A 230,686-nucleotide genomic window follows, 5' to 3' on the forward strand; every position below is an offset into this window, starting at 1 on the left:
CATCACTTGGGCTGGCCACCGGCCAAGCCAGGTTTTCTGCCGATGCGACAACTTCGACTGCTGCAGGATCTCCAGCCGTACCGGCTTCATTGCCGGAACCAGCGGTGTCCTGTGAAACTACAGCGGCGGTGTCAGGATTCAGCGGCTTCTGGCCGGCATCCTGATAGAACCACACCAAGGTTAGTATAAGAGCCGCTGCCGCCGTGTAGACTGCCGGGAATACCCAGCGTCTCGATAATACTCTGTTCCATGAAGAAGGCTTAGCGCCTGAATCTCCCTGCTTGTTTTTGAGAGATTCATCATGGGTTTGTTTGTTTTTGTCTTGTTCATTCATAGTTTATCACCTCAGTAACCAGTGTTACCGGGCGATCCGCTTTTATACGTATCTTTTAAGTTATTTTTTCAGAAGAGTTGAGACTTGGGTAAAAGAGATGCCGCTGTAGTAGTGTTTGAGAATCTGAGTGGCCGTGCTGCCTTCCTTGGCCATCCCGTTCGCCCCCCACTGGCTCATTCCTACTCCATGACCGTTTCCGTAGGTGGTGATGAGCACTTTACCGCCTTGCCGCTTCCAGGTGAACTGGCTGGAGCGCAGCCCCAGCTTCTCGCGCACCTCGCGTCCGGTGAACACGGTCCCTCCGATGGAGATCTCCTTGACCCGGTGTCCGTCAGTGAGCGACAGGACTACAGCCGGCAGAGCAGAGGAGGATGAGGATACCGGCTTCACCTTGCCGGTTGCGGACAAACCCGCGGAGGCTGGTAGGGCTTTGGACTCCAAGCCCAGCTTGCTGAGCAGCTCAGAGGTGCTGAAGCTGACCGTTACCGCGAGATTCGGTGTAATCGCCAGCTCCCACGGACTGGCTACGCTGCGTAAATAAGGAACAGCAAAATTCCAGTAGTCTTCCGAATTTTCGGTATAGCCTCCACTGGAGGCGAAGAAGGAGGCCGTTATCGGCTGCCCCTTATAGGTCATGATCACTCCGCGCGTCTCTAAGGCCGCGCGGCGGAGCTTGGCCAGCGCGGCGCTTTTGCCGCCGTGCTCCCAATCCCGTTCCAGCGTGGCCAAGGATACGTAAGCCTGATGGCTTACCGTATCACTTACATCCGCCTCCGGAACGGGCACCCCGCTGTGGTCGCCCGCCATCAGGCGGCGGACAATGAACGTGCGTGCGGCCACGGCCTGCGCTTTGAGCGCTTCGAGCTCAAAGTCGGCAGGCATCTCGGCCGCCAGCACGCCGCTGACGTAGTCCTCCAGCGGCAGGGTCTCGATTTGTCCGCTCTGCGACAAATAGACGGAGACCTCCGGCTGCGGGGCTGCCGCAGCCGTTCCCGGCGCAGCCGGGGAGGCCGTGGCCCGCGGCACGGCCGGTGGCGCCGGCTCATGTCCCCCGCGCAGCGGGACAAGAGCCAGCGGCAGCAGCAGCCCCGCGAGCAGCGGGGCTGCCAGCCAGGCGGCGGGGGCCAGCCGCCGAAGCCGCGGAGCGCTGCCCGGCCGGCGCACCAAGCGGCGCTTCTGCATTTGGCGTTTCAGATAGCGAAAATCTCTCATCTCTATGCTCCTTCCGTAAGTCACCGGTGATTCTTATAGATATGAATTTCCGGGTGCTGCTAGAACGCTATTCTGAGAGTGAGAGAGTTCAAAAAAACAGAACCTAAAAAAGACTGCCCCGCATATGCGGAGCAGTCTTCGTCGTTATTTACAATAATTATACCCAGGTCGGCTGAATCTGGAAGCGCGGCTTCAGCTCTTCACTTCTTGCCGTTTCAGGTTTGAGGACCTCTTCCTTTACAACCGGAGCAGGCGACTCTTCCATGGAAATCCGCCATATGTCCGCACCAAGTCCCGACAGTTTCTCGGCCAGATTCACATAACCGCGGTCAATGTGATGGGTTCCGCTGACTTCTGTAGTCCCTTCGGCAACAAGCCCTGCCAAAATAAGTGCAGCGCCTGCACGCAGGTCTGTAGCGCATACCTTAGCACCCACCAGCTGCGCATTTCCAGTCACAATGGCCGAACGTCCTTCGATCTTGATCTCAGCGTTCATGTTGTGGAATTCATCCACATGCATGAACCGGTTCTCAAATACCGTCTCCGTTACAACTGCAGTGCCTTCGGAGCGGAGCAGCAGCGCCATCATCTGCGACTGCATATCAGTAGGGAAACCAGGGTACGGCAAAGTCTTCAAATCCACAGCCTTCAGCGGCTTGTCGCCGATGACCCGTATACCGTTCTCATCCGGGATAATAGTAACGCCCATTTCCTCCATCTTAGCAATAACAGGACCGAGGTGATCGGCAATTGCGCCTTCCACATACACATCACCGCCTGTAATCGCTGCAGCCGCCATATAGGTACCAGCTTCGATCCGGTCAGGAATCACATGATGTTTCACGCCATGCAGGCGCTCAACCCCTTCAATCCGGATAACGCCTGTTCCTGCCCCGCGGACAATACCGCCCATGCCGTTCAGGTAGTTGGCCAAATCGACAATTTCCGGTTCCTTAGCGGCATTCTCAATGACCGTAACCCCTTCAGCGAGTGCTGCGGCCATCATTATATTTTCGGTCGCTCCTACGCTGGCTACATCCAAATACACTTTAGCCCCGCGCAGCCGTCCGTTTGATTTCGCTTCAATGTAGCCCTGACCCAGACTGATTTCGGCTCCCAGAGCTTCAAACCCTTTGAGATGCTGGTCAATCGGTCTTGTGCCGATGGCACAGCCTCCAGGCAGGGAAATACGCGTATGCCCCATACGGGACAGGAGTGGGCCCATTACTAAGAAGGATGCCCGCATTTTCCGCACCCATTCATAAGGTGCTTCACAGGAAGTAATGCTTCTAGCATCAACCTCGATGATATCATTCTGGTATGTAACACCCGCACCCAGAGATTCCAGCACTTTGCTGATGGTCATTACATCGTCTAGCGGAGGAGCGTCCACAATGACGCTTACTCCTTCTTCTGCCAATAGAGAGGCGGCTATGATCGGTAGTACGGAATTTTTTGCGCCGCTTACTTTCACGCTCCCGGTCAATCTGTTGCCACCGCGGACGATAAATTTGCTCATTTCGGTTTCCCTCCGCGTCCATTATTTCTTAAATTAATTTTGAATGTAAGATGCAGCTGTTAAAATATTGGATATTCCGCCAGTGTGCCCGATGTGCGGGCACGTTCCTTAAACATCAGTGTTGACATAATAAAACCTTATTATTCGACATCATTTTCACTCGGTTGGCCTAAGACAGATATAACCAAACCCCTAGTCCTTAAAACATGTTACGAATCTGTCCGCTCCAGCTCAAGTAATCCAGCAGGAAGCCCGCCACGAAGTGGCCGAGGACGATTGCCAGCAGTAAGTGCAGCAGTCTGCCTTGTGGGCTCTTGGGATATCTTATGACCAAATCGAGCTTAAGGTTCTGAAGTGCCCACCAAGATAATACTACACAGAGCAAAGAAACGATCATCGAGACCAAACCGCTGGTACTGATCGCGCTGGACAAATCATCATACAACATTTGATCCATCTAACCCCTCCGTGTATATGTTACTTGGAAATCGACTCTTATATCATACTTGCGTAGATGAAAAGAATCCAGTACTTTTGCAAATTTTTAAACATTACATGCTCAGATAGCTTGGGTTGTTACTAGATAGTCACATAATCATAGTTTTGCTCCAACCAAGAAAAACGGCTTTATGGCCTTTTTAAGGACGGTATCCGGTTGTGCGAGATAGAGAAGAATAACTTAGAGTGTGAACCCTATAAATTCTTATCTTAAAAAAAAAGCAGCCAAGCCAGAGGCTTGACCGCTTATTTGATTACTGTTGTCCTTTTCCAGTGGACACTTTGATCCGTGTAACGGCGCGTTGAAGCGCCAGCTCCGCACGGCGGTGATCAATATCATCCTGTTTACTGCGGGACTGAAGACGGCGCTGAGCCCGTTCTTTAGCCGCTTCGGCACGTTCAACATCGATATCCTTAGGAAGCTCGGCACTTTCGGCCAGCACGGTCACCTTGTCTTTATGCACTTCCACGAACCCGCCATGAACAGCGATTATGGTCGTAACACCATCCGCCTTAACGAACATCGGAGCAACCTGAAGTGGAGTCACAAGGGGAATGTGTCCCGGCAAAATACCCAGGTCGCCATCGGCTCCCTTTACAGTCAGGCTATTAACCTGCTTGGAGTAAACGAGATGCTCCGGCGTGACAATTTCCAACAGAAAGGTATTCACTTTCATTCCTCCTAAAAGCTTAACTTCGTTAAGCTCGCATCGAAAGCATAAGCTTAAGCTTTACGAAGTAAAGCTCGCTATCGAGAAGCATGATCTAAACAGAATTACATTGATTTCGCTTTTTCGACCGCTTCTTCAATCGTGCCTACAAAGAGGAAGGCTGCTTCCGGAAGATCATCATGCTTACCTTCCAGGATTTCCTTGAAGCTGCGAACCGTTTCCTTGATCGGTACATATTTACCTTTAAAGCCGGTGAATTGTTCTGCCACATGGAAAGGCTGGGACAGGAAGCGTTCAACTTTACGGGCACGGGCTACGATAACCTTATCTTCTTCGCTCAGCTCATCCATACCGAGGATGGCAATGATGTCCTGAAGCTCAGTATAGCGCTGCAGCAGCTGCTTAACGCCTTGTGCCACGTTGTAGTGCTCATCGCCGACAATTTCCGGAGCCAGGATACGCGAGCTGGAAGCCAGTGGATCTACCGCTGGGAAAATCCCCTTCTCGGAAATCTTACGCTCAAGGTTGGTTGTTGCATCCAAGTGGGCAAAAGCTGTAGCCGGAGCCGGGTCAGTATAGTCATCCGCCGGTACGTAGATCGCTTGGATCGAGGTAACCGAGCCCTTCTTGGTAGAAGTGATGCGTTCCTGCAATTGACCCATTTCCGTAGCCAGTGTAGGCTGGTAACCTACCGCAGACGGCATACGGCCAAGGAGCGCCGATACTTCGGAACCCGCTTGGGTAAAGCGGAATATATTATCGATAAAGAGCAGCGTATCGCGGCCTTCCACATCACGGAAATACTCCGCCATGGTCAGACCGGTCAGAGCTACACGAAGACGTGCGCCCGGCGGCTCATTCATTTGTCCGAACACCATTGCCGTTTTCTTGATAACGCCGGAGTCCGTCATTTCATGATACAGGTCATTACCTTCACGGGTACGTTCACCAACACCGGCAAATACGGAGATACCGCCGTGTTCCTGTGCGATGTTGTTGATCAGTTCCTGGATGGTTACGGTTTTACCTACGCCGGCACCGCCGAAGAGGCCGATTTTACCACCCTTGGCATAAGGGGCCAGCAAGTCGATAACCTTGATTCCTGTTTCCAGAATTTCTGCCTGCGTCGACAGTTCATCAAATGTCGGAGCAAGACGGTGAATCGGGTTGCGTTCTGCAACTACCTCAGCGCCGTTATCAATAGGATTGCCCAGCACGTTAAATACGCGGCCAAGTGTAGCTGCGCCAACCGGAACCGAAATCGGTCCGCCCTGGTCAATAACCTCAAGCCCGCGTACCAGGCCGTCTGTAGACGACATTGCGATACAACGAACCAGATTGTCACCCAGGTGATTGGAAACCTCAAGGGTCAAATCAATAGTGCGGCCGTTTTCCAAGCTGGTTACAATCTTGATAGCGTTGAAAATCTCGGGCAACTGGCCGCGTTCAAATTCAATATCGACAACCGGACCCATAATGCTTACAACGCGTCCTTTGTTCATCTTAATATTTCCCTCCTCGAAAGCTGTTGCATTGAGAAGAAACGGAAATGCCTTCTCTTCTGATCCGGCACCCGTTTCTTAAGTCTTAAGACTGCGCGTTCGCTCCGGCCACAATCTCGGTAATTTCCTGTGTAATTGCCGCCTGACGGGCACGGTTATACGTAAGTCTGAGTTCACCGATCATTTTTGACGCGTTCTTCGTTGCACTGCCCATCGCTGTCATCTTCGCTCCCAGCTCACTGGCCTTGCCGTCAAGAACTGCACTGTAAATCAGCGTTTCCGCATATTTTGGAAGCAGCACTCCGAGTACGCCTTCCGGAGAAGGCTCGTATTCGTAGCTTGCGCTTGCTTCATGGTGATCCGTTCCGCTTACTGCATCCATTGGCAGCAGACGGTCAACCGTCGGTACCTGGCTGATGGCATTAACGAAGCGGTTGTAGCAAATATACAGCTCATCATACACGCCTGTTTCGAACTGCTGAACCGCTGAGTAAGCAATCGACTTGATGTCGGAGAATTTCGGCGTATCGGACAGCTCGGTGATTTCCTCTACAATCGGGTATTCACGGCGGCGTAAAAAGTCACGGCCTTTCCGGCCGATCACGAACAAAGCATACTCGTCTTTGGATGCATGCCGTTCTGCCAGCAGCAACGTGAGCTTCCGCAGAATATTGGCATTGTATCCGCCGGCGAGACCTCTGTCAGAGGTAACAATAAGATAAGCGGTCTTCTTCACCGGACGGCTCACCAGCATCGGATGGGTCACACCCTGTGTACCGGCAGCAATGTTCGATACGACCTCTTTCAGCTTCTGCGAGTAAGGACGGGCAGCTTCTGCTTTCTCCTGCGCTTTACGGAGTTTCGAGGCGGCTACCATCTCCATTGCCTTCGTGATCTGTCTGGTGTTTTGAACGCTCTTGATTTGACGTTTAATATCACGCATGCTTCTTGCCATGATTTCACCACCTTAGAGCTTTGACGAAGTCAAAGCTGACCTCGTAAGCATATACTGAGCTTTGACGAAGTCAAAGCTATCTTCGTAAGCATATCCCAAAGCTTTGGCAGTGCCAAAGCTCCGGTTCAGACTAACTTTGTATGTGTATAACGATTAGCTCGTCGCAAAGCCTTTTTTGAATTTATCAATAGCTTCTTTGAGCGCAGCTTCGTTATCTGCAGTCAAATCTTTAGTATCCGTGATGGATTTAACGATTCCGGCAGCGCTGGTGTCCACAAAAGCCAGGAATTCCTTCTCAAAACGTCTTACGTCTTTGACAGGGATATCATCCAGATGGCCTTTGACAGCTGTATACAAGCTGATTACCTGGTGTTCTACAGACAGCGGCTGGTTAACACCCTGCTTAAGAATTTCCATCATACGCGCACCGCGGTTCAGACGGGCTTGCGTAGATTTATCCAGATCGGAACCAAACTGGGAGAACGCCTGAAGTTCGCGGTATTGGGCCAAATCCAGACGGAGTGAGCCGGCAACCTTCTTCATTGCTTTGATCTGCGCGGAACCGCCTACACGGGATACGGAGATACCGACGTTGATCGCCGGACGCTGACCGGAATAGAACAGGTCGGATTCCAGGAAGATCTGGCCGTCGGTAATCGAGATTACGTTCGTAGGAATGTAAGCCGATACGTCAGATGCCTGTGTTTCGATAAATGGCAGCGCGGTTAATGAACCTCCACCAAGCTCATCGCTAAGCTTAGCCGCACGCTCCAAAAGACGGGAGTGTAGATAGAATACGTCACCAGGGAACGCTTCGCGGCCCGGTGGACGGCGGAGCAGCAGGGACAATTCACGGTAAGCGGATGCTTGCTTCGAAAGGTCATCATAAATGACGAGGACATGCTCGCCTTTGTACATGAAGTATTCGCCCATTGCGCAGCCTGCGTATGGAGCGATATACAGCAGCGGAGACGGCTCGGATGCCGAAGCGGTTACAACGATTGTATACTCCAGTGCGCCGTGGCGGCGGAGAGTTTCAACAACCTGTGCTACTGTCGATTGTTTCTGGCCGATGGCAACATAGATACATTTCATGCCATTGCCTTTTTGGTTGATGATGGCATCGATTGCGATAGCCGTTTTACCGGTCTGACGGTCACCGATGATAAGCTCACGTTGTCCGCGGCCGATCGGCACCATCGCATCAATCGCTTTGAGGCCGGTCTGCATCGGCTCATGTACCGATTTGCGGTCGATAACGCCTGGAGCGTTATGTTCCACAGGACGGAATTCAGTGGTTGCAATTGGACCTTTGCCGTCGAGCGGCTGTCCGAGTGCATTCACTACACGGCCCAGCATAGCATCGCCAACCGGAACCTGCATGATTTGTCCTGTACGTTTTACTTGATCACCTTCACGAATTTCCTTGTACTCACCCAGGATAACAACACCGACGTTGCTTTCTTCCAGGTTGAGCGCCATGCCTACTACTCCGTTGGAGAACTCCAGCAATTCGCCTGCCATCGCGTTTTCCAGACCGTAGACACGGGCGATACCGTCTCCGACTTGAATGACGGTGCCAATTTCGGCCACTTCGATATCGGTTTTATATTGCTCAATTTGACTTTTGATCAAAGTGCTGATCTCTTCAGGTCTGATGCCCAATATCCTCACCCCTATCTTCTATGCTTATCGTTAAAAGATTTCTCGAGACGTGCAAGCTTACCGGAAAGACTGCCGTCATACAGCGTATCGCCGATCACGACCTTCAATCCGCCCAGCAGGCTTTTATCAATCAGATTCGTAACCCGGATTTTGCGGTTCGTCAGCTGGCTGAATTCTGCGGCAACACTGTCCTGCTCTTCTTGACTCAGGGCATATGTGGAGTACACGGTTGCATCTCCAATGCCGAGGGCGTCTCCTTCTATTTTGATGTACGTTTCCAGCAGATCAGCAAAAATATCGGTTCTGCCCCGCTCTACCAGCAGCTCTACCGTGTTCATCACCGTCGGAGAGACTTTACCCTGAAGCGCTGTACGCAGTACATTCAGCTTATCGGATTGTGAGATCCGCGGTGCAAGAATAAACCGTCTCACTTCCAGGTCGAGATGAAGCACCTCAACTACCATTTTAAGCTGTTCTTCCACTTCAAGTGTAATGCCTTTTTCCACCGCTGCACTGTACAGAGCTTTGGCATATCGTTTGGCAACTACCGTATCGCGGCTCATGATCGGCCTCCTACCTCTTTGAGGTATTGATCAACAAGCTGTTCCTGTTCGCCGTCAGCCTTAACTTCTTTTTCAAGCAGCTTGGAAGCGATTCGAACCGATGCTGTTCCCAGCTCGCTGCGCAGTGCTTCCACTGCCTTGTTTTTCTCACTTTCAATATCGCGGACAGCCTCGTCCTTAAGACGGTTAGCTTCTGCCTTGGCCTGCTCCAGAATACGGTCAACCTGATTGCTACTCGTAGCCTGCGATTGTTGAATGATGTTATGTGCCTCCTGGCGCGCCTGCTGCAGAGCCTGCTTCTGTTCTTCTACATAAGAAACAGCCTGTTCTCTGGTTTTGGACGCTTCATCCATTTGCTGCAGCACAAGTTCACGCCGTTTTTCCATAACGGAAAACAGCGGCCCGAAAGCGTACTTGTTCAGCAAAAAGTATAAAATCCCGAAGGCAATGATAGCCAACACGGAAGATTCCCATACAAAAGACAATGTTAGACACTCCTTTCCGTTGCACGTTCAAGGTGAAAACTTATTCATTCTTATAGTCTAAAAAGAAGGCGCGGAGGGCTGTTGCCTTCCCCGCCAAACATTTGTAAATCTTAAGCTCCAACGTAGAACATGAAAGCAAGTACTACACCGATGATCGGCAGGGCTTCTACCAGTGCGACCCCGATGAACATTGTAGTCTGAAGAGTGGATTTCGCTTCCGGTTGACGGGCGATACCTTCTACTGTTTTGCTGACAATCAGACCGTTACCAATACCGGCACCAAGCGCTCCCAAACCTACTGCAATTGCAGCTGCCAAATAAGCCATAACTCCCATTGTGTAAATCCTCCTCAAAGATATGTTTTAGTGTGTATTAATGAGCCAAACCTGAAGTATGCTTCACCCTTGGCATAAATCTTAACTCTTTGCGGCTGTCTAAGTTAGTGCTCGTCGTGGGTTTCCAGCATTTGCGAGAAATACACCATGGTCAGCATAACGAAGATGAACGCCTGAATAGTACCGATGAACAAACTGAAGCCTTGCCACACAATCAAGCCGAGCACTGAAGCAATCCAGCCTCCTACACCAAGCGCAGCCAATTTGAGGATAACCGATATCAGTACTTCTCCGGCAAAGATATTACCGAATAGACGCATACCGTGTGTCAAAAGCTTCGACACCTGCTCAATCAGATTGATTGGGAAGAAGAACGGGTAAGGCTCGAAATAGTGTTTGAAGTAATTTTTGGTGTTGCGGGTAATCCCCAGAATGTGCGACAGCAGGAAGATCATTACCGCAAGCCCCATAGCAACGGCTGGATCGGCTGTCGGTGATTTCCACCAGGCAACCCCCACTTCGATTTCTTCATGGGAAGCAGGATCTGCAGCTGCGTGAAGCTTATCAAGCTCCTTCACGACCGGCTCGATTTGCTTGCCAAAAATCTTGGCGTGTTCCGCATCATGATAATCCGTAACCACACCGAGCGGAAGTCCGAGCAAGTTACCTACAAACAGGAACATAATCAGCGCAAGACCCAAAGAAAGAAAAGGTTTGCCCTTCTTCAAATCCATCGTGCTGGAAATCAGTCCTTGAACGAATTCAACCGCCCACTCCAGGAAATTCTGCAGCTTACCGGGATTCTCGACCGACAAGTTGCGCGTAGCTAGAAGTCCGAGTACTAAACAAATGGTACAAGTCACTAATAGCATGAGCACGATAGAAAGGTCGATATGTAAGCCGCCTAGCATAATAACTGGTGATTTATGCATGTTTCTCACCCCTTTCTCCGTTGCAGCCTTTATCTTTCTCTACGCGAAAACCCAATCCCTATTATAATAAGAAGAATTGGAGCCAAGAGCAAACCACCAGCCACCGCAATCATATTGAAAACCTGCGGCGCTTTAAAGGCTACCATTACACCTAAGAGACTCAGTGCAGCACGGGTCAGAAACCCCAGGCTTACACGCCTCTTGCCTTCGCCAGCCATGGTATCCGCCACTTGCCGGACTTTATAGCCGAGGTAGGTCACATTGATGCAGCCAATCGCTCCGCCAAGCGCCAAACCCAAAGCTATACTCCGGACATCCGGGGATAAAGCCGCAGCCAGAACGCAAACAACCACGAAGCAAAGTGTTGCCAACGCCAATACCTTGCGGTACCGGGACAAATCATCCATCACTTTCCTCCATGACAGCTTTAATAATGAAGACGATACCTGTTATTCCACACAGAACACCCAAAACGACACCCAGCGCCACTCCAATTCCGGAGCTGTTCCACTTGCTGTCAAGCCATTTCCCCAAGAAATAGCCCCCTAAAGTAAAGGCGGCCAAATCAATGCCGACGGCACTGACGAGACTCATGGCTTTGAGTGCTTTTCCCGTTTGTTTCTGCGGATCTGAGGGGGGTTCAGGACCCTTCATTTGAACACATCCTTAGAAGTCCCATTCATTTTACTGAATGTTACAAGAGTTTGTCAATCCAGCGAAAATCGGGGGTTTTTCGGATGAAAGTATGAAAATAATCACAGCAAAACATTCCAAAACCATATAAACCGTACAGTTTTACTGTATGTTGATTTTGGTCATTTCAAAATATCATTTCACAGCCTCAACGTTCACTTTGTGAACATTCTGTGAAATTCCTCCGGACGTTCTTCAACGGCTCCGAAATGGTGTAAAATCGCATTGACAATTCTCTCGGAGGCTTTGCCGTCTCCATACGGGTTGGCGGCCCGACTCATCGACTGATACAAATCCTGGTCAGTCAGCAGAGCATGTGTCCGTTGATACACCTTCTCCTCGTCCGTCCCCACTAACTCCAATGTTCCGGCCTCGATCCCTTCCGGGCGCTCGGTTGTATCACGCAGCACAAGCACAGGAACTCCAAAGGAGGGAGCTTCCTCCTGCAGGCCGCCGGAATCGGTCAATATCAGATGGGTATGCGGATAAAAATTGTGCAGGTCAACAACATCCAGCGGATCAATCAGCTTAATTCTCGGATGCCCGCCCAGAATCTCATGAGCCGGTTCCTTAACTGCAGGACTAGGATGCACGGGATAAACAATGGCTACATCTTCAAATTCATCAGCGATTCTTTTGACAGCACGGAAAATATGACGGTGCGGTTCGCCTTGAGACTCTCTGCGGTGCGCCGTCATTAAAATGAGTCTTTTTCCTGCTGCAAAATCCAATACAGGATGCCGGTAATCCGGCTGTACGGTATATTGAAACACATCGGTTACGGTGTTGCCTGTGATATAGATACTTGACTCTTTTTTGTTCTCGTGTCTCAAATTGCCGGCTGACCAATCGGTTGGAGCAAAATGCAAATCTGCCAAAACTCCTGTCAGCTGGCGGTTCATTTCCTCAGGATATGGGGAAAGTTTGTTCCAGGTCCGAAGTCCTGCTTCTACATGTCCTACCTGAATTTGCTGCAGGAAGGAGGCATAGCTGGCCAGGAAAGTCGTCAGCGTATCCCCGTGCACCAGCACCAGATCAGGCTTAGCTTCACGAAGTACAGGTTCCAGCCCCTCCAGCACGCGTATCGAGATTTCATTCAGCGTCTGGCGGTCCTTCATCACGTCCAGATCATAGTCGGGAACGATCTTGAAAACTTCCAGCACCTGGTCCAGCAATTCACGGTGTTGCGCGGTTACGCATACAACGGATTCAATATGCTCAGGGTGTCTGTTCAGCTCGAGCACCAGCGGCGCCATTTTGATCGCCTCAGGGCGCACTCCGAAAATCGTCATCACTTTAATTTTGGACATAAACCCCTAACCTCTCTTCTACTAGATAAGCAATCTATGAGTTTGTTCTATAATACTATGCCGCTAATTACTTGGTTCCGTATAAACGGTCTCCCGCATCGCCAAGTCCCGGAACGATATATCCATGATCGTTCAGATGATCATCAAGCGCAGCCACATAAATGTCCACATCAGGGTGAGCAGCTTGTACAGCAGCAACACCTTCAGGAGCAGCTATCAGGTTCATCATCTTAATCTGGGTGCATCCGCGGTTCTTCAGCGAGGTGATTGCCGCAATGGCCGAACCCCCGGTTGCCAGCATCGGATCGATAACGATCAGCTCACGCTCCTGCACATCCGTAGGAAGCTTAATGTAGTATTCTACCGGCTGCAGCGTATCCGGGTCACGGAACAGGCCGACATGTCCCACTTTGGCTGCTGGAAGCAATTTGAGAACCCCTTCAAGCATTCCAAGTCCGGCGCGGAGAATCGGAATCAGACCCAGCATTCTTCCCGAAATTACTTTGCTCTGTGTTTCAGCCACTGGTGTCTGCACAGTAATTGTCTCCAGCGGAATATCGCGTGTAATCTCATAGGCCATGAGTGTAGCCACTTCATCCACATGTTCTCTGAACTCTTTCGTGTTGGTCCGCACATCGCGGATAAATGTCAGTTTGTGCTGAATCAAAGGATGATCGCAAATCACCAATTTTCCCATTCTTGTCCCTCCGGTAATTATGAGTCTTGTTAGCTGTAGAAAGCGCTTTTGCTTCTTCCATGGCTAAATCCTGTCTATTATATCATCACCCGGTGCGTATTTCACCTCCGAAGGGAAAGTAACGCCTGGGAAAAAGCAACTTTAATCGAATATGCCCTCATAGTAAATTTCAGGAAACACATCCATCTCTCTGGTTATAAACTGCCCTTAGTTTGTACTGATTTGAACTTTTAATACTTTTCACACTTTTTTCACCGATTTTGATGAAAATTCCATGAACTTTCATGGATATTTCAAAATATTTCTCGACATTTTTTGTACTTAATTTGTGAACATTATGCAACTTTTACCCGGAGAAAAACAAAAAACCTCCGCAAAGACTGCCAGAAACAGTCTCTACGAAGGCAGATTAAGCTTCATTAAATTACGCGCGCAGAATTTTAGTACTGCAAGCCCGGGTAGATCGGATATTGCTCTGTCAACCCAGCTACCTCACGGGCAGCCTCAGCCAATTTCGCTTCATCCTTAGGATTCTTAAGAACATTTGCGATAATCCGGCCAATGGTTACCATGGCCTGCTCGTCCATCCCGCGGGAAGTTACCGCAGGTGTTCCAATCCGGATGCCGCTCGTTACAAACGGGCTGGTAGGATCGAATGGAATTGCGTTTTTGTTCACAGTGATGCCGATGGAATCGAGTACCTTTTCTGCATCTTTCCCTGTGATGTTCAGATTACGGGTATCGAGCAGCATCAGGTGGTTATCTGTGCCGCCAGAAACAATGTTAACCCCTTCACCGATCAGCGTTTCTGCCAGCACCTTGGCATTCTTCACTACGTTTTGGGCATACGTCTTAAAGGAAGGCTGCAGTGCTTCGCCAAACGATACCGCCTTGGACGCAATTACATGCATCAGCGGTCCGCCTTGCGAGCCCGGGAATACCGCCTTATCAATAGCAGCAGCCCAAGGCTGTCTGCACAGAATCATTCCTCCGCGCGGTCCGCGCAAAGTTTTGTGAGTCGTTGTGGTCACGAAATGGGCATGAGGCACCGGACTCGGATGAAGACCGGCAGCAACCAGACCGGCGATATGTGCCATATCCACCATGAACAGCGCACCAACATCATTAGCAATCGAACCCAGCGCTTCAAAATCAATGGTCCGCGGGTATGCACTTGCACCGGCAACAATCAGTTTAGGACGATGTTTGAACGCCGCTTTGCGCACTTCATCATAATCAATCAGGAATGTATCTTCTTGCACGCCATAAGCTACGAAGTTATACAGCAGGCCGGAGGCATTTACCGGACTTCCGTGCGTTAAATGACCACCATGAGCAAGGTTCATACCAAGAACAGTATCACCGGGATTGAGTGCGGCCAGATAAACTGCCATATTCGCCTGAGCACCGGAATGCGGCTGAACATTGGCATGATCGGCGCCGAACAGCTGCTTGGCACGGTCACGGGCAAGGTTCTCTACGATGTCAACATCTTCACAGCCGCCATAGTAGCGTTTGCCCGGATAGCCTTCAGCATATTTATTCGTAAGAACAGAACCCATGGCTTCCATTACAGCTTCACTGACGATATTCTCCGAAGCAATAAGCTCAATGTTGGCACGCTGACGGCTCAGCTCCAGTCCCATCGCTTCCAGTACTGCCGGGTCACTCTTGCGCAATTGTTCCATGATTTCTTATTTCCTCCCTGAATAGCTCTTAGTTTTTATACTTCTTAACAATCTGAATTCCGCTATTTCCTTCAATCACACTGCCTGGAACCGCTTGTCTCTTGCGTCCGGTATACAGCGCGTTCTCCGCCGATTAGGGGCGGCCTGCTAAAGGCTGCATTCACTCTGGCGGAGCCGATGTAGCGCAGGCTCGGCCGGAAGGGTACTGCAACCCGGCGCAGATGCATGCCGATCAGCGTCTCGCCGATATCGATCCCGGCATGGGCCTCGATGGTCTCAGCCAGAACCGGATCAGCCATGAAGCTGTAGGCGGCAGCGGCCATCGAGCCGCCGGCACCCGGGACGGGTACAGCCGATACCTCTCTCAGTCCCAGGGACTCCAGCAGAGAACGTTCCATAACCAGCGAACGGTTCAAATGCTCGCAGCACTGGTACACCGTATGAAATCCCCGTTCTTCAGCAATCTGGCGTATCCCCTGCAGCAGCTGCTGCGCCACTTCCAGAGCGCCTCCAGTGCCGATGCTGACACCGGCAACCTCACTGGTACTGGCCCCGACTACCAGAATTTTGCCCGGTCCGAGCTTGCCGGCTTCAGCAAGCTCAGCCACTACAGCAGCGGTTGCCGCTGCCAGGGAAAGCTCCGCACCCGCCGGAGCCTCCGTTTGTTCCGGCATTCCGCCGGCTGCACGTTCTTCCCAAGAGTCCTGCTTCATGACTTCTTCCATCACTTCCGCCTCCCTCAGCGCATACACACTCACATTTTAAACAAAAAAGAGCAGTCCGCAGCAAACTGCGGATGTGCTCTTTTGCCCAGGCGACCGGCCGTTTATTCCAGTGCTCCATCGTGGTTTGATCCACACTTGTCGCCAGTTACACCGGAACCGGGTAATATTTATTACATCTTAAAGGATAGCCCGTGAAAAATCAACCATCTTTACAAACGGCGCAAGGACTCCAGCTTGTCGAGCAGACTATACAGCGCAGTACGGATCTCAGCTGCCGTAAGTTCATAATCTTCCCGGGAGCCGCCGAACGGATCCGAAATATCGAAGCTTGGAATCCGCTGCCGGATTTCGATGATCCGCTGCAAATCGGCCGACTTCGGCTCCTTGCCCAGTGCCAGGTTCAGCTCTGCTTCTGCATACAGGCTGTCCAGCTCCCTGATATCACCATTCACAGCTTCTTCATTATAGACATATTCTTTGAGCGTATGCGTCTTAGAGACTGCGCTCGGGAAATACTGAAGCAGATGCCGTTTATGACCGCCAGTCAGCGTCAGCACCAGATCAGCCCAATTCACAATATCTGCGCTAAGCTGGGTAGAACTCATATGATCATTGATTCCTTCGTCCCGCAGAATGGCTGCGGCATGTCTGGATACGGAAGTGCCGGAAATGGCGGAGACGCCTGCAGACCGCACTTCCAGCTCGATTCCCCGCTCCTTCGCGAGCTTCCGCAAAAGTCCTTCGGCCATAGGACTGCGGCACGTATTTCCGGTGCAGACGAATAAAATATGCAGCATGCTTTCCACCTCCATGAAAGGATAAATTAAAATTCTTTTGCCGTTATTGTATCAGAAGATGAACAGCAAGCCAAACCCCAGAAGAATCGCCCCGCCCAGCGCTTCCCCGTAATCGCCCAGTCCGCGGCTGACCCGCCTTCCCAGCAGCAGGCCGGTAATGGACATAATGCCGCCGCATAACCCAAACGCCAGCACCGTTAGAACTATGCTATTCACAAACATTCCAAGAGACACTCCCACCGAGAAGGAATCCACGCTCACACTGAGCGAAATAAGCAGCATACCCCAGAACGTCCCGTGATCCATCGACCGGCTGCCACTGTCATTTCTGCGAAAAGAGTTAAACACCATATGTCCGCCCAGCAGCAGAAGCAGCCCCCCTGCGGCATAAGTTGTGACTTGTCCAAGCAAGTGGCCCACATAACTGCCGGTAAACAAGCCGAGCAGCGGCATCAGCACATGAAAAAAGGCAATCAGCAGGCTGAGCTGCAGCACATGCAAAAGACGGATGCCTTTCATCCCGATCCCTACGCCGAGGGAAAAAGCGTCCATCCCGAGTGCGATTGCCATAATGGCAATTGTTACAATCTGGCCCCAGCCAGCATAAACCCCCGCCATGCCCATACCCCCAAAGTCCGAAAGTCTTGTACAACAACGATATGCGGACAAGTGGGCAATCATGACTGAACATGAGAGGATAACGGGCCTACAGGCTGCAACCATGTAAAAACGGCTCCACCGAGTGGAACCGCAATGTATTTCAGTATCACAAATCATTCAACTGTGACTCAGGCCCACAACCCGCTGATCCAGCTCCACAAATTCTGCAGCATCTCCCAGAGAAAGAAACGTACCTTGGGAGCCTCTGCTTCTCCGCCCGCAGCTTTCCCTGCGGCAGAAACAGTTTGAACAGTCTCTTTGTCTGAAGCAGCTATCTTCCCGCCTGTTCCCTCCGCTGCGGCGGCAGAAGCAGTATCCGTCCCCTTAGCAGCAGCATCACCGGATCCTGCATCGATGAAGCAGAGCGGCGGGAAAAGCACGCACCACCAATTCTGTCCTTTCCCTGCCCCGAGGGTAACGCGCACAGCCTCATAATCTCCTGCCGGATATACGATTCCCCCGTACATCTTGGTCGGAAATGGAACTACGCCCAGTTCAACTTTATAGTCATACCCGATGCCTCTCTTCTGAAGTTCTCCGGCAACGAGTTCATTCAGCTCCGGCAAGTGACGTCTGATCAAGGCCCGTGCCTGCTCCAGGCTCTGCGGATCTTCAAGTGCGGAGACCCACTGGTTCATCTGTTCAACAATTTTATCGCGGATCTGGCGTTTGACCAGCTGGTCTGCAGCTCCGTCCGAATTCGCCAGAATACGCAGGCGGATGGATTCCTGCGGAATCGTAACCTCTGCTACAGCAGCATCACTCTTTTGTCCTTCCCAAACCATCATAAGCACCATCAAAAAAGAAAATAAAATAGCAGTATACTTAAAAGTTACCCGTAAGGAATCCTGTCTTTCCGGCGATATAAATCTCATTTCCAGCAGCCCCTCTCCCTGAACCTCTTATGTCTTCAGTATGTCCGGAGAAGAGAGACTGCAAACCTATCAATCTATTAAAAGTTTACTAAGGTGCCAATGGACTTAGGGCCGATTAGAAATGCAAGGCAGATGCTGGCAGCTCCTCCTCCACATCCTGTCCGTAAAGCAGCACGCTCATGGCAATGCCCATGCTGGCCATATTGATTACAACCGAGGTGCCTCCGTAGCTGATGAACGGAAGTGTAATACCAGTCAGCGGCATAAGTCCGATGTACGCGCCGATGTTCTCAAGGATCTGATACAGCAGCATAGCCACGATGCCGATAATCAGAAACGGGCCTGCCCGGTCTTTGCACTCCAGAGCGATCAGAATCATCCGGTGAATGAGAATAAAAAACAGCAGCAGGAGCAGCGATGCTCCGATGAACCCGAACTCTTCCGCAATCTGTGCAAAGATCGCATCTGAGTAGATCACCGGAATTTTATTCGACTGGACGGATCCGCCCTGCAGATATCCTTCTCCGCTCATTCCGCCCGAGGCGATCGCTATTTTGGCATTGCGCGTCTGATAGCTGTCATCACTGCTTGCCAGCTCCGGCACGAGCCAAGGGTCGAAGCGTTTGATGAAATGCTCACGGCCGATGGTTGTACTCATAAAATCTGTCACTTGCTCGTGATAATGGATATAGCTGTAGATGAAGCCCAAGAGTGCAAACCCGGCAATCATCAGGCCAATCAGTGCATGGGTCCATTTAATCCGGCCGATCCACAGCAGGCCCACCAGGATCACCATATAGCTAAGTGCATTGCCCAGGTCATTCTGGCTGATGACCACCGCGAATGGCAGCAGGGCCACCAGACTCAGCGGCACAATGTCGCGCCAAAAGAGGAGCTGGCTTTTATTTTTACGGACCAGCAGAGAGGCTAGCGCCAGAATGAGCACCAGCTTAAACAGTTCGGCAGGCTGAAAACTGAAGGATCCCACACTAAGCCAGCCCTTCGCCCCGTACTTCACCGTCCCGAAAAGACTCACAAGCACCAGAATCCCTACGCCTCCTAAATAAATGTAGAGCGCAAGTTTAACAAGCAGGCGGTAATCAAACAAAGACAATCCGAAAAAAGCCACAAACCCCAGCCCGTACCATCGGATCATCTGCAGGTGCATCCCGTCTTCATCCCGCCCGTGCGTCACACTGTATATCGATAAGATACTGACAGCCATCAGCATAAGCAGCACAACAACAATGACACCGTCTATCTTTTTGACTCGCTGCAGCATAGGAAGAACCCCTGACTGTATTCGAATTTTGCCTTACCGGCTTATCCATCGCAATCACACAAAACTGGAAGATTCCGTTATTTCCCATTCTAAAGCAACCTGTGGGTCCAATACAATTTTTTATTATCGGTCCATAAATTCCCTCCTGCAGCAAAAGAAAAACCGCCGGTCCCCATCTCAGATGGAGCCGGCGGTTTATTAAGCGTTCATAGTATTAGCCTTGTTTCGCAGCTGCGGGATAGCTAGCAGGAGCCGGCAGATTCTCTTCGACTTCCCGTCCGTGGAGACGCACGCTCATCACCAGGCCAATGCTCGCCATGTTAATCAGGAGCGAGGTCCCCCCAAAGCTGATGAACGGCAGGGTGATGCCGGTGAGCGGCATGAGTCCGATAAACGCTCCAATGTTCTCGAAAATCTGGTACAGAATCATCGCCACGATGCCGACTATCAGGAACGGGCCGCCGCGGTCTTTGCATTCCAGGGCAATTAGAATCATCCGGTGAATCAGAATAAAATAAAGCAGCAGCAGCAGCGCTGAGCCGACAAACCCGAATTCCTCGGCAATCTGCACAAAGATCGAGTCGGAATACGTATAAGGCACCCGGTCCGTCTGAACGGAGCTGCCTTCCATATATCCTTCCCCGCTCATGCCGCCTGAGGCAATCGCCAGCTTGGCATTTTTGGTATGATAGCTGGCCTTGGCCGTTGCTTCCTCAGGAACCAGCCAAGGGTCAAACCGTTCCACCCAGTGCGAGCGGCCGATATCCGTAAGGAAGGTCTTGATCTGATCATGATAGTGTATATAGCTCATTATTCCGGCAGCCGCCGTACTCGCTATGACCAGCAGACCAATCAGCGCATGCGAAAATTTAATATTCCCGATCCACAGCAGACCCACCAGAATTACGATATAGGAGAGCGCATTCCCGAGGTCATTTTGACTGATTACGATCAGAAAAGGCAGTATGGTAAGCAGACCCAGCGGCACGACATCCTTCCAGAAAAGCAGCCTGTTCTTGTTCTTTCGGACCAGCACTGCCGCCAGAAACAGGATCAGAATCAGCTTAAACAGTTCCGCCGGCTGAAGGCTGAATCCGCCGAACTTCAACCAGCCCTGGGCGCCGTTCTGCGTTTTACCGATAAAGCTGACCAGGACCAGTATCCCGATCCCGGTAATATAGATATAGAGCGCATATTTGACGATCAGCCGGTAATCAATAAACGTCAATCCGAGAAAGGCAACCATGCCGAGAATATAGAACTTGATCATCTTGATGTGCATCCCGTTCAGATCTTCTCTTCCATGGGTCACACTGTATATAGAGAAAATGCTGATGACCATCAGCAGTAATAGGACAATTACGATAGCACCGTCAATCTTTTTAATCTTCTGAAGCATATTCTGTCTCCTTACTCAGTACTGGAGCTTCCAGTTCACGCTTAGGGTAGAAGTCCCGTCAATTCTATTGTAAAGGAAGGGGCAGCAAAAATACAATTTCACCGCAGTGTATTCGTCTAACACTGCGGGGGACCTTACCGGGACCCGCTAACGGGCGATGCCCAGCACATGGCGGGGAATTCCCGCGAGATCGTCGATCGTGACGATCTCGTTCCAGTGGCCCGCGGCGCGCAGCAGCGCGGCCACCTGCCCGGCCTGGCCCTGGCCGAGCTCAAAGCCGACCAGGCGCGGGGCTGCCGGAAGCAGCGGCAGCTGCTCCATCATGCGGCGGTACGGGTCCAGCCCGTCATCGCCGCCATCCAGCGCCGTGCGCGGCTCATGGTCGCGCACCTCGCGCTGCAGCCCGGCGATGTCGCCGCCGGGAATATACGGCGGGTTGGAGACGACAATATCCGTCTCCATCCCCGCAAACGGCTCGAGCAGGTCGCCGAGCCGCAGGTCCACCGCCGCGCCGTGCCGCTGCGCGTTGCGGCCGGCCACGGCCAGCGCGCCGGGCGATATGTCGCCGGCCGAGACCCGCCACGCCGGCGCTTCCGCCGCCAGCGTGACGGAGATCGCACCGCTGCCGGCGCCGATATCGACGGCGGTCAGCGGTCTTGCCCCGCGCGCGTCGCCTGCGGCGGCGGGAACAAGCCCGTCCGGCCACAGCTCAGCGCCGTACTTCAGGATGGCCTCGACGAGCAGCTCCGTCTCCGGCCGCGGAATCAGCACGTCCGGCGTCACTTCGAACGCCCGGCCGTAAAATTCCTGCTCGCCGATGATATACTGCACCGGCTCGCCGGCCGCCCGGCGGTTCACTCCGGCCTCCCAGGCCGCCTTTACCGCAGCGGGAAAAGGATCCGCCAGCGCCATATAATAGGCGGCACCGGACAAGCCCAGCACATGCTCCAGCAGGAGCTGGCTGCTGCGCTGCGGCTCATTGCACCCGCTTTTGTCCAAAAAAGAAGAAGCCTCCGCAAAGGCTTCCCGGATGCTTTGCAATTCCGACATGACATAGAAGTCGTGTTTCAAAGCATTATTCTCCTTTTTCCATCAATTCCGCTTGTTCCGCAATCGACAGTGCCGAAATAATATCCGTAATCTCCCCGTTCATTACCTGCTCCAGACGGTGTAGGGTAAGGCCGATACGGTGATCCGTTACCCGGCTCTGCGGGAAGTTATAGGTGCGGATCCGCTCACTGCGGTCGCCTGTGCCGACTTTGCTCTTGCGTTCTCCGGCATATTTCGCTTCCTCTTCCTGACGCTTGAGGTCGGAGATACGGGCACGCAGTACCTGCAGCGCCTTCTCTTTGTTGGAGTTCTGCGATTTGCCGTCCTGACAGGTGGCTACAATACCTGTAGGTACATGCGTTACACGGACTGCAGATTTGGTTGTATTAACTGACTGTCCGCCCGCTCCGCTGGAACAGAAGGTATCGACACGGATGTCTTTATCGTGAATTTCGATCTCGAATTCTTCCGCTTCCGGCATAACCGCCACGGTTGAAGTTGAGGTATGAATCCGTCCGCCGGATTCTGTGGCCGGAATACGCTGAACACGGTGTGCGCCGCTCTCATATTTCATCTTGCTGTACGCACCGCGGCCGTTAATAAGGAAGATAACTTCCTTGAAGCCGCCCAGGTCATTCGTATTCACATCCATCAGCTCGACGCGCCAGCCTTGGGCATCGGCATAACGGGTGTACATCCGGTACAGGTCAGAGGCAAACAATGCCGCTTCATCTCCGCCGGCCGCGCCGCGGATTTCGACGATTACGTTCTTGTCGTCATTCGGGTCTTTCGGCAGCAGCAGGATACGGATTTTCTCCTCCAGCTCCACCTGGCGTGAGGAAAGGTCGTCAATTTCCATTTTGACCATTTCCTTCATTTCATCATCAAGCTTCTCGGCCTGCATCATCTTGGCTGCCTCAAGCTCTTCCATTACATTTTTATATTCAGCATAGGCCTCAAAGGCAGGCTGCAGATCAGATTGTTCTTTGGAATAGTCCCTCAGTTTCTTACTGTCGTTTGCAACATCCGGGTCACAAAGCAGTTCACTGAGTTTCTCATAGCGGTCCGCCAATGATTGCAATCGGTCCAACAACAAGGGAATTCACCTCTCCTGGTTCAATATATTCGATAAAATACTTAAAATTATGGATTACAATAACAATAGATATACGACTTTATATTATATCACCAATTCTGCTTATTGGCTACAGTGCAAGTACATAGAAAGCAAATCTTTTGATAAAAGGTTCTTACTCCCCTAATCGTACAGCCCTGTATTCTAGTATGCAGTAACTTTAGCGATGATATTCCATTCAGCCTGTAAAAAAGAAGCCATTCCGGAGCGGAAACCCGCCACGAAATGGCCTCTCTATCTTCAAGCGTTATAAGCAGAAGTGTCTATACGTTGAAACGGAAATGCATAACATCGCCGTCCTGAACGAGATATTCCTTGCCTTCCAGACGGAGCTGTCCGCGTTCCTTGGCACCGTTCATGGAACCGGCAGCCAAAAGGTCGGCATAAGCCACAACTTCCGCACGGATAAAGCCGCGTTCGAAGTCCGTATGAATAACACCGGCTGCTCCAGGCGCTTTGGTACCCTTGCGGATCGTCCAGGCGCGGACTTCCTGCACCCCTGCAGTGAAGTAAGTGTACAAGCCCAGCAGCTTGTAGGCTGCTTTGATCAGGCGGTTAAGCCCGGATTCCTGCAGGCCCAGCTCTTCGAGGAACATGGCTTTGTCTTCGCCTTCCAGCTCAGCAATCTCCGCTTCCACTTTGGCGCTAATCGGCACCACTTCGGCGTTCTCGCCTGCTGCGAACTCGCGTACCTGTTGAACATACGGGTTTTCTTCAGCCGTAGCCACTTCATCCTCGCCCACGTTAGCCGCATACAGTACAGGCTTCAGGGTCAGCAGGTGCAGATCGCGTACGATCAGACGCTCGTCATCAGACAATTCCACGCTGCGCGCAGGCTGGTCTTGATAGAGAGCTTCCTTGACGCGCTCCAGAACTTCAACTTCCTGGGCGTATTTCTTGTCGCCGCCCTTGATGTTTTTGCGGGAGCGTTCGATGCGTTTCTCGATGCTCTCCAGGTCAGCCAGAATGAGCTCCAGGTTGATCGTCTGGATGTCGCTGATCGGATTAACTTTACCGTCTACATGCGTAACATTCTCATCCACAAAGCAGCGTACGACATGAACAATCGCATCCACCTCACGGATATGAGCCAGGAACTTGTTGCCCAGGCCTTCACCCTTGCTCGCGCCGCGCACAAGCCCGGCAATATCAACAAATTCAAAGGCGGTCGGAACCGTCTTGTTCGGCTGCACCAGCTCGGTCAGCTTATCGAGACGTTCGTCCGGCACTTCCACGACACCTACGTTCGGGTCAATGGTGCAGAAGGGATAGTTTGCGGATTCTGCGCCCGCTTGTGTGATTGCATTAAATAGTGTGGATTTACCAACGTTTGGCAGTCCAACGATACCAGCTTTCAAAGCCATTTATATGACAACTCCTATTTTCGGTTGTATTGATCCACCGCATAATTACCGACTTGATCTAAACCATTATATATTAGAACAAAACCTCCAGCAACAGCGGATGTACCGGGGGTGTGCCAATTAAAAGGCGGCCGCGGTCAACAGGCAAATCAGATTCAGCCAGCTCCATACGCCAAAAAGACCCCCGAAGGAGTCTGATATGCCATTAGTAAGGCGGTCATTCTACAGTTTTTTGGACATAGTGATGTCGGTGATCTGGAAGCCCATTTTTTGATACAGCTTAAAGGCCCGGTCATTGTCCCCAAAGACATGCAGGCCAATCCGCGTCACATTCATTTTACGGGCTTCTTCATCCAGGGCGGTCAGCGCCATAGATCCGTATCCATTCCGTTGATAGGGTTCAAAGATATAGAAGTCATAGATGAAAGCTTCTTTGCCCTGGCGTCCTTCAATCACGTTGAACCAGATGTATCCGGCCTGGGCATCGCTCTCCGTCTCCACAATGGAATATAGGTAGGCACCTTCTGTGTACAGGCCGTGAGGCAGATAACGGGTCATTTCTTCCTGTGACAGCTTCATTGCCGTCTCTTTTTCCCATGCACCGATTCTTATTTTATCCTCTGCATAATCACGGGTAGATTGTTGTAAAAAAAACTGAAATGTCGGTTCGTCCATTTGGACCAGTTTAATCATTAGCTTTCGCCCTCTTACTTCCTTAAAATGTCGTCTTGCTTCTACCGCCGGATCAGCCGCTGGCTGCCGCGCAAAGCCGCCAGATCCGGTGCGCCGATGCCAAACATTGCTGTCCGCAGCTCCAGCTCTACCTGGGCGAGCGCCCGGTCCAGCGCTTCCTCGGATTCCACAGCCGGTCCCAGCAGGTTCCGGCCGAAGCCGGCGAGATCCGCACCGAGCGCCAGTGCCTTGGCGGCATCCACGCCATGCTTCAGTCCGCCGCTGCCGATCAGCGCGCCGTGCGGGGACACGGCCCGCACCTCCCGGATGCATTCCGCGGTTGGGATGCCCCAGTCGGCGAAGGCCTCCGCCGCAGCCCGCCGCACCGAATCGGTGTTGCGGAACTTCTCGACCTGGCTCCAGGAAGTGCCGCCTGCTCCGGCAACATCGATGAAGGCCGCACCGGCATTATACAGCCGGAGCGCCGTGTCGCCGTCGATCCCCCAGCCGACTTCCTTCACACCGACCGGGATTTCCAGCGCCCTGCACACCTTTTCGATCTGTGCCAGCAAGGAGGCAAACCCGGTATTGCCTTCAGGCTGAAAAACCTCCTGCAGCCCGTTCAGGTGCAGCACCAGCCAGTCCGCACCCGCGATGTCCACGGCTCTCCGGCATTCTTCCGCGCCGAAGCCGTAGGATAACTGCACGGCGCCGATATTCGCGATGACCGGAATTCCTGCAGCCTTGTCCCGAACATGGAAGGTCTCTGCCAGCTCTGCACGCTCTACCGCAGCCCGGACCGAGCCGACACCAAGCGCCCAGCCGCGGCGGCCAGCCGCGACGGCCAGCCGGGCATTAATCGCTCCGGTCGCCTTGCTGCCGCCAGTCATCGAGCTGATCAGCAGCGGTGTCTGCAGCTCACGCCCCAGGAAAACGGTACGCAGTGAAATGTCATCATAGTTCAGCTCCGGCAGCGCATTATGACGGAACCGGTACTGCTCGAATCCGGTGGTAATGCCGCTGCCGCCCACTTCCTCATTCAGGCAGAGGCGCACATGCTCAAGCTTGCGCTCCCCCGTGCCGGAGGCAGGCAGCAGCGGCTCAGACTGGTTATTGTCTTTGTCTGCAGCCTGCGGCGTTGCGCTGTGACTTAAGCCGCTAAATTCCTGTTTGCCCGGCGGCATCTGATTCATGCTCGTTCCTCCTGTTCCACACTCTCTATATACACGCGAAGGCCCCGGCAGCCTTCCATATGGCCTCATCTGCACAAGCATGCTTCATTATAGCATATCACCGCATGTCATTTTACTGGCCTTGAACCAGACCTGAATTATAGGCCCTTCGCGATGGTTTCGCCAACGAGCCTGCCTGAAAGTGATACTACCGGCGTACCTCCGCCGGGATGTGTTGTTCCGCCAACATACCACAGTCCCTTGACATCCTTCGAACGGTTTCCCGGCCGGAAAAATGTCTGCCGCACGGAATTGGAGGAAATACCGTAAATGGCTCCGCGGTGAGCCAGGGTATTATCTGCGATATCCTGCGGCGTGTAATGCTGCAGCACTTCTGCCTGACCAATGCCGGAAATTCCGTGTGCATCCAGCATCGCCAGTACCTTATTTCCGTAAACTGCGGTTTCATCCTTCCAGTCACAGGCACCGCTTAAATAGGGGGCATTTGCCAGAATGAACAGATTACTTGCGCCTTCCGGTGCCATACCTGGCTCTGAATAGCCCGAATGGCATACGTAAACTGCGGGCTGGGCCGGAGGACGCCTGCGTCTAAAGATATCCTTGAATTCCGGCTCATATTGTTCGGGAAAAAATACCGTATGATGCAGCAAGGCCTCATACTTCCGCTGCACGCCTGCCAGAGTAACCAGGCCGGACAGCGACGGCTCATAAGAAGCTATTTTGCGGTCACTCATTCCCGGACGGCTGTGCCGGGGCAGCAGCATCCGGTTGATGCTGAGCACATCCCCGCCGGCAATTACGGTCTTTGCGGGATAGAAGCCGTTCACTGTCTCTACACCTTCCACCTCACCGTTCTTCACGGAGATTTCTGTAACCTCCGTCCCGGTTACCACCTGAACGCCCAGCTTCTCAGCCAGGGAAACCAGTCCCTCCACCAGCTTATACGTTCCGCCGTGAACTCCGTAGACCCCTTCCTGGCTCTCCAGATGTGCCAGCATGGCAAAAATCGCCGGTGATTGAAAGGGCGATGAGCCGACATAAGTAGCATAACGGCCCAGCATTGCCAGGGTGTGAGGATGGCTAAAGTACCGGCCCAGGAGGGAATGCAGAGAAAGAAAGGGACGTACACGAACGAGACCGCGCATAAGGGCTGGAGATAATTTGTCCTTCCAGGAGAGCAGCAGTCTGCCCAGAAACTGCTGTTCACTGAGACGGTACAACGCGGCAGCTTCGCTCATAAATTCCGGATAACGGGCAGCATCGGCGGGGCTGTAAGCTGCAATCTGTTCCTGCATAAACCCGGCATTCTTCGAGAAATCCACCACGGTGCCGTCGGCGAACACATTACGTGTCCGCGGCTCCAGCTCATAGAGCTGGACATAGTCTTCCATCGTTTCGCCGGCCAGCTCATACAGGGAACGAAAAACATGCGGCATCGTTATCGTACTGGGTCCCCTGTCGAAGGTATAACCTTGCTGCGTTATACGCTGCAGCTTGCCTCCGGATTGGGGCTGGCGTTCCAGCACGGTCACTTTCCAGCCCTTTGCAGCCAGTGTCACCGCACAGGATAAGCTGCCGAATCCGGCACCAATAATGACTGCCTCCGGTTTCATCGGTATTTCCTCCCTTTCCATTCATAGCCCCGGCCGGAATAGCTGCCGCGCCAGGAGCTTACTGCGATTGCGCTCAGACTTAGGATGCTCGCCGGAATCAGGAAACAGAACCAGAGGGGGTGTCTGCCTGCGGAATCGCTGGTTCTTTTGACAGCTATGCCCGCCGCACACGCGCAAACAGACCATAGAATACCCTGACCCTGTCCGGTCAGGCCAAAGTAACCGGCTGCCGCATAAGGCAGCACATATAGCAGCACATATAGCAGCAATATGCCCAGCAGCAGCGAAGGTCTGCGGCCCAGGCCGGCATAGATGTTCTTACGGTAGCCATTCCACACCTCCGCTGCATTATGATACATCCGCATTTCAGCATGTTCTGTAATGTCAGCCAGCAGCACCGGTTCACCTGCATGTTTAACCGCACGGGCCAGAGCCATATCATCTACAAGCTCGCCCCGGATAGCTGCATGCCCTCCGCAGCGGGCGTAACTGTCCCGGCGGATCAGCATAAAGCCGCCGTGGGCGGCCACAAAGCGGGGATCCTCCGATCCCCGGACGAGCACAACCGGCAGATGGCTGATTATTGTGAAGCCCATTAGCGGAACAACCAGCCTCTCCAGCCAGGAGCCTGTAATCTGCCGGGGGAAGCCGGTGATCAGACCGCTCCCCTGCTGTTCTGCTGCAGCAAGGGCTGCTTGCAGGGCTCCCGGACGCAGCCGTACATCGGCATCCAGGAACAGCAGCCATTCTCCGCCGGCAGCTTCCGCCAGCTGCGCGCAGGCATGGGACTTGCCGAGCCAGCCTGCCGGCAGCTCAAGGCCCGGCAGCACCCGGACGCGGTCCGCTCCGGCTGCTACGGCAATCTCTCCCGTACCGTCACTGGAACGGTCGTCCAGCACCAGGATTTCCGCCTGCCAGCCAGCCGGGGGACTGCAATCCAGCACGGAGGAGAGGCAGGCCGCAATTCCCTCTGCCTCATCACGGGCGGGGACCAGTACAGATACTGTTTGGACCTGCATATCCGCCATTGGCTGCATTTTTGAAGGAGTCTTCCCCCTCGGCCCGCTTCCCAGCTTCGGAAGCTGCGCGGCATTCCATACTGCAAACAGCAGCTGTAACAGCAGGATAACGGTGATCCCTTGCAAGAGGTTTATCATCGTCTTACCCTTCCTTTCAGGGCATCCAGCCACTCATTCGTGGATCTCCCGGTTTTCATCAGCGGCCTGAAGCTCTCCGGCATGTATCCTTTATGGTTAAGAATCTGCCCGCTGTGGGCCTCCAGCTGTGCTCCAAGCGCTGCCTCAAGTTCCCGGGAAATACTGCGCCGGTCCATTTCCCCCCAGGGAAGCAGAAGCGGTGCCCCGGCCAGAAGAGTTGCCTCCGGTCTGGTATGGCGGAACAGGCCGTGGTAGAGCGTGACAGGCACGACGGCAGCCTGCGGACACATCCGCAGCACCAGCGCAGCCCCTTCCTTCAGAACCAGCGGGCGGTGCCCGAGCGGCAGAATTTCCCCTTCGGGGTAGATCCAGACACTGCCGCCTTCATGCAGCAGCCTTGCCGTATACCTTAGAGAGGCACTGACATCCCCGGTACTGCTGCGGTTAATGGAATACGCTCCCAGCTTGCGGAAGAAGGCGTATTTGCGCAGCTGCTCCTCCTCCATCATGAAATAATGCCGGGTACCGCTCAGCCGTCCGGCAGCATGGTAAGCCAGCAGTCCGTCCCACCACGAGCTGTGGTTCATCAGGTAGAGCACAGGCCGGCCGGCGGCAGCTGGCGGCTGCAGCTCCCCCGAGAGTCCAATGAAATGAAAATGCCGGCGGAGCAAATACAGTGAATTGTAACAGTAAAACCATCGGTCAAAGCTTCGGGATTTGGCGGCTTCCAGCATAACGCAGGCTCCCTTCTGCCAGACCGGCCCCAAGTACGGCTATACCGGTGCAGAGCACCAGTCCTTCACGCAGTCCTATAAGCCCGAACATAATCAGAATCGCCTGATACAAGCGGGTCCCTCTGCGGGCTGCCCGAAAGGACAGCTGTACTTTGGGCAGGAACAGGGACAACAGTCCTCCGACCACAAACCAGCCGGCAAAATTGCTCCATGGAACACTATATAATCCGCCGCCATCCTCCCAGTGCCAGAAATTCCTGGCGTGAGCGACGGGATCAAGCACCAGATCCAACAGCACGCTCCAGAAGCCGGTCTGAACTGCCCTTATGCCCCGCGAACGGAGCCCGGTTTGGCCAAAATCATTACTTAACAGCACAGCATTGCATACTACAGCGATCCAGGCAAAGCCAAGCGTGACCGGCACACCGTAGACAAGCGGTCCAAGGGCAGCAGAATATTCATAATTGCCAAACAGACGTCCGGAGTGAACCCCAAACCATTCTACAGCCATTCCGCCGGTCCAGATTAGAACAGCCGGGAGCCAGAGCGGTCGGTAGCTTTTCCCAGCTGAAAAAATGACTGACCGGTCGGACATAAAGGGGCGTACATGACCCCCGGCCATCAAATCCACGGCATAAACCGCATATAGAATCAAAAACAAACCACTGGAGAACTCCAGGCTCTTGGGAATACTGAACAGGATCAGCAGCAATGCGCCAATGGCATACCATATCCAGAATAGGGTCCTGATCATCAGTGCACCATGGCATACCGCGCAGCCGTGCGCCGGAACATTAGCACCTTAGCCTCGTCGCTGACGTAAGCCCGCTTGTGGAACACATCATAATCTTCGGCTGCCACGGCATCGAGTATTGCGGCATAAAAGGCGGCAGCCAGCTCTACGGCCATTCCGCTCTGGGGAGGATACGTCCTGACATTATTTAGCCCCCGCTTAAAATAAGTCAATGCCTCTCTTTTCAATTCCTGAAGTACGGCAATAAACCGTTCATTGACTTCGCCCTGAGCCAGCTCTTCCTCGCTGTAACCGTTTCTCTGCAGCACTTCAAGGGGGAGATACCTGCGTCCGCGCCTTAAATCCTCACCGACATCACGTATAATGTTCACAAGCTGCATGCCCATTCCAAGTGAAATACCCGCCGCCCTCGCTTCTTCATTATCGTCGTCCCGCAGTACAGGAAGCAGCATCTCGCCAACCGTCCCCGCTACCAGATAACAATAAGATTCCAGCTGCTCCATCGTCTCATAATGCGTAAAGGTGAGGTCTCTCAGCTGGCCTTCCATTTGCAGCAGAAACGGCTCCTGGCTCAATTGGGGAAAGCTGCTGAACAGCCAGCGCAAGGCCGGCCAGATGAAATGCCCTTCGGCCTGCTCGAGATTCAAGAACATGCTGCGAAGCTCATGAATGGTGTACGGTGAATTCTCAGGCTCATCCACACTGTCATCAATGATCCGGCAAAACGCGTAAATAACATGCACCGCTTCCCGGCGCGGGCTGGGCAGACCGTCAAACGCTTTGTGGAAGGAAGAAGATCCTCTCCTCATCAGTTCCCCGCATTGCAGCAAAATCGTTTCATTCATGGATACTCATCTCCTTCATCATTTCATGTACAGCCAGCCTTGCCCCCTGCATTACAATCGGTACTCCGCCGCCGGGATGTACGGATGCGCCGGCTGCGTATAATCCTTGTATAGGATAGGGCTTCGGCTGTGGCCGGAAGACGCCCGATTGCCCCAGCACAGGTGCTATCCCGAAGCTGCCTCCGCCGAACAGCCCTTCCTCCTGTGCATCAGCGGGTGTACGGAGCTTACGCCACGTGATGCTCCCGCGAAGCCCCGGAAATCCGCGGGCTTCCGCATCCGCCAGCACCCTGTCAACCAAAGGTCCGGCCAGGTTGGCCCAATCCAGATCCGGGTCTGCCGGAACAGGGATAAGAAAATACAATACACTTTCGCCGGGAGGAGCCGCGTGTTCATCGAGTACCGCCGGATTAAATACATAATAAGAAGGGCTATGGGAGAGCTTGCCGTGATCGAACAATTCACGCAGATTGTCATTCAGGCTCTCCGGCAGGAAAAACTGGTGCACCTGTGAATCAGGCCATCTTCTGGCCGCTCCCGCATAGATCAGCAGACAGCCTGAGGAAGGCTTGAACCTGCTGTTCCCCGATCTCCCGGGCCCTTCTGAAGCACCCCCCAGCAGCCCTTCCAGATGCGGAAAATCTCCGTTATACAGCACAGCGTCGTAAGGAATAGCTTCACCCTGAATGACAACTCCGCGGCAGCGTCCGCCGCTTACGGTCAACGCTTCAACCTCGGTATCTGTATGAATCTGTACGCCCCGCCCTACCAGCTCGCGTTCTATAATCTGCGGCAGACGGCCGTATCCGCCCTTCAGCATCCAGATGCCGAAGGCATGCTCGGCGTAAGGCAGCATAGTGTAAATCCCCGGTGTGCGGAAAGGGGCCCCGCCGATGTATAAGCTTTGCAGCGAAAAGGCATCCTTCAGCTCTTCACTCTTGAAATATTGTCCCACTGCCGACCGCAGGCTTTTATAGGCGCGCAGCCTCGCCATCAGCGACAAGTTGCCCGGACTGAAAAAATCGCGTTTACGCCGGAAGCCCCGTTCCAGAAAGGAAGCCTTGCCCCGCGGATACAGCTCCGACATATCCTTCATGAAGCGGATAAACCCCGCGCCTTCTCCCGGATAATTACGGTCAATCTCTGCAGCCTGCTCCTGAATATCGGCAACCTTAGTCAGGACTCGCCCGCTCTTGAAGTGAATCCGGCAGAGCGGATCACAGTGCAGCAGCTCCAGGCTCCCGGCCGGAAGCCCGCCTTCCTCCAGAATACCCAGCAGCATCTCGGGAAGCAGCACGATCGTCGGTCCCTGGTCGATCCGGTAAGGCCCCTTCTCTTCGAAGGCAACCCGCCCGCCCACCTGCGGGGCACGCTCATACAGTACAACCTCTTGCCCCTGACGGCTAAGCAGTAATGCGGCCGTCAGCCCGCCGATGCCGCCGCCGACAATGGCCACCCGGCTCACAGCGCAGCTCCCGTGCCGGCAACGCCTGTCTGGACTACGGCTTTACTGCGGGCTGCGCGGTCATGCTCCTGCAGCAGGCGCGCACTGATCTTAGCCGACTCGAAGATCGTCGGCAGCCCGCTGCCCGGATGGGTGCCGCCGCCGACCAGCCAAATGCCGCGGACCTCCTGGAAGGTATTATGCGGGCGCAGATACATCATCTGCCCGAGGTTATGGGCCAGATTAAAGGTAGCCCCGTTATATACGTCCAGTTTGTTCTGCCAATCAAGCGGCGAGAAGAACTGGCTCTCCTCCACTCTGGAGGACAATCCCCTAAGCTGCGGAATACGCTCCAGCCGTTCCATCATCTCCTCCTCAACGATGGAGCTCTCCTGGTTCCAGTCAATCCCGGCCTGAAGATTGGGGACCGGCATCAGCACGTACAGCGAGGATTTCCCTGCAGGAGCCAGGGTAGGATCTATAACCGAAGGGTTATGCACATAAATCGAAGGATCCTCCGACAACGTGCCAAGCCGTGTAATTTCATCTACATTTCTCCGGTAATCCTCCGCGAAATGAACAGAATGATGTCCAAGGTCTACAGCACCGTCCACCCCCAGATACAGCATCGCCGTCGAGCAGGAGTAACGCTTACGCTCCAGCTTGGCAGGTGTGTATCTCTTGAGTACGCCCGGCTCGAACAGCCGGGTCATTGCCGAACCGAAGTCTGCCCCGATGACGATATAATCCGCTTCCACTCTCTCTCCGTTCTCCAGCCGCAGCCCCGCTGCATGGCCGTTCTTGACCAAGATGCGCTCTACACCGCAGGAAGTATGAATACGGCCGCCATGCTCCGAAATGACCTCCCCCATAGCCTGAAGTACCCGGTTAATGCCGCCAATCGGATGATAAAGGCCGTAGCGGTGCTCCAGATAAGACAATATGGTAAAGGTTCCGGGGCATTCCCATGGTGACATGCCGAGGTATTTGGCCTGGAAGGTAAAGGCATAGCGCAGCCGCTCATCATCAAAATACCGGGATAACCGGTTATACACCGTATCTGTGGCATGAAGCATAGGGAGCGCGTGCAGCACATCTTTTTTCACATAATCGCGGGGGGATTGAAAGGGACGCTGCAGCAGCGGCATCACTCTGCCGAATTTATCGTCTTCATCAGCCATAAACCGGCGGTAGCCTGCCCCATTCCCCGGGAACAGCCGCTCAATCTCCTCCGCAGTCTGGTCCTGGTTCGTCGAGGGCCGGAATACGGTATCTCCGAAATGCAGGGAGTAGAGCGGATCCAGCTCTTGCAGAGATACATAGGAATGCAGGGAGCGCCCCGCTGAAGCGAACAGCTCCTCCAGCAGATGCGGCATCATCAGAAAGGTAGCCCCGCGGTCAAAGCGGTATTTCCCCAGCCGGAGTTCTCCCGACCTTCCGCCAACGACCTCCTGCTTCTCATAAACCTCTACCTCGTAGCCCTCGGCAGCCAGAAGCATAGCCGCGGCTAAACCTCCGGGGCCTGCACCGACTACAGCAACCTTTGCGGCGCTTTTTCCAATCATCTGCTCCACTCCCTCTTCTCTGCTTCTATACGATTTTTATACGATAAGGACATCCCTTACAAACATTATACAAAAACTATACATCCTTTATACAGATATCATACATACTTTATGGGTCTGTGTAAATAACTTAAGAAGAAACGGTCACTGTCCTCTCAGGGACGGTGACCGTTTCTGCGAAAAATAGAAGGATGATTTATAGCGTTAAAACATATGAATCCTTATATTTCAAAAAAAAGAACCCTTCGACATCACCCGAAAGTGATACCAAAGGATTCTCTCTCCCGCCCGGTTCAGGGCCTGCTCTTTATTCCGGTAAACAAATAATCAAACCAGTCCTGCCAGCGCTCCGCAGGCTCATTTATAATAGCAACGGCTTCCGGAGAGGAGAACTCAGCCCCCTCAAAGCCTTTGCCTCCCAGAATAAACCGCACCCCCGGGCAGGCTTCGCTCAAACGTTTAATGAGACCCTCGCAGTAGGGAAGCAGTTCCTTGCCAGTAAGCGACAGGCAAATCGCCCCGATCCGGTTCTGATTTTCCAGCATCGACATGACCCCTTCTTCCGGCGTATTGGCCCCCAGATAAATGACCTCAGCCCCGTTCTTCCGCAGGAAAAGCGAGAACAGCAGCAGTCCTACCTGATGATGCTCCCCCTCCGGGCAAAAAGCCAATACCTTCGGTAAATGGGCATGGACCGGAAACACATGGAAGAATTGATAAAAGCGGTTTGAGACCATGTGGGTCATATAATGCTCCTGTGCTACTGTTGCCGTACCCTCTTCCCAGGCATCACCCACCCTGACCAGCACCGGTACGAGCACCTGATGAAACATCGCCTCATACCCGTACATCGAGAAGCCAAAGTCAATCAGCGCATTCGCCCGTTCCCCCTGGAATTCGAGCAGAGCCGTGTAAATCTGCTGCTTCATCTTCTCAAAAGCTTCCTGGGGCGTTCCGCCAGCTCCTGCATGGAGGTCCTCTATAGGCTTCTCTTTGCGGGCTCTCAGCAGCCGGACCGCATGCGAGATGCTGATGCCCTGCTTCTCGGTCTGCTCCTTCAGCCAGCGCAGATCTTCGATGTTCTCCTGGCTATACAGCCTGTAGCCGGATTCGGTCCGTTCAGGGGTAACTGCCTGATATCTGTTTTCCCAGGCCCTCAGCGTGACAGACGGAATATCCAGCATTTCGACGACCTGTTTGATAGAGTACACGTAGCATCCCACTCTCTTTCCCTATACCCGCTGCATGATTTTGAATATTTAAACCTTATACAAATTATCTACACCCATTATACATATGCATAAGTATTATGTCATCAGAGGTTATAGGTTATCCCCACAAGGAGAGAGACAGGAATAACCTTATACTAATTCAGCAACACTATAGAATCAGATATTTGCCATCTATCTGCTTCACTTCTCCCTCCAGAGCGGTAATAGGTTGTTACAAAGCCGGAGCATACCCAGGAGGATCGCCCTATGAATTCAAGCAAACAACCCAGCCCGCAGGAACGTCTGTATCAATCCAGCAACTCCATGACCGGTTCATCCCTCACCTCTAAAAAACGAAAACTTCCGCACCGGCGCATCTGGCTGATTGTCGCTGTCCTGCTTATTCTCTGGCTGGCCGGCGTAATGATCTATCAGACCCACAAACCGCTGCCACCGGGCCTCTCTTATGAGAGCCCAGTTTATCATGCTGACAATGTGAGCTTCTTACACGATCTGACCTATCAGGCAGGCACCGGGGACGAGGAGCGGGAGGAGCAAATTTTACCGAGGATACTGCAAATTATCGATGAGTCCCGGCAGTTTCTGGTGATCGATCTGTTCCTGTTCAATGACTACACTCATAAAGACCAACAGTACCCTGCGGTCAGCAGGAAGCTTGCCGATAAGCTTATCGCCCACAAAGCCACTTATCCTGCCATGGATATTGTCTTCATTACCGATGAGGTCAACACCAATTACGGCTCCGCCTCCAATCATCTGCTGGAAGAGCTGAAATCGGCAGGCATCAAGGTAGTGATAACAGACGTAGATGCACTCCGCGATTCAACGCCTGCCTACTCCGCCGTATGGCGCACCTTCGTCCAGTGGTTCGGACAGTCCGGCAACGGCTGGATTCCGAATCTTATGGCCAGCGAAGGGCCGGATATTACAGCCCGTTCGTATTTAAAGCTGCTCAATGTAAAAGCCAATCACCGCAAAGTTGTGGTCAGTGAGAATACCGCACTCATCTCCTCCGGCAATGTGCATGATGCCAGTGCCTACCATTCCAATATAGCGCTGGAGGTACAGGGCCCGGTTATCGCCGATATCCTGCGGTCTGAGCAGGCTGCGGCCGACCTCTCGGATGCCGGCCCGCTGCTGGGCAAGGTGCCTGAATTCACGCAGACGCCTGAAGCTGCCGGCGGTCCGCTGGAGGTGCGCTATTTAACGGAGGGCAAAGTATATAAGTACGCACTTGAAGGGATCCGCGGGGCGGAGCCGGGCGATGTTATCTGGATGGGTATGTTCTATCTTGCCGATGATGCCATTATCAACGCCCTGCTGGAGGCATCTGAGCGCGGCGCGGAGGTACGCCTCCTGCTGGACCCGAATCAGAATGCCTTCGGCCGGGACAAGATCGGTATCCCGAACCGCCCAGTCGCCATGGACCTGAACCGGCGTTCAGACGGAAAAATCGGTATCCGCTGGTACAATACCGGCAAAGAGCAGTATCATACCAAGCTGATGTTTATCGCCAAGGCCTCAGGCAAATCGGTTGTCCTTGGCGGTTCAACCAATTTCACGGCCCGCAACCTCGACGATTACAATCTGGAGAATGATCTCTGGGTGGCTGCCCCGCAGGATCATCAGCTATACACTGAGATATCCGATTATTTCAACCGGCTGTGGACTAACGAAGGCGCAGAATACAGTCTGCCGCTGGAAGAATATCAAAGCGATGTGACCTGGCTGAAATATGTCATCTTCCGGATACAGGTAAGCCTTGGATTTACAACATTTTAATACAGAAAAAAACCGCCGGAAGCTCCATAGCTTCCGGCGGTTTTTTTGTCTTACAGCAGCGGCGACATCAGCCGTGCCGCTGATTCCAGCAGCCGCTCGAGCAGCCTTTTATTCATGAAGGTCTCATGCACAATCTGGCGTGTCGACAGCAGGTCGCGCTCAAAATCAGCTACAATACGGGACACGCTCTCGGTCTGCAGCAGCAGGGCGTTCACTTCAAAATTAAGATGGAAGCTGCGCATATCCATATTCGCCGTGCCGATGGTGGCGATCTCCCCGTCTGTAATCAGCAGCTTCGAGTGGATAAAGCCCTTCTCATATTCGTAAATCTTCACGCCTGATTCCAGCAGCGCCGGAAAATAAGAGTGTGAAGCCAAAAACGGCAGCCACTTATCCGGTTTGGCCGGAAACAGAAGACGCACATCCAGGCCGGACATCGCGGCAACCCGTAATGCGGTCAGGATATCCTCATCCGGGATAAAGTAGGGGCTGGCAATCCATACGGATTTTTCCGCAGAAGTAATCATGGAGAAGAAGATGTTCTTGAGTGCCCGGCGCTCATTGTCCGGTCCGCTGGCAATAATCTGTACTGCCCCGTCCCCGTTTGTAAAACGCAGCTGCGGGGAGAGATAATCCTGCTCCAGTATTTTCTCTCCCGTCGTATGCATCCAGTCCTGGAGGAAAATAATCTGCATCGTCCGCACGGCCTCACCACGGAGCAGCATATGCGTATCGCGCCAGAATCCGTACGTCTTGCTACGGCTAAGGTACTCGTCCCCAACGTTAAGTCCGCCCATAAAGCCGACATCCCCGTCAATAACAACAATCTTGCGGTGATTACGGTAATTCACCCGGCTGGAGAAAAAGGAAGTAGAATTGCCGTAAGCCGCTACCTGTACCCCTGCATCCGTCAATTCCTTGAGGAAGGCTTTGGATAACTGGATGCTGCCGACGGCGTCATACATAAATCTGACCGTGACGCCTGCCCGGGCCTTTTCAATCAGAATCTGCTGAATGCGTGTTCCGATGTGGTCAGCCCGAAAAATATAATATTCCATATGAATATGATGCTGTGCCTGCCGCAGCTCCAGCAGCAAGGTGCCAAATGTCTCTTCGCCGTTGGTCAGAATCCGCGTTTCCGAACTGAAGGAGATCGGTGTCCGGGCCAGCCTTTGTGACAGACCCAGCAGCTTTTGGCGGGAAGGTTCAAAAATAGACCAGTCCTGATGTGTGCGCAGTGCATCATTCTCAATCCGCTCGTAAGCCATCAGATCACGCTGTGCCTTTTTATCATATTTGCGCCGCTTGAACACGTTTTGTCCAAAGAGGAAATAAAAGACTAGCCCGAGTACCGGAATCAGCGCAAGCAGCAGAATCCAGGCCATGGTTGTGGAGGGATTGCGGTTTTCCATGAAAATGCCAAGACCGATGGAGATGACAGTCAGTGTGGAGAAAATACTGATGATTGTCCCGGCAGTACTGCCGAAAATGCCGAAACCAAAATAATAAAATGCCAGTAATGCAGCAATAATGACTATAGCCTGCAATCCTCTTCTCATGGGTAACCTACCTTCTCTTTCTACCTTCGATCACTAAAATGTCACATTTATATATTACCTGAAGAATACGTTTCTTCCTACTGTAAACCACTGCAAAAATGAAATTACAACAATACTGTAACCTCTGCTGCAACGGGATTTGTATTGTTCCGGAATATATACTATAATCACTTTGACCTTGCAGTCAATAATAGAACCAGAAAGTCAGAAAGGAGTCAAACTGTTTCGTGGCTGATAAAAATGCAAATAAAAAAGAGCAGATTATCAAGACAGCAATGCAGCTATTCGCTGTGAAAGGCTCGTCCTCCACGTCCATGCAGGAGATTGCCGAGCTTTGCGGAATATCGAAGGGCAGTCTATACCTGGTGTTCAAGTCCAAGGAAGAGCTGGAGCGCAGCATTTATATATATTGCTTCCGCATGATCCGTGATCCGTTGCAGCGCGAGGAGCAGCAGAGCCGCAGTACCCAAAAAGAAAAGCTGCGCAATCAGGTTGAAATCCTGCTCACCCATGTATACGAGCTGCGTGAATTTTTGCAGCGCCAATTCCAGGAAATCGCCGGAAAAGGCGGGACGGAGGTTCCGGAATGGATCCGCAAGTCCAATGCTCCCCTGCTTCTCTGGTTCCAGAACAAGCTGGAGATCCTCTATGGCCGGGAGATTCTCCCGTACACCGGAGATTTATTCCTGTTCGCAGACGGGATGATTCACGCCTTCATCCGGCTTATCTTCAATCAGGAGTCTCCGGTTGCCATTGCCCGGCTGGCCGATCATCTGGTGGATCTGCTCGACGTTGTTGCAGCCGGCCTGCTCACCGGCCGTAAGGAGCCGCTGATTCCCCCCGCCATTCTGGAGAATTGGATGAACGTGCAGGAGGACAGCCAGCGCAGGAATCCGCTGCAGCTGATCAAAGAGATGAAGGCGCTGCTCACAAGTGTTCCGGCAGCAGAGCAGCAGAGTGTAGAAGACGGCCTGGAATCACTGGCTGTTCTGGAGAGTGAATTTCTCATGCCGAATCCCCGCAAAGTTATCATCCGCGGGATGCTGGCCAACCTTCAGGAACATCCTGTCCTACACGGGGAGCTGGCGGCCCTGCAAAAATTGATATCGCCCTATATGCCGAATTCATGCGGGTTTCACTAACCCGCGGAGCAAATGGAATTGGAAGCAGAGAGAAATAACGGATAGGCAGGCAGCACAACATTAATTTAGGGTTTTCCAGCAGGAAAGCCCGAGAGGAGCAGCATCATACTTATGAAAAGCTTGATTAATTTTTCCCTCAGAAACAAATTCGCGATTTGGCTTCTGACGATCATTATCGTGTTCGCGGGTCTATACAGCGGACTTACCATGAAGCAGGAGACACTGCCTAATATCAGCATCCCTTACCTCAGCGTGACTACAATCTATCCGGGTGCAGCGCCTGAGGGTGTCGTAAATGACGTCAGCAAACCGCTGGAACAAAAACTGCGTAATGTAGACGGCGTCAAAATGATCACCTCCTCCTCACTCGAGAATGCTTCCAGCATTCAAATCGAGTTTGATTACGGCACGAATCTGGACAATGCTACAGCAGCGGTACGCGAGGCTCTCAATGACGTAACACTGCCGGATGAGGCCCAGAAGCCGACCATCTCCCGGTTCAGTCTCAGCTCACTTCCGGTCATCTCGCTCAGTTTGACGGATAACGGGTCAGCTGATTTGGAAGAGATGACACGCATTGCCGAGAACGACATCCGTCCTGCACTGGAAGATATCGAAGGCGTAGCTTCCGTATCCATCGCCGGGCAATATGTGAAGGAAGTCTCCCTTAAGTTTGATCAGGCCAAACTGAAACAATACGGTCTGACTGAAGATACGATCAAGGGTATTGTGCAGGCCTCCTCCCTCCGGGTGCCGCTGGGCTTGTTCGAAATGGAGAAATCTCAGAAGGCCGTTGTAGTGGATGGCAATATCACCACCGTAGATGACCTTAAGAATCTGGCAATTCCACTGGTGCCATCAGCCGGCGGTACAGCTCCCGGTACGGGTGCAGCCGGAGCAGCAGGTGCTGCAAATGCACCTGGTGCCGGTGCAACTGGTGCCGGCGCTGCAGCCGCTGCAGGACTGCCGACAGTGAAGCTGGGAGAACTCGCAGCCATTGAAGTTACCGGTAAATCCGAGTCGATCTCCCGCACAAACGGCAAAGAGTCAATCGGAATTCAGATCGTAAAAGCCAATGACGCCAATACCGTTGAAGTTGTAAACGGCGTTAAGGACAAAACCGAAGAATTGAAACAGCAATATAAGGACCTGGAACTGACTGTCCTGCTCGATCAAGGCAAGCCGATTGAGGATTCCGTGAACACCATGCTGTCCAAGGCCGCCTTCGGCGCCTTGTTCGCAGTGCTCATCATCCTGCTGTTCCTGCGTAACATCCGTTCAACCATTATTTCCATCATCTCCATCCCGTTGTCGCTGCTCATCGCCGTTTTGTGCCTGCGCCAGATGGATATTACCCTTAACATGATGACCCTCGGAGCAATGACCGTCGCCATCGGCCGCGTCGTCGATGACTCCATCGTTGTTATCGAGAACATTTACCGGCGCATGACGCTGTCCGGAGAGAAGCTGCGCGGCAGAGAACTGATCAGCGCGGCTACGCGTGAAATGTTCGTACCGATTATGTCCTCCACCATTGTTACAATCGCCGTGTTCCTGCCGCTTGCCTTTGTCAGTGGTATGGTAGGCGAGCTGTTCCTGCCGTTCGCACTGACCATGGTCTTCTCGCTCATCGCATCACTGGTTGTAGCCATTACCCTGGTGCCTGCACTGGCACACTCGCTATTCCGTAATGGCCTGAAGAAGGGCAAGAAGAATCATGTCGAGAAGCCGGGCAAAATGGCTGTAGGCTACCAAAAGATCCTGAACTGGTGTCTTTCCCACAAGCTGATTACGTTTGGGGTTGCTGTTCTTTTACTGGTAGGCAGCTTGTTCCTGATCAAACCAATCGGCGTGAGCTTTATGCCATCCCAGGAAGATAAGAGTGTAATTATGACCTTCTCGCCAAAAGCCGGACAGACGGCTGAGGATGTGCAGCAGCAAGGCCTGAAGGCGGAAAAATTCATTTTGGCCCAAGATCATGTAGTGAACATGCAGTATTCCATCGGGGGCAGCGGGTTCATGGGAATGGGCTCGAACAACTCCGGCCTTTTCTATATCACCTATGACAGCGATACGCCTGATTTCGAAACCGTCAAGGAAGAGCTGATTGAAAATCTGACGAAAGAAGTGCCGGATGGCGTGTGGGGCGATATGTCCGGCATGGCGGGCGGCGGACTTGGCGGCAATACGCTGACTGTGAACATTTTTGGCGATACGCTGGATCAGTTGAAGCCAGTAGCCGATGAGATTGCCGGCATCGTGAATGCCGACACCAAAAACTTCAAGGATGGGGAAACCAGCCTCTCCGAATCGTATGAGCAATACACCGTTGTTGCCGATCAGGCGAAGCTTAGCTCGCTCGGTCTGACCGCAGGACAAATTGCCATGAAGCTGAGTCCGGTCAATACCCGTCCGGTACTGACAGAGGTGGCTGTTGACGGCAAGAACTACAATGTTTACATTGAAGCTGATACCACTAAATACAGCAGTATTCAGGAAATGGAAGCTGCCACATTGACCTCCCCCCTCGGATTTACGGTGCCGGTCAGCCAGGTGGCCACCATTGAAAAAGGCACATCGCCCGATACCATTACCCGCATTGACGGTAAAATGAGCGTTGATGTGACAGCGGATATTATCGCCAGCGATGTAAACAGCGCTTCGAACAGTGTGAAGGAGAAAGTTGAAGCACTGGATCTGCCGGATGGAGTGACGGTTTCCTTCGGCGGTGTGACAGAGCAGATTAATGAAACCTTCGGCCAGCTCGGAATCGCTATGGCAGCCGCAATTGCCATCGTATACTTCGTGCTTGTCGTAACATTCGGCGGTGGTCTCGCACCGTTCGCGATCCTGTTCTCCCTGCCGTTCACAGTAATCGGAGCCCTCGTCGCTCTGCTCCTGGCCGGAGAAACGCTGAACGTCTCCGCGCTGATGGGCGCACTGATGCTGATCGGTATCGTCGTCACCAACGCGATCGTTCTGATCGACCGGGTTATTCATAAGGAAAAAGAAGGCCTGTCTACCCGCCAAGCGCTGCTTGAGGCCGGCGGTACCCGCCTTCGTCCGATTCTGATGACCGCACTCGCGACCATCGGGGCTCTGCTTCCGCTGGTAACCGGGCTGGAGAACAGCGCCGGCATTATCTCCAAGGGTCTGGGCGTGACCGTTATCGGCGGTCTGGTCAGCTCCACCCTGCTGACACTTGTTGTTGTGCCGGTGGTCTATGAATTCCTGATGAAATTCCGCAGCAAGCGGGTTGAGGAATAGCATTTAAAATTCTTATATTTTCAAAAAAGGCGCCTTTCCATAAATGGAAAGGCGCCTTTTGAGTTTTAGTAGAACTGTGCTTGCCAGCTTATTTATCTCCTCAGGCTTAGGCCATCGTTGCCGCACTGCTCTCCAGTGAAGCTCTCCAGGCCCGCAGCATCTGCAGATCCTGCGGCAGGAATTCCTCAAGCATATGGCTGAGGCCCAGGTAGAGCGGACTGTCCGTCGCCGCGTTAAAACGGCTGCAGAACTGCGGTGTCCATTTCAGCAAATGCTCTTCAAGGAACCGTTCCTGAATGTCCAGCAGCTCCATGGCGCTGCGGATGGAGAAGCTGTTAAACAGCATCCGCTCATGCATCACCGCCATGAATTCAAGCTCAATCGCAATATGGTCATCGGCTTCCCCGCTGCATTTCTTGAAGACAATCCCCGCCGAGGCATAGACATCAGAGAGTACATTGCAGAACTCCTGCTCACGGCCGAGCTCCGCTGCTTCGCGTGCAACAAAAAGGCTTACCGGACGCTCATTCATCAGTCTGGTGTATTCAAGGGTCTCCTTCTCACAGATCATCGGCAGCTCTGACGGGTTCTGGCTGCACAGGTAGCGTTTCAATTCCCGTCCACCCTCCGTCATTTCAGCAGCCATGGCCATTTGGCGGTTGGTGCTCCACCGGGCAACGAGTGAAAGCGATGGTTTACGGCCGTAAAAATCAACCAAGATCTGATATATTAATCCACGGCTCTCCAGCCAGCGGCTAAAAACCTCCGGAACGACAAGCGCTGGAACAGTTGGTATCGTCATTTGTAAAACCTCCCTATTGGTTTGACCGAGGCGCAAGCCTTTAAGGAGCTTCATAACTGCCGCGCTTCCGGTATCATAGCTGTATTCTTTCGCATAAGGTCAACATCATCGCCAAGCCCTTATTCTTGGGCACCTTTATTATATCGGAGATGTTAAGCGCTTTCAGTGAGCATTCTATGACCATTGGCTAAAATTGTCGTACTTCTGTCAAAATTAGGCTGTGCCTTTCTGCTTCTGTCCCCTATTATTTAGATGGGTTATTAGATTGACGGGAGCCATGGTAATCTTTAAAATTTAAATAAAAATGCAACAACTGAAGGGAGAGGCCTATGGAACCGCTGACGGACCCTTTTGGACGTTTACATGACTATATCCGCATTTCGGTTACCGACCGCTGCAACCTGCGCTGCATTTATTGTATGCCGGCGGAGGGAATGCAATTCCAGCCGCAGGACGAGATTATGAGTTATGAGGAAATTACCGCTGTGGTGAAAGCGCTGGCGCCGCTCGGGCTGAGCAAGGTGCGGCTCACCGGCGGAGAACCGCTGGTCCGCAAGGATCTTGAGCAGCTTGTAGCCATGATTGCCGCCATCCCGGGCATTGATGATATATCGCTGACCACCAACGGCCTGATGCTTCCCGCCAAAGCCGCACTGTTGAAGCAGGCAGGACTGTCACGTGTGAACATCAGCCTGGACTCACTGAAGCAGGACCGCTTCTCGATGATTACGCGCGGCGGCGATGTCGCCAAGGTGCTGAAGGGCATCGAGGCCGCCGAGGCCGCCGGACTCTCTCCGATCAAGCTGAATGTCGTGCTGATGAAAGGCATTAACGATGATGAAATCAAGGATTTCATCTCACTCACCCTGAACAACCCGCTGAACGTGCGCTTCATCGAGTACATGCCGATCGGCAGCGCAAGCGACTCCTGGCGGCAGACTTATCTGCCGCTGGAGACCGTCGTTGAGGCATGCACCGCTGCAAGCTGGGAAACCGAGGAGGCAGACATGCCCTCCGGCAACGGCCCTTCGCAGAACCGGCGTGTCGTCGGGGCACGCGGCACCTTCGGGCTGATCCATCCGGTCAGCGAGCATTTCTGCGACAACTGTAACCGGCTGCGGCTGACGGCTGACGGCCACATCAAAGCCTGCCTGTACTGGGCGGATGAATACAATGTCCGTCCACTCGTTCAGGATCCTGCCGCCGTACAGGCGTTATTCCGCCAGGCGCTCGGCAACAAGCCCCATAATCACGAGATGGCGCTGGCGCTGGAGAAAAAGGCACAAAGCCATACTCCGACCGCGCGGCGCATGTCGCAGATCGGCGGATAGCACTGGTATATAGGCAGAACAAACAGATCCCCTCCTGCATCAGGAGGGGATCTGTTTTAAATATGATTATTTCATTGCCCCAGTGGCGCCCACGCCTACAATGTTCTCCATAACTGAAGGCTCATATAGATCGCAATGGCCCAGATCAGCAAGGCCGACCCCTGATTCATCAGCCGAATCAGTCTGCCTGAGGTATCCGCCTGTCCAAGCATCCTTCCCGCTGCCGCCAAGCCCAGGAACCATACCCAGGACACTCCCGCAGTTGCTGCGGCGAACCCCCAGCGGTCCACGCCCTCATAGCCTAGGGAGCCCGTACCGATGACACCGACCGTGTCCAGCAGGGCATGCGGGTTCAGCAGGGATACGGACAAGGCATAGCCTATCTGCCCCCTAGGGGAGAGCTGTTTCATGTTCCCTGCAGCTGGAGCAGCCGACCATATCTGCCAGCCCATGAACATCAAGAAAAGAACCCCCGCTCCGTAAACAACAGGTGTCAGCCATTCCAGTGTCAGAAGCAGCAGTGAGACCCCTCCGACAGCAGCACCGATGAGCAGGGTATCACACAGAGCCGCCGTCACAACCACAGGCAGTACACTGCGAAACCGGGGATGCAGTACCCCCTGGTTGAAAACAAATATATTCTGTACGCCCAGTGGTAAAATCAGTCCAAAGGCCAAGATTACTCCGTGTACAATAGCATGTGTCATCCGTCCGGCTTCCTTCCATCTGCGCTGTATGTTTAACTGGTGCACGGTCAGCTTCAGCCTTCCGCGGCAGTACTGATCTTACACCCGCGCCTATATTCCGGTAACCATCCAAACTCCGGTTACACACCCGACCAAATTCTGAAATGCCTTCAATGCATGATATACTCCGGTTATAAGTGTCCGGTAGCGGACCCGTTATTTATTTATCTTACCTAAAAGGAGCCTATTCATTGAGACCTGAACATCCGTCAAACCGTCTGGCTTCATCTTCCCCGCTTGCGGATACACAGGGAGAATGGGCGCCCGATCCGGCTTCGCCCCTGCCGCTGCACAGGCAAATTTCCGCCTTCTTCATGGCCAAAATCAGTAGCGGGGCCTGGCCTCCAGGGATGAGGCTGGCCCCGCAGCGCGAGCTCTGCCGCCAGCTTGGTGTCAACCGCAGCACTTTAGTAACTGCGCTGGGGGTACTGGCTGAGCGGGGACTCATTGAAGGCAGACGCGGCGGCGGAACCCGGGTCACCGCTGTGCAGGCTGACGGGAAGGCTGAAGGCCCTAAGCCCTTCGGCAATTGGAATGACTACTTGGAGGAAGGCACCCACTACCCCAATCTGCCTGCAGTACAGGCCATCAACCGGCTGGAGTATGAGCCGGGCCTGATCCGGCTCGGCACCGGTGAGCCTGCGCCCGGGCTGCTGCCCGGGGCGGCCATGACCCGGGTGCTGGCCGAGCTGGCCGCCCGGCCGCTGCCGCCGCTGTCCTATGAGGAGCCGCTAGGCAGCCTCTCCCTCCGCCGGGCCGTAAGCCGCGAGCTGCTCAAGAACGGAATTGCGGCGGACCCCGCCTCCATTCTGATTACCTCCGGCGCGCTCCAGGGCCTGCAGCTGATCGCGCTGGGCCTGCTGCCCCGCGGGTCAACCATCCTGTTGGAGAAGCCGTCCTACCTGTATTCCATTCACGCCTTTCAGTCTGCAGGCGTGAAATTCAGCGGCCTGCCTATGGATCAGGGCGGTTTGCTTACCGGGCGCATAGCAGCGGAAGCCTTGCGTACCAAGGCGGCAATGCTCTATACCATTCCCAGCTTCCATAATCCTACGGGGATTGTCATGGATGGGGAGCGGCGGCAGACGTTCATGGAGATAACAGGCGAGCTTGGACTGCCCATTCTCGAAGACGGAGCTTATCAGGAGCTGTGGCTTGATTCTCCGCCGCCACCGCCGCTGAAGGCACTCGACCGTGAAGGAAGAGTGCTGCATCTGGGCACACTCTCCAAGGCAGCCAGTCCGGGCCTGCGCATCGGCTGGATCGTCGGCCCGGAGCCGGTCATCCGCCGGCTCGCCGACATTAAGATGCAGACCGATTACGGCGCAAGCTCCCTGTCACAGCTCGCCGCCGCGCAGTGGCTTGATGGGGGTTATCACGAGGAGCATCTGACGATGCTGCGCGGTAAGCTGCGCGAGCGGCGTGAAATCATGTTACAGCTGCTGCAGGCCCATTTCACAGAGCTGGCCACATGGAGCATTCCGGCCGGAGGCTTCTATATCTGGCTCTCGCTGCACCAGCCGATGCCGCTTCGCCGGCTCTTTACAGCAGCGCTTCAGGCCGGACTGCTGCTGAATACCGGGGATCTGTACGACCGCGGGGACAGCCGGCATCTCCGGCTGTCTTACGCCTATGCATCTCCTGAAGAACTGAGCCGCGGACTCCCGGCTTTGGCCGGCATTATAAAACAAAACATCAACTGGCAATCATAGGATTGGTACCGCACCCCATTTGTCATTTGATGTCTTGTGTCGTACTATTTAAGCCGCTGCGGCAGCCGGACTGTAAAAGCCGTCCCCTCACCGGGGCAGCTTGTTACCTTCACGCTGCCTTCATGGAGATCGACAATTTTCTTCACCAGTGACAGTCCCAGCCCGCTTCCGCCTCCGCTGACACTCCTGGCCTTATCTACCTTGTAGAAACGCTCAAAAATCCGCGGCAGCTCCTCTTCGGCGATGCCGATTCCGCTGTCCCGGATCTCTACCTCAACCCCTTGCTCCAGCGTCTGGAGCCGGACAGCAATCCGCCCGCCCTGCGGAGTGAATTTGATGCTGTTATGCAGCAGATTAGTCCACACCTGGCTCATGAGATCCTGAACGGCATAAACAACCGTCTCCTCAAGCTCAGCCTCCACTTCGATATCCTTGTCCAGCCACTGCGGCTCGGAGGCGAGAACCATCTCACGCAGCTGCTTATCCAGCCGGTAGGGCTTTGCTTCGAACGGAAAGCTGCCCGCCTCCAGGGCCGACAGCTTCAGCAGGTTGTCGCTGAGTCCCGACAGGCGGCTGCTCTCCGCTTCGATAATGTCCAGATAATGCCGTCTGCTCTCTGCACTCAGCCCCTCATCCTGGAGCGCGCGGGCGAACCCGCGGATGGAGGTCAGCGGTGACTGAATCTCATGCGAGACATTGGAGATGAAATCCTGGCGCATAATCTCCATCCGGCTCAACTCACTTGCCATCTCATTGATCCCCTCCACAATGCTGCCAAACTGCCCGTAGTGCCTGCTGTTCTCCAGCTCCACCTTGAAATTCCCCTTGGCGATCTGCCTCATCGCGGTAATAATCGGAATATAAAAGGCTCTTTTGTCCCCTCTCAGGCGACCGATCAGCGCAGAGATTCCGGCCAGCAGGAACAGAATGAAGAACTGCAGCACCATCGTCAGCAGCTGGGACTTGTACGGTGTAAGGGACCAGTCAAAATGCTTCTCCAGCAGCTTCAGCCCGAAATACCCGCCGTTCCAGGACAGATAGAACCCTGTAATCAGCATGAGGATTGCCATAACCGCTTTTATAATATCCCTGGCTCTGCCCCTGTCCATCTATTTATCCACCTCCAGGCGGTAGCCCAGCCCGCGGAGCGTACGGATGGTGAATCCATACATCTCCCTGGGGAAGCGTTCACGCAGCCGGCCTACATGCACATCCAGCGTCCGTTCATTGCCCTCAAAATCATAACCCCAGATTTCTTCGATCAGCCGGTCGCGCGTCAGCGTCTGCCCCGGATAGCTGGCCAATTTAAACAGCAGTTCGAATTCCTTAAGCGGCAGGGTGAGCTCGCCCAACTCCGAAGACACCTCATAGGTTTTGCGGTTCATCCGTAAGCGCCCGACCATGACGCTCTGCGCCGCGGAAATCTGATACCGCTTCAGCAGTGCCCTTACTCTGGCGATCAGCACCAGCGGTTCAAACGGCTTGACCAGATAATCATCCGTGCCCAGCTCAAAGCCTCTGACAATCTGCGAGGTCTCCCCTTTGGCCGTCAGCATCAGAATCGGAAAATCATAGCGTCTGCGCAGCTCGCGGCACAGCTCCCAGCCGTCCATCTTCGGCATCATTACATCAATAATAGCCAAATCTGCACTCTTCTCCTCTAGCAGCCTCATAGCCTCCACGCCATCAGAAGCACTGTATACGTCGCCCATTCCCTCAGCTCTCAGAAAGACTTCCACCAATTCGCGGATATGCGGATCGTCGTCTACCACCAGTATTTTGGGCATGATCAGCTGATACCTCCTCTGCCTGGCCGTTGTCCGGCTCCGGTGTGTTCATTTGCAGCTGCTGCGCCGCGAATTCACGGTACAGCTCATGACTGCGCAGCAGTTCTTCATGAGTGCCTCTGCCGGTAATCCGGCCTTTTTCCATAAAAACAATCTGATCCGCGTTCACGACCGTCGCCAGCCGGTGGGCAATGACAATCGTCGTCCGGCCTTTCATCAGATTGGACAACGCCTTCTGTACCACCGCCTCGGACTGGCTGTCGAGACTCGAGGTCGCCTCATCCAGCATCAGAATCTGCGGATCACGCAGCAGCGCCCGGGCAATGGCAATCCGCTGGCGTTGACCCCCGGACAGCTTCACGCCGCGTTCGCCAACGTCGGTCTGGTATCCGTCCGGCAGCTCCTCAATGAATTTGTCGGCATAAGCCATCACCGCCGCGCGGCGCATCTCTGCCTCACTAATCTCCCGGTCCAGCCCGTAGCCGAGATTATCGGCAATCGTGCCGGCAAGCAGCGGGCTTTCCTGGGAGACATAGCCGATCAGCTTACGCCAGGACCGCAGTGAGAATGTGGATACCGGCTTACTGCCCAGTTTAATGAGACCATGATCCGGCTGATAGAAGCGCTCCAGCAGTGAAAATAAAGTGGTTTTGCCGCCTCCGCTCGGGCCCACAATCGCTGTAACCTGGCCAGGCTGCATCGTGAAGCTGACCTTATTCAGCACCTGCTCTCCCGTCTTATATCCAAAGCTCAAGTCTTCTACAACAATAGGAGCTTCCACTTGAGCGGCTTCCTCTGCCCCTTCGTATACTTCCTCTTCCACCGCCAGCGTTTCAATGATCCGTTCCGAAGCGCCCTTGGCCTTCTGGATTTGGGTGAAGAACTGGGTCAGCTGGGTCAGCGGCATTACAATCTGGATCAGATACAGGATAAAAGCGACCAGTTCCCCTGCGGTCAAAGCGCCGGAAGATACCTGCATCCCCCCGTAGCCGATAATCACCACCAGCAGCATCATGAACACGAAGGAGACGAGCGGACTGATCATCGCGCTGATTTTGCCCTCCCGGATGCCAAAAGAGAGCAGATTCATAATCCCGGTCCGTCCGGCCTCATATTCCCGCTGTTCCGCCCCGGAGGATTTCACCAGCCGGATTTCCGAGAGTACCCCGCTAAGCGTAGCGGTAAAAGAGGCTGTCTCGTCCTGCGTTCCTTTGGAAATCTTGTACATCTGCCGGCCCAGCGGGATAAGAATGAGTGCGGATAACGGAAGCACCGTGAACAGCACCAGCGTCATTTTCCAGTTCAGGTACAGCAGCACGGAAATCGAGCCGACAATTGATATTACGCCGGTAAACAGGCTGGCCAGATGCTCTGAGATGAGTGTCTTTAGAATTCCGGTATCATTGGTCATCCGGCTAACGCTTTCGCCAGTCCGGTTATCATTGAAATAAGAAACAGGCAGCACGAGGAACTTCCGCCACAGCCGGTCACGCAGTGCAGCTACGGTCTTCTGCCCCACATAGTTCAGTAAATAGATCGAAACGCCCCCGGCAATCGTCTGGGCGATAAAAGCACCGGCAATTCCGGCAATCTGCAGCTTGCTGATCGACGAAATGGAGAAGCCGTCAACCAGATTTTTAGTGAACATAGGGATGACAAGGCCAACCAGGGTTGAGATCATACTGAGCAGCACAGCGAGCGTGAGCAGGCCGTAGGAAGGTTTCGTCTGATGCAGCAGCTTCAGGAACGGCTTCATCGCCGCACCCTGCCGTTTCTGCCGGGATTTAGTATTCTCCATCGGAATTCCTCTTTTCTGGCGGATTGATCTTTGGGAGCCGGATTCACGCTTCTCCGCCTGGCCACTATAATAGGCTTGCAATTTAAACTGAAGTTAAACGGATATCCGAAAAATACTACCCGTTAGCGGGACGTTGCGCGAGCAGGGCGGCGGCGGCATAATCCTCCGGTGTGTTCATATTGTACAAAGGGGAAGGAACCGGCGGGGCTAACGAAAAGCCGGATTCCGGTACGTAGAGAACATTCAGCGCCCCCAGACAATCCATCACCTTAAAATTCCCGGTGCTAAGCGCGGCTTCGAGTGCCGGAAGCGCCCGCTTATGGTACAGCCCGAGCAGGGGCTGTACACGGCCTTGGCAGGATACAGCAACAGCAGCATCTGCCCCATGGCCGCCTGCTGTTCCGCTGTCCTGCGGATAAGCCTGTGCATGATAGCGGAGTATATACTGCAGGAACTCCGCAGAAGCAAACGGCAGATCACAAGCCGCGACCAGATTCCATTCATTCTCGGAATGGGTAAGCGCTGCATGTAGTCCGGCCAGAGGGCCGCAGCCCTGATATTCATCGGCAATCTGCGGCAGCCCGAGGAAGCTGTACTCCAGCCGCTCCCGGGGGCCGCAGGCAATGACCGTGCTGCCGGCCAGACTTGACAGCTCGTCTGCCAGCCTGGCAATCACGGGTCTTCCGTCAAGCTCAAGCAGCGCTTTGTCACGGCCCATCCGCCTCGAGGCTCCCCCTGTCAAAAGAATTCCCGTATACTGTGGCATCCTGTCCTGTCCTCCTGCTGGAATTTTGTATATTCTAGTACGGTCCAATCTTTAGCAATCCCATCTAGGGTTATCGTATCAGACTTTGCCGTGTGAAGACAGATCGTTGTCTTACGGCCCTTTCCAGCGGACATCAAAGGCTGCCGGGAGCTGTAATTAGACCATTAGACTCCTTGGTAGAAAAACGTCCAAAAACTTGGTTTGTATCCCTTTTCAACAAATGTTACAGTGATAGAAGCGGCCTATTCTATAGTGCAGCCAATAAATGCAAGGCATCTGGCGGGAAAGGAGTGCCAAATTTGCGGGAGAATTTTACTAAGCAGCAATCGTTCACCTCTCTGAAATGGTTTAACTTCTTTGTGTACGGGACTGTTGTGCTCTTTACCAGCTTCTTTCCGCTCTACCTGCAGGATGTCGGAATGAACAAGGTTGAGATCGGAAGCCTGATGTCCGTAGGCGCGCTGGTTTCCATTGTGGCCAACCCGTTCTGGGGCATTTGGAGTGACAAGTATCAGAATATCCGGCGGATCGTCCTCGTCATGCTGACAGGAACGCTGGTCTTATCGCAGCTTGTGTTTCAGGCGCATACATATGAGATGATTTATATCTCCATTCTTTTCTTCTATTTCTTTCAGGGCCCGCTGTTTGCCCAGAGCAACACGATGATTCTCAGCTATATCGAAGGCACCAATCACCGGTTCAGCTCCTTCCGGCTGTGGGGATCGCTCGGCTGGGCACTCACAGCGATTCTGGCCGGTCCAGTGATCGAATGGGCCGGCGTTTCCGTGCTGTCCTATCTGTTCGCGGCACTGCTCTGTTTGGCGATGCTCGCACTGGTTGCGCTGCCGAGGCTGAATCACTCGATCGGGATTGCCCCGCTGCCGTTCAAGGGCTTCCGGCAAATTTTTTATAATCCGTTCTTTTTGTGCTTCATCTTCTTCGGCATCCTGGTGTCCATTCCCAATACGATGAACAATACCTTTGTGTCGCTGTACATCACCGAGCTTGGCGGAAGCAAAACCATGATCGGACTAGCCGTATTCCTCTCCGCCATTCTTGAAATAGGAGTACTCGTGCTGTGCGACCGCTTCCTGAAACGCCAAATACCTGTACTGCTCGGCTTACTGGCCGCGGTGAGCGCTTTGTTCCTTATACGCTGGTGGCTGATGGCCGGGGCGACAACACCGCTTCAGGTAGCCATGATCCAGATTCTGCACTGCATTACCTTCGGCGGATTCTTCTATGTCGGCACACAGCTGACGATGCTGCTCGTCCCCAAGCCGTACCGTTCTTCGGGACAGGCCCTGTACACCCTGACCTGGAGCGGGATTTCCGGCATTCTTGGCGGCGTGCTGGGCGGATGGCTGTACCAGAACCTCGGGGCGCAGAGCATGTATCAGTCCGGTGTATTCCTTACCTTCATCGGAACACTAGGCTTCGGTATAATGGGCCTGTTCGTCAGCCGCGGCGGCTACCGGCCTCCGGCAGAGCACGAGGACGAATTATCGGATTTCGAGCATTGAGGCAATTGCGCAGAGCAGGACAGGATGAAATAAAACATAGCGCAACTGGCTGGATGTCATTGACCCGGTAAACGCTGAGGCCTATAATCAAAAAAATAAAACGGACGAAGAACGTCCCGTACTCCAAGCTTCATTGGGGTGCGGGACTTTTTGTTTTTTATAGAGGAGGAAGATTGAGGATGGGGTTTGCAGAAGAACATCAAAAGTGGCTCGCATATCACAAGAAAATGAGAACCGGAGAACGTCTGGACCGGCTGGAGCGCGGGCATAGTCATGGTGAAAGAATGTTTGTGGAGCGGGTATGGTGGCCCATTTTCGGTCATTTGGATAATCTGCACCCTGAGTATGAGGTTTCGGATTGGCGGGGGCGGCCGTATTTTGTTGATATGGTGTGGAAACCGGCTCAAGTGAAGTTTGCCATCGAGATCAAAGGCTATGGGCCCCATGTGCAGCATACGGACCGGACCCGGTACCGGCAGGAGTTAAATCGAGAAACCTATCTGCAAATCGCCGGATATCGTGTTGTCTCGATCCCATACGATGATCTGGAATCCACGCCGGAGCTGACGATATCCCTGTTGAAGTCTTTGTTAATTCCATATTTGCTGAAGAACGCGGATGGTGGGAGGAGTCAGTATTCAAGGCTGGAAAAGGATATCCTGCGCATGGCGGCACGCTCTAACGGGCTGATCCGCCCTGTTGATCTGGTAAATGAGCTTGGAGTTGATCCAAAAACACTTAAAAAATGTATGACCTCTTTATGCGAAAAAGGTAAATTTAAACCCGTGCCGACCACGGACAACAGCCGGATCTGCCGGTATGAGTATATTCATTCAATGTTGGATAACGAACTGTGGTAGAGGGGAAAGGGTGGAAATGAGGGGGATCAGAGGGAAATATCCCTCTGTTTCCGCCAACAGTGGGCTAAACGAGTAAATCAATGGGATTTATCCCTCTGTTTCCGCCGACAGTGGGCTGAATGAGCAAATCAATGGGATTATTCCCTCTGTTTCCGCCGACAATCGGCTGAATGAGCAAATCAATGGGATTTATCCCTTTGTTTCCGCCAACAGTGGGCTGAATGAGCAAATCAATGGGATTATTCCCTTTGTTTCCGCCATCAGCGGGCTGAATGAGCAAATCAATGGGATTTATCCCTCTGTTTCCGCCAACAGTGGGCTGAATGAGCAAATCAATGGGATTTATCCCTCTGTTTCCGCCAACAGTGGGCTGAACGAGTAAATCAGTTGGATTATTCCCTCTGTTTCCGCCGACAATCGGCTGAATGAGCAAATCAATGGGATTATACCTATGTCCCTGCCCGCCGCCCCCTATCCGGCCGGATTCCGAGGCCTTTATACCGCCGCTTCCGCCGCAGTTAGAGGCCAGAACACGTGCTGAGAGCAAACAAAGAGGCTGTCCACGCCATTTTATCAATGGGGAGACAGCCTCTCTAACTCTAATTATTCAGCCTTATTTAGCGGGCTGGAACGAGCTTTTCAGCGAAACGACCAGATTGAACACGGGATGTCCAGGGGCCGAATATTTGCTGTCCACGTTGAAGTAACCGTGGCGGAAGAATTGGAACTTGTCCTGTGGTACGCTGTCCTTCAGCCCCGGTTCCACGAAGCCCTGCAGGATCTCGATGGATTTCGGGTTGAGCTGGTCCAGGAAGCTTGGCTCCGGCTTGTCGGCGGATGGCTCAAGACCTTCAACTTCGGCCTCCGCATCGGCTTCTTCAGCGGAAATCAGCGGCTCGTAGAGGCGGAACTCAGCCGGAACGGCCTGGCTGGCATCCACCCAGTGCAGGGTACCCTTGACTTTACGGCCGGTAAATCCGCTGCCGCTCCGCGTCTCCGGATCATACGTGCAGTGCAGCTCCACAACTTCACCGTTCTCGTCTTTAATGAACTCGTTGCATTTGATGAAATAGGCATTCTTCAGGCGCACTTCGTTGCCAGGGAACAGGCGGAAATATTTGTTCGGCGGAATCTCCATGAAATCATCACGCTCAATATAGATTTCCCGGGAGAATGGAATCTGGCGGTTGCCCATTTCAGGGTTCTCCACATTATTCTCAATCTCAAAATATTCCGTCTGGCCTTCCGGATAATTCGTGATAACCACCTTTAGCGGGCGAAGCACGGCCATCGTCCGGGGCACGGTCAGCTTCAGATCCTCACGGATGAAATGCTCCAGCATCTGCAGATCCACAAGGCCCTGGCTTTTGGAAATACCGGTCTCATGCACGAAGCTGCGGATGGCTTCCGGAGTATATCCCCGGCGGCGCAGTCCGGAAATGGTCGGCATGCGGGGATCATCCCAGCCGTCCACATGGCCTTCATCCACGAGCAGCTTAAGCTTGCGTTTGCTTGTTACCGTCTGGGCGAGGTTCAGGCGCCCGAATTCGTATTGATGCGGCACAGCCGGCATCTCACATTCTGCAATAACCCAGTCATAGAACGGGCGCTGATCCTCGAACTCCAGGGAACACAGGGAGTGGGTCACACTTTCAATGGCATCCTCCAGCGGATGTGCGAAGGTATACATTGGGTAAATACACCAGGTATCGCCTGTATTATGGTGATGGGAGTGCGAAATCCGGTAAATCACCGGGTCACGCAGATTGATATTAGGCGAAGCCATGTCAATCTTGGCGCGCAGCACCTTCTCGCCGTCCTTGAATTCGCCTGCACGCATGCGCCGGAACAGATCCAGACTCTCTTCGCTACTTCGCTCACGGTACGGGCTGTTCTTGCCAGGCTCAGTCAATGTGCCGCGAAGCTCACGGATTTGATCGGCCGAGAGGTCATCCACATAAGCTTTGCCCTTGCGGATCAGCAGTTCGGCGCGCTCGTACATTTCCCCGAAATAGTCAGAAGCAAACCGCAGCTCATCCCATTCGTAACCGAGCCACTTCACGTCCTCCTGAATAGAATTTACATATTCCGTATCCTCTTTCAGCGGATTCGTGTCGTCGAAGCGCAAATTGGTCTTGCCGCCGAATTCATCAGCCAGTGTAAAGTTAATCCAGATCGCCTTGGCATGTCCGATATGTAAATAACCGTTCGGCTCCGGCGGAAAGCGGGTGACCACTTCCTTTACTTTACCTGAGCTCAAATCTTCGGTAATGACATTCTTGATGAAATTGGAGGGTGTTCCACGGTTCTCCACAGCTATCAACCTCTCGTTCTGTAATATTACTTCTTCCTTGTATGAACATGTTTCCTATTAATATACCCGTTAACCGTAGAATGATCAATGAAATGGGGAATTAAGCCATCCCGGATAGCCCTTTGACTTCCCTCAAGGCGATAGAGTAGCATGGAAATCATAAAGCTTTGTCATTCATCTGTTAATTTATACGTGTTCTGATATGAAAAAGGGGGACTTAACGCAATGAAGCCAATTAAGCTGCCTAAAGAGCAGCGCGACCTGATTACAGAAAATATCCGTGTCTACTTCGAGGCTGAACGCGGAGAGACGATCGGCCATCTCGCGGCGGATAACCTGCTGGAATTCTTCCTGAAGGAGCTGGGACCGGCCATCTATAACGGCGCGCTCAGCGACTGCCGCACCCTGGCAGTACAGCGGATGCAGTCACTGGAGGAAGACATTTACGCCCTCGAATGGAAGAAGCGTTAAGCACCATACCGGCCTTGTGCCGTACAAGGAGGCAGCCGCATGTTTAATTATGTAATTGATGATGAGCTTGTGCTGAAGCTGCTGATGCCGGAGCATGCCCGCCAGATGTTCGCCCTGGTCGAACGCTCGCGGCTGCGGCTGCGGCAATGGCTGCCTTGGGTCGACGGAGTAACCGAACAAGCCCATATCGCATCATTTATACAAAATGCCGTCAAGCAAGGCAGCGAAAATGGCGGCTTCACCGCCGGACTGTGGGTCCGGGATGAGCTGGCCGGCATTATTGGTTATCATCAGATCGACTGGCAGAGCCGTTCGGTCGGCATCGGCTACTGGCTGGGCGAAGGCTACGAGGGCTATGGCTACATGACCAGCGCCTGCCGGGTCTTCATTGACTACGCCCTGCTGGAAATGGAGCTGAACCGCATCGAAATCCGCTGTGCAACCGGCAATAAATCCAGCCGGGCGATCCCCGAGCGGCTCGGCTTTGTGTTCGAAGGTGTCCTGCGCCAGTCGGAAAAGCTGCCGGGCGGCTATGTGAACCACGCCGTATATGGCCTGCTGCGCAGCGAGTGGAAGCTGCTCGGCTGAGCAGCGCACAAAAATGCCTGGAGGTTTTGTCACTCCAGGCATTTTTGATTTTTCCCTTACAGACCTCAGGAATCAGCTGCCTCTGACCTAACTTTCTTCTGTACCCAGCCATCTCCGGAACTTTTCCCGGGTTACCAGAGACAGAGCCTCCAGCTCCGAGAGTTCGGGCAAATCGGATCGGTCCGTACGCCCGTGCTCCATCAGGTACAGTACCCGTCTTACCGGAAAGCTGCCTGCACCGGACTCCCGCTTAACGATCGCGTCACCCGCAGCAATCACGCCTTCACGCAGAACCCGGAAATAGAAGCCGCTGTACCCTGTAGCCAGCACCTTGGCCGGCATATCGGCCGGACCATGCTTCTGAGAGAGCTTGAAGCATGGGAACCGGGGCTGGCTGACCTGCAGCAGGCAGGAGCCAATCTCGTATACATTCCCGATGCAAACCTCCGTCTCCAGCAGTCCGCTGACGGTAAGATTCTCACCGAAGGCGGAATACTCCAGCTTTTTGCCAAGCTGCTCCTCCCAGTAAGCATAATGCTCAACCGGATACACACAAACCGCTTTGTCCGGACCGCCGTGGTTAACCAGATCAGCCTGTCCATCCCCGTCGAAACCCCCGGTATGCAGACGAACCGGCCCCATCGCGGGCAGCTTGTAAATTCCCGTTTCCAGCGGCTTTCCGCGGTAGTCCACCTTTACCGGCTTACCCACATTAAGCGAAATGACTTCCATCCTCATTCCCTCCAGTCAGCATACAGCACATAAAGACTTCATCCACATAATGTCCGCTGAGATAGAACTCATCCTTCAGCCGGCCCTCCTCGTGAAACCCGCATTTACGGTAAAAGGCTAAGGCCGGCTCATTACTCGACAGCACCCGCAGACGGAGCTTGCGGATTCCATGCGCTGCCGCATGCCGTTTAATCGCTTCGATCAGCATGCCGCCAATGCCCTGCCGCTGAAACCGCGGATGCACGGCGATATTCACCTCACACACATGCCGGTTGCTCTCCATGCCGCTCGGGCAGCCAAAGCCGACATATCCGCAAAGCACTCCTTCCTGCAGGGCGACCAGCTGGGAGCCTGGAGGCGCATGCAGCAGATAATCCTCACGCGAACGCCACATCAAAGGGCCCGGCGTCGTATCCTCCGTCCAGATCATGTTGTCCAGCACGATCAGCTCACGGGCATCCTTGATTTCGGAGGGCCGGATCGTAAGCGCGCCTCCATTAATTTGTTGCATAGCTCTTCCACCCCTTGCCTTACCTTTAAAAAATCTCTAGGTTCTCCATTCCGCAATTCATTCCATTTGCATCCATTATACCGTATTTTGTTCCAGTGTACGGGCTGAACGGTTGACATATGCATGGACGATAAAGAAGCCTACCGCCAGTACGGCCATTCCGCAGGCGAGCCAGCCGGTGGGCGCAAGCCCGCCGGTATCATACAGGCTGCCCATTAGATACGGTCCGATAACTCTGCCGGCAGCACCGATGCCCCCGCTGAGACCTAAATAGAAAGGGGCATTCCGGCCCGCATAATCCGAGATAAAGGCCGGGGTTGCCGGTGAAATCAGCATCTCGCCCAGCGTTGCCAGCACCATCGCCAGCACCATGCCGGGATAGCTCGGCATTAATAGAATAACTGCGTATCCGCTCAAATAGAATACGGCACTTGCCGTCATCTGAGCGGTTGAGGTTCCGGCAAACCAGCGTTTGATGAGGCTGACCAGCGGCTGGGCGGCAAAGATCAGAATACCGTTGAGCGTCCATAGAAAGCTGTACAGGCTTTTGGACCAGCCCTCCGAAATAATAAACGGCGATACGCCTGTATTCCAGACCGAGTTGCCAAGCAGTAGGAACATGGAGCCAAGCGCCATATACAAATAGATCCGGGTGTTCCCCATCAGCTTCCAGCCTGACTGGTCCCGGTGACGGGATCTCTGCTGTAGTTCATTATGAGCCGGAGCATTGCCGATTTTCCGCAGATAGACCAGGAAAAACACAGCGAATATAGCCGAGGTTAGCCCGTTCATTACAAAGCTCAGCATATAGGAAAGATCAGCCAGCACCCCGCTGAGCCCCGTGCCCAGCGCCACCCCGATATTATTCGCAACATAGATTACATTGAAGAGCTCCCCGCGCCGCTCTGCAAAGCGGAAGCCGACAAAGGCCTGAATCGCAGGCTGCGACATGGAGTTAAACAGCCCCACGAGTCCCATAACCACCATGAACATATGCCAGTTCCCGCTTGCCGCAGGCAGGGCGAACAAAGCGAGGGCATTCATGGCCAGACCGCCGACGATTAGATGTTTGACACCGACCTTATGATAGAGCGACCCGCCCAGCAATTGTCCGGCGATTCCCCCAAGGGATTGAATAACAATAACGAGTGCAGCATCCTTCATGCTGCGCCCCAGCTCATCGAATACATACATCGTTACAAGCGGCCACATGAGTGCACTGCCGGTCGCATTAACGAGACTTGCGATCAAAAATACTTTGACTTCCTTCGGATAGTCTTGCAGAAACTTCATGACTTGTCTTTCATCCCCTGTTACATATATGTCTTAATTCCATCCAGTATCCGCCCAAAACAGGGTGAAGGGCAAGCTTATGCATTGACGTTCTGACGCGTCACACAAACACAGAATTATTGATGCTTCCTTATCTAAAGCTGCATAGAACAGGTTGAAGCCAAGGGCTGCTCCCGCTTCTTCACTTCAACGGTAGCCGAGAAAAAAGTCGCACCGCCGTCCATGTCGCTCAGCCGGTCCGGCGTAAGCACATTCACCCGCTGCCTTGTTCCTTGGCCTTCCCACCACAGCCCCTGACTGACCACCGTACCCGGCAGCATTTTCTCCGTAACCATAGCCGTGAGTTCTACTATACCTCTGCTGTTATACACCGTAATTTCATCACCGTCTGTAATATCCCGCGCCGCCGCATCCTCCGGGTGAATCTGCAGTGCCGGTTTTTTCTCCATCTTCTTATGCTTCTCCACATTGCCGAACGTCGAGTTCAGGAAATTATGGTTCGGCGGGGAGATGAACATCAGCGGATACGCCGCTCCCTGCTCCGGACGCCGCACCCCGTCATACCCTTCCTTCAGCGGGGTATACTCAGGCAGCGGAGGCAAGCCGGCCCGCTCCATCGCCTGGGAATAAAGCTCGATCTTGCCCGAAGGGGTGGGCAGGTTCTCCAGGTAATGCTCTTTAGGCGTCATGTCCAGCTTGACGAACCGCTCCGCCATCAGCCGTTCCAGCGTAACCCCGCTCATATACGGATTGCTGGGATGGTCAAGCGTCTCACGGATCATCTCAAGCTCGGACTGGCCGAAGATTTCCGGGTCAAAGCCCATAGCCTGTCCCAGCAGCGAGAAAAGCTCGACATTGCTTTTGCACTCACCCTGCTTCTCCAGTATTGGCTCTTGCAGCTGCATATAATGATGCCAGTAAGAACCGAATAAGTCCGTATTCTCAAAGGTTGAGGAGGCAGGCAGCACGATATCGGCATACTGCGCAGTGTCGGTCATAAACAGATCATGTACAACCGTAAACAGGTCCTCACGGGCAAAGCCTGCCTTTACCTTATCGGCATTAGGGGCAACTACAAGCGGATTGCTGCAGTAAACGAACAGGCTCATAACCGGCTGCTCTTTCAGCTCCAGCGCCTCCCCGATCCGGTTCATATTTATGCTGCGCGCCTGCGGATTGCTCCGCAAATCGGGACGGGCCAGCGCCCGGGAGTTGGTCGAGGAATAGGCTCCGTTGGATTTGATCGCCCCGCCGCCCGGCTTCAGCCACGCGCCGACCAGCGCCGGCAGACAGGCGATGCTGCGGACATTCATCCCGCCATTATCGTGATGCTGCAGCCCGTTGCCGATATGGATATAGGGCACCTTCGCCTCGCCGTACAGCTTGGCCAGCTGTTCAATATCCTCCACTGGCACGCCTGTAATCTGCGATACAAGCTCCGGCGGGTAGCCCAGCGCCTGCTCACGCAGTTCCTTATGTCCTACTGTGTACTTTTCGAGAAAGGCATCGTCCGTCAGCCCGTCCCGGAACAGAATATGCATCAGTCCCAGCGCCAGTGCGGAATCTGTACCGGGGTAGAGCGGCAGGAACCAGTCCCCCCACTGGGCTGTCCGGTTGCGGTGCACATCAATGACTACTACCTTCGCGCCGCGCTTACGCGCCTGCTCCGCGAACACGACCTGATGCATGTTGGTGCTCACAATGTTGCCGCCCCAGACGATAATCAGATCGGCATTTACCGTATCCTCCGGGCTGGCTCCCCCGTCCATTCCCATGGTGTACACCCAGCCGGCCGTGCCGGCCGCGCTGCAGATTTTGGCATCGAGCTGGCTTGCGCCCAGCCTGTTAAAGAAGCGCCGGTCCATGCCGCCCACGCTGAGCACGCCCATATTGCCGTAGAAATAGTACGGGAGGATGCTCTCCGGCCCGTATTCCTGTGACAGCTGCTTGAAGCGTCCGGCAATTTCCGTAATTGCTTCATCCCAGCTAATCTGCTCGAAGGCTCCGCTGCCCTTCGGGCCGGTGCGGCGGAGGGGATGCATCAGACGCTCGGGATGGTGTACGCGCTCCGCCATGTTCCGCACCTTATTGCAGATGGCTCCCCGGGTCACCGGATGCTCGGGATTCCCTTCTACTTTTACAATTTTACCGTTCTGCTTATGCACCAGCAGTCCGCAGGTGTCTGGGCAATCCAGTGGACATACCGCCGGAAATATGCCGTCTTTACTATGCTTCAAGGCCATTGTCCTCCCTTTTATCTTTGGGTATGCTGTTCACTGAGTTCTAATATCGCTTGTCTTTTCATTGTAAGCCCAGCTCTTCCGGGCGTAAAGAAAATAGCTGGAAACGCCCTGTTTCGTTCTAAGAATCCCCGGGTAATAGAGCATATGAAACACTCCCTATTTATTCGCCGTGAGCCCGATTTCGTTCCCCCGAGTCGGATATGCACGGCGAATTTTGTGTTGTCCGTATTTGATAAATCCCCATATTAAAAAGACATCCCCTGAGCGTTCCTCCCCAAACTCCGCATAAGCGGACTGAAGATAAACAAGCACAAGGAATGTCTATGACAGTAAGCGTATCTTATAAGTTCAATTCAGGCTGCCCTAAGCCTGTAACTTAAGCGTGTTTCTTCACACCGGAAGCGGCTACGCCTTCTACCGCTTGAACAGCTGCAGGCGTTTTGCGCAGATAGGCCATATAATAGGCTGCCCCTACAAAAATGGCTCCCCCGGTAAGATTGCCGAGCCAGACCGGAGCAAAGTTGCCGAAATACTGAGCCCAGGTGAAATGTCCTTCGAATATAGCAGCAGGGATCAGGAACATGTTAGCTACAACGTGCTGGAAGCCAATGGCTACGAAGGCCATCGTCGGGAACCAGATCCCGAGAATTTTGCCGCTGAAATTATCCGCTCCGTAGGAGAGCCAAACGGCCAGTGCTACCAGCCAGTTACAGCCAATCCCCGAGACAAAAGCCTGCAGGAAGGTTACATCAATCTTATGTTCGGCCATATCGACCAGTTTATCCAGGTATACCCCATCTGCCGTAAGACCGACCACGTGACCGAAGAAATAAGCAACGAACAAGGCACCTGCCAGATTGCTGAGCGTAATCAGCACCAGGTTCTTGATCACTTCCCAGAACGAAATCTTCTTCGCCATGAACGCCAGCGGTACCGCCATCATATTGCCTGTCAGCAGTTCCCCTCCGGCCAGCAGCACCAGAATAAGCCCTACCGGGAAGACGGAAGCCCCGATAAAGTTAGCGATGGAGCCCCATTCCTTCGGAGCGCCGGCAATGACGCGAATATCCAGTAAAAATCCGAGCGCAATAAACGCTCCTCCCAGAAAACCGAGAATGAGTACAGCGGCAAGCGGGTTGTGGGCTTTCTTGATCCCGTTCTCTACCGTGACCTCGGCGATCTGCTGCGGTTTGTTATAAGCCATGATTCCTATCCCCTTCTATTTACTTAAAATTTGTTCCTTTATGCCATTGTAGCGTGATCCCAATCACATTTACGTGATAAATGTCACCTCAAGAAAGACTTCGTGAAAGTTTTCACTGACATGTCAAATTTACCTTAGTAAGGGAAAGGTGCATAGGATAAAAAACACACGGCCCCACTTTTTCGGGGTCTTTACAGACAGCACAAAAAAAACCGGAGCTGGCGGCTCCGGTTTTCTGCTTTTTATTATACGGTTACGGGTTCTTTACGGTCCATGGTTTTCGGCAGGGCCTGAAGGCCGGCTGTATTCAGGAAGTTCCAAGGCTTGTTGTAATGCGGCTGGAAGAAGAAATCAATGAAGGCCAGCTGGTCCACGGTCATGCGGTTCTGAATGCAAACCGACACGGTATTGATCGATTGGGTCAGATCCATCTTGGACATAATCTGCGCACCGAGAATCCGGCGGGTGCCGCGGGCATAGACCACTTTCAACTGCACCTGTTCAAAGGTTGGCATAAATTCCGGACGGTAGTTGTCGGTAATCATTACACTTTCTACATCCATACCTTCAGCCTTCGCTGCATCCTCAGTCAGACCGGTGCCGGCGATGTTATCTTCATAGATTTTGATTCCCGAAGTTCCCTGTGTTCCCATGTAAGGGATGGTGTTCTCCACCAGATTGCGGGCGACCAGTGTTCCCATACGGACGGCATTCGTTGCCAGCGGGATATAGGCATGCTGTCCGGTCGGGTTGTAATGGATCGCACAGCTGTCACCGGCAGCGAAGACATCCGGCAGGCTGGTCTGCATATAGTCATTGACCATGATGGCACCATTAGGCAGCATATCAACCTGTCCCTTCAGCAGCTCTGTATTCGGACGGAAGCCGATGCAGAGGATAACCAGATCCGTTTCATGCTCGCCTTTGCTCGTAATCACTTTGGTCACTTTACCGTTCTCACCGGCAAATGAGCTTACCTTTTCACCGAGCGCCAGCTTAATACCGTGATCCTCGAGCGACTGCTGGATCGGAGTGGTGAATTCTTCATCCAGATATTTGCTGAGGATGCGTTCCTCGCCATCAATCAGCGTAACCTGCTTACCATTCATCTGGAAAGCTTCTACCAGCTCTACACCGATATATCCGGCACCAACAACCGTAATTCTGTTGACCTGCTGTGCTCTTTCAATAATGGTATTGGAATGGTTATAGTTCTTCGAGAGCAGAATGCCGTCCAGCTCCATGCCTTCCAGCTTCGGAACAATCGGCCATGAACCCGTCGTCATGATCAGCTTGTCATAGGAATCATTGAATTCCTCACCGGTCGCCAGATTGCGGGCGCGCAGCGTTTTGCCGGCTGTGTCTACCTTGATGACCTCATGGCGCATCTTAGTTGTAACACCGAGTTCAGCAAGCTTTTCCGGTGACGAATAGAACAAGCCTTGCGGATCTTTAATGACTCCACCCACATATAGAGCAATGCCGCACGACAAGAAGGAAATATTATCATTGCGTTCGTAAACCGTAATCTCGGCATCCGGGTAAAGCTGTGCGGTATTAACAATTGCGGCGGTTCCGGCATGGGTACATCCAATGACTGCTACTTTCATGATTTCTTCCTCCTCCAAATTGACAAGCATATTTATTTGTTTTTATTTGTGATTAATTTCACTTTATACACTGATTATATTGTGATTTTTCTCACATTACAAGTATAATTGTGATTTTTCTCACATTGTTCACAAATGAGATCATCTGATGCCGCGTTAGCTGCACCCTGTACCCTGCTCCGATTGCCTTAGTTTCTCCGGACGGGAGCAGTTTATGTCTTTTTGCAGCAGGGAGCAGGAGGAAGCGGAGGGGAATTCAGCTGTGAATAAAAACAGTGCCAAGCAGATTTCGCTTGGCACTGGGAGTACAGGATATGCACTCTATAATAAGACTATTCCAGACCGTGAAGTACACCGTCTTCGTCCACCCGCAGCCCTTCAGCCGCCGGCTTGGCCGGAAGCCCCGGCATGGTGACGATATTGCCTGTAATCACAACAGCAAAACCGGCACCAAGCGACAATGTAATATCCCGGATGCCCATTGTGAAGCCCTCAGGGGCGCCAAGCAGTCTCGGCTGGTCAGAGAAGGAATAAGGGGTTTTGGCCATACATACCTGAAGCTTCTGCAGACCAAGCTTCTCGATGACAGCTAGACTGCGTTTCGCCGCCGGTGAGAAGGCTACCCCTGAGCCGTGATAGATTTCGGTGACGATTTTGTTGATCTTGGACGGAATGTCCAGGTGATCCTCATACAGCGGAGTGAACTTCACGGCCTGGTCCCGGCCCAGCAGCTTCGTCAGCTCGGCTGCCAGCTCCTGCCCGCCCGCACTGCCTTCGGCCCATACCTTAGAGACGGCAACAGGTACACCCAAACGGCGGCAGGCTTCCAGCACATCGCTCACTTCATCCGGCGCATCGCCCTCAAAGTGATTCAGCGCCACCAGTACCGGCACACCGAATTTACCAAGATTCTCAATATGGCGCTCCATGTTCGCAAGTCCCGAGAGCAGCGCGGCCCGGTTGCTGGCATACAGCTCTTCCTTTCGCACACCGCCGTTGTACTTCAGCGATTTCACCGTAACAACGAGCACTGCTGCTGAAGGGGCAAGGCCCGCCTGGCGGCATTTGATATCCATGAATTTCTCTGCACCCAGATCGGCTCCGAAGCCGGCTTCCGTCACGACCACCTCGCCCAGCTTGAGCGCATAGCGGGTACCGATGACGCTGCTGCAGCCGTGGGCGATGTTGGCGAAAGGCCCGCCGTGGACAATCACCGGCGTTCCTTCCAGCGTCTGCACCAGATTAGGCTTCACCGCTTCTTTTAGCAGCGCAGTCATGGCCTCCACCGCGCCGATATCCTTGGCCGTCACCGGCTGGCCCTGCATGTCATAGCCGACCAGCATCCGGCTCAGCCGCTGCTTCAGGTCGGCAAGATCGCTGCACAGACAGAGCACGGCCATGATCTCAGAAGCCGTTGTAATCTGGAATCCGCTCTCGCGTACTGTACCATTGCCGTCTCCCAGCCCGGTCACAATGCTGCGCAGGCTCCGGTCATTCATGTCCAGGACGCGTTTCCAGACGATGCGCTGCGGATCAAGCCCCAGATGGTTGCCCTGGAATATATGGTTATCAATCATCGCCGACAGCAGATTATGCGCAGATGTAACCGCGTGGATATCGCCTGTAAAGTGAAGATTGATCTCATCAGCCGGAACAATCTGCGCCTTGCCGCCGCCGGTAGCTCCGCCCTTCATCCCCAGGCAAGGCCCGAGCGAAGGCTCGCGAAGCGCGGCTACCGTCTTAACTCCTGCCGCATTCATCGCCTGGGCCAGCCCGATGGTTGTTAACGTCTTGCCTTCCCCTGCGGGGGTAGGATTAACTGCAGTAACCAGGACCAGCTTGCCATCCGGTTTATGCTTGAGTTCCTCCCATAAGGACGGGGCGAGCTTGCTTTTATATTTACCGTAAAGCTCCAAATGCTCCTCATTGATCCCTGCTGCTGACGCCACCTCTGTAATTAACCTCATAACTTTTTAAAAACCCTCCTGCCGTTATTATCCTGTTCAGCTTCCCTGTTTATACCCAAATGTCATCGTGAGCGGTAATGTTCCTCTTTCAAAGAATACAGTGTCCCTGAAAAGCGTCAAGGACTATTTTCATTGTGCACCTTAGTGCAGCCTTCAGATCCCAAACAAAAAGAAACGGCATAGCCGCCCTTGTATGGACGGTATCCGTTTCTTTGGGAATTAACAGGATAAGCGGCAGGCTACAGCAAAGATTCAATAAGCCCCTTCATCGTTTCCGGCGACTCCTTCGGTTCCACCCGTGCTGTTACATTTCCGCTGCGGTCTACAAGAAACTTGGTGAAATTCCACTGGATGTCACTGCTTTCACCTTCACCCGGCTGCTGCCCCTTCAAATATTGAAACAGCGGGCTGGCTTCCGGTCCGTTGACATCAATTTTGGCGAAGATAGGGAATTTAACACCATAGTTGATCTGGCAGAATTCTTCGGCTTCCTCGCTCGTTCCCGGCTCCTGGCCGGCGAATTGATTGCAGGGAAAGCCCAGAACCACAAGTCCTTGATCTCCATACTGTTCGTAAAGCTTCTGAAGATCACCATACTGCGGGGTAAGTCCGCATTTACTGGCTGTGTTGGCTATCAGCAGCACTTTACCTTCATAATCCTTAAGCGGCACTTCCTTACCCGAAGGGGTCACTCCGGCAAAACTGTAAATCGACATTCGCTCTTCATCCTTTCCATTGCCTCATGTGTCCACCATATCATACCGTAAGCAGGCACATGAATACAAAATCAGGCCATGCTTCACTGCTGCGCCAGCTTCACGAGCATATGCGCCAGCCGGTGTCTTTCTTCTTTGCTGCCGACCTTCCACAGCTCCAGCAGAAGCTTCTCCTCACTATTGCGCGGCTCTTCATGGGCGGCCAGATAATCAGCGATTTTTTCTGCTGCCACAGCGAGCTGTTCTTCGCCCAGTCCGATTTTTTGCGCCAGTTGAATGCGCTTACTCAAATAACCTTTAAAATCCTCAAAGTTATTCAAGATCCGCTCTTTCTGTTCCGGTTCAATCCGCTCCAGGGCATCATTCACCCGGTTAATGCTGAGATTTCCGTCCTTGCTGACCACATGATTATGTTCGGACATATTGACCGCCTCCGTCTCTCAAGAATAGGGTTTCCCACTACTTAACCAGCCGGTTCCGGGGTGAACCACCTGCAGACTCCCGTTAAACCGCTCCCATACCAGCCGTACACAAAAAACAGGCGGCCCGTTATCCGGAACCGCCTGCCTGTTATTTCGACACCGGAACGGCATCGTAGTATTCTTCCAGGGTAATCCCTTTGGCAGCGATCTCTTCAGCAATATCCTTACCTACATAACGGATGTGCCAAGGCTCGTACATATAACCGGTAATTCCCTGCTTGCCTTCCGGATAGCGGATAATAAAGCCGTATTCGGCCGCATGGGCGGCCAGCCAGTCGGCTTCCTTCGTCCCCCCGAAGCAGCTCTCAGCGGCGCATTTGCCGTCACTGCCCGATACGTCAATCGCCAGGCCTGTCTGATGCTCACTGTGGCCGGGTACTGCACTGTAGGTGCGGGCCTTCTCTTCGCCGTCTCTAGCTACATAGTTGTTGAACAGCGTGGTCTGCGTCTTCTCGGAACGGTAGGCGGACACACCTGCCAGATAGACACCGTCCTTCTTCGCGCCTGCGAACATCCGCTCCAGCGCCCCGGCTGCAGTCTTGCGCATCATCCGCTTCTCAATCTTCTCCGAGAAAATAAACGGCACATCCGGATACACCAGATCCGCAGGCTTGTACCCGTCCGGCAGCTGATACTGTTTGTTGACCATAACAGTCATACTGTCCGGTTCTGCGGCAGTCTGCTCCGCCGCAGGGTCACCTGTACCGCTGCTGCCCGTGTCAGTAGGCTTAGCGGTTGCAGGCTTAGCGGTTGCGGCCGGCGAAGGCTCTGCGCTAGCCTGATTGCCGGAATTGTCCGGCTTGTCCGAAGGTTCAGCAGTAGGCTCGCTTCCTGTGCCGGGTGCCTCTGGAGCGTCCGAAGCTACAGCCGAAGGCTCAGGCGATGGCTCGAACGATGGCTCGGAAGATGAAATTGGCGGAGCCTGAAGATCCTCTCCCGCCCCTGCGGACGCGCCTTCTTCTATGGAAGCCGATGGAGACGGAGAGGTGTATTTACCGATCCCCCAACCTACGGCAATCACGGCGATAAACAAGATAACGATTTTGACAGTCCTAGACATATGCTGTTGCTTCCTCTCAAGTAAGTTATGAATGCTTCATGCTGTACATTATAGACAAGCTTTGCGTCCAAAATGTTTCAAATTCTTAAATACCTTCCCGTGCCTGCTGGCAGACGAAAAAAAATGTTACCACAGAACGTCAGCTGCAAGCAGACCGCCCTATGGTAACAAGTTTTAAGGATGACATCCAGCGCCTTTATCTGGATGAGCCGCGTCCGCCGCGTGAGCCGCCTGCATTCTTGCCGCGGCTGCCGCCACGGGACTGGCTGCCGCTTCCGCCGCTGCGTCCGCCCGAGCCGAAGCCGCCTTTGCCGCCCTTGGAGCCGCCGCGTGAACCGCCGCCGCCCTTAGAAGCCGGTGCGGACGAGCTCCAGGCACCTGCCTCATTGCTGCGGGCCACGTTGGCTCTATGCTTAGGGCTGGCCTGAGCCCCGCCCGGATTGTAGCCGCTGCCGGAGCCGGCACCTTTGGAGGCGCCGTAGCTGAAGCCGCCGGCTTCCGCGCCACGGGCTACATTGGTGCTGTAGCCGCTGCTCGGGCCGCCACCTGAACCGGCGGCCCCTCTGCCGCCGCGCTGGCCGGCGGCTTTCGCGCCGGGTGCAGAGCCTGCAGCCGCGCTGTTACTGCGGGGGTCGAAGCTGCCGTAGCCGCCGCCCGGTCTTGGCTTCGCCGCGCCTTTGCCGGCGGATTCCCCGCCTCTAGGCGCAGCTGCAGCATAGCCGCTGCGCTTGCCCCCGGCCGCTTCCTTGCGGCCGCGGGTTTCGGCAGGCGCGTCCCAGCTGCCTGCTTCCTTGCCGCGTGCGCGTCCGCCCGGACGTGCACCGGCTTCCGCACGCGGCGCTCCGCCGCTGCGTCCCTGGCCGCGCCCGCCGCGGCCGGCACGCGCCGGTTCCGGCGCGCCGCTCCGGCGGCCGCCCCGCGGGGAGCCGCCGCCCTGCACTGCGGTGAATTCGCCTACGCCGAATTCATCCTTCTCGTAGCGGCGGCGGTCCAGCCGCTGGGAAATCCCATGCTCGATCAGGTCGAGCAGGTTGTATTCACGCGGCGAGGCGAGGGTGATCGCCAGGCCTTTGCCGCCGGCCCGGCCGGTCCGGCCGATCCGGTGGATATAGCTGTCCGCATCCAGCGGAAGGTCATAGTTGAAGACATGGGTAATCCCTTCAACGTCAAGACCCCGGGCGGCAACGTCCGTTGCAACCAGGAGCTGCAGCTTGGCATCGCGGAACCGCTTCATGACCGCTTCACGCTTGCCCTGGGACAGATCGCCATGCAGCTCATCGCAGTCATAGCCTGCCGCCTGCAGCGCTTCGTTCAGCTTCGAGACCCGGCGTTTGGTCCGGCAGAAAATAATCGCGAGGTACGGACGGTCCCGCTCAATCAGTGCCTGCAGCGCTTCTTCCTTATTGCGATCTGAGCATTCAACGACCTGCTGGCGGATATTGTCCAGCGGGATCGGCGAGCCGCTCTTGATGATAATATCAAGCGGCTCCTTCATATAATTCGCAGCCAGACGTTTGATCGGATCCGGCATCGTCGCAGAGAACAGCATCGTCTGACGGCGGTAAGGCACAGCCGTAATAATAGTCTCTACATCCTCCAGGAAACCCATATGAAGCATTTGGTCTGCTTCATCGAGAACGAGCATCTTTACTCCGTTCAGATCCAGCGTCTCGCGGCGCATATGGTCAAGTACTCGTCCCGGCGTACCGATAATCAGATGTCTGCCGCCTTCCAGCTTACGCAGCTGCTTCTCCACATCCTGTCCGCCGTATACAGCCAGAATCTTCACACCCGTATGACGCGCCAGCTTGCGCGCCTCTTCGGTTATTTGCAGTGCCAGCTCGCGCGTCGGCGCGAGAATCAGCGCCTGCGGATAAGCCGCCTCTACGCGGATCTTGTCCATAATCGGCAGCAGGAAGGCCAGTGTCTTCCCCGTACCCGTCTTTGCTCTGGCAATGACGTCCAGACCCTGCACCAGCGGCGGAATGGATTCTTCCTGGACCGGCGTCGGCTTGACGATGCCTTGTCCTTTTAGCAGATCAGTCAATACCTCAGAAACTCCTAATCCCTTAAAACCTGACAATTGCTCCACCTCACTAAATTCTTGGATTTATTCTGCTTACATAACTTATAGGCATCCATGTTCGGAGTAATGTACGTTCATATTCCCTCGTTAAGGGGCAAACAAAAGCGGAAGAACCCGTCTACCCAGGTCCTTCCGTCCCATTTGCCGCCTCTTGCCCTGCAGGTGTGCGGTCAAAGTTCGGTTTCTAGGGCAGCAGCGATCCACCGGACATTCATGACGGCACTCCTTTTGCGTTCCATTACACTCTATACAATAGTCTGTCCGGCTTTTGGCGCACGGAAACAGTAAGCTTAGAAAGTTATCCTTCTTATTGTACTTGATATCAGGGCATTTGTGTGTAACTGCGCAAGAATAATTATTCTGCGCCTGCTATATAACTTGAACTTAAGGTTTAGAGAGTAAAGATCAGTCGCAACTACGGTGGATGTTTGGACTTCCGGCCGCTGTTGTCTGCAGATTTCTTAATTTATACCGCTTCTAGCGGTAGAAGTCCGCAGACAAAGGCGGACGCTATCGCTCCTCCAGTTCCAAAATCCCCCTCCATCGCTCCTTTTCTTATCCTCTGTTATTAAGTTAAATTTATATACAGCTAGAATCTGCCCGATTTAAAAATCGACAGCAGCAGCCAGATCACCATCAGCAGCGCTATGACTGAACCGATCTCCACGGTGGGGAAATCCCACAGCACCGAAGGCTCGCCGCGCAGCGATGAGCCGATAATCAGTCCGGCCATAATGATGCTGAAGGCAAGCAGCACAATGCTGAACGACAGGCGGTTGCCGACCCGGCTGAACTTATGCTCCAGATCCTTCAGCTCAGGAACTACCACTTCCACCTTCAGCTTGCCGCTGCTGATCAGCGCTGACAGCTGGCGGGCCTGTGAAGGCAGCTCCACCAGGCTTTCAGCCAGATCCGCGACACCGCCGAGCAGCTTGCGCTGCACCCGGCTGCTGCTGAAGCGCTGCTTCACCAGCTGCCTGCCAAAGGGCTCAGCCATCTGCACAATACTGAAGGATGGGTCCAGATTCGCCACAATCCCCTCCAGCGTCAGCATCGTTTTGCCCAGCATCGCCAGGTCCGGCGGAATGACCAGCCTGTGCTTACGGGCAATGCCGAACAAATCGTTCAGCGCCTTGCCGATACTCACCTGATTGAACGGGATGTCATAATAGGACTCCCGCATCCGGTCCATATCATCCCGCAGCGCGGCACGGTCGGCATTCTCGGGAATAACCCCCAGACGCAGAATCGCCCGCACCATCGAATCGGTATTCCTGCGCATCAGCGCAATGACCAGTGCAGACAGGCTGTCCTTCATCTCTTCACTGAGCCGCCCGACCATCCCGAAATCAATCAGTGCCAGCTTGCCGTTCTCCAGCAGCATCACATTGCCGGGATGGGGATCGGCATGAAAAAAGCCGTGAATAAAGATCTGGTCCAGCATCATCTCTACCAGCTGCTGCGCAATGGTCTTCAGCTTCATCCCCCGCTCCAGCAGCTCCTCCCGGCGGTTCAGTGTAATCCCGCTGACGAATTCCATTGTCAGCACCCTGGCCGAGCTGTAGTCCCAATAGATCGCGGGAATCACAACCTTGGCCTTAGCTTGCTCCGGCTGCTGGCCGGCAATGCGCTCGGCATTACGGCCCTCCTGGGCGTAATCCAGCTCGGCCAGCAGTGAGCGTGAGAATTCCTCCACCATCCGGGTCAGTCCATATTGCTTCGCCCAGTCCAGCCGTCTTTCGGCCAAGGCGCTTAAATCCTGAAGAATTTCCAGATCCCGGTTCATCGTGCGCGTCACACCCGGACGCTGTATCTTAACCGCTACGCTCTGGCCGCCGTGCAGCACGGCCCGGTGCACCTGGCCAATCGAAGCCGCAGCGATAGGGGTATCCTCAAACCTTTCAAAGATATCATGAAGCGGCTGATCCAGCTCCTGCTCCACAATACTCCGCGCGGTCTCCGCCGAAAACGGCGGCACATTATCCTGCAGCTTGACCAGCTCCGCTATAATGGGCTCGGGCAGCAAATCGGAACGGGTGCTGGCGAGCTGGCCTAATTTCACAAAGGTCGGTCCTAAATCCTCCAGTACGCGCCGTATGCGCTCCCCGACTGTCAGACTTGTATGAACCTCCTGCGTCATAATCCGGCGCGGCAATGACAGCAGATGGTAGAGCCCCAGCTCCTCCACCATATAGCCGAAGCCATGACGCATTAGCGCCATGGCAATGGTCCGGTACCGCCCGGCATGTCTGATTCGAACTGCCATTTAATCCGTACGCGTATCCGTCATAGTATCCTCCTGGGGAGAGGTGCCCTCCAGCTCGGCTACACGCCGCTCAAGTGCGGCAATCCGTGTTTCGAGTTCGGCAACATCGCTCTGTGCAGGAACCTTCAGCTCCTTGAGCACACGCTGAACCTGCTCCTGTACGGCGCTCTTGAACGCACCGCGTTCTTCTTCGCCGCGTTCCACCAGCCGGTCCACAAGCGCTTTGGACTCTGAGGGAGCGAGCTCCCCGCGTTTAACCAGCTCATCTACTGCCTTCTCGACCTTCTCTTTGCTGACAATGGTGAGGCCTACTCCTAAAGAGATTGCTTTTTTGAACAGATCACTCATGGCACTTTCCTCCCAAAGATTCCAGTTATGGATAAAGTATACCCCTTGTCGGCCTATTTCACAAAATTAAGGCTGCAAGGGGCAGGTTTAATGACAAGATGAAGTTATCTGGGAATGCGGGCTGCCCAAGTTGCCGCCCGCAGAATCAATTCACGGACTGCAGGATGGCGGAAAGAGGGCTCATGATGACCGGGCATAAGAAACACTACTCGTCCCTGCCCGTAACTGTGGCACCACGCTGCCGGGTACGTTTCGCCGTCCGCTTCGTATTCAAGCAGGATAGTTTTTTCTGTAAACGGATCAAACTCAAAGCGGTACGGCTCCTCATCCAGCTGAAAGTCCTCAATGCCCTCGGTAATATCATGCTCCTGCACTTTAAAGTTCAGGGAAGTATACGGCGGATGGCCGGTAAATCTGCCGCCGATCAGCTGGGCCAGCTCATAGCGTTTGGCCAGTGATATACCGGTATGCAGTACAATGAGTCCTCCCCCTCCGCTCACATAACTAAGCAGACCTGCGGTCTGCTGGGGAGAAACCGTCTCGTTCCACAACTCATTATAGGAAATGCAGAGATCATAGCCGGCTAAATGCTCTCCGAGCAGCAGCTTTTTATTCTCTGAGCATTGTACGGTCAGCAGGTCATTCAGAATTTCGCTGATTTGTTTGTCCACGCCCTGCAGCGGGTGGAAACGGGGATGGGTATAATCGCCCAGCAGCAGGCATTTTCTCTTGTCCATAGGTATCCTCCTTCAAGCTTCTTCGGTTTAAAAACGTCGCACATGTTGCTACTATTCTAAGTAAAACTGCTCCGGATGTCCATGCTCAGGCATAATAAGAAGAAACGGCTTCGCCGTCCTCTCAGGGACGGTGATCGTTTCTGCGAAAAATAGAAGGATGATTTATAGCGTAAAACATATAAATCCTTATATTTAAACAAAACCCGCCCAGGGGCGGGAATGAATTTCTTCGCCTGACTCAGCGCCTTGCGGCTAAATACCGCCCCAATTCAACGAACATACTCCCCATCCGTTCATGTTCGGGCATCACGATCCTTTGCACGCCTTCCTCTAATAGGGCTTGGGAAGTAATCTTCCCCACAGAAACGGCCAATACTCCATGTTCGAAGGCCTGTACCATTTCCTCCAGCTTGCCTTGCTCCCGTGCGTGCCCGGACAGGAACCGGAATTGCGGCGCACTGGTAAAAGCTACGGCATCTACTTTGCCCGCCAGGATATCGGCCAGCAGCAGATCCAGCGCTCCCGGCTCCGGCGGGGTATGGCGGTAAGGCTGCACCTCACGGACCCTTGCTCCGGACGCTTCCAGCCAGGCTGTGAGCCTGGGGGCGGATTCGCCATGCAGCTGCAGCACGATCTCTTTGCCCTGCAAATCGAATTCCTGCAGCCCGCGGATCAGTCCGCTGGTGCTTCCGTCGTCGTCACGGACAGCCGGGACAAGTCCGCGTTTCTTCAAGGCATTGACCGTTTTGTAGCCCCGCGCAGCAATAGGCGAACCGGCGAGAATCTCCAGAAAACGGCTGGCGATACCCATGTTCTCAGCCATGCCGAATATCGCATCCAGCCCCATTCCTGTTGTCAGAATGACCCAGTCCGGCGGCTGTGAGGTCCAGGCGGTCAGCCCTTGACGCAGCGCCTCATCATCCAGAAATACCGTGCCCTGGGCCGGACGATACACTGCGGTACCGCCCATATTCTCCACAAGCCTGGCCATTTCCTCTGATTTGCGCGGACCTGCCAGAGCGACAGTAATCCCCTTTAATTGCTCTGCCATGAACTCTTCTCCCCTCGTAACCCTGCATTATTGTTTATCAGTATACTTGCAAAGGGCGGGAAAAGAAAAGTGCCTGCCGGGTAATTCCTGATCAGGAAGCGCTGCCGGTATCCCCAGACTTGGCCTGAACTGCAGTGGACCCTGCCTGTTCAGGATAAAGCTTGAATCGGCCCACCAGCTTCTGCAGCTCTTCCGCCAGATGGCTCAGGTTCATCGTCGAAGATGAAATTTCCTCCACGGCAGCGAGCTGTTCCTGAGCAGCGGCAGAGATCGTCTCTGTATTGCCGGCAGCCTCCCTGGAAATGCCGCCAATCTCGCCGATTGCCCGCTCCATGCTTACGGCTTCGGCTGTCAGGGAGCGCACGGCCCCGTCCATCGCTTCGATTTTTTCCGCTGCCCCTTTAACTGCCCTGCGGATCCGCGAGAACGAACGGCCGGTGGTATCCACGGCCAGGATGCCGTCCGACACCTTGCTCTTCGCGCTTTCCATCGTCACTGTTGCCTGCTTCATCTCTTCGTTAATGGAGAAGATCTGCTCAGAGATCTGCCGGGCCGATTTCTCCGATTCTTCCGCCAGCTTGCGTACTTCAGAAGCGACCACTGCGAAACCGCGCCCCTGCTCACCCGCACGGGCGGCTTCGATGGAGGCATTCAGTGCCAGCAGATTGGTCTGACGCGAGATTCCCGTGATTACGCCGACAATGCCGTGAATTTGCTCGGTGCGCTCATTCAGTTTGTCGATTACCCCGCTCAGTTCCTCCACGGTCTCTTGAATGCCATTGATTTTATCCACCACACTGATTACCGAATCGTTGCCCTCGGAAGCAGACTGCGACGTCTTGTCCATCATTGCCGAGACCTGCTCCATGAAGCCGGAAATATTCTGAACCTCACTAGCTGTGGCTGCTGTGCTCTCCATTCCTTTTTCCACACTGTCCGCCTGGCGTTCTGTGCCCGCCGCTACTTCCTGAATCGCCAGAGTGACATGCTCGATGGCTCTGGTTGTCTGCTCAGCACCGGCTGCAAGTTCCTCAGCAGAAGAGGACACATCGTCGGTCATCTCCTGCACACCGATAATCATTTCACGGAGGCTGGCGACCATGGACCGGAAATTGTCGGCGAGCATGCCGAGCTCATCCCGGCGGAATATGCCAATATCCTCTGAAAGATCCCCCTTCGCAATGACCGCGGTAGCTTTGCGGAGCCTGTTAAGCGGCCGCAGAATGGACTCCACATTGAGGTAGATTAGTACCAGTGCCAGCAAGACCGAGATCCCGATTACAAGAATAGCGGTATTGCGGATGTCGGCTGTCGCGCTGGATACCTCACTTTTACTGATGGTGCCCCCGATTCTCCAGCCGGTTAGATCATTCAGCTTATACGTCATTTTCTTAGATAAATCCTTATAGACATAATTAAAGGAGCCGGATTCGGATTCGAACATCTTCTTCACAAATTCCTCTGTGGATTCCTTCCCCAGCGTCTCTGTAGGATGTACAAGGTACTTTTTGCTGCTGTCGACAATGAAGATATACCCCTGCTCGCCTACTTTAATATTGGTCAGATCAGCCAGTGCCGACAGATCAAGGTCGAGCGCCACCACGCCATTTCCCCCTTCAAGCACAGCCGAGATAGCGATCGCCGTCACCTTATTTACTGTCTCAAAGGCCGGCGAGATTACGATACCCTGGCCGTGCTTAAGGGCACTGACATAGGAATTCTGCTTGCGCGGGTCATACCCGTCCGGCAGCTTGGCCTCAGAAGCATGTATCGTACCGGCCCGGCTCGTTCCAACATAAATATCAAGTACATCCGGGTGCAGCGCAGCGTATTCCTTCAACCGGGCAGTAATATCAGCCGGGGCTCCTCCCGCTTCTGCATTGACTGCATCAGCAGTAAGCTGTGCAGCGAAATAATTGATATCGTTTATTTTAGACTGGATGTTGGCATTGATAATCTCATTGGCCGCCGCTACGCTCTCCGCAGCATTATTCATCAGCTGTCCTTCTACCCTGCTGCTTGCGGATTGATAGGTCTGCCAGCCGATGATAATGCTGGGAACCAGCAGGACAAGCAGGTATGTAAGAATAAGCTTCATACGGATGTTTATGTGGAATTTTTTATTCATGGGGATTCACGCTCTCTTTCATCTGGGTCTTAAGTATGAATAATTTAGTATAGGATATATATAATTATATATCGCACGTGGAATCCCTTTTTTTGAGCATTATTTATTCTTATAATCCTATAACATCTGAGAATTTTGATAGAAAAGCAAAAAAAGACCGTTCAAATGAAAACGGTCTTTTGTTATATATTATACTTCCTGCGCCGAAATGAATGCTGCAGGTCCTGTTCCGCTCTTAGTTCACCCTCTTGTTCTTGCAGGCCGGGCATACGCCTCCAAATACTACATGGGCATGGGAAATGGTATATCCGGTTTCCTCAGCCACTGTATTCATCCATTCCTCCGGCACATGGGTCATTACTTCATCCACAGCACCGCAGACATCGCAAAGGATATGCTGGTGATCGTCCAGGCGGGCATCGTATCTGCTGGCGGCCTCACCCAGCTTCAGCTCACGGATCATCTGTTTATCTGTAAGATAACGCAGCGAGTTATACACCGTGCCGTAGGCCAGGTTATGTCCCTGCTCTACCAGCCGGTTCATCACTTCTGCGGCAGTCGGATGGTCATGCGAATTACGGACGATATCATAAACGGCTTGCCGCTGTGAGGTCAAATTCAGGTTTCTCATCTTTATCATCCTTTAATTTATTTTTAGATCAAGTATAAATCCTGAATACCCTAGCGTCAATCCAATCTGCCGCCTACCTGATCATTCCGGAATATTTCACCTCCACTGCAGCTTCCACCTGAAACTTCAGCCGGGGATACAACCTCTCCCAATCCCTGAATTCTGTGCTGTTATCCCAGTGACGGGCTCCATAGTGGATTCCCCAGCCGAAAGGGTCGAGTCCGCTATCCCGCACTTTATACAGCAAGGCTCCAACATCCTGATTCAGGGCTTCCGCCCCGGCGTCAGATATTTGCCGCAGCAGGCTGTGGGTGACGATCTCCTGCGTACTGCTCTCCTCGAGAATGCCCTTGATTTTGATTTTGTAGCGGATAGCAGGTCCGCCTTCCTTAGAGGTGATAATCCGGTAGCTGGATGAGCTGCTCTCTGAATAGTACTGGTATCTCCCGTTATCCACCTTAGCCGGAAAATTCGTCCGCAGGTTAGAGCGGGTAAGCAGATTAAACAGCCTGGTTTCATTTGGGCTCAGCACCAGCCGGATTTTTTGTTTATCCAGCAGGGCGATTTTATTAATGAGAAACTGTTCTTTGCCCTGCGCTTCAATAACCGGCAGAATGGGGTCCTTCCCGTTCTCATAGACATTCCTCATCAGCTGATACGAATATACACTGGCAATGAAAGGTGATTCTGTCCCTTGTCCGCTCATGGCCATAATCAGCGAGTTGGAGGGAATCCGCTCTGACGGGGGTTTTACCTCGATGACCTTAAGCGCTTCGGGGCGCCCAACGGCTATATTAAGAATAAGCTGGATATCCCTGCGGCGCACGGCCCAGTCAAGGACATGCCTAATATCCTCCGCCGCAAGTTTTTCCCCTATGATCAGTGATTTACAGTGCACGTAGTCCAGTTCCTTCTCGACCTTGGATTTCATTCTGCGCAGCGCTTCGGAAATACTAGAGGATTCCTCGGTCAGAATCTGCATCTTTTCGTCAATCTTGGTCACGTCCCCCTGGGGAATCGCAAGCTTCAGGCTGACCTTGAAATGTTCCTTTTGCTCTCCGGGATCAATGCCAATCGCTACCACAAATATCCGCCGGTCAATATCCTTATATTCACAGCCTGTTGTCAGACACAATAGCAGGAGCCCGATCACAAGCAGCAATCTCCTCACGGATTCCGCCTCCTCAGCACGGTATAACAGTAGAACAGCAGCATAATCAGCAGGAATTCCCCTCCCCAGCGGGCATGCAGAAACCATATGCCTAAAACATTAAGCTGGTATTGATCCAGCCTCATTAAGATCAGGGTAATAACACTGAACAAGCCGAGTATAGCCGGCCCCCTCCATATGCTTGCCTTGGACTTTGGGCTTTTGCCGGAGGGAAACAGCCCGGTCAGCAGTTCCTTGCCCACATGCCAATGGATAATCACACTGGTGAGCGACAAATTAAGATAAGCGAAATAAAAAATAAACAGCATCCGCTCAATTAAAAAAGTATTTATCCGGATACTGTCTGCCGTAGAAAACCACGTGTAAATATGTTTTTCCACCGCAACCGTGCCGAAGTAGCCGATGGGAACATAGAAGGTCAACAGCAGCACTGCCAGTCCCTGAACCCCCAAGATCCAGCGGTGCTTCAGCCGCAGCTTGGGCAACACCCGGTTGAATACAGCCATATTGATATAACCGCTGAAGGAGAACGTGGCTGCGGCAATGCTTTTGACGTCCGGTGCATGAGGAAAATAAGTAATGATCTGCAGAACAGCATCCCAGCTGAAATGCGGATTAGTCACCGCTTTGATAAGCGTATACAGTATTAACGGCACGCTGATTCCCAGCATCACCTCCATCCCGTACAGCAGAGTCAGCGAATCTAGACAGGCGCAAAAACAGACAACAATCAGAAAGCCGATTACTACCAGGTACGGGCCGGTATCCGGGCTGATAAATCGCAGTGTAATATCGACAAACGACAGGATCGTAATCAGTCCGGCTGCACACCATAGAGCAGCGAAGATAACCATCAGCGGAATGGTGATACCTCTGGGAAACGTGGTGTCCATGATCTCCTGAACGCCTTTACCCGGAAACTTCGCCATGAGTGCGGTGAAAAGATAGATAAATACCGTTCCCACCACTACTGCCGCAAGGATTGAGGTTTGCGCTCCCTTAAAGCGTGTATCCACAAGTTCTCTCGGGACAAAATTAATGATATTGATCAGGCTGTTCATTAAAAAAAGCCAGTAAAAATAGCGGCTCTGACTCATCAGTGCCCGCCACCCTTCTGCTTGCCGGAGGTTCCGAGGCTATCCAGGAAGAACATTCTGAAATACGGCTGGCCGAAGCTGCGCTGGCTGCACAGATACATCGTAAATCCGACCAGGCAGACCACCACACCAACTAGGCCGAGAATAGCTGCCGCTATAATAAAGAAATATTTCAGCACACGGATCGAGAAGCTCATCATATTCAGAGGAATCATGAAATTGGAGATCGCCACCGCCGACACCAGAATGATCATAAAATTACCAACCAGTCCGGCCGCCGTTGCAGCCTGCCCAAGAATCAGACCGCCGACTGTCGTTGCCGTCGGTCCGATCGCACGGGGCAGCCGCAGGCTCGCCTCTGTCAGAAACTCCATCATGACCAGCATAATCAGCACTTCCACAAAGGAAGGATATGGGACGGTTGCCCGGCTCCCGGCAATCAGCAATGCAATCTGCACACGAACAATTTCCGGATTATAGGAGGCAAAGGCTACGTACAGCGCCGGCAGCCACAGCGTCATGGCTACGCCGGCCACCCGCAGCAGCTTCAGGAACCGGCCTACAAAAGGAAGCTGGATCTTGTCATCCATCGCCACAAAAAAATCATTGAAGATTACCGGCAGCAGGATCGCGAAGCCTGTAGTATCCAGCAACACCGCAATTTTTCCCTCGGCCAGATTAAACACGACCCGGTCCGGCCTTTCAGTCACTATGGTTTTCGGAAAGATACGCATCTTGTCACTTCTGATATATTTCTCAAGTTCTCCTGAAGCCTGTAAAATATCTATTCTCAGTGTCCCGAGCCTTTCCCGCAGCTCGTCCAGCACCTGATGGTTCACCCGGCTGTCATCGTACAGGATGGCCACCTTAGTTCTTGAAATATTTCCGATCACCATCGATTCCATTTTGAGTTCTGCGGATTGATAGCGCCGGCGGATCAGGTTCAGGTTCACTGCCAGGTTTTCGGTCAGCGCATCCGATGGACCCTGTGTCACACTTTCCGTCATGTTCTCACTGACACTTCTAGTCTCCGCCTTCAGGGCATCGAAGAAGCATAATTCCCCCTCGACGTGGACACAGGCATAACCGCTCAGCATCAGCTCCAGCACCTGCTTTCCTGTCTTTCCCTCTTCGCTGCCGGGATAGGAGTTCAGATACTCTGAATAAACCGCCGGATTATCTATCTCGTAAAAGGGTGCAATAATACTCCGGTTAATGATCTGCGGGTCGGTAATGCTTTTGATATACAGTAAGCCTGCCTTCCCCGAAGGCGCCGTCAGCATTCTTTCCTCCAGGTCCGCAAAATGGTCGAGCTGTCCTTTGATCCATTCCACGGATATTTTCTCCACGATCTGCTGCACAGGCATCATTATCCTCCTCTGCCGGAATCTCCGGAAGCTAAGCCTTATTTTGGTACAGCACTCGTTATTTCATGCACCTGGGGCTGTCAGGTTTCTTTTACCAGTAATGTGGTAATAAATGAAATGAAATATTGCATATGGAGGGATCGGATAATGAATACATCGAACATGAACTCACAAGGTCTTCCCCAATTTCCGGAATCGTTATGGAGAGGTACGACTGAGCTGCCTTCCTTTCCGAGGCTTGCGGAAGACCATGTTACAGATGTAGCAATCGTAGGTGCAGGAATAACGGGGATTACGGCGGCCTATCTCCTTAGTAAGGCTGGCTATAAGGTCACCCTGCTGGAAGCAGGGGAGATTCTTACCGGAACTACCGGATTTACCACAGCCAAGATCACTGCCCAGCACGGAATGATCTATGATGATCTGCTGAGTCATTTCGGTGAGGAGCAGGCGCGGGCTTACTTCCAATCTCATAGTGAATCGCTGGAGTGGATCCTTGCCACAGCCGGAGAGCTGGATATTTCCTGCAGAATTCATCATGAGTCCGCCTATCTTTATGCCGATCAGGGAGACGAAAAAACGCTGAAGCAGCTGGAAAAGGAGTTCAAGGCTTACGAGAAGCTGGGTCTGCCGGGAGAATGGCTGGACCATGTCCCGCTGCCGCTGATGGCCGGAGGAGCCATTAAGCTGGCAGGGCAAGCACGTTTCCATCCTCTGGAATACCTTAAGGGGATGCTGCAGGCTGTCCTCGACAAAGGCGGCATTGTCTACGAGCACACCACGATCGGCGAGAAGGTGGACAAAGGCGACCGCCTGACGCTGTACACCGAAGGCAGCGAGCATCAAATCCGCTGCCGTCATGCCATCTCCGCCTCCCATTTCCCGTTCTATGACGGAGGCGGGCTATACTTCACACGCCTGCATGCTGACCGTTCCTACGCTCTGGCAATCGAGCCGGAAACGGACTTTGAGGGCGGCATGTACCTCAGCGCCGGAAATCCTACACGTTCTCTGCGTGCCGTGGAATGGGGCGACAAGAGACTTGTGATTGTCGGAGGAGAGAACCACAAAACCGGGCAGGGGATCTGCACCTTTGGCCACTATGAGAGGCTGGAGCTGTTCGCCGGAGAATTGCTGGGGATTAAGCAAATTCCCTTCCGCTGGTCAGCACAGGACCTCGTTACACTGGATAGAGTCCCTTACATCGGACGGGCAGCAGAAGATGAAGAAATCTATATCGCCACCGGCTACGGTAAATGGGGGATGACCAGCGGAACGCTGGCTGCACGTATGATCGCAGATCAGATTCAGGGGAAGACGAATCCATACAGCAGCCTGTACGATCCTTCCCGCTTCAAGGCCAACCCCGGCATCAAAAACTTCATTGTTCAGAACGCCAATGTCGCCAAAGAGCTGGTGGCCGGCAAAGTGGAGATTATCCGCAAAAAGACAAGCGATCTTGAGCCGGATGAGGGCGCGGTTGTCTTTCATGACGGCAAACGCGTCGGGGCTTACCGTGACCCTGAAGGGCAGCTGCATCTGGTCGACCGGACCTGCACCCATATGGGCTGTGAATGCGAGTGGAATAACGCCGAACGTTCCTGGGATTGCCCTTGTCACGGCTCCCGCTTCTCCTATGAGGGTAAGGTGCTGGAGGGCCCGGCTACATTGCCGCTTACGAAGCTTACGCCGGAAAAGTGATTGTCCGCTTCCGCTCAGGTATAATAGGGTTGTAAAGGAACCTCAATAATCGAGCGATAGGGAGCGTGAAGAAAGGTCATGGATTTAAGAGGAAAAAGCATTGTGATCACAGGTGCCGGTAAAGGAATCGGCAAAGCATTAGCGATGGCATTAGCCAAAGAGGGCGCAAACCTGGGCCTGATCTCCAGAACATCTGCGGATCTGGAGGCACTGAAATCAGCCTTGACCGAAGTCTATGATGTCAAGGTAAGCATTGCTGTAGCCGATATTTCTGTACGTGAAGAGGCGGAGCGGGCCGTTGTCTCGCTGCAGCATGAGCTGGGTGCCTTCGATGCGCTGATTAATAATGCCGGGATCGCCAAATTCGGCACCTTCCTGGAAATGGATCCGGCTGACTGGGAGAAGCACATGGAGGTCAATCTGTTCGGTACCTATTATGTAACCCGTGCAGCTCTGCCAGCCATGATTGAGCGCAGCAGCGGTAACATCATCAACATTTCCTCCACAGCCGGTGAACGCGGCTTTGCTACCGGTTCGGCCTACTGTGCCTCCAAGTTTGCCCTTATGGGCATGACTGAAGCACTCGCCCAGGAGGTGCGCAAGCACAATATCCGGGTCGTGGCGCTGACGCCAAGCACAGTTAATACAGGTCTGGCCGAAAATGCCGGCCTCAAGATCGGCGATGAAGACCGGATGATGCAGCCGGAGGATGTAGCCGAACTGACCTTAGCTGCACTGAAGCTGCCGGATCGCGTATTCCTGAAAACCGCAGGCATCTGGACGACTAATCCGCAATAAATAAGCTTGGCTTAGCTGATACTTTACGACACTTTGACTTTGAGGGGGAACTGCTATTATGCTGGTCATCACCAATACAATAAAGGTCAAGGAAGGCCACGGGGCAACCCTGGCCCAGCGTTTTGGAGGGGCAAACGGCGTACAGGCCATGCCCGGCTTTGTCCGGCTGGAAGTATGGCACAGTGCCGCCAAAGAAGGCGTGGAAGAGCTGAAAGTCTGCACCGTATGGGAGAACGAGGAAGCGTTCAAGGGCTGGACAGCCAGCCCCTCCTTCCGCGAATCACACCGCGGGGCTGGCGGAAATGAAGTCATCCTGGGCGCTTCGCTCGACAAATACGAGCTTGTGATCAGCCGCCAGCCGGAGCAATAAATATCCCCCTGCATACCGCAGCAGGTTATACAGGAACAGGGATGCCAGCCTTAGACCTTAAAGGTCTAAGCGAAGGCATCCCTGTTTGTTGTTCAGGCTTAAGCTGCAGCCTTAATAATGTTCATCGGCGCTGGCAGGCAGCGGTTTCTCCAGCTCCTGATGCTTGCCGGGCCAGAATGCCAGGCGGCCAAAGAGCACGGTGATCGCCGGCACCAGAAACGGCCGGACGATGAAGGTATCTAGCAGCACCCCGATTGCGGTAATGATGCCAAACTGCACCAGTACTTGAATCGGCAGGCTGGCAAGGACAGCGAAGGTTCCTGCCAGAATAAGCCCGGCGGAGGTAATGACCGATCCGGTTTCATTAACCCCTTCAGCAATCGCCTGCTTCAGCGGCATCCGTTTGCGCTTCTTCCAGATATTGGAGATCATGAAGATATTATAATCCTCACCGAGTGCAACCAGGAAAACGAAGGAATACAGCGGAATCGATCCCTGAATCGCATCAGCGCCCAGTACATAGTGAATGATAATCCAGCCGAGCCCAAGGGCCGAGAAGAAGGACAGAATGACGGTTGCCACCAAGTAGACGGTTGCCGTCACCGACCGCAGATAGATCAGCAGCAGCAGGGTAATCATTCCGATAACCACCGGTATGATCAGGTCGGTATCGCGTTCACCCAGCTCTTTGGTATCATACTGGGTTGCCGTCTGCCCGCTGATCCATACACTGTCTTCCGCATGATCCAGGCCTGATTCAACCAGCGCCTGCTCAGCCGTTTCCTGCAGCGCTGGAATATGGCTCATCGCCTCAAGTGAATACGGATTGCTCTTGAATTCAATATCAAAGCCTACAATATCCTTATTGACCGCACCCTGTTGCGGGTCGGATACCGTACTTATATAGGAGATCCCTCCCAAAACGGCCTTAAAGTCTTCTCCGCTTACTTTTCCTTGCGTATCAATGATCAGCTTAGCGGGAGCCAGCTCCCCGGGGGAGAATTGCGAGCCGATCAGATCAAAGCCTTCCCGCGACTCCATATCCTCCGGAAAAGAAGACAAGATATCATATGTGAATTTAATCCCGCTGGAGAAGGAGGCCAGAATGCCAAGACCGATAATCGTTACCGCCACAATCGTCCAGGGACGGGAGACCACCAGGCCGCCGATCCCCTTTTTGCGGGTTTTGGGCTTTGGAGCCGGTTTGCCTTTGGCTCTTGCGCGCTCTGCTTCCATCTGCGGTGTGCGCGGCACAAACGGGAAGAACGACATCCGCCCGAAGATCGCCAGCAGAGCCGGCACCAGTGTCAGGCTGGCGATACCCATAATAAGAATGGATACGCTGAACGGAACCGCAAAGCGGTGATAGGCTCCATACTTCGCCAGCAGCAATGCAAACAGCGCAAGCACGACCGTGAAGCCGCTCATCGCAATCGCTCCGGAAGAATGGGTGATCGCACTAAGCAGTGCGCGCCCTTTGTTCTCTTCCACTTTAAGCATCTGACGGAACCGCGAGATCAGGAAGAGGCAATAGTCGGTTCCCGCGCCGAACAGCAGCACGGTCATAATCGATACAGCCTGGGAATCGACAGCAATCCAGCCCTCCCGGGCCATAAGTCCAAGCAGCGGACTCGTCACGCCATAGGCAAATCCTACCGCTACCAGCGGAATCAGCGCCAGAATCGGCGAACGGTAGATCAGCAGCAGGAATACGAGCACCAGAACGACCGTCGCGATCAGCAAGGAGACATCCGCATCCTTGAACAGGCCGGTTGCATCAATAGAAATTCCAACAGGGCCGGATACCCGCATGCTCAGTTCACTGCTGTCCACCTTAGCCGCAGCAGGATCACTGCCCGTCTCCGTACTAATGATTGACTTCATTTCCGTTATCGCTTCACCCAGCTGATCACTGTCTGCGGTCTTATCAAAGAGCACCGGTGTGACCAGTGTACTGCGGTCCTCCGACAGTGAGGCCTGCAGCGCCTGCGGCGGCAGCTGTCCGAGCGGCGGTACATAATTCTGATGCGGTAGCGGTTTCTGCTCCAGCTTGCCGTATACCGCAATAATATGTACTAAATCCTCCTCCGATAAACCGCCTTCCCGGTGCCACACCAGCAGTGCCGGCACACCGCTGCCGCTTGGAAACTCCTGTTCCGCAACAGCAGCTGCCCGTACGGACTGGGCGGTTTCGGGAAGATTTTGCGCATTGTTCAGTACCTGCGAATTTACGGAAGGCCACAGAACTGTAAGTATCCCCACCAGCACAATCCATATCAGCAGAGTGATCCATTTTGTAGTACGGCCTGCCACCCATTTCCCGTAGCCCGACATTTGATCAATCCTCTCTTTACCCCGGCCCCCACAAAAATGAGCCGCGGGTCATTTTATTACCCTTATCATATATACCCTAAAATTTTTAAGCAAATCTTTTTTTATAGACTGTGAATTTAATATAGCTTCACTTCTTTCATTCTTCACTTTATTGTCCCCTCTGATACAGGAAACGCCCCTCTGTTTCTAGTAGTATAAGTCTACTGAAACAGAAGGGCGTTCGTCCTTTGTGGTAACTATTCTAATTAAAGCGGGTTAGGCTGCTCTATCTTTAGCCTGCATCCGGCAGGTCATCGCCTGAGAATTGGCTGTTATAGAGATCGGCATAGAATCCGCCCTGTTCCAGCAGCTCGACATGCGTACCTTTTTCAATCACACTGCCCTGGTTCATCACCAGAATGAGGTCAGCGTCGCGGATGGTTGACAGACGGTGGGCAATAACAAAGCTTGTTCTGCCGGTCATCAGCGTCTTCATCGCTTTCTGAATCTGCACTTCAGTCCGGGTATCTACGCTGCTGGTCGCTTCGTCCAGAATCAGAATCGAAGGATCGGCCAAAATTGCCCGGGCAATGGTCAGCAGCTGCTTCTGACCTTGTGAGATATTGGAGGCTTCCTCATTCAGGATCGTATTGTAGCCGAGCGGAAGTGTACGGATAAAGTGATCGGCGTGCGCAGCTTTGGCAGCCCGGATAACATCGGCTTCGGTCGCGCCTTCCCGGCCATAAGCGATATTGTCGCGGATGGTACCATTGAACAGCCAGGTGTCCTGAAGCACCATACCGAATTTGCTGCGCAGCTCACTGCGCTTCATGTCGGTAATATTCACGCCGTCGATGATAATCTCCCCGCCGCTGATTTCATAGAACCGCATCAGCAGGTTGATCAGCGTCGTTTTACCGGCACCGGTCGGCCCTACAATTGCAATTGTCTGTCCGGGACTGACATCAATGTTCATGTCCTCAATCAGAATCGCATCCGGTTTGTATCCAAATTTCACATGGCGGAACTCCACAGCACCTTCTTCCGCAGCTTTGGCCTGTTTCGCCAGGGAGGATGAAGTCTCAGGCACTTCCTCTTCTTCATCCAGCAGTTCAAAGACACGCTCTGCTGAAGCAATCGTCGATTGAATAATGTTGGCGATGTTCGCAGTTTGGGTAATCGGCATTGTAAACTGGCGCGAATATTGGATGAAGGCCTGAATATCACCGACTTCAATAACCTTCTTAGTAACAAAAATCCCGCCGACCACACAGACCAGCACATACCCCAGATTACCGATGAACATCATCAGCGGCATGATCATTCCGGACATGAACTGGGAACGCCAGCCGGAGTTATAAAGGTCATCATTGATTTTGTTGAACTCGTTAAGCGACTGCTGCTCACGGCCGAAGGCTTTTACAATCCGGTGACCGGTATACATTTCCTCCACGTGGCCGTTTAACTGGCCGAGCGATTTCTGCTGGCCGATGAAATATCCCTGAGAGCGTTTGGTGATCGCCATAATAACTACAAAGCTAAGCGGCAGGGTAACTATGGTGATCAGAGTCAGCCAAGGGCTGATCGTCAGCATCATGATGATAACGCCGATAATGGTCACAATGGACGTAATCAGCTGGGTTAAGCTCTGCTGCAGCGTTGTACTGATGTTGTCCACATCATTGGTTGCGCGGCTGAGAATTTCCCCATGGGTCCGGGAATCGAAATATTTCAGCGGCAGGCGCTCCAGCTTGCTGTTGATCTGCTCACGCATATCGAACACAACCTTCTGGGCAACGTCAGCCATCACATACTGTTGGATATAGCTGAACAAAGCGCTGAACAGGTACAGACCGCCCAGAATAAGCAGAATTTTATTCACATAATCAAAATCAATCGCAGCTCCCGGGACACCCATCAGCAGCCCGTAAGCTCCTTCGAACAGCTTGGTTGTGGCTTTACCCATGACCTTCGGGCTGAAAATACTGAATACAGTACTGGCTATGGCCGTAATAAACACGATAAGCAGCTGCACCTGACGGGGCCGCAGATACGTGATCAGCCGGCGGAGCGTGCCTTTGAAATCCTTGGCCTTCTCCGGAGGCATTCCCATGCCGGGTCCGCCGTGACCTGGTCCGAAACCGCCGCCGCGGCGGGCCGGAGGCTTCACTTGCCGATTTTGCTCACTCATGCTATTTCCTCCTCTGACAACTGCGAGGATACGATCTCGCGGTACACTTCACTATTCTCCATCAGTTCGCGGTGATTGCCGATTCCGGCAATGGTGCCTTCATCCAATACAATAATCCGGTCGGCGTCCATAACCGTGCTGACCCGCTGGGCGACAATCAGCACCGTTGATTCCGTGGTCTCCTCTTTAAGTGCAGCCCGCAGCTTAGCATCCGTCTTAAAGTCGAGTGCGGAGAAGCTGTCGTCAAACAAGTATACTTCCGGTTTTCTTACCAGAGCCCGGGCAATGGAGAGCCGCTGCTTCTGGCCGCCGGAGACATTGCCGCCGCCTTGGGCGATCTCCGAGTTAAAGCCTTCCTTCATCGCCGAGACGAAGTCATATGCCTGCGCTACCTTTGCTGCATGAATAACCTCTTCATCGGTAGCGTCATCTTTACCGTAGCGGATATTCTCGCTGATCGTTCCGGTGAACAACACCGCCTTTTGCGGGATATAACCGATCTTGCTGCGCAGATCCTCCTGTGTCATCTCACGGACATCCACACCATCCACCCGTACGGCGCCTTCAATGACATCATAGAATCTCGGAATCATGCTGAGCAGTGTAGATTTGCCTGATCCGGTACCGCCGATAATGGCGGTAATCTCACCGGGGCGGGCGCTGAAGCTGATCCCGGACAGGGCCGGCTGCTCCGCTCCCGGATAGGAGAAGGACACGTTGTCGAATTCGACAAAGCCATGCATGGCATCACGTCCGTCTTTTTTGGTGGCTGTAGCTGTAGTCTGAAGCTCTCCTCTAGTCGGGTCATTGATCTCAGGCTGCATATCGAGCACTTCGTTGATCCGCAGTGCGGAAGCGGAAGCTCTGGGAATCAGAACGAACATCATGGATACCATGATCAGGGAGAACATAATTTGCATCGCATATTGAATAAAAGCCATCAGCGAGCCAACCTGCAGATCGCCGTCGCCAATCCGGATACCGCCGTAATACAGAATGCCGATCATCGAAAAGTTCATGACAAGCATCATAACAGGCATTAATCCGGCCATGATTTTGTTAACCTTAATGGCAGTTCCCGTCAGATCCTGGTTGGCTGCACTGAACCTTCTGTTCTCATGATCGATCCGGTTAAATGAACGGATAACACGGATACCGGTCAAATGCTCGCGCAGCACACGGTTCAAGGTATCCAGCTTGACCTGAATCGCTTTGAACAGCGGCAGCCCCTTCATCCCGATGAAGAAAATTGCTCCTACGAGCACCGGAATTACAACTACAAAGATCAGGGACAGCTTGGCATCCTCCGACACCGCCATAATAATCCCCCCGATCATCATCATCGGAGCACCGACCATCATGCGGAGCATCATTGTCAATACGGTTTGTACCTGGGTAATATCGTTAGTGGTGCGTGTAATCAGTGAAGCTGTGCCGATTTTGTCAAATTCATGCAGCGTAAAATTCTCTACATGTTTGAACATTTTCGAGCGGGTGTTTTTCCCGAAGCCTGCGGCTACCTTCGCCGACAAATAACTGGCAATCACGGAACAAAGCGCACCGCCGCCTGCCACAAGCAGCATGTAGGCACCGATTCTCCAGATATAGTCGCGGTCGCCATGTACGATTCCTTTATCCACGATGTCGGACATCAGGGTTGGAAGATACAAATCGCCCATGGATTGCAGAAAGACCAGGATTAATACAGCTGCAACGCCCCACCGAAAGGGCTTAAGTCCTTTTAACAATTTAATCAAGTTTCTCATCTCCGTTCATTTGTAACCGGTCTAAGTCAGGCCGCGGATTATTTTCTATAAACCCATGTACCTTCAGTAAGAGATCCGCCAGAAGGGTGCTCTCTTCTTCACCCAAATATTCCACCAGCTTGTTCAGGGAAGCATCCATATGCTCTCTCGCTTTTCTTGTGATCACTCTGCCCTGCTCCGTCAGCCGGATGCGCACCACTCTCCGGTCAGAAGGATCCGGCTGTCTCTCGACCATGTCCTTGGCCTCAAGGCTGTTGATAAGCTGCGTAACTGTGGGAGGCGTTATCCCCAGCAAACGGCTGATTTCGGATACTTTGAGCCCTTCCTCCGCAGAACGCGATTTTCTTGCAAGGCATATCAGTAAAGTCATTTCACTTGGCTTATGCCCTTCAACAGCCTGATGCACATGTGCTTTACGCAGCTGCCGCAGAGCCATAAACAGCTTTTGTGCGACTGGATTTTCATTGTTTATCCCAATGCTTCCCATCCCCTTATTTTACTTAGGTTAACTAATAATTAAATACAATACTAATTAGGCTACCTAATTATATTTTCAATACAAATCTTTGTCAAACATTGAATGCGCTATCAAATATTACGGAATGACGAACAAATCAGCAGCACTGCAGTACGCCAAAACTCCCCCGCCGGGGGCGGAGGAGCGGTTTGTTTAATTCATTTAAGAGACCCGCTTAGAAGGAACGCTCCGCCATGGCAGAACACCGTTCCCTGCTGGCAGCCCGCTCCTGATTTTTTCTTAGTCCTTTAAGGAGTTCACCGTACCGCAGCAGTTGCTGCCCGTCCGCTCTCTCGCGGCTCTCTTCAAATAACGTTACACATTCGAGGATGTCTTTGGCGCTGTTAAGCTGAATTGCTGCCTTGAGACATTGCAAAATATAATCGATACCCCGGTTATATTGTCTGCGTTCTGAATAGTATAAAGCCAGCTGATACCCGAGCCGGTAGATCCGTTCAATGTTGAGGGGATCCTGAAGCTGTTCGAACCGGGCCATTTCCGCTGAAAACTGTTCCACTACATGATCTACAGAAAAACCGAAACGGTTGGCAGCCTCCAGAATACTCACCAGGCCGGGCAGAATCTCACTGGGCTGCTTCGCCATATATGCCGTATAATCCGGCAGAACCGCAAAATTCCCCACCTGCATTTCCAGGGTAAAGCTATTGCCAACAGCAAAGGAACGGAAGGCATCGACGATGCGCAGCCCCTCTTCATCCAGCAGTTCAAACCAGCCCAGGTCAGCATACATAGCCGTAAACCTTTGGGCTTCTTCATATTTCCCCTGTTTGGTGAGCGCGGTTGCCTTCATCAAATGTCCATGGGCATAATACAGCACCAGCGGCCGCAGCAGATGTAACTCTTCAGTACGTCTGCCCGTCTTCTTCCGCAGCTGCTCCCGGTAAATCCCGTCGGCCAGTGCCCTCAGCTCATCCGTGTATCTCTCCATGTCTGACCACCGGTGCAGTGTGAAGCAGACATTTGCCAGCTTAAGCAGCCCGTCCAGCTGCAGATGGTCTGGAATGCGGCCGCGGAACGGCTCAAAGGTGATGACCGCCCGCAGCATTTCCTCCATATCCACAACAGACTCCAGCGATTTGAAGATACGGTACTGGCTGATCGCCAGACGTTCGGAAGAGCTGTCCTGCTCATGTTCAACAATGATTTTATAAAAGGCCTTTGCTTCCTGAATCTTCCCGCCGGCAAATAATTTCTCCGCTACCGAGTAGACCACATCCAGCGGTTTGGGATATTCCATGATTCTGTTTATAATGTCATCGACACACTGCTGTTTACCAATCTCCACACAACGGATTAAAAAGGGCTCCACCCTGCGGCGCGAGACCTTATCTTCACTGAAGCATTCATCTACATAAAGGGTATAGAACCATCCCTCCGGGAATCCAAAGGCCTTCGTGAGCGTATCCAGTTGCCCCAGGGAAACCGGCTTAGGCGGATTACCGTGAAGAATGGCGCTAAGACTCCCCCGGTTGAGGCCGGATACTTTCGCAAATGAGGCGAGGTTATACCCGGAGCGGAGCAGATTATTCTCAATTTCGGAGCGTAATGTTGTCAGTTTCATCTCCACCCGGCACCTTCCTCAGCGGCTTAAATAAACTCTTCTATTAATTGCCATTATAGGGGATGACTATAGAAAGCACAACAAAAGGGCCCCGCGGCAGCGGGACCTTCATTATAAAAACATAATTAATTTTAATGGTTTATCCTGGTAAAGCGGCGAAGGAATGACACCTGATATCTCTATTACAAAAATAAGGCTGCAGGTACAGTAAGTACTACTGCTGGAAGGCTGCCTTGCTTCTAATCCGCTTACTTTTGGTGATTTTCCCGTACGGGGCGTCTTCATTTTGGCGGCTCCGCAGACTCTCCATCATTTTGTTCTGAGCCAGGACAATGTATCCGTCCAGCCGTTGACTGAGCTCCACAACCGTATGGTCGCTGAGGCTGCGTTCCTGCGCTACCTCCAGCAGCTCGCTTCTAAGGCTCTCTATAGTAATAAATAACTCATCTTCTCTATAATCTCTTCTAGGCTCTTCATGGGAAGTCCGGTAAAAATTCACGTTTAGTCACCTGCCCTCTATCAACTTCTCCACTATCATAAGGCATGATGCCAAAAAACATATTTTGAAAAAAAAGAAAAAATTGTCGAAGATATTACAAGTGTAAATTTACATTTATTCATTTTTTCCCGCTTGTTCCGGGGGAAGATAACGCTCCCCAAGCACGCGCATGGCAAAAGCAATCCATTCCTTCGCTGCGAAGGACAAATAGCGGTCTCTGCGCCAGATCATGCCAAGCTGCCAGGGAATGACCGGCTCTGTCAACGGAATAACCGCAATCCGTGTACGGTCCATATCCCGGCAGATTGTCTCCGGCAGCAAGGCGATACCCATCCCGGCTGCCACCATCCGGCTGATTAAGTCCCATTGCGAGCTCTCGTATACGACCTTCGGCTGAAAACCAGCCTTCACGCATTCCGTAATAATCCGGTCATGCAGGGCAAAATCCTCGCGGAACAGCACAAACTCCTCCGCCTCCAGCTCCTTCAGGGCAACAAAGTCCGCACCCGCCAGACGGTGCCCTACCGGCACCAGAAGCTCCAGCTTCTCTTCCACAAAAGTAAAGCAGTGAAATTTAGCCGTATTTACAGGAAGCACAATGGCCCCGATATCCAGCAGGCCCGTCTCCACGTCATCTTCTACTTTTTTGGCTCCGTCTTCATGCAGGCGGATGGTCACGTCCGGATAACGCCGGTGGAACTCCCCGATGACCGCAGGGAAAAAGCTTGCCCCCACCATGGGCGGCAGACCGATACGGATATGGCCGCGCTGCAGATTGCGCAGACCGTCCAGCTCGGAAGAGAGGCTGACGAAGGACTCTACAATATTTTGCGCTTTTGCCAGCAGGATTTCACCCGCATCGGTTAATCTTATGCTTTTGCCTTCACGGTAAAAAAGGTCTGCCCCAAGCTCTTCCTCCAGATTGCGGATCATTTTGCTGATCGTCGGCTGGGTAATAAACAGGGATTCCGCCGCTCTGGAGAAGCTGTTCAGCCTTGCCGCCTGCACAAAATACTGCAGCTGTCTGATTTCCATATCCTCACCTCATGTATAGACAAAAGGAATGTCACTTATTCGTTATATTCATTTTACCTATGAAAATAATTGTTGTAAACTTTCATTAGAATGAAAGGAGCGAAGCCTTATGAAAAAAATAACTATAGGCTTGCTGCAGGTTGCCGGACTTACGGCCTTCTCCATGCTTATTAATACCCTAACCCCTATGCTGCATATTCCCATTCCCGGAAGTATCATCGGGATGATCATTTTGTTCCTGCTGCTGGAATCCGGTACGGTCCGCTTGAACTGGGTCGAGGTCGGTGCCTCCTGGCTGCTTGCCGAACTGCTGCTGTTTTTCATTCCCTCCGCTGTGGGAGTGATGAAATATTCAAGACTGCTTGAGGCAGACGGCCTTCAGGTGCTGGCGGTGGTTCTTGTCGGAACCTTTGCCGTCATGGCCGGCTCCGGACTGCTTACCGGCGCAATTTATAAAGTAAAGGAGCGTAGAGACTCATGATTACAGGAATGCTTCTGCTCGGCCTCACGCTGCTGGTCTATCTGCTGGCGAAACGGATCTATACTTCCAGCGGCAAAATGTATTTCTCTCCGCTCATCATCACCCCGCTGATTATTATCAGCATTCTGCTGGTGACGGGAATTCCTTATGACTCTTACAATGCGGGGGGCCAATGGCTGACTAAGCTGCTGCAGCCGGCGACTATCGCCTTTGCGATCCCACTACATAAAAACTTCAAGGTGCTCAAAAAGCACGCCGCCGAAATTGCGGCTGGCGTGCTGTCAGGTACGGTAATTGCCGTTCTTTCTTCCATGCTGCTGGCCAAATGGCTGCATTTAAGCGGTGAACTGGCTACCAGTCTTGTGCCCCGGTCGGTAACTACCCCGATCGCCATGAGCATCTCGCAAAGCATCGGCGGCGTCCCGAGCATCACGGCTGTTTTTGTCATCCTGACCGGTGTACTGGGAACGATGATGGGACCTTCCGTACTGCGCCTCTTCCGCATTGACAATGAAATTGCGCGCGGTGTATCGCTGGGAACCGCTGCGCACGGTACCGGTACCTCCAAGGCCTTCGAGTTCAGCTCTCTGACCGGTACCATCTCAAGTATCGCTATGATTCTGACAGCGCTGTTCTCCATTGGCCTTGCGCCTGCGCTGCTCACTGTTTTCCTCCACTAGGCCGACCCCGCTTGGGCCACAGCCCTGCTGATCTGTAATACGGATCAGCAGGGCTTTTTTCTACAGCTTAACCGGCAGGCCGCTCTCTGCTGAATCAAAAGCTGCGCAGGTCACTTTCAGCGTCTTATAGCCGTCCTCATAATCACTCAGAATACGCGAACGGTCTCCGGTCCGTACTGCATGCAAGAATGCTTCGCTCTCCGTCAGGTAGGGATTCCCTGTGCTCACATATTCTTTGCTGTCGCCGCTGCGCGTTTCCAGCAGACGCTCTGGATTCCAGTCCAGCAGCCCGTTGTCATTATAGAAGCTGATGCCGCAGTGGCCCACCCCGCCCGGCAGCACGCAGGTATTGGAGATGTTCGCGATAATACCGCTTGCCAGCTTCAGCGATACGGTGCCGACATCCGACACGGTCACCCCTTCATGCCGCTCATGCATGATCCGGTTGCCGAACAGCCCGTAGACCTCCGTTACTTCACCGGCCAGATACCGCAGCAGGTCCACGATATGAGTGGTCTGTTCCGTAAATTGTCCGCCGGACTGCTCCTGATTGCGCCACCAGGCTACGCCCGGCATATCGCCCATCCATTGTCCGACGATCATGCCCACCTTATCGCCTTCCAGCGCCGCCTTCAGCCGCTGGATATTCTCCTGATAGCGGAAGTGATAGCCCACCGAGGTCAGCAGATTATGCTCCTTGATATCCTGCAGGAGGCTGGCCGGAATTTCCGTGCTCGAGCCCAGCGGCTTCTCGATGAAGAATGGAATCTCCCGTCTAATCAGCGCCCGCTCTATGGCCCCGTGTGATTGCGGAGGCACACAAATATAGACCGCGTCCAGCTTCTGGGCATCCAGCATGTCCGTAATTTCCCCATAGCCTTCAGCCCCGTAAGGCCGGGCCATGTCTTCGCCCTTGGCCTGGCTGCTGCCGCATACGGCTTTGAGCGACACATCCTCCATTCCCGCCAGCAAATCCGCATGTACTTTGGAGAACCAGCCGGTGCCTACGATTCCGATATTAAGTGTCATATTATTCCCTCCTGTGGTGGCTATATAAAATGAATTCTTGATTTACCAACTGGCGTAGTGCGCGACTACGGGGAATGTTTGGACTTTCGACCGCTGTTGTCTCCAGATTTCTTATATTAGACCGCTTCTCGCGGTTGAAATCCGGAGACAAAGGCGGACGCTGACGCTCCTACAGTTCCAAACTTCCCCTTCGCCGCTTTTCGCCTTTTTGTATTTTTTATAATCACTTTATATAGCCTAATTTTTTCAGCCTCTTTTACAGCCTTTTATAGTTTGCAATTCTTTAATTATATAAACAATTATAAGCGCTTACGTCATGACAAGGTAGTCCCGCCATTCCTCAGGAAGCAGACCCCGGTAAGGATGCTGGAGGAAACGGTCATCCGCCAGTATAATCGTTCCGTTGTCGCTCTCGCTGCGGATCAGCCGGCCCCCCGCCTGCAGCACCTTGCACATGCCCGGGTAGACATAGGCATAATCGAAGCCGTTCTTACCCTGGGATTGGAAATAAGCGCGCAGCAGATTACGCTCAAGCCCTACCTGCGGCAAACCGACGCCCACGACCATTACACCGTTCAGGCGGTCGCCCGGCAAATCAACCCCCTCCGAGAAAATCCCGCCCAGCACGGCGAAGCCAAGCAGGGTCTGCGGATTATCCGGGCGGAAGGAGGCGAGAAAGCTCTCCCTGTCCGGTTCGCTCATACCGGTGCTTTGCACAAGCGTGGGGACCTCCGGATATTTCTCAGTAAACAGCGCATATACATTCTGCAGATAAGCATAGGAAGGGAAAAACACAAGATAGTTGCCTTTACGGGCTGTCATTCCCTTCAGCGCATCACAGAGCGGGAACAGGGAATCCTCCCGGTCTCGGTATCGCGTGGATACCGGAAGCACGGATACCTGCCATTGTTCCTTATGAAAAGGCGAAGGAACCATCAGGCTGTAATCCTCCTCCCGCGCCCCCAGCATGTCCCTGTAATACGAGAGGGGGGACAGCGTTGCCGAGAACAGAATCTGGCTGCGGAAGCTTTTGCCCATTTGCTGCAGCAGGTAGGAAGGATCCAGATTGAACAGCTTCAGATAGACATCCCCGCGCTGAACCTCGGCATAGGTAATATACCGCTCATCGTAGATTTTAAAAGTACGCAGCATGCCCTGTACCGCATAATACGTATCCAGCAGCCCGTCTCCGTCCCCGTCTTCCCCGGATGGTGCAAGAAGCGGCAGAGAGGGGGACAGCAGCTGAGCCTCCGCTTCGAGGGCAAAGGCCTCCAGTAAGGGGGGAAGCTCCTCCGGATAATTGCCCCATTCCCCCTCGCCTGTTTCACTGCAGCTTTTGCGCAAAGCAATAAAGAAGGCATTGACTGCTTTGGCTGCTGTGCTGAGGGCTTTATTGCCCGATTTATACTGCCGCTGCAGCGCAAGAAACGGCGCCTTGGACAGGCTTGCCGAATACATTTCACGGCCGCGGTCTACCAGATTATGCGCTTCATCCACCAGCAGGACTGTTTTCTTCTTCCGTTCCTCCGGCAGCCGCTTAAGGCTGATCCTGGGATCATAGATATAGTTGTAATCACAAATGACCGCATCGCAGGCATAGGCGGCATCGAGCGAGAACTCGAACGGGCAGATTTCATGCTTCCTGGCATACGAGGCAATAACCTCCTGTGTCATCAGGGTCTCATGCTCAAGCATATCCAGCAGCGCCGTATTAATCCGGTCATAATAACCTTCTCTATAGGGGCAGAATTCCTTGCTGCAGAGGCCTTCCTCTCGGAAGCAGGCCTTGTCCTTGGCTGTAAGTGTAATGGCATGCAGATGCAGTCCCTGATCGACCAGCATAGCTATCGCCGCTTGGGCAGCCAGCCGGTTCACCGTCTTGGCCGTCAGATAGAACAGCCCGGCAGCTTTGCCTTCCCCCAGCGCTTTCAGTGCCGGAAAGAGCGTAGACATGGTTTTGCCGATGCCCGTCGGTGCCTGTGCAAACAGATTGACGCCGTCCGAAACCGACTTATAAACTGCAGCAGCGAAATGCCGCTGTCCCTCCCGGTAAGCGGGAAAAGGAAACGACAACTGCCGGATGCTGATGTCCTTCTTGTTCCCGTGGCGGACCATCAGCTCTGCATAAGGAGCGTACTTGGCAACTGTATCCGCAGCGAAGGCGCCCAGTTCCTCCCGCGTAACATTCCTGTACAGGCTCTGCTGCTCCTCACCGCCGCGCCGGACGTAGGTAAGCTTCACTTCTATACCGGCTAGCTCCTGCTCAAGACAAATCATGTAGGCATACATAAGCGCCTGCGCCCAGTGAACATCCCGTCCTGCGAAATCCGGCTCCAGCAGCTCGGCCGTAGATTTAATCTCTTCCACCGTAACGGTCCCATTCTCTCCGGTTAACAGGCCGTCACACCGTCCATCGATGACGAATAGAAGCCCTTCATGAGGAATCTCCGTCTTGAGGTAGACCTCCTTGCGGTCACCTTCCTTATATTGCTTTTGGATATGCTGATGAATACGTGTCCCCTCTGCCATTGCCGCACCGCTGCGGAATCCCGGCTCCAGGCTGCCGCTGCTGAACACATATTCCACCAAAGTCCTTACCGAAAGGGAAAACACCGCGTATTCCATATATAGAGTCCACCTCCTTTATCCGCCTTGCCCTTTTTGGCGCAGGCAGTCATTTTCGTGCTTTTTTCCCTGTATACCCTCATTTGAGTACGATAATCTCTGCTGCAGAGATGCGCATCTGATCTTACGCATTCCACGGGGCTTATACGGCATTTCTGTTTTTTGACATTCAACGGCCAGCGCTGCATAATAAGTTCTATTAATATGGAATTTTCTTGTCTTTACGCTGCATCCTCCCAGCCGGGAAGCGGCGTTTCATCCCGCAGAAAGAAGGCGAAGCTGTGTCATCTTTAACAATTAGACGGTGGTTGGTCAAACCATTCATCTTTTTCACGATCATCTTTATCCTCAAAAGTTTCCTGGCCTGGGGCGTTATTTTCGGCGATTTGCTGTCCTGGAAATCTATAATTACTGAAATCCCTTTTGTCTGGGCCCTTTTTTGTCTCATTGAGGCCTTCGCCTCCAAACGGAAGCTCGGGTATTACATGCTGGTGAACCTGCTAGTTACCGCTATCTTTTTTGCAGCCATTATGTATTTCAAATATTATGGTGTCATTGTCACATACCATGCAGCCGAGCAGGTGAATCAGGTCACTGCTGTGCGCAACAGTGTATTTTCATTAATGGACCCGTATTATCTGCTGATTTTTGCCGATATCATTATTCTTGGGGCGTACTTCTTCTTTAATAAAAAAGGCCGAGATTATAAGAAGGAAAACATCAACCGCCGCACCGGAACCTCAAAGTTCTCATACAGCCTGCTGTTTGCAGTGTCATTCGGACTGTGCCTGTTCAACATTCTGCCCAATAAGGCCAGCATGAATGAAATCAAGAAAGCCCAGGAAATGGGTCTCCTCAATTATGAGGCTTATACCATTTTTGCTCAAGACAAACCGGAACTGGTGAAGGCCAGCGAGATTACCCAGGATGTTATTAACCAGGTGAAGGGCATCGACACGGCTGCGGTCTCCCCGTTCCAGGGTACGGCCAAAGGCAAGAACCTGATTATCATCCAGCTGGAGTCGTTCCAGAGCTTTTTGCTGGGGCTTACGATCGACGGCAAGGAAATTACACCGAACCTGAACAGTCTGATGAAAGACAGCCTGTATTTCCCTAACTTCTATCAGATGGTAGGCCAGGGGAATACATCAGATGCTGAATTTGTAGTCAACTCTTCCTTCTATATTCCGCCGCAAGGTGCGGCAACGATGTCTTATGTAGATAAAGAGCTGCCGAGTCTGCCCCGCCTGCTGCAGGCAAACGGTTATCAGACAGCAACCTTCCATACAAATGATGTGGAGTTCTGGAACCGCGGCGAACTATACAGCGCGCTGGGCTGGGAGCATTATTATGACCATAAGTTCTTCGGTGATGAGGATACCTTCTTCTTCGGGGCATCCGATGAAGTGCTCTACCGCAAAACGGCCGATCAGCTCAAAGAAATGGAAGGGGACGGCAAGCCGTTCTACGCTCAAGTGATTTCGATGTCTGCCCATCATCCGTTTACGATTCCTGCAGAGAAATACCAGATGAAGCTGCCGGAGCGTTATGAAGGCACTTTTGTCGGTGACTATGTCCGGTCCCAGAATTATGCTGACTATGCCTTTGGACAATTTGTTGAAGAGCTCAAAGCAAACGGCCTCTGGGACAACAGTCTGATCATGGTATATGGAGACCATATGGGGCTGCCGATTTATTCGCTGGATCATGACGATAAGGAATTAATGGAGGAAATATACGGGCATGAATACGGGTATGCCGACATGCTTAACATTCCGCTCATTATCCATGAACAGGGCAGCCTTGCGCCACAGACACTCGAACAGGTCGGCGGTGAAGTCGATATTATGCCGACAGCAGCCAGCCTGCTGGGTGTACCCATGGCTGACACTATTCATTTTGGCCAGGACATCACCGCCCAGACATACAATCTGCTGCCGCAGCGTTACTACCTGCCAACCGGGTCCTTTATCGCCAGTTCCGCATTGCTCATTCCCGGCAACAGCTTTGAGGACAATACGCAGTACACCCTTGCAGCCGGAGGGAAATCCCCTGCCGGAACCGAAGATGAATACACCCGTGCGCTGAGATTACGCCAGCTGTCGGACAGCTATGTTACGCAGCTGCCGGACAAAGCGCCGGACAAAGAATAAGCTCAGGTACTAATTACACAAACAGCCACGCTCCATTGTTGGAGCGTGGCTGTTTGTCGTTTCAACGGTATAAGCCGGCCGGTTATCGTTCCTGCTTCTCCAGCAGCATGTAATATTCGGCAAAATTCTTCAGTTCCTCCGGCTTCAAAATCGATAAGTGTTCGGTCAACAGAAGCAGCGACCGGTATTGTGCTTCTTTGAGCAGTTCCTCACCCTTCGTGGTAAGCGTCACACTGACGGCTCGGCGGTCATTCTCATCCGGAACACGGGCGGTAAGCTCCAGCAGCTCCAGACGGTCCAGCATGACGGTAACCGCGCTCGATTTCACCTCCAGCTTCTCGGCAAGCTGGATGACCCTCGCCTGCTTCTCTTGTGCAATGATATGCAGCAGGTGGAACTGCGGAACAGTAAGGCCCATTTCTTTATGCAAAGACATCTGTGATGTAATTCTGCGTTGTACTCTCCACATGGATAATCCCAAGGATTCTACCAACGGATCAATTTGCTGCGGCATTCCTTTCACTCCCAGTCCGTTTGTCCTGCATCTAGCGTATCATTTTTACAGGTTATGATTCAATGCTTTTTGTCTTTGGTATGACAAGTATCATTGCAAGGCTGCTTTTTTCAGACAAATTCGTCCTTTTTCGACACAAAAAAACTACATTCTCTGGACCCAGCGATGCGCTATAATCTTAGCAGTGATAGCAATTATCACATAAAATTAACTATAGTCAGGGTTGGTGGTGCTAAAAATGAAATTGGCAACAAAATTAACTTGGATGATGCTCATTGTATTACTTCTTGTCGGATCATCCATCGGGTTCTTCGGATACCGCGCTGCGTACAATCAATTAGATGAAGCCGCGGGTATTGAATTGGTAGGCTGCGCCAATATCACAACCGGCCTCGTTGACCCCGTTGACATAGCGGCTCTTGCCGCAGGAGACAACAGTAAACTTTCCGCCATCGAGGATCGTATTGGCTGGATTAATGCGCATAAACCGATTTTCAAGGAAGCATTCATCCTCTCCCTGGACGGCAAAGTTCTTGCCGCAGATGCTAATTTCAAAAAGAGGGGATATAAAGCAGGAGACTCCTTTTATTTTTCACAAAAAGATAAAGATATGATTACTACCATGAAGCATTCCGCATACTCCGAAGTTTATACATATCAAGGTACCTCTCTTAAAACCGGTTACGGCCCCATCTATCAGGATCACGACCCAACCAAACCTATCATTGCACTCATGGCTATCAATTTCGACGGTTCCCTGATTCAGGAACGGACACAGGATATCATTGTTCAGCCCTTCATTATCGGTATATCTATTCTGGCCGTAGCGATCCTTGCAGCATACCTGTTCATCCGCCGCCTGGTAAGTCCGCTGACTAAGCTCTCCAGTTCCGTAAACACCGTAGCTAAGGGTGATCTTTCCCATGATCCGCTCCTGTTTGACAGCAAGGACGAAATTGGCACACTGGCCCGTGATTTCAATGAGATGACGACGAGCCTGCGCACTCTTATCACTCAGGTCAATGATACTTCCATGCTGGTGGCCTCTTCCTCACAGGAGCTGTCCGCCAGTGCACAGGAGACGAACCGCGCCGGTGAACACAGCGTCAATGTAACCCTCGAATTAGCCGACGGGGCTCATACCCAGCTGCGAAATTTGGAGGGAAGCTACCGGTCGGTTCAGGAGATGTCCCGGTTCATCACTGAGATCGCCAATAATGCCGACAGCGCAATGAATACGGCTGCCAGCAATGCCCTTAAGGCCCGTACAGGCCGGGAATCTATGGATTCCACCACCTCTCAGATGCAGGTTGTTAGCGACAGCATTACTGACCTGTCTGAAATCATCGAATCCCTCGGCAGTCACTCCAAGGAGATCGAGAACATTGTGGGCACGATCGCCGGCATTGCGGAAGAGACGAATCTATTGTCTCTGAACGCAGCCATCGAAGCTGCCCGTGCCGGAGAAGAAGGCCGCGGCTTCGCCGTAGTTGCCGGATCAGTACGCAAGCTGGCAGAACGCTCCGCCCAATCCGCCGGCCAGATCGGCCAATTGGTCAGCCTGATTGTCACCCAAATGGACAAGGCCGGAGAGACGATGAAACGGTCTACCGGTGAAATGGTGGAAGGCCGAGAAATGATTATGGCCGCCGGACAGTCATTCTCCGAGATTGAACACTCCGTATCGGATATGTCCTCGCAGAGCCGGCAGATCTCGGAAACCGTACGCGAGCTGGCGCTGATCTCCGAGGGACTCGTAGAAGCGATCCAGAGCATTGTGGCCGTCTCCAACCAGACCGCCGAGGGTGCAGAGACATTGTCCGCCTCCTCGCAGGAACAGCTTGCCGCGATGCAGGAAGTGGAATCCTCCGCAGCCTTTCTCTCTTCGCTTGCGGAGAAGCTGCAGGTACTTGTCGAGAACTTTAAAATTTAGGATTTGTTAAAGGAAATCTTAATGAAAATGACCTTGGTTGAGGTTAAAGCCGCCGCTGCGGGGAATGTTTGGACTTCCGGCCGCTGTTATGTTTGGATTTCCTGAATAAAACCGCTGGACGCGGTAGAAATCCAAACATAAAGGCGTACGCTAACGCTCCTACAGTTCCAAACTTCCCCTCCGCCGCTACCACCTCAACATTTCATTTCAATTGCCTTTAAAGAATCCCTGCCTTTAAAAGGGGGGATGAAAAAAAGCAGCTAGTCCTCTTACCTCGGACTTGGCTGCTTTTTTAGTGCTTGTAAACAACACAGCTGCCCCGCGCATGAATGGATCACACACGGGGCAGCCTCAGATTAAAGATTAAAGGGACAGCTTGGAGGTGAATGATTCACCCCAAGCTGTCCCTTATACTAATGCCCAAAGACAAGAACAGGAATATTAATAGTCTAGTCTAAGCCGTGTTCTCAATAAACCACTGGCCCAGCTCATTCACCGGCATCGGACGGCCGTAATAGAAGCCCTGCATGACCCGGCAGCCCAATGACTGCAGCAGCTCGATCTGCTCCGGTGTCTCCACGCCCTCGGCCACCACCTCCATATTGAGGTTGCTGGCTATAGCAATAATATTGCTGATAATCGCTTTTTTGGAGTGCATCTTACTCTTGCGGATGAAGACCTGATCAATCTTCAGCGTATTCACCGGAATCTCATCCAGATTGCCGAGTGACGAGAAGCCGGTACCAAAGTCATCCAGCGAGACTCGTACCCCAAGGGCCCGGAGTTTGGAGAGCTGGGCAACCGTCTCTTCCATATTGTTCATGGCGATTGATTCGGTGATCTCCAGCTCCAGGAAATGTGGCTCCAGCCCCGAGCGAATGAGCGCCTCTTCCACTACATCATACAGGCTGCCGCCCTCAAACATCCGCGCCGACATGTTGATGGATACAGGCACGTTCGCTACCTCTGCCCGGTGCCACAGCATATTCTGGCCGCATACTTCGTGCAGCATCCAGTACGTGATCGGCACAATCAGTCCCGTCTCCTCGGCAATCGGAATGAATTCCGCCGGCGAGATAATTCCATGCTCCGGATGTCTCCAGCGCAGCAGTGCCTCAAGACCGACAGTAACATTCATGAGTGAATCCCACTTAGGCTGGTAGACTACCATAAATTCCGAACGGGCGAGTGCCCTGCGCAGATCCTTCTCCAGTGACATCCGCCGCACTTGATGACGGTTCATCTCCTGGTCGAATACACTGAATTTATTCTTGCCGGAGTCCTTGGAGGTATACAGCGCCGTGTCAGCGGCTTTCATAAGCGCAGAACGGTCCGTTCCGTGCACCGGAGCCATGCTGATGCCGATGCTGGCCGTCACATACAGCTCGTTGCCCTCGACACTGTAGGATTTCTTAATCTCCCGCAGAATATGCTGTGCCGCCTCCTGGGCATCCTCTATACCGCAATCGGGCAGAGCAATCAGAAATTCGTCGCCGCCGAGCCGGAAGACCTTGCCTTTCAGGGAGACACATTTTCTTAACCGGTCTGCGACCTCCTGCAGCAGCAAATCACCGACATCATGCCCGAGCGTATCATTAATCGACTTAAAGCGATCCAGATCCACAAAAAACACCGCACCTGAATTCACCCCGAAAAACTCATCCTTGAAATAACGCTCCAGACCATGCCGGTTCGGCAGCTCTGTCAGCGGATCATTATAGGCCATAATTTCCAGCACATGACGGTCGAGGAAAACGGCCCCTCCGGAGATGGCGAGCATAAACAGGGCAACCAGCGAAACTCCGGTCAGCAGGATAACATTCTCCATGGCAAATGGCTTTGTTCCAAGCCAGCTGTCAAGCTCCAAGCGGCTCGCTCTTAGGCTGATAAAGTGCATGCCTGTAACAGCGAAACCGATGAATAACGCGGAGCCAAGCTTCCAGAAATTAAAGTTCCCTTGTCCCCTGAATTTCCTGAATAAAAATATACCGACATAAGCTGCCAGCAGGGTGACGATTACGGAGATACCTTGGGCAACAGGATCGTAATGGAGATTGCCTTCTGTCTCCAGAGTGGAAATGCCGGCATAGTGCATCGCCCAAAGCCCGGCCCCAAGCACAACTGCACCAGCTACAAGCCAGAACCTGCGGATTTTACGGTTGGAATGGGAAACCTGGGAAATCAGGTTAAGCGCTGAATAAGCCGCTATTACAGCAAGTGCAAAAGATAGTAAAACAATCCATGTATTATAGTGGGTTCCCATCTGATCCATAGTTGACCTCTTCACCGGTTATATTATCATTATCGCTGCAGCTCATTCTCAAGTATAAAAACCTATTTACGAATATCAGATAAATGGAAGAGTGTAGAAAGATTATAGAGTTCCATGAGAAGTGACTTTAGCTGTATTCTACCTTGTATTTGCTATACTGTCTAAGTAAATACTGGAACTTTGACCCTTTTTTTGCCGAAGGCAATAATTGTCCATATTTGTCAAAGCCCTACAAGCGCAAGGTTGGAATCTGCCGCGGCCGCGAAGCTGCATCCGAGAAGGAAACACTCCAGATCCACCAGTTGGCGATTACCAGAATTGGAACATAGATATAAATTCCGAATGGTATCAGGGTGACCAGATAATGAAGTCCTGCAAAAAGTATCAATATAAACAGCTGCAGAAACGCGCTCCCTGTAAAATCCTTCTGTCTGGCCGCACTGTACTTTTCCGAAAAAGGAAGCGACTGCGGCAAAAGGCGGAAGCACAGTACGGAATATACAAGCAGGGACAGCAGCACAATGATCAGATGCGGCACCAGCCGTACTCCGAACAGCCACAGGAATATTGCTGACTCTATAACAAAAAGCGGCAGCAGCAAACGTAGAACAGCTGCCTTAAGCATGCCGCGGTAGACCGGAGCCGTCTCACGTATAGGAATAGCCTTATAAATCCAGGCGGCTTTGTAGCTTGTAGAATATCGCAGCATTTGCACAGCGGTCATCATCAGCAGGGCACAAAAATAGATGAACAAAAAGGCTCTGGAATTGCGGACTGCATCCATATTCCCGCTGCTCAGCGAGTTAAAGATGAAGATGAACGGCAGAATCAGGGATAGCCCGAAGGTGGGATATACCTTGAGCTTGAAATCCCGCTCATTACGCATCATCGACCAGGTGAAGCGGAAGAACATGGCCTCTTCTTTACTCCGGCAGACGATTTCTGACAAACGGCGCGGCAGGCGCCCGCTGTCTTTTCCTCCAACTCCCTGTTCCGCAAGCTTCTGCAGACTCCGCTCAAACAGCGGCATCAACTTAATGTAAACCGCAAGCAGCAGTACCGGAACCACGAGCGCCAGTACCGCCATTACCGTGAGGTTGGCTGAACGGGTCCCACCCAGCAAACGTTCGAAAGGTGACGCAAACCAGACAGGTGCCAGAAAATACTGCCACCAGGCCGGTTTAAAGGAGATGCTGAGATCTGCCATATTGAACAGCCGGGAGATCAGCTGGTAACCCACCGTAATCCCGATGGACAGAATGATCTGGACATAATTAATGATGTCCTTCAGCTTTTCCCCGTCAAATACCCGTAGAATCAGCAAATAGATGAGGCCCGTAATCACCAGTATCAGGCAGTCCATCAGGATAATTTCTGCGGCATAGATGAGGAAAAAGAGCACCCCCTGCTTAAATAAGGAGAAGACCAGCGAAGGCCCCATAAGAGTCAGCGTTAACGTAAACAGATAAATCAGAATATGTAAGCTTTTCGCCATATTTAAGGTCCGGCGGTTCACCGGTCTTACAAACAGGATGTTTTTGTCCCGTAAATCCAGCATGACCGACGAGAAATCCGAGATTAGCGTAGTGGAGATCATAAACATAGCAATCCCGAAGGCGATGCTCATTGAAAATAGATAATTACCCTCCGGCACCACAAAGGCGATCAGCACCAGGCCGAGCAGCAAATAGATCCACTGTATCCGAAAAGGCGATCCATCCGCATTCTGCTTACTGTCCTTCCCCCCGGCAAGCACTGTCGGTGTCCTCCTGCCGTCCATCGTCAGTTTAAGCTGGAGTATGCTGCGCAGTACCGGGTAGTCGACTCCGATTCTCCGGAAGCCGCCCTGCAGCCGGTCCAGCAGTCTCAGCACGAAAAAGTCATTCATGCCGGGCACCTTCTCCGATGACCGCGACAAACTCGCCGGCAATATCACGGTATTTATCAAATCCGGTCAGTTCATTGAAAATCCCTTCAAGCGACCCTTCCTTACTCTGTTCCTTGAGCTCAGCAAAACTTCCGTCTGCCACAATATCACCGCCGTCAATCAGAATAATCCGGCTGCTGATCTTCTCAACGACATCCATAATATGCGAGGAGTAAAAGATAGTTTTGCCCCTGGCAGCAAGTGAAGCAAAAATCTCCTTAACGATCATTACACTGTTGGCATCCAACCCGCTCAGCGGCTCGTCCAGGAACAAAATATCAGGATCATGCAGCATACTTGAGATCAGCAGCACCTTCTGCTTCATTCCCTTAGAAAAGGAAGCGATCCGCATATCGTATGCCCGTTCCAGGTTCAGCAGTCCCATCAGCTTCTCCGCCTTGGCATCTGCCTCAGCCCGCTTCATTCCATAGAGCTCGCCGATAAAGGTCAGATACTCTCTGGCGGTCAGGCTGTCGTACAGCTCGGCAACTTCAGGCACGTAACCGATCCGTCTTTTGTAAGCAGCATCACCGTCTGCGATATCCCTGCCAAAAATACTCACTGTGCCGGTGTATCCTTCTACCAGGCCGAGCATGATTTTGACGGTCGTGCTTTTGCCTGCCCCGTTGGGACCGATATAGCCGATAATTTGTCCGGGGTAGACCACAAGGTCGATTCCCCGCAGCACCATCCTGTCACTGTAGTTCATCCATAGGCCGGAAATTGAAATCACCGGTTCTTCCGCAAGGCTCATTAGAGAAGCTCCTCTCAGAATCTGTAATAGGTAACCTTATAGAAATTCCTTCAATAGTATTCCTATTCTATCAAAATTTAACTCTATATATCTATTAGGTTTTATACCTTTTACAGCGGAAGGTGCGAAACTTCGTAAAGCATCCGTTCGACGACAAAAAGCAGCCCGAAGGCTGCTTTTTCCATTTCACCGTTATCATTACCGTTATTTGCTCATCTCTCCAGCAGATTAAAAATAACTTGGGCTGCTTGAGCTCTTGTCGATATTCCCTGAGGGTCCAGTTTGCCGTTGTTCCCTTCAATAATTCCGCCTGCAATAAGCGCCTGCAGTGCTTCCTCCGCATATCCCGCAACCTGCGATGCATCGCTAAAGCCGGACAGGGCTGTATTGCCAGTTCCTTCAGGCAGCTCTCCCAGAATAGTCAGGGAGCGGTAGAGCAATGTAAACAGCTCCTGCCGTGTAATTTGATTATCCGGCTTGAACTGATTATTCCCTGAGCCGGTCGCTATGCCTAGGCGCTTGGCTGCAGCCAGATAGTTGGAATAATAGGACGTTCCGGCATCCGTAAAGTTAGCTGCGCCATCGTTCTCCGGGGCAATCCCGTAAGCTTTGAGCAGCAGGACTACGAATTGTCCTCTCGTCAGTGCCGCATTCGGGCTGTAGTTATTACCGTCCGTACCGGAGGTAATGCTTCTGGCTGCCAGATAACCGACCGCTTCACTGTACCAGGAGGATGCAGCAACATCGGCAAACGTTATTTTGTTGTAGCCGATAATATACTGGGAGAAATGGGTCGTTACAAAATCCACGCTGCTCGACGCTGCCTGATAATTACCGCGCACCGTTTCCAGATTACCGGAAGCGGTAATATAGTAGACAATTACGGCGTGAGCATCTTCGCCTGCATGCAGCGTGTAAGCCACACTGATCTTGACTTTGCCTCCGCCGAAATCCGCAACCGCGCTGTCGCCGGCTTTTACCGTCAGATCATACACCGGTCTGTCACCAAGCACAGCCTTACCTTCGTCATTCAAGGATACTTTAGCAATGGTGATGGTGATATCTCCGGCATCAGCTGCCCCGCTTATGGTTGCTGCTGATTTGGCATCAAAGGTAATTGTACCTACCTTCAAATAATTGATTCGGATGACAGCATTTGTGCTGTCCGTGATGGCATTAAATGCGCTTCTCGGCAAGGTCAGCTCCGCTGTTTGCGTCTGAGCCGATGCTGCTACCTCAATCTCCAGCACAGCCTGCTTGCCCTCAGTCTCCGCCTGTTTGGCGCTCTTGGCAAGCTCTTCAGCTTCAGCTGCGGTCAGGGTTGCGGTAGTGACTCCTGTTGACTCATCCGTAGTCGTTGCCGCCTTGGTTACTGCGGTTACCGTGTTGCCTGATGTAGTCACAGCAGGTCCCGTATTTACAACTGGCGCCGAAGTTCCGCCTCCGGAAGATGAGTTATTTCCGCCCGAAGGTGCTGTATATTCCGGAACGATGACATCTGCCGATTTCCCTGCCTTATATCCCTCTTTGGCTGCATATCTGACGTTATATGTGCCCGGGATAAGGCCTGTGATTTCTTTATCACTCGCATAGACATAGCTTGTAGCTGTGGCCAGCTTGTATTCCTGGTCTTGCGTCGTCCCTGTGATACGCCCATCCTTATTAGCCGATGTAGAGGGTGCAATACCTGTCAGACCTGTAGGCGCCGCTTGCTCAGCGGTATACGCCGGTACGACTACCTCCGTCACCCGGCCTGAGTTGTACCCTTCCTTGGCTGCATATCTTACCTGATAAGTGCCTGGAATCAAGCCTGTGATTTCCACATCAGTGGCATATACATAATCCGTCACTGTTGACAGCTTATATTCCAGAGCTGTAGTGGTGCCTGTAATGCGGCCGTCTTTGTTCTCCGGTGTAGTCGGTGCAATACCTGCCAGCCCGGAAGGCGCTGCCTGCTCACCATAGGCCGGAACCTCCACGCTGACCGACAGACCCGCTTTATATGCAATGGCTGTTGCTCCGTCCACTGTAGTCGGTCCCTGGTAGCCCGGCTTGGATGCATATCTTACTACATAAGTGCCCGGTGCCAGACCGGTAATGGCTACCCCGGTTACAGCCGTGTACACTGCATCCGCAACGCTTCTATATTCGAGCGCCTTATTCAAAGTTCCTGTAATTTGCCCGTCACTGCCCGCAGCAGAGGTCGGGGACACGCCGCTGAGGCCTGCAGGTACAGCTTCCAGTCTGGAGAAGAGGCTGTTCAGCGCTTTGACCGCGTTGTTATATCTGGCCCCCACCGCATAAGCAGGATTCTTAGTGTCTACATAGGTAGGTTGAATATTTTCCCAGCCATACATGAGTTCCACATGTCCCAGGATAGGAGCGCTATTTCCGTCTGTATCCTTATTATCTTTGTTATAGGTAAACAGGTAAGGAACCTGCAGTCTGTCACCCGTAACCGTATTTCCGTTCGCATCCACATAGCTGATGACCGAAGGCGTAGCTGCCGTGTTGTTCTCTGTTTTGATATTGGTCAAATAGGTTTTTACCAAATCCACATACAGCTTGGCATAAGCATGGTTCGTTGTCCGGATCTGCAGCTCGTTGTTGTTATGGGGGTTGGCGCTGCCCTTTGTCCCGCTGTTATTATCAGGCTCGGCAACGGTGACACCGGCATCCAATTTGGTATCGAAGAAATAGATTTTATCGATGTTGTATTTTTTCGCATACTCATTAATGTATTTAATGATAGCCTGCGTATTCGGGCACCAGGAGCCGCCGAGGAGAACCGCATAATTCCCTTCACTGGCCAAAATCTGCTTCAGCTGGTGATAGGTTACATGCTCGAAAACAAGTGTCCCGTCCGAATCATTAAAAATCGTGGGCTTGCCCGGGTTCTCGCCTTCATAGTTCCGGTTAAACGCTGCTTTGATGTATGCAGACTCATCCACAACACTATACGCGGTGACGGAGCCGAACACCTGTCTTAGCTGCGCTTTGTAAGCATTAACCTTAGCAGCATCGAGCGAGCCGCTGCTCTGAAAATCGCTCCAGGACTTACTCTCATTCAAATACGAAACGATCGGCGCCTTGTTTCCGCTCGCATCTACATGGTCTTTGTTATAGATGAACAGGAAAGGCGAATCGATCTTATTAGCGGTAACCGTCTCTCCTGCTTTATTCACATAACTCACATTGTGGCCGGGATCATTTTTATCATATAAGGACAAGTTCTTTAAGTATTTGTTAACTAGATCTACGTATTTGTATGCATATTTATTGGTGCTGTCCGCAATATTAAGCGTTTCGCCATCCAGCTTGGTATCGAAGTTATAAATAGTCGATACGCCATATTCTTTCGCGACCTCATTAATAAATCCGATATCTGCCTGCGTATTTTCACTCCATGCTCCGCCAACCAGCACTGCATAGTTCCCTTCACTTTCGAACAAATGAACGATATCCTCATAGGTTGCTGTCTTGAAGACATGATTCTCATCGTTCAAATGCTCATACACGTTATTAAAATAATTATATTGGCTGACTTGCCCCGCAGGCACGCTGCTGAGAATGGCTTCTGCCGATTCTGCCGCTTCGGCTTTGGCGGCATGCACCGGCAGTACAAGCAAGGAGGCTGCTAACAGCAGGGATAGAATTTTTTTGGCTTTCAGGGGTCGGATCATAATGTGCACCTCATCATCTTGGATTGGATTATAGTTTATTGACGCAGGGAATTGAGCGAACCGGGGATTAATCCTGACTTAGGCTTAAGGGCAAACCTCTTCCGCGGCTGCGGGTGCTGGTTCAGCAGCCGGTGCCGGAGCGGGTGCGCTTACTGATGCCGCAGATGCGCTGGCCGTGTCCGAAGGGGATTCCGCAGCCACAGGGGCGGACGTGGCCTTCGCCTTGACCACTTCTGTGGTAGAGAAGGTAATGGATTTGGACGGAGCAGCCGTCGCTGCAGTTGCTGCTGCTGCGGTTGGAGCAGCCGTTGCCGCAGGTTTGGCAGCTTGCACCGTTACTTTATGGCTAGGCACTGCCGTTGCTGCTGCAGTTGAAGCACTCTTAGGTTTAGCTGTAGGTGCAGCGGTTGCTGCTGCCGGAGCCGGCTGTTCCTTAGCTGCTGGTGCGGCAGTTACCTGCGGCGGGGCAGTTTGGGCCGCCTGCTTAGCTGAGCCTGTAACCGGCGCAGCGGTTGCTGCCGCCGCCACAGTCTGAACAGCTGCCGGAGCCGGAGCTGCTGCCGGAGCCGATGCCTGCGGCTGGGCAGCTTCAGTTACAGCCGCAGCCGTTTCCGGCTGGCTGCTCTCCGCCGGCGCCGGTGCAGCCGTAGTCTGTGGCTGGCTTTCAGCCGGAGCAGCAGCGGCTACTGCGGCAGCTGCCTCAGCAGGTGCTGCGGCCGAGGTCTTTTCTTTGGAGGATACCGCCACAAAGGTTAGTGCGGAGAACACTACGGCTCCCGCGATGATAGCAATAGTTAGTTTTTTCATGAGTTTAACCATCCTTTTCTCTATGAGTTTTTCCTACAGAAAACAAAATAAGATTCAGGCAAGGCACGCTCCCGCGTTCCTGCTGAATCTCTGGCGGTCCAGTCGACTCACAGCTTCTTATAGCAAACAAAGTGCATAAATACAGCAGTCCTCCCTTTCTTCCCAATAAAAAAAGATCCAACAAAGGACGCATATTCCCGCGTCAAATGCTGAATCTCCGGTGGTCCAGTGGATTCAAATCGCTTGCAATTAAGTTCCATATTATTCATGCTGCCATCCCTTGTCAATTAAAATTTTATTTTTCTGATGAGTATTATCGGAATTAAAGAATTCTTACATAATATTACATTGACAATCATAAAAATACTCTATACATTGATCTCATTATTCACATCAAAAAAGTTGGTTTAGGGGGCTTGGACAACAAATGAAAGATATTGATAACAATTTACTGGCAGCTTTTGAGACGAATTGGTATGGCCTCATAGTCTCAATCTTTGTATTCGCAGTACTTTTTCTCTTAGCTCGCAAACGCATCGGCTTCGGTACCCGGGTCATTATCGGGCTGGTAATCGGCCTGATCGCCGGTATTTTCTTTCAATACTTCGAATTTGAAACAAGTGCCATTACTACGTTAGGAAGCATTTATGTCAGCCTGATCCGGATGCTCGTCGTTCCGTTGGTATTCATACTGGTCCTCAACAGCATTTCCTCCTTAACCAACCTGGAGTATCTGCGTAAAATCGGGATAAAAACCTTCGCCTGGTTCCTCGGAACAACCGGTATTGCCTCCATCATCGGGTTGTCCGTAGCACTGCTGTTTAATCCCGGAAAAGGCATTCAGCAAGCTGTGCCGGAAGGCTTTACCGCCCGGGAAATCCCCACCTTCTCAGAGGTTATCCTGGATCTCGTACCTTCCAATCCCGTCAATGAGGCTGCAACCGGCAAGGTTGTACCTTTGCTTATTTTCGCGATTTTCCTTGCGGTTGCCATTATTAAAGTTGGCTCCAAAAAACCCGAGGTTGTCAAACCTGTGCGTGACCTCATCGAATCATTGACCGCGATTCTGCATCAGGTCGTAAAGTTTGTTATCCGGCTGACTCCCTATGGTGTGTTCGCACTAATAGCGGGAATAACCGCTCGTTATGGCTGGGAAACCCTGCAGGAGCTTGGCAGCGTCATCATTACTTCGTATGTAGCACTTATCCTGCATTTCGTGCTCGTATTCGGCGGGCTGGTGCTGCTGGTGGTTAAGGTCAACCCTTTACGCTTCTTCCGTAAGATCTATCCGACTATCACAGTTGCCTTCACAACCAGAAGCAGCTACGCTACACTTCCGGTGAATCTTGAGGTTATTACCAAACGCCTGCATGTCTCTCCGCGCATAGCCAGCTTTGTTGCTCCGCTCGGCGCTTCCGTGAACTTTAACGGCTGCGGCGGTGTATGGCCTGCCATCGTAACGGTGTTTACAGCCCAGGTGTTCGGCATTCATCTGACGGGAACAGACTATGTAACACTGGTGCTGGTCAGCATCATCTCTTCAATAGGTGTTGCCGGTGTACCGGGGCCGGCTGTAATCTCTACCACCGTCGTACTTACTGCGCTTGGACTGCCGCTTGAAGGCATCGCTATCGTTGCCGGCGTAGAAGCACTGATTGATATGGGCCGTACGGCGGTCAATGCTACCGGAACCGCTGTTACCGCTCTTCTTGTGGCGAATTCGGAAGGCGAATTTGACCGTGAGGCCTTTAACCGCGGTGAAGACGAGGACGAAGTTCTGCTCAGTCCAGTGTGAGCCGCTCAATAACCAAAACGACCATGACCGCTTCAAGAGCGGGCATGGTCGTTTTGGTGTTACCCATATCCTACAGCAGGCTGATCCGCTCGCGCCGCCGGGCAGATTCAAGACAGGCTTCAATTAATTTCATACTCCGCACCGGGTCATCATCGGCAACAAGAGGCTTGCCCCCAAAGACGGCAGCGGCAAAATCATCGGCCTGGCGGACATACGGATTGGCACCGGTAGCCGCAAACCGGCTCACTTCTCCACCGGTATGCACGTAGAACTCGGCGTCTTCGAATCTGGCATTGAACGGCATCGGAATCTCAATCCGCCCCTCTGTGCCGAGGACCTCCAGCAGCTGGCGGTTATAGGCCCACATGCCGCAATCAAAGATCAGGCTCACGCCTCCGGGAAATTCAACCAGGCCCGAGGCCATCATATCTACATTGTCATGCTCCGGTGAGAAAATCGCCTGCACCGTCACCGCTTCCGGTTCGGCACCATACAGCAGGCGCGCCGCGCTGAGCGGATAGCAGCCGACATCGTACAGCGAGCCTCCGCCCCATGCCGACTTGAAGCGGATATTCGAGGTATCTCCGGCATCATTATAAGTGAATGTTCCGCGGATCGACCGCAGCTCACCTATATCCCCCCGCGATACGATCTCCCGCAGCTCGGCAATCCGCGGATGATGCCGGTACATATAAGCTTCTGCCAAATGCACACCCGCTTTGCGGCAGGCCTCCACCATCTCCGCGGCTTCAGCGCTGTTCAGGGCAATCGGCTTTTCGCAGAGCACATGCTTGCCCGCCTCCGCTGCGCGGATCACCCACTCCCGGTGAAGATGATTCGGAAGCGGAATATAGACCGCGTCAATCTCTTCATCGGCCAGCAGCTCCTCATAGCTGCCGTAAGCCTTCCCGATGCCAAACTCCGCGGCTACAGCACTGCTTTTTTCAAGTCCCCGGCTCGCCACCGCTGCGATAATACCAGTTTGCGATTCCTGAATTGCGGGCATGACGGAACCCGTTGCAATCTGGGCACATCCGATAATTCCCCACCGAAGTTTCTGCGTCATAGATGTACACCTTCCTTATATAGGATTGTCATTAGATCTATTGACACCATATCACAGAAAACGCTGCTTCTCTATTTAGGTCAAAATATTCAGGCTGCCCAGCACAACCGCAACACCCAGCACAACAATCCGTGCCGTGCTCATCAGCACGAAGTTTTTGACCGCCAGAATAAAGGTTACAGCCTTCTCCTGCTTCTCATAGAACAGGGAAATGTTGCGGCGCAGCGGAACCAGCGTAATCAGCAGCAGCGCCACCAGCACCGGATTCACACCTATAATCAGCAGGACAATCAGATCAAGGTAAGAGACGTAATAGAGCATTCTAAACAAAAGGAGCGCATTCTTGCGCCCGATGTAGACCGGCAGGGTATACCTGCGGTTCTCCAGATCATCTTCGATGTCGCAGATGTTGTTGGCCAGCATAATTCCCGCAATCCCCAGAATGGCCGGTACGGAGAACCAGAAGATATACAAAACTTCGACGAAGTTAATATGCAGGTCGATCCAGCCGTCCCGCAGCAGCAGTGTGACCAGGCTCTCATCCGAGTGAATATAGGCGGAGATAAAGATAATCACAAAGCCCATAAAGAGACCCGAGAACAGTTCGCCCAGCGGCATCCGCGAGATCGGAATCGGTCCGAATGAATATAGAATGCCGATCAGAAACGACAGTCCGCCCAGCAAAAAGATAATGAGCCCGGTCTGGGAGACGAGGGCAATTCCGCCGCCGACAGCCAGAATGAGCAGAACTGCAATGGTCGCTACCACTGTGCTCTCTTTCAGCCTATAGTGAACGATCGCATTATGAGTCTCATAGCCGTAGCCATGCTTCTTGGCCGCTTTTTTGAAATCGTAATAGTTGTTAATGGCCGTTGTCGCCATATCGAAGCTCAGCAGGGACACGAACATCAGGATTGAACGCAGAACATAGAAATCCTCAAACCGGTATAAGGCATACAGCGTCCCCAGCAGAAACGGGATAACACTGGCCACTTTAGTCGGCAGCTCGACAAACCTCAGGAAGCTCCTTACATTCACCGCAAATCACCCTTATTCATCAAATATGCACCTTATTTTGCGGTGGTTGTTACGGTCACCGGCGACCACTCGGCGATCACCGTCTGTCCATGTGCCGATACGCTGCCCTCCGGAGTCAGATCCTTCTCTGTCATAATGCCGAGAGCAATTGTGAAACTGTTAAACTTGATCGGCACATTCTGCTCGCGGCGCACCTCCTGGCCGTTCACATAGAACACAGCTTCGTCCTTGCCGCGGTGATACGTGATTTTATACGTGTTGAACTCCCGCGGCTTGAAATCGTCAGCCTCTTTAAAAATGCAGAAATATTTCGTTCCGCCTGTCTCAGGCACCGTAACGCCAGGGAAGGGCAGCACACCGTATACACTGGCATACTTGTCATTCCCGGCAAAAAAATCAAGCGCCGCACCTGTCGTGAAATCGAGCAGATTCAGCGAGACGTATCCGTCATACAGATCCCCCGGCGCTGTTCCCTGTGTACGGGCGCGGATCTGCAGCTCGAAGCTGATCTCCCCGTCTTCCGGCACCTCTACCGGCTTAGCCGAATAATACATATGCTTCGCATTGTCGAGAATCTGGACATGATTATGCTGGCGGCTCAGCTGTGCCCGGACATACAGGAAGCCGTTCCGCACAATCACTACAGCCTCAGGCTCACGGTAAGCCCAGAAAGAACCGTCAGGCAACGTGAATCCGCCGGTCTTCCACACTTCCCCCTCCGTCAGAATGGTATGGAAATCTCCAATTACGGTTTGACCGTTTAAGACAGGCTGTACTTCTCCGGTTATTTCTTTGTTCTTGTCCATAATCGCGCTCTCTTTCTGTAGTTATTAGGATATGCTAAGCGGTTAAATGTTAGATTAAGCCTTGAATCAGCAAGGCCAGTGCCATGATCGCACCGCAGCGCACAGAAGCCTGCTGAGAAGCGCCCATAAGCGGCAGGTATGCCGGTGAAGCATTCTGCGGCTGCAGTCCGCGGTACACATGCACCGGTGCAACTGCGGTAAGCAGCGCAAGCAGGCCATAGACCGGCAGCACACCAAACATCACGCATACAATCAGTGATACATAGGAGATAAGCAGCAGGATCTGCGAGAACACCAGCGCCCTGCGTTCCCCCCAGACTACAACCAGGGTACGTTTTCCGGCCTGCTTGTCCGCTCTCCAGTGCAGGAAATGATGATTGAATAAGAGCAGGGTCGTAAGCAGGCCTACAGGCACCGACAGCAGCACGGGCTTCAGACTGAACTCACCGGTCTGCACGAAATAAGAGCCCAGCACAGGCATAATGCCAAAGGCGACGAAGATCGCAAACTCACTGTAGCCCTTGCCCCGGTATCCGAAGCGAAGCGGCGGAGCGACATAGAAATAGGCAATCAGTGCGCCGGCTGCTACGAACCAGAGTGTCTCCCAGCCGCTGGAAATGCTGAGAAACAGGCCGCAGGCCACAGCTACAGCGAGGAGCCCCCACGTCAATGAAGCAAATAGGGATTCCGGCATCAGCCCCCCGGATAAAAACCCGGAATTCGTCGATATCATTCCCGGCGTATTCTTGGCTTCGGTATCGGTTCCATTTCGGAAGTCCCATAAATCATTCACCATATTCGAGAACAAATGGGCTGCAACTGCACCGATAATTGTGATAACAAACAAAAAAGGATGGAAACTCCCTTCCCATACATATGCCCCAACCGTTCCCAAAACAACCGGAATGAGCATCACGGGAATCGTTCCAAACCGTGTGATCTTCTTAAATAATTTCCATTTATCCATGCCGAGAGATATCCCCTTCTCTATATTCCTGTGATTAATATTATTGCACAACTATTATACATCAAAATTCGACATTTTGGAGAGAAATCCGCTGCAAAATATTACCTGATCATGGTACACTGGATTAGGTGGTACTTAATTCCCATAAAAGTCTATAACTACTAAAAGGGGAGCATTATGAAGCTGAGCAGAAAAATAATGATCTTCATAAGTGTTGTAGCCCTGCTCGGATTAGGAGTCACCTATCTCCTCCTGCACCTCATTCTGCTGAACCGTTTCGAGAAGCTGGATCAAGAAGCATTAAGGGACAAGCTGGATGATGTGGTCTCTTCCTATCAGAGCGAGCTGATGAATATGAAGACAGGCCTGCTGAAATATTCGATCTGGGATGAAACCTATCATTTTATGGAATCAGCTGCAGCAGCTGACCCGGCGGATCCAACCGGCCAAGTCTATCTCAACAAAAATTTCAGCCCGGTAACCTATGAAATTAATCATTTCGATATCATCGCTCTGTTGAATTCATCCGGACTTCCGCTGTATGGCGGCGAATATCATCCGGACTCCGGCAAGGTATCTCCGCTAACATCTGAATACCTCACCCTATTTAATCTTATCAACCGCAAGCTCCCGGGGTTTTCGGGCGCAGAGGACAGCAAGGCCGGTGTAGTCCTTCTGGATGAAGGCCCCATGCTGATCACCCTTACTCCTATAGTCAACAACAACAAAGACAAGCCTGTAATCGGGACGGCAATCGCCGGAAGAATGCTCCAGCAGGAGGAAGTGACCCGTATCTGGGACGAAACAACCTCCTCACTCCAGATGACCCGCATCACCTCAGGCACTATTGCCGAAAGCCGGGGCCAGCCAGTCTGGATGAGCTCCGGCTCCAGCCGGATGATGTCGATTCACACCGTGATCTACGACCTGTTCGGCGATCCCGGAGTGATGATTACCCTTAAGCATCCGCGGCAGATTTATGAGAGCGGAATGGAGTCGATTCTAAACTTCCGGCGTTTCTTCTTTGCCTCCACCCTGCTGCTTTGTGTAGCGAGTCTTATTTTTGTCAGACGCTTCATCCTGGGAAGAATGTCTTCACTTATGAGGAATATCCGTGCTATCGGCAACAGCAAAGATTTATCCATAAGAATCAGGAGTTCAGGCAGGGATGAATTCGGCGATGTCGAGCATGAATTCAACCGGATGATAGATTCCCTGCAGCAGGCTCAGGCAGAGCTGCAGCAGCAGGCGATGCTCGATCCGCTGACCCAGCTGCCAAACCGCTCGCTTTTTTTCAACAGGCTCAATGAAGCGATTGCCTCCGCTTCAGGCGCCGGCAAACAGATTGTACTGGTCTTTATTGATCTGGATCATTTCAAGACCGTTAACGATACACTGGGGCATGATTTCGGGGATGACATGCTGAAAGAAATTGCCTTACGGATCTCCAGGGTAATCGGCAGGAATGATGTGGTGTCCCGGCTAGGCGGTGACGAATTTACAATTCTGCTGGCCGATGTTCCCGATGCCGCCAGTATGTCGATGCAGCTGTCACAAATACAGGAAGCCCTCTCGCTGCCGCATCGTATTCAGGGGCATCTGCTCTACAACACAGCAAGCATCGGTGTCAGCATCTATCCGGAGAACGGCGGAGACGCAGATTATCTGGTCAAGCAGGCCGATCTGGCGATGTTTCATGTGAAGGAGTCTGGCCGCAACAATATCCTTCATTACTCGGAGGCTCTGGAGGAGAGCATCCGGCGCAGAAAAACAATGTCCCAGCAGCTGCTGTCCGCCGCAGACAATGATGAATTCGAGGTCCATTACCAGCCGATTCTAAGTTCAGACAACCTGAAGGTCGCGAAGCTGGAAGCCTTGCTGCGCTGGACCAGCCCCTCTTACGGCCCTGTCTCTCCCGCAGAGTTCATCCCGCTCGCCGAAACCAGCGGCTCCATTATAAACATCGGCAGCTGGGTGCTGAGACAGGTCTGCTCCGACCTGCAGGGCTTCCGTGAGAACGGCCTTGAGCTGACGGCAGCGGTCAATATCTCTGCTGTGCAGCTGATGCAGTCAGACCTGCGCGGGCTGCTGCTCGGGCTGCTTGAGGAGTATAAGCTGCCAAGCTCCAGCCTGGAGCTGGAAATAACGGAGAGCGTGCTGGTCTCAGGGGACAATATTCTCTCATCCTTACAGGAGCTGGGAAACTGCGGGTTCCGCATTTCCCTCGATGATTTCGGGACAGGCTTCTCTTCCCTCAGCTACCTTCGTCGCTTCCCGGTGGATGTGATTAAGATCGACCGTTCCTTCATCTCCGAGATGACCTTGGAGCCGCAAGGAGACGTACTCGTCAACTCTATTATTGAACTGAGCCACAACCTCGGACTGAAGGTGGTTTCCGAAGGGATAGAGCTTCAGGAGCAATTTGACCTCCTCCGCCGGCTCGGCAGCGACGAGCTGCAGGGCTACTTCATCAGCAAGCCGATCGGGGCCAGGCATATCCCTTCTTTTTTATCACAAAATAATCTGTTTAACGCCAAAAAATGACTACTTCTTTTATAGGCAAGCTCTTGACGATATGATATGATAGGCAAGCTGATAACAGCACCCGCTCCGGGTGCTGTTATCCTATGCGAACACTTATGAAAATTGGAGGCTTTTATTGCTATGTCAGCGCAACCGCAAACAACGCAATCCGTCAAAATCGTCACTGCCGACCCCAGCGCCATCGGCTTGTTCGGACTTGCTATCGTCACCTTGGTCGCTTCTTCACAAAAGCTCGAAATTACAACAGGTCTCAGCTACTGTATTCCTTGGGCCATCTTCCTCGGAGCCTTCGCCCAGCTGTTCGCTTCCATCCAGGATGCCAAACACAACAACACGTTCGGCATGACTGCTTTTGGCGCTTATGCCTTCTTCTGGTTCGGTATGGGTGCAAGCTGGCTGATTAAGCTCGGTGTATTCGGTACAGTTCTTGCCGAAGGCGTAGATCCTAAGCAGCTTGGATTTGTTTTTCTCGGATATCTGGTATTCACCTTGTTCATGACCCTCGGGGCTGTCGAAGCCAACCGGGTACTGCTGATCATCTTTATCCTGATTGACTTCCTGTTCCTCGGCTTATCCATGGATGCTTTCGGCGTTGCTGCTGAGTTCTTCCACAAGCTGGCTGCCGTTTCGGAAATGGCCATCGGTATCGTCTCGCTCTATGGCTGCGGCGCATCTGTGCTTAACGCTCACTTCGGACGCACATTCCTGCCGATCGGCGCACCACTGCGTATTTTCAAGAAATAAGCTTACGCAACCTATGTAAAAATCCATAAAGCAACAACTGCAAGAGCAACGGATAAATACAAGCTGCCCTTTGGCGGAATGTGTCTATCCGTTTTTCTTTTTTTCATGCCCGCTATAAGGTTTTCCCTTGCGCAATGACGCTAAAAATGACATGCTATAGAGACACCTACGACATATCTCGACATTTTTCGGTGGGCAGGAACCACTTTTGGTCAAATTGCTAATATAATGTTGAATTTTTTGATATCGGAGGCACTCCATGGCTTTCATTAATAAAAAGCCTTTAACGATCATCCTCGGCTTCTTAGTCGCGCTGCAACTCTCTCTGTTCTATTACTACTCCTTATCGGTAGACCGGGAATACCGGGCTGAAAAAGCCGATTTGTCCTCACACGCAGTCACACTCACATCGAACCTTGAAGAGAAAGTATCGATTGTCAAAGGCGTAAGTTCCTTTATTCAAACGGTAGGCTTTGATGCAACGCCCACCGTTATTAACCAGTACCTGATCACCGCATACAACAACTCAAGTAAAAATGTTATGAATATTATGATCGCTCCTGACGGAATCATCCGCTATCTCTATCCGCTCACCGGCAATACTTCTATTCTTAATAAAAGCCTGCTGCTCGATCCTGTTCTGTCCTCACCAGGGATGATTCAGGAAACGATCCGCTCACGCGGCATTACCATTGATGGTCCCCGGACACTGGCCCAGGGCGATTACGGGATGGTGATCAGGCAGGCTATTTATAACGGAAACACTTTTGCCGGCATTGTCTCGGTTACTGTTCGGGCGGATGACATTGCAGAGCAGCTGCAGCTTCAAGATTCCCCGGTTTATGTAATGACTCAGGATCACGCTCTGTTGTTCAGCAACCAAACAACAATGGGAGGCGAGCAGGTCACCACTCCCATTGAAGTGTATAATCAGCACTGGCTGATGGGAATCCCTTTTCCGGTGCAGAAAAAGTGGGAAGTGTTCCGCAGCGTCCTTTGGATTGACATTGCATTTTTACTTGTTTTCGCCTTTATTCTATATTACTTCTGGCACCAGGGCCGGTTTAACACTGAACTCGAGCGTGTGGTTAACATCCGTACCCGCGATCTTAGGGTCTCTAAGCGGCTGTATGAGAAGCTGGCCCATTATGACAGCCTGACAGAGATTCCGAACCGGCGGTATTTCATGGACGAATTTGAGCGCCTGCTGCAAAGTGCGGATCCGATGCAGACCTACACTCTATTCTTTTTCGACCTGAACCGGTTTAAGGAAATCAATGATACACTCGGCCATTCTACAGGCGATCAGGTCATCAAAATACTGGCGGGCAGGCTCAAAAACAGCCATCTGCCCTTCAAGCTGTTCGCACGAACCGGCGGCGACGAGTTTGTCATGATATTCGCCGATCTAGCCCAGGAGGAGATTCCGCAGCTGGCCGGACAAATCAGCGCAAAGATCTCTGAGACCCTGCTGATTGCCGGTGCCCACCTAAGCTTGTCTACAAGCATTGGAGTCTCGCTGTATCCTGAACACTCTCTCAATAAAGACGATCTGCTGAAATTTGCCGATATGTCGATGTACCAGGCGAAATCCCAGGAGGACCGCAATTATTTTATATTCGACTGGGAGCTGCGCGAGAAGCTGGAACAGAAGACGATGATCGCCAAGTACCTGCACTCTGCGCTGGAGCGTGAGGAATTCGTGCTTCATTACCAGCCGCAGATCAACGCCGTTACCGGCAAAATGATCGGGATGGAGGCGCTGATACGCTGGAACCATCCGGAGAAGGGGCTGATCGGGCCCGGTACCTTCATCGCAGCCGTAGAGGAAGCCGGCCTGATGATTCAGCTGACAGACTGGGTGCTCCGCGAGGTCTGCCGGCAGCTATGCGAGTGGAGAAAGATGGGCATACCGCTGCTGCGCACCTCCATCAACATTTCCAACAGCTGGTTCTATAACCGCAACCTGATCGAGAATCTGTTGTCTGTGCTTGATCATTACGGGCTGGGCACGAATGTGCTGGAGTTCGAGATCACGGAAAGCACGGCACTGCTGGAAGAACATTATCCGCTGCTTCAGCAGATGCGCGACCATGGAATTATCGTTTCGATCGATGACTTCGGCACTAAATATTCATCGCTCAATTACCTGAAGCATTTCCCTGTCAACAAGATCAAGATTGACCGGACCTTCATCACCGGCATCGGCATCAGCTCGATTGACGAGACGATTATCAAGTCGATTGTGTTTGTAGCCTCACAGCTGGGCTATGATCTGATTGCAGAAGGCGTCGAGACCGTCGAACAGCTGGAGTTCCTGGTCAAACACGATTGCCCGCATATTCAGGGCTTCTACTTCTTCCCGCCGCTGCCTGCGGAGGAGATCATCAAGCTGGCTTCCTGAGCAGCTTTCCTCTTCATGAACTTTGATTCTCAAAAATGCGGCCCGCGCTTGGTAAAACGGTTGCGGACCGCTATAATAAACAAGAAACATGATGTTAAACCGAAAGGATTTCGAGATAATGAATGCGTTTTCCACCTCAGAGTTAATCGGAACAGCCATCTTTGCGCTGATTCTTGCTATTCTCGCCTACCGGATTATCCGCGGCATGCCGAAGATGGAAGGAAATATTACCGCTTTCCGTAAAAGAACACTGGTGTGGACTCAGGTTGCACTGGTGCTGACCGTCCTCCAATTGAATTTCAAGGCCGGCGACTGGCGGTTTGCAATCATCCTGGGGCTGATCGTGCTGTTTACCGGCAGTGTCTGGTGGGCTGCCCGGTATTATGATATGCGCCGTCCGCCTGAAGCAGATTCCTCAGGGCAGGATACCCCGGGCGAATAATCTGCAAGGCCCAGGCCTTAGACCACACTATCTCAAGCTCCCTTAGGGGAGCTTTTTTAGTAATCAGGGACAACCGTCAGGAGGGGTAACGTGAAACATGACCACAGTTACGGGGTCTACGGGTTCCGCTTCAATGAGCCTGAGCGGCTGCCGCTGCTCAGCCTCTTCGCAGTGGGACATCAATTGGAGACGAGTCCGGCTTATTCCTGGAACGGAATGGAGCGCAGTGACGGGCCGTTGCTTCTTTTTCAATATACGACTGAGGGCACAGGCATATTCGATACTGAACGCGAGAGCTTCCGGATCGGTCCGGGAAGAGGCTTCATGGCTGAAATCCCCGGCAACCACCGCTACTACCATCCCGGCGGAGCGGTGCCCTGGGAGTTTTACTTCATCCTGTTCCGGCCGCAGCTGGCCCTGCCGCTGTGGGAAGACATCAAGTCCAAGCTCGGCCCTGCTCCGGCCATTGACCCGGGAAGTATTCCTATCCGCCTGCTGCGCGACATCGCCCGGGAAGCTCATGACGGGAAAATAACCGACCCGTACATCGCTTCTTCACTGCTCTACCAGTTCTTGATGGAGCTGGGCCGGCTGGCCGCAAGCGGACCGCATCATACGGCGGAATGGCCGCCGGCGGTCCGGCAATCCGTCAGCTTCATCGAAGCCCGCTACCATTCGATGATTGGCCAGGAACAGCTGGCCGAGCAAGTTGGACTATCTAAATTCCATCTGCTTCGCATCTTCAGCAAACATGTCGGCGTGACCCCGAATGAATATTTGAACCGGGTGCGGACCCGGCATGCGGTAGAACTGCTGAGAACCACCGACCGGAGCATTGAAGCCATTGCGGCCGAGCTCGGATACTCCTCAGGCAGCTATTTCATTAAAGTCTTTCAGAAGCTGACCGGACAAACCCCTGGCGCTTTCCGTTCCGGGAGCGGCAGTCTGCACTATAACCGCCTGTTTTTTGATTAGGACCTGGGCAAACAGCAATTTAGTGCTATTCATATGCCTATATTACTGTAGAACTGTATGTATAAAGGAATTATGATGTCTCTATTACAGCAACTTTATTTTATCGCTCTAGCTAAGGAGCTTTAAGGAGACGACATCTTAATGAATCATTTACAGTATGCCAAGACACCGCCAATGGGCTGGAACAGCTGGGACTGCTACGGGGCAGCCGTTACAGAGCAGGAAATCCGCGGGAATGCTGAATATATGGCCGCGAATTTACAGCAATTCGGCTGGGAATATGTCGTTGTGGATATTCAGTGGTATGAGCCGGGAGCTGTATCCTCACAGTACCGGCCCTTTGTTCCGCTGGAGATGGACGAATACTCCCGGCTGATGCCGGCTGTGAACCGCTTCCCCTCAGCTGAGGGCGGGCAGGGCTTCCGCCCGTTATCGGATTACGTGCATAGCCTGGGCCTGAAATTCGGGATTCACATTATGCGCGGCATTCCAAGACAAGCCGCTCATGCGGCAGCCGCCATCAAAGGCTCCCGGGCCACTGCCCGCGATATTGCCCATCCGAATTCCATCTGTCCCTGGAATACGGATATGTACGGGGTCGATGCCGCTGCGGAAGGCGCACAGGCTTATTACAACTCGCTGTTTGAGCTGTACGCCGAGTGGGGTGTAGACTTCGTGAAAGTCGATGATATCGCAGCGTCAAGACTATACGATACCCACCAGCCGGAGATTGCACTGATCCATAACGCGATTGAGCATTGCGGCCGCCCGATGGTGCTCAGCCTCTCGCCAGGACCGGCACCGGTAGAGTACGCCGACTTCTTCGGCGGGCACGCCAACATGTGGCGGATCACCGATGACTTCTGGGATCACTGGGAGCTGCTGCTGGATATGTTCGACCGCTGTGAGCGCTGGCAGGGCAAAGCCGGAGACGGCAGCTGGCCGGACTGCGATATGCTGCCGCTTGGCCATATCGGCATCCGCTCGGTAGACGGCGGCGGAGCTGACCGCTGGACGCGGTTTACACCGGATGAGCAGATTACGATGATGACCTTGTGGAGTATCTTCCGTTCTCCACTGTTCTTCGGCGGGGAGCTGCGCGACAATGATGACTGGACTCTAAGCTTGCTGACTAACCGTGATGTACTAGATATGCACAGCACCAGCAGCGGCGCCCGGCTCGTCAGCCGTGAGAATGACCGTGTTGTATGGTCGGCGGAGGGTACGAACGGCGTGAAGTACATTGCGCTGTTCAATACCGGTGAAGCCGGGCAGACAGTCTCCGTGCAGCTGACTGCGCTGAATCTGGAAGGCCCATTGTCCGTCAAGGAGCTGTGGAGCGGAGAAGAAGCGCCGCTTACCGGGGACGACTTGGCTTGCGAGGTTGCTCCGCACGGCGCGGTGTTATACCGCCTGCAGCCGTGTTAATTAGGTTTACGGAAGGCGAAGGCGGTACACCAGTGGGATTTTCTCCATCTAACTACCTTCTGGCGGCTTGGAAATAGGACCTAATTGGATTTTCTCCCACTAATCCCTTCTACGCTGATAATAATTAGTATTTCACGGGAAATTAGCTGGAGGTTTTCCCACTAGAATCTGTTCCTAGTCGACAAGGAATGAATTAGAAGGAGTTTTTCCATCAAGTGACTATAGCGACATTAGGTTCAGCTGGCATAACTGCATAATCTACATCTACGCCAACAAATACATGATGTGAGCGGCAAGCTTCCCGGAGAGGAAGCTTGCCGTTTTTTACATCAACGGGAAGTGAATGTATTGGGGAGCCTCTCCATACCGGTACATCTTTGTGACAGCAGGCATACTTCTCGCCGCCGCAACCATACTAATTACATTCTATGAAGTTGATGGAGGATTGCAGAGATGGCTAAAAAATTGAACCTGCTGATGTTCAGCGGTGAATACGACAAGGCGATGGCGGGGCTGATTCTGGCCAATGCGGCACGGGATATTGAGGTGGAGGTTACGATGTTTTTCGCCTTCTGGGGATTGTTTCTGGTTCGTGATCCGGAAAAAATGACGCTGGAGGACAAAACGATCTACGAGAAGCTGATGGATGTCATTACTCCGAAGGGCCCGCAGCAGCTGCCGCTCTCGCGGATGAATTTCAGCGGCCTGGGACGGATGATGCTGGAGGAAATGATGGAGGATAATCACGCGCCGAAGCTGATTCATTTTCTGAAGGGCGCCCGCAATAAGAACATCAAATTCTACGCCTGCAAGCTGTCTGTAGAGATTATGGGGTTCAAGCCGGAGGAATTCCTGCCGGAGGTTGAGATTATAGATGCCTCCGCTTATCTGAAGGATGCACTGGAAAGTGATATGCAGCTGTTCATATAAGCGGCTGATGGGCTTTAACCTATTCCCTCCGCCGGGCATATACTGAGCCAGAAAGACACCGCTGTGCGAGGAAGAATGCGGCGATACTCCTTATCGCCTGCCTCCTTTGTCACCAGTACCAGTGTCTGCGAGAACTAACCGGCTGGAGGGATTGTCTGTGCTAAGCATCAACCATGCCTTTTCAGAAGAGGCGCCGGCTTCACTTGAGGCACATTTCGCTGCTTTCCGGGAGCACACCATCGGCATCCGGCATCAAATAACTACGCCTTATGGACGGCAACCGCTGCTCTATGCTGACTGGACAGCCAGCGGCCGTTTATACGAGCCGATTGAACGTACCGTACAGGAGGTATTCGGCCCTTATGTCAGCAATCCGCATACCGAGTCGAATACTACCGGGCTGACCATGACCCTGGCCTATACCGAGGCGCGGAATATTATAAGAAAGCATGTACATGCGGGGCCGGAAGATGTCCTGCTCTTCTGCGGCAACGGCACGACCGGTGCGATCAATAAGCTGCAGCGGCTGATGGGCCTGAAGCTGCCGGAATGGCAGCTCAGGAATTTCTGCTGTCCCCCGGAAGAACGCCCGGTGATCTTCACCAGCCATATGGAGCATCACTCCAATCTGCTGCCTTGGCAGGAGGGGATCGGCGAGGTGGTTACGGTACCGGCCGGGGCGGACGGCAATATCGATTTGCGTGCGCTTGAGGATCTGCTACGTCTCCACCGGAACCGCCGCTATAAGATCGGTTCCTTCACCGCCTGCTCCAACGTAACGGGAATTCAGACCCCCTACGCGAAGCTTGCTGCAGCCATGCACCGCCACGGCGGGATATGCTTTGTGGATTTTGCCGCCAGCGCCCCTTATGAAGATATCGATATGCACCCTTCCTCTCCGCTGGAGAAGCTCGATGCTGTTTTCTTCTCTCCTCACAAATTCCTCGGCGGCCCCGGCACGAATGGAGTGCTGCTGTTCGATGCTGCGCTCTGCAGCGGCAGACTGCCGGATGAACCGGGCGGGGGCACCGTTGTCTGGGTCAACCCATGGGGAGGACGCCGTTACATAGATGAGGTAGAGGTCCGTGAGGACGGGGGCACACCAGGGTTCCTCCAGGCTTTTCGCACAGCACTGTGCCTGAAGCTGAAAGAGCGGATGAACGGCTGCGGGGGGTTGATGAGGCTGCGGGAACAGGAGCTGTGCCGCCAACTTTTGTCCGGACTCGCGCGGATTCCCGGCTGCTCTATACTGGCCGGTGAGCACACGGAGCGCCATGGTATCGTGTCGTTTACACTGCAGGATATCCATTACAATCTGGCCGTCCAGCTGCTGAATGACCGCTTTGGGATTCAGGCCCGCGGGGGCTGTTCCTGTGCCGGCCCTTATGGGCATTATCTGCTGGGACTTGGCCACAAGCAGTCCGAGCAGATCATTCAGGCACTCCATGCCGGTGACCAGTCTTCGAAGCCAGGCTGGGTCCGGCTCTCCCTGCATCCCATTATGACTGCCCGCGAGGTGGAGCGGATGATAACGGCCGTGCAGGGCATTGTCAGCCATATCGCGGAATGGAGCCTTGATTACTGCTATAACGCCGCTACGAACAGCTGGATTCATAACTCCGGACAATTAGAGACAGAGCAAGCCGTCAGCCGGCTGTTTATGGTATAGCGGGACACTTGCTTAGGCTGCCCCGTCCTCTTTCGCCGCCCGGGCAAACCGGGCCTCTATCGCCTTAACACACCACAAGGAGACACCAATGAACAGCAGCACATAGATGATCTCCCATGGATTGCGGATAAACCGGTCCACATCATTCCCGATATAGGATACTGCGAATACCATAATCGCTTTGCCGGCACATAGCGCAAGCAGATAAGAACGCAGGCGCATGCCGGCAAGCCCGGCGGCCATATTAATGACCACAAACGGGCCGACGGGAAACAGACTAAGCAGAAAAACATAGCTGAAACCGCTCTGCCGGACCCAGGTCATGCTCTTGGCTACTTTCGGCCGCCCGGCCCACTTCTGCAGATACGGGTGGGAAGCGATTTTGCGGATAATCAGGAAGGTCGTCACACAGCCCGCCACCAGCCCGATCCATGAATATAAAAAGCCAAGCCATAAACCGTAGACCGCCCCGTTTAACCCTACAATTGCAATAGTAGGCAGCGGCGGAACGAATGATTTCATAAATGTCAGCCCGATACCGGGCAGCGGCCCGAGTGTGCGGTATTGTTCCAGCATCAGCCGGAGCCGCTCCTCTGTCAGCCATGACATCACATCCAGCAAGTACATCGATTACTCTCTCCTCATCACACTCCGAATTTCACCAAACCTACTCCTCTCAATTATACAATAATTCCGTTCAGCAACGCTGAAAAGACACCGGCCGGAGCATACTCTAACAGAAACAGGCCAGCTCGCGCTCTCCTTTCATTCCAATATCGGGACGCAGGAGCGCCTTTTAGTGTTGCCAGTTTTATTCCCCTCATGTACCGTGTTCTTATATGGACTGTCAATAAAGGGGGAGAATTTGATGTTTATACAATCAGAGCTGATCGATTTACGGCTGACCACCTTGCAGGATCTCGACTTCGTGCTGGCTGCAGAGCAGGATGAGAATAACCGCCGCTATATTGGACAATGGGCCAGGAATAAGCACGCTGCGGCCATCACGGATGATGACATGCTCCATCTGATCCTTCAGGAGAAGTCAGGCCAGCCGGCTGGCTACGTAATCATTACGGGACTGCAGGACCCCAATTTAACCGTCTGCATTATGCGGATCGTCGTTCATATCCAAAGCCGCGGATACGGCAAAAAACTACTCGCACTGCTCACAGAATGGATCTTCACGCATACGGAGACGCACCGGTTATGGCTGGATGTCAATGAGCTGAATTCCAGAGCACGGCATGTGTATGAAGGAGCAGGCTTCAAGGTGGACGGTGCACTCCGCGAATCCATTAAACGGGGTGACACTTTTGAGACCCTGCTGATTATGTCGGTCCTGCGCCAGGAGTATATGGAGGGCGGGCAACGGCTGACATAAACAAAAAAACTGCCGGCTGCATCCACGCATCAGCGCGTCCGCAACCGGCAGTCTGCCTATATTTTGAACTTTAAAATGCCGGAACTACAGCCACACCGTATTTGTCCTCGATAAATTTCTTCACATCCGGACTGGTCAGCGCTTCATCCAGCTTCTTGATTTCATCCCGGTTCTCATCTCCACTGCGGACGACAATGACATTGGCGTACGGTGAATTGGCATCCTCACGGAACAGGGCCGACTTCGGATCAATCCCGGATTCCAGCACAATGTTGGTGTTAATAATTGCCCCGTCCAGATCAGGCAGCGCACGCGGGAGTGTAGCAGAATCGGCTTCAACGAACTCCAGATTATGCGGATTCTCAGCAATATCCTTAGGTGTTGCTTCGTAGGTGGTTAATCCGTCCTTTAACTTAATCAAACCCTGCTGCTGCAGCAGTACAAGTGCTCTGTATTCATTCGAAGGATTGTTCGGGATGCCGATCTTGGCCCCATCCGGCAGTTCTTCCTTGGATTTCAGCTTCTCGGAGTAGAATCCGATGGGCTCTACATGCACCTTGGCCGTTACGGCAAAATCGTACCCCTTCTCCTCCTTGATCGAATCCAGATAAGGCACATGCTGAAAATAATTGGCATCAATCTGCTTCTCCTGCAGGGCCGGGTTTAGCTGACCCTCGTCATCCAGTGTGACGATCTCCAGATTAACACCCTCTTCCTTCAGCTTCGGCTTGATGAACTCCAGAATCTCCGCATGCGGCACAGCAGCCGCCCCCACCTTAAGTGTAATCTCCTTGCCGGCATTTCCGCCGGAATTCCCTTCTGCAGCCGCCTTTGCCTCATCATTGTTTTTGTCTGCACCGCAGCCTGACAGTACCCCCACCAGAACAATCATCAATGCGACAAGCAGGCTCCCCTGTTTCTTCATCCTCATCCCTACCCCTTCTTAAAATCTATATTTTTTAAAACATCGTTACCTTTTATAGTGTTATTATCCTTGTTATAGGAATTATGTAATTCTGCTCACTAATGCCCCATTCGCCTTATTCGCTCTTACAGCGCTTCCGGTCGATAGCCCGGGAGACATAGTCACCCGTCCACTGCAGGATCTGAACAATCAGTATAATCAGCAGTACGGTACCGATTAGAATATCTGTCCGGAAGCGCTGGTAACCAAAGCGGATCGCCAGACTGCCCAGCCCGCCGGCACCGATGGCCCCGGCCACCGCCGTGAATTCCGTGATCGAGATGACTGCTATAGTCATGCCGCGCACCAGTGCAGGCAGCGCCTCGGGAATGATGACTTGCGCAATAATCGTAAAGGGATGTGCCCCCACGGACTTGGCTGCTTCAATCTTACCCGGCTCGACCTCCCGCAGCGAGCTCTCGATAATTCTGCCCAGGAACGGTGCCGCGCCGATGGACAGGGAGACAATCGCTGCCGTAGGCCCAAGCGAGGTGCCGACAATCAGCCGCGACAGCGGGAGCAGCAGTACGATCAGAATGATGAACGGAATAGAGCGCACTCCGTTGATCGCCGTGCTGAGCAGCCCGTTAATCCGGGGAGCTGGGAGAACCCCGCCTTTCTCTGTGACCACCAGAGTCACGCCCAGCAGTGATCCGAGCAAAAGTGCAAAGACAGAGGACCAGGCCACCATATATAAGGTCTGCTGCAGCCCGGTCCACAGCAGTTCAACCATATCTTCCTTCATGACATAATTACCGCCTTCTCCTGAGCGTTTCCGTCTTTGTAGTAATTGAAAATATTCACGAACTGCTTCGCCGTCTCACTCTCCGGCCGGTAAAACAGCTGCTCTACCGGTCCGCTCTCGACGATCCTCCCGCCTTCAATTACCGCAGCATTGCCGCAGATATGCCGCAGCACATCCATTTCATGTGTGATTAAGACAATGGTAATCTGCAGCTTACGGTTAATATCCTGCAGCAATTCCAGAATTGAATACGTCGTCTGCGGGTCCAGCGCCGAGGTGGCTTCATCGGAGAGCAGTACATCCGGCTCCACAGCAAGCGCGCGTGCAATGCCAACCCGCTGTTTCTGGCCGCCGCTGAGCTGCGACGGATACACATCCGCTTTGTCGCTTAATCCTACCAGCTCCAGAATTTCTGCCACACGCTGCTTCGTTTCCGGCTTGGAGAATCCGGCTACCCGGAGCGGGAACGCCACATTCCCGTATACCGTCTTGGCTTCCAGCAGATTAAACTGCTGAAAGATCATGCCGATTCTGCGGCGGGCCAGCCGCAGCTGCTTACCTTTCAGATCTGTAATCGCTGTACCTCCAACCTCAACACTGCCCGAATCGGGCCGCTCCAGAAGGTTGAGACAGCGGATCAATGTAGACTTCCCAGCTCCGCTAGCGCCGATTATGCCGAAGATCTCGCCTTTGCCGATATGCAGATTAATATCCTGCAGTGCAGACACCTGTCCGGCACGCGTCGCATAGCTTTTATTCAAATGCTTCACTGCAATCATCGATCCATTCGCCTCCTTCTCCCGCCGGATGAACACAAAAAAGATCAAGCCGCTACCGTATAGACGGTAATGCCTGATCTCCAGTTTACTGGTCGACCCTGTCATATTCCGATTAAATCCATGGGATTAATATAGTACACCCTTAAAAAACTGTCAATCCTAATTTTCAGTCGGAAAAACATGAAAAAAGGCCGCGATCCTAAGATCACAGCCCCCTGGTTTGATAGGTTTCACTTAAATACCCGTTTCTATCGGCGCAGCCGGCTTACTCCCGGCAAAAACCACCGTTGTCACATGCTTGCGCGCATCTGCTGTCAGCAGGAGCAGCTCCACCGGGCTTTGTCCCGGACCGCCAGGAGCGAAGGTAACCCTGGCTCCGTCCAGATCCTCCGCGATACTGATCACTTGGTAGCCTTGTTCGAGCAGCGTATCAATTGCCTGCCGCTCTTGGTCAAACTCATCGAATGCAGACATCTTAGACCACTCCTCCGCTGATTTCCGCTTTGACCGGACGGGCCGCTTCTGCTTCGAATCGTTTGCGATGCAGATATTTGCCGGAGCCCGCTTGACCGACGAACTGTTTGTCACGGATGACAAATTCACCGCGGCTGAGGACGGAGACCGGCTCGCCCTTAATTTCGAAGCCCTCAAACGCATTATAATCGACGTTCATATGATGGGTTTCAGCTGAGATGGTTCTTTCCACGGATGGATCGAAAATGACAATATCGGCGTCGCTGCCGATGGCGATCGTTCCCTTTTGCGGGAATAATCCGAACAGCTTGGCGCTGGAGGTGGAGATGATATCCACGAATTTATTGAGTGAGATCCGGCCCTTCTGCACGCCTTCGGAGTAGAGCAGGCTGAAGCGGTCCTCGATGGTCGGTCCGCCGTTCGGGATTTTGGAGAAGTCACCGAGTCCGAGGTCCTTCTGTCCCTTGAAATCGAACGAACACTGGTCGGAGCCGATGGTTTGCAGCGTGCCGCTCCATAGCGCATCCCACAGCACATCCTGGTTCCACTGCTCGCGCAGCGGCGGAGACCAGACATATTTGGCACCTTCGAAATCCGGTTTCTCTAGCGCAGTCTGATCCAGCACCAGATACTGCGGACAGGTCTCTCCGTAGACGCGCAGCCCCTTTTTGCGGGCTTCGGCGATTTTCCAGGCCGCTTCGGCACAGGTCACGTGCACGACATAGAGCTGGGAATCGGTCAGCTCTGTCAAATAAGCAGCCCGGCCGGTTGCTTCACCTTCCAGCTCCGGAGGCCGGGTCAGTGCATGGTAGATCGGATCCGTGTTGCCGGCTGCGAGAGCCTGCTCCACCAGATATTCAATCACATCACCGTTCTCGGCATGAACCATGACGAGCGCGCCTTCCCGTTTGGCCGCCTGCAGCGTCTTGAACAGCACGCCGTCATCAGCCTGGAAGGTGTTCTTGTACGCCATGAATACCTTCAGCGAGGTAATGCCCTCGTCTTCAATAATCTGCGGCAGCTCTGCGAGCACCTTGTCGTTCAGCTCCGAGACCATCAGGTGGAAGCTGTAGTCAATGACCGCCTTATCCTGCGATTTGTTATGCCAAGTATCCACTGCGCTCTGCAGCGGCTGGCCCTTGGTGGTCAGGCAGAAATCAATAATGGTTGTCGTGCCCCCGTAGGCGGCCGCAATCGTTCCGCTCTCAAAATCATCGGCGGTAACAGTTCCGCCAAAGGGCATGTCGAGATGGGTGTGGGGATCAATCCCCCCGGGAAATACATAACAGCCGGAGGCGTCTACGATTTCAGCATCCGGCGCTTCCAGATTCAGACCGATTCCGGTCACAATTCCGTCCTCGATCAGAACGTCCCCTGCATAAGTGTCCGCTGCGGTAACGATAATACCGTTTTTGATGATCTTCTTCATCTTAAACCACCTCCGCTTCCGAATATGAGCCGTTCAAGCCGCTGATCACCTGATTCCGCTGATTCCAGGTCATCGGCGCCACGCCGCTATCCAGGGCGACCATATCAATCGCACCGTCCGCCGGACAGACAATCGAGCACAAATTACAGCCTACACAGTCTTCCTCACGCACCTGCAGAATCGCCTTGCCTTCAGCATTAGTCAGCATATCGATACATTGATGCGAGGCATCCTCACAGGCAATATGGCATTTATTGCAGTTAATGCAGTTGTCCTCGTTAATTCGCGCAACCACTTTGTAGTTAAGGTCCAGATCACCCCAGTTGGAGTATTTAGGCACTGATTTGCCGATCAGCTCCGTTACCGAAGCCAGACCTTTGTCATCCAGATAATTGTTCAGGCCGTCGATCATTTCCTCAACGATCCGGAAGCCGTGATGCATAACCGCCGTACAGACCTGAATGCCGGTGGAGCCCATCAGCATGAATTCGACCACATCCTGCCAGGTGGAAATACCGCCGATCCCGGAGATCGGGACACCGACCCCGCGGTCCCGGGCACATTCAGCCACCATACTCAGGGCAATCGGCTTTACCGCCGGGCCGCAATAACCGCCATGCGCGCCTTGGCCGCCGACATTCGGAATGGTGTTCCAGCTGTGAATATCCACTCCTGCCAGACTGTTAATCGTATTGATCAGGCTGATCGCGTCCGCACCGCCTTTAACCGCATGCCGGGCCACGACCGTAATGTCGGTAATATTCGGGGTCAGCTTCACGATAACCGGTGTGGTCGCCACTTCCTTCACCCAGGTCGTCTGCGCCTGCACCAGATCAGGCTGCTGGCCGGAGGCCGCACCCATTCCGCGCTCGGCCATGCCGTGCGGACAGCCGAAGTTGAGCTCCAGCCCGTCTACACCGACTGCCTCCACCCGCTTGACGATCTCATGCCACTTTTCCTGCTTCGGTTCTACCATCAGGGAGGCGATAATCGCATGATTCGGAAATCTCTTCTTCGTCTCATAGATTTCCTTCAGGTTCACTTCCAGCGGACGGTCCGTAATCAATTCAATGTTGTTAAAGCCCGCTACCCGCTGTCCATTAAAATGCACCGCTGCAAACCTGGACGAGGTGTTGATGACCGGCTCACCCAGCGTCTTCCAGACCGCCCCTCCCCAGCCGGCCTCGAACGCCCGCTGCACCTGATAACCTGTATTGGTAGGCGGCGCAGAGGCCAGCCAGAACGGATTGGGTGACTTGATTCCTGCAAGATCAATACTCAAATCTGCCATTGATATTCCCTCCCTGTCATATGAAGTCCGCCTAAACCAGCCGGGCCCGTACTGCTCATATACTCCCGGTTATACCGCGGAGCCTACTATGCTGTCCTGCAGACCCGATAATTGCTTCACAATCGCATAGGCCGCATCCTTGCCCTGCTGTGCTGCGGACACCACCATCGCTTCACCTTTGCCAGAGCCGAAAACAATATCCCCGGCCGCAAAAATCTGCGGATCAGACGTCCGGCCGGTCTTCTCATCAATCTTCACAACACCCCAATTGTGCTCCAGACCCAGCGCCTCGATCAGATCAATGCGCCGTTTCTGCCCGATCGCCACTACTACCGCATCGACCGGCATCACGAATTCCGAGCCTTCAATAGGCATTGGCGTCAGGCGTCCGTCTGTGCCGGTCTCGCCGGTCAGCTTCATCTGCACACATTCCAGCCCGGTCACATTGCCCAGCTCATCGCCGACAATCCGCTTCGGCAACGTCAGCCAATTGAACTCCACACCCTCCTGCTTGGCGAATTCATATTCAAAGTCGTAGGCCGTCATCTCGCTCCGGGTGCGGCGGTAGACCATCTTCACATTCGCTGCTCCGAGCCGCATGGAGCAGGTCGCAGCATCAATCGCGGTGTTCCCTGCGCCAATGACCGCAACACGCTGACCCATCAGCTCCAGTGTCGGGATCCCGGTCTTCGTGGTCTCCACGAGCTCTATAGCATCGTATACACCGGACAGCTTCTCGCCTTCTATCCCCAGCGGAGGAACATAACCCATTCCTGCTGCCAGCACAATCGCATCGTACTCCGCTTTGAGCTCCTCTACAGCAACGTCAACACCAACCTTTACCCCGGTGCGGATTTCAACACCCAGCTTCTCAACCTGCTCTACTTCCCACAGTGAGATGGACTGCGGCAGCCGGAACGAGACGATCCCGTGTGTATCCAGTCCTCCGGCAAGCTGCTTGGCCTCATAGATCACCACAGCAAACCCTTCGCGTGCCAGCTCTCTGGCGGCAGACAAGCCCGCAGGACCGCCGCCGATTACAGCAACCTTTTTGCCGTTCGGCGTACCGGCCTTAAACAACTGGACACCGCTGTTAATCGCCCAGTCGGTAGCATAACGCTGCAGCAGTCCGATTTGAATCGGCGCCGAAGCATCGTTCAGCACACAGGCGCCTTCGCATAGCTCCTCGGTCGGGCAGACACGCGCGCAGCTGGCACCCACCGGATTGGAATCCATGATGGTCTGTGCCGAGCCCTTCAGATTATCGGTAGCAATCCGCTTAATAAAGGAAGGAATATTGATGCTGGTCGGGCAGGCTTTAATACAGGGCGCATCATAACAATAGAGACAGCGGTTGGATTCCTCAATTGCACCTTTGCGGCTGAGCCCGGGCTCAGCCTCGGCGAAGTTTCGCATGAACATGTCAGGCGTGAATGCAGTTAACGGAGAAGTGTGCTCCATCAGTTATCCCTCCCTTTGGACAAATGGCGTTTTAGGCGTTGCAGAAAATTTCCATTCCCGGCTTCTTAATCACGTTTGTGTTATATAATATAACATTATTGCGATAATTGCCTTAATATTTTGCTTACATATACGGTGTAATGTAGTAAAATAAACTTCAAATCAGAAGAAACATCCCTTTTCTATCTGGTTAGGTCATATATCCTAACATATTATAATCAAACTATAGTCATTTCGATTTTTCGTTACATTAGACACATTGTCTAATTTCAAAAGTGTATTTTTTACGTGAAAGCAAGTGACAGGGCACAAGAGCGAGGGGGAAAGCATATGGATTGGGAACTTGTATTTACCATCCGTGATGCGCTGAAAAGACCGCTGTTTGCAGAAGCGGAGATCATCGGCGGCAAACACGGGCTAAACCGGGCCATCCGCTGGGTGCATGTGCTGGAGAGCGCCAGCTTCGAAAGTCTGATCCATGGCGAGGAAATGATTTTGACTACAGGCATGGGTGCGTGTGCAGATATCGCCTCTTCCTTATCCTTTATGCAGAATCTGATTGATAAGAACGCCGCCTGCTTATGTATCGAGCTGGGAGCTTACTTCAGCAGCATCCCGCAGGAGATGATCGAACTGGCCAACCGCCACGATTTTCCGCTGATCATCTTTACCCGTACCGTACGCTTCGTAGATATCACACTCGACCTGCATTCCCTCATCATTAACCGTCATCACCGGATGCTCCAGGAGCTGGAGAGCATCTCCCGCGAGTTCCACCGTCTGACACTGACTTCCCAGGGCACCCTGAAGGTGCTGCAGTTATTATGCAAAAGCACACGCACCCAAATTGTTTATATGCAGCTGCAGGGTAAACCGTTGTTCTTTCCGGCGCTTTCGCCGGATGAGCAGGCTCCGCTGCTGAGCTTCTTCGAAGCCTTCAGCGAGGAGATGGAGGGGGTGCAGCCCGATGCCGCACCCTATATCCGCGAATACGGCCATAAGATGATTGCGGTTAAGCCGGTGGGCGCACTCGATCAGACCTGGGCCTATATCCTGATGGTCTGTAATCACAAGCCGCAGGAATTCGACTGTCTGCTGCTGGATTCCGCTTCCCTCTCGATTGCCCAGGAGCTGCTGCGCACCCGCTATATGGAAGAGCGCAAGCTGTTCTCCGAGAATCTGTGGGTCGATGAGCTGATCAGCGGGCGCACCCAGGACGATAACCGGCTCAAAGGGCTGGTCGGCCCCGATTTCAATGTTGTGAACGAACTGCCCTACCGCGTCTGCCTGATTGAAATCGAGAATCCGCGCGACGTCAAATGGAACAGCTCAGAAAATGACTGGGAATCGATCACCTTCCACCTGTCGCTCATTCTGCGTTCCCTCTTCGAGAAATACTCCCTGCGGCCGTTGATTACACTCAAGAACAACCGCCTGACTGTAATTGCACTCGACATCCAGTCGAAGCTTCCCGGCAAGCTGCGGCTGCAGCAGGCGCTGGATGCTCTGCAGCACATCCGGGCCGACGAGAAGCTGAAGGACCTGCAGCTCGTCATCGGAGTCAGCAAGTCCCATAAGGGTCTGAAGCATGCGTATGCCGGATATCAGGAATCCGTACAAGCCTTGTCACTCTATTCGTGCTACCAGAAATCCGTGCTGTTCTACGAGGAGCTCGGGGTGTTCCAGCTTCTGCTCAACCTGAATGACGGCAAGACACTGGAGAACTTCATCCGCAGCTATCTCGGCCCGCTGATTGACCATGACCAGTCCAAGGGCAGTGAGCTGCTGCTGACGCTCCGCGTGTTCCTTGATCATGACGGCTCGAAGCAAATCGCGGCCCGCAATCTGTTCATCGTCAGACAATCGCTCTACTACCGGCTGGACAAAATCACCGAGCTGCTCGGCGAGGACTTCATGCTCCCGGAGAACCGCATATCGATTCAGGTTGCTCTGCGGGCCTATCAGCTTCTATATCCGGAGAAGCTCACTCTGCCCAGCTCCCGTTCAGCACAGCTGTAAGTGTATCAATAATGAACTGGATATCCTCATCGGTAGAGGACAGCGGAGGAGCAACGGTCAGCACATTGTTGAAGCCTGCCACCGTATCCCCGTTTTTGCCGATGATAAGGCCTTTGGCTTTGCACCCGGCAATAATACCTTTGACAGTGTCCAGATCGGCCGGCTGCTTGGTAGCTTTGTCGGCCACCAGTTCAATGCCGAGAACCAGCCCGAAGCTGCGGATATCACCGACCAGCTTGTGCTCCAGCAGCCCGGAAAGCCCGCTGTACAGCCTTTTTCCCAGAATGTCTGCACGCTCCACCAGATTCTCCTGCTCCAGCACCTCCAGATTGCGCAGTGCCAGCGCACACGCAGCCGGATTGCCGCCGAAGGTGTTGACGTGGCGGAAATGGCCGTAGCTGTCACTGTTATCCTTGAAGGCTTCATAAATATCCTTACGCACTGCCGTTGCCGAGAGCGGGAGGTAGGCGCTGGTCAAGCCTTTGGCCATGGTGACGATATCCGGCTTGATCCCGAAATTCTGATGGCCGAATTTACGCCCGGACCGTCCAAAGCCGCAGATCACCTCGTCAATAATCAGCAGCACGCCATGCTTCCGGCAGATTTCCTGCACCCGGTCCAGATACACCTGGTGCGGCACGATCACACCGCCGCCGGTAATGACCGGCTCCATAATAACGGCCGCAACCGTCTCAACGCCTTCCCAGACGATTGTATCCTCAATCGCCTGCGCACACTGCAGGTTGAATTCCTCTACGGTCATACCTGCGGGACGGCGGTAGCTGTCCGGCGGAGCGACATGCAGGAACCCGGCCACCAGCGGCTCATATTTATATTTGCGCTGCGCCTGGCCTGTCGCAGACAGCGCCCCGAGCGAGCTGCCGTGGTAGCCGCGGTAGCGGGCAATGAATTTATGCCGGTAATGCTGGCCGATCTGCTGCTGGTACTGTCGCGCTATTTTGAAGGCCGCCTCGTTCGCTTCCGATCCGCTGTTGGAGAAGAAGATCACATAATCGCCCTCCAGCCATTCGTTCAGCTTCTCGGCGAGCGCGATAGCCGGCATATGGCTCTGCGTCAGGGGAAAATACGGCAGGCTGAGCAGCTGATTATAAGCCGCCTCGGCCAGCTCCTTGCGGCCATATCCGACATTTACACACCACAGTCCGGACATGCCGTCCAAAAACTTGTTTCCATCGATATCGGTAACCCATGATCCGCTGGCTGAAGCGGCAATCATCGGCGGACTCGCTTCGCTGTAAGGTGTAATGTTATGCCATAAATACTGCTGATCCTTCTTGATGGCCGCTTCGCTCTCTTTGCCCAGGCTCTGCATGGCAACTCTCTCCTCTCGATACTCCAGTTTATTTAACACACATTTGATGCGGCTAGTAACGTGCAGTAATCATCTTCTTGCGGGTATAGAATTCAACACCGTCACGGCCATTGGCGTGCAGGTCTCCATAGAACGATTTCTTGTAGCCGGAGAAGGGGAAAAAGGCCATTGGTGCCGGCACGCCGAGATTCACGCCCAGCATCCCTGCATCGATCTCTTCCCGGAACTCACGGATCGCCCGGGCACTGTCTGTATACAGGCAGGCCCCATTGGCAAACGGTGAGCGGTTCGTAACTTCAATCGCCTCGGCGAGATCTTTGACACGGACGACCGACAGCAGCGGAGCAAAAATCTCATCCTGCCAGATCGTCATTCCCGGCTGCACATGGTCGAAGATGGTCGGTCCCAGGAAATAGCCTGCGCCGGACGCTGCGCCGTCCTTTCGGCCGTCACGCACCAGCTCCGCCTGCTCCTTGATCCCCGTTTCGATATAGGAGATCGTCCGTTCCTTATTCGACTGGCGGATAACCGGCCCCAGAAACACGCCGTCTTCCTTGCCGTTACCAATCTTCAGTCCATCGGCCGCCTCCACCAGACGGCTCACCAGTTCATCGGCGACTGCCTCATGCACAACTACAACGGCACAGGCCATGCAGCGCTCACCCGCCGAGCCGAAAGCTGCAGCAATAATGTTCTTCACTGCGTTATCAAGGTCAGCATCCGGAAGCACTATCGAATGATTCTTGGCTCCGGCCAGAGCCTGCACCCGCTTGCCGTGGGCCGTCCCCTGCTTATATACATATTCCGCCACCGGCTGTGAGCCGACGAAGGAAATCGCCTTCACATCTTCATGCTCGAGCAGCCCGTTCACCACCTCATGTGCGCCATGTACTACATTCAGGACCCCCGGCGGAAACCCGGCTTCGGCAAACAGCTCAGCCAGCCGGTTGACCAGCAGCGGCGTCCGCTCGGAAGGCTTCAGAACGAAGGTATTGCCGCAGGCGATGGCCAGCGGAAACATCCAGCAGGGTACCATCATCGGGAAGTTGAATGGCGCAATGCCGCCGATAACCCCCAGCGGATAGCGGTACATCCCCGATTCGATTCCGGTAGCGATGTCCGGCAGCTGGCTGCCCATCATCAGTGTGGGAATACCGGAGGCAAATTCCACACATTCGATGCCGCGCTGCACTTCGCCCAGCGCTTCCTCCAGGCTTTTGCCGTTCTCCAGCGTGATCAGTTCAGCCAGCTCATTCCAGTGCTGCACCAGCAGCTGCTGATACTGGAAGAAGTAGCGGGCCCGCCGCGGAACGGCCACCTTTTTCCACGATTTAAAAGCCAGCGCCGCTACCTGCACCGCATCATCCAGCTCTTCCTTACTCGAAATCGGAACGTAAGCGATTACCTCACCGGTCGCCGGATTATACACTTCCTCCTCTTTCCCGGAGCGCGATTCCACCCAAGTGCCGTTTACATAATTCTTAACCTTCCCGGCCTGCCCTACTAGCAAGGACATCCCCTTCACCTCTTTCATCATCTGAGTTGCCGATTATAATAGATGACCGCCACATCCGGCGGTCATCTATTAGGAATATGAGAGAAAACCTTTATTTTGCCGCCATCTCAACAATTTCGTTCGTATAGGCTTCATCCACTTTGGAGGCTTCTTTGATTACACCGAACTTCAGCGCGATATCCGCGGTCTGCTGGAAGGCTGCAGCATCGGTATAACCCATTTTGGCAGCATCGAAGCCTTCCGGTTGAATCAGCTTGGCAACCTCAGTCATCATCGTCAGCTGATGTTCACGGGTAGTACTGCCTTCCTCTGCCAGCTTCATCACACTGTCTACAGCCGCTTCAGGGTCAGCGATAGCGTCCTTCCAGCCCTTGAGGGAAGCGCGGACGAACTTGGCGGCCGTTTCCTTGTTCTCTGCAAGCCATTCTTTGTTGGCAAACAGATTGTCTTCCAGCATCGCCACACCCTCGTCATTCATGTCGATAACGTTCAGATCTTCCGCCTTGATGCCTGACTCCAGCACAACCTGATATTCGTTGTAGGTCATGGCCGAAGCGGCGTCAATCTCACCGCCGAGGAACTGGTCCATCGTGAAGCCCTGCTTCGTGAAGTTCAGATCCTTATTCGAATCCAGTTTGTACTTATCAAACAGTGCCAGAATCTCAAACTCATTGCCGCCCATCCAGTTGCCGACCTTCTTGCCCTTCAGGTCAGCCGGCCCGCTGATTCCAGCTTCCTTCTTGGAGACCAGGACAAGTCCGCTCTTCTGGAAGATTTGCGCGATCTGCACCAGCGGCATTTCCTGCTCCTGGCTGGTTAAGAGGCTCGCTACCCAGTCCACACCGATATCCGCCGATCCGCCGGCCACCTGCTGTTCCGGCACAATATCCGGCCCGCCCGGCAGAATCTCAACGTTAAGTCCTTCCTCTGCATAGTACCCTTTATCCTGTGCCAGGAAATAACCGGCGAATTGTGCCTGTGGCACCCATTTCAGCTGCAGCTTCACCGTTACCGGGTCCGCAGCCGGTTCAGTCGTCGCCGCCGTTTCCGGTGAAGCGGAAGCCTCCGTTCCTGCCGTCGCTTCAGCCGCAGGCGCATTATTATTGTTGTTGCCGCCACAGCCTGCCAGCAAAGAAATGATCATGATCATTACTGCCATCAACAGCCCACCACGAAATTTGCCTTTTGTCACGTTCATCAAGTGCAACTCCCCCTACCAATTTGAGTTTGTAGTCCTGCAAAAGCACAGCATGGTTACCGTCGTGGTGACTGTATGCATACGGCCCGCGGTCAGGTTCTCTATTTCCCCTCACGCGATAGACCGGATGTAATGGGATAAGGGTGTTACGAACGCTGGGAGGAATGCCACTTGATGAATACCTTCTCCAGCCGTTCAACAATCAGGTAAAAGAGGACTCCGGCAATCGCCGCAAGCACAATACATGACCAGCCCAGCGGCATCTTGGCCACCTTGATCGAATTGGAGAGCAGATAGCCGAGCCCCCTTGAGGAGAAGAAGAACTCTCCCACTATCGCTCCGATCATACTGGCAGTAGCATTGATCTTCAGCGCTGTGAACACATACGGCAGACTGTTCTGGATCCGCAGATAGCGGAATACTGCGGGCTTGCCGGCGGCATAAGAATGCATCAGATCCAGCGCCAGCGGATCTACAGCCGCCATACCCTTATAGGCATTGATTGCCATCGCCGCCATCGTGGTCGCGGTAACAATCGCAGCCCGCGAGCCGATGCCGTCACCGAACCACAGATTCATAATCGGGGCGAGCGCCACAATCGGCACCGCGTTGAGCGCGGCCACAAGGGTCAGGCTGCCGCCGCCCCAGCGGGGCCAGGCGGTTGCCGCCAGGGCAATCAGGAAGCCGCAGGCTGAGCCGATCAGCATTCCCACTACCGCTTCGGTCAAGGTATAGCCGGTATAAGACAGCAGCAGGCTGTAATTCTCCCGCATCGCTTCCCAAATGGCTGAAGGCAGCGGGAGCTGATACTTTTTCAGATCAAACAGCTTATGGAACACCTGAAACTCCCAGAGGAGCAGAAACAGTACTCCGGCCAGCAGGGGCAGAATCACACCAGGGTTAAACCATTTCAGAAGGCGGCGTTTGCCTTTTTGCTTCTGCGGGCCGGAGGATACACTATTCCTCGTTGTTATCAGAGATGTTGATACCTCTTCGGTTCCGGCAGCAGTGATATATGAAGGTTCTCGTACAGAATTACTTCCCATCAGCGGTCCCCTCCCTTCGGACGAAACTCCGGCTGCCATGGCGCTACCAGCCGCTCGATCAGGGTCATCAGCCAATAGCTGGCAATGCCCAGCAACGCCCCGACCAGCACCGTAGACCAGAACATATAGGTATGGGACGGGCCGTAATAAAGATTGCGCAGCATAATGACACCGATGCCATGCTGGGCCCCCATCAGCTCCACCAGAATCGCTCCGGTTACGGCCAGGGGGGCAGCGATTTTGAGGCCGCTGAACAGTCCGGGCAGTGCAGCCGGAAAACGCAGCTTCCAGTACACGGCCCAAGGCTTGGCGGCGTAGGAGTGCATCAATTCAACAGCCGAAAGATCAACACTGCGCAGACCGCGCAGCATATTCAGGGCAACCGGGAAAAAGGTAATGTAGCCGGAAATAATAATCCGCGACACCTGTTCATCCCGCACAATTCCATAGATGATCGGGGCAAGCCCGAGAATCGGAATCATCTGTGAGGCAACGGCATAAGGGAAGGCAAGCTGTTCAATCGTCCTGGACAGACTCATCAGCACAGCGAGGAGCACGCCGGCTGCGGCACCAATCAGAAATCCGACACCGGCATTGCCGAAAGTCGCTCCTCCTTCCTTCAGCAGTGTGCCGCTGTACTTCCACAAGGTCGCAGCCACTTCATGCACATAAGGCAGCTTGGATTGGGCCAGCGGCGTTTTGGCCACATGAAGCAGCATCCAGGAGACCGCCTCCCATACAACAAGCAGGCCGAAGATCCAGACGAACAGCGGCAGAACGCGGCTGCGTATAATCGTGCTGTTCCCCTTCATTCGCTACACCCCTTCGAAACTGTCGCGGATACGGGCGATCAGTTCAAAAAACTGCGGGCTGTTTCTCATCTCAGCTGTGCGCGGGCGTGGCAGCGGGATATCCACGATGGCGGACAGCCTGCCCGGATGCGGGGAGAGAACAAATACCCGGTCAGAGAGGAAAATCGATTCGGGGATACTGTGGGTTACAAAAACAATCGTGCTCTGCACCTTGCTCCAGACGGACAGCAGCTCCTCATTCAGGCGCTCACGGGTAAACTCATCCAGCGCGGAGAACGGCTCATCCATCAGCAGAATCTCCGGCTCCATGGAAAGCGCACGGGCGATGGCGACACGCTGCTGCATACCGCCGCTGAGCTGCCAGGGATATTTGTCAGCGAACCCCTGCAGACCTACAAGATCCAGCAGTTCCAGCGCCTTGTCCTCGCGGACCGATTTTCTGACACCCATCAGCTCAAGCGGCAATGTAATATTATGCTTCACCTTACGCCAGTCATAAAGCACAGGGCTTTGAAAAACAATTCCATATTTTTGCGCCAGTCTGGCTTCCTTAGCACTCTTGCCTGCCACCGTGACATTGCCGGCTGTAGGTGTCAAGAGATCTGCCATCAATCTGAGCAATGTGGTTTTGCCGCATCCGGAAGGACCCAGTAAAGAAACGAACTCGCCTTTGGCAATATCCAGGCTTACCTGATGCAGCGCGAGCACATCGGCCGTCTCCGTCTGATAGCGCATTTCGACATTTTCCAGCAGTATTTCAGGAATTTTCGTCGCTACAAGTGACATGTCCAGCTCCCCCTTCATCCCTGAATCGGATTATTGTATGTTAAATAACATAACATAAAAAGCTTTAATACGATGATAATATTTTTATCATGTAGGATTAACTAACATGTTACACTTTGCTCCCCGGACACTCACTAGACAAAAAGTAAAATTGCATCTGTTAAATTCCGTCACTTTGTCTAGCCGCCGACACCTGAACCCGCCGGGCTATGGATATCTTTGAATGCCTGAATGTTATCCCTTTAAAACTGTGATACTATTTATTCATATATCCTTGCTAAAACAGGAGACCATTTACCGATGCTAAATGCACATAATAATGCCCCATGGTTATCTAAGGCGCTATTTCCGGCCCCGGACCTTGCATCTGATGATCATCCTGCATGGAGGAACATCACATGGGCTCTTTAATTTCGAATTATATTGTCATCGTTTCCATATCCGGTGTACTGAGCGCGCTCCTTGCCCTGTTTGCTTATTATAAGAAGACCGATTTCGCGGGAATCAAGCCGTTTATTTACAGCTCCTTCTTTTCAGCGGTCTATACGTTCGGCTTTGCACTGGAGCTGTCGGGCAGCACCATGGAGGAAATCGGGTTCTGGATCAAAGTAGAGTATCTGGGCATGCCCTTTATCGCGCCTTCCAGCCTGATTATGATTATGTACTTCGTGGGACTGGAGCGTCTGATTAATAAAAAGCTGCTGACTCTGCTGTATTCCATTCCCTGCATCTCTGTGCTGCTCGTATGGACCAATGAGTCTCATCATTTGTTCTACCAGTCGATGCTGTTCCGGGAAAATGCCCCCACTCCGCTGGTTGATGTTGTGATGGGCCCCTGGTATATCGTACAGGGCAGCATGACCTTCGGATGTATGCTGGCTGGTATGTGCCTGATTCTCTGGCAGTGGAACCGGATGAAGCGGGTCTACCGGAGGCAGATGATCACGATCTTTATCGGGCAATTCCTCCCGGCTCTGGGCGCATTCCTCTACCTGATAAACCAGACTCCCTACGGGATGGATCCGGTGCCGATTATTATGAGCGTAACCTCAACACTGTATATTTGGGCCATCCTCTCCAGAGGCATGCTGACTGCGGCTCCCATTGCCCGTGAGAATCTGTTCGAGAGCATGCGTGACGGGGTGCTGGTCACCGACCGCTCCGATATGCTGATCGACTACAACCGTGCTGCTACTGAAATGCTGGAGGGCCTGGACTCCTCGGCCATCGGGCATTCTTTGGCCAAGCTGTTTCTGCCTGCCGGCAAAGAAGCAGTGGATTATGTAATGAATGCGGACCCGCTGCTGAGGGAGGAGCGGGAGCTGGCCTGGAATATAGGCGGCAGCACTTGTTATTACCAGGTCCGCTCCTCTCCGGTACTGAAAAAGGATGGCAGTCTGGCCGGGCGGATGATTATGCTGATCGACGTGACCGAACGAACCCTGCTCCAAGAGAAGCTGCAGCAGCTTGCCACCATCGACAGCCTGACCGGCATCTATAACCGTACCTATTTCATGGAACGGAGCCGCACGCTGCTGGAAGAGGCCTCCATGAATCAGATCCCGGTTTCGATTATTTTGCTGGACATCGACTTTTTCAAAAATATCAATGACCGTTACGGTCATCAGTATGGTGACATGGCGCTCCAGCACATTGTGGGTGTATGCCGCAGACATACCCGTGAAGATGATGTGTTCGGTCGTTACGGAGGCGAGGAATTCGTGATGTGTCTGCCTGACACTTCACTCCAGCAAGCGGCTTTATTATCGGAGGCGATTCGTAATGATATTGAACGCAGCGCATTTTATACATTGTCAGGACCCATCAATGTAACGGCCAGCTTCGGGGTGGCCGAGGCCGGCCGGGAGAATATCTCCCTGGAAGAGCTGCTCTCCGAAGCCGATCATGCCCTGTACACTTCCAAGCGCAACGGCCGCAATGCTGTTCACATGTCCAGTGGGGCAGCTATTACCCATTTCACTCCGCTCTAGCAAATACTGCATTACGCCAGACAGCCCCGTTCCATTGGAAACGGGGCTGTCTGTATTCTATCTGTTATATGCAAAAAGCCTTACAGCTGTTCACTTCGGTCCGGCCATGAAATACTCTACGCCCTGCAGCAAATCTCTGGGCAGCTCCTCAAGCTTCAGGTATTCCTTCATCTCCAGCAGCACCCGTTCACGATTGTGTCCGAACACATCCACCAGCCGGGCCAGACGTTCCCATGGCGCCAGATCGGCGCGGAAATCCTGTTCATTCATCGGAATACCATGGGACTCCACAAACCATTCCGCTCCGAATCCATATGCCATTTCGAGCAGCCTGAGGAATCCGGTGCTGCTGTACTTCCGGGGGCCGCCATAAACGGACGGGCCCAGTGCGTCACCCAGAAACAGAACCTTGTCTTCCTCTATATAGAGCACGCAGGAGTCTGACGAATGGTCACCGCCGACATGGGTCAGCACACAAGTCACTCCCCCGAGATCAATAGTGATCCTTCCGGTGAACACAATATCCGGTTCCCTGACGGTAACCTCCCTTGAATCACCATATTCCAGACGGATATGCTGTGCACTGTCCTCACTGATGGTACCCGCCTGCACAAGCTCAGCCATTGCTTCATCCGACCACCCCCGCCCGCTCAGAGCAGCCAGTGCTTCTGCGGTTTCCTTATGGGCAATCGCCGGAATCCCCCAAGCACCCGTACCGAAGCTGTGATCCCAATGCCAGTGCGTCAGCACCAGCATATCCGGCAGCCGGCAGCCGCGCCGCTCCAGCTCCTCGCGGAATAGCCCGGCATGGGCAGGCGAAGCGCCTGCATCCATCAACAGCGTCCGCCGCTCTCCCGTAATTGCCGCCAGCACCGGACGGTCGGTTGCATGCTCCGCGTGCATAATCAGAATATGCGGACTAATCTGCTCGAATTTATGCTCCATTCCCAGCATCCTCCTGTGCAATCAATCAACATGAATTAAGGCAGGCCGGCAAAGTATATCCCGTCATTCTTTTGGCGATAACAGCACCCATAGCGATATCTCCGGAACAGGCATGCTTGCAGCCGCTTTATCTCTCCATGTTGCATCAAATGGACGTATTAATCAACTGCAGTTGTTTGCGACAGCAGGGTTTAAGTTTAATAGAGGTTAGTTAATCTAAATCGGCCCTGTGTACGGGACAGCCGATAAGGAGGATTTTGCGATGATCAAGATCGGGCTAACCGGTTTCGGGGACCATGAAGAGCTTTACGGCAAAATCAAACCGGCCGAACGTCTGCCTGCATACAGCGCACATTTTCCCATCGTGGAAATCGACAGTTCCTTTTATGCTGTGCAGCCGGTCAAAAATTACGTGAAATGGGTCAGCCAGACCCCCGATGAATTCAAATTTATCGTTAAAGCCTACCAGGGGATGACCGGGCACCTGCGCAGAAAAAAGAATTATTACGATACGCCAGGAGAAATGTACGAGGCCTTCCACACCTCCATTGCCCCGGTAAAAGCAGCCGGGAAGCTGGCGATGGCTCTCTTCCAATTCCCTCCATGGTTCGATTGCACCAAGGAAAACGTGGAATTTCTCCGCGAGGCCAAGGAACGGATGCTGGATGTCCCGGCTGCAGTCGAGTTCCGCAATGAATCCTGGTACAGTCCGGAAATGCGCGATAAAACGCTGGGTTTTCTTACCCGGGAAGGCTGGATTCATACCGTAGCCGACGAGCCTCAGGCAGGATCGGGCTCCATTCCGGTTGTGCCAGTAGCGACTACACCGGATATTACCTATGTCCGTCTGCACGGCCGCAATACCCAAGGCTGGAATCAGAGCAGCCACCCCGACTGGCGTAAGCTGCGTTATTTGTACCGCTACAGCACAGAAGAACTGACAGAGTGGCGTGAACGGCTGCGGGAGCTGGAAAAAACATGCCGGGAGCTGTACGTGGTCTTCAATAATAATTCCGCCGGGGATGCCACACCCAATGCGAAAGAATTACAGGCATTACTGGGAATTGACGGCGGTCTGGCACCGCTTCAGTTAGACTTATTCAACTAGGCCCCGCTAGACCTAAGTTCTACATATATCTCTTTTACTCCTTGGCAACGCATTGAACCACCAAAAATCACTATTCAGCACTTGAATTTATAGGGAGGCAAAAAGGGAATGAAGAGAAATCATACGATGATGCAGTTTTTTGAATGGCATGTTGCGGCAGACGGGCAGCACTGGAAGAGGCTGGCGGAGATGGCGCCGGAGCTGAAGGCCAGCTTTATTGACTCCGTCTGGGTTCCGCCTGTAACGAAGGCCATTACGCCGGAAGACACAGGTTATGGGGTGTATGATTTGTATGACCTCGGTGAGTTTGATCAAAAAGGAGCGGTCCGCACGAAATACGGCACCAAGCAAGAGCTGGTCGAAGCCATTGCCGAGTGCTTGAAGAACGGCATTGCCGTATATGTCGATCTCGTGATGAATCATAAAGCAGGCGCGGACGAGACGGAGGTCTTTGAGGTCATAGAGGTGGACCCGAACGACCGCAACAAGGAAATCTCAGCCCCCTTCGAGATTGAGGGCTGGACCAAGTTCACTTTTCCGGGGCGCGGTGACGAGTATTCCTCCTTCAAATGGGACCATACCCATTTCAACGGTACCGATTTCGATGCGAAGGAAGGCCGGACCGGAGTATTCCGGATCAACGGGGAGAACAAAGCCTGGAACCAGAACGTAGACGACGAGTTCGGCAACTATGATTACCTGATGTTCGCCAATATCGATTACAGCCACGAGGATGTCAAACGCGAGATGCTGGAATGGGGGAAATGGCTGGTCGATACGCTGCAGTGCAGCGGTTACCGGCTCGATGCCATCAAGCATATCAACCATGAGTTCATTAAGGAATTCGCCCTGGAAATGGGCAAGAAACGGGGAGAGGACTTCTACATCGTCGGCGAATTCTGGAACGACAATCTGGAAGCCTGCCGGGAGTTCCTGAATACGGTGGATTATCAGATCGACCTGTTCGATGTGTCGCTGCATTATAAGCTCTACTCAGCCGCGCTGGGCGGCAGGGATTTCGATCTGACGCATATTTTTGATGACACGCTTGTCCAGACTCACCCCGCTAATGCGGTAACCTTCGTAGATAACCATGATTCACAGCCCCACGAGGCGCTGGAGTCCTGGGTTGGCGACTGGTTTAAGCAGAGCGCCTACGCCCTGATCCTCCTGCGGCGGGACGGGTATCCGGTGGTCTTCTACGGTGATTATTACGGAATCGGCGGGCCGGTTCCGGTGGACGGCAAAAAAGCGGCCATCGATCCGCTGCTGTACACCCGCTATCACAAGGCCTACGGCGAACAGGATGATTATTTCGACCATCCCAACACGATCGGCTGGGTGCGGCGCGGCGTGGAGGAGCTTCCGGGCTCGGGCTGTGCGGTGATCATCTCCAATGGGGACAACGGCGAGAAACGGATGTTCGTGGGTGAAGAGCGTGCCGGGGAAGTCTGGGAGGATTTCACCCATAACCGCGAAGATCAGGTGACGATTGGCGGGGATGGCTGGGCTGTGTTTCCGGTGAACGGCGGCAGCGTATCCGTCTGGGCCCTGCCGGACGAAGAGAATACGGACCGGGAAGAGGCTCCCGCAAGCGGAGAGGACGCGTCATAAGCAAGAAGAAACGGCTTGGGGCCGTTACGTCAATCATATTACAAAAAAAGAGGGGAGCCTCTGCCGCCCAGGCAGGGTTCCCCTCTTTGCGTTGCCGGGATTAGCGGCTGAGCGGCGGATGCTCCCCTTCGGCCCATCCCCCGTTATCACTGTTCAGAATACGTTCCATCGGATATACCTGACGGACGGCGGTTACGACACCTGCGCATAACACGGCTTTGATCAGATCCCCTGGAATGAACGGCCACATGCCTGCAGTTAATGCTTTGGTGAGGGAATCCATGCCTGTGGAATGCGCCAGCCACCATACCCCTCCGGGATAGACAAGCAGCGCGCCAAACAGGAAATTGGCGGTAAGCAGCTTAGGAAACGTATATTTATTCTGCTGTGTGCGCTCGGCGCACAGGCCAATCAGGAAAGCTGCAAACGGCCAGGATAAAATATAGCCTGCTGTCGGCCCGACCAGCACGGCCATCCCTCCGCTGCCGCCCAGCACCGGGAATCCGGCGGCAGCCAGACCAATGACAATCAGCACCGCCAAGGTGCCGTAGCGTGCTCCAAGAATAGCGCCTGCCAGCATGACAGCCAGTGTCTGCAGCGTAATCGGCACAGCCGAAAAAGGCAGGTAAATTTTAAAAAAGCTGAGTGCGATCATGACTCCGGCAAACAATGCGCTGAATATCAGGCCGCGAGTCGTCCACTTTTTCATTTGTAGCAGTCCCCCCATTTTTTAGGAACACTATACCATCCCGCTCCTTATACATCAATCTCTAATCTCTGATATAATCAAGAGCAATTGTGCATTAACACTGTCAGGGAAGCAGGTAGGATTGATGATTACGGCGCAAAATTTATCTTTGTTCTTCCGGGACGGCCAGTACAGGCTGCCGGTATTGCAGGGAATTTCCATCCCTATTGAACGCGGCGAATGGGTCGCGCTTACCGGGGCAAACGGCTGCGGCAAATCGTCTCTGATCCGTCTGTTCAACGGCCTGAATATTCCGGCCGGAGGCAGCTTAACCGCAGCCGGACTTGATCTGCGTTCACCGGAGAACCGCACTGCGGTCAAGCAGCATATTCAGCTTGTATTCCAGAATCCCGAGGCCCAGAACGTGGGCTCTACCCCTTACGAGGACGTAGCCTTCGGCCTGGAGAACCGGGGGTTATCCCCAGACGAGATGGCGAAGCGGATCAGCCGGGTCCTGCAGCAGGTGGGGCTGGCGCATAAATCGGAAACCGATATCTCCGCCCTGTCCGGCGGGGAACGGCAGCGTCTGGCGGTAGCCTGCTGTCTCGCGCTTCAGGCAGAGATGATTATCTTCGATGAGGCTACATCCATGCTGGACCCCGCCGGACGCAGCGACATTCTGGAGCTGGCCCGGAATCTATGGCGCCAGGGAACGACCATTCTCTGGGTCACCCAGCGGGTAGAGGAGCTTGCAGAGAGTCCAAGAGTAGCGGTTATAGGGCAGGGAACGATGCTGTATGACGGCGATCCCCGTACCCTGTTCTACAGCTCGGAGCTGCCCGGGCAGCTGGGCTGGGAGCCTGCACCGGTGATCTCCATCGGAAGGCTGCTGCAGGCGAAGGGCTGGCCCCTCAGGCTGCTGCCGCTGACCGAGCAGGAACTGGAGGCAATCCTATGAGCATGAGCATCCGGGCGGAGAAGCTCTCATTCTTCTACGATACTGCAGTCGCCCTCCAGGACATCAATCTGGAGATCAGCCAGGGAACACTGACCGTCCTCTGCGGTGTGACCGGAAGCGGTAAGTCCACTCTGCTGCGGGTGCTTGCGGGACTTGCCGCCCCTGCTGCGGGAAGGGTTGTTTATACTGCTGGCTCAGGGGGCGAGCCTAACGTATCCATAGTATTTCAACAGCCTGAGACCCAGCTGTTTGCAGGCAATGTGCATAAGGAAATTGAGTATGGTCTGGAGCAGCACGGAGTGCCGAAGGCGCAGCGGGCGGAGCGGATCCGCAGCGCCCTGTCCAAGGTAGGACTGCCTTATGAGAGCTTCGCCGGACGTTCTCCTTTCCTCCTCAGCGGAGGAGAGAAGCGGCGGCTGTGTATCGCTGCCGCTATCGCTACACAGCCCGGGCTGCTGATTCTCGACGAGCCGACCGCGGGCCTTGATCCGCAGGCGGCGCAGGCGCTGCTTACGCTGGTGCAGGAACTGCGGGCCGGCGGCATCACCCTGATTATCGGCACGCATGATCTGGACAGCTTCCTGCCGCTGGCCGACCAAGCCGTCGTGATGTCCCAAGGCTCGGTCCATTATGACGGGCCCGCCGCACCGCTGGCGGCCGACCATCCGCTGCTCCGTTCAGCCGGGCTGGAACCGCCCGCCTACTCACGCATCGGGCACAGGCTCCGCCGGCAGGGACTGCTGGCGGAGCAGCCGGACAGCCTGGATGCGCTGCTGGCCGGGCTGAGCTTGGTGCTGCCTCCCGCACCTGCGGAAGCAGGCAGGCCACAGACAGCTGAGGGAGCGCAGCAGGAGGCTCCGCCTGCCATGGACAGCCCGGAGGCTCCCGTCAGGGGGCATAGCCAAACAGCCCCGCGCCGGAGACTCTGGCAGGGGCTTGACCCCCGCGTGAAATGGCTGGGGATGGTGCTGGGTTCACTGGTTGTACTGGGCATGAACAGCCTGACTCCGCTGCTGCTCACCACTGCCCTTATTGCCGGATTAACTGGCTCTGCGGGGATTCCCTGGAGCCGGACGGCAAGGTTCTTCCGTCCGTTCCTGCTGATGTTCCTGTTCCTCTGGCTGCTGTCTGCGCTTAACTGGACATCCCCGGACATTACCCTCGGGTTCCTGGGCTTCAGCTCGGCAGGCATCCTGCGCGGGGGGCTGAATGTGCTGCGCTTCCTGCTGCTGATTGCCCTTGGCTTCCTGTTCACGGAGACGACCACCGGCGCGCCGCTGCGCGAAGCGCTGGAGTGGGCCATTGCCCCGCTGAAGAAGCTGGGCATCCGTACCCGGGGCTGGTCGCTGGCCGTATCCGTCACGCTGCAATTCGTGCCCTGGATTCTCGGCAAGCTGAGCCAGCTGCAGCTGGCACTGAAGTCGCGCGGGAGACTCCAGCGCGGTCCAGCGCGCTGGAGTCCCCGGCAGATTAGCTTACTGATTGTGCCGCTCCTGATTCTTGTCATCGGCATGGGGGATGAGCTGGCTACAGCCGTTGAATCCCGCGGTTATGACCCGCAGAAAGCACGGACTCCGTCTTATGAGCTGCACTGGCAGCCTAAGGACACGCTGGTGCTGGCCTGCGTTATGCTTATAGCAGCTTTGCTGTGGTGGATCTCCCGGGTCAGCTGAGCTTATAGCTCAGCATGTATTCCGTATGCCCGTCGATTACGCCGAGCTGGGGATCGTTCACCATCCATCCCCCGGGGATTTCCATCTCCCGGCAGGCCAGCTCGAAATTACAGGCGGCAATGCCGAGATCGATCCGCTGCATTTCAAAGCCCAGCTTGTTCCCGCTATAATTCGGCGTATGCTGCAGATAGAAATGCGCCTGCCGCCGGTCAGCGGACAGCACGATCCGCCATGGCTGCTTGTTGGAAGCCGAGGGGCCCAGCCGGACCATCTCCAGCGGTGCGGCCAGCCTGCCGGCGGACTCCGGAGCCAGCGGTCTTCCGAATGATGAGTCGAAGTACAACTCGCGCCACGGCTTCTTCTGATCCGCCTTGACAATATAACGCATAGTTGTGTCCAGCAGCCGCTGCTTCTCACGTGCATAGCCGAGCGGTGTAATGCAGGGAATGATCTCTCCGGGCGCAAGCTCAAGCTCACGGGCAAAGGAATTGCGGTTAAAGGTTCCGCCAATCCAGCAGGTACCCAGGCCAAGGCCGGTAGCATAAAGAATAAGCTTATGAAAAATATACCCGAACTCCAGCAGCGCCGTCTGGTCGTTGCGCACTACGCCAACCAGATAGGCCTGCGGATTCTGAATAATCCCGTATGCGCCGAGCTTGATGCCCTTGCCGTCTTCGCCCCCGCTTTTGGCCCAGATCCACTCCATCCTTGCCCTCCCCCCGAAGGGCCCGAGCAGATTCTCCTCCTGATGCAGATAGTCCATAATAGAAGCGTGAACCTCTTCCCCAATCGGTGTCGTCTCATAGGTGCGTACTGATTTCCGCTTCTCGATGATATCCATAACGGCGATACCCATTATACTCAGTCCCTTCTTCTACTCTCCCTGCTGCAGAGATTGCCCGTTACCGTTGGCCGGTTTGTAAAAGCTACGCTGAACGTAACTTTTTTCACATACTAATATTAACATCTATAGATGTTTATTCATAGCTTAAGACTCCTCCTCCTGAGGGTGACGGGAAACCAGCCGGACCAGATCCATAGTCAGTATCGGCAGAATCAGGGAGGCGGGATAAGCCAGATATCTGGGCTCCCACTGCGGATTGAATTTCTCCTTATAGCGGCGCAGTCCGGCGAACCCGTACCAGTGTCCTCCCCGTACAAAGACGAGCCGGGCTACCTTCTCCTCCCGCAATGCGCCGGGATTCTGCCCTACACTGGACAGCGGGGCATTGCCGAGATTAAACCACGCATAGCCTTGCGACTTCGCCCATTCCAGCAGATGGACAAACAGGTAGTCCATAGTGCCGTTTGGAGTATCCTTCCGGTGGCGCATTAAATCAATTGAAACGGTTGTTCCGCCGTCATAGCAAGGTGCAATAGAGGCAAAGGCGGCAATTCTGCCTTCCGCCCCGCGCAGCAGCGCTACAGGTGCAAGCTGCATATAGGACGCTTTGAACCAGCCCAGGGAATAACCCTTTTCAGTGCGTCCGCCCAGCCACTCCTCCGACACAGCCTGGAGCTCCTGCAGCAACGTCCCGGAATGCGGGGCTTCCGCAATCTCGAAAATATAGCCTTCGCGTTCGAACCGGTTGCAGACGCTGCGCAGGTCAGAATTTTTTTTGCCGCTGAGCGTAAAGCCGGCGAGCGGCACCCTGGCTTCTTCGCCCAGCTTGAAGAAATGGTAGCCCTGCTCATGATAGACCGGCAGAAACTCAGGCGTCGCCTGGTAAAATACAACGGATAGCCCGTATAAATCCGCCGCCCGCCGGAATTCGCTGATCGCCTCGTTCATCAGCACCCTAGGGCCAAGCGGATCGCCCAGCACGACAAGCTTGTCTCTGGTTCTGGCAAAGGCGAACAGCACTTTTCCCTCCTGGGCCCAGTAAAAGCTCTTGTCCCCCAGAAACAGCAAATGTGTCAAGGCATTCCCCTTCGTTCCGGCAAGGAAGTGCTCCAGCCGCTCCATATCTTTATCCGCTAAGATTTCCTCCGCCTTCCGCTGCGGACGGAGGACCGCCAGCATCGTCACAATGAGCCAGGACACCGCCAGGCTACCGGCCGCTGCCACCGCTACATTGCCGTGCTGCTGCAGCCACTCCGGCCGGATGCCGGGCGGCAGATGCTTCATAAATCCGCGATGCGCGTAGCTGCCCAGCAGGTAATAACCAAGCGCGATAAGTGAGGTCATCAGCAGCCACCACAGGATACTCTGCTTGTTGACCGGTACGCTGATCCGGTAGAACCTTGATCTGGAAATCCACAGAATCAGGGCAACCAGCAGCAGAAATACCGCTTCCTCATAATCAAATCCCTTGGTGAACGCAAATACGGCCCCGCCGAACAATAGTACGCTGGTCCAGAGATAAGCTCTTCTGACCCGCAGGGAGATGCCTCTGGACAGCAGAATCAGCAGAAACCCGATCAGCACCGATAAATGATGCGAAATCCGCATGACCGGCAGAGACAGCAGCTCCTCCGTCATCCGCAGCCGGTATAGCAGCTCAGGGGTTGCCGCAGACAGCAGCAGAATGAGCCCGCTTGCCAGAACCAGCTTACCAAGCGCCCAGAAGCCGAGATCGCTCAGAAAAGTATACTGTCCGGGCCAGCCCCAGATTTTCTGCCAGATATTGAGCGAGGGTTCGAGTATTTCCCCGCTCTGGTCTGTGTTTTTTCTTCCCTGCAGTCCGATTTCCAGGGCAGCCAGTACAAGGCCGATCAGCCAGGGCACTACATAATAAAACAGCCGGTAGATCACCAGCACAGCCATAGCCTGGTCACTGTTATGTCCGAGCTGTGTGAGCCCGAGCAGCGCAATAAGATCGAATGCGCCGATGCCGCCGGGGGCCATGCTCAGAATCCCCGCCACCGCAGCAACCAGATAAATACTGAACAGCGTAACGAACTCTGCGCCGCCAAGCAGGTGACTGCCGATAGTCCAGAACGTGATCCCGGCAAAGAGCCATTCCAGAAAAGAGGCCCCTACTGAAGCCGCTACTGTTAACCAGGGGGTTCTGCCCTGTCCCCGGTTAATCCACTTGGCAAACAGCGAGGAACGCTGGATAATCACAAAAAACGGCAAATAGAGCGCCATGCCCCAGACTGCGAAGATCAGCCATTGATGCTCACGCATCAGTCCGTGGGCAGGAAGCAGGCCGGTCAGATTGCCCCAGGACAGCAGTGACAGGCCGGTAATCATCAAGGGGGAGAGAAATACGAGCGCAGGAGCTAAGGCCGCAGCGGGCACACCGTTTTTCTTATAGAGCAGCGAGCGCAGGCCTATCCCGGCTAGTCCGGCAAACCCGATCAGATTGTTAAAGGTATTGGCAATCCAGGCGTAGCGGAAGGTGCTCCAGGCTCCGATCCTGAAGCGGAAATGCTGCCGGATCAAATAATCATAGGCGCTCATAACAGCCACCGAGAGCAGCGCAACCCCCATCATCTCCATAACGGCAGAAGCCGGTACATGCCGGAGTTCTCTTATCGTGAGCCCCAAGTGCACCTGCTTCAGCTCGTGCTGCCCTTCCCAATATACCAAGGCTATAATTGCCACCGGAAAGAGCATTCTTACCGCCCTTATCCGGTAGATGGACAACAGCAGCCGTACAATCCGAAAACGTTCCAATGTCTGTTTAATTGAATGCATGATTTCTCCCTGCCTTATTATGGGCGCATGCCTCTGATTCAGACATTTCAGCCGTTTCTATCTCCCCATTATACCAATTTCAGGGACGGAAGGCTCATGCACTGCAGCACCAAAAAGAGGACCCCCTCACGGCAAAGGATGTCCTCTTTTTGGTGCTGCTTACTGCGGTTCGAACTTAAACCCGGATGTCAAATCTGCCTTCACTGTCTGTGGTAGCGTTAGCGATTTGCTCTGCACTTGCTGCTGTAAGCAAATTACTGTTAGCAGGTTTTTCAGGAGGTGCGCTCTGAGCTGCCGCAGAGGAACTGCTGCTCTTGGACTTCTCGGCAATCTGCGCCTCGATCTGCTTAATCTGCTGCTCAAGCTGCTTGGTTTTGGTTTCCTTGGTCTTTTCGTCGTCCTTACTGGACTTGACCTTCTCCAAGTCGGCCTCCAGCTTCGCCTTTTGTTTTTCCAATGAGCTGGTATCAGTTGCACTGGAAGAGGTATAGGAAGTCGAAGTGGCGGATGTAGCGGATGAAATATTCATGCTTGTCCCTCCTTTCACCACTCCAATATAACCCTTATACCCGAACCTAACGTTAAAATGGGCTGAAAGTTTGCTGAAAGTGCCTGAAGGACGGAACTTGTAGCTATCTCTGCTTCCCTGCGCCGGAATCAACGCCTGTGCTGCCTTTAGCCCTAGATTTGCGGTTGACCAGCATTACGCTCAGCAGGATAATGACAAGCCCGGCGATCGTATTGGCATAGACCGGCTCGTTCAGGAAGATAACCCCCCACATCAGCCCGAATACCGGAACCAGGAACGTTACACTGACGGTTTTTACCGCACCCACACTCTGAATCAGGTAAAAATATAGTAAATAGGCGACAGCGGTACAGATGAGGGATAAGCCGAGCACAGAGTAGACCGCCGCCGCTGACGGCATATGCCGGGGAGCAAAAATGACCGCGAGCGGAAGCAGTACTACGGCTGCCCCAAGCTGCTGGCCGGCGGCAAGCGTGAGTGGTGCAAGACCACGGCCGACACGGGCGGCATACAGCCCGCCGAAGCTGTAAGAAAGCGCAGCGCCGAGGGAAAAGAAGACGGACAACAGCACCTTTCCCTCAAGCGGCACCGGACTCCATCCGACCAGCACAGCCACCCCTAGAAGTCCGGTGATTAAGCCGATGGTTTTCGATATTCCCGGCTTCTCGCCAAGGGTTCCCCAGGCGGCAAGCGCTGTGAACATCGGGGTAGTCACATTAAGAATGGCTGCCAGTGAGGCGTTCAGCTCCAGTTCAGCCATGCAGATCAGTGTAAAAGGCAGCGCGGCGTTCAGCGCCCCGAGCAGCAGAAACTGCTTCCAGTGCCGCCCCATCCCAAGCGTCTTCCGTGTAATTCTGGCGTAGAGCAGCAAAGCGGCTGCAGCCAGCGTTACGCGGAGTTCCGTGGTAAACACCGGCCCTAGCTCCGGAGAGGCGATTCTCATAAACAGAAATGAAGCTCCCCAGGCAAATGCCAGCAGCAGCAGGACCATGAAATCTTTCCGGCTCATCGCTGATCCCCCTTCCTGCAGAGCAGCAGATAGGACAGGATGGAACAAAGACCGGCCCCTGAGATGACTACCGCCATCGGAATTGCCGTTTCGTCGCCGCCAAGGCCGACCAGCGGAGCCACGCAGCCGCCCAGCAGCAGCGGCAATAGTCCGAGCAGCGCCGAGGCGCTTCCTGCCGATTCACCCTGGTCCTGCATAGCCAGCGAGAAGCTGGTCGTGCTGACCAATCCGACACTCGAGACCACAGCGAACAGGCAGATCAGGATCGGCAGCAGGCCGCCTCCGGCCAGAACCGCAGCCAGCAGCAGTACTCCGCCGAGCGTGCAGAGTGCAAGACCGCTGGCAAGCAGCTTCCGCTCGCCCAGTCTCCCGGACAATCTGCCGGCTATCTGTCCGGAGAGGATAATACCGAAACCATTAACGGCAAAGATCAGACTGTACATTTGCGGAGAGACCCCGAACATATTCTGCAGGACAAATGAAGAACCCGAAATATATGCAAACATCGCCGCAGTAACAAAACCCTGGGAAAGGGCATAGCCCATAAACCGTCCGTTGCCGAGCAGCCCGCGGAAGGTAAGCAGTGTCCCTCTAAGCCTGCTTCTCACGCGCCGCTCCTTCGGGAGCGTCTCCGGCAGCCGCAGCAGAATCATCGCGCAGAAAAGCAGCCCGGCGCAAAAGAGCACAATGAACACCCCCTGCCAGGAGGTTACTCTCAGCAGCTGCCCCCCGATAATCGGTGCAAAAATCGGCCCCAGCCCGTTGACAATCATCAGGAGTGAGAAGAACCTGGTTAATTCTGAGCCGCTGTACAAGTCACGAACCGCCGCCCGCGAGATAACCACTCCTACAGAGCCGGCAAAGCCCTGGATAAAGCGCAGCACGACCAGAAGGCCGATGGTAGGGCTGAATGCACACAGTAATGAAGATACGGTATAAATCAGCATGCCGATCAGCAGCGGGCGGCGGCGGCCATGAACATCGCTAAGCGGTCCGGCCACCAGCTGACCGGAGGCCAGTCCCAGCAGAAAGAAGGTTAAACTGAGCTGCACCAGCGCAGCACTGGTTCCGAAATGCTTGCCGAGCTCAGGCAGGGCAGGCAGATACATGTCAATCGACAAAGGGCCAATCGTTGCAACGGCCCCCAGAATGAGTGCCAGCTGCAGCCTCTGTTTCCGGGACGGACCCTCTGCCGAGAGCACGCGGTTATCCATTTTTTCTCTGATCATGATACAATGACGCCAACCTTTCTGCAGCAACCCTCAGGCCTCTTTTTTTAGTAATCTTCATACTACCTGATCAGGGACAGAATGTTCAATGCTTTTTCCCTAAGTTGCTTCTGTCACCAAAAAACCGCCCGCAGGAGCTTTTAAGAGGTTGTCAGCACTCTTAGCAGCGGCCCCACAGGCGGTTGCAGGTGATACTCTTTTTCAGACTTGAACTTAATTCATATGCTGACCCAGCCAATTCCGGGCAGCCTCCACCTCGGCTGTACTGAGGCGATGGCCTTGATTCCCCCAGTGGGCGGTAACGTCCGCTCCTGCTCCCTGCAGCAGCTGCTCCAGCTCCCGGGTTTCCTCTGCCTTGATCAGCGGGTCATTGGTTCCGGCCCCGATGAATACGAAGGTGCCGGCAAGGGAAGGCAAGGTCAGACCCCGCAGCGGAACCATCGGATGCAGCAGCACCGCAGAGCGGAAGATGCTTCCGTAATGGAAGAGCAGGCTGCCGGCAATGTTGGCTCCGTTGGAGTAGCCGACGGCCACGAGATTACTGCTGTCGAAGCCGTACTGGGCAGCGGCACTGTCCAGGAACTGCTTCACCTCATGGGTACGGAAGATCAGATCCTCCTCATCGAATACCCCTTCAGCAAGGCGGCGGAAGTAACGCGGCATGCCATTCTCCAGCACATTTCCCCGGATGCCCAGCACCGAGGAGCCGGGAGACAGCATTTCCGCCAGCGGAAGCAGATCGTGTTCATTGCCGCCGGTGCCATGGAATAATACGAGGGTCGGCAGGTTGGCATCCGTACCTTTTTTAAAGACATGAATCATAGCTGGTTCACCTCCACTTCACGGATTTCAAACGGGCTCAGCTTCGCTTCGATTACCGCACGGTTCGGTTCAAACCAGGCCGGCAGCATCAGCTTCTGGCCCAGTTTATCCGGGTCCTCATCACGGGCAAAGCCTGGAGGATCGGTAGCAATCTCGAACAGGATGCCGCCTTCCTCGCGGAAGTAGATGGCGTTAAAGTATTGGCGGTCCTGCACCGGCGTCGGCTGATAGCCATGACTCTGCACGGTCCGGCCCCACTGGAGCTGCTCGGCATCATCCTTGGCACGCCAGGCGATGTGATGCACCGTACCTGTTCCTCCGCCGCCCTGAGGCACCGGCGCTGCTTTCAGATCAATAATATTGCCAAGATCACCTGTAGAGCGGTAACGGATATAACCGTCGCCTTCGGCAATCTGCTCAAGGCCCAAAGTACGGGCCAGTGTATCCGCTGTTTTGTCAGGGTCCGTGCTGTATAGGACTGCGCCTCCAAAGCCTTTGACCGCGTGCTCGGCGGGTACTCCCCCGAAGGACCAGGTGCTAAGCGGACCGCCTTCGCGTTCCACCAGCTCGATCCGCAGGCCGTCATAATCGGCGAAAGACAGGTAGGACTCCGAAATCCGGGTCACTTTGGTCACCGGAATCTGGTAAGCAGCCAGCCGCTCCTCCCAGAATCCCAGCGATCCGGCCGGCACAGCGTAGGTGGTTACCCCAACCTGGCCGCCGCCGATTCTGCCTTTACGGCCGGTCGCCCAGGGGAAAAAGGTGATGATCGTACCGGGCGCACCCTGCTCATTCCCGAAATAGAGATGGTAGACCTCCGGAGCGTCAAAGTTAATTGTCTTCTTTACCAGTCTCAGCCCGAGAATCCCGGCATAGAAATCGGCGTTGCGCTGCGCGTCCTTAACAAAAGCGGTAATATGGTGAATTCCTGCAGTTTGAAGAGTCATCTTAATCCATCTCCTTAAAAGTTTTGGTTTTATGAGCAATAACGTCCTTGTGGTACGTCGGCAAAACTACTTAGTTAAAGAACAAGGCATCCAGCGAAATCGAACCCGGACCGGTCAGCGCCACTGCGACTGCTACTACAAGTACTGTCAGCGGGAACTCTATCCCGTTAGCTGTTGACCAGAAGCCGTTGGGAGCATGAACCTTGATAATCGCGCCCAGCATCGTTGCCGCAATCAGCACAGCTGCCACCGGTGTCAGCAGACCTGCTGTAAACAGTACGCCTCCAACCAGCTCCATCAGTCCCGCCATTACCGCCATCGCTACCCCCGGCTTAATTCCGACAGATTCCATCCAGCCGCCGGTTCCCTTCGGGCCGTAACCTCCAAACCAGCCAAACAGCTTCTGCGCGCCATGTCCGATAAAAGCAACCCCGATCACAAGTCTCAATAACAATAATCCTACACTTACCATAATAAACACTCTCCATTCTCTTTGATTTAATTATCTTAACCTTAAGATATATAATAAAATTTTTTGACTACCTTAATCTGCAAACCGCTTCGCGGCTTGGCAAAAGCATATGCTGAACCGTCAGGGACACTTCCATCCCGGCACTACCGGTTCTACACGCCTTTGCCAAGCTTCTTCAGCAGCCCAATCGCCTGATCTTTCTCTTCCTGATTCAGTCCGCCCATCAGACCATGAATGGAAGCTACGTGGCGGGGAAAAATATCGTCGAACAGCTCGCGTCCCGCTTCCGTAATCTCGGCATAAGTCACGCGGCGGTCCTCATCGCATGGCACCCGCTTCAGCAGCCCCCGCTTCTCCAGCTTATCGATGTTATAAGTGATGCTGCCGCTGGTGACGAGAATTTTCTCCCCGATCTGCTGCAGCGGAATTCTTGTTCTATGGTAGAGCACTTCCAGCACCATGAATTCAGCCGATGCCAGCCCATGACTCTTCATATCCTTAACCGCATGATCCATCAGGCTTTTGTAGGCCTTGGATAGAACCACAAACAGTTTAAGCGATGACGCCTGCTCCTCATCCGAGCTGCCTGTCGTTTTGCTTATGAGTTCATTGTAGTCGCTCATCCTATACACCTCCTGTCATCTGTGCTGTCTGCCCTCTCTGCGGATTGCCGAAGCACTTATCTTTAAGTTAATTATCTTTAAGTTAAGATAAATATACGCCATCTATTCTCTATTGTCAACAGTTGTTCTAAAAATAATCCCGCGCGGTTTGACCTCACTTTGAAAACGGCGTATCCTTTTTGTTGCGGCGCTGGAGAATTCAACCGCAAAGAAGTATACGGTAAGAATCCCCCGTTCCTGAAATTTAAATGTATTCAATACAATTAAAGTGGCTGAGCCGGCGTTTTTCAGGGCAAACCGGGATTTTTAGTTGTACGAAATGCAGCTATCTCCTACCATGCTCTGAAAAGCAGATGATAACTGTACAGAATACAGTTATCAATCATTGCCGGTTATTGCAAAGATGCCATCTGGCATCTGCGGTCATCTCACATGGTGCAGCCTGGTGGCTGATCAACAGCTGAATCGGGTGATGGCCGATTACATTTATAACTACTTATCACATCGTTACTTATATAGAAGGAGGCTCATTATGGAAGCGAAGATTGATCCAAATCCGGAGGCTGCCGCGGGCATAGCTGCGGCGGAAGAAGCCCGTGCGCCGCGCGTGCTGATCGTGACGGCAGTCACGGCCGAGCGCGAAGCCGTCCTGCGCGGCCTGGGAGGCAGCAGCAGGTTCGAGGTGATCGCTGCGGGCGCAGGCACCGCAGCCGCTGCGGCGGGTACCGCCGCTGCTCTGGCAGCCGGCACGTACGGCTGCGTCATCAGCGCCGGGATCGGCGGCGGCTTCCCCGGGCGGGCGCCCGTAGGCTCGCTGGCCGTCGCCAGCGAGATGATCGCCGCCGACCTGGGGGCCGAGACGCCGGAGGGCTTCCGCAGCGCTGCCGAGCTTGGCTTCGGCAGCGTGTCCGTGCCGGCTGCCAGCGGCACGGCCGAGGCCCTTGCGGCCGCGCTGGCAGCGGCCGGACTTATGGTCAGCACAGGCCCTGTGCTGACCGTGTCGACGGCGACCGGCACCGCCGGGACGGCCGCCGCCCTGGCCGCGCGGCATCCCGGTGCCGTCGCGGAGGCGATGGAAGGCCACGGGGTCGCCGTGGCCGCCCAGCGCTTCGGGATCGCGGCGCTGGAGCTGCGCGCGGTCTCGAACCCGGTCGGCCCGCGCGACCGGGCCGCGTGGAGGATCCCTGAAGCGCTCGATGCGCTAGCGGCAGCGGCCGCTATACTACTGGAGGTGCTGTAATGACAACTGAACTCAATATTGCTTTTTCCCCTTGTCCCAATGATACCTTTGTCTTTCATGCCTGGGCCCACGGGCTGGTAGAAGGCGCGCCCAAGCTGAATGTGACCTTTGCCGATATCGACATTACCAATGGACTGGCCGCAGACGGCGCCGGACCGGAAGTACTTAAAATCTCCTACGCCGCACTCCCTTGGGTGCTGGAACGATACAAGCTTTTGCCTTGCGGCGGCGCGCTTGGCCGGGGCTGCGGCCCGCTGGTCCTGACCCGGAAAGGCCCGGGCGCGATCAAGCGCCCGGAGGAGCTGTCCGGCCGCCGGATTGCCGTACCGAGCGAGCGCTCTACCGCGTATTTGCTGTTCCGTCTATGGGCGGCTCAGCAGGTGCCGGACGGCCCCGCCGAGATTGTGGTCATGCCGTTCGATGAGATTATGCCTGCCGTACGCGACGGTCAAATCGATGCCGGCCTGGTCATTCACGAAGCACGCTTCACTTATCCTTCCTATGGCCTGAACCTGCTGACCGATCTGGGCAGCTGGTGGGAAAGTGACACCGGCCTGCCGATCCCGCTCGGGGCGATCATCGCCCGCCGCGACCTGGACCACGAAGCCCTTGCCGGCTGGATCCGCAGCTCCCTTCAATACGCCTGGGATCATCCCTCTGACAGCAGAGAGTACGTGTTGAGCCATGCCCAGGAGCTGTCGCCTGAGGTAGCCAAATCGCATATTGATCTATACGTGAATGAGTTTTCGATGAACCTCGGGGATGACGGCTACGCTGCCATTTCGGCGCTGCTGAACCGCGCGGCCGCCGAAGGGCTTGTGCCTGCCGTTGATCCGGCGCTGCTGCGTTAAGATACCCGTAGAATTTCTATCCGCCAGTGCGTTGAAGCTTAATAATCAATGATCGGAGAGGATTCCATGATTCCTGCAGGCAACAGCAAGCAGAATATTGACCGGTTCTTGGGTTTTCAGGACGAATACGACCGTTATCGCCCGGAGGCTCCTCCGCTGGTTACCAGTCTGCTGAGCAATTACTTGGGCGGACGCCCTTCCGTGGTTGCCGATATCGGCTGCGGGACGGGATTATCCACCTTTCTATGGAAGAATGCCGCCGATTCAGTAATTGGCATCGAACCCAACCCCGACATGCTGAGTAAAGCGGTTGAGAAGCTTAACCTTGAGGATGAGGCACAGTCACTGTCCTTCATCCAGGGCTATTCAAATCAGCTTCCGCTTGATTCGGGCAGCGTTGATATCATTACCTGCTCCCAGTCCTTTCACTGGATGGAGCCGCTGAGCACCCTGCAGGAAATTGCCCGCTGCCTGCGGCCCGGCGGCGTCTTCGCCGCATACGACTGCGACTGGCCCCTGATGCTTCAGGCAGATATTGAAACCAGGTATAACCTTCTGATTACGGCCGCCGACAATCTGCTGGCTGAGCTGCAGCCCGAATCCCAGCGGGCACATAAATGGGATAAGGAGGGCCACCTGGCCCGGATTCAGGCCAGCGGCCATTTCTCGTTCACGCGGGAAATCGTATTCCATAATACAGAAGCCTGCGACGCCGAGCGGTACGTAGGGCTTATGCTCAGCCAAGGCGGCATTCAAACGGTACTGAAGACCGGCTCTACAGCTCTCGATGCCGATATAGCCAGGTTCTCCGCTGCGGTAGAAGCCTACTTCAACGGCCGGACACTGCCGGTTCTGATCAGCTACCGGATGAGGATCGGGATTAAGTAACTGTCTGACTGAACAGTTTAGAGGGGTTAGACGGGTTAGACGGGTTAGACGGGTTAGACGGGTTAGACGGGTTAGACGGGTTAGACGGGTTAGACGGGTTAGAGGGTTAGACGGGTTAGATGATTTGTCTGTTCACCCGCGCAAGTTTATCTTATACTTATTGCAACGAGACGAAGAACGTCCCGGCTGCCCTCCTTGAGGGAAGCCGGGACGTTTTCTATTTTTGACGGGAAGCGTGAATATAATGTCATTTGAAAACGCACATCAGCAATTTATTGCAGGACATCTTGCAGGCAGGCCGTCCGGAGAACGGCGGGGGCGGCTGGAAAGAGGACATCAGCATGCGGAGGTACTATTCTTGCGCAATGTCTGGTGGCCGCTGCGGGGTGATTTCACCAAACTTCACCCTGAATATGAGGTGACGGATTGGCGCGGGAGGTCCTATTTTGCCGACTTTGCCTGGCTTCCGGGCACATCAGACTGCTTATTGAAATTAAAGGCTACGCCTCCCATGTCCGCGATATGGACCGGCACAGCGCCCCGAGCTTTGTATAAGTTTACTTCGACTGATTATGGGCAGATATCAGGCTGCCGAGGCTCCTGTATCACGGCTGCAGCTTATGGAGCAAGAGGTCATCCGTCTGGCCATCCAGCTAACCGGGACTGTCCGCCCCCAGGATGTTAAGCAGCACTTCGGCATTGACTACAAAACAGCAGTCCGCACGCTGCGGAGTCTGTCTGATAAGGGCTGGCTGCTCCCCTCCTGCCGGGGCAATCAAGAAAGAGTCGTCCGTTATGAACTGGCGCATGGCGTGCTGGATTATTTCAGTTAAGTAGCTTGTCGGGAATAACGCCACACTTGCTGTGGCTATTTTAGAATTGTATTTTATCCTCATGCCAGCAAGCAGCTAAGTGGAAAAAAGCAATCTATTGGGCTCCATAAAGCGATTTTTGAATGATTAGTTGGAAAAAAGCCATTTAGTTTATCCCGTTCAGCCCAATTCTCCTGATAATGGCTAGATTAAGTGGACTTTTTCCAACTTGCCTACTTCTACGCTCGATTGATGGTCATTTAACTGGAGAAATTCCTGCTAAGTATACGGAGCCGGGAAATTTTTGAACCAGAAGCACTAGACACACCAGAGTCACCGTAAGCACTAGACACACCAAAGTCACCGGAAGTAGCACCGTAAGCACCGTAAGCACCAGAGTCACCGAAAACACCAGAAGCACCAGACACATCACCGTCGCGAAAAACCAACAAATTAACGCACATGCAAACACATCTTCACTATATTCATCAGCCTGACATGAGATACAAGCCGTCTTAGGGCTCACCAGCCCCGCTTCTATCCCAAAAACAAGCGCCCACCCGCGATAACTCCGCGATTGGGCGCTTGTCCGTCCGGCATATAACCTGCCTACTTCTTATTCATCTTAAACTTCAGGAACAGCTCGTTGTAATGGGCGAGCATCCGCTTGCCGAGGTTGTCGTAAACCTCCAGCCGGTCAGTAATCGCGGCGGGCGGGTAGAAACGTTCATCGCCGGAAATATCTTCGGGCAGCAGCGCAAGGGCCGGAACGTTAGGGGTAGAGTACCCTACGTATTCGGCATTCTGTGCTGCGACCTCTGGCCGGAGCATGAAGTCGATGAACTTGTGTGCACCCTCCACGTTGGCTGCCGTCTGCGGGATGACCATGTTGTCGAACCACTTGTTCGAGCCTTCCTCCGGCACTACATAGTCAAGCTTGTCGTTCTCGTCCATAATTTCCGAAGCATCGCCGGACCAGACGATCCCGACGGCTGCTTCTTCGTTAGCCAGCAGCATCTTGATCTCGTCACCGACAATCGCCTTCACATTAGGCGAGAGCTTGTTCAGCTTGGACAGCGCCTCCTGCAGATGCTCTTCATTCGTATCATTGACCGAATAGTGCAGGCTGTTCAGCGCCATACCCATGACCTCGCGGGCTCCGTCGACCAGGAAGATATTATTGTTCAGCCTGCTATCCCAGAGGGAATCCCAGCTGCTGAAATCAATGTCCCCGGTCATCTCAGGATTGTAGATAATCCCTACCGTTCCCCAGAAATAAGGCACCGAATACTTGTTACCCGGATCGAAGGACAGGTCCATGAATCTCGAATCGATATTAGCCAGATTCGGAATCTTGCTGTGATCCAGCGGCAGCAGCAGGTTCTCCTCCCGCATCTTGGCGATGGCATAGTCGGAAGGAACCACGACATCAAAGACCGTTCCGCCCTGCTCCACCTTGGTCAGCATCGCTTCATTCGAATCAAAGGTCTGGTAGATAACTGTAATCCCGGTCTCCTTCTCGAACTGCTCCAGGAGATCAGGATCAATGTAATCGCCCCAGTTATAAATAGTCAGCGTATTACCGCCCGTATATCCTTCCGCCGAGTTCAGCCTGGAGCCGAGGAACATCAGACCGAAAGCAACGAGCAGAATCGCCAGAAATGCATTGACCAGCTGTTTCATCTAGGCACCCCCGCTTCTGCAGCCGGTTCCGCTACTGCGCCGGCCGGCCGGCTCTTACGCTGGTTCAGGAAGTAATAGCCGATAACGAGCAGGATCGTAAAGAGGAAGATCAGTGTCGAGAGCGCATTAATCGACAGCGATACCCCTTGCCGCGCCCGGGAATAAATCTCCACCGAGAGTGTGGAATAGCCGTTGCCGGTCACGAAGAACGTCACTGCGAAATCATCCAGCGAATAGGTCAGCGCCATGAAGAAACCGCTGAAGATCCCGGGCTTGATAATCGGAAGAATCACCTTAGTCAGGACATTAAGCCTGCTGGCCCCAAGGTCGCGGGCGGCATCGGTCAGCGTCGGGCTCATCTCCTGCAGATGCGGCAGAATCATCAGCACGGCAATCGGCACGCTGAACGCCACATGGGAGAGCAGCACGGAGGTGAAGCCAAGCTTGATGCCGGCAATAGTGAACAGGATCAGAAAGGAAGCCCCGATAATAACGTCTGGACTGACGATCAGCACATTGTTCAGCGAGAGCAGTGCGTTCTTCGACCGGCGGCTGCGGCTGCGCTGGATGGCAAGTGCACCAATGACCGCCAGCAGCGTGGCAATTGCCGAAGACAGGAGCGCGATCACCAGCGTGTTGATCACGATAATGATCAGACGCGTATCCTGCAGAACTTCCCGGTAATAATCGAGCGTGAAGCCCTCGAATTTATGCATCGTACCGCCGCTGTTGAACGAGTAGTACATCAGATAGAAAATCGGCGCGTACAGCACGACAAACACCAGCACCAGATACAGGTTAGCAATCCCGTTTTTATTTTTCATGCCGCACCCCTTTTCGCGAGCTGCCCGTAAGGATCATGAACAGCGCCATGATGGCGATCAGGAAGACGGCAACCGTCGAGCCCATGCCCCAGTCCTGCGTAACCAGGAAGTGCTGTTCAATCGCGGTGCCCAGCGTAATCACCCGGTTGCCGGCGATCAGACGCGTAATCATAAACAGCGACAGCGCCGGGATGAATACAGCCATACACCCGGAACGCACTCCGGAGACCGTTAGCGGAAAAATAACCCGCCGGAACGTCGTCCACCCGGAAGCGCCCAAATCGCGCGCGGCATCCACGAGAGACAGGTTCAGCTCCTCAAGGGCGCTGAAGATCGGCAGAATCATGAACGGAATAAAAATATACACTGAGACAAACACAAAGCTGAAACCTGTAAAGAGAATTTGCTGCTCCCCGAGCCCCAGCAGGTCGAAGAAACTGTTCACCGGCCCGAAGGTGCCGAAGATCCCGATAAACGCGTACGTCTTCAGCAGCAGATTGATCCAGGTCGGCAGAATAATCAGTAGCAGCCACAGCTGCTTATGCTTCGTGCGGGTCAGCAGATAAGCGGCCGGATACGCTACAAGCAGCGAGAACAGCGTGATCAGGAACGCATACCAGAAGGAGTTCAGCATCATTCTCATATATACCGGCGTAAAGAAATTCACATAATTGTCCAGCGTCAGATGCCCGTCCAGATCAAACAGGGAATAGTAAATGACCAGCAGCACCGGCGCGATAACAAACAGGGCAATCCATAAGTAATAAGGGATAAGATAATACGACCGGCCCTTATTGTTCATGGCTCTCCACCTCGCCGTAAGCTTCCAGACGTCTGTCGAATTCTTCCTCCGTTTCACCAAAACGCATCACATGAATCGCTTCCGGATCAAAATAGAGCCCGATCTCGCTGCCCACCTCAGCCTTGCGAGTGGAGTGCACCAGCCATTCATGGCCGGATTCATCATAGCAGCTGATCTCGTAGTGTACTCCCCGGAAGAGCTGGGAATCGACGCGCACCTTCAGCTTGCCCTGCTCAAGCGCGGCTATTTCCAGATCCTCCGGACGGATCACGATTTCGACCGATTCATTCGGCTTAAGCCCCGCATCCACGCATTCAAAACGTTGGCCGCCCCATTCCACCAGATAATCCTCAATCATAACACCGGGTACGATATTCGACTCTCCAATGAAATCGGCGACGAAACGGTTGATCGGCTCATCGTAAATATCGTTCGGCGTACCGCTCTGCTCGATTTTCCCTTTGTTCATGACAAAGATCCAGTCTGACATCGCCAGCGCTTCTTCCTGGTCATGGGTAACGAAGATAAACGTGATGCCGAGCCGCTGCTGCATTTCCCGCAGGATATACTGCATCTCCGTACGCAGCTTCAGGTCTAGCGCGGACAACGGCTCGTCCAGCAGCAGCACCTGCGGCTCGTTGACGATTGCGCGGGCAATCGCTACACGCTGTCTTTGTCCGCCGGACATTTCGTTGATCGCACGCTGTTCGTAGCCGACAAGGTTGACGAACCGGAGCGCTTCCTGCACCTTTTGGGTAATGACATCCTTTTTAAGCTTCTTAATGCGCAGTCCGAAAGCCACATTCTCGAATACGTTCAGGTGGGGAAACAGGGCATAATCCTGAAACACCGTGTTTACCTGACGCTCATTGGCGGGAATGTGGTTGATCATTTTACCGTTTAGATAAATAGAGCCTTCAGTCGGTTCGGCAAAACCGGCGATCAGACGCAGAATGGTCGTCTTGCCGCAGCCGGACGGTCCCAGCAGTGTATAGAATTTACCGCGTTCGATTTCGAAGCTGACACCTTTTAACACGGCCTCCTCATCATCATATTGCTTAGTAACCTGGTCAAAAGAAATAATAGTGCCTTCCGGGGTAGCGATAGCTAACGACCTCCCTTACCTTATGTATTACAAACCTTTTTACCCTCATCTAACAGCGCACAATCGGCCTTGACGGGCTCAGCACTGCCTAGGCGACAATTCTGTCCCTCCGCTTCGACAGCATTTCATATCATATATGATATAGGATGTATCCCATATATGCGATAGCTAACAACGCTTATAGCCCTGCAGAATCTTAACAAGTTCGTAAAAAATAGCCCCCTTTACGCTGCGTATGAGGTGCTATAATGAAACCGTCTGAAAATACTTTGAAAATTCCTCTTTTTATGAAAGAAGATGACTGAAATGAACGAGGGGTTACAAGACCGCCTTGAGAAATTTGGATTATCCCTTTATATGATACGGATCACTCTGGCTGCATCGCTCTCCTGGGTGGCAGTTCATAGTCTGTACGGTGACCATTACTTATATTTTGCCCCGCTTGCAGCTATTCTGATCACCCAAGGAACAGTTAAAGCCTCGCTTGAAAAAGGCCTCTACCGCCTGCTGGGCATTGTGCTCGGCGGAACGGTCAGCCTGATTGTCGGCCGCTTCCTGGATATCGGTATTCTCTCGATCCTGCTGATCCTGCTGCTGGGTATCGGTATTGCCACCGCGTGCCGGATTAATATTCAGGCTGTCTCACAGGTTGGCGTGACCTCTGTTCTCGCGCTTACCTTCTACCATGATCACTATATTGTGTGGAGGGTTGCCGAGACCCTGATCGGCGTACTGATTGCCTTATTGATCAATATGATTATCGTCCCGCCCAAAGGGTTCGTCAAGGTGAAAAGCCTGGCACTCGAAGGAAGCCTGCTGCTGGCGGATTCCCTGAGCGGGATGGCCACTGGCGGCAGAGACGCAGCAAAAGCCCAGAAGGCGCTGACCCGCTCCGGGGAACTGCTCGCGAAGAGTGTCCGGCTGCGCCATGAAATGCAATTCACCTTATCGCACTACCCCTGCCGCAGCGGACTGCGCGGGTTGACGCAGGCTACGGCCCATCTGCAGAAGGTTCACTTCTACGTCAAAGAGATTGCCGACGAGCTCTCTCTGCTGCCCGCGCATTATGCTGCCGCAGACTGGATGGTGGAGGTTGCCGGCGCAACTGCCGACTGCATCGCCCTGTACGGGACCAAGACATTGTCGGACGCCGAAGTCCAGCGCTCACTGCAGGAGTCGCTCCGGCATGCCCGTGATCTGCAGCTGGCCTGGTTCTCCGAGCTGCAGGGAATATGCCCGCTGACGGCTATCCGCGACCTCGGTGCTGTCTTCTCTCACCTCAACCGGGTGCTGGAGGTCATCGAACAGGCCGATTATGCGGCAGTTTCAGCCGCACCTCTGCCGGCAAGAACCGAAGCAGCGCGCGGTATTCATCTTGTAAATAATGGACTCTCCCACAAGCTTTAAGCTTGGGAGTGTCCTTTTTTTTGCTGATGCAAAATCTTATATATTTCAGGTGAAATTACAGTTGAAAACCTGCTCATCTAGGAATAAAATTAGGATTGTTTAAAGAATTTGTCGAAATTCAGTACTATAGTACCAGTTATGATCATTTTATTGTCGAACACTTCATCAAATGACCTCATGCTGAGTATTTATCATGTTTCATGTATAAAGGCAAACTGCCTGAAAGGGCGGGACGCAAAGCAATGGGCCTAACAATGCCGCTGTGCATTCATGGCTGCCAGGCTGCCGGTTTGATAATACGAAAAGCGAGGTTATACCTATGCCGCAGCGCACCCTTGACCATTCCCGGCATGTGTTCAATAAAACAATGCCGGCCTTTAGCACTACTTTCCCCATGGAGTCCTCTACCCCGTCCTATCCGGTCAGCGGAATGGGCGGAAATGAAGATAAGGATGGAATAATCATTGTACAGAATGATCAGATTTTCATCACCCCCCCTTTACGAGGCGGCAAGGCTGCCCTGATTTCTGCTGTTCACCCTGTCGTCCTGAAGATAGACGGCGGGAAGGTAACTGAACCTACCAGGGTCACTTCAGCCAATCATTTGAGCTGGGAGATCAGCGAGAAGCCGCAATACCAGATTACTATTTCCGAGGATAAGCTCAGAGCCTACTTTACCCTCTACCGTGTGGAGAAGTACTCCTGGAAGCTTGTGAATTGCCCCGCCTCCGCCGAAGTCTCTGTCCGGGCGGAGCCGGACTATGATCTGCTGCTGTCTAAGCTGACTGTAGATCAGATTCTGGCCGGCTTTCCGAAGAGCTCCTTCATCCCTAATCTCAACATCCCTGCCCTTTACGCCGAATTGAATAATCCGACCTATCTTCCGGTCTGCATTGCTGTGGGCAAAACCCCGGTTCCCGGTACCAACGGCCGGCTGGAGCTCTTGCTGCATCCGGATATGACCGAAGAATTCAGCAGTTCGGAAGCTCCCGACCCTATGAATTATCTGGGTTATCCGGGGATTGCGTCTGTCCAGCCGGGAGAAGTGCTTGCCCGCAAATTGCCTCCGCGGGAAGGATTGCCCGGCTTTGACGTGTATGGCGGCATTCTGCCGTCACCCCAGCCGGAAGATATCCGCCTGATGCACGCCGCCGATACCTCGCTGCTACCAGACGGAGAAATTATCGCACTGCGTGAAGGAAGACCCCGGATCACAGGCATCGGCACACCGCTGGTGAGTATTGATTTCCCGTCTGCCTATATTATGCCAGGGGGCATGGACACAGCAGACGGAGCCTTTATGTTCGCAGGGGATGTGGTTGCACCGGAAGGAGTCAGGGACCAATCCATCATTGAGGCTTTAGGCAATGTCTACATATACGGCGATGTCCAGGGTGCTGTGATTGCCGCCACAGGCAGCATTGTAATCCGGGGAAAGGTAACAGACTGCCAATTATATTCCGGCTGTTACGGAGCGAGACAAGGGCGGCTGCACCTGCAACCCGCTCACCTGATTGAGGAAATAACAGCACTGAGAAAAGCAGCCAGGCTGCTGGAGCAGAATCTTCAGTCACGCCAGCAGGCAGTGAAATACGGACTGGTAGTTATGCTGCTGCTGGAGAGTAAATGCAGCCATATACCGGGTCTGCTCACCGGGCTTCAGAAGCTGCTTTTAAACAATGAGTCAGCCTGTCCTATGGATACAGAGCAAATTAAACATATGCTGGAGGTCTTCCTGCACCCGGGGCAGTTCACCGACTTCATAACGGATGCCGTGATTGGGACGTTGTTGAAGCTGCTTGAGGCGTTTTGTGAGCGGATTGAAGGCCTGCAGGAGGAGAATGCCCGGATTGATGTTGCAGAAGCGGAAGGCTGCATGCTCCAAGCCGGCGGAGACCTCTATATACATAAAGAAGGCGTCAGGAACTGCACGCTGCGGGCATCCGGGAATGTTCAATTCCTCATGGAACAATCGGTATGCAGCGGATCCATAGTCGAAGCGGGTGGAGCTATCACCTTACAGAGCGCCGGTGCAGAAGCCGGCCAGCAATCGGTGCTTACAGCAGGGAGTACAATTAGTGCCCGCCGGATTTCCGCTACCCGCTTGAGCATTGGCGAATATACCACAGAGATTGATGATTTGCTGGAGAATGCGGTATTCACAGCCCAGAATCTGCGGACGGGTAATCAAAGATAGTGCAAACTGCTTACATACAGTTTTCAGCCCAGTTAAAAAGCCTGCCGGACCTCATGCAGCATCCGGCAGGCTCTTCTTATTTTATCCGGGCGGTCCGCCCCAGCTTAACATTCACCAGAATAATGCTGCCCACGATCAAGAGCATACCCACAATCAGATTGGGCGTAATCTGCTCATGCAGCAGCACTACGCTTGAGCCGATGGAGATCAGCGGGATCAGGAAGGTAAACGAACCGACCTTACCGGCCTCCCCTTCATTGATCAGCTTAAAGTACACCATCCAGCCGAGCGCGATGACGAACACCGCAATGAACAGTGTGTTAACAATAAAAGCACTGTTCCAGGTGATTGCTGACCAGCTTTCTATGGCTGAACCGGCTGACAGCAGGATCACTCCGCCGATCATGATCTGCATCGCCGTCATCCACAGCATATCTACCCGGGCCGCATTCCGTTTCGTATAGATGGTGGCAAATGCCCAGCTGAGTGCGCTGGCCAGCGCAAGCAGAACGCCGACAGGAGAAATGCTTCCGTTAAACCCGCCGATGCTTAGTGCGGCTACCCCCAGAAAGCCGAGCAGCAGGCCGAATATTTTCAGCCCGTACATGCTCTCCCCTAGCCAGATCCAGGCAAAGATGCCCAGCAGCACCGGCTGCAGAAACACAATGGCCGAGAACAGACCGGAAGGCACATACTGGAGGCCTATCGTCTGGAAGCCGTAATAAAAGACGATACTGAGTATCGCCGATGTCAGATAGACCGGCCACAGCCGCCTGAACTGAAGCTGCTTCCATTTCGGCAGGGCAGCGAAGATCAGGATGATACCGGCAATCACCGTCCGGATGCCGGCAAACAGGAGCGGCGGAGCATAGGATAAGGCGATTTTGGACAGGGGCCAGTTGATCCCCCAGACAATCACCAAAAAAGTAAGCAGAGCTATCGTTTTATTACGTCCGGACATTTATTCACCTCTTGTTTCATTTTCATTCCAAATGATACAATAATCCCAGTCATAATTGAAATGAATTATAATCATGAGGGGCATAACAAATCCGATATGAACAACAATCAAATTCGCCTGTTTGTCAAAATTGCCGAAACCGGAAGCTTCACCAAAGCCGGCCTGGAGCTGAATATGACCCAGCCGGCGGTCAGCCGCGCTATTTCCGCCCTCGAAACGGAAATGGACGTCAAGCTGCTGCTCCGCGACCGCCGCAGCGGGCTGATGCTCACAGAGGTGGGCAAACGTGTCCTGATTCTTTTCCGGGAAATTCTCAGCGGGTTCAATAAGGTCGAGCAGGAGATTGCCGCGGAGAAAGGACTGGAGAAGGGGCTGATCCGGATCGGAGCCTTTCCGGTGGCGGCCGCTTACTTTGTGCCCAAAATGATCCGCTCGATTAAGAGCAGATATCCGGGGATTGAAATCTCCGTCCATGAAGGCTCGGTGGCCGAGGTGAAGGAATGGCTGGAAACGCGCCAGATTGATGTCGGGCTGATTATTCCGCCGCATGAGGAGTTTGAGACCCTTCCGCTTTTTCGGGAGAAGCTGTATGCGGTGCTGCCCGGCGGCCATCCGCTGGGGCAACATCAGGTCATTGATGTGAAAGACCTGGAGCACGAGCCGATGATGATCTGCAGAGCGGGCTATGAGCCTCCAGTGCTTGATTTATTCAAGAGGGCCGGCAGTGAGCTGAACGTGAAATATGTTGTCAACAGCTACAATACAGCGCTGAACATGATCCAGGAGGGTCTGGCCGTAGGCGTGCTGTCCCAGCTGTCGCTGCTCGCGCCGCCTGATGATGTGATCATCCGGGAGCTTTTCCCTGATGCTTACCGGGATGTCCATCTTGCTGTCCATTCGCTGGAGGAAGCGTCCATCGCCGTCAGATTGCTCATTGATACTGCGCTCGAATTATTTGCGGAAGCCGGAAATCTAAGTCCTGCTACAAACACTGTAAAGGAGTGAGCACTATGAAGACCAACCGTCTGGGAAACAGCGGGCTGCAGGTATCGGCACTGGGCCTTGGAACGAATGCTTTTGGCAAACGTGCTGATCAGCAGACCTCGATTGTTATCATCCATACCGCACTGGATCAGGGGATCAACTTCATTGATACCGCCAATATTTATGCCGGTACCGAATCGGAAAGAATCATCGGCCTGGCTCTGGAAGGCAGGAGGGATCGCGCAGTTCTGGCCACCAAGGCAGGTCTGCCGCGGGCCGAAGGCCCAAATGGGAGCGGCTCCTCCCGCCATCACCTGATGCTGGAGCTGGAAGGCAGCCTGCGCCGCCTGAAGACGGATTATGTGGATCTGTATCAGATCCATACCTTCGATCCGTATACTCCGCTGGAGGAAACGCTGCGCACTCTGGACGATATGGTATCTGCGGGAAAGGTCCGTTATATCGGCGCTTCTAATTACGCGGCCTGGGAACTGATGAAGGCGCTGGGGATCAGCGCAGCGCGGAATCTGGTCCAATACAGCTCGATTCAGTGCAGCTATTCGCTGGCCGACCGGACTCCCGAGAACGAGCTGCTCCCGCTCTGTCTGGATCAGGGACTGGGGATCATCCCTTATTTCCCGCTGGCCGGGGGCATACTGACCGGCAAATACAGCAGCAGTGGCACTGCACCGGCCGGGTCACGGGCCGAGACCGATCCGAACTTTACCCGCTTCCTTACCCCTGAGCGGATTGCACTGGGTAATGAAGTCAGCCGGATCGCCGCAGACCTCGGAACCTCGCCCACAGCCTTGTCCTTAGCCTGGCTGATGAGCAGGCCCGCTGTATCCACGGTTATCGTAGGGGCTACACGGGTGGAGCAGGTGCAGCAGAATCTGCAGAGCACCGCTCTTGAGCTGGACGCGGAGACCCTGGACAAGCTGGAAGAAGCCAGCCGCCCGTTCCGCAGCGGCGAGCCGTTCGCAGTCTACCGTCTGCCGTAATTGCAGAACGCCAAGAAGCCTATAGCTCCTTCCTGCCGGTTATCGGCGGGCTGGAGCTATAGGCTTTTTTAATAGAACAGCATTGCTTATTTATACGGCTGCGATGAACCGCTCCATATCTTCCTCGACCGTTGTAATACCGCCGATTCCGAAGTTATCAACCAGCACTTTAGCCACATTCGGCGAGAGGAAGGCCGGCAGCGTCGGGCCGAGATGAATGTTTTTGACACCCAGGTGCAGCAGCGCAAGCAGCACGATGACCGCTTTTTGCTCATACCAGGCAATATTGTAGGCAATCGGCAGGTCGTTGATATCGTCCAGTCCGAACACTTCCTTCAGCTTCAGGGCAATGACCACAAGGGAATAGGAATCATTGCATTGTCCGGCGTCCAGCACACGCGGAATTCCGCCGATATCGCCGAGCGCAAGCTTGTTGTATTTGTACTTCGCACAGCCTGCGGTAAGAATGACAGTATCCCCCGGCAGTTCAGCAGCAAAGTCAGTGTAGTAATTGCGGCTCTTCATCCGGCCGTCGCAGCCTGCCATCACGAAGAATTGCTTAATGGCCCCGCTCTGGACAGCTTCTACCACCTGATCGGCCACATTCATAACCGCTGCGTGGGCAAACCCGCCGACAATCTCTCCAGTTTCAATCTCAGTCGGAGCTTCACAGCCCTTCGCCTGCGCAATAATCGCGGAGAAATCCTTCACTCCATGCTCATCCGCCGGAATATGCTGCACTCCCGGGAAGCCGGTGTTGCCTGTCGTGTATAACCGGTCAATATAGCTGTCCTTAGGCGGCACAATGCAGTTCGTAGTCATCAGAATCGGACCGTTGAAGCTGGCAAATTCCTCATTCTGCTTCCACCAGGCATTGCCGTAATTGCCTACAAAGTGGCTATACTTCTTGAAGGCCGGATAATAGTGAGCCGGCAGCATCTCACTGTGCGTATACACATCTACTCCAGTTCCCTCTGTCTGCTTCAGCAGCTCTTCCATATCCTTCAGGTCATGTCCGCTGATCAGAATTCCCGGATTCTGTCCTACGCCGATGTTCACTTTGGTGATTTCCGGGTTGCCGTAAGTGGTTGTATTCGCCTGGTCGAGCAGAGCCATCACATCAACGCCGAACTTGCCGCATTCCAGCACAAGTGCAGTCAGCTCATCAGCGCTCAGACTGTCATCCAGAACTGAAGCCAGCCCTTTTTCCATAAAAGCATGGGCGCCTGTATCCGCAAAGCCCAGCACTGCAGCATGCTCCATGTAGGCCGCCATTCCCTTCAGTCCATAAGTCAGCAGCTCGCGAAGGGAACGGACATCCTCATTCTCCGTCGACAGAACGCCTACCGTTTCCGACTTGGCCAGCAGGTCCTCTTCTGTATCCGCTGTCCAGAGTGCGGCATCATGATTCGCGAGAGGTACCGCCGCTCCAGCCTCCTTCAGCCTGCTGCTCCACTGGTCACGCAAGGTAAGCCCCGTTCTTATTCTGTCAATAAAAGCTTCCGGGACAAAGTTGGCATTGGTTATCGTAGCAAACATACTTTCTATAATGAACTTATCTGTGACGGAGTCAGTAATGCCTAATTCCCGGCCTCTCCGTGCAAAGATGGAAATGCCTTTCAGTGTGTAGATCATCAGATCCTGAAGATTGGCAACTTCACTCGTCTTCCCGCATACTCCCTGGATAGTACAGCCCGTTCCTTTGGCCGCCTCCTGACATTGAAAACAAAACATGCTGCTCATTGCACCTTCACTCCTTTAAATGGGTATCGTTACACAGGGCAGAGACTGTTCATCTGCCTTTACAGTTACTATTTATTGTAGTAGACTTTCGCCATACAATCGGTAACGGATGTTACCGAATAAATTTAAATTTGGAGGAAATCGATGAAGCCGGACCCTGCTGTACTGCAGTCCTGTCTGCTGTTCCGGGGCAAGTCTGTAGAAGAGATTGAAGCTCTGCTGCAAAAGATGCTGTACTCCATTTCTTCCTACCAGAAGAACATGCTAATCTTCGCCGAGGGCGACACTGCGGACCGGATCGGAATCATCCTCTCCGGGCGGGTCGAGGTTCAGAAGACTCATCCCACCGGCAGCAGCGTAACTATCGCCCATTTAAATGTCGGGCAGACCATCGGGGAAGCCGTACTGTTCCGCAGAGAAAATATAGTCCCGGCTACCGCCACGGCTACCGGCCCCTGCTCTATCATGTTTATAGGTAAGCAGGAGCTGCTGAGGCTGTTCACCACAGATACAGACATGCTGACCCGCTTCATTGAGAATCTGTCTGAACGGCTGGTGCTCGTGAACCGCAAAATCGAGATGCTGTCCGCAGGTCCGCTGCGGCGGCGGATGATTTACTTTTTGCTGGAGCAGGCGATGCAGCAGGCTTCAGAGGTCATCTCCCTGCCATTCAGCCGCAAGGAGTGGGCAGAGCATTTAAATACTGCGCGTCCTTCACTGTCCCGTGAAATGGGCTATTTGCGCGACATCGGCTGGATTGAGTTCAAAGGCAGCCGGATTTCCCTGCTGAACCGTGAGGCTATGAATGACTACATCCGCACCGACAGTGCTGATTCCGGCAAAGAGAAATAACCATTCGTTTCATCCCATTGGAGGGTTCAGTTATGCCTGAAATTAGCGAGCAAGATACCAGCCTTATGCTGGCCGAGCATAGACAATTTTTTGACAGCGGGGTGACCAAGGAGACGGCGTTCCGGCTCCGTCAGCTGCAGAAGCTGGGAGACGCCATCCGCAGGCACGAATCCCGGATCATCGGGGCGCTGCATCAGGATCTGCGCAAAAGCGAGTTCGAAGCCTACGCCACGGAAATCGGCTTCACGCTGGACAGCATCGGCTATATGATGAAGCATCTCAAGCGGTGGACGAAACCCGTCAAGGTCAAATCTCCGCTGCACATGTTTCCGTCGAAAAGCCTGATCATCAGTGAGCCCTACGGCACCGTACTCATTATCGGGCCATTCAATTATCCGTTCCAGCTGCTGATCGAGCCGCTTATCGGGGCTATCGCCGCCGGCAACTGCGCTGTTCTGAAGCCGTCGGAGAGCACCCCCGCGGTTTCAGCCGTTATCGAGGACATGATTAAGGAAACATTCGAACCCGGCTATATCCGGGTAGTGCAAGGCGAGAAGGAAGCGACCAATCTGCTGATCCACGCGAGGTTTGATTATATTTTCTTCACCGGCAGTGTACCCGTCGGCAAAATTGTAATGGAAGCTGCCGCCAAGCAGCTTGTTCCCGTCACCCTGGAGCTGGGCGGCAAAAGCCCGGTCATTGTCGATAAAACTGCCAATCTGGAGACGGCTGCCAAGCGGATCGTCTGGGGGAAGCTAATCAATGTGGGGCAGACCTGCATCGCGCCGGATTACCTGCTGGTCCACAGGGAGGTTGCCGCGAAGCTGATCACCCTGATGAAGCAATCCATCAGGGCCTTTTACGGAGAGAATCCCCGCAGCAATCCGGATTACGGGCGGATCGTGAATGAGCGCCAGCTGCGCAGAATCGCCGGAATGATCGAAAAGGACCGTTCCAAGATTATTGCGGGCGGCACAGTTGAGCCGGAGGATTTGTACATTGAGCCTACCTTGCTCTACCCGGCCGCTTGGAGTGACGCCGCGATGGAGGATGAAATCTTCGGACCCGTGCTGCCGATTATCGAATTCGGCCGGCTGGAGGAAGCGATCAGCAGCATCAATCAGCATCCGAAGCCGCTCGCCCTCTATCTGTTCACCGAGGACAAACAGGTGGAGCAGCAGGTATTGGGCAGTGTATCCTTCGGGGGAGGCTGCGTGAATGACACCATCAGCCATGTCGCCAGCTCCCGCCTGCCGTTTGGCGGTGTCGGCAATTCCGGCATCGGCGGGTATCACGGCAAGCACAGCTTTGACCTGTTCTCCCACCGCAAGAGCATCGTCAAAAGAAGCTCAAGGGTCGATTTCGGCATTGTGTACCCGCCTTACGGCAATAAGATTAAGCTGGTGCGCAAGCTATTGAAGTAGAAGAGCCTGAGTTTATTTATTTATTTAAGCAACAAATCGGATGTTTTGTATGTAGAAGCCAGGTTTCGCCGCTCCCTATAATACATGTGTGGAACAAGCAGCAGCTGCTATTGCTTGAATCCAACATATTTTGAGGGGAGTAATGAGAAATGACAATGATGGCTCAGCCAACGGCACAGGTGCCGGGAGTGTATTATAAGAAAGTCGGGGAGGTCATCGTTACCGCTGTCTCGGACGGAGGAATGCAGTTTCCGTGGTGGCCTTTTAAGGAGCTTAAGGAAGAGGCTGGAACAGCAATACTTGAAGCTAATTTCGAGGTGAGTCCGCCTTACTTTAATACCACTTGCTTTGTGGTCAATATTCAAGGCCGCCTTACCCTTATTGATACAGGAATCGGTCCCGGCATAGGCGTTCTTCTGGATAGCCTAAAGGCAGCCGGCATCAGTACGGAACAAATAGAATCGGTCCTGCTGACCCACCTGCATGCTGACCATGCCAATGGCCTTATCTATCCGGACGGTACAAAGGTGTTTCCAAACGCCGAGGTTGTAGTGGCACAAACAGAATATGACTACTGGATGGACAACCGCAACATGAAGGATCCTTCAGATGAAGGGGAGCAGGCAAATTTCCAGATGGCCCAAGCAGCATTGGCGCCTTATGCAGGATATATCCGCACTTTTTCGAGTGAAGAAACCGAGCCGGTCACTGGAATCAAAGCCATTGCCGCACCGGGGCATACGCCGGGACATACAGCCTATTTTATTGAATCGGGCGAAGAGCAGCTCCTCATCTGGGGAGATATCCTCCACAATGCCACCATTCAGCTGCGTAGACTGGATGAGACATTGGTGATGGATGTGCTTCCCGATCAGGCAGTTCAATCGAGAAAACGTCTCTTGGAGTACGCCGCAACAGAGCGGCTGCTGGTCACTGGGATGCATCTTGCTTTCCCGGGATTCGGCCATATTAAAAAAGAAGCGGATCATTATGTGCATATTCCCGAGATCTGGAAGCCTGCCCTGTAACCATCCGCTTCCATATCAACACAAAAGGCAGCATAGGCTCAGGCCTATACTGCCTTTTGTCATATTCTCTGGATGGTGCTTTGAAGAGCGCCGCTTAGCAAAGGCATTATTTTCCCGGCTATGGCTTGAGGCGACTCCTTCCCTCCATCCGAGTTCCAGCGGAACGTAGCGCCGTATGTCGACCAGGTTATAAAGACAGCGGACAGCCGCAGCGTTTCTTCGTCTGCTATTCTGCACGACCGGCTTAACAGACCGAAAATGTATTCCTCCAGCTGTGCCTTAATATTCTTCTCTATAAAAGGAGCTACCGAATCATAGCTCTTAATGCAGCGCTTATTGGTTGCCTGGTGGTATTCACAAAGGGCAATTACAATATTTCTCATCGTATCTTCTGTAAATTCCGCTCCCGGCTCCACCCTGTTATGGACAAAGCTCATAAAGCCTTCCCCCAGCAGACCGTCAACCAGTGCGAATTTATCAGGAAAATGAGCGTAATAAGTAGATCTGTTGACCGCTGCCTTTGTCGTTATATCGCCAATTCTGATCTTGTCAAAATCCTTTTTCCTTAATAAATCAGCAAATGCTTCTAAAATATGCTGTCTTGTCCGGATAACGCGCGGATCGTTAACGTTCAGTGTCCCTCTCATCATACATCCGCCTCTCTTGATGTATTGAATTCTCCCGGAATCCCCGCCTCAGCCTGCCCGTCTGTCCTTTACCCAGTCCGCCACGTCCTGCTGCGGAATCGGCTTGCTGATGAAGTAGCCCTGGATTTTGTCACAGCTGGTCCGTTCCAGAAAAGCGAGCTGCTCCGGCGTTTCCACTCCTTCGGCGGTGACGTTCAGCCCCATGTCATGCCCGATCGTGACGATGGACCGGGCAAGTGACATGTTGTTAGGCGTATCGATACTGTCGATGAACGACTTGTCGATCTTCAGCGTCGTGATCGGCAGCTGCTTCAAATAACTGAGTGAGGAATAGCCTGTCCCGAAATCGTCCAGGGCGATGCCGATCCCCTTCTCCTTCAGCGACTCCAGCTTCGTGCTGATGGCTTCAAAGGATTCCATGAAGATCGACTCCGTAATCTCCAGCTCCAGGTATTCCGGGGGCAGGCCGGTTTCCTGCAGAATCCCCAGTACCATATCCGTGAAATCATCCAGCATCAGCTGGATCACCGAAATGTTTACCGAGATATGGTAGCCCTCATAGCCCTGTCCATGCAGATCCTTAATGAACTGGCAGGCCGTACGGAGCACCCATTCCCCGATCGGCACAATGAGCCGGCAGTCTTCGGCGATCTTAATGAACGATAGCGGGGAAACAAAACCAAGCACCGGACTGTTCCAGCGGATCAGGGCCTCGAACCCCCAGATTCCGCCTGAAGCGGTATCCACCAGCGGCTGATAGTGCAGCGACAGCTCATGATTGGCGATTGCATTTCTGAGATGCGATTCAATCACCATCCGGTCATCAAAATGCTGCTGCATATCCCGTCCGTAGATGACATACGTCCCTTTACCCGCTTCTTTTGCCTTATACATCGCAATATCCGCATTCTTCAGCAATTCCTCCGCATTGACCCCATTATCCGGATATTGGGCAATTCCGATACTTGTGGAAATATGTACAATGCTGTCGTCAAGCTGGAACGGCTCCTTAAAACCCTGCACCAGGGAATTCGCATAGGCAGTCACTTCTCCAAAACCCTTGCTGTCCTTGAATAGAATGACGAATTCATCACCGCCAAACCGGAAATGCCTGCTGCGGCTATCTGACAGTTCCAGCAGCCGCTCGCCGACCTTCACCAGCAATTCATCCCCAAAGGTATGTCCCATCGTATCATTGATATATTTGAAATTATCGATGTCGAGGAAGAACAGCGCCGCGTGCCCGCCCGAATTCTCCTTGATAAACTTCTCCAGCGCTTCAGTCAGGGACAGGCGGTTCGGCAAACCGCTGAGCACATCGTTATAGGCCAGCTGCCGGTACTTCTCTTCACTGGTCTGCAGCAGCTCCTGGTTCTCCACCACCTTGTTATACTGCTCCATCAGCTCATCCTGCAGTGCTGTAAGCTCCTCGTAGGTGGACTCCAGCTCCTGATAACTCATCTGCAGCTTGCTCTCGTATGCTTTGCGGTCCGTAACATCAACCATGGAGCCGGCAAAACGGACGAAGCCGCCGCTGGTATTGCGCAGTACCTTGCCCCGGGCCTGGAACCACTTATAATCGCCCGATTTGCTCCGCATCCGGAATTCACTGTAATAATAAGAGGTTCGGCCCTCCAGATGCTGGGTGCGCTGGCGGTTCTCCTGGTCTGCATCCTCGGGATGAATGAGATCTCTCCATCCGCCATGACTTTCACCTACTTCATCCCGTTCATAACCGAGCAGCTCATACCAGCTGTCAGAGAAATAGTAGACCATGGTCGACATATCGACATCCCAGATTACCGCATCCGAGGCATAGGTCGCCAGATCGAAGCGCTCGTTGCTTTTCTCCAGATTATTGCGGATCCGTTTGACAAGCTGTACATAAAACAACAGGATTAGAATAAAGGCCAGCAAGACTGCAAACGCGGCGATGATACTGAGCACCAGCTCTTTATAAGTCTCATAGAAGGAAAATGGCTTGTTAATAACCTCGCTGCCCTCCGGCAGCTTTTTCAGGGACACATGGAACCGCTGCAGTTCCTTGTAATCAAAAACATTGCGGACGCTGCTGTTGTTGACGACCGGGATATTGTCCGGACGCTCACCCTGCAGAATCCGCACGGCCAGGCCGGCTGCAGTCTGCCCCTGGATTATTCCGCTGATCAGACTTCCGCCAAAAGCTCCGTGATTCAAGCCGAAATCATAGATATGGTACACCGGAACACTGCTGCTCTTGCCCAGCTCACTTGAGAACCGGTCAAATTCGGCCGTTCTTCCGGTCGAGTCACTAAAATATGTAGTCATAAGCACAATACTGTCTGATGGAAGGGCCGAGACTTGATCTAGAATCTGTTGTCTGGAAAGGCGATTCATCGGATATAGCTGCAGCTCCGGATGAAGTGATGAAATCTGTTCCATCACCATTTGGCCGGTGGAGAGCCCGCTTTCCGAATTGTCATACAAGACATATACTTTACGGAGAGACGGATTGATTTCCAGCGCCATTTGAACTGTATGGACAGGGTTAATCTTTTCGATGACACCGGTAATGTTATTCAAATCATGCAAACTTTCCACACCCAGCTCGTTAATGCCGCTGAATATGACCGGTGCGTTATCCAGAATTTCTTGGCGGTATTTGATGGCGAAGTTCAGTGCAGCATCATCCGTCGTAATAATGGCATCAATATGCATGGATTGATACTTGAGCTTGATCGTCTGATAGAACTGCTTGAGGTTGTCATTGCCGGGGTAACGTTTCCAATCCATATACTCACTGTAAATCACAGGCTGCTCGGCTGCACTCTTGAGCCTCTCTTCAATGCCGGCCCCCTGATCGTCTGTCCAGGCAAACCCTTTATGATAGGAATGCAGCACAAGCACATTCTTAGGCGGCAGTTCCTCTGCACTGGCAGACGCCGGCTGATAAAGGAAACCATACAGCATAAGAAATAACAGGAAACTCTTGAATACCTTGAGATGAGTTTTTCTTAAGCCCATAAGTACACTCCCATTCATCGATCCCAAAGTTAAAACCGGAAGATTTCGACAATAATTAATTCGTTGAAACCCTTCTTCCATCCTCTTTCGCTTGAAAAAAGCGTTAACATTCACTGTGACTGGGCTATGCTACCTATTAATAGGACTGTCTGCTTTAATTATATGGGCAAACGCTGATTTTTGAAATCATTAATAGGATGAATAAGGCCGGTCCCGGATAGACACTGCGCCAGCATCCACGTTAGAATTAATTTGGTTAAGATCCCCTTAGGGACAGGAGGCTAACATTATGCCTACAATTAAAGATGTAGCACTAAAGGCAGGCGTTTCGGTCACCACCGTATCCCGGGTGCTCAACAACAGGGGGTATCTAAGCGAGGAACTGAAGAAAAAGGTTCTGCTGGCGATGGATGAACTGAACTACCGGCCCAATGAGCTGGCCCGTTCGCTCAGCCGTTCAAGGTCCAATATTATCGGACTGATCATCCCCCATGTCTCGCATCCCTTCTTCGGTGAACTTACGGGCTATATTGAGGAGCACGCCTACCGTAACGGCTGCAAGCTCCTGCTCTGCAATTCCTGGCAGGATAAACACAAAGAACTGGAATATATCGATATGCTGCGGTCCAGCCGGGTAGACGGGATTATTATGGGCAGCCATACGCTGGAGGTGGAGGCTTACCAGCAGATGAACCTGCCTCTGGTCACCTTTGACCGGCAGATTTCACCTGATATTCCTTATGTGTGTTCAGATAATTATCTTGGCGGCCAATTGGCTACGACTTTATTAATTGAAAAAGGCTGCCGGAATATCGCCCATATCGGCGGGCATCCCGGCCTGAATATATTATCCGGGCTCCGCGCGGAGGCTTTTGCCGATACCACAGCTGCACATCATGTTCAGCATACTTTGCTGCATACGGATGATAACAGCTTTGATGTCGCAGCGTATGAGCGGCTGCTTGCGCAATTGTTCCGTGAACAGCCCGGCATTGACGGAATCTTTGCCGGCAGCGATATGATCGCCGCCTATGCCCTTAAGGCCTGCATGGAGCGCGGCAGACGGGTCCCCGGGGATGTGCGGATTGTCGGCTATGACGGCATTGCGCTGCGCAATATGCTCGGACTTCCGCTCAGCACGATCCGCCAGCCAATTGAAGCGATGGGCAAGCTGGCCGTGGAGTTAATTATCCGGCAAGTGCATGGAGAAAGCGTCTCCGCAGAGTACATACTGCCTGTTGAACTGGAAGAAGGCGCTACGACATAATAACTGTCCAGCCGGTTATGTCAGGATCATCTATGTCTGTCCCACCACGCTAGAGCCTGCTTCGACAAAATATGAGCTTTAGTCGTCTACTAGGCAACCACTCCTATTTGCTGGGAGCTGTACAACAATATAAGTGAGAGGTAGTGATGATTCATGATCAGGTCTACGATTTCAGAACTGACGCGGCTGTTGACCGCTGTTCCCGAGGCCTTTGCCCGGCTCGATGCTGCAGACGCAGCCGCACCGCGTCCGGGGGGCAAATGGTCCAAGCAGCAGCTGCTCGGCCATCTTTGCGACTCGGCGCTCAACAATCTGTCCCGCTTTATCAAAGTGCAATACGAATCTCAGCCGCTGAGCCTTGCCCTCTACGACCAGAATGAATGGGTAGCCGCCCAGCAGTATGCCGGCACCCCCCGCGAAGAGATCCTATCGCTCTGGATCAGTCTCAACCAGTCCGTCCTGCGGGTGATATCTGGCCTCTCCCCTGCCCAGCTTGAGCTTGTGTTCCGGCTTGAAACTGGCGAAACGGTTACCCTGCAGTGGCTGATTGACGATTATCTGAACCATATGAAGCATCATCTGGGACAGATTTTTCCTGATACGGAGTTATAAGCAGTGCTCTTATACATCGAAATCGTGCAATATAACAGCAAAGCCGCGGTTTCTCCCTTAAGGAGAATCGCGGCTTTAGGTTTGTTGTGTAACAGCTCCGTTATTTCCTGAGCAGCTCCAGGAGCCTCTCCAGGGCCAGCTCTGCGGTTGAAGACAGCAGAAGATCAGCTTCGCCCAGCAGCTCCGCGCTGCCGATGCCCACAGCTGTCATACCGGCAGCCTTGATGGCGGCTATCCCCGCCGATGCATCTTCCACACCAATGCAATTGCCTGGTGTTACTCCAAGCAACTCCGCTGCAGTCAGGAAGATTTCCGGGTCGGGCTTGCCCCTGCGCAGCCCGGCCGGATCGGCTATCGCCTGAAACCGGCGGGCAATGCCGAGCCGCTCCAGAATCAGCGGAGCATTCAGGCTGGCCGAGGCCAGTCCTGCATCAATGCCCCGCTGCGCCAGGGAATCCAGCAGCTCCGGGATACCCGGCAGCAGATGTTCTGGCGTGATGCTGCCGATCATCTGCCTGTAGTGATCGTTCTTCTTCTCTGCCAGCCGAAGCCGCTCTGCTTCCGTTAACTTGAGACCGCTGCCCTCCAGCACAATATCCAGCGATTCCATGCGGCTAACCCCCTTCAGCCGTTCATTCTTTGCACGGCTGAAGGGGATACCCAGCTCATCGGCCAGCGCTTGCCAGGCCTGGTAGTGAAACTCGGCAGAGTCGGTGATCACGCCGTCCAGATCGAAGATTACTGCCTCGAGCTGCCGGGCAAGCGGTATACTCACCGGTTCCTGCGGGAGCAGCGTTAAGATCCGGTCTCTGTGTTTGATCTGAAGGCTAGTGCCTTCCAGTAGTGTATAGACAGCTGCCCCGCTGTCCACGTAGATGTCCAGCAGCTGGCCGCGGACTGTAATCTTGAAGCGGTAGCTCTCCCACTGCTCCGGCAGTGCCGGAGCAAAGCACAGCATCCCATTATACTGCCGCAATCCGCCGAACCCGTTCACAATGGACATCCATGAACCAGCCATAGCGGCCATATGCAGCCCATCCTTGGCGTTGCGGTTAATGTCATCCAGATCCATCCGTACGGTGCGGTCGAAGTAGGCATACGCCCCGGCCAAATCGCCGATTTCTGCCGAGACGATGCTGTGAATGCAGGGCGACAAGGAGGAGTCATGTGTCGTCAGCGGCTCGTAGTACTTATAATTACGGATTTTATCGGCCAGGCTGAACTTGTCTCCAAGCAGGAACATCGCCATTACCAGATCTGCCTGCTTGAGCACCTGGTGGCGGTAGATCACCAGCGGATGATAATTCAGCAGCAGCGGGTATTTATCAGCAGGCGTATTCTCGAAATCCCACTTCCGCTTCGTCAGGAATGTATCATCCTGTGCATAGATGCCCAGTTCCTCGTCAAACGGAATAAACATCTTGCCGGCAGCTTCCTTCCAGCTCTCCGCCTCTTCCATGGACAGGCCAATTGCCTGCCGGAGCCGCTCGTAATCCTCCGGATATTGCTGCTCCAGCAGCCGGGCGGTCTCATAGGCATAGAGGAACTGGTCCTGGACCATCAGATTGGTGTAGGCATTATTATTCACAATTGCCGTGTATTCATCAGGCCCCGTTACGGCATCGATACAGAAGGCTCCGCCCCGGGCCGGATTGAAATGCCCGAGATCCAGCCAGAAGCGCGAGGTTTCAAAGAGAATCTCCGCCCCTTTACTGGCCAGAAAACCAAGGTCTCCCGTCGCCTGCACATATTGCTTGAGCCCATAGGCGATATCTGCGTTGATATGTGCCTGGGCCGTACCCGCCGGAAAATAGGCGGAGTTCTCTTCACCGTCTATCGTACGCCAGGGATACAGTGCACCCTTCTGCGACATCACGGCGGCCCGTTCCCGTGCCTTGCCGAGTGTGGCATAACGGAATTCCAGGAGCGCCCGGCTGACCGCCGGCTGTGTGTACGTAAAGAACGGCAGCATGTACATTTCCGTATCCCAGAAGTAGTGGCCTTCGTACCCTTCGCCGGTCAGTCCCTTAGCGGCAATGTTTGTCACACCATCCCTGCCGGTGGACTGCAGCAGCTGAAACATATTGAAGCGGATGCCCTGCTGCAGTGCGGGATCGCCCTTGATCTCCACATCGGTATGTCCCCAGAACTGGTCGAGATACGAATGCTGTTCATCCGCCAGGCCGCTGAAGCCATAGGTTTCAGCCATGCTGAGCACCTTAACGCTCCGGCTCTGCAGCTCCTCTTCAGGGTAGTCCTTCGAGGTATGGTACGTGATATATTTGGTCAATGTCACGGATTCCCCGCTCTGCACCGCAGCTTCGTAACAGGCCCAGATCCGCTGGCCGGTCAGCTGCCGGCTCAGCTCACGGCCGGACTCCGCCTGCAGCCCATGGCTTACAGCCGTCAGCAGGGCAAACCGGGTATGCCGCGTCCGTTGCCGCATCCAGAGGATGTCCGCCGCTTCGTCATAGCCGGCATCTTCCAGCAGCAGGCTGGGTTCGGCACTCCCCGATCCGAGCCGCGGGTCATCGCTGGCCTCAGTGCGGGTAATCTGCCCGTCCAGCGCAGAGACAAAATGCAGCGTGCCGGAGAAATTCAGCGCCGTCACCTTGTATTCGATCGCAGCCAGGTGCTTGTGCTGCAGGGATACCATCCGCCGGATCATCAGCAGCAGGCGGTGTCCCGCCGGCGATTCCCATTCCACCTCGCGGTGCAGTATACCGCTCTTCATATCCAGCCACCGCCGGTAGCGGTGCACGATCCCGCTGTCCAGCCGGAAGGTATGCCCTTCAATACTCAGCTCTATGATCCGCGCATCGGTTACATTTAGCATCGACTGGTTCCGCGCCGGGAGCCCGAAGGCCCCCTCGGGATATACAATCGGCTCAGAGTCATAGAACCCGTTCAGGTAGTTCCCGGCAACCGAGGTGCCAGCCTTTCCATGGTAGCCTTCCTCGAAATTGCCGCGCATGCCGATATATCCGTTGCCGAGCGCAAACACACTCTCACTCCGCTGATTATTCTCATCCTCAATGGCATCCTCGCCAAGACTCCACTCCCGGTAAGGGTACAACGCCGGCGGATGCTCATATGGCTTCATCTTCATGGTAGTCATTCTCCTCCATTCGCTGCTAACCTTTCACGGATCCGCCCATCAGCCCTCTGACGAAATACTTTTGCAGCAGGAAGAAAATCGCCAGCGGCATCAGCATCGAGATGAATGCAGCGGAAGTCAGCAGATGCCAGTCATTGCCCCGTGAGCCGACCAGATCCGCAATCTTCATCGACATGACCTGAACGGAAGGCTGGTTGCCGATAAAGATCAGCGACACCAGATAATCATTCCATACCCAGAGGAACTGGAAGATGCCGATGGAGGCCAGTGCAGGCACGGACAGCGGCAGAATCAGTCTGCTGAATATCGTGAAATGGCTCGCCCCGTCGATAAACGCCGACTCGAACAAGTCCTTGGGCAGCTGGCTGATAAAGTTATACATAAAGTAGGTAACCAGCGGCAAGCCGAAGGCGGTATGCGCCAGCCAGATACCGAGGTAGCTGCCGTTCAGCCCGAGCGCCGTGTAATCCTTCAGCACCGGAATCAGTGCAACCTGAATCGGAATGACCAGCATGGCTATGATGATCACGAATAAGGTTTTGCGGCCCGGAAAACGCAGCCAGGCAAAGGCATAGGCGGCAAAAGAGGCAATCAGCACCGGAATAACTGTAGCCGGAACTGCTATCGTCAGCGTATTCCAGAACGCCTGCGATAAACCTGTGCCCTTCTGCATCGTTTCACTGCCATCGGCTTCCTTGAGTTTATACTCCTTGCCGGACAGCACATTGTTATAGTTGTCGAGCGTCAGATCAGGCGTTGTCTTCCACCCCTGCTCCTGCACATTAATTGTGCGTGCCCGGCGGTTTTCCCAGATCAGGCGGCTGTCGTCTGCCTTCACGCCCGCTTTTAACTGGTCATCGCTGTAGGTCTTGCCGTTTACCTCAATCGGCCCCCGCAGATCCACATCCTTGGACAGCTGCAGGGTCTCGCCTGCCGTCCATTCCTGATGGGGGAATACCTTCCACCAGCCGGTCTGCAGAATATCCGCTGCCGGACGGAAGGAGGAAATAAAGAGCCCCAGTGTCGGAAGCAGCCAGATGAAGCAGATGAAGCCGAGTATAAGGTTAACTACCGTTTTGCTGCCTTTTCTTTTCTTTTTGCCGACCATTAGAATCCCCCCTGCTTGCGGAACTGGCGCAGATTAATCAGAATGACAGGCAATACCGCGATCAGGAGCACAATCGCCAGCGTTGAGCCGTAACCGAAATTACGGTACATGAAGAACTGCCGGTAGAACTGCGTCGCTACTACTTCTGTATCGTATTGACCTCCCGTCATCACCATGACGACGTCAAATATTTTCAATGTAAAGACGATGATCGTTGTAGTTACAGTGAGGATGGTTGAAGAGATGAACGGAATCATAATCCCGAAGAAAATCTTCACCTCACCGGCGCCGTCGACGCGTGCTGCTTCGAGAATATCGTCAGGAACGCCTTTGATTGCTGCAGAAAAGATAACCATTGCAAACCCCGTCTGCATCCAGATCAGGATGATAATAAGGAAGAAATTATTCCAGGGCTGCAGCATACTCGTCCAGGCCTGCGGTTCACCGCCGAAATAAGTGACCATCGCGTTCAGCAGTCCGATCTGCTCATCACCCGGCTGATAATAATAGACAAACTTCCAGATAACGCCTGCGGCGACAAAGGAAATGGCCATTGGCATGAAAATGATCGATTTGGCGATTTTCTCGTAGCTGCTGCGGTCGGCCAGAATGGCAATAAGCAGCCCGAAACAGACACAGGCCAGCGTGCCGACAAACACCCACAGCAGATTGTTACGCAGGGCCGTAGCCATCAAGTGGTCGCTGAAGATCGCGGCATAGTTGCTGAGTCCCACGAATTTCTCTGAAGAAGCGTTGAAAAAACTTAAGTATAGGGTCCGCAGCGCGGGCAGGATTAACAGCCAGCCGAGGATAATGACCGCAGGTCCGATAAAAATATAGGGAAGCACTTTTCTGCGGATATGATCAGGGTACTGTTCAACTGCCCAGGTCAGGGTGTAGTAGATCAGATAAACACCCAGCACGCCCCACAGCACCGCCAGAACGGCAGTCAGGAGCGGATTAAGCGTGGAATCACGGAAAAACATGAAGATCAGCCCGTTGACAACGATGTTCGCGAGCAGCACGCCGAGTGATAGCAGCACCGCCCTGGCGCTGATTCTCTGCTTGGCCTGCGTACCCGTAACCCCGGGCTTCGGCTTTAATTGTGCATCCATAGTAGCTCCTCCTATAAGTTTTGCGCGGCAAAACTTGCTTCGTAAGCATACGCTTGGTTTTGCGCAGCAAAACTCTTTTCGTAAGCGGTCAAACATATAAAAAGAGGGGCAGGATGTATTCACAGCAGTCTGCCCCTCTTCCAATCCATGGCGTGCCTGAGATTCGCCTGCCTTACCTTGTACTCTTAGTTGTTCCAGCCGGACTGAATCTGTTCCAGTGCCTGATCCAGCGTAGCTGTACCGCTCACGTAGTCCGTCATGCCTTTCCAGAACGTTCCTGCGCCCACCTTACCCGGCATGAGGTCGGAGCCGTCGAACCGCAGGGTCGAAGCATCCTGTACCAGCTTCGCCATCCGGCGGTCGGACTCGGATTGGTACCAGTCGAGCGAAGCGTCATTCATTGGAGCGATTACGCCGCCTGATTGTACCCAGCTCTTGATCGATTCGCCTGTGGTGAAGAATTCCATAACCGCACGCACTTCCGGACGGTCATTGAACATTGCATAGATGTCACCGGCTACAAGTACCGGTTTGCCGTACTGCTCATCAATCGGCGGCAGGTAGAACCAGTCGTAGTCTTCATCAACCTTGGCCGTTTCCGGGAAGAAGCTCGTAATAAAGTTTCCGATCAGGTTGAACCAGGCCTTTGGCGGATTCTCGAACATTGGCTTCGGCGCGTCCCCGAAGGCTGTAGTTACAATCGATTTGGTGCCGCCGTATACATAATCTTTGTTAAGCCAGATCTTAGACATAATTTCCACTGCGTTTTTCACTTCTGGAGAAGTAAACGGCAGCTCGCCGCTGACCCACTTGTCATAATTCTCCGGTGTTGTCGTACGCAGCATGATATTTTCGATCCAGTCCGTTGCCGGCCAGCCTGTAGCTGCACCGCTCTCAATGCCGATCGCCCATGCCGGATCGCCATCCTTGGCAATCTGCTCCGTGAGCGCCATCAGCTCATCCCAGGTCTGTGGAACCGTATAACCTGCTTCATCAAACTGCTTCTTCGGATACCAGACCAGACTCTTCACATTGCTGCGGTTCCAGATTCCGGCCATGATCTTGCCGTCTTTTCCGTCCATGGTGGACATGTCAAGCCAGCTCTGATTGTAATTGCCCTTGAGCTTCTCCTGATCAAGCACACCGGTCAGGTCCACCACCTTGCCGGTTTTGGCAATGGAGGCGAGCAGGCCCGGCTGCGGGAAATCAGCGATATCCGGCGCGTTGCCGCCATCAACCCGGATGTTGATCGTAGCTTCAAACTCTTTCGAGCCTTCATATTGAATATCAATGCCGGTTTTTTCTTCGAATTCTTTGATACTGCTCTCAAACTTCACTTGGTCGGCATCCACAAATGGCCCGAACATCGTTACTTTGGTTCCTTTATATTCACCTTTCATCGCTAATTCCAGCGGGCTTCCGGTTGCCGTGCCTTCCGCATTATTCGTCGATGGCTGGTTGTTATCAGTAGCTGGTGTTTCCGTTGCGGCCGGCGGATCGGTTGGTGCAGCAGCATTATTGTTGTTATTTCCGCCGCATCCGCTCAGCATCATGGTGAAGGATAAACACAGAATCATAGCGAGTGACAGTTTACGTCCTGGTGCTTTCTTCATTTTTTCATACATCCCCTTATAATTGTATTAGAGACTGCATTTTATCTGCCTGTTTCCGGGAATCTCCCTCGTCCGCCCGCTGATCCACCTCCTTGCAAAGCTTTTCAAAAATGGGTTCACAGCCTGATTTCACCTAAATATGCTCATCACCGAGACTTAAATATAACGCTTACATTTCCATATTATCATATAATGTATGCGTTTCCAACTATCACCCCGCATAATTAGTCCTTTTTTTTATTTCAATATTTAAATTTAGTAGTGAACTGTAGAAATTCCCCTTAAGGTGTCGGAACAAACCGGCATTAAGTACTGTTAAATCAGGCTTTATTGCAGTGATCCTTACGGGTTGGACATCTGAAAAGCTTTTCATAATAGAATGGAAACGTCCTTGCCATCCTTATGCAAAGACAGCGGCGTTTCATCATACAGACCGGCATCAGCTTATTTCTCCCGGGAGGATTCTCTCACAATTAGCTTATGCTCCATTTTTTCTTTCATTACAGCAACACTGCCGGTAGTCAGCAATTCATGCAGCTTCTCGGCAGCACGGTAGCCAAGCTGGTAGATCGGTTGAGCGATGGTCGTCAGTTTGGGAATAAACATGCCGGACATCCGCAAATTATCAAATCCGATTACGGATACCTGCCCCGGTACCAGGATATTGCGGTCCTTGAGATAAGAGATCGTCCCCATAGCGAACTCATCAGCCACACAGAAGACAGCAGTAAGCTCCGGGTAATCACTGAACAGCTCATGCGATGCCTGATAGGCATGCTCAAAGCGGTGGTTTGCGTACTTGATCTTCTCCACATTCTGCTCCAGCCCGAATTCCGTAAGCGCTCTGACAAACCCGGCAACTCGCGGCGGGCCGGATACCGAATTATCGTGATTGAAGCCGATCATGCCGATTTCCTTGTGTCCCAGCTCGATAAGGAATTTCACGGCCTCGTAAGCCGCCAGCTCATCATCCACCTCTACAGATGGAACCTCGTATTCATCAGAATGCGACGACACCAGCACAAAAGGAATTCTGCAATCCACCAGCTTCTCATAATACTCCGGATAGAGCACATCACTGGCGAACACGATCCCATCCACCTGCTTCTCATGGAAAGTATCAATATAGGACAGCATCCGCTCCTTGTCACGGTCGGTATTGCAGATCATCAGGCTGTAACCGAGCTTAATGCAGGCATCCTGCATCCCGCGGATCACTCCTGCAAAATACAGGTTCTCAATATCGGGAATGAGCAGGCCAAGTGTAAAAGACTTCTTGTAAATTAACCCGCGCGCAAACGCATTGGGCTGATACTTCAGCTCCTTAATGGCCTCAATGACCCTGTTGCGCTTGCCTGGTACTACCGTCTCCGGCGCATTCATAACACGGGATACGGTACTGATCGACACCTCCGCTAATCTGGCGACATCTTTAATTGTTGGTTTCATAGACGTAACTTCCTTTTTTAGAAAAGCTTTTCAAAGCGATTATAGCAAGGCCTCAGTAAATTGACAATAGAATTTATTAACCGCTTACATTTTATTTTTTGAGGCTTATAAAGCTATTTCAATGCTCATTCTCTTGAGTAGAGCTGCAATTTTTATAGACCAAGCCCTTCCTCTCTGAAAAGCTTCTCAAATTAGCTTCTGCAGCTGCCCTAGCCGCATCTGAACGAAAAAGGCCCTCACTGAGGGAAGCCTTCTGTAGTTCCTGAGGCGGAACAGTGCGGCTGGCTGAAAGATCGGTTTGGGTTGTCGTGGCTTGCTAGGTTGAGCTGGCGGTTGCTTAGCTAACCTCCCTTGATCTCAGTAGTTGGAATTTCTCCAACTACTTTTCTCTCGTCGGGTCCCGGTCAGAGCTTAATTGGATTTCCTCCAACTATTTCCTTTACTATGGATCAAAATCAGCAGATTACAGGCATTTAGCTGGAGGAATTCCACCTATATTCTGCTTTTAGGCGAAAATGGATGAATTAGTTGGAGGATTTCCCACTAGGTTTTTTGCGGGAAAGTCCAGTCCTTCTGATAAGCCAGTCCATCCGCCGCAGGACTATCCATAGATCATACGCCATAACCTTCAGTTCCAAAACTGTATTATAGACCTCATTCTTCTCTCCTCGCTTTGTTATTGCAATGTTTCTTCACAGCTTATGTCGTTGTCTCATTATCACCATATCTCCTTCTCTCAGCTGGCTTCCTCCTGGCTTCCTCCTGGCTTCCTCCTGGCTTCTCATTCCTTACTCACTTCCCGACGGACATGAGCTTACTTAAAGTGTGTAAATAATATTATTTCATGTTATAATTGCCGGGTAGATCAATTCATAGCTGCAAATACTGCTGTAAGATGCTTAAGCCTATAACTTGGAGGGATTATTGTGAAACAACTGCGGGACATTCCCATTTCCGTGCTGGATCTCGCTCCGATTGTGGAGGGCGGAACAGCTGCGGATTCACTGCATAACACATTAGATTTAGCACGCCATGCCGAAGGTTGGGGCTATCACCGCTATTGGCTGGCGGAACATCATAATATGACCGGAATTGCCAGCTCGGCTACCTCTGTCGTTATCGGGCATGTAGCTGCCGGAACCAAGAGCATCCGTGTGGGTTCCGGGGGCATCATGCTTAGCAACCATGCACCGCTCATGATCGCTGAGCAGTTCGGAACACTGGAATCCCTGTTTCCGGGACGTATTGATCTCGGGCTTGGCCGTGCACCCGGCTCTGACCAGGCGGCTGCAAGAGCACTGCGGCGCGGCCTCGGCAGTGACGGCAGCGAATTTCCTGAGCAGCTGAGTGAGCTCAGAGCCTACTTCGATCCGAACGGCGCGGGTTCACGTCCGCTCGGGGTGCGCGCTACACCGGGCGAAGGCTTGAACGTACCGATCTGGCTGCTCGGATCAAGCGGGTTCAGCGCACAGCTTGCGGGTCAGCTGGGCTTGCCGTTTGCTTTTGCCAGCCACTTTGCACCGGATTATCTGCTGCCTGCACTCCATTTGTACCGCAGCAGCTTCAAGCCGTCGGCCACACTCGACAAGCCGCATGTCATGGTTGGTCTAGGAATTACCGCCGCCGACACCACTGGAGCAGCACGCTGGCTGGCCACTTCACAGCAGCAGCAGTTCCTGAACATTATCCGCGGCCGCACCGGCAAGCTCCAGCCACCGGTTGATGACATGGAGAGCCTATGGTCTCCCCAGGAAAAAGCGCTCCTGCTCGATAAGCAGAAATATTCCATTGCCGGAGACAAAGCCTATATCAAGGAGCGTCTCCTGCAGGTGCTGGAGGAAACCGGGGCGGATGAATGGATTATTGCCTCGCAGATTTATGACCATACAGCACGGTTACGTTCCTACGAGCTGGTAGCTGAGCTAATCAAGGACAACTAAAACGAATTTCCGCTTGAATCATTAGCAAGGAGATTACCGGGGGATAGGGAACTATCACTTTCTTCCGGATAATCTCCTTGTTTTTTGTGTTTTGTTCTTAATAAAAAACCTTGGTTTCCGATATAACCAAAGAAATAATTAGAAAACTGAAGCTATCACCTGATATTACCCTGAAAGTATATATATATTGCCCATTTTCAAGGATTTAAGGTGCTCCTATCGTTTTTGTTTATTTAAATTATTGATTATACTGTAATTATTCGTTATAACGAACATACATATGACCATACTATCTATAAGTACTGTTTCAATAGGCTGTAACACCTCAACATAGTAGTCCTCCAAAATACCACTTATATCGACAAGGTATGGGGAAACAGCATAGATCCGGCGGATTCTTGTCGGGCTGTGCGGGGGCAGCGTTGCTTTCCAGAAGAAAGGGGCGGAGGAAAGTGAAGAAAAGATATCATATGACCATAATTGGCGCCTACATTCTAATTGTTCTGATCGGCGTTATCTGGCATGCCGGAGGTGTAAGTGCAGAGGACACGATTAAACTCACTGTCAATTCGCATACTAAAAGTACCGCCATTATGAGTAATATGCAGCCGGGAGACAAGAGTGCCTCAGAATATACGGTTATTAACGAAGGGTCAGAGCCGTTTGATTACTTTGTAGACTTCGAATTTCTCTCCGGAGACGTGGAATTGTACAATATTCTGCAAATGACGCTGCAAAAAGGGGGAGTAATCCTCTATTCCGGAGTGATGAGCCATGCGGAGGGCCGTGTAGCTATAGGATCACTCCCCGGTGGCGGAACGGAAGCGATTCAAATGGATGTAGTATTTCCCGCCGAGGCGGGCAATGAGTTCCAGGGGAAGAAGGTTGGCGTTGCCTTTAACTTCACTGCCTCCGCTTCACCGCAGCCGTCAACGGAACCTAGCCCTACACCTTCCGCTTCTGCTTCACCAGGGCCATCCAATGGAGCCAGTCCGACGCCTTCCAGTTCCGCTTCACCGGAGCCGTCAAGCAGCCCTAGCCCTGCACCGACATATACCTCCATCCCTGGCGGTTCGCAGCCACCGTCGTCATCGCCTGCTCCGTCAGCAACCTCGGCTGTGACAGCTACACCAGGGACAGATGAAGTTACTTTTACTGATGCACCTGTTCCACTCGGTGGCGACAATGCTCAAGCAACGCCTTCTCCGGGCTCAGGAAGCATAGCTGCCGGCAGTTCGCCTACTCCGTCTTCTGATCCCGGGGTGACGGTGGACGATGACGAGCTCCCGCTCTCCCCACCGGACGGCGCCGATAAACTGCCCGATACGGCAGAACCGTGGTATAACCTGATCTTAATCAGTATGGCGGTAGCGATCCTCAGCATCATCGTGCTGCGCAGACTGAATTCGAAGAAATAAGCCTAAGGGCTGAAGGTCGGAGGAGAGAGTATGAGGATGCGTTCCGGGGTAGCTTTTGCCGTGAAGCTGATCTTCCTGCTCTCTCTCTGTGTGCTGGTGTATTCTGCCGTGCAAATCTTCAAAGCGCCCGTGGAAGCCCGTCATGCCCTGGAGGATTGGGCGAAAAAGAGGGAGGAAGCTCCCCGCCTGATCGTCCCGGAAGATGAAACTCCGCTTCCCGCCGGTATGATCAGCCTTCCCGGGCAACCGGACGATTCCAGCGCCAGCACCGGCACCAGCCAATCCGGTACCACCTATACGGAGGGCGAAGTCATCGGAGAGATCTATTTTCCATCGCTGAACAAAAGAGTTGCCATCCTCGAAGGAACACAGCGTCCGCAGCTGAAGAGAGGGGCCGGACACTACACGGGAAGCGCAGTAGTGGGCACAAGCGGCAACAGCGTGCTGGCCGGTCATCGCGATACAGTGTTCCGCGGCCTCGGCAGCCTCAAAGAACATGATCTTATCGAGGTAGAGACGGTAGACGGCAAGTTCGTGTATGAGGTTACAGGCAGTACGATTGTAGATGGCGAAGAGCGGGGGGCCATTAAAGAGAGCAATACACCTATCCTTACGCTAATCACCTGCTATCCGTTCAGCTATGTCGGCTCAGCGCCGGAACGCTATTTGCTATCCGCCTCACTGATCCGCCGGGAGCCGCTGCTTCAGGAACAGAATTGAGATTTTTCTTAAGCAGCAGGACCTGCAAAAGATGAGTCCCCGCACAGAACATGCTAATATAGAACTGCGGCAAAAAGAAGCGGCTGTACCGGCCATCAGCCGGACGGCCTGTTTCTGCGGGAAGGTTCTGGCTTACGGACAGAGAATTCTATACTTACATGTTGTTAGATGAAGAGGAGATGACTTGAATTGAAGGATGAACTGATTAAGCGGTTCGTTTCGTATGCGGAAATAGATACCCAGTCTGATGAAGAGAGCGATACCTGCCCCTCCACTCCCGGTCAGATGGAGCTGGCCCGCAAGCTGGTTTCTGAACTGCAGGAGCTGGGTCTTACGGAAGTGACGGTGGACGAGCATGCCTATGTTATGGCTACCCTGCCTGCGAACAGTGACAAGGATGTTCCAACCATCGGTTTCCTGGCCCACCTGGATACGGCAACCGATTTTACCGGAGCGAATGTGAAGCCGCAAATCATTGAGAACTATGACGGCGGGGATATCGTGCTGAACCCGGAGCTGAATATCGTCCTGTCAACGGACAGCTTCCCGGAGCTGCCTGAATACAAAGGGCATACGCTGATTACAACCGATGGCACCACACTTCTGGGGGCAGACAACAAAGCCGGAATCGCCGAGATCATGACTGCCATGGCCTATCTGCTGGCCCACCCTGAAATCAAACACGGTAAAATCAGAGTCGCCTTTACTCCTGATGAGGAAATCGGACGCGGACCGCATAAGTTCGATGTTGCCGCCTTCGGCGCCTCTTATGCCTACACTGTAGACGGCGGGCCGCTCGGTGAGCTGGAATACGAGAGCTTCAATGCCGCTGCCGCCAAAATCAGCTTCAAGGGCGTGAACGTTCACCCCGGAACCGCAAAGGGCAAAATGGTGCACTCCTCGAAAATCGCTATGGCCTTCCATCTAAGACTGCCTGCGGGTGAAGCACCTGAATTCACAGACGGCTATGAGGGCTTTTACCATCTGATCTCCATGCAGGGCTCGGCGGAGCACAGCAAGCTGGCTTATATTATCCGTGACTTTGACCGCGCGAACTTCGAGAAGCGCAAGGCGAATATCGCCGCTATCGTCGATGAATTCAAATCTACCTACGGCGATGACAATGTGGTGCTGGAAATGAATGACCAGTACTATAATATGCGCGAAAAAATCGAGCCGGTCCGCCATATCGTCGACATCGCCCACGAAGCGATGGTGAGCCTCGGCATCTCGCCGGTGATCCGCCCGATCCGCGGCGGTACGGATGGTTCACAGCTGTCCTATATGGGGCTGCCAACGCCGAACATTTTTACCGGGGGAGAGAACTTCCACGGCAAGTTTGAATACGCCTCAGTCGATGTGATGCTGAAGGCCGTAAACGTAATTGTAGAAATCGCTAGACTGTTTGAGCAAAAAGCCTAGCTGCACGCTTCTCACCGCAGCAGAAGAGGCACAATCTGCAGCGAATACGAAAACCCCCTCTATACTCCCGCCGCTTCGCGGAAGTATAGAGGGGGTTTGTTTGTATATTCTGAAACGGACTGAGGGAGACCTTATATCCGCCTGAAGCTGCATTCCGGAAAGCTAACGGACCCAAATGCACTTATTGACGGCGATTGGCCCGAAATCGGGCTGCCGGAACGGCCATAGCTGAACTATAGTCCGTTAGCTTAAGCCTTAACCGGCAGCCAGCCCGGTGCGTTTGTGATGGCGCCCCAGAGCGGATCAGGGATCACAAGCTCGCCTTGCGCTGCAAGATCCAGTTCCGTCTTAATCTCACCGGTGCGGCCTTCTGCTACCTTCTGCACCCAGTCCGGTTCGATCAGCAGCGGGCGGCCCAGAGCCACCAGATCAATGCCGGTGTCCAGACTCTTCAGTGCATCTTCCGCCGTATACAGTGAACCGACGCCGATGACCGGTACGGCACCGCCGGCACGGTCAACAATCTGTTCAATTCTCGGCCGGCCGTCTTCCGTGCCGCGGCGCGGCAGCGACCACAGCTCCATGAGCGATGCATGCAGATAATCCAGTCCTTCCCCTTTGAGCGCATCAATCAGCGCAAAGGTCTCAGCCATCGTAATTCCCGGTGTTTCCGGTTCCTCCGGGGAGAAGCGGTAGCCGACCAGAAACGGCGAGGAGGCATATTCACTCACGACGCGTTTCACTTCGCGCAGAACGGCGAGCGGGAAGGTCAGGCGCTTCTCGAGGCTTCCGCCCCAGCGGTCTTCGCGGATATTGGAATGCGGGGAGAAGAACTGCTGAACCAGATATCCGTTTGCTCCATGGATTTCCACACCATCGAAGCCAGCAATAATCGCCCGGCGGGTAGCCGCCCCGAAATCGGCGATAATGACTTGAATCTCTTCATCGGTCAGCGTACGCGGCACCGGTCCTTGCCCGCCGCCCGGCAGCTCCGATGGAACACTGCTTGCACTGACAGTCTGGCCATCCGGCAGCAGGTCAGGCGGGCACTGGCGTCCGCCGTGGAAAATCTGCAGCACAGCCTTGGCTCCCTCACCCTTAATAGCATCCGCCAGCTCGCGCAGGCTTGGAATCAGCTCATCACTGTCGGCACCGAATTCACCGGGGAAGCCTTTCCCGCTCCGGCTCACATACACACAGGCCGTGATGACCATGCCGACGCCTTTGGAGCGGCGGATATAATAATCAATTTCCGGCTTAGAGACCGTGCCATCTTCATTGGAAGAGAAGTTGGTCATCGGGGCCATAACCACCCGGTTTTTCAGTGTAATTCCATTTTTGAAGCCGTAGGAGTCCAGCAGCGGACTGTAATTGGATTGCGTCATGTCTAATTCCCTCCATTATTATTATCTATATAGTATGCGGCAGGCACCGTTCAGCAGTGAACACCAAGCAGAGCCCCGCAATTACTCAGCTTCAGCTGCATCCTTCCAGATCACTTTGTTTCCGTAGTTTTTGCCCCAGTCATACATCATGCGCAGGACAGGCAGCAGGCTCTGCCCGTATTCTGTCAAAGAATATTCTACTCTCGGAGGGACCTCGGCATACACCTTCCTCAGCACAAGCTGGTCTTCCTCCAGCTCACGAAGCTGATTGGTCAGCATTTTTTGCGTAATATGGGGAATCAGCTTTTTCAGCTCGCTGAAGCGTTTGGTTCCTTCAAGGCCCAGATGCCATAGGATAATCAGCTTCCATTTCCCGCCGATAACGGCGAGTGTAAGCTCCTTCTCACAATTGATTTCCTTCAAATTGATACGGTCCTTAATATCCGTTGCCAAGAGATGCGTCCTCCTTTCGTCCTTTACCATCATACTACAAAACACCCGGGCGCCGCACATCCCCAGCAGGAGCCCGGACCATCACAAAACAGCCTGCCCGGAAACCCGGACAGGCTGTTTTGTGATGTTATTCAAGATTAGCATGCTTGCCGAACATCTGGCTGGTTGTCTGGCCGGTCCATTCCATCAGCTGCAGAATGACCGCATCATAGAACAGCAGCAGTGTCTGTTCGAACAGGGACGCCATGGGCTGGATGGTGGCCCGCTCCCCGCCGGCCTCCTTGGCAACACCCGGCAGCTTCACCGTGTAATCGGCCAGACTGCCGAGAGTAGACTCCGGCGCTATTGTTACCAAGGCAACCGCAGCGCCGAGCGCCCGGGCTCTCTCCGCCATGGCGATCAGGCTTTTCGTTTCTCCGGAGCCGGAGCCGAGGACCAGTACGTCTCCGGCCTCAATGCCCGGGGTCACGGTTTCACCGACCACATAAGCCGCCCGGCCGGCATGCATCAGCCGCATGGCGAACGCCCGGCCCATCAGCCCGGAGCGGCCTGCGCCAGCCACAAAAATCTTACCGGAACGCTGCAGCAGCCCGGCGAACGCCTCAGCCCCGCCGGCATCCAGCTGCGCAGCCGAACGCTCCAGCTCCTTCACGATCTCCTGCGCGTAGCTCACTGTATCCATAGGAGCATTAGGCCTGGCTGACGAGACGCTTCATTTCGGCTGCCGCTGACCTTTGATCGCTTTCACCGGTAATGCCCCCGCCGACGATGACAAGATCTGGACCGGCTGCAATAACTTCCGGCAGTGTGCTCAGCTTGATGCCGCCGGCAATCGCCGTCTTGGCCTGTTTGACGACACCCTTGATCGCCTGCAAATCAGCAAAGGAGTTTTTGCCCTCAGCCTGATGGTCATAACCGGAGTGAACGCAGACATAATCTACACCAAGTGCGTCTACCTCAGCAGCCCGGCCGGCAACATCCTTCACGTTGATCAGGTCGACCAGAATCGCACGTCCGCTTTTTTTCGCTTCCTCAACAGCACCTTTAATAGTCGAGTCATCAGACACACCAAGTACAGTCACGATATCCGCTCCCGCTTCAGCCGCCTTCATGACTTCATACCCGCCTGCATCCATGATTTTCAGATCCGCAAGCACAGTCAGTGCGGGAAAAGCGTCCTTAATCGCTCTAACTGCATGCAATCCCTCATTAATGACAATCGGCGTGCCGATTTCCACCACATCAATAAATTCTGCCACCTCCGAGACGATTTCCTTAGCTCCGGCGATATCGACAAGATCGAGCGCTAACTGCAATTTCATATATAAATGCTCCTTTTCAATATATTTTTGTAAGTGCTGCACTAAGTGTAAGTTCAAGCATTCCAAAAAGGAAGTAGGCACTTTCCCGTATTGTAGTTACCCGGAGGATACTATTGGACTCTATATGGCTCTGAACAGTGGCAGCTCTGAAAGAAAAACGTATAAAATTTTCATTATTTTCGTAAAAATACTGCAATTTCATAAAAGCTGTGCTAACATACACTGGATTCGCAATAAAGATTAATGACCAGCAATCATTTAAAGAGGTGCATAGATGAAAGAAACGAAAGCGCAAGAGTTCAATCTGATGAAGCTCACCTGGCCGATATTCCTGGAATTATTCCTGTTCATGCTGATGGGCAGCGTGGATACATTCATGATCAGCTCGGTATCAGACGATGCCGTATCCGGTGTCGGGGCGGCGAATCAGATTATTGCCATGGCTATACTGGTACTCAGTGTAATCGGCAATGGCGCAGCTATCGTCGTCTCCCAATATCTTGGCTCGAGGAAGCCCCAGGAGGCGGCCAATGTGACCGGCAATGCCATCACGCTGAATCTGGCCGTAGGTATTATCCTCAGCACAATACTGCTGCTGTTCGGCGGTAATCTGCTGACCGCCCTGAATGTAACAGGTGATATCTCGTGCATGCCAAAGTGTATATGAATATCGTCGGAGGCGCGATCTTCCTGCAGGCGCTGCTTAATGCCCTGGCGACTACCATCCGCACACACGGCTTCACCAAGCAGACGATGATGGTCTCCCTGCTGATGAATGTGATCCATGTGGTCGGCAACTACCTCCTCATCTTCGGACATTTTGGCTTGCCTGCACTCGGTGTGCAAGGAGCTGCAATTTCTACAGTAACAAGCCGGCTGATCTGCCTGGTGCTATTCTTCCTGCTGCTCTACCGGATTATGGACGTAAAGGTCAAATGGGCTTATTACATCCGCCTGTCCAAAAAGTATGTGCTGCAAATTCTCAAAATCGGTATTCCGTCCGCTTTTGAATCGATTACCTACCAGTCGTGCCAGCTTGTATTTACTCTATACATTACTTACCTTGGTGCTGAAGCCATGGCCACCCGCCAATATGCCCTGAATATCTCCAGCTATATTTTCCTGTTCAGCGTGGCGGTGTCGATGGGAACTTCCATTATTGTCGGCCATCTTGTCGGTGCCAAACGGCCGCAGGAAGCCTATTCGCGGGTATTTACGAGTGTGAAGTGGGCACTGCTTGTCACCATAATTATGGATGCTGTTGTCATTCTGTTCCGCGTCCCCCTGTTCGGACTGTTTACCGATAATGAGTCGATTATTATGATGGGTGCGCAGGTGATTCTGCTCAGCTTCTTCCTGGAAACGGGCCGCACCTGCAATCTCGTGATCATCAACTCCCTGCGGGCCTCGGGCGATGCCAAGTTCCCGGTATACATGGGCCTGATCTCGATGGTGTGCATGAGCCTGCCGCTCGGTTATGTGCTGGTGTTCCAGCTTCACCTTGGCCTCGCCGGCGTATGGATCGCCACCGCCTTTGACGAATGGGTGAGGGCTGTTATTATGTATTTCCGCTGGAAAAGCAGAGCCTGGGAGAAGCACGGTCTGATCCAACATGACACCGAGGCGCAGCCTGTGAATTCTTCTGCTGCCGCAGCACATTAAACTTGTACACCAAAAAGCGGTCCGCCAAGGTCTAATGACCTGACGGACCGCTTTTTTATTCTATAGCAATTTCCGTAAACACCGTATATCTAAGGAACAGGTAACGGGTTGTCCACCTTCAAATGCCCTTCTCGGCGGCTTCCTTATGCTTAGTAGCGAATTCTTCGGGGGTCACCGCTTTGGCGAACAGTGCCTGGATCATGTCCAGATGGACCTGGGCAGCACCCGGCTTCATCTGCACATCAGCGAACAAAGTAATGCTGCTGGCATTATTCAGTTCATTGAGCAGATCCACGTAGAGCTGGGGCAGATTGCTGTTCGCCGTATCCACCTTAGTTGCCGGTATCACGCCGGCAGTAGTCACGGAATCCTCGCCCCACTTCGATACGAAGTATTCCACGAATGCCTTGGCCTCTTCCTTCACCTTGGACGCTTCGGAAATGAACAGCCCGACACCGGGACCGCCAACCCAGCTGTTAATATTACCTTTGCCGCCAGCGACAGTCGGGAATTTGAAGAAGCCGACCTTGTCCTTGAACTCCTGCGGAATATCCGGGTTGGTCGTGAAATTCGGCAGCTCCCAGGTTCCCGTCAGGTACAGGGCCGCCTTTTCGTTTACAAATTCGGACTTGCCTTCATCGTTGGACAAGCCGTTAAAGCCTTTGTTGAAGGCGTCCATATCAACCAGCGTCTGCACTTCGGCAGCCGCCTGGATCAGACCCGGATCTTCGAAGGAGCCTGTCCCATTGGTGGCCTTCTTAAGTGTATCGCTGCCGGCAATCCGGTCAGCCAGATACATGTACCACAGGGATCCTGTCCAGCGGTCCTTGTTCCCCAGCGCAATCGGGGCTATGCCGTTATCGGCCAGTGTTTGTATAACCTGCTTCAATTGTTCATAGGTGGCCGGAACCTTTAAATTATATTTTGCAAAAATATCCTTGTTGTAGTAAATCGGTGAGATGTTCAGCTCGATGGGCAATGCATAGGTTTTGCCGCCCACCATGTAAGCTTCCGTCGTACCGGCAACAAATTTATCCTTCAGCCGGTCACCGCTCAGAATATCATCCAGCGGGGCGAACAATCCGCCTTTGACATAAGGCTCCATGAAGCCCGCCGCCCAAGTAATTCCTACATCCGGAAGCTCGTTGGAAGCAGAGAGCACCTTGAGCTTATTCTTATACTGTTCATTCTCGAGCACCTCCTGTTTAACGGTAATGTTCGGATGCTCGTTCTCGTATTCATCTATAATCTGCTCTACCAGCTTATTCTGCTGTGCCGAGCTGGCCGCCGGCCATAAGTGCATCATAGTGATCGTGACTTTTGGTTCAGGAGCTCCATTGACTGTATCCTTACTTCCGTTGTTGCTCTTACCGCCGCAGCCAGCAAGCACGAGCGCAAGCAGGAGACACCAAATCAGGCCTATAGTCAACTTGTCCCTTGGCATTGCTATAACCTCCATTGTTTTCGGCTGCGCCAACTGTAACCGTTATCAAGTAAATTCTAGCATTCTGCTTGGAGGCTTATAAGACCAAATATATTGGCAAAACTTCCACTTTTATTGGATTTCCGTCTGATTGTCCTCTATGTGCTGGTTCCGGTAACGGCTCGGACTGATGCCCTCCAGGGACTTAAACACCTTGATAAAATACTTGTCTGTCTTATAGCCTACACGTTCACCAATCTCGCCGATGGACAGCCGTGACTGCAGCAGCATCTCTTTAGCCCGCTGAATCCTCAGGCGCGACAGATATTCACTGAAGGGCACCCCGGCCTGTTCCTTGAACAGGACACTGAAGTAACTGGCATTCAGGTGAATGCGCGCGGCAACCTCAGCCATCGTCAGCTGCTCATGCAGATGCTGCTCCACATAAGCGATCGCCTCCCTTACCGGTTCCCCCATTCCGCTTCCGTCCGGATCAATCTGGAACAGCTTCGGATCGACGAGCTTCTCCAGCTTCTCACGCCGCTGCACCTCTTCCTCCTGCTTCAGCGCAGCCTCCACCACCTGAAGCAGCTCTGCCTTGTCCAGAGGCTTCAGCAGATAGTTAAAAGCCCCAAGCCGCATGGCCTGCTGCACATAATCAAACTCGGCATACCCTGAAATTACGATAACGACCGGCTGGCGGGGGCGCTCCTTCAGTGAGCGGATCAGATCAATTCCGCTGACCTCCGGCATCCGCACATCTGTAATCAGCAGATGCACCTGCTCGTGCTGCAGCCGCTGGCGGGCTTCGACCCCGTTATCGGCCGTTTCCACCACGTATCTGCCACCCGCCCATACCTCCAGTGTCTGCTTAATGCCCTGCCGCGTCCGCGGCTCATCATCCACGATCAGAATTTTTTTGCTGCCCAGACTCATACATATCCCCCCCATGATTCGGAATTTCAAAAGTAATAACCGTCCCTGCAGACGGTTCACTGCCGATAACCAGCCCCTCATGCTCTGCGTCTTTCCCGCCATAATAAAGCTTAAGCCGCCGCTGAACATTCACAAGACCTACGCCTGTCCCCTTGGAGGAAATAGACGGACCGCCCTCCAGTGCACTGCGAAGTGCACTTAACCTCTCTGCATCCATCCCGGGCCCATTGTCGGACACTGTAACCCGGGTCCATCCTGACCGCCCGGAAGGCGCGATCAAGATACTTACAGTGCCGCTGCCGACACGGCTCTCCACCCCATGCAGAATGGCATTCTCGACAATCGGCTGAATCAGCAGCTTCGGTACCGGTACAGCAGCTTCCGGCTGTTCCAGTTCAATCGTCCAGGTCAGCCGCTCGCCCATACGCATCTCCATGATCTGCAGATACCGCCGCACCTGCTCCAGCTCTTCTCCGAGGGTAACCCATTCATCCATATTCGGACTTCCGATAATATAGCGGAACAACCGCGACATGACAACTACCAGCCCTGCCAGCTCTTCTTCCCCCTTCTCCTCCAGCGACCAATTGAACGCTTCCAGGGTATTGAACAAAAAATGGGGATTGATTTGCGCCTGTAGTGCCTTCAGCTCCGTACGGCTTTGCAGCATTTCTTTTTCATAGACTACCCGGATCAGATCATTCATATTTGCAATCATTCCATTGTACGTGTTATTCAGCTCCCGGAGCTCCATCGTGGAGACCGGCTCCGGATTTGGGGTCAGTACCCCAAGCCTCGTCTTGCGCATCGCCCGGATCAGATGAATTATCGGCCTGGTAATCATCGTGGAGAGCAGGAACGAGAGCGACAGAAACAACAGCGTTCCAATTCCGCCTGAGAACAGCAGCACTGTCCGGAGTACTGAGATGCCTTTAGTTACATAGCTGACAGGCGTAAGCACCAATAGCGTCCAGTTTGCCTTGTCCGAACGCTGCTTGACCTGCACATACTCCTTGCCCCGGAAGGTCACGGTCTGGTCGTCGGTCCAAAGGAGCGGCAGGAGATTGGGCTCCGGCGTTTCGCTGCTGCCAAGCAGATGCCCCTCATCACTGACCAGCAGGATCGATTCTCCGCTGTCACTGCCGGAGAGCGGATCATTGAGCTGAAAGTAGCTGCGCTGGATTTTGGCTATCAGGTAGCCGCCCCGCGAGAACCAGCGGTCCATCAGACTGACCTGCCGGATGGCCAGCAGACTCTGGTCATCATTCGGATCGACGCCGATCCAGACCAGCCGGCCTTTCTGCTTATTGGCTTCAGCGATATATCGGCTGTCAATCCGGGTGCTAAGGCTGCCGTCTTTAATCGGGAACAACAGCCGGTAATCAGCAGTATACAGCTCCAGCGAGCCGACACTCGGCATGTAGGCCTGATAGCTGGATACGATCTGCAGCAGCGATTGGCGCTGGTTGAAGGATACCTCTTTACCGTTAAGCTCTTCCAGCAGCAGCTGCTGGACCGTCGGGTGGTTGGCCACCTGCTCCATCAGGCTGTCTATCTGGCCGATCAGCGCATCCAGCCTGCCGTTGGCCTGAACTGCAGTCTGCTGGATGTGCCGTTCAGCATTATCTTTAAGGAGCGAAGAAACCCTGTCATACACGAACGCACCTGAAACTGCGATAATAACCAGCATAACCCCCAGAAATCCCAGGAATATTTGATTGCGCAGTGTATTCATTTCTCTAAATCTACTGAACACCATAGCCTCCCCCTCACTGACAGCGTTTCCAACTCTATTTTCCAGAAGTCCGCCTGATTGTCAAGGAAATTTGTCTGCCAGCACAGCAAAAAGCCCGTTCCTCAGAGGGAACCGGCGGGTCTGCTTCAAGCTGCTTATCGGATCGAAATCCCTTTTTTCATTTCCTTCATCTCATGATTCGTGTTCACGAGCATGGGCAGGATCTTCATGCTTCGGGTCATCGGCGAATTGCACTGCCAGCAGGTAGGTACATATTGAAACGCGAAATTGTCACGCATCCATCCGGTGCAGCCCTCTTTGGTGCAGGACCAAATGGCAGTATCCTCTTGCGGAAGATCCTCCAGTGCTTTTTTACGAAAATACATAAGTACCCCTCCCTCTAGTTCAAATCTGACGATTGGTATAACCTCTACAGGAACTTAGGACAGGCGGCTCTCTCTACATAAAAAAAGCTGCCCTCAACTGATGTTAAGGGCAGCTTAGTTTTCATACTACAGTTTTACAACGTTTTCGGCTTGTGGTCCACGAGCGCCTTGAGTTACGTTGAACTCAACGCGTTGGCCTTCGTCCAAAGACTTGAAGCCTTCGCCAGTGATTGCGGAGAAGTGTACGAATACGTCGCTTCCACCTTCAACCTCGATAAAACCGAAACCTTTGTCTGCATTAAACCATTTAACTGTACCTGTTTGCATTTGTATTACCTCCAATAGATTATTTAACACATGTCCTTTTATTCCTACGTATTGTACGAACAAATAAAAATTCACACATTGGAAAAGGATTCATACGCACAAATGATAACCTTTTACAATATGTGAATTAAGGGTTAAATTTATGATTAATTTCATTGTAGCACACTAAATGACCGAAAGCAAAGAATTTAAGAAATTAATTTCAGGGAACTCAGATAGACTGGAGCGGTTTATGCTCCCTTATAGATCATAAACCGCTTAGCAGCAAGCCTTAATCAATATATCCGGCCAGTCCCTTATCCATCAGATAATCCATTTCCGCATCGAGAATGGTTTCCACTGTCAGCTCGTCCAGCTTCACATCACGCTGGCCTGTCACATAATCAACCAGATCATCATTATCAATATCAACTTCGCCTTTGCTGTCCGCTTTGGCATTGTTGATGAAGGTCTGCTCATGCTTCAGGACCCGCTTAATCAGCTCGGGATCTACCTTAGTCTTTGCAGCCAATACGGCCAGCAGCTCCTGCTCGTTTACTTTATCGCTCATAATTGTTATTCACTCCTCTCCCGTTATTGCACAACTATTGTAGCATAGGTCCGGCCTGCACCACTCTTCCTTCATCATCTCCACCACGGAGACGATGGATACGTCTCGGCACCCACATGGACCGGCTCGCCGATTCTTGGCGTAGCCAGCCGCAGGCCATGCTCTTTCGCCGCCCGCAGCACCCGCTCCACAGGATCAGTCCAGTCATGCATGGCTAATGTAAAGGCCCCCCAATGAATCGGAATCATCAGCTTGCCCTGCAGATCAATCTGGGCCTGTACCGTCTGTTCCGGCATCATATGAATATCGGACCAGCGCAGATCATACTGCCCGCATTCCATCAGCGTCAGATCAAACGGCCCATATTTCCGCCCGATTTCTGCAAAATGCGGCCCGTAGCCGCTATCCCCGCTGAAGAAGATCTTGGCATTCTCTCCCTGGATGATCCAGGAGCACCACAGCGTGGTGTTGCGGTCCAGCAGGCTGCGTCCCGAGAAATGCCGCGCGGGTGCGCTTGTGAGCGTCAGACCGGCAAAGGTGATTTCATCCCACCAGTCAAACTCACGGATACGCTCCCCGCTGATGCCCCACCGCTTCAAGTGGGCGCCGACACCGAGCGGCACGATGAACATGGAGGCTTTTTGCTGCAGCTGTCTGATCGTTCCATAATCGAGATGGTCATAATGATCATGAGAGAGCAGCACGGCATCAATAGGCGGAAGATCAGCCAGCTCTATCGGCAGCTGCCTGCTATAGCGCTTGCCTCCAATGGCTGGAAAGGGGGAAGGCGTACGCCCCAGCATCGGATCCAGAAACAGGGTGACTCCTTCGATTTCCAGCAATACCGCCGAATGTCCGAACCAGGTCGCCTTAGTTTCCCTGTTCTGCTGAATAGAGCCGGTAAGCACCGGCTGGGGCAGCAGCGGTGTCTTAGGCCTGGAGTTCGGATTGCCTTTGACAAAATCCTTCAGGATCGAAAGGCCGCCTCCCCGGGGGTTCTCTATTCCAGCCACCGGAAAGGGATAAACGAATTTGCCCTGCCGGTATTGAGGTGAGCGGCTGATCGCCGCCCGCTCTGCCTTGGAGGCCCGTGCGCCAAATGCGGGGTATAAGGTCATTACGAAGTAAACAGCGGCAATCAGCGCCAGGATCGCCGCCGCGATAAGAATAAAGGTCATACAGTCGTCCTTCTCTCCTGCCAAATTAAGATCATGGACATATTATAAGGCGCTGTACAGGGCCGGGCAAACTTTCTGCCTGTCCCCTACGACTAAAGGTTCCAGCCGGGGATTTGCCGCAAGTCCCCATCCCAGATCTGTACCGTGCTGTTGACCGGAACACCCCGGGGCGACGAGGCTGTCTGAATATAGCAGGAAGCAATTCCGACTGCATTTGCCCCGGCGATGTCTGTGCGCGGATCGTTGCCGATCATAATCGCCGAACTCAGATCAGCGCCGTAAGTCTCCGTCAAATAGCGGTAGAACAACGGATCGGGCTTGCTCACACCGGCCTCCGAGGAAATGGCGATCCCGTCAAATAAATGCAGGATGCCCAGCATGGTCAGCTCTGCCTCAATGAAGGTCTTCTGGCCGTTGGAGAGCAGGAAGACCTTTTTGCCGCCGCTTCTTAACCGGCCGAGTATCTCGGCCACACCGTCATACAGGGAAATATGAATCATGGATAAGGTCCGCAGCCACCTAACGGTTTCATGGAGCCAGGCCTGTCCGGGTTCACCGCCCAGATCACGGGCCACTTCCCGGAACACCTCTTCCATTACGAAATCAGGAAACTGACAGTGGCGAGCAGCAGCCTCCAGCTGCCGGTCCCGTTCGGCGAGGAACCGCTTCTGCAGCTCCACCCCTGTAATATTCAGACCATGATAACTGAAATGCAGCGACAGACGTTCCCACACCTCAGCCTGCTCTTCATCCGTCTCAATATCGATCAGCGTACCGTACAAATCGAAGATATACGTATCATACATTTTTGCCAATCCCTCCTTACCTGATATAAAAAGTATGCAACAAAATTGAGTCCACCAGCGTTTAGTAAACGACACACACCAGACAAACTCACCTAAAGGAGCTTACACACATGAGACCATCCCTGAAAACAAGCGCAGTCCTCCTAACCTTATCCCTGGCCCTTTCTACCGGAGCTGTTTCCGCCGCTCCTATGGTCACTTCATTGAATGCGGGCACAGCGCCGCAGGCAGCCAGCAGTACTGCCGCTAAGACATTCACTATTGAGCTGAACGGCTCGGCCATTTCCGGGAAGGGCTTCCAGCCTTCTGGTGCCAAAGAGCCTCTGATTCCGCTGCGCATCGTCTCAGAGGCCCTGGGCTTCACCGTCACCTGGAATACAGCTACCAAAGCCGTTGATTTGAACAAAGGGAATATCTTTACAACGGTTAAGAGCGGTGAGAACCGTTATACCGTCAACAAAATGAACACTACACTCAGCACAGCCCCGCTGACAAAGGAGAACAAGCTGTATGTGCCGGCTTCCTTTGTAAGCAAGGTGCTGCGCCAGACCATTTCCGTGGAGGGACAGCAAATCGTGATTGCCCCGGCCGCAGAACATATGAAGGAGAGCGGCGTAATCACCGCCATCAACACTGACGGGAAATATCCATCCGTGCAGATTAAAGGTACCGGCACCTCCGGCATTGTACTAAATGTAGGCGAAGATACCCTCTTCCAGATGGCTGACGGTACCAAGCTGACACTGGCTGACCTGCAAATCGGCATGACCGTTGAAGCAGAACATGCCATGTTCTCAACTAGAAGCCTTCCGCCGCAGACACCAGTTTATCAGATAACGGTGAAGGACACTGAGAAACCAGCCATGCTGCTCGGTACGGAAGGGACTATCGAGAGTGTAACCACCTCCGAAGACGGCACCCGCATGATCCGCATTAAGGGTACCGGTCTTAGCGAAACGTCACAAAGCGAGATTGTACTCCGCTTATCCGCCGATACTGCGCTGGTTAAGGAAACCGGAGAGGCAGTGGACGCCGCAGCTATCGTACAGGGTGCTAAGGTGATCGGCTTCTATGGCCCGATGCTGACCAAGAGCCTGCCGGCAATCGGAACAGCCTGGAAAGTGGTTGTTGTAACCCCGCAGCCCTAATATACAAAAAAACGAACCTCTTTCCACACCGCAGGGATGTGGACAGCCGGGTTCGTTTTTTATTTGCGGACCTGCATCAGAACCGGCCGCCGTCCCAGCGTAACCCTGTTTTTGCCGGCGGTCTTGGATATATACAGGGCCTCGTCGGCCTCACGGTAAAAATCCTCAAAGGTTGCATCACAGCGCTCCGTGAACGCAATGCCGATGCTGACCGTAAGCCTGATATGAAGTCCGCCGTCCAGACTGACGATATGTTTCTGCACCTCGGCACGAAAGGTCTCCGCTTCCCTGAGCGCGGCCTCTTCGCTGTCTGCAAAGAAGCATACAGCGAACTCCTCGCCTCCAATCCTGCCGGCGATTCCGTTATTTCCGTATAGCTTAAGTACCTTTTTGGAGAAATCCACCAGTGCCTGGTCTCCGGCCATATGACCGTATGTATCATTTATTAACTTGAAATCATCAATGTCAAACAGCAGCAGCGCCTTTCCTGACCCGTCCTGCATGGCATAGTTCTGCACCAGACGCATGAAGTGCCTCCGGTTGTAGAGGCCCGTGAGATCATCTACAGTCGCCTGGTACAGCAGCTCGCGCTCATACCGCTTTTTCTCACTGAGATCACGGATCACGATGAGCATGCCTACAGCCTGCCCGTAATTGTTCTCGGTGGCAATCAGAGACAGCCCGTAACAGACGTCGGGCGTGCCGGGAACCTCAATTTCGAACTGCCCTTCAATCTGCTGGTAGTAATACACCGCCACTTCCCCGTACTGCTCCAGCAGCATGAAGATATTTTTACCCACCCATGAGCTGACCTGCCGCTCTGCCAAGGCCGAGAGCATAAGCTCCCCCGCTTCGTTCACATCAATAATATTATTGTAGCGGTCTGTCAGCACGATGCCATCCTTCATTTTCTCGACAATTTGCTTCTTCGCCCGGGGGTATAAGGAGAGCTCGGGATCCCTGAACAAAGAGAAATAGGCTATGAGTACAGGCGGCAAATAGGTAAATGCGGTAAATCCGACAATGGTAATTTTGAGCAGCGGAAGTAAAAAGATAGAGGCGACTGGAATGAAGAGGCTGGCCAGCAGCAGCACGTTCCATTTGAAATAATATTTCGATGAGCTCTGCAGGGAAACCGCAAGCAGAAAAACAGCGTACACGCCAAAAAGCTGGTCATAGGCAATCAAGGCCATGTTCAGCACGGTCGGGTGCACTACGATTCCGCTCACGCCCGCCACTGTATTCATGCCCACGCTGCTACGCATCAGATGATGGTAAGAGTCTGTAAAGATCAGCAGTATATCCAAAACTACCGGAATGCTAATCACTGCAAGCCGCCTGTTCAGCCCCGCCGAAGAACGCGATATGTAATCTTTGATAACAGCATAAGTAAATATAGTGCTGAGCAGCAGCGGGACCTGCTGAATGTTTCTAAACCACAGCTTGGCCTGAAAGGAAGCAGAGAGGATCTCTCCGGCCGTAGCCGCAAATATTACGCTGACCAGCAGCATTAAGATCCATAAATAGCGTCTTCCTGGTGTGTTATGATGCTTATAAGAGTTGACGCCCATGTAGAGACTTAGAACACTGCCCATAATTAAATAATAGGGATAACCCTGCATCCACGGCATGTCATATTTCTCCTATTTTTGTAATAGCTCTGCCTTATTATATCCTACTATTTTGCACAATTGAACCATCCAGAACAAATGTGTCCTATTTTGGAAGCAGAAATTGTCTATCCTATGCCAGATACACACGAAGACCCTACAGGCAGCCTGTAGAGTCTTCAAAAAGGTGAGAAGTGTTTATTTAGTTATGCCAGTTTCCAATTGCTAGGGGGCTTTTCCTGAAAACAACCGTCGCCACCCTCGGTTCCGTTTCCATTTCAGATAGTACATGGGTGAATCAACTACCTTTCGGAATACACATTACATGCCGTTCCATCCGTTAATTGATAATTTCCACTTCCCACCTGCTTATTATTACCCGCAAAATCTATCGCTTAAACAAAAAAAGGATACTGCACCGTCATCACATGACTGCGCAAGTATCCCTTTTCTGCTGACTGGATCCCTTATTTCTTCTGGGCCAACCGTTGTTTGAACTTGTCCACACGGCCGCCAGTTTCTGCATCTCTCTGTTTGCCTGTATAGAAAGGGTGCGATGCGGAGCTTGCGTCCACACGGATCACCGGATACGTGTTGCCGTCTTCCCATTCCATTGTTTCGCCGGATGACTTAGTAGATGAGCTCAAGAACTTGAAGCCCACGCTGGCATCCAGGAAAATGACCTGGTTAACTCTTGGGTGTATTCCTTCTTTCATAGTGATAACCTCCTTCCCGAAAACATTGTCTATATTCATATGAAGCCATCTCTAGGTCTATTGATAACTAAGCTTTAGACGAAGGGAAATGCGTAAATCTTACGATTTTCCACACCTCTTCATCATACGCGCTCTCCTCCCGGGAGTCAACCTAAGCCCGGTTTCAGGGAATGTGTATATTCTTTACCAATAGATCTGCTCCTATACCGGTGCTCCATTACAACGACTTCACCGTACCTCCGTCTATCAGCAGCGATTGGCCTGTAATGTAAGTATTGGCGAAGGAGCCAAGGAATACCGCTGCCTTCCCGAATTCTTCAGGTGTACCTGTCCGCCCCAGCGGGATCTGGCTCAGCGCCGCCTGCTGGATATCTTCAAGCGTAAGGCCCTGAGTCTCCGCCCGCTTGCTGTCCAGCTGTTGGATCCGGTCTGTGCTGATCCGTCCGGGGGCCAGCGTATTAATCAGAATCCCGTCAGGAGCCAGCTCTGCAGCCAGGCTCTTGTTCAGTGCCTGGACACCGGCACGGAATACATTGGAGAGAATCAGCCCCGGGATCGGCTGTTTAATAGAAGCGGAGCTGATGCTTACGATCCGGGCGCTCCCGGCTGCACGCAAATAGGGCAACGCCTCTCGAATCAGACGTACGGTGCTCATCAGCGTCAGTTCAAAGCCGCCGCTCCAGTCGCTGTCGGCCATATCGGCAAAGCCGCCGCCGGAAGGGCCGCCAGCATTGGTTACCAGCACGTCAATGCCGCCTGCCCATTCCGCTGCCGCCTGAATGGACTCCCGGACGGCTTCCGGGTCTGTCACATCCATCTCCACCAGGGCAACCTGCCCGCCGGTTGCTGCCTCAATCTGCTGTGCAGCTGCTTCAAGCTGCGGCAGACTGCGGCTGGCAATCGTCACCTTCGCTCCTTCACGCGCAAATTCCATTGCTGTAGCCAGGCCCAGCCCCTTGCTCGCTGCCGCCACAAATACCGATTTGCCAGCAAGACCTAAATCCATCCTCTTTACGCCTCCTTGTTCAAGGTGCCCCGCCTGCTGCCAATAATCATGATATCCTGTTCCGCATCTTAAGGATCAAACCAATTAAAGTAAATAGTGTATTTGGTATTATTTAGAAACTAATTCGGAACACCTTCGTCTATATATATGGAAAAATAATTTAAATTCGAGATGGTGGGATGAAAATTCGGAAATTATTACGATAGGGCAACTAGTAATTCCTTATAGATATAGTGAGATTGGAGGTATTAGCTATGGTGTTACATATGTGAAAAATGGGAATACCAAAAAATAAGTTTTATAAAGGAGTATGAACATGCTGAAAAAATTAGGATTCGCTTTATTACTTCTATGCACTATAGCAACAAATTCGGGAATAAGTTTTGCATCTTCAATTATAACTCAAATCGATATCTCTGAAACAGCTATAGACTATGCTGTTTATGTTCCTCAAAGTGATGGCAACTTCCACAATGGCTTGTTATTAGCCTATAAATCGGATGGGACGATTACGTATTATAACACCCAAGGAAAGGAGGCATTTACTCTTCCCTCTGAGATTAAACCCGTAAGCGATTTTCACGATCAACGCGCAATGGTAGTTAACACAAAAACGAAGCTCATTGGCTTCATTAATACAAAGGGTGTGTTAGCTATCCCCTGTGTATATACGGGCGGCGGATATTTTTCTGAGGGGGTGGCCTACGTATCTAATTTAAAGGAAAATATGCTAATTGACAGGACAGGGAAAGTAGTCAGCAGGTTTACAACACCGTATGGATCTGAATATTCATTCGTTAATGGCCTAGCAGTGGCGTATGCTCCAAAAACAGGGGAAATGGGGTTTATTAATACATCAGGTGAATTGGCTATCCCTTATGAATACACATATGCCCGAAGCTTTTCCGAAGAACTGGCGTTAGTTCGAAATAAGAAAGGGATGTATGGGTATATCGATTCAAAAGGTAAATCAGTTATTCCTTTTAATTACAAATCAGGGACGGACTTTTCCGAAGGATTGGCGGGTGTGCAAAACAGTAAAGGGAAATGGGGATTCATTGATAAAAAAGGGAAGACTATTCTTGCTTTTAAATATGATACCGTTAGTAATTTTAGTGAGGGCTTAGCCATTGTTTATAATGATCAAGGAGAAATTGGATATATCAACAAAAAGGGAAAATTAGTTATTGGTTATCGGAAGTATGTTAGAGCATTTCCCTTTAAAGAAGGGATTGCTTTAGTAGGGATTAAAGATAAAACGGATATTCAAGGTAAATATGGTTACATGGATCGCCAAGGAAAAATGCTTACCAAATTTGAATTCACAGTACAATCTTCTTCATCTTTTGATAATGGGTATGCTGTAGGATTGATTGCTCAAGGTAAGGGGGTTATTCTGACAAAGCGCACACTTTCCAAATAAATTATTAGAATTAGAACTACCGGCCTGGAGTGTCATTACCATAAAAGCATCTGCCATTTCATTTGCTAAAGCGCCAAGGAGGATTATATGCAAAAATCTCAGCTTAAAATTTACCTTTTTGCTTTTACTATTATTGTGTTTTCTGGATGTACAAATTCTACTCCGGCTTCCACGAAGGAATCGAATTCGCCCGTAGTTACCAGCAAAGCTTCCCCTACCGTTTCAATAGCCCCAACATCATTAAAAAGTTCCCCAGACGCAACCCCAGTGACAACTTCACCAGATCAAACTCAAGTTGATTCGTCTGCTGCTTATTTGACTTATACAAATAAAAATTTAGGATTTTCTTTAGAATTACCATCGAGTTGGGAAAATAAATATTCTATTGAAGAAATAGATAATTATGTAGCGTTCTTGCATACAGATTCTAATTTGAAAACTAGAGCACAAGGGGAATTATTTGTGATCATTCGTTATCCTGGTAACATGACAAATGAGCAAGTGCTTCTGGGGGGTGGTGGCATGAGAAGTCTTGTATTCACTACAGATAAATATTCTTATGTTTTAGCCACTCCAACAGGCGTTGAATATTCAGATGAAACAGAAGATGATTATCTTAAAATGTCTGCGGATATTCCCTGGATTTTGAAAACCGTAAAAAATATTGATGATTCGGAATGCACAATAATGAATCCATAATAAGGAGGCCTTTCTGATGAGAATGGTATCAGGAGTTATTATAATTGCCATGGCTATATCCTTACTTATTGGATGCGGGAATAAATCAGATGACAAGCCCAAAAGCGAAAATGCTACACAAAGCGAACAGAGTGTTGAACCGGGCAGTACCCCTGAAAGTAGTGTGAATGTGACACCGGCAGATGACAGTTATACGAATGAAAATTATGAGTTGTCACGTTATTATGTTCCAGAGCAGGGGAAGACAGAAGAGATAAACCAAAGAGAGGTTGTTTGGAAAGGGGCCGATGTCACTCTTATTGCGACAAAAACTTCAGATTCAATTACATCACTACAAGTAAAAAACGCTGGCAATTCATATGATGTAAACATTCCGGAATATGTACTGCATAATATTAGCAATGTCGTTTCTGTAGCTTTATCTGCAAATCATAAATATTTAGCCATTAATGTATTAGCAACTAATATAGGGCACCAGTTAGTGGTACTCGATCTAACCAACGGACAATCCAGTTATATGAACAATAACATTGATAAAGGGGAAAATTATGAATCGATTTATACTTTTAATTGGTCTCCCAAAGACAATAAACTCGCACTTTCATACGGTTATTTAGGTTCATCCTCTTTAGCTGTTTACGATTTTGACAACAAAAAGCTGATTAAATTACCCCAGAAAGAACATTATATCGAAACCCCCTTCATTTTATGGGATAAGGACAATGATGGGATAGACTTTATTAGTGAGTATCCATCAGATCAATATAGGTTATATCGTTACACAATAGGAGCAAATCAGGTTAAGGCTATAACAAACATAACAAAAAGTGAATTATCAAAATATGATGGCTTAATTCCCACCCGTTTCTAAAAACTAAGGAAGGCTTAATTAAGGCTACGCAGAGCAAGGCAAGGATTCGGGGATTTTTCATGAGGGAGATTCGTTTAACTGGAATGCCTATGTCCTGCATAAGGTCAAAAATATAGGCGACGAGCCGGCCAGCGTGCTCATCGCCATATATACGGATACAGACAGTAATTTCATGGATATCTAACAGCTTACACATCGTACTCCAGCTGTTTTTTAGCCTGCACAATGAAATCCAGCGGATTCTCGATTGTCTCGGCCTCATACTGCACAGCTCCGATCTTAAGCCCCAGGTTCACCTTGTATTTGCCGGAAAATTCATTCTCATTCAATTCCTGAAGCTTGAATTTAATACGTTCAATCACGATTTTGGCTCCATCACGGTCGGTAAAGAGCAGCAGCCCCCAGGTAGCCTCTTCCTTATCCAGCAAGTATAGCGCATCATTGGTGCGGATGCTGGACTGGCTGAGCTGGGAGACGTCATAGATCGCCTCCGACAGCTGATCCTCTGGAATCAGCCGGCGGATTTCGCTCCAATACTTCACCTTGACGACAAGCAGCGTGAGCGGAATCCCGTAGCGGCTGGAAATCCCCGTAAACAGGCTGGCATCCTTCTGAAAAGCAATGCTGTTCCGCAGGTCGGTGTTCTCATCAACGGTAGCGAGATTGGCCGTCGTCTTCTTCAGCCGTTCATTCTCGGCCTCCAGCTCCCTGGAGCTGGAGGTGAAGATCCACAGCACCACCGTAATCAGCGGAACCATGATCAGCCAGAAATACGTGCTGATCCCGATCGTCTCTCCCCGCGACACGGTCTGGTACACGATGAAGAAGCCATAACCGAAGATAAAGGCGAGATTCAGCGCCAGGCCGGCAGTCACCGTGGTGAAATAGGTTACGAGCGCCAGAATAAACGCGATATTCAGAATGATAATATTCTGGATATAGTCATTGCCCGAGCCGGCGATAAACACAATACAGATGAACACCAGCACAAGAAAGCCAAGGAACCCCAGATCGGAGACCAGACTGCTGCGGTTACGTCTCATGTCTATCACCACGTTTCTTCATATGTTTGCGGAGCAGCAGAAGCAGCGCTACAATAACCAGGGCAACCACAAGCACCACGGCAATGACGAAACCAAGCACATCACTGCGTTCCACGATTTGCGATATTGCAGAGTCAGGCTCTGCCCCCGTAACCGTCTTGAACCGGTACGCGCTGACGTTTCCGTCCTTGTCCGCCACCACACCGTCACCATAGACCTTCCACTTGTCCTTTTCGCTGGCGATCAGTTTGGAAGCCAGGTAATAATCCCCCGAGTTCACCGCTGTGACCGCCATAAGCCCGCGGCCGCTTTCGTAGGGGGAATCCACCAGCTGCAAAGTTCCAATCTCTGCACCGTACTGCTCTTCAATACTCATTTTCTCATTGGAAACCAGCGTTGCTCCATCCTTGCTGTACCTGAAATACAGCTTGTCGTTGTTGTCCCGGATGACCTTGTTGTTCTTATAGGAGCCGATGGCCAGAATATTGTTGTTCTTCAGATTGTCCGCACTGACCTCATCCGTGTAATAATGAATATCTCCGGTATTCCCGCTCGTATATTGCCCCAGCAGATTAAAGACATTCGCCAGGCTCTGATAAGTATAGTCATCCATCTCCTGCGGCAGAACTACGGCTATATGGTTATAAATTCCGTCACGCAGGAACGGGTACGGGTAATTGTTAAACAGCAGATCCGTACGGTCCTTAGTATTCAGATGCAGCAGCGATTCCTTGCCGATATACGCCCAGGGCATCTGCTCTGTATTCGGCGTGCAGACTGCGCTCTGCATTTCCAGATCAAAGGCTACCTTCACCGAGAAGTTCCCCGAAATCCCCAGGTTCTGCGGCACCGTCAAGGTCAGCGTGTCGCCATTCGCCAGCTCCTTCGTCAGCTTCTTGCTGCCGATCGGCGTATCATTGATGCTTACCGTAACAAGTGAGCGGGCAAAATCCAGATTCTCCGCATAGCGGAAATCGAGACTGATTTTCCCGGAATCGGCAATCGAACGGTTGGACGGCAAAGAGACAAAATACGTCTGCTCCCGGTGGTTCGGCCCGGATAACTTATCTCCGGTCTCCGTGAGCGTCACATCCGAACTGATGACATAGGCCGGTTCGTTCACCTCTGTGGCATCATCAATCACCTTCAAATCACTATTCATCTGACTCATCAGTCCGGTGCTTGCAGCCATTCTCCCAGCCTTGATGAGCAGACTCTCGTCCTTCGAGGTTACTACCAGCGTAGGCCGGGTATCCTTGTTCACCAGCTGGATCAGCGCATGTGTCGCCAGATCCTCCGTCCCGCTGAGCAGCTGCTTCAGTTCACCCGGTACATGGTCGTACATGGCGACCAGCACCACCGCATTCTTGTCTTTCACGGAATCCTCCCGGTAAGGCAGCATTCCGATCGTCTGATCCGTCAGGGCATTCCCTTTGGCGAATCCCGACAGGGCATAGGTGGCTGATTCCAGCTCAGCACTGCTCGCATTCTCCGGCACCGTCATCAGACTCTTATTGCTCTTTACGGTATCTATTCCGGAGAACCGTTCGCTGAAATCACGGATGCCCCGGTCAGTGCTTTGGAAGTATAGGTCACAGCAATGCCCGAAGTATTGAAAAAGTGCAGCCAGTTATCGGGCGAGTTGTCCACATAACACACCTGATTATCGTCCCCGGCCGTCTTGAGATCACCCTGCAGGGTGAGCGTGTTGCTGTCTTTTTTCAGAAAACCCTTAGGCGCAGGAATGCTCAACATCTGCTCCCCGTTTTTGTCCAGAGTAGGACGGAACGAGTAGAAGGGAATGCCGTTCAGCGACAGGGTTACACTTGACTGCTGGTCCTTCGTAATCTGCGAAATTTGGAAGTGCAGATTGATCTTCACAGTATCTACATTCCAGTAATTCATCACCGTAAAATACTGCTGCTGCGCCTCTCCGCCCGAGAGCGAAGTATCGCCGCCTGTAAAGGAGGTCTCATACGTCAGTTTGTCAGCTCCGGGAAGTGCAGGGGCGGCAGAGGCTGCCGGAAGCTGAATCAGGACAAGGGAGAGGCAGAGCGCCCATATCATCAACTGTTTTTTTATCATCTTCTGTATCTCCTGTATGTCTTATTTCTCTTCCTCCGGCCTTTAATAGCGCTCGGTTTTATACCATTTTGCTTCCCGTTTGAAAATGACATCCTTGAGATAGTGATACATTCCATAGGCGGCGACAACCATCCACAGCTGGCAGTACGAGACATACATAAGCAGAATAATCCAAAAGTTCGATAGGCTCATCTCGCCCTTCTCTGTGGTAAGCGTGACGAAGATTCCCACCACGAACAGCACAATGGCCAGCAGCCATAGAAAACTGCTTAGTCCGGCAATCGTCGTATGAACATACCCCATCGCATGCAGCACAAGCAGCAGGTCGGAGGTGATCAGCGAGATCAGCAGCAGGAAGTAGATCGACACATAATAAAGAATATCAAACCGGATTTTGGACGCCGTCCGGTCGAACAGCAGCGGCAGGTTTTTTACAATGACATAGACATTCCCCTTCGCCCAGCGGGTCCGCTGCTTGAACCAGACCTTCACGGTCTGCGGCTCCTGCTCCCAGGTGACCGACTTCGGCTGGAACTTGATCCGGTAGCCCATCATATAGATCCGGAAGCTGATTTCGGTATCCTCGGCAATCGCTTTGACGTCCCAGCCGCCGATGGCTTCGACAATCGACCTGCGCATAATAAAGTTCGTGCCGGGAATCGTACACAGCTTGAACAGCTTCCACCGCCCCGCCTGCGCCATCCATTGAAACGAGAGTGTCTCTATATTAATAAACCGTGTGAGCAGACTGGCATCACGATTGCGGGTTCTGAACTTGCCGATAACGGCGCCGAGGCTTGAATCTGACACAATCTCAGCAACCAGATATTTCAGTGCCGTCCGCTCCGGCGTATTATCGGCATCATAAATTGCAATCAGCTCGCCTCTGCTGCGGGCAAATCCGATGTTGAGCGCATTAGACTTTCCTTTGCCGCCAGTGACAGAATCGGTGTTGATGACCAGCAGATTGCGCTGCGGATTCCGCTCCTGTATATTTCCCAGCAGCTGGGCACTGTTATCCGAAGAGTTATCATTAATGACGATGATCTCATAACGGTCATGCGGGTAATCAAGCGCCAGCAGGGATTCTACGGTTTTGCTGATGACCACACCCTCATTGTGCGCGGGAACCATGATGGTCACGAACGGATACTCGCCCTTAATCTCAGGGACACCCTCACTCTCCGTCTGAATGTAATACAAATATCCGGCTATAATCAGGGCCACATTCACCAGCAGCAGCGACCAGATACAGATCACCGCAATCACCATCAGCACGTCTGAGATCGTCATGTTGTTCTCCTAACGTTAAAAATTGTTCATTTCAGATATTTCTTCCGGTACAGCCTGTAGCCGACCGTGAGCAGTCCCCCGAAGAGCAGAAGAGCGACGGTAATCACTACGATGAAAAATTTGCTTTGTACACTGAACAATGTCTTGAAGCTTTTGAACTGCTCTTCTTTGTATTGATAATCACTGCTTACAATTTCCGGGACATAGTCAATATTGATCGTACTGCCGTTCACTATAACAACGCCGTCCGCGGAGCTTACAGTGTTCGTATCCGTAGCTACCGTATGGTCAGCCTGCTTATAATCGGCAAAGGTAATCCATAAGTCGTCCACAGTCTGCAGCAGCAACGCAAGTCCGGCCTCATCCTCCGGAAGATTCACTGTAACAGCGGCATCCATCGGCAGCTGCGGCATGGCCTTCCCCTCATGCTTCAGGCTCTGCAGGAACTCCGGCGTTATGCTGTACAGCGAGGAGGCAAAGCTTGCGGAGACGTTGGTCTCTTCCATATGGATCACGTTCTCGTCCGGAAACAGCACCACGGAGTCAAAAAAAACCATGCCTGCTGCAGCATATTCCTTGTCGTAGGTCCAGAAGGCTTCCGCACCCATGCCGAGCGGCGCTACGCCGTTCCCGGCCAGCAGATTAATGAACCCGCTCATCTTGCCGCCGAGCGTATGATCACTGCTGTTAATGGAGGGCATCAGGGTCGGAGCATTCACCAGAATGCTTCCGTTCTTCGCCTGAACCACCTTGAGCGCCTTCAAGT

The 230,686-nt window shown here is 53.0% G+C and carries 195 protein-coding genes, 2 pseudogenes and 2 riboswitches (2 of these 199 only partly in view); of the genes and pseudogenes, 55 read left to right on the top strand and 142 right to left on the bottom strand.

What is annotated here, in order from left to right:
• The 36 genes from spoIIQ to QU597_RS26930 all read right to left on the bottom strand — a co-directional run.
• On the bottom strand, nucleotides 1-334 hold the beginning of the coding sequence (spoIIQ, locus tag QU597_RS26755; RefSeq protein WP_236334938.1) for a stage II sporulation protein SpoIIQ. Its footprint begins 407 nt before the window's first position; the window shows 334 of its 741 coding nt (coding positions 1-334); it begins with the start codon at nucleotides 332-334; its stop codon lies off the left edge, out of view.
• Between the two features lie 60 nt (nucleotides 335-394).
• Complete coding sequence (spoIID, locus tag QU597_RS26760) at nucleotides 395-1,546, bottom strand: stage II sporulation protein D (protein ID WP_310830533.1); 1,152 nt, start codon at nucleotides 1,544-1,546, stop codon at nucleotides 395-397.
• A gap of 157 nt (nucleotides 1,547-1,703) precedes the next feature.
• Complete coding sequence (gene murA / locus QU597_RS26765) at nucleotides 1,704-3,065, bottom strand: UDP-N-acetylglucosamine 1-carboxyvinyltransferase (RefSeq protein WP_206102287.1); 1,362 nt, start codon at nucleotides 3,063-3,065, stop codon at nucleotides 1,704-1,706.
• 199 nt (nucleotides 3,066-3,264) lie between these two features.
• Nucleotides 3,265-3,522 (bottom strand): DUF1146 family protein, encoded by a 258-nt coding sequence (locus QU597_RS26770; protein ID WP_206102288.1) that lies wholly within the window; start codon nucleotides 3,520-3,522, stop codon nucleotides 3,265-3,267.
• A gap of 295 nt (nucleotides 3,523-3,817) precedes the next feature.
• Nucleotides 3,818-4,234 (bottom strand): F0F1 ATP synthase subunit epsilon, encoded by a 417-nt coding sequence (locus QU597_RS26775; protein ID WP_206102289.1) that lies wholly within the window; start codon nucleotides 4,232-4,234, stop codon nucleotides 3,818-3,820.
• Nucleotides 4,235-4,338: 104 nt separating this feature from the next.
• Nucleotides 4,339-5,736, bottom strand: a complete 1,398-nt coding sequence (gene atpD / locus QU597_RS26780; protein ID WP_206102290.1) for a F0F1 ATP synthase subunit beta — start codon at nucleotides 5,734-5,736, stop codon at nucleotides 4,339-4,341.
• Between the two features lie 85 nt (nucleotides 5,737-5,821).
• The gene (gene atpG, locus QU597_RS26785; protein WP_206102291.1) at nucleotides 5,822-6,691 is read right to left on the bottom strand and encodes an ATP synthase F1 subunit gamma; all 870 of its coding nucleotides are present in this window, start codon (nucleotides 6,689-6,691) and stop codon (nucleotides 5,822-5,824) included.
• A 153-nt stretch (nucleotides 6,692-6,844) separates the two neighbouring features.
• Entirely contained in the window at nucleotides 6,845-8,356 is a 1,512-nt protein-coding gene (gene atpA / locus QU597_RS26790) for a F0F1 ATP synthase subunit alpha (RefSeq protein WP_310830534.1), read from the bottom strand.
• An 11-nt stretch (nucleotides 8,357-8,367) separates the two neighbouring features.
• Complete coding sequence (locus tag QU597_RS26795) at nucleotides 8,368-8,919, bottom strand: F0F1 ATP synthase subunit delta (protein WP_206102293.1); 552 nt, start codon at nucleotides 8,917-8,919, stop codon at nucleotides 8,368-8,370.
• A complete protein-coding gene (atpF, locus tag QU597_RS26800; RefSeq protein WP_206102294.1) occupies nucleotides 8,916-9,404 on the bottom strand; it encodes a F0F1 ATP synthase subunit B in 489 nt (162 codons plus the stop codon). The genes QU597_RS26795 and atpF overlap by 4 nt, the downstream gene beginning before the upstream one ends.
• A gap of 110 nt (nucleotides 9,405-9,514) precedes the next feature.
• The gene (gene atpE, locus QU597_RS26805; protein WP_025709067.1) at nucleotides 9,515-9,739 is read right to left on the bottom strand and encodes a F0F1 ATP synthase subunit C; all 225 of its coding nucleotides are present in this window, start codon (nucleotides 9,737-9,739) and stop codon (nucleotides 9,515-9,517) included.
• A 104-nt stretch (nucleotides 9,740-9,843) separates the two neighbouring features.
• Nucleotides 9,844-10,671 carry a F0F1 ATP synthase subunit A gene (gene atpB / locus QU597_RS26810; RefSeq protein ID WP_310830535.1) on the bottom strand — a complete coding sequence of 276 codons (828 nt, stop codon included), beginning with the start codon at nucleotides 10,669-10,671 and terminating at the stop codon, nucleotides 9,844-9,846.
• Nucleotides 10,672-10,700: 29 nt separating this feature from the next.
• Nucleotides 10,701-11,078, bottom strand: coding sequence for an ATP synthase subunit I (locus QU597_RS26815; protein WP_310830537.1), 378 nt, complete (start codon nucleotides 11,076-11,078; stop codon nucleotides 10,701-10,703).
• On the bottom strand, nucleotides 11,071-11,325 hold the full coding sequence (locus tag QU597_RS26820; RefSeq protein ID WP_206102297.1) for an AtpZ/AtpI family protein: 255 nt from the start codon (nucleotides 11,323-11,325) through the stop codon (nucleotides 11,071-11,073). Before QU597_RS26820 ends, QU597_RS26815 begins: the two co-directional genes overlap by 8 nt.
• A gap of 194 nt (nucleotides 11,326-11,519) precedes the next feature.
• Nucleotides 11,520-12,674 (bottom strand): non-hydrolyzing UDP-N-acetylglucosamine 2-epimerase, encoded by a 1,155-nt coding sequence (gene wecB, locus QU597_RS26825; protein WP_206102298.1) that lies wholly within the window; start codon nucleotides 12,672-12,674, stop codon nucleotides 11,520-11,522.
• A gap of 67 nt (nucleotides 12,675-12,741) precedes the next feature.
• Nucleotides 12,742-13,371 carry a uracil phosphoribosyltransferase gene (gene upp, locus QU597_RS26830; protein WP_036699222.1) on the bottom strand — a complete coding sequence of 210 codons (630 nt, stop codon included), beginning with the start codon at nucleotides 13,369-13,371 and terminating at the stop codon, nucleotides 12,742-12,744.
• Nucleotides 13,372-13,811: 440 nt separating this feature from the next.
• On the bottom strand, nucleotides 13,812-15,062 hold the full coding sequence (gene glyA / locus QU597_RS26835; RefSeq protein WP_310833420.1) for a serine hydroxymethyltransferase: 1,251 nt from the start codon (nucleotides 15,060-15,062) through the stop codon (nucleotides 13,812-13,814).
• Nucleotides 15,063-15,130: 68 nt separating this feature from the next.
• Nucleotides 15,131-15,733, bottom strand: a complete 603-nt coding sequence (locus QU597_RS26840) for a TIGR01440 family protein (RefSeq protein WP_310833421.1) — start codon at nucleotides 15,731-15,733, stop codon at nucleotides 15,131-15,133.
• A 127-nt stretch (nucleotides 15,734-15,860) separates the two neighbouring features.
• Nucleotides 15,861-15,943: riboswitch (ZMP/ZTP riboswitch) on the bottom strand.
• A 50-nt stretch (nucleotides 15,944-15,993) separates the two neighbouring features.
• Nucleotides 15,994-16,581, bottom strand: coding sequence for a low molecular weight protein arginine phosphatase (locus tag QU597_RS26845; protein ID WP_310830538.1), 588 nt, complete (start codon nucleotides 16,579-16,581; stop codon nucleotides 15,994-15,996).
• 51 nt (nucleotides 16,582-16,632) lie between these two features.
• Nucleotides 16,633-17,199, bottom strand: a complete 567-nt coding sequence (locus QU597_RS26850) for a manganese efflux pump MntP (protein WP_370656219.1) — start codon at nucleotides 17,197-17,199, stop codon at nucleotides 16,633-16,635.
• A gap of 170 nt (nucleotides 17,200-17,369) precedes the next feature.
• Nucleotides 17,370-18,116, bottom strand: coding sequence for a stage II sporulation protein R (gene spoIIR / locus QU597_RS26855; RefSeq protein WP_310830540.1), 747 nt, complete (start codon nucleotides 18,114-18,116; stop codon nucleotides 17,370-17,372).
• Nucleotides 18,117-18,231: 115 nt separating this feature from the next.
• On the bottom strand, nucleotides 18,232-19,398 hold the full coding sequence (locus tag QU597_RS26860) for an FtsW/RodA/SpoVE family cell cycle protein (RefSeq protein ID WP_310830541.1): 1,167 nt from the start codon (nucleotides 19,396-19,398) through the stop codon (nucleotides 18,232-18,234).
• Nucleotides 19,399-19,612: 214 nt separating this feature from the next.
• Nucleotides 19,613-20,797, bottom strand: coding sequence for an FtsW/RodA/SpoVE family cell cycle protein (locus QU597_RS26865; protein WP_310830542.1), 1,185 nt, complete (start codon nucleotides 20,795-20,797; stop codon nucleotides 19,613-19,615).
• Nucleotides 20,798-20,944: 147 nt separating this feature from the next.
• Nucleotides 20,945-21,868 carry a peptide chain release factor N(5)-glutamine methyltransferase gene (prmC, locus tag QU597_RS26870; RefSeq protein WP_310830543.1) on the bottom strand — a complete coding sequence of 308 codons (924 nt, stop codon included), beginning with the start codon at nucleotides 21,866-21,868 and terminating at the stop codon, nucleotides 20,945-20,947.
• A 4-nt stretch (nucleotides 21,869-21,872) separates the two neighbouring features.
• Nucleotides 21,873-22,940 carry a peptide chain release factor 1 gene (prfA, locus tag QU597_RS26875; RefSeq protein WP_054942672.1) on the bottom strand — a complete coding sequence of 356 codons (1,068 nt, stop codon included), beginning with the start codon at nucleotides 22,938-22,940 and terminating at the stop codon, nucleotides 21,873-21,875.
• 305 nt (nucleotides 22,941-23,245) lie between these two features.
• On the bottom strand, nucleotides 23,246-24,346 hold the full coding sequence (gene ychF, locus QU597_RS26880; protein ID WP_310830544.1) for a redox-regulated ATPase YchF: 1,101 nt from the start codon (nucleotides 24,344-24,346) through the stop codon (nucleotides 23,246-23,248).
• A gap of 222 nt (nucleotides 24,347-24,568) precedes the next feature.
• Nucleotides 24,569-25,039, bottom strand: coding sequence for a GNAT family N-acetyltransferase (locus tag QU597_RS26885; RefSeq protein ID WP_310830545.1), 471 nt, complete (start codon nucleotides 25,037-25,039; stop codon nucleotides 24,569-24,571).
• A 41-nt stretch (nucleotides 25,040-25,080) separates the two neighbouring features.
• Complete coding sequence (gene fni / locus QU597_RS26890; protein ID WP_370656220.1) at nucleotides 25,081-26,211, bottom strand: type 2 isopentenyl-diphosphate Delta-isomerase; 1,131 nt, start codon at nucleotides 26,209-26,211, stop codon at nucleotides 25,081-25,083.
• Nucleotides 26,212-26,348: 137 nt separating this feature from the next.
• A complete protein-coding gene (locus tag QU597_RS26895) occupies nucleotides 26,349-27,824 on the bottom strand; it encodes a phytoene desaturase family protein (RefSeq protein WP_310830546.1) in 1,476 nt (491 codons plus the stop codon).
• Nucleotides 27,821-28,981, bottom strand: coding sequence for a glycosyltransferase family 2 protein (locus QU597_RS26900; RefSeq protein WP_310830547.1), 1,161 nt, complete (start codon nucleotides 28,979-28,981; stop codon nucleotides 27,821-27,823). The genes QU597_RS26895 and QU597_RS26900 overlap by 4 nt, the downstream gene beginning before the upstream one ends.
• On the bottom strand, nucleotides 28,978-29,715 hold the full coding sequence (locus QU597_RS26905) for a lysophospholipid acyltransferase family protein (RefSeq protein WP_310830549.1): 738 nt from the start codon (nucleotides 29,713-29,715) through the stop codon (nucleotides 28,978-28,980). Before QU597_RS26905 ends, QU597_RS26900 begins: the two co-directional genes overlap by 4 nt.
• The gene (locus tag QU597_RS26910) at nucleotides 29,684-30,469 is read right to left on the bottom strand and encodes a carotenoid biosynthesis protein (RefSeq protein ID WP_310830550.1); all 786 of its coding nucleotides are present in this window, start codon (nucleotides 30,467-30,469) and stop codon (nucleotides 29,684-29,686) included. Before QU597_RS26910 ends, QU597_RS26905 begins: the two co-directional genes overlap by 32 nt.
• Nucleotides 30,469-31,314 carry a phytoene/squalene synthase family protein gene (locus tag QU597_RS26915; RefSeq protein ID WP_310830551.1) on the bottom strand — a complete coding sequence of 282 codons (846 nt, stop codon included), beginning with the start codon at nucleotides 31,312-31,314 and terminating at the stop codon, nucleotides 30,469-30,471. The genes QU597_RS26910 and QU597_RS26915 overlap by 1 nt, the downstream gene beginning before the upstream one ends.
• Nucleotides 31,307-32,779 carry a phytoene desaturase family protein gene (locus QU597_RS26920; protein WP_310830552.1) on the bottom strand — a complete coding sequence of 491 codons (1,473 nt, stop codon included), beginning with the start codon at nucleotides 32,777-32,779 and terminating at the stop codon, nucleotides 31,307-31,309. The genes QU597_RS26915 and QU597_RS26920 overlap by 8 nt, the downstream gene beginning before the upstream one ends.
• Complete coding sequence (locus QU597_RS26925; RefSeq protein ID WP_310830553.1) at nucleotides 32,776-34,323, bottom strand: phytoene desaturase family protein; 1,548 nt, start codon at nucleotides 34,321-34,323, stop codon at nucleotides 32,776-32,778. Before QU597_RS26925 ends, QU597_RS26920 begins: the two co-directional genes overlap by 4 nt.
• A gap of 293 nt (nucleotides 34,324-34,616) precedes the next feature.
• Nucleotides 34,617-35,534, bottom strand: coding sequence for a MerR family transcriptional regulator (locus QU597_RS26930; protein WP_310830554.1), 918 nt, complete (start codon nucleotides 35,532-35,534; stop codon nucleotides 34,617-34,619).
• A gap of 324 nt (nucleotides 35,535-35,858) precedes the next feature.
• On the opposite strand from QU597_RS26930, the gene QU597_RS26935 reads away from it, so the two are divergent.
• On the top strand, nucleotides 35,859-37,337 hold the full coding sequence (locus tag QU597_RS26935) for a phospholipase D family protein (protein ID WP_370656286.1): 1,479 nt from the start codon (nucleotides 35,859-35,861) through the stop codon (nucleotides 37,335-37,337).
• Between the two features lie 50 nt (nucleotides 37,338-37,387).
• Here the strand turns inward: QU597_RS26935 and cls are convergent, their stop codons facing one another.
• Nucleotides 37,388-38,896, bottom strand: a complete 1,509-nt coding sequence (cls, locus tag QU597_RS26940) for a cardiolipin synthase (protein ID WP_310830557.1) — start codon at nucleotides 38,894-38,896, stop codon at nucleotides 37,388-37,390.
• 227 nt (nucleotides 38,897-39,123) lie between these two features.
• On the opposite strand from cls, the gene QU597_RS26945 reads away from it, so the two are divergent.
• Both QU597_RS26945 and QU597_RS26950 read left to right on the top strand, forming a co-directional pair.
• Nucleotides 39,124-40,038 carry a TetR/AcrR family transcriptional regulator gene (locus QU597_RS26945; protein ID WP_310830558.1) on the top strand — a complete coding sequence of 305 codons (915 nt, stop codon included), beginning with the start codon at nucleotides 39,124-39,126 and terminating at the stop codon, nucleotides 40,036-40,038.
• 111 nt (nucleotides 40,039-40,149) lie between these two features.
• Nucleotides 40,150-43,305, top strand: a complete 3,156-nt coding sequence (locus QU597_RS26950) for an efflux RND transporter permease subunit (protein ID WP_310830559.1) — start codon at nucleotides 40,150-40,152, stop codon at nucleotides 43,303-43,305.
• A gap of 106 nt (nucleotides 43,306-43,411) precedes the next feature.
• Here the strand turns inward: QU597_RS26950 and QU597_RS26955 are convergent, their stop codons facing one another.
• Nucleotides 43,412-44,107: a TorD/DmsD family molecular chaperone gene (locus tag QU597_RS26955; protein ID WP_310830560.1), complete on the bottom strand. Its 696-nt coding sequence runs from the start codon at nucleotides 44,105-44,107 to the stop codon at nucleotides 43,412-43,414.
• 329 nt (nucleotides 44,108-44,436) lie between these two features.
• Here QU597_RS26955 and moaA point away from each other — a divergent pair, with 329 nt between their 5' ends.
• Nucleotides 44,437-45,438, top strand: coding sequence for a GTP 3',8-cyclase MoaA (moaA, locus tag QU597_RS26960; protein WP_310830562.1), 1,002 nt, complete (start codon nucleotides 44,437-44,439; stop codon nucleotides 45,436-45,438).
• A 95-nt stretch (nucleotides 45,439-45,533) separates the two neighbouring features.
• Here the strand turns inward: moaA and QU597_RS26965 are convergent, their stop codons facing one another.
• Nucleotides 45,534-46,145, bottom strand: coding sequence for a LysE/ArgO family amino acid transporter (locus QU597_RS26965; protein WP_310830563.1), 612 nt, complete (start codon nucleotides 46,143-46,145; stop codon nucleotides 45,534-45,536).
• 230 nt (nucleotides 46,146-46,375) lie between these two features.
• On the opposite strand from QU597_RS26965, the gene QU597_RS26970 reads away from it, so the two are divergent.
• Nucleotides 46,376-47,896: an aminotransferase-like domain-containing protein gene (locus QU597_RS26970; protein ID WP_310830564.1), complete on the top strand. Its 1,521-nt coding sequence runs from the start codon at nucleotides 46,376-46,378 to the stop codon at nucleotides 47,894-47,896.
• A gap of 44 nt (nucleotides 47,897-47,940) precedes the next feature.
• Here the strand turns inward: QU597_RS26970 and QU597_RS26975 are convergent, their stop codons facing one another.
• The 4 genes from QU597_RS26975 to mobA form a co-directional block, all read right to left on the bottom strand.
• Nucleotides 47,941-49,005, bottom strand: coding sequence for a sensor histidine kinase (locus QU597_RS26975; RefSeq protein ID WP_310830565.1), 1,065 nt, complete (start codon nucleotides 49,003-49,005; stop codon nucleotides 47,941-47,943).
• Nucleotides 49,006-49,683: a response regulator transcription factor gene (locus QU597_RS26980; RefSeq protein ID WP_310830566.1), complete on the bottom strand. Its 678-nt coding sequence runs from the start codon at nucleotides 49,681-49,683 to the stop codon at nucleotides 49,006-49,008.
• Nucleotides 49,613-51,481 (bottom strand): ABC transporter ATP-binding protein, encoded by a 1,869-nt coding sequence (locus tag QU597_RS26985; RefSeq protein ID WP_310830567.1) that lies wholly within the window; start codon nucleotides 51,479-51,481, stop codon nucleotides 49,613-49,615. The genes QU597_RS26980 and QU597_RS26985 overlap by 71 nt, the downstream gene beginning before the upstream one ends.
• A 115-nt stretch (nucleotides 51,482-51,596) precedes the next feature.
• Complete coding sequence (gene mobA / locus QU597_RS26990; protein WP_310830568.1) at nucleotides 51,597-52,247, bottom strand: molybdenum cofactor guanylyltransferase; 651 nt, start codon at nucleotides 52,245-52,247, stop codon at nucleotides 51,597-51,599.
• A gap of 299 nt (nucleotides 52,248-52,546) precedes the next feature.
• Here mobA and QU597_RS26995 point away from each other — a divergent pair, with 299 nt between their 5' ends.
• A complete protein-coding gene (locus tag QU597_RS26995; RefSeq protein ID WP_310830569.1) occupies nucleotides 52,547-53,770 on the top strand; it encodes an MFS transporter in 1,224 nt (407 codons plus the stop codon).
• 179 nt (nucleotides 53,771-53,949) lie between these two features.
• Nucleotides 53,950-54,630: a putative endonuclease domain-containing protein gene (locus tag QU597_RS27000; RefSeq protein ID WP_310830570.1), complete on the top strand. Its 681-nt coding sequence runs from the start codon at nucleotides 53,950-53,952 to the stop codon at nucleotides 54,628-54,630.
• Nucleotides 54,631-54,694: 64 nt separating this feature from the next.
• On the opposite strand, the gene QU597_RS27005 is transcribed toward QU597_RS27000, so the two are convergent.
• Together QU597_RS27005 and QU597_RS27010 are read right to left on the bottom strand one after the other, a co-directional pair.
• On the bottom strand, nucleotides 54,695-55,063 hold the full coding sequence (locus QU597_RS27005; RefSeq protein ID WP_310830571.1) for a hypothetical protein: 369 nt from the start codon (nucleotides 55,061-55,063) through the stop codon (nucleotides 54,695-54,697).
• Between the two features lie 180 nt (nucleotides 55,064-55,243).
• The gene (locus tag QU597_RS27010; protein ID WP_310830572.1) at nucleotides 55,244-56,944 is read right to left on the bottom strand and encodes a glutamine--tRNA ligase/YqeY domain fusion protein; all 1,701 of its coding nucleotides are present in this window, start codon (nucleotides 56,942-56,944) and stop codon (nucleotides 55,244-55,246) included.
• Between the two features lie 225 nt (nucleotides 56,945-57,169).
• On the opposite strand from QU597_RS27010, the gene QU597_RS27015 reads away from it, so the two are divergent.
• Both QU597_RS27015 and QU597_RS27020 read left to right on the top strand, forming a co-directional pair.
• Nucleotides 57,170-57,415 carry a DUF2164 domain-containing protein gene (locus tag QU597_RS27015; RefSeq protein WP_310830573.1) on the top strand — a complete coding sequence of 82 codons (246 nt, stop codon included), beginning with the start codon at nucleotides 57,170-57,172 and terminating at the stop codon, nucleotides 57,413-57,415.
• Nucleotides 57,416-57,454: 39 nt separating this feature from the next.
• A complete protein-coding gene (locus tag QU597_RS27020; protein WP_310830574.1) occupies nucleotides 57,455-58,003 on the top strand; it encodes a GNAT family N-acetyltransferase in 549 nt (182 codons plus the stop codon).
• An 87-nt stretch (nucleotides 58,004-58,090) separates the two neighbouring features.
• Here the strand turns inward: QU597_RS27020 and QU597_RS27025 are convergent, their stop codons facing one another.
• From QU597_RS27025 to QU597_RS27120, 20 genes are all read right to left on the bottom strand, one after another.
• A complete protein-coding gene (locus QU597_RS27025) occupies nucleotides 58,091-58,735 on the bottom strand; it encodes an MOSC domain-containing protein (protein WP_310830575.1) in 645 nt (214 codons plus the stop codon).
• Entirely contained in the window at nucleotides 58,716-59,246 is a 531-nt protein-coding gene (locus QU597_RS27030) for a GNAT family N-acetyltransferase (RefSeq protein ID WP_310830576.1), read from the bottom strand. Before QU597_RS27030 ends, QU597_RS27025 begins: the two co-directional genes overlap by 20 nt.
• Nucleotides 59,247-59,321: 75 nt before the next feature.
• Nucleotides 59,322-60,539, bottom strand: a complete 1,218-nt coding sequence (locus tag QU597_RS27035) for an MFS transporter (protein WP_310830577.1) — start codon at nucleotides 60,537-60,539, stop codon at nucleotides 59,322-59,324.
• Between the two features lie 134 nt (nucleotides 60,540-60,673).
• Complete coding sequence (locus QU597_RS27040; protein WP_310830578.1) at nucleotides 60,674-62,782, bottom strand: molybdopterin-containing oxidoreductase family protein; 2,109 nt, start codon at nucleotides 62,780-62,782, stop codon at nucleotides 60,674-60,676.
• A 376-nt stretch (nucleotides 62,783-63,158) separates the two neighbouring features.
• Nucleotides 63,159-63,986, bottom strand: coding sequence for a formate/nitrite transporter family protein (locus QU597_RS27045; RefSeq protein WP_206102332.1), 828 nt, complete (start codon nucleotides 63,984-63,986; stop codon nucleotides 63,159-63,161).
• 245 nt (nucleotides 63,987-64,231) lie between these two features.
• Nucleotides 64,232-65,596, bottom strand: coding sequence for an FAD-dependent oxidoreductase (locus QU597_RS27050; RefSeq protein ID WP_310830579.1), 1,365 nt, complete (start codon nucleotides 65,594-65,596; stop codon nucleotides 64,232-64,234).
• Between the two features lie 332 nt (nucleotides 65,597-65,928).
• Nucleotides 65,929-67,563 (bottom strand): formate--tetrahydrofolate ligase, encoded by a 1,635-nt coding sequence (locus QU597_RS27055; RefSeq protein WP_310830580.1) that lies wholly within the window; start codon nucleotides 67,561-67,563, stop codon nucleotides 65,929-65,931.
• Between the two features lie 239 nt (nucleotides 67,564-67,802).
• Nucleotides 67,803-68,279 carry a glutathione peroxidase gene (locus tag QU597_RS27060; RefSeq protein WP_206102335.1) on the bottom strand — a complete coding sequence of 159 codons (477 nt, stop codon included), beginning with the start codon at nucleotides 68,277-68,279 and terminating at the stop codon, nucleotides 67,803-67,805.
• Between the two features lie 83 nt (nucleotides 68,280-68,362).
• Nucleotides 68,363-68,701, bottom strand: a complete 339-nt coding sequence (locus QU597_RS27065; protein WP_310830581.1) for a DUF3243 domain-containing protein — start codon at nucleotides 68,699-68,701, stop codon at nucleotides 68,363-68,365.
• 148 nt (nucleotides 68,702-68,849) lie between these two features.
• Nucleotides 68,850-69,821 carry a M15 family metallopeptidase gene (locus QU597_RS27070; RefSeq protein ID WP_310830582.1) on the bottom strand — a complete coding sequence of 324 codons (972 nt, stop codon included), beginning with the start codon at nucleotides 69,819-69,821 and terminating at the stop codon, nucleotides 68,850-68,852.
• A gap of 196 nt (nucleotides 69,822-70,017) precedes the next feature.
• Nucleotides 70,018-71,868 carry a DEAD/DEAH box helicase gene (locus QU597_RS27075; RefSeq protein WP_310830583.1) on the bottom strand — a complete coding sequence of 617 codons (1,851 nt, stop codon included), beginning with the start codon at nucleotides 71,866-71,868 and terminating at the stop codon, nucleotides 70,018-70,020.
• Between the two features lie 628 nt (nucleotides 71,869-72,496).
• Nucleotides 72,497-74,173 (bottom strand): ABC1 kinase family protein, encoded by a 1,677-nt coding sequence (locus QU597_RS27080; protein WP_310830584.1) that lies wholly within the window; start codon nucleotides 74,171-74,173, stop codon nucleotides 72,497-72,499.
• Complete coding sequence (locus QU597_RS27085) at nucleotides 74,174-74,521, bottom strand: phasin family protein (protein ID WP_310830585.1); 348 nt, start codon at nucleotides 74,519-74,521, stop codon at nucleotides 74,174-74,176.
• A 104-nt stretch (nucleotides 74,522-74,625) separates the two neighbouring features.
• On the bottom strand, nucleotides 74,626-75,258 hold the full coding sequence (locus QU597_RS27090) for a ThuA domain-containing protein (RefSeq protein ID WP_310830586.1): 633 nt from the start codon (nucleotides 75,256-75,258) through the stop codon (nucleotides 74,626-74,628).
• Between the two features lie 238 nt (nucleotides 75,259-75,496).
• On the bottom strand, nucleotides 75,497-76,309 hold the full coding sequence (locus tag QU597_RS27095) for a uroporphyrinogen-III synthase (protein WP_310830587.1): 813 nt from the start codon (nucleotides 76,307-76,309) through the stop codon (nucleotides 75,497-75,499).
• A gap of 91 nt (nucleotides 76,310-76,400) precedes the next feature.
• A complete protein-coding gene (locus tag QU597_RS27100; RefSeq protein WP_310830588.1) occupies nucleotides 76,401-78,437 on the bottom strand; it encodes a methyl-accepting chemotaxis protein in 2,037 nt (678 codons plus the stop codon).
• 235 nt (nucleotides 78,438-78,672) lie between these two features.
• A complete protein-coding gene (locus tag QU597_RS27105) occupies nucleotides 78,673-79,068 on the bottom strand; it encodes a Fur family transcriptional regulator (RefSeq protein ID WP_310830589.1) in 396 nt (131 codons plus the stop codon).
• 73 nt (nucleotides 79,069-79,141) lie between these two features.
• The gene (locus QU597_RS27110) at nucleotides 79,142-80,239 is read right to left on the bottom strand and encodes a Ger(x)C family spore germination protein (RefSeq protein ID WP_310830590.1); all 1,098 of its coding nucleotides are present in this window, start codon (nucleotides 80,237-80,239) and stop codon (nucleotides 79,142-79,144) included.
• Complete coding sequence (locus QU597_RS27115) at nucleotides 80,236-81,336, bottom strand: GerAB/ArcD/ProY family transporter (protein WP_310830591.1); 1,101 nt, start codon at nucleotides 81,334-81,336, stop codon at nucleotides 80,236-80,238. Before QU597_RS27115 ends, QU597_RS27110 begins: the two co-directional genes overlap by 4 nt.
• Nucleotides 81,336-82,703: a spore germination protein gene (locus QU597_RS27120; protein ID WP_310833423.1), complete on the bottom strand. Its 1,368-nt coding sequence runs from the start codon at nucleotides 82,701-82,703 to the stop codon at nucleotides 81,336-81,338. Before QU597_RS27120 ends, QU597_RS27115 begins: the two co-directional genes overlap by 1 nt.
• 147 nt (nucleotides 82,704-82,850) lie before the next feature.
• On the opposite strand from QU597_RS27120, the gene QU597_RS27125 reads away from it, so the two are divergent.
• The 3 genes from QU597_RS27125 (at nucleotide 82,851) to QU597_RS27135 (ending at nucleotide 85,572) form a co-directional block, all read left to right on the top strand.
• Entirely contained in the window at nucleotides 82,851-84,404 is a 1,554-nt protein-coding gene (locus QU597_RS27125) for an FAD-dependent oxidoreductase (protein WP_310830592.1), read from the top strand.
• Between the two features lie 78 nt (nucleotides 84,405-84,482).
• Nucleotides 84,483-85,202, top strand: a complete 720-nt coding sequence (locus QU597_RS27130) for a 3-ketoacyl-ACP reductase (RefSeq protein WP_236335022.1) — start codon at nucleotides 84,483-84,485, stop codon at nucleotides 85,200-85,202.
• A 58-nt stretch (nucleotides 85,203-85,260) separates the two neighbouring features.
• Nucleotides 85,261-85,572, top strand: a complete 312-nt coding sequence (locus QU597_RS27135; protein ID WP_310830593.1) for an antibiotic biosynthesis monooxygenase — start codon at nucleotides 85,261-85,263, stop codon at nucleotides 85,570-85,572.
• A 111-nt stretch (nucleotides 85,573-85,683) separates the two neighbouring features.
• On the opposite strand, the gene QU597_RS27140 is transcribed toward QU597_RS27135, so the two are convergent.
• The 7 genes from QU597_RS27140 to cidR all read right to left on the bottom strand — a co-directional run bounded on the left by QU597_RS27140 (nucleotide 85,684) and on the right by cidR (nucleotide 95,475).
• Nucleotides 85,684-87,906, bottom strand: a complete 2,223-nt coding sequence (locus tag QU597_RS27140) for an MMPL family transporter (protein ID WP_310830594.1) — start codon at nucleotides 87,904-87,906, stop codon at nucleotides 85,684-85,686.
• Nucleotides 87,907-88,177: 271 nt separating this feature from the next.
• Entirely contained in the window at nucleotides 88,178-90,076 is a 1,899-nt protein-coding gene (locus tag QU597_RS27145) for an ABC transporter ATP-binding protein (protein ID WP_310830595.1), read from the bottom strand.
• Nucleotides 90,073-91,833, bottom strand: a complete 1,761-nt coding sequence (locus tag QU597_RS27150) for an ABC transporter ATP-binding protein (RefSeq protein ID WP_310830596.1) — start codon at nucleotides 91,831-91,833, stop codon at nucleotides 90,073-90,075. The genes QU597_RS27145 and QU597_RS27150 overlap by 4 nt, the downstream gene beginning before the upstream one ends.
• The gene (locus QU597_RS27155) at nucleotides 91,826-92,329 is read right to left on the bottom strand and encodes a MarR family winged helix-turn-helix transcriptional regulator (RefSeq protein ID WP_310830597.1); all 504 of its coding nucleotides are present in this window, start codon (nucleotides 92,327-92,329) and stop codon (nucleotides 91,826-91,828) included. The genes QU597_RS27150 and QU597_RS27155 overlap by 8 nt, the downstream gene beginning before the upstream one ends.
• Nucleotides 92,330-92,534: 205 nt before the next feature.
• Complete coding sequence (locus QU597_RS27160) at nucleotides 92,535-93,941, bottom strand: DNA-binding protein (RefSeq protein ID WP_310833424.1); 1,407 nt, start codon at nucleotides 93,939-93,941, stop codon at nucleotides 92,535-92,537.
• Between the two features lie 214 nt (nucleotides 93,942-94,155).
• Nucleotides 94,156-94,440 carry an aspartyl-phosphate phosphatase Spo0E family protein gene (locus QU597_RS27165; protein WP_310830598.1) on the bottom strand — a complete coding sequence of 95 codons (285 nt, stop codon included), beginning with the start codon at nucleotides 94,438-94,440 and terminating at the stop codon, nucleotides 94,156-94,158.
• A 114-nt stretch (nucleotides 94,441-94,554) separates the two neighbouring features.
• A complete protein-coding gene (gene cidR, locus QU597_RS27170) occupies nucleotides 94,555-95,475 on the bottom strand; it encodes a cidABC operon transcriptional activator CidR (protein ID WP_236335027.1) in 921 nt (306 codons plus the stop codon).
• A 109-nt stretch (nucleotides 95,476-95,584) separates the two neighbouring features.
• On the opposite strand from cidR, the gene QU597_RS27175 reads away from it, so the two are divergent.
• Together QU597_RS27175 and QU597_RS27180 are read left to right on the top strand one after the other, a co-directional pair.
• Nucleotides 95,585-95,956: a CidA/LrgA family protein gene (locus QU597_RS27175; protein ID WP_310830599.1), complete on the top strand. Its 372-nt coding sequence runs from the start codon at nucleotides 95,585-95,587 to the stop codon at nucleotides 95,954-95,956.
• On the top strand, nucleotides 95,953-96,636 hold the full coding sequence (locus QU597_RS27180; RefSeq protein ID WP_310830600.1) for a CidB/LrgB family autolysis modulator: 684 nt from the start codon (nucleotides 95,953-95,955) through the stop codon (nucleotides 96,634-96,636). The genes QU597_RS27175 and QU597_RS27180 overlap by 4 nt, the downstream gene beginning before the upstream one ends.
• Nucleotides 96,637-96,696: 60 nt before the next feature.
• Here QU597_RS27180 and QU597_RS27185 read toward each other — a convergent pair whose 3' ends face one another.
• Nucleotides 96,697-97,665, bottom strand: coding sequence for a Gfo/Idh/MocA family protein (locus QU597_RS27185; protein ID WP_310830601.1), 969 nt, complete (start codon nucleotides 97,663-97,665; stop codon nucleotides 96,697-96,699).
• A gap of 309 nt (nucleotides 97,666-97,974) precedes the next feature.
• Complete coding sequence (locus QU597_RS27190; RefSeq protein WP_310830602.1) at nucleotides 97,975-100,290, bottom strand: ATP-dependent DNA helicase; 2,316 nt, start codon at nucleotides 100,288-100,290, stop codon at nucleotides 97,975-97,977.
• Nucleotides 100,291-100,571: 281 nt separating this feature from the next.
• Between QU597_RS27190 and QU597_RS27195 the strand changes: the two genes are divergently transcribed.
• Entirely contained in the window at nucleotides 100,572-102,443 is a 1,872-nt protein-coding gene (locus QU597_RS27195; protein WP_310830603.1) for an LTA synthase family protein, read from the top strand.
• An 82-nt stretch (nucleotides 102,444-102,525) separates the two neighbouring features.
• On the opposite strand, the gene QU597_RS27200 is transcribed toward QU597_RS27195, so the two are convergent.
• Nucleotides 102,526-102,957, bottom strand: a complete 432-nt coding sequence (locus QU597_RS27200; protein ID WP_310830604.1) for a MarR family winged helix-turn-helix transcriptional regulator — start codon at nucleotides 102,955-102,957, stop codon at nucleotides 102,526-102,528.
• Between the two features lie 238 nt (nucleotides 102,958-103,195).
• Here QU597_RS27200 and QU597_RS27205 point away from each other — a divergent pair, with 238 nt between their 5' ends.
• Entirely contained in the window at nucleotides 103,196-104,890 is a 1,695-nt protein-coding gene (locus QU597_RS27205) for a methyl-accepting chemotaxis protein (RefSeq protein WP_310830605.1), read from the top strand.
• A gap of 454 nt (nucleotides 104,891-105,344) precedes the next feature.
• Here the strand turns inward: QU597_RS27205 and QU597_RS27210 are convergent, their stop codons facing one another.
• The 5 genes from QU597_RS27210 to QU597_RS27230 form a co-directional block, all read right to left on the bottom strand.
• Entirely contained in the window at nucleotides 105,345-107,162 is a 1,818-nt protein-coding gene (locus QU597_RS27210) for a putative bifunctional diguanylate cyclase/phosphodiesterase (protein WP_310830606.1), read from the bottom strand.
• A 229-nt stretch (nucleotides 107,163-107,391) separates the two neighbouring features.
• Nucleotides 107,392-109,050, bottom strand: a complete 1,659-nt coding sequence (locus QU597_RS27215; protein WP_310830607.1) for a hypothetical protein — start codon at nucleotides 109,048-109,050, stop codon at nucleotides 107,392-107,394.
• On the bottom strand, nucleotides 109,043-109,843 hold the full coding sequence (locus tag QU597_RS27220; protein WP_310830608.1) for an ABC transporter ATP-binding protein: 801 nt from the start codon (nucleotides 109,841-109,843) through the stop codon (nucleotides 109,043-109,045). The genes QU597_RS27215 and QU597_RS27220 overlap by 8 nt, the downstream gene beginning before the upstream one ends.
• 212 nt (nucleotides 109,844-110,055) lie before the next feature.
• On the bottom strand, nucleotides 110,056-113,526 hold the full coding sequence (locus QU597_RS27225) for an S-layer homology domain-containing protein (protein ID WP_310830609.1): 3,471 nt from the start codon (nucleotides 113,524-113,526) through the stop codon (nucleotides 110,056-110,058).
• Nucleotides 113,527-113,610: 84 nt separating this feature from the next.
• Nucleotides 113,611-114,333, bottom strand: a complete 723-nt coding sequence (locus tag QU597_RS27230; protein ID WP_310830610.1) for a hypothetical protein — start codon at nucleotides 114,331-114,333, stop codon at nucleotides 113,611-113,613.
• Between the two features lie 427 nt (nucleotides 114,334-114,760).
• Between QU597_RS27230 and QU597_RS27235 the strand changes: the two genes are divergently transcribed.
• Nucleotides 114,761-116,128: a dicarboxylate/amino acid:cation symporter gene (locus QU597_RS27235; RefSeq protein ID WP_310830611.1), complete on the top strand. Its 1,368-nt coding sequence runs from the start codon at nucleotides 114,761-114,763 to the stop codon at nucleotides 116,126-116,128.
• 70 nt (nucleotides 116,129-116,198) lie between these two features.
• Here the strand turns inward: QU597_RS27235 and QU597_RS27240 are convergent, their stop codons facing one another.
• From QU597_RS27240 to QU597_RS27255, 4 genes are all read right to left on the bottom strand, one after another.
• Nucleotides 116,199-117,194 carry a Gfo/Idh/MocA family protein gene (locus QU597_RS27240; protein ID WP_310830612.1) on the bottom strand — a complete coding sequence of 332 codons (996 nt, stop codon included), beginning with the start codon at nucleotides 117,192-117,194 and terminating at the stop codon, nucleotides 116,199-116,201.
• 75 nt (nucleotides 117,195-117,269) lie between these two features.
• The gene (locus QU597_RS27245) at nucleotides 117,270-118,232 is read right to left on the bottom strand and encodes a prenyltransferase (RefSeq protein WP_310830613.1); all 963 of its coding nucleotides are present in this window, start codon (nucleotides 118,230-118,232) and stop codon (nucleotides 117,270-117,272) included.
• 32 nt (nucleotides 118,233-118,264) lie between these two features.
• Entirely contained in the window at nucleotides 118,265-119,038 is a 774-nt protein-coding gene (locus QU597_RS27250; RefSeq protein WP_310830614.1) for a DUF6081 family protein, read from the bottom strand.
• Nucleotides 119,039-119,087: 49 nt separating this feature from the next.
• Nucleotides 119,088-120,005, bottom strand: a complete 918-nt coding sequence (locus QU597_RS27255; protein WP_054942363.1) for a prenyltransferase — start codon at nucleotides 120,003-120,005, stop codon at nucleotides 119,088-119,090.
• 177 nt (nucleotides 120,006-120,182) lie between these two features.
• On the opposite strand from QU597_RS27255, the gene QU597_RS27260 reads away from it, so the two are divergent.
• From QU597_RS27260 to QU597_RS27295, 8 genes are all read left to right on the top strand, one after another.
• Nucleotides 120,183-122,549, top strand: coding sequence for an EAL domain-containing protein (locus QU597_RS27260; protein ID WP_310830615.1), 2,367 nt, complete (start codon nucleotides 120,183-120,185; stop codon nucleotides 122,547-122,549).
• Nucleotides 122,550-122,669: 120 nt separating this feature from the next.
• The gene (locus tag QU597_RS27265) at nucleotides 122,670-123,293 is read left to right on the top strand and encodes an acetate uptake transporter (RefSeq protein WP_054942365.1); all 624 of its coding nucleotides are present in this window, start codon (nucleotides 122,670-122,672) and stop codon (nucleotides 123,291-123,293) included.
• A gap of 259 nt (nucleotides 123,294-123,552) precedes the next feature.
• Nucleotides 123,553-125,697 carry a putative bifunctional diguanylate cyclase/phosphodiesterase gene (locus QU597_RS27270; protein ID WP_310830616.1) on the top strand — a complete coding sequence of 715 codons (2,145 nt, stop codon included), beginning with the start codon at nucleotides 123,553-123,555 and terminating at the stop codon, nucleotides 125,695-125,697.
• Nucleotides 125,698-125,815: 118 nt separating this feature from the next.
• Nucleotides 125,816-126,139 (top strand): hypothetical protein, encoded by a 324-nt coding sequence (locus QU597_RS27275; RefSeq protein ID WP_310830617.1) that lies wholly within the window; start codon nucleotides 125,816-125,818, stop codon nucleotides 126,137-126,139.
• Between the two features lie 90 nt (nucleotides 126,140-126,229).
• A complete protein-coding gene (locus QU597_RS27280; protein ID WP_054942368.1) occupies nucleotides 126,230-127,114 on the top strand; it encodes a helix-turn-helix transcriptional regulator in 885 nt (294 codons plus the stop codon).
• A gap of 141 nt (nucleotides 127,115-127,255) precedes the next feature.
• Nucleotides 127,256-128,542: a glycoside hydrolase family 27 protein gene (locus QU597_RS27285; RefSeq protein WP_310830618.1), complete on the top strand. Its 1,287-nt coding sequence runs from the start codon at nucleotides 127,256-127,258 to the stop codon at nucleotides 128,540-128,542.
• A 453-nt stretch (nucleotides 128,543-128,995) separates the two neighbouring features.
• A complete protein-coding gene (locus tag QU597_RS27290; protein ID WP_310830619.1) occupies nucleotides 128,996-129,472 on the top strand; it encodes a DsrE/DsrF/DrsH-like family protein in 477 nt (158 codons plus the stop codon).
• A 157-nt stretch (nucleotides 129,473-129,629) separates the two neighbouring features.
• Nucleotides 129,630-131,141 carry an aminotransferase class V-fold PLP-dependent enzyme gene (locus tag QU597_RS27295; protein ID WP_310830620.1) on the top strand — a complete coding sequence of 504 codons (1,512 nt, stop codon included), beginning with the start codon at nucleotides 129,630-129,632 and terminating at the stop codon, nucleotides 131,139-131,141.
• Nucleotides 131,142-131,153: 12 nt separating this feature from the next.
• On the opposite strand, the gene QU597_RS27300 is transcribed toward QU597_RS27295, so the two are convergent.
• Nucleotides 131,154-131,768 (bottom strand): TVP38/TMEM64 family protein, encoded by a 615-nt coding sequence (locus QU597_RS27300; RefSeq protein WP_310830621.1) that lies wholly within the window; start codon nucleotides 131,766-131,768, stop codon nucleotides 131,154-131,156.
• Between the two features lie 241 nt (nucleotides 131,769-132,009).
• On the opposite strand from QU597_RS27300, the gene QU597_RS27305 reads away from it, so the two are divergent.
• On the top strand, nucleotides 132,010-132,525 hold the full coding sequence (locus tag QU597_RS27305) for a GNAT family N-acetyltransferase (protein WP_310830622.1): 516 nt from the start codon (nucleotides 132,010-132,012) through the stop codon (nucleotides 132,523-132,525).
• 70 nt (nucleotides 132,526-132,595) lie between these two features.
• On the opposite strand, the gene QU597_RS27310 is transcribed toward QU597_RS27305, so the two are convergent.
• The 7 genes from QU597_RS27310 to QU597_RS27340 all read right to left on the bottom strand — a co-directional run bounded on the left by QU597_RS27310 (nucleotide 132,596) and on the right by QU597_RS27340 (nucleotide 139,668).
• Nucleotides 132,596-133,450, bottom strand: coding sequence for a MetQ/NlpA family ABC transporter substrate-binding protein (locus tag QU597_RS27310; protein WP_310833425.1), 855 nt, complete (start codon nucleotides 133,448-133,450; stop codon nucleotides 132,596-132,598).
• 115 nt (nucleotides 133,451-133,565) lie between these two features.
• Nucleotides 133,566-134,234 (bottom strand): methionine ABC transporter permease, encoded by a 669-nt coding sequence (locus tag QU597_RS27315; protein WP_310830623.1) that lies wholly within the window; start codon nucleotides 134,232-134,234, stop codon nucleotides 133,566-133,568.
• A complete protein-coding gene (locus QU597_RS27320; RefSeq protein WP_310833426.1) occupies nucleotides 134,231-135,013 on the bottom strand; it encodes a methionine ABC transporter ATP-binding protein in 783 nt (260 codons plus the stop codon). The genes QU597_RS27315 and QU597_RS27320 overlap by 4 nt, the downstream gene beginning before the upstream one ends.
• 234 nt (nucleotides 135,014-135,247) lie before the next feature.
• The gene (locus QU597_RS27325) at nucleotides 135,248-135,487 is read right to left on the bottom strand and encodes a hypothetical protein (protein ID WP_310830624.1); all 240 of its coding nucleotides are present in this window, start codon (nucleotides 135,485-135,487) and stop codon (nucleotides 135,248-135,250) included.
• 1 nt (nucleotide 135,488) lies between these two features.
• Entirely contained in the window at nucleotides 135,489-136,916 is a 1,428-nt protein-coding gene (gene hydA / locus QU597_RS27330; protein ID WP_310830625.1) for a dihydropyrimidinase, read from the bottom strand.
• A 1-nt stretch (nucleotide 136,917) separates the two neighbouring features.
• Nucleotides 136,918-138,207: an NAD-dependent dihydropyrimidine dehydrogenase subunit PreA gene (gene preA / locus QU597_RS27335; protein WP_310830626.1), complete on the bottom strand. Its 1,290-nt coding sequence runs from the start codon at nucleotides 138,205-138,207 to the stop codon at nucleotides 136,918-136,920.
• Between the two features lie 69 nt (nucleotides 138,208-138,276).
• A complete protein-coding gene (locus QU597_RS27340; protein WP_310830627.1) occupies nucleotides 138,277-139,668 on the bottom strand; it encodes an NAD(P)-dependent oxidoreductase in 1,392 nt (463 codons plus the stop codon).
• A gap of 330 nt (nucleotides 139,669-139,998) precedes the next feature.
• On the opposite strand from QU597_RS27340, the gene QU597_RS27345 reads away from it, so the two are divergent.
• Entirely contained in the window at nucleotides 139,999-141,687 is a 1,689-nt protein-coding gene (locus QU597_RS27345; protein ID WP_206102381.1) for a PucR family transcriptional regulator, read from the top strand.
• Here QU597_RS27345 and QU597_RS27350 read toward each other — a convergent pair.
• From QU597_RS27350 to QU597_RS27375, 6 genes are all read right to left on the bottom strand, one after another.
• Nucleotides 141,653-143,020 (bottom strand): aspartate aminotransferase family protein, encoded by a 1,368-nt coding sequence (locus tag QU597_RS27350; protein WP_310830628.1) that lies wholly within the window; start codon nucleotides 143,018-143,020, stop codon nucleotides 141,653-141,655. The two genes, QU597_RS27345 and QU597_RS27350, sit on opposite strands and share 35 nt — an antisense overlap.
• 52 nt (nucleotides 143,021-143,072) lie before the next feature.
• Nucleotides 143,073-144,536 (bottom strand): CoA-acylating methylmalonate-semialdehyde dehydrogenase, encoded by a 1,464-nt coding sequence (locus QU597_RS27355; protein ID WP_310830629.1) that lies wholly within the window; start codon nucleotides 144,534-144,536, stop codon nucleotides 143,073-143,075.
• Between the two features lie 91 nt (nucleotides 144,537-144,627).
• The gene (locus QU597_RS27360; protein ID WP_310830630.1) at nucleotides 144,628-145,734 is read right to left on the bottom strand and encodes an ABC transporter substrate-binding protein; all 1,107 of its coding nucleotides are present in this window, start codon (nucleotides 145,732-145,734) and stop codon (nucleotides 144,628-144,630) included.
• Between the two features lie 146 nt (nucleotides 145,735-145,880).
• On the bottom strand, nucleotides 145,881-146,780 hold the full coding sequence (locus QU597_RS27365; RefSeq protein ID WP_310830631.1) for an ABC transporter permease: 900 nt from the start codon (nucleotides 146,778-146,780) through the stop codon (nucleotides 145,881-145,883).
• On the bottom strand, nucleotides 146,780-147,592 hold the full coding sequence (locus tag QU597_RS27370) for an ABC transporter permease (RefSeq protein ID WP_310830632.1): 813 nt from the start codon (nucleotides 147,590-147,592) through the stop codon (nucleotides 146,780-146,782). Before QU597_RS27370 ends, QU597_RS27365 begins: the two co-directional genes overlap by 1 nt.
• 3 nt (nucleotides 147,593-147,595) lie before the next feature.
• Nucleotides 147,596-148,378, bottom strand: a complete 783-nt coding sequence (locus tag QU597_RS27375) for an ABC transporter ATP-binding protein (protein WP_310830633.1) — start codon at nucleotides 148,376-148,378, stop codon at nucleotides 147,596-147,598.
• A 398-nt stretch (nucleotides 148,379-148,776) separates the two neighbouring features.
• Between QU597_RS27375 and QU597_RS27380 the strand changes: the two genes are divergently transcribed.
• On the top strand, nucleotides 148,777-150,369 hold the full coding sequence (locus QU597_RS27380; RefSeq protein WP_310830634.1) for a histidine kinase N-terminal 7TM domain-containing diguanylate cyclase: 1,593 nt from the start codon (nucleotides 148,777-148,779) through the stop codon (nucleotides 150,367-150,369).
• Nucleotides 150,370-150,459: 90 nt separating this feature from the next.
• Here QU597_RS27380 and QU597_RS27385 read toward each other — a convergent pair whose 3' ends face one another.
• The gene (locus tag QU597_RS27385) at nucleotides 150,460-151,314 is read right to left on the bottom strand and encodes an MBL fold metallo-hydrolase (RefSeq protein ID WP_310830635.1); all 855 of its coding nucleotides are present in this window, start codon (nucleotides 151,312-151,314) and stop codon (nucleotides 150,460-150,462) included.
• 262 nt (nucleotides 151,315-151,576) lie between these two features.
• Between QU597_RS27385 and QU597_RS27390 the strand changes: the two genes are divergently transcribed.
• Together QU597_RS27390 and QU597_RS27395 are read left to right on the top strand one after the other, a co-directional pair.
• Complete coding sequence (locus QU597_RS27390) at nucleotides 151,577-152,422, top strand: DUF72 domain-containing protein (protein ID WP_310830636.1); 846 nt, start codon at nucleotides 151,577-151,579, stop codon at nucleotides 152,420-152,422.
• A 108-nt stretch (nucleotides 152,423-152,530) separates the two neighbouring features.
• Nucleotides 152,531-154,036, top strand: coding sequence for an alpha-amylase (locus QU597_RS27395; protein WP_310830637.1), 1,506 nt, complete (start codon nucleotides 152,531-152,533; stop codon nucleotides 154,034-154,036).
• A gap of 100 nt (nucleotides 154,037-154,136) precedes the next feature.
• Here the strand turns inward: QU597_RS27395 and QU597_RS27400 are convergent, their stop codons facing one another.
• Nucleotides 154,137-154,745, bottom strand: coding sequence for a biotin transporter BioY (locus QU597_RS27400; RefSeq protein WP_206102392.1), 609 nt, complete (start codon nucleotides 154,743-154,745; stop codon nucleotides 154,137-154,139).
• 124 nt (nucleotides 154,746-154,869) lie between these two features.
• Between QU597_RS27400 and QU597_RS27405 the strand changes: the two genes are divergently transcribed.
• Both QU597_RS27405 and QU597_RS27410 read left to right on the top strand, forming a co-directional pair.
• Nucleotides 154,870-155,682, top strand: a complete 813-nt coding sequence (locus tag QU597_RS27405) for an ATP-binding cassette domain-containing protein (protein ID WP_310830638.1) — start codon at nucleotides 154,870-154,872, stop codon at nucleotides 155,680-155,682.
• Nucleotides 155,679-157,355: an ATP-binding cassette domain-containing protein gene (locus QU597_RS27410; RefSeq protein ID WP_310830639.1), complete on the top strand. Its 1,677-nt coding sequence runs from the start codon at nucleotides 155,679-155,681 to the stop codon at nucleotides 157,353-157,355. Before QU597_RS27405 ends, QU597_RS27410 begins: the two co-directional genes overlap by 4 nt.
• Here the strand turns inward: QU597_RS27410 and QU597_RS27415 are convergent.
• The 9 genes from QU597_RS27415 to QU597_RS27455 form a co-directional block, all read right to left on the bottom strand.
• Nucleotides 157,348-158,211, bottom strand: a complete 864-nt coding sequence (locus tag QU597_RS27415; protein WP_310830640.1) for a nitroreductase family protein — start codon at nucleotides 158,209-158,211, stop codon at nucleotides 157,348-157,350. The genes QU597_RS27410 and QU597_RS27415 overlap by 8 nt on opposite strands.
• A gap of 132 nt (nucleotides 158,212-158,343) precedes the next feature.
• Nucleotides 158,344-160,998 (bottom strand): bifunctional lysylphosphatidylglycerol flippase/synthetase MprF, encoded by a 2,655-nt coding sequence (gene mprF, locus QU597_RS27420; RefSeq protein WP_310830641.1) that lies wholly within the window; start codon nucleotides 160,996-160,998, stop codon nucleotides 158,344-158,346.
• Nucleotides 160,999-161,173: 175 nt separating this feature from the next.
• A complete protein-coding gene (locus tag QU597_RS27425; protein WP_310830642.1) occupies nucleotides 161,174-161,527 on the bottom strand; it encodes a FlxA-like family protein in 354 nt (117 codons plus the stop codon).
• Between the two features lie 103 nt (nucleotides 161,528-161,630).
• The gene (locus QU597_RS27430; RefSeq protein ID WP_310830643.1) at nucleotides 161,631-162,536 is read right to left on the bottom strand and encodes a DMT family transporter; all 906 of its coding nucleotides are present in this window, start codon (nucleotides 162,534-162,536) and stop codon (nucleotides 161,631-161,633) included.
• Nucleotides 162,533-163,765, bottom strand: coding sequence for a multidrug effflux MFS transporter (locus QU597_RS27435; protein ID WP_310830644.1), 1,233 nt, complete (start codon nucleotides 163,763-163,765; stop codon nucleotides 162,533-162,535). The genes QU597_RS27430 and QU597_RS27435 overlap by 4 nt, the downstream gene beginning before the upstream one ends.
• A gap of 213 nt (nucleotides 163,766-163,978) precedes the next feature.
• Nucleotides 163,979-164,587 (bottom strand): alpha/beta hydrolase, encoded by a 609-nt coding sequence (locus tag QU597_RS27440; RefSeq protein WP_310830645.1) that lies wholly within the window; start codon nucleotides 164,585-164,587, stop codon nucleotides 163,979-163,981.
• Nucleotides 164,584-165,534: a ring-cleaving dioxygenase gene (locus QU597_RS27445; RefSeq protein ID WP_310830646.1), complete on the bottom strand. Its 951-nt coding sequence runs from the start codon at nucleotides 165,532-165,534 to the stop codon at nucleotides 164,584-164,586. The genes QU597_RS27440 and QU597_RS27445 overlap by 4 nt, the downstream gene beginning before the upstream one ends.
• Nucleotides 165,535-165,604: 70 nt before the next feature.
• Nucleotides 165,605-166,006, bottom strand: a complete 402-nt coding sequence (locus tag QU597_RS27450; protein ID WP_236335086.1) for a DoxX family protein — start codon at nucleotides 166,004-166,006, stop codon at nucleotides 165,605-165,607.
• 152 nt (nucleotides 166,007-166,158) lie between these two features.
• Nucleotides 166,159-166,629: a MarR family winged helix-turn-helix transcriptional regulator gene (locus QU597_RS27455; protein WP_310830647.1), complete on the bottom strand. Its 471-nt coding sequence runs from the start codon at nucleotides 166,627-166,629 to the stop codon at nucleotides 166,159-166,161.
• Nucleotides 166,630-167,161: 532 nt separating this feature from the next.
• Here QU597_RS27455 and QU597_RS27460 point away from each other — a divergent pair.
• From QU597_RS27460 to QU597_RS27475, 4 genes are all read left to right on the top strand, one after another.
• The gene (locus QU597_RS27460) at nucleotides 167,162-167,869 is read left to right on the top strand and encodes a futalosine hydrolase (RefSeq protein WP_310830648.1); all 708 of its coding nucleotides are present in this window, start codon (nucleotides 167,162-167,164) and stop codon (nucleotides 167,867-167,869) included.
• The gene (locus tag QU597_RS27465; RefSeq protein ID WP_310830649.1) at nucleotides 167,869-168,720 is read left to right on the top strand and encodes a 1,4-dihydroxy-6-naphtoate synthase; all 852 of its coding nucleotides are present in this window, start codon (nucleotides 167,869-167,871) and stop codon (nucleotides 168,718-168,720) included. The genes QU597_RS27460 and QU597_RS27465 overlap by 1 nt, the downstream gene beginning before the upstream one ends.
• Before the next feature lie 66 nt (nucleotides 168,721-168,786).
• Nucleotides 168,787-169,608, top strand: a complete 822-nt coding sequence (locus QU597_RS27470; protein WP_310830650.1) for a class I SAM-dependent methyltransferase — start codon at nucleotides 168,787-168,789, stop codon at nucleotides 169,606-169,608.
• Between the two features lie 572 nt (nucleotides 169,609-170,180).
• Nucleotides 170,181-170,441, top strand: a complete 261-nt coding sequence (locus QU597_RS27475; RefSeq protein ID WP_310830651.1) for a type IV toxin-antitoxin system AbiEi family antitoxin domain-containing protein — start codon at nucleotides 170,181-170,183, stop codon at nucleotides 170,439-170,441.
• A 588-nt stretch (nucleotides 170,442-171,029) separates the two neighbouring features.
• Here the strand turns inward: QU597_RS27475 and QU597_RS27480 are convergent.
• From QU597_RS27480 to QU597_RS27495, 4 genes are read right to left on the bottom strand one after another with little or no spacing between them, the layout of a single operon-like run.
• On the bottom strand, nucleotides 171,030-172,103 hold the full coding sequence (locus QU597_RS27480; protein ID WP_310830652.1) for an ABC transporter substrate-binding protein: 1,074 nt from the start codon (nucleotides 172,101-172,103) through the stop codon (nucleotides 171,030-171,032).
• Nucleotides 172,100-172,927, bottom strand: coding sequence for an ABC transporter permease (locus QU597_RS27485; RefSeq protein WP_310830653.1), 828 nt, complete (start codon nucleotides 172,925-172,927; stop codon nucleotides 172,100-172,102). The genes QU597_RS27480 and QU597_RS27485 overlap by 4 nt, the downstream gene beginning before the upstream one ends.
• The gene (locus QU597_RS27490; protein WP_054942404.1) at nucleotides 172,917-173,729 is read right to left on the bottom strand and encodes an ABC transporter permease; all 813 of its coding nucleotides are present in this window, start codon (nucleotides 173,727-173,729) and stop codon (nucleotides 172,917-172,919) included. The genes QU597_RS27485 and QU597_RS27490 overlap by 11 nt, the downstream gene beginning before the upstream one ends.
• Nucleotides 173,719-174,834 (bottom strand): ABC transporter ATP-binding protein, encoded by a 1,116-nt coding sequence (locus QU597_RS27495; protein ID WP_310833427.1) that lies wholly within the window; start codon nucleotides 174,832-174,834, stop codon nucleotides 173,719-173,721. Before QU597_RS27495 ends, QU597_RS27490 begins: the two co-directional genes overlap by 11 nt.
• 306 nt (nucleotides 174,835-175,140) lie before the next feature.
• Between QU597_RS27495 and QU597_RS27500 the strand changes: the two genes are divergently transcribed.
• Together QU597_RS27500 and QU597_RS27505 are read left to right on the top strand one after the other, a co-directional pair.
• The gene (locus QU597_RS27500; RefSeq protein WP_310830654.1) at nucleotides 175,141-176,241 is read left to right on the top strand and encodes an FUSC family protein; all 1,101 of its coding nucleotides are present in this window, start codon (nucleotides 175,141-175,143) and stop codon (nucleotides 176,239-176,241) included.
• Between the two features lie 199 nt (nucleotides 176,242-176,440).
• Nucleotides 176,441-176,531, top strand: a riboswitch (cyclic di-GMP riboswitch).
• Nucleotides 176,532-176,560: 29 nt separating this feature from the next.
• Nucleotides 176,561-178,438: a flagellar assembly protein A gene (locus tag QU597_RS27505; protein ID WP_310830655.1), complete on the top strand. Its 1,878-nt coding sequence runs from the start codon at nucleotides 176,561-176,563 to the stop codon at nucleotides 178,436-178,438.
• A 76-nt stretch (nucleotides 178,439-178,514) separates the two neighbouring features.
• On the opposite strand, the gene QU597_RS27510 is transcribed toward QU597_RS27505, so the two are convergent.
• Nucleotides 178,515-179,399, bottom strand: a complete 885-nt coding sequence (locus tag QU597_RS27510; RefSeq protein ID WP_310830656.1) for a DMT family transporter — start codon at nucleotides 179,397-179,399, stop codon at nucleotides 178,515-178,517.
• A gap of 96 nt (nucleotides 179,400-179,495) precedes the next feature.
• Here QU597_RS27510 and QU597_RS27515 point away from each other — a divergent pair, with 96 nt between their 5' ends.
• Both QU597_RS27515 and QU597_RS27520 read left to right on the top strand, forming a co-directional pair.
• Nucleotides 179,496-180,404 (top strand): LysR family transcriptional regulator, encoded by a 909-nt coding sequence (locus QU597_RS27515; protein WP_310830657.1) that lies wholly within the window; start codon nucleotides 179,496-179,498, stop codon nucleotides 180,402-180,404.
• A 5-nt stretch (nucleotides 180,405-180,409) separates the two neighbouring features.
• A complete protein-coding gene (locus QU597_RS27520; RefSeq protein WP_310830658.1) occupies nucleotides 180,410-181,384 on the top strand; it encodes an aldo/keto reductase in 975 nt (324 codons plus the stop codon).
• Between the two features lie 90 nt (nucleotides 181,385-181,474).
• Here the strand turns inward: QU597_RS27520 and hcp are convergent, their stop codons facing one another.
• Nucleotides 181,475-183,127 carry a hydroxylamine reductase gene (hcp, locus tag QU597_RS27525; RefSeq protein ID WP_206102412.1) on the bottom strand — a complete coding sequence of 551 codons (1,653 nt, stop codon included), beginning with the start codon at nucleotides 183,125-183,127 and terminating at the stop codon, nucleotides 181,475-181,477.
• A gap of 144 nt (nucleotides 183,128-183,271) precedes the next feature.
• On the opposite strand from hcp, the gene QU597_RS27530 reads away from it, so the two are divergent.
• From QU597_RS27530 to QU597_RS27540, 3 genes are all read left to right on the top strand, one after another.
• Nucleotides 183,272-183,979: a Crp/Fnr family transcriptional regulator gene (locus QU597_RS27530; protein WP_310830659.1), complete on the top strand. Its 708-nt coding sequence runs from the start codon at nucleotides 183,272-183,274 to the stop codon at nucleotides 183,977-183,979.
• Nucleotides 183,980-184,011: 32 nt separating this feature from the next.
• Nucleotides 184,012-185,403 carry an aldehyde dehydrogenase gene (locus QU597_RS27535; RefSeq protein ID WP_310830660.1) on the top strand — a complete coding sequence of 464 codons (1,392 nt, stop codon included), beginning with the start codon at nucleotides 184,012-184,014 and terminating at the stop codon, nucleotides 185,401-185,403.
• Nucleotides 185,404-185,552: 149 nt separating this feature from the next.
• Nucleotides 185,553-186,431, top strand: a complete 879-nt coding sequence (locus QU597_RS27540; RefSeq protein WP_310830661.1) for an MBL fold metallo-hydrolase — start codon at nucleotides 185,553-185,555, stop codon at nucleotides 186,429-186,431.
• A gap of 59 nt (nucleotides 186,432-186,490) precedes the next feature.
• On the opposite strand, the gene QU597_RS27545 is transcribed toward QU597_RS27540, so the two are convergent.
• Complete coding sequence (locus QU597_RS27545) at nucleotides 186,491-187,081, bottom strand: TetR/AcrR family transcriptional regulator (protein ID WP_310830662.1); 591 nt, start codon at nucleotides 187,079-187,081, stop codon at nucleotides 186,491-186,493.
• Nucleotides 187,082-187,126: 45 nt separating this feature from the next.
• Entirely contained in the window at nucleotides 187,127-190,081 is a 2,955-nt protein-coding gene (locus QU597_RS27550) for an ABC transporter substrate binding protein (RefSeq protein WP_310830663.1), read from the bottom strand.
• A 289-nt stretch (nucleotides 190,082-190,370) separates the two neighbouring features.
• On the opposite strand from QU597_RS27550, the gene QU597_RS27555 reads away from it, so the two are divergent.
• Both QU597_RS27555 and QU597_RS27560 read left to right on the top strand, forming a co-directional pair.
• On the top strand, nucleotides 190,371-191,348 hold the full coding sequence (locus QU597_RS27555) for a LacI family DNA-binding transcriptional regulator (protein ID WP_310830664.1): 978 nt from the start codon (nucleotides 190,371-190,373) through the stop codon (nucleotides 191,346-191,348).
• A gap of 153 nt (nucleotides 191,349-191,501) precedes the next feature.
• Nucleotides 191,502-191,960 (top strand): DinB family protein, encoded by a 459-nt coding sequence (locus QU597_RS27560; protein WP_310830665.1) that lies wholly within the window; start codon nucleotides 191,502-191,504, stop codon nucleotides 191,958-191,960.
• 100 nt (nucleotides 191,961-192,060) lie between these two features.
• Here the strand turns inward: QU597_RS27560 and pgmB are convergent, their stop codons facing one another.
• The 5 genes from pgmB to QU597_RS27585 all read right to left on the bottom strand — a co-directional run bounded on the left by pgmB (nucleotide 192,061) and on the right by QU597_RS27585 (nucleotide 200,363).
• Nucleotides 192,061-195,069: a beta-phosphoglucomutase gene (pgmB, locus tag QU597_RS27565; protein ID WP_310830666.1), complete on the bottom strand. Its 3,009-nt coding sequence runs from the start codon at nucleotides 195,067-195,069 to the stop codon at nucleotides 192,061-192,063.
• 25 nt (nucleotides 195,070-195,094) lie between these two features.
• Nucleotides 195,095-196,186 carry a carbohydrate ABC transporter permease gene (locus QU597_RS27570; RefSeq protein ID WP_310830667.1) on the bottom strand — a complete coding sequence of 364 codons (1,092 nt, stop codon included), beginning with the start codon at nucleotides 196,184-196,186 and terminating at the stop codon, nucleotides 195,095-195,097.
• Nucleotides 196,186-197,301 carry a carbohydrate ABC transporter permease gene (locus QU597_RS27575; protein ID WP_310830668.1) on the bottom strand — a complete coding sequence of 372 codons (1,116 nt, stop codon included), beginning with the start codon at nucleotides 197,299-197,301 and terminating at the stop codon, nucleotides 196,186-196,188. Before QU597_RS27575 ends, QU597_RS27570 begins: the two co-directional genes overlap by 1 nt.
• 185 nt (nucleotides 197,302-197,486) lie before the next feature.
• Nucleotides 197,487-198,914, bottom strand: a complete 1,428-nt coding sequence (locus QU597_RS27580) for an ABC transporter substrate-binding protein (RefSeq protein WP_310830669.1) — start codon at nucleotides 198,912-198,914, stop codon at nucleotides 197,487-197,489.
• 444 nt (nucleotides 198,915-199,358) lie between these two features.
• A complete protein-coding gene (locus QU597_RS27585) occupies nucleotides 199,359-200,363 on the bottom strand; it encodes a LacI family DNA-binding transcriptional regulator (RefSeq protein WP_310830670.1) in 1,005 nt (334 codons plus the stop codon).
• A 264-nt stretch (nucleotides 200,364-200,627) separates the two neighbouring features.
• On the opposite strand from QU597_RS27585, the pseudogene QU597_RS27590 reads away from it, so the two are divergent.
• The 5 genes and pseudogenes from QU597_RS27590 to pepT form a co-directional block, all read left to right on the top strand.
• Nucleotides 200,628-200,708 (top strand): annotated as a pseudogene (locus QU597_RS27590) (VOC family protein); the annotation flags it as partial.
• 581 nt (nucleotides 200,709-201,289) lie between these two features.
• Nucleotides 201,290-202,303, top strand: coding sequence for an LLM class flavin-dependent oxidoreductase (locus tag QU597_RS27595; RefSeq protein ID WP_310830671.1), 1,014 nt, complete (start codon nucleotides 201,290-201,292; stop codon nucleotides 202,301-202,303).
• A 452-nt stretch (nucleotides 202,304-202,755) separates the two neighbouring features.
• Nucleotides 202,756-203,721 (top strand): hypothetical protein, encoded by a 966-nt coding sequence (locus tag QU597_RS27600; RefSeq protein ID WP_310830672.1) that lies wholly within the window; start codon nucleotides 202,756-202,758, stop codon nucleotides 203,719-203,721.
• Nucleotides 203,722-203,751: 30 nt separating this feature from the next.
• On the top strand, nucleotides 203,752-204,441 hold the full coding sequence (gene srtD / locus QU597_RS27605) for a class D sortase, LPxTATN-specific (protein ID WP_310830673.1): 690 nt from the start codon (nucleotides 203,752-203,754) through the stop codon (nucleotides 204,439-204,441).
• 189 nt (nucleotides 204,442-204,630) lie between these two features.
• Nucleotides 204,631-205,863: a peptidase T gene (gene pepT, locus QU597_RS27610; RefSeq protein ID WP_310830674.1), complete on the top strand. Its 1,233-nt coding sequence runs from the start codon at nucleotides 204,631-204,633 to the stop codon at nucleotides 205,861-205,863.
• A 248-nt stretch (nucleotides 205,864-206,111) separates the two neighbouring features.
• Here the strand turns inward: pepT and QU597_RS27615 are convergent, their stop codons facing one another.
• From QU597_RS27615 to hxlA, 4 genes are all read right to left on the bottom strand, one after another.
• Nucleotides 206,112-207,248: an NADH-dependent flavin oxidoreductase gene (locus QU597_RS27615; protein ID WP_310830675.1), complete on the bottom strand. Its 1,137-nt coding sequence runs from the start codon at nucleotides 207,246-207,248 to the stop codon at nucleotides 206,112-206,114.
• Between the two features lie 81 nt (nucleotides 207,249-207,329).
• Nucleotides 207,330-207,731 carry a winged helix-turn-helix transcriptional regulator gene (locus tag QU597_RS27620; protein WP_370656287.1) on the bottom strand — a complete coding sequence of 134 codons (402 nt, stop codon included), beginning with the start codon at nucleotides 207,729-207,731 and terminating at the stop codon, nucleotides 207,330-207,332.
• A gap of 97 nt (nucleotides 207,732-207,828) precedes the next feature.
• Entirely contained in the window at nucleotides 207,829-208,383 is a 555-nt protein-coding gene (hxlB, locus tag QU597_RS27625; protein ID WP_310830677.1) for a 6-phospho-3-hexuloisomerase, read from the bottom strand.
• Between the two features lie 7 nt (nucleotides 208,384-208,390).
• Nucleotides 208,391-209,023, bottom strand: coding sequence for a 3-hexulose-6-phosphate synthase (hxlA, locus tag QU597_RS27630; protein ID WP_310830678.1), 633 nt, complete (start codon nucleotides 209,021-209,023; stop codon nucleotides 208,391-208,393).
• A 274-nt stretch (nucleotides 209,024-209,297) separates the two neighbouring features.
• On the opposite strand from hxlA, the pseudogene QU597_RS27635 reads away from it, so the two are divergent.
• A pseudogene (locus tag QU597_RS27635) lies at nucleotides 209,298-210,685 on the top strand (MATE family efflux transporter).
• A gap of 118 nt (nucleotides 210,686-210,803) precedes the next feature.
• Here QU597_RS27635 and QU597_RS27640 read toward each other — a convergent pair.
• The 8 genes from QU597_RS27640 to QU597_RS27675 all read right to left on the bottom strand — a co-directional run bounded on the left by QU597_RS27640 (nucleotide 210,804) and on the right by QU597_RS27675 (nucleotide 218,026).
• A complete protein-coding gene (locus QU597_RS27640; protein WP_310830679.1) occupies nucleotides 210,804-212,129 on the bottom strand; it encodes an extracellular solute-binding protein in 1,326 nt (441 codons plus the stop codon).
• Nucleotides 212,130-212,240: 111 nt separating this feature from the next.
• On the bottom strand, nucleotides 212,241-213,044 hold the full coding sequence (locus QU597_RS27645; protein WP_310830680.1) for a response regulator: 804 nt from the start codon (nucleotides 213,042-213,044) through the stop codon (nucleotides 212,241-212,243).
• The gene (locus tag QU597_RS27650; protein WP_370656222.1) at nucleotides 213,007-214,803 is read right to left on the bottom strand and encodes a sensor histidine kinase; all 1,797 of its coding nucleotides are present in this window, start codon (nucleotides 214,801-214,803) and stop codon (nucleotides 213,007-213,009) included. The genes QU597_RS27645 and QU597_RS27650 overlap by 38 nt, the downstream gene beginning before the upstream one ends.
• 131 nt (nucleotides 214,804-214,934) lie before the next feature.
• Nucleotides 214,935-215,165 carry a cold-shock protein gene (locus QU597_RS27655; protein ID WP_054942438.1) on the bottom strand — a complete coding sequence of 77 codons (231 nt, stop codon included), beginning with the start codon at nucleotides 215,163-215,165 and terminating at the stop codon, nucleotides 214,935-214,937.
• 126 nt (nucleotides 215,166-215,291) lie between these two features.
• The gene (locus QU597_RS27660; protein ID WP_036722718.1) at nucleotides 215,292-215,492 is read right to left on the bottom strand and encodes a cold-shock protein; all 201 of its coding nucleotides are present in this window, start codon (nucleotides 215,490-215,492) and stop codon (nucleotides 215,292-215,294) included.
• Between the two features lie 271 nt (nucleotides 215,493-215,763).
• Nucleotides 215,764-216,042: a hypothetical protein gene (locus QU597_RS27665; protein ID WP_206102436.1), complete on the bottom strand. Its 279-nt coding sequence runs from the start codon at nucleotides 216,040-216,042 to the stop codon at nucleotides 215,764-215,766.
• Between the two features lie 74 nt (nucleotides 216,043-216,116).
• Entirely contained in the window at nucleotides 216,117-217,220 is a 1,104-nt protein-coding gene (locus tag QU597_RS27670; protein WP_310830681.1) for an MBL fold metallo-hydrolase, read from the bottom strand.
• 92 nt (nucleotides 217,221-217,312) lie between these two features.
• Entirely contained in the window at nucleotides 217,313-218,026 is a 714-nt protein-coding gene (locus QU597_RS27675; RefSeq protein WP_310830682.1) for an HAD family hydrolase, read from the bottom strand.
• A gap of 110 nt (nucleotides 218,027-218,136) precedes the next feature.
• On the opposite strand from QU597_RS27675, the gene QU597_RS27680 reads away from it, so the two are divergent.
• Nucleotides 218,137-219,174, top strand: a complete 1,038-nt coding sequence (locus QU597_RS27680) for a copper amine oxidase N-terminal domain-containing protein (protein WP_310830683.1) — start codon at nucleotides 218,137-218,139, stop codon at nucleotides 219,172-219,174.
• Between the two features lie 59 nt (nucleotides 219,175-219,233).
• Here the strand turns inward: QU597_RS27680 and QU597_RS27685 are convergent, their stop codons facing one another.
• From QU597_RS27685 to QU597_RS27695, 3 genes are all read right to left on the bottom strand, one after another.
• A complete protein-coding gene (locus tag QU597_RS27685) occupies nucleotides 219,234-220,805 on the bottom strand; it encodes a diguanylate cyclase (protein WP_310830684.1) in 1,572 nt (523 codons plus the stop codon).
• Between the two features lie 446 nt (nucleotides 220,806-221,251).
• A complete protein-coding gene (locus QU597_RS27690; protein ID WP_054942444.1) occupies nucleotides 221,252-221,500 on the bottom strand; it encodes a type B 50S ribosomal protein L31 in 249 nt (82 codons plus the stop codon).
• A 217-nt stretch (nucleotides 221,501-221,717) separates the two neighbouring features.
• Entirely contained in the window at nucleotides 221,718-222,506 is a 789-nt protein-coding gene (locus tag QU597_RS27695; RefSeq protein ID WP_310830685.1) for an SDR family oxidoreductase, read from the bottom strand.
• Between the two features lie 316 nt (nucleotides 222,507-222,822).
• On the opposite strand from QU597_RS27695, the gene QU597_RS27700 reads away from it, so the two are divergent.
• The 3 genes from QU597_RS27700 to QU597_RS27710 all read left to right on the top strand — a co-directional run bounded on the left by QU597_RS27700 (nucleotide 222,823) and on the right by QU597_RS27710 (nucleotide 225,499).
• Nucleotides 222,823-223,929, top strand: a complete 1,107-nt coding sequence (locus tag QU597_RS27700; protein ID WP_310830686.1) for a WG repeat-containing protein — start codon at nucleotides 222,823-222,825, stop codon at nucleotides 223,927-223,929.
• Between the two features lie 87 nt (nucleotides 223,930-224,016).
• Entirely contained in the window at nucleotides 224,017-224,628 is a 612-nt protein-coding gene (locus QU597_RS27705; protein WP_310830687.1) for a hypothetical protein, read from the top strand.
• A gap of 16 nt (nucleotides 224,629-224,644) precedes the next feature.
• On the top strand, nucleotides 224,645-225,499 hold the full coding sequence (locus QU597_RS27710; RefSeq protein WP_310830688.1) for a hypothetical protein: 855 nt from the start codon (nucleotides 224,645-224,647) through the stop codon (nucleotides 225,497-225,499).
• Between the two features lie 188 nt (nucleotides 225,500-225,687).
• Here the strand turns inward: QU597_RS27710 and QU597_RS27715 are convergent, their stop codons facing one another.
• The 5 genes in view from QU597_RS27715 to QU597_RS27735 are tightly spaced (at most 42 nt apart) and all read right to left on the bottom strand, a layout consistent with a single transcriptional unit that may run on beyond the window.
• The gene (locus QU597_RS27715) at nucleotides 225,688-226,542 is read right to left on the bottom strand and encodes a diguanylate cyclase domain-containing protein (RefSeq protein ID WP_310830689.1); all 855 of its coding nucleotides are present in this window, start codon (nucleotides 226,540-226,542) and stop codon (nucleotides 225,688-225,690) included.
• Nucleotides 226,532-228,040, bottom strand: a complete 1,509-nt coding sequence (locus tag QU597_RS27720) for a cellulose biosynthesis cyclic di-GMP-binding regulatory protein BcsB (protein ID WP_310830690.1) — start codon at nucleotides 228,038-228,040, stop codon at nucleotides 226,532-226,534. The genes QU597_RS27715 and QU597_RS27720 overlap by 11 nt, the downstream gene beginning before the upstream one ends.
• A gap of 32 nt (nucleotides 228,041-228,072) precedes the next feature.
• A complete protein-coding gene (locus tag QU597_RS27725) occupies nucleotides 228,073-228,627 on the bottom strand; it encodes a cellulose biosynthesis cyclic di-GMP-binding regulatory protein BcsB (RefSeq protein ID WP_310830691.1) in 555 nt (184 codons plus the stop codon).
• Between the two features lie 42 nt (nucleotides 228,628-228,669).
• Nucleotides 228,670-229,920, bottom strand: coding sequence for a glycosyltransferase family 2 protein (locus tag QU597_RS27730; RefSeq protein ID WP_310830692.1), 1,251 nt, complete (start codon nucleotides 229,918-229,920; stop codon nucleotides 228,670-228,672).
• A gap of 26 nt (nucleotides 229,921-229,946) precedes the next feature.
• Nucleotides 229,947-230,686, bottom strand: the 3' portion of a protein-coding gene (locus tag QU597_RS27735; RefSeq protein ID WP_310830693.1) for a hypothetical protein. It continues 838 nt past the right edge of the window; only the last 740 of its 1,578 coding nucleotides appear in the window; its start codon lies off the right edge, out of view — the gene reads right to left on this strand; the stop codon is at nucleotides 229,947-229,949.

Source organism: Paenibacillus pedocola (assembly GCF_031599675.1).
In the GTDB taxonomy this organism is placed as follows: domain Bacteria; phylum Bacillota; class Bacilli; order Paenibacillales; family Paenibacillaceae; genus Paenibacillus_AQ; species Paenibacillus_AQ pedocola.

Coding starts and splice junctions, on each gene's coding strand:
- QU597_RS27290 (WP_310830619.1), top strand. CDS start 128,996: ATGGCTAAAAAATTGAACCTGCTGATGTTCAGCGGTGAATACGACAAG.
- QU597_RS27570 (WP_310830667.1), bottom strand. CDS start 196,186: ATGGTCGGCAAAAAGAAAAGAAAAGGCAGCAAAACGGTAGTTAACCTT.
- QU597_RS26840 (WP_310833421.1), bottom strand. CDS start 15,733: ATGCCGGAACAAACGGAGGCTCCGGCGGGTGCGGAGCTTTCCCTGGCA.
- QU597_RS27020 (WP_310830574.1), top strand. CDS start 57,455: ATGTTTAATTATGTAATTGATGATGAGCTTGTGCTGAAGCTGCTGATG.
- mobA (WP_310830568.1), bottom strand. CDS start 52,247: ATGCCACAGTATACGGGAATTCTTTTGACAGGGGGAGCCTCGAGGCGG.
- atpD (WP_206102290.1), bottom strand. CDS start 5,736: ATGAACAAAGGACGCGTTGTAAGCATTATGGGTCCGGTTGTCGATATT.
- QU597_RS27545 (WP_310830662.1), bottom strand. CDS start 187,081: ATGATGAGAGGGACACTGAACGTTAACGATCCGCGCGTTATCCGGACA.
- QU597_RS27080 (WP_310830584.1), bottom strand. CDS start 74,173: ATGGCAGTTCGAATCAGACATGCCGGGCGGTACCGGACCATTGCCATG.
- QU597_RS27055 (WP_310830580.1), bottom strand. CDS start 67,563: ATGAGGTTAATTACAGAGGTGGCGTCAGCAGCAGGGATCAATGAGGAG.
- QU597_RS26860 (WP_310830541.1), bottom strand. CDS start 19,398: ATGCTGCAGCGAGTCAAAAAGATAGACGGTGTCATTGTTGTTGTGCTG.
- QU597_RS27700 (WP_310830686.1), top strand. CDS start 222,823: ATGCTGAAAAAATTAGGATTCGCTTTATTACTTCTATGCACTATAGCA.
- QU597_RS27100 (WP_310830588.1), bottom strand. CDS start 78,437: ATGAATAAAAAATTCCACATAAACATCCGTATGAAGCTTATTCTTACA.
- QU597_RS27725 (WP_310830691.1), bottom strand. CDS start 228,627: ATGATAAAAAAACAGTTGATGATATGGGCGCTCTGCCTCTCCCTTGTC.
- QU597_RS27485 (WP_310830653.1), bottom strand. CDS start 172,927: ATGAAAAATAAAAACGGGATTGCTAACCTGTATCTGGTGCTGGTGTTT.
- QU597_RS27230 (WP_310830610.1), bottom strand. CDS start 114,333: ATGAAAAAACTAACTATTGCTATCATCGCGGGAGCCGTAGTGTTCTCC.
- QU597_RS27025 (WP_310830575.1), bottom strand. CDS start 58,735: ATGGAAGTCATTTCGCTTAATGTGGGTAAGCCGGTAAAGGTGGACTAC.
- QU597_RS27145 (WP_310830595.1), bottom strand. CDS start 90,076: ATGAGTGAGCAAAATCGGCAAGTGAAGCCTCCGGCCCGCCGCGGCGGC.
- QU597_RS26895 (WP_310830546.1), bottom strand. CDS start 27,824: ATGAAACCGGAGGCAGTCATTATTGGTGCCGGATTCGGCAGCTTATCC.
- QU597_RS26820 (WP_206102297.1), bottom strand. CDS start 11,325: ATGAAGGGTCCTGAACCCCCCTCAGATCCGCAGAAACAAACGGGAAAA.
- QU597_RS27050 (WP_310830579.1), bottom strand. CDS start 65,596: ATGAAAGTAGCAGTCATTGGATGTACCCATGCCGGAACCGCCGCAATT.
- QU597_RS27220 (WP_310830608.1), bottom strand. CDS start 109,843: ATGAGCCTTGCGGAAGAACCGGTGATTTCAATTTCCGGCCTATGGATG.
- QU597_RS26900 (WP_310830547.1), bottom strand. CDS start 28,981: ATGATAAACCTCTTGCAAGGGATCACCGTTATCCTGCTGTTACAGCTG.
- QU597_RS27680 (WP_310830683.1), top strand. CDS start 218,137: ATGAGACCATCCCTGAAAACAAGCGCAGTCCTCCTAACCTTATCCCTG.
- QU597_RS27035 (WP_310830577.1), bottom strand. CDS start 60,539: ATGAAGTTTCTGCAAGACTATCCGAAGGAAGTCAAAGTATTTTTGATC.
- QU597_RS27210 (WP_310830606.1), bottom strand. CDS start 107,162: ATGGATCAGATGGGAACCCACTATAATACATGGATTGTTTTACTATCT.
- QU597_RS27710 (WP_310830688.1), top strand. CDS start 224,645: ATGAGAATGGTATCAGGAGTTATTATAATTGCCATGGCTATATCCTTA.
- QU597_RS27715 (WP_310830689.1), bottom strand. CDS start 226,542: ATGAGACGTAACCGCAGCAGTCTGGTCTCCGATCTGGGGTTCCTTGGC.
- QU597_RS27665 (WP_206102436.1), bottom strand. CDS start 216,042: ATGAGCGATAAAGTAAACGAGCAGGAGCTGCTGGCCGTATTGGCTGCA.
- QU597_RS26910 (WP_310830550.1), bottom strand. CDS start 30,469: ATGATCAGGACCCTATTCTGGATATGGTATGCCATTGGCGCATTGCTG.
- QU597_RS27500 (WP_310830654.1), top strand. CDS start 175,141: ATGAACGAGGGGTTACAAGACCGCCTTGAGAAATTTGGATTATCCCTT.
- QU597_RS27435 (WP_310830644.1), bottom strand. CDS start 163,765: ATGATCAGAGAAAAAATGGATAACCGCGTGCTCTCGGCAGAGGGTCCG.
- QU597_RS26815 (WP_310830537.1), bottom strand. CDS start 11,078: ATGGATGATTTGTCCCGGTACCGCAAGGTATTGGCGTTGGCAACACTT.
- preA (WP_310830626.1), bottom strand. CDS start 138,207: ATGGCAGATTTGAGTATTGATCTTGCAGGAATCAAGTCACCCAATCCG.
- cls (WP_310830557.1), bottom strand. CDS start 38,896: ATGAGAAGAGGATTGCAGGCTATAGTCATTATTGCTGCATTACTGGCA.
- QU597_RS27315 (WP_310830623.1), bottom strand. CDS start 134,234: ATGAAGGAAGATATGGTTGAACTGCTGTGGACCGGGCTGCAGCAGACC.
- hcp (WP_206102412.1), bottom strand. CDS start 183,127: ATGAGCAGCATGTTTTGTTTTCAATGTCAGGAGGCGGCCAAAGGAACG.
- QU597_RS26885 (WP_310830545.1), bottom strand. CDS start 25,039: ATGATTAAACTGGTCCAAATGGACGAACCGACATTTCAGTTTTTTTTA.
- QU597_RS27090 (WP_310830586.1), bottom strand. CDS start 75,258: ATGGACAAGAGAAAATGCCTGCTGCTGGGCGATTATACCCATCCCCGT.
- QU597_RS27235 (WP_310830611.1), top strand. CDS start 114,761: ATGAAAGATATTGATAACAATTTACTGGCAGCTTTTGAGACGAATTGG.
- QU597_RS27415 (WP_310830640.1), bottom strand. CDS start 158,211: ATGGGTATCGCCGTTATGGATATCATCGAGAAGCGGAAATCAGTACGC.
- QU597_RS27730 (WP_310830692.1), bottom strand. CDS start 229,920: ATGACGATCTCAGACGTGCTGATGGTGATTGCGGTGATCTGTATCTGG.
- QU597_RS27085 (WP_310830585.1), bottom strand. CDS start 74,521: ATGAGTGATCTGTTCAAAAAAGCAATCTCTTTAGGAGTAGGCCTCACC.
- QU597_RS27270 (WP_310830616.1), top strand. CDS start 123,553: ATGGCTTTCATTAATAAAAAGCCTTTAACGATCATCCTCGGCTTCTTA.
- QU597_RS27585 (WP_310830670.1), bottom strand. CDS start 200,363: ATGAAACCAACAATTAAAGATGTCGCCAGATTAGCGGAGGTGTCGATC.
- QU597_RS26925 (WP_310830553.1), bottom strand. CDS start 34,323: ATGATTGGAAAAAGCGCCGCAAAGGTTGCTGTAGTCGGTGCAGGCCCC.
- cidR (WP_236335027.1), bottom strand. CDS start 95,475: ATGGAAATCAGACAGCTGCAGTATTTTGTGCAGGCGGCAAGGCTGAAC.
- QU597_RS26935 (WP_370656286.1), top strand. CDS start 35,859: ATGACCGGTTCATCCCTCACCTCTAAAAAACGAAAACTTCCGCACCGG.
- hydA (WP_310830625.1), bottom strand. CDS start 136,916: ATGAAGAAGATCATCAAAAACGGTATTATCGTTACCGCAGCGGACACT.
- hxlB (WP_310830677.1), bottom strand. CDS start 208,383: ATGGATACAGTGAGCTACGCGCAGGAGATCGTGAAGGAGCTGGAGCGT.
- QU597_RS27030 (WP_310830576.1), bottom strand. CDS start 59,246: ATGCAACAAATTAATGGAGGCGCGCTTACGATCCGGCCCTCCGAAATC.
- QU597_RS27095 (WP_310830587.1), bottom strand. CDS start 76,309: ATGGCAGAGCAATTAAAGGGGATTACTGTCGCTCTGGCAGGTCCGCGC.
- atpB (WP_310830535.1), bottom strand. CDS start 10,671: ATGCATAAATCACCAGTTATTATGCTAGGCGGCTTACATATCGACCTT.
- QU597_RS27380 (WP_310830634.1), top strand. CDS start 148,777: ATGGGCTCTTTAATTTCGAATTATATTGTCATCGTTTCCATATCCGGT.
- QU597_RS26865 (WP_310830542.1), bottom strand. CDS start 20,797: ATGCTTCAGAAGATTAAAAAGATTGACGGTGCTATCGTAATTGTCCTA.
- atpG (WP_206102291.1), bottom strand. CDS start 6,691: ATGGCAAGAAGCATGCGTGATATTAAACGTCAAATCAAGAGCGTTCAA.
- QU597_RS27135 (WP_310830593.1), top strand. CDS start 85,261: ATGCTGGTCATCACCAATACAATAAAGGTCAAGGAAGGCCACGGGGCA.
- QU597_RS27440 (WP_310830645.1), bottom strand. CDS start 164,587: ATGATTCATGTCTTTAAAAAAGGTACGGATGCCAACCTGCCGACCCTC.
- QU597_RS27685 (WP_310830684.1), bottom strand. CDS start 220,805: ATGCCGTGGATGCAGGGTTATCCCTATTATTTAATTATGGGCAGTGTT.
- QU597_RS27510 (WP_310830656.1), bottom strand. CDS start 179,399: ATGTCCGGACGTAATAAAACGATAGCTCTGCTTACTTTTTTGGTGATT.
- QU597_RS26770 (WP_206102288.1), bottom strand. CDS start 3,522: ATGGATCAAATGTTGTATGATGATTTGTCCAGCGCGATCAGTACCAGC.
- QU597_RS27655 (WP_054942438.1), bottom strand. CDS start 215,165: ATGTATTTTCGTAAAAAAGCACTGGAGGATCTTCCGCAAGAGGATACT.
- QU597_RS27405 (WP_310830638.1), top strand. CDS start 154,870: ATGATTACGGCGCAAAATTTATCTTTGTTCTTCCGGGACGGCCAGTAC.
- QU597_RS26965 (WP_310830563.1), bottom strand. CDS start 46,145: ATGACACATGCTATTGTACACGGAGTAATCTTGGCCTTTGGACTGATT.
- QU597_RS27300 (WP_310830621.1), bottom strand. CDS start 131,768: ATGTACTTGCTGGATGTGATGTCATGGCTGACAGAGGAGCGGCTCCGG.
- QU597_RS27475 (WP_310830651.1), top strand. CDS start 170,181: ATGGGCAGATATCAGGCTGCCGAGGCTCCTGTATCACGGCTGCAGCTT.
- QU597_RS27140 (WP_310830594.1), bottom strand. CDS start 87,906: ATGTCGGGCTACGGGAAATGGGTGGCAGGCCGTACTACAAAATGGATC.
- QU597_RS27395 (WP_310830637.1), top strand. CDS start 152,531: ATGAAGAGAAATCATACGATGATGCAGTTTTTTGAATGGCATGTTGCG.
- QU597_RS27260 (WP_310830615.1), top strand. CDS start 120,183: ATGAAGCTGAGCAGAAAAATAATGATCTTCATAAGTGTTGTAGCCCTG.
- QU597_RS27580 (WP_310830669.1), bottom strand. CDS start 198,914: ATGAAGAAAGCACCAGGACGTAAACTGTCACTCGCTATGATTCTGTGT.
- QU597_RS27120 (WP_310833423.1), bottom strand. CDS start 82,703: ATGCCTGTGCAGCAGATCGTGGAGAAAATATCCGTGGAATGGATCAAA.
- QU597_RS27465 (WP_310830649.1), top strand. CDS start 167,869: ATGACAACTGAACTCAATATTGCTTTTTCCCCTTGTCCCAATGATACC.
- QU597_RS27040 (WP_310830578.1), bottom strand. CDS start 62,782: ATGGCCTTGAAGCATAGTAAAGACGGCATATTTCCGGCGGTATGTCCA.
- QU597_RS27560 (WP_310830665.1), top strand. CDS start 191,502: ATGATCAGGTCTACGATTTCAGAACTGACGCGGCTGTTGACCGCTGTT.
- QU597_RS27320 (WP_310833426.1), bottom strand. CDS start 135,013: ATGATTGCAGTGAAGCATTTGAATAAAAGCTATGCGACGCGTGCCGGA.
- srtD (WP_310830673.1), top strand. CDS start 203,752: ATGAGGATGCGTTCCGGGGTAGCTTTTGCCGTGAAGCTGATCTTCCTG.
- QU597_RS27225 (WP_310830609.1), bottom strand. CDS start 113,526: ATGATCCGACCCCTGAAAGCCAAAAAAATTCTATCCCTGCTGTTAGCA.
- QU597_RS27555 (WP_310830664.1), top strand. CDS start 190,371: ATGCCTACAATTAAAGATGTAGCACTAAAGGCAGGCGTTTCGGTCACC.
- QU597_RS27460 (WP_310830648.1), top strand. CDS start 167,162: ATGGAAGCGAAGATTGATCCAAATCCGGAGGCTGCCGCGGGCATAGCT.
- QU597_RS27125 (WP_310830592.1), top strand. CDS start 82,851: ATGAATACATCGAACATGAACTCACAAGGTCTTCCCCAATTTCCGGAA.
- QU597_RS27520 (WP_310830658.1), top strand. CDS start 180,410: ATGAAGACCAACCGTCTGGGAAACAGCGGGCTGCAGGTATCGGCACTG.
- QU597_RS27540 (WP_310830661.1), top strand. CDS start 185,553: ATGACAATGATGGCTCAGCCAACGGCACAGGTGCCGGGAGTGTATTAT.
- QU597_RS27105 (WP_310830589.1), bottom strand. CDS start 79,068: ATGAGAAACCTGAATTTGACCTCACAGCGGCAAGCCGTTTATGATATC.
- QU597_RS27515 (WP_310830657.1), top strand. CDS start 179,496: ATGAACAACAATCAAATTCGCCTGTTTGTCAAAATTGCCGAAACCGGA.
- QU597_RS26845 (WP_310830538.1), bottom strand. CDS start 16,581: ATGCTGCATATTTTATTCGTCTGCACCGGAAATACGTGCCGCAGTCCT.
- QU597_RS27470 (WP_310830650.1), top strand. CDS start 168,787: ATGATTCCTGCAGGCAACAGCAAGCAGAATATTGACCGGTTCTTGGGT.
- QU597_RS26915 (WP_310830551.1), bottom strand. CDS start 31,314: ATGAATGAAACGATTTTGCTGCAATGCGGGGAACTGATGAGGAGAGGA.
- spoIIR (WP_310830540.1), bottom strand. CDS start 18,116: ATGAGATTTATATCGCCGGAAAGACAGGATTCCTTACGGGTAACTTTT.
- QU597_RS27255 (WP_054942363.1), bottom strand. CDS start 120,005: ATGGATAAATGGAAATTATTTAAGAAGATCACACGGTTTGGAACGATT.
- QU597_RS27675 (WP_310830682.1), bottom strand. CDS start 218,026: ATGTATGATACGTATATCTTCGATTTGTACGGTACGCTGATCGATATT.
- QU597_RS27660 (WP_036722718.1), bottom strand. CDS start 215,492: ATGCAAACAGGTACAGTTAAATGGTTTAATGCAGACAAAGGTTTCGGT.
- QU597_RS26795 (WP_206102293.1), bottom strand. CDS start 8,919: ATGAGCCGCGATACGGTAGTTGCCAAACGATATGCCAAAGCTCTGTAC.
- QU597_RS27190 (WP_310830602.1), bottom strand. CDS start 100,290: ATGGAATACGCGGTGTTTTCCCTTTCGGTAAGGACTTTGGTGGAATAT.
- QU597_RS27215 (WP_310830607.1), bottom strand. CDS start 109,050: ATGAATGACTTTTTCGTGCTGAGACTGCTGGACCGGCTGCAGGGCGGC.
- QU597_RS27305 (WP_310830622.1), top strand. CDS start 132,010: ATGTTTATACAATCAGAGCTGATCGATTTACGGCTGACCACCTTGCAG.
- QU597_RS27705 (WP_310830687.1), top strand. CDS start 224,017: ATGCAAAAATCTCAGCTTAAAATTTACCTTTTTGCTTTTACTATTATT.
- QU597_RS27375 (WP_310830633.1), bottom strand. CDS start 148,378: ATGTCACTTGTAGCGACGAAAATTCCTGAAATACTGCTGGAAAATGTC.
- QU597_RS27265 (WP_054942365.1), top strand. CDS start 122,670: ATGTCAGCGCAACCGCAAACAACGCAATCCGTCAAAATCGTCACTGCC.
- QU597_RS27575 (WP_310830668.1), bottom strand. CDS start 197,301: ATGGATGCACAATTAAAGCCGAAGCCCGGGGTTACGGGTACGCAGGCC.
- QU597_RS27015 (WP_310830573.1), top strand. CDS start 57,170: ATGAAGCCAATTAAGCTGCCTAAAGAGCAGCGCGACCTGATTACAGAA.
- QU597_RS27410 (WP_310830639.1), top strand. CDS start 155,679: ATGAGCATGAGCATCCGGGCGGAGAAGCTCTCATTCTTCTACGATACT.
- upp (WP_036699222.1), bottom strand. CDS start 13,371: ATGGGAAAATTGGTGATTTGCGATCATCCTTTGATTCAGCACAAACTG.
- QU597_RS27670 (WP_310830681.1), bottom strand. CDS start 217,220: ATGACCTTTATTCTTATCGCGGCGGCGATCCTGGCGCTGATTGCCGCT.
- QU597_RS27065 (WP_310830581.1), bottom strand. CDS start 68,701: ATGTCCGAACATAATCATGTGGTCAGCAAGGACGGAAATCTCAGCATT.
- QU597_RS27445 (WP_310830646.1), bottom strand. CDS start 165,534: ATGACTCTTCAAACTGCAGGAATTCACCATATTACCGCTTTTGTTAAG.
- QU597_RS27310 (WP_310833425.1), bottom strand. CDS start 133,450: ATGAAGAAACAGGGGAGCCTGCTTGTCGCATTGATGATTGTTCTGGTG.
- QU597_RS27070 (WP_310830582.1), bottom strand. CDS start 69,821: ATGTCTAGGACTGTCAAAATCGTTATCTTGTTTATCGCCGTGATTGCC.
- QU597_RS27430 (WP_310830643.1), bottom strand. CDS start 162,536: ATGAGCCGGAAAGATTTCATGGTCCTGCTGCTGCTGGCATTTGCCTGG.
- QU597_RS27340 (WP_310830627.1), bottom strand. CDS start 139,668: ATGGAGCACACTTCTCCGTTAACTGCATTCACGCCTGACATGTTCATG.
- QU597_RS27550 (WP_310830663.1), bottom strand. CDS start 190,081: ATGGGCTTAAGAAAAACTCATCTCAAGGTATTCAAGAGTTTCCTGTTA.
- QU597_RS27175 (WP_310830599.1), top strand. CDS start 95,585: ATGAAAAAAATAACTATAGGCTTGCTGCAGGTTGCCGGACTTACGGCC.
- QU597_RS27240 (WP_310830612.1), bottom strand. CDS start 117,194: ATGACGCAGAAACTTCGGTGGGGAATTATCGGATGTGCCCAGATTGCA.
- QU597_RS27350 (WP_310830628.1), bottom strand. CDS start 143,020: ATGCAGAGCCTGGGCAAAGAGAGCGAAGCGGCCATCAAGAAGGATCAG.
- QU597_RS27455 (WP_310830647.1), bottom strand. CDS start 166,629: ATGAGCGACTACAATGAACTCATAAGCAAAACGACAGGCAGCTCGGAT.
- QU597_RS27325 (WP_310830624.1), bottom strand. CDS start 135,487: ATGTCTGCATTCGATGAGTTTGACCAAGAGCGGCAGGCAATTGATACG.
- QU597_RS27620 (WP_370656287.1), bottom strand. CDS start 207,731: ATGGTAAAGGACGAAAGGAGGACGCATCTCTTGGCAACGGATATTAAG.
- QU597_RS27365 (WP_310830631.1), bottom strand. CDS start 146,780: ATGGGAAGTAATTCTGTACGAGAACCTTCATATATCACTGCTGCCGGA.
- QU597_RS27355 (WP_310830629.1), bottom strand. CDS start 144,536: ATGTCCTTGCTAGTAGGGCAGGCCGGGAAGGTTAAGAATTATGTAAAC.
- QU597_RS27645 (WP_310830680.1), bottom strand. CDS start 213,044: ATGAGTCTGGGCAGCAAAAAAATTCTGATCGTGGATGATGAGCCGCGG.
- QU597_RS27425 (WP_310830642.1), bottom strand. CDS start 161,527: ATGAATATTTCATCCGCTACATCCGCCACTTCGACTTCCTATACCTCT.
- QU597_RS26975 (WP_310830565.1), bottom strand. CDS start 49,005: ATGGACAGGGGCAGAGCCAGGGATATTATAAAAGCGGTTATGGCAATC.
- QU597_RS27360 (WP_310830630.1), bottom strand. CDS start 145,734: ATGAACGTGACAAAAGGCAAATTTCGTGGTGGGCTGTTGATGGCAGTA.
- QU597_RS27275 (WP_310830617.1), top strand. CDS start 125,816: ATGAATGCGTTTTCCACCTCAGAGTTAATCGGAACAGCCATCTTTGCG.
- hxlA (WP_310830678.1), bottom strand. CDS start 209,023: ATGAAATTGCAGTTAGCGCTCGATCTTGTCGATATCGCCGGAGCTAAG.
- spoIID (WP_310830533.1), bottom strand. CDS start 1,546: ATGAGAGATTTTCGCTATCTGAAACGCCAAATGCAGAAGCGCCGCTTG.
- QU597_RS27695 (WP_310830685.1), bottom strand. CDS start 222,506: ATGGATTTAGGTCTTGCTGGCAAATCGGTATTTGTGGCGGCAGCGAGC.
- QU597_RS27060 (WP_206102335.1), bottom strand. CDS start 68,279: ATGTCGATTTACAGTTTTGCCGGAGTGACCCCTTCGGGTAAGGAAGTG.
- QU597_RS26850 (WP_370656219.1), bottom strand. CDS start 17,199: ATGGCGGGGGTTTATGCTGGCTGGGGCCAGATTGTAACAATTGCCATT.
- QU597_RS27650 (WP_370656222.1), bottom strand. CDS start 214,803: ATGGTGTTCAGTAGATTTAGAGAAATGAATACACTGCGCAATCAAATA.
- ychF (WP_310830544.1), bottom strand. CDS start 24,346: ATGGCTTTGAAAGCTGGTATCGTTGGACTGCCAAACGTTGGTAAATCC.
- QU597_RS26950 (WP_310830559.1), top strand. CDS start 40,150: ATGAAAAGCTTGATTAATTTTTCCCTCAGAAACAAATTCGCGATTTGG.
- QU597_RS27450 (WP_236335086.1), bottom strand. CDS start 166,006: ATGGTAAGTGTAGGATTATTGTTATTGAGACTTGTGATCGGGGTTGCT.
- QU597_RS26980 (WP_310830566.1), bottom strand. CDS start 49,683: ATGCCCAAAATACTGGTGGTAGACGACGATCCGCATATCCGCGAATTG.
- QU597_RS27045 (WP_206102332.1), bottom strand. CDS start 63,986: ATGGCTTATAACAAACCGCAGCAGATCGCCGAGGTCACGGTAGAGAAC.
- QU597_RS27400 (WP_206102392.1), bottom strand. CDS start 154,745: ATGAAAAAGTGGACGACTCGCGGCCTGATATTCAGCGCATTGTTTGCC.
- QU597_RS27480 (WP_310830652.1), bottom strand. CDS start 172,103: ATGAAACAGCTGGTCAATGCATTTCTGGCGATTCTGCTCGTTGCTTTC.
- pgmB (WP_310830666.1), bottom strand. CDS start 195,069: ATGAAGATGAAGCCATATGAGCATCCGCCGGCGTTGTACCCTTACCGG.
- QU597_RS27385 (WP_310830635.1), bottom strand. CDS start 151,314: ATGGAGCATAAATTCGAGCAGATTAGTCCGCATATTCTGATTATGCAC.
- QU597_RS27345 (WP_206102381.1), top strand. CDS start 139,999: ATGGATTGGGAACTTGTATTTACCATCCGTGATGCGCTGAAAAGACCG.
- QU597_RS27205 (WP_310830605.1), top strand. CDS start 103,196: ATGAAATTGGCAACAAAATTAACTTGGATGATGCTCATTGTATTACTT.
- QU597_RS27200 (WP_310830604.1), bottom strand. CDS start 102,957: ATGCCGCAGCAAATTGATCCGTTGGTAGAATCCTTGGGATTATCCATG.
- QU597_RS27185 (WP_310830601.1), bottom strand. CDS start 97,665: ATGACACTTAATATCGGAATCGTAGGCACCGGCTGGTTCTCCAAAGTA.
- QU597_RS27000 (WP_310830570.1), top strand. CDS start 53,950: ATGGGGTTTGCAGAAGAACATCAAAAGTGGCTCGCATATCACAAGAAA.
- QU597_RS26955 (WP_310830560.1), bottom strand. CDS start 44,107: ATGACGATACCAACTGTTCCAGCGCTTGTCGTTCCGGAGGTTTTTAGC.
- QU597_RS27160 (WP_310833424.1), bottom strand. CDS start 93,941: ATGAAACTGACAACATTACGCTCCGAAATTGAGAATAATCTGCTCCGC.
- moaA (WP_310830562.1), top strand. CDS start 44,437: ATGGAACCGCTGACGGACCCTTTTGGACGTTTACATGACTATATCCGC.
- QU597_RS27505 (WP_310830655.1), top strand. CDS start 176,561: ATGCCGCAGCGCACCCTTGACCATTCCCGGCATGTGTTCAATAAAACA.
- QU597_RS27490 (WP_054942404.1), bottom strand. CDS start 173,729: ATGAACAATAAGGGCCGGTCGTATTATCTTATCCCTTATTACTTATGG.
- QU597_RS27690 (WP_054942444.1), bottom strand. CDS start 221,500: ATGAAAGAAGGAATACACCCAAGAGTTAACCAGGTCATTTTCCTGGAT.
- fni (WP_370656220.1), bottom strand. CDS start 26,211: ATGAATCAGATGCCGCCGGGCAAACAGGAATTTAGCGGCTTAAGTCAC.
- QU597_RS27130 (WP_236335022.1), top strand. CDS start 84,483: ATGGATTTAAGAGGAAAAAGCATTGTGATCACAGGTGCCGGTAAAGGA.
- QU597_RS27115 (WP_310830591.1), bottom strand. CDS start 81,336: ATGAGTCAGAGCCGCTATTTTTACTGGCTTTTTTTAATGAACAGCCTG.
- atpE (WP_025709067.1), bottom strand. CDS start 9,739: ATGGGAGTTATGGCTTATTTGGCAGCTGCAATTGCAGTAGGTTTGGGA.
- QU597_RS27285 (WP_310830618.1), top strand. CDS start 127,256: ATGAATCATTTACAGTATGCCAAGACACCGCCAATGGGCTGGAACAGC.
- QU597_RS26905 (WP_310830549.1), bottom strand. CDS start 29,715: ATGCTGGAAGCCGCCAAATCCCGAAGCTTTGACCGATGGTTTTACTGT.
- QU597_RS27370 (WP_310830632.1), bottom strand. CDS start 147,592: ATGAAGGGGAACAGCACGATTATACGCAGCCGCGTTCTGCCGCTGTTC.
- QU597_RS27180 (WP_310830600.1), top strand. CDS start 95,953: ATGATTACAGGAATGCTTCTGCTCGGCCTCACGCTGCTGGTCTATCTG.
- QU597_RS27615 (WP_310830675.1), bottom strand. CDS start 207,248: ATGACGCAATCCAATTACAGTCCGCTGCTGGACTCCTACGGCTTCAAA.
- QU597_RS26985 (WP_310830567.1), bottom strand. CDS start 51,481: ATGGAGAATACTAAATCCCGGCAGAAACGGCAGGGTGCGGCGATGAAG.
- murA (WP_206102287.1), bottom strand. CDS start 3,065: ATGAGCAAATTTATCGTCCGCGGTGGCAACAGATTGACCGGGAGCGTG.
- QU597_RS27640 (WP_310830679.1), bottom strand. CDS start 212,129: ATGCCAAGGGACAAGTTGACTATAGGCCTGATTTGGTGTCTCCTGCTT.
- QU597_RS27535 (WP_310830660.1), top strand. CDS start 184,012: ATGCCTGAAATTAGCGAGCAAGATACCAGCCTTATGCTGGCCGAGCAT.
- QU597_RS27155 (WP_310830597.1), bottom strand. CDS start 92,329: ATGGGAAGCATTGGGATAAACAATGAAAATCCAGTCGCACAAAAGCTG.
- QU597_RS27390 (WP_310830636.1), top strand. CDS start 151,577: ATGATCAAGATCGGGCTAACCGGTTTCGGGGACCATGAAGAGCTTTAC.
- mprF (WP_310830641.1), bottom strand. CDS start 160,998: ATGCATTCAATTAAACAGACATTGGAACGTTTTCGGATTGTACGGCTG.
- wecB (WP_206102298.1), bottom strand. CDS start 12,674: ATGTCCAAAATTAAAGTGATGACGATTTTCGGAGTGCGCCCTGAGGCG.
- QU597_RS27250 (WP_310830614.1), bottom strand. CDS start 119,038: ATGGACAAGAACAAAGAAATAACCGGAGAAGTACAGCCTGTCTTAAAC.
- QU597_RS27530 (WP_310830659.1), top strand. CDS start 183,272: ATGAAGCCGGACCCTGCTGTACTGCAGTCCTGTCTGCTGTTCCGGGGC.